Origin of the sequence: Microbispora sp. H10670, assembly GCF_014161385.1 — a bacterium.
GTDB classification, from domain to species: Bacteria; Actinomycetota; Actinomycetes; order Streptosporangiales; family Streptosporangiaceae; genus Microbispora; species Microbispora triticiradicis.
Genome location: NZ_JABBWW010000003.1, coordinates 1 through 228175, shown reverse-complemented (window position 1 = coordinate 228175; position 228175 = coordinate 1). Strand labels below are relative to the sequence as shown.

Annotated in this window: 203 protein-coding genes, 3 tRNA genes, 1 pseudogene and 1 riboswitch (1 of these 208 cut by a window edge); of the genes and pseudogenes, 117 read left to right on the top strand and 90 right to left on the bottom strand. The window is 71.7% G+C overall.

Translation table 11 applies throughout. From position 1 onward, the window contains the following. Positions 1–236: the start of a helix-turn-helix domain-containing protein gene (locus HHX33_RS06725; RefSeq protein ID WP_259402220.1), read on the bottom strand. Its footprint begins 763 nt before the window's first position; the window shows 236 of its 999 coding nt (coding positions 1–236); its start codon is at positions 234–236; its stop codon lies off the left edge, out of view. A 274-nt stretch (positions 237–510) separates the two neighbouring features. Between HHX33_RS06725 and HHX33_RS06720 the strand changes: the two genes are divergently transcribed. Next, positions 511–1164 (top strand): HNH endonuclease family protein, encoded by a 654-nt coding sequence (locus tag HHX33_RS06720; protein ID WP_182873829.1) that lies wholly within the window; start codon positions 511–513, stop codon positions 1162–1164. 28 nt (positions 1165–1192) lie between these two features. Here HHX33_RS06720 and HHX33_RS06715 read toward each other — a convergent pair whose 3' ends face one another. The 3 genes from HHX33_RS06715 to HHX33_RS06705 form a co-directional block, all read right to left on the bottom strand. Beyond that, entirely contained in the window at positions 1193–1903 is a 711-nt protein-coding gene (locus HHX33_RS06715; protein WP_182873828.1) for a Mut7-C RNAse domain-containing protein, read from the bottom strand. A gap of 111 nt (positions 1904–2014) precedes the next feature. Further along, on the bottom strand, positions 2015–2359 hold the full coding sequence (locus HHX33_RS06710; RefSeq protein WP_111697282.1) for an SPW repeat domain-containing protein: 345 nt from the start codon (positions 2357–2359) through the stop codon (positions 2015–2017). Positions 2360–2568: 209 nt separating this feature from the next. After that, entirely contained in the window at positions 2569–5016 is a 2448-nt protein-coding gene (locus HHX33_RS06705; protein WP_182873827.1) for a M14 family zinc carboxypeptidase, read from the bottom strand. Positions 5017–5310: 294 nt separating this feature from the next. Between HHX33_RS06705 and HHX33_RS06700 the strand changes: the two genes are divergently transcribed. Together HHX33_RS06700 and HHX33_RS06695 are read left to right on the top strand one after the other, a co-directional pair. Further along, positions 5311–6078: a DUF4239 domain-containing protein gene (locus tag HHX33_RS06700; protein ID WP_182873826.1), complete on the top strand. Its 768-nt coding sequence runs from the start codon at positions 5311–5313 to the stop codon at positions 6076–6078. Position 6079: 1 nt separating this feature from the next. Next, positions 6080–6817: a hypothetical protein gene (locus HHX33_RS06695; protein WP_182873825.1), complete on the top strand. Its 738-nt coding sequence runs from the start codon at positions 6080–6082 to the stop codon at positions 6815–6817. 10 nt (positions 6818–6827) lie between these two features. Here HHX33_RS06695 and HHX33_RS06690 read toward each other — a convergent pair whose 3' ends face one another. After that, on the bottom strand, positions 6828–7856 hold the full coding sequence (locus tag HHX33_RS06690) for an aldo/keto reductase (RefSeq protein ID WP_182873824.1): 1029 nt from the start codon (positions 7854–7856) through the stop codon (positions 6828–6830). A 134-nt stretch (positions 7857–7990) separates the two neighbouring features. Continuing rightward, on the bottom strand, positions 7991–9463 hold the full coding sequence (locus HHX33_RS06685) for an MDR family MFS transporter (RefSeq protein ID WP_182873823.1): 1473 nt from the start codon (positions 9461–9463) through the stop codon (positions 7991–7993). A gap of 89 nt (positions 9464–9552) precedes the next feature. On the opposite strand from HHX33_RS06685, the gene HHX33_RS06680 reads away from it, so the two are divergent. Further along, positions 9553–10200, top strand: coding sequence for a TetR/AcrR family transcriptional regulator (locus tag HHX33_RS06680; RefSeq protein ID WP_182873822.1), 648 nt, complete (start codon positions 9553–9555; stop codon positions 10198–10200). Positions 10201–10240: 40 nt separating this feature from the next. Next, positions 10241–10903 (top strand): TetR/AcrR family transcriptional regulator, encoded by a 663-nt coding sequence (locus HHX33_RS06675; protein WP_182873821.1) that lies wholly within the window; start codon positions 10241–10243, stop codon positions 10901–10903. 72 nt (positions 10904–10975) lie between these two features. Here the strand turns inward: HHX33_RS06675 and HHX33_RS06670 are convergent, their stop codons facing one another. The 5 genes from HHX33_RS06670 to HHX33_RS06650 form a co-directional block, all read right to left on the bottom strand. After that, positions 10976–14416, bottom strand: a complete 3441-nt coding sequence (locus HHX33_RS06670) for a helicase HerA domain-containing protein (RefSeq protein ID WP_259402218.1) — start codon at positions 14414–14416, stop codon at positions 10976–10978. Beyond that, a complete protein-coding gene (locus tag HHX33_RS06665; RefSeq protein ID WP_182873820.1) occupies positions 14413–15126 on the bottom strand; it encodes a hypothetical protein in 714 nt (237 codons plus the stop codon). The genes HHX33_RS06670 and HHX33_RS06665 overlap by 4 nt, the downstream gene beginning before the upstream one ends. Next, positions 15119–16222, bottom strand: coding sequence for a DUF559 domain-containing protein (locus HHX33_RS06660; protein ID WP_182873819.1), 1104 nt, complete (start codon positions 16220–16222; stop codon positions 15119–15121). Before HHX33_RS06660 ends, HHX33_RS06665 begins: the two co-directional genes overlap by 8 nt. Before the next feature lie 125 nt (positions 16223–16347). Next, positions 16348–17070, bottom strand: coding sequence for a hypothetical protein (locus tag HHX33_RS06655; RefSeq protein ID WP_182873818.1), 723 nt, complete (start codon positions 17068–17070; stop codon positions 16348–16350). A 152-nt stretch (positions 17071–17222) separates the two neighbouring features. After that, positions 17223–18986, bottom strand: a complete 1764-nt coding sequence (locus HHX33_RS06650; RefSeq protein ID WP_182873817.1) for a bifunctional metallophosphatase/5'-nucleotidase — start codon at positions 18984–18986, stop codon at positions 17223–17225. Positions 18987–19096: 110 nt separating this feature from the next. Here HHX33_RS06650 and HHX33_RS06645 point away from each other — a divergent pair, with 110 nt between their 5' ends. After that, positions 19097–19624 carry a hypothetical protein gene (locus tag HHX33_RS06645; RefSeq protein WP_310741246.1) on the top strand — a complete coding sequence of 176 codons (528 nt, stop codon included), beginning with the start codon at positions 19097–19099 and terminating at the stop codon, positions 19622–19624. A gap of 24 nt (positions 19625–19648) precedes the next feature. Then, positions 19649–20044, top strand: coding sequence for a hypothetical protein (locus HHX33_RS06640; protein ID WP_182873816.1), 396 nt, complete (start codon positions 19649–19651; stop codon positions 20042–20044). A 20-nt stretch (positions 20045–20064) separates the two neighbouring features. Here the strand turns inward: HHX33_RS06640 and HHX33_RS06635 are convergent, their stop codons facing one another. Together HHX33_RS06635 and HHX33_RS06630 are read right to left on the bottom strand one after the other, a co-directional pair. Next, positions 20065–20667: a sigma-70 family RNA polymerase sigma factor gene (locus HHX33_RS06635; RefSeq protein ID WP_182873815.1), complete on the bottom strand. Its 603-nt coding sequence runs from the start codon at positions 20665–20667 to the stop codon at positions 20065–20067. Between the two features lie 196 nt (positions 20668–20863). Continuing rightward, the gene (locus HHX33_RS06630) at positions 20864–22123 is read right to left on the bottom strand and encodes a site-2 protease family protein (RefSeq protein ID WP_182873814.1); all 1260 of its coding nucleotides are present in this window, start codon (positions 22121–22123) and stop codon (positions 20864–20866) included. 269 nt (positions 22124–22392) lie between these two features. Here HHX33_RS06630 and HHX33_RS06625 point away from each other — a divergent pair, with 269 nt between their 5' ends. Beyond that, entirely contained in the window at positions 22393–22806 is a 414-nt protein-coding gene (locus tag HHX33_RS06625) for an ester cyclase (RefSeq protein ID WP_310741245.1), read from the top strand. 72 nt (positions 22807–22878) lie between these two features. Here the strand turns inward: HHX33_RS06625 and HHX33_RS06620 are convergent, their stop codons facing one another. After that, positions 22879–25191 carry a cellulose binding domain-containing protein gene (locus HHX33_RS06620; protein ID WP_182873812.1) on the bottom strand — a complete coding sequence of 771 codons (2313 nt, stop codon included), beginning with the start codon at positions 25189–25191 and terminating at the stop codon, positions 22879–22881. Between the two features lie 395 nt (positions 25192–25586). Between HHX33_RS06620 and HHX33_RS06615 the strand changes: the two genes are divergently transcribed. Beyond that, on the top strand, positions 25587–26894 hold the full coding sequence (locus HHX33_RS06615) for an NAD(P)/FAD-dependent oxidoreductase (protein ID WP_182873811.1): 1308 nt from the start codon (positions 25587–25589) through the stop codon (positions 26892–26894). Here the strand turns inward: HHX33_RS06615 and HHX33_RS06610 are convergent. The 5 genes from HHX33_RS06610 to HHX33_RS06590 all read right to left on the bottom strand — a co-directional run bounded on the left by HHX33_RS06610 (position 26885) and on the right by HHX33_RS06590 (position 38525). Continuing rightward, positions 26885–31546, bottom strand: coding sequence for a HAMP domain-containing protein (locus HHX33_RS06610; protein ID WP_182873810.1), 4662 nt, complete (start codon positions 31544–31546; stop codon positions 26885–26887). The two genes, HHX33_RS06615 and HHX33_RS06610, sit on opposite strands and share 10 nt — an antisense overlap. Positions 31547–31736: 190 nt before the next feature. Continuing rightward, a complete protein-coding gene (locus HHX33_RS06605) occupies positions 31737–32159 on the bottom strand; it encodes a DUF6098 family protein (RefSeq protein WP_138462071.1) in 423 nt (140 codons plus the stop codon). A gap of 55 nt (positions 32160–32214) precedes the next feature. Further along, a complete protein-coding gene (locus HHX33_RS06600) occupies positions 32215–33624 on the bottom strand; it encodes a M1 family metallopeptidase (RefSeq protein WP_182873809.1) in 1410 nt (469 codons plus the stop codon). A gap of 71 nt (positions 33625–33695) precedes the next feature. Next, a complete protein-coding gene (locus HHX33_RS06595) occupies positions 33696–34427 on the bottom strand; it encodes a BPL-N domain-containing protein (RefSeq protein WP_182873808.1) in 732 nt (243 codons plus the stop codon). Positions 34428–34466: 39 nt separating this feature from the next. Continuing rightward, the gene (locus tag HHX33_RS06590) at positions 34467–38525 is read right to left on the bottom strand and encodes a Pls/PosA family non-ribosomal peptide synthetase (protein WP_182873807.1); all 4059 of its coding nucleotides are present in this window, start codon (positions 38523–38525) and stop codon (positions 34467–34469) included. A 328-nt stretch (positions 38526–38853) separates the two neighbouring features. Here HHX33_RS06590 and HHX33_RS06585 point away from each other — a divergent pair, with 328 nt between their 5' ends. Then, the gene (locus HHX33_RS06585) at positions 38854–40011 is read left to right on the top strand and encodes a lactate 2-monooxygenase (protein ID WP_310738171.1); all 1158 of its coding nucleotides are present in this window, start codon (positions 38854–38856) and stop codon (positions 40009–40011) included. Between the two features lie 10 nt (positions 40012–40021). On the opposite strand, the gene HHX33_RS35650 is transcribed toward HHX33_RS06585, so the two are convergent. The 4 genes and pseudogenes from HHX33_RS35650 to HHX33_RS06570 all read right to left on the bottom strand — a co-directional run bounded on the left by HHX33_RS35650 (position 40022) and on the right by HHX33_RS06570 (position 44656). Next, the gene (locus tag HHX33_RS35650) at positions 40022–40588 is read right to left on the bottom strand and encodes an MFS transporter (protein WP_259402245.1); all 567 of its coding nucleotides are present in this window, start codon (positions 40586–40588) and stop codon (positions 40022–40024) included. A gap of 18 nt (positions 40589–40606) precedes the next feature. Beyond that, positions 40607–41050, bottom strand: a pseudogene (locus tag HHX33_RS35645) (MFS transporter); the annotation flags it as partial. A 71-nt stretch (positions 41051–41121) separates the two neighbouring features. Next, complete coding sequence (locus HHX33_RS06575; protein ID WP_182873806.1) at positions 41122–41586, bottom strand: MarR family winged helix-turn-helix transcriptional regulator; 465 nt, start codon at positions 41584–41586, stop codon at positions 41122–41124. Between the two features lie 154 nt (positions 41587–41740). Continuing rightward, a complete protein-coding gene (locus HHX33_RS06570) occupies positions 41741–44656 on the bottom strand; it encodes a beta-galactosidase (RefSeq protein ID WP_182873805.1) in 2916 nt (971 codons plus the stop codon). A 200-nt stretch (positions 44657–44856) separates the two neighbouring features. Between HHX33_RS06570 and HHX33_RS06565 the strand changes: the two genes are divergently transcribed. The 4 genes from HHX33_RS06565 to HHX33_RS06550 all read left to right on the top strand — a co-directional run bounded on the left by HHX33_RS06565 (position 44857) and on the right by HHX33_RS06550 (position 49533). After that, entirely contained in the window at positions 44857–46392 is a 1536-nt protein-coding gene (locus HHX33_RS06565; protein ID WP_182873804.1) for a circularly permuted type 2 ATP-grasp protein, read from the top strand. Between the two features lie 35 nt (positions 46393–46427). Further along, positions 46428–47378: an alpha-E domain-containing protein gene (locus HHX33_RS06560; protein ID WP_182873803.1), complete on the top strand. Its 951-nt coding sequence runs from the start codon at positions 46428–46430 to the stop codon at positions 47376–47378. Further along, positions 47363–48199, top strand: a complete 837-nt coding sequence (locus HHX33_RS06555; RefSeq protein ID WP_182873802.1) for a transglutaminase family protein — start codon at positions 47363–47365, stop codon at positions 48197–48199. Before HHX33_RS06560 ends, HHX33_RS06555 begins: the two co-directional genes overlap by 16 nt. Positions 48200–48456: 257 nt before the next feature. Next, positions 48457–49533 carry a mechanosensitive ion channel family protein gene (locus tag HHX33_RS06550; protein ID WP_182873801.1) on the top strand — a complete coding sequence of 359 codons (1077 nt, stop codon included), beginning with the start codon at positions 48457–48459 and terminating at the stop codon, positions 49531–49533. 80 nt (positions 49534–49613) lie between these two features. Here the strand turns inward: HHX33_RS06550 and HHX33_RS06545 are convergent, their stop codons facing one another. After that, entirely contained in the window at positions 49614–49919 is a 306-nt protein-coding gene (locus HHX33_RS06545) for a DUF6401 family natural product biosynthesis protein (protein WP_111700919.1), read from the bottom strand. A gap of 112 nt (positions 49920–50031) precedes the next feature. Further along, entirely contained in the window at positions 50032–51045 is a 1014-nt protein-coding gene (locus HHX33_RS06540) for a LacI family DNA-binding transcriptional regulator (RefSeq protein ID WP_220501560.1), read from the bottom strand. 398 nt (positions 51046–51443) lie between these two features. Between HHX33_RS06540 and HHX33_RS06535 the strand changes: the two genes are divergently transcribed. Both HHX33_RS06535 and HHX33_RS06530 read left to right on the top strand, forming a co-directional pair. After that, positions 51444–53066: a GH1 family beta-glucosidase gene (locus HHX33_RS06535; protein WP_182873799.1), complete on the top strand. Its 1623-nt coding sequence runs from the start codon at positions 51444–51446 to the stop codon at positions 53064–53066. 92 nt (positions 53067–53158) lie between these two features. Beyond that, the gene (locus HHX33_RS06530; protein ID WP_310738173.1) at positions 53159–53995 is read left to right on the top strand and encodes an SAM-dependent methyltransferase; all 837 of its coding nucleotides are present in this window, start codon (positions 53159–53161) and stop codon (positions 53993–53995) included. 19 nt (positions 53996–54014) lie between these two features. Here HHX33_RS06530 and HHX33_RS06525 read toward each other — a convergent pair whose 3' ends face one another. Together HHX33_RS06525 and HHX33_RS06520 are read right to left on the bottom strand one after the other, a co-directional pair. Then, positions 54015–55199: a globin domain-containing protein gene (locus HHX33_RS06525; protein ID WP_182873798.1), complete on the bottom strand. Its 1185-nt coding sequence runs from the start codon at positions 55197–55199 to the stop codon at positions 54015–54017. 73 nt (positions 55200–55272) lie between these two features. Beyond that, positions 55273–55701 carry an RrF2 family transcriptional regulator gene (locus HHX33_RS06520; protein WP_111700916.1) on the bottom strand — a complete coding sequence of 143 codons (429 nt, stop codon included), beginning with the start codon at positions 55699–55701 and terminating at the stop codon, positions 55273–55275. A 132-nt stretch (positions 55702–55833) separates the two neighbouring features. Between HHX33_RS06520 and HHX33_RS06515 the strand changes: the two genes are divergently transcribed. After that, positions 55834–56394 (top strand): cysteine hydrolase family protein, encoded by a 561-nt coding sequence (locus HHX33_RS06515; RefSeq protein ID WP_182873797.1) that lies wholly within the window; start codon positions 55834–55836, stop codon positions 56392–56394. A gap of 113 nt (positions 56395–56507) precedes the next feature. Next, on the top strand, positions 56508–57155 hold the full coding sequence (locus tag HHX33_RS06510) for a protein-L-isoaspartate(D-aspartate) O-methyltransferase (protein ID WP_310741244.1): 648 nt from the start codon (positions 56508–56510) through the stop codon (positions 57153–57155). A 27-nt stretch (positions 57156–57182) separates the two neighbouring features. Here the strand turns inward: HHX33_RS06510 and HHX33_RS06505 are convergent, their stop codons facing one another. Further along, on the bottom strand, positions 57183–57323 hold the full coding sequence (locus HHX33_RS06505) for a hypothetical protein (protein WP_165900687.1): 141 nt from the start codon (positions 57321–57323) through the stop codon (positions 57183–57185). Positions 57324–57529: 206 nt separating this feature from the next. Here HHX33_RS06505 and HHX33_RS06500 point away from each other — a divergent pair, with 206 nt between their 5' ends. Next, positions 57530–58393, top strand: a complete 864-nt coding sequence (locus tag HHX33_RS06500) for an aldo/keto reductase (RefSeq protein ID WP_182873796.1) — start codon at positions 57530–57532, stop codon at positions 58391–58393. A gap of 22 nt (positions 58394–58415) precedes the next feature. On the opposite strand, the gene HHX33_RS06495 is transcribed toward HHX33_RS06500, so the two are convergent. Continuing rightward, positions 58416–59270 carry an ACT domain-containing protein gene (locus tag HHX33_RS06495; RefSeq protein ID WP_182873795.1) on the bottom strand — a complete coding sequence of 285 codons (855 nt, stop codon included), beginning with the start codon at positions 59268–59270 and terminating at the stop codon, positions 58416–58418. A 100-nt stretch (positions 59271–59370) separates the two neighbouring features. Beyond that, complete coding sequence (locus tag HHX33_RS06490) at positions 59371–59766, bottom strand: VOC family protein (RefSeq protein WP_220501559.1); 396 nt, start codon at positions 59764–59766, stop codon at positions 59371–59373. 150 nt (positions 59767–59916) lie between these two features. On the opposite strand from HHX33_RS06490, the gene HHX33_RS06485 reads away from it, so the two are divergent. Next, positions 59917–60741 carry an SAM-dependent methyltransferase gene (locus tag HHX33_RS06485; protein WP_259402216.1) on the top strand — a complete coding sequence of 275 codons (825 nt, stop codon included), beginning with the start codon at positions 59917–59919 and terminating at the stop codon, positions 60739–60741. Positions 60742–60846: 105 nt separating this feature from the next. Here the strand turns inward: HHX33_RS06485 and HHX33_RS06480 are convergent, their stop codons facing one another. The 3 genes from HHX33_RS06480 to HHX33_RS06470 form a co-directional block, all read right to left on the bottom strand. After that, the gene (locus tag HHX33_RS06480; RefSeq protein WP_182873794.1) at positions 60847–61464 is read right to left on the bottom strand and encodes a TetR/AcrR family transcriptional regulator; all 618 of its coding nucleotides are present in this window, start codon (positions 61462–61464) and stop codon (positions 60847–60849) included. A gap of 17 nt (positions 61465–61481) precedes the next feature. After that, a complete protein-coding gene (locus HHX33_RS06475; RefSeq protein WP_182873793.1) occupies positions 61482–63107 on the bottom strand; it encodes an MFS transporter in 1626 nt (541 codons plus the stop codon). 87 nt (positions 63108–63194) lie between these two features. Next, positions 63195–64142: a DNA polymerase domain-containing protein gene (locus HHX33_RS06470; RefSeq protein ID WP_182873792.1), complete on the bottom strand. Its 948-nt coding sequence runs from the start codon at positions 64140–64142 to the stop codon at positions 63195–63197. Between the two features lie 117 nt (positions 64143–64259). On the opposite strand from HHX33_RS06470, the gene HHX33_RS06465 reads away from it, so the two are divergent. The 3 genes from HHX33_RS06465 (at position 64260) to HHX33_RS06455 (ending at position 66963) form a co-directional block, all read left to right on the top strand. Further along, a complete protein-coding gene (locus tag HHX33_RS06465) occupies positions 64260–65072 on the top strand; it encodes a class I SAM-dependent methyltransferase (RefSeq protein WP_182873791.1) in 813 nt (270 codons plus the stop codon). Positions 65073–65220: 148 nt separating this feature from the next. Continuing rightward, the gene (locus tag HHX33_RS06460) at positions 65221–66345 is read left to right on the top strand and encodes a CapA family protein (protein WP_182873790.1); all 1125 of its coding nucleotides are present in this window, start codon (positions 65221–65223) and stop codon (positions 66343–66345) included. 12 nt (positions 66346–66357) lie between these two features. Beyond that, positions 66358–66963 carry an HPP family protein gene (locus HHX33_RS06455; RefSeq protein ID WP_259402240.1) on the top strand — a complete coding sequence of 202 codons (606 nt, stop codon included), beginning with the start codon at positions 66358–66360 and terminating at the stop codon, positions 66961–66963. On the opposite strand, the gene HHX33_RS06450 is transcribed toward HHX33_RS06455, so the two are convergent. Continuing rightward, a complete protein-coding gene (locus HHX33_RS06450; RefSeq protein WP_182873788.1) occupies positions 66956–67453 on the bottom strand; it encodes a MarR family winged helix-turn-helix transcriptional regulator in 498 nt (165 codons plus the stop codon). The genes HHX33_RS06455 and HHX33_RS06450 overlap by 8 nt on opposite strands. Positions 67454–67549: 96 nt before the next feature. Here HHX33_RS06450 and HHX33_RS06445 point away from each other — a divergent pair, with 96 nt between their 5' ends. The 16 genes from HHX33_RS06445 to HHX33_RS06370 all read left to right on the top strand — a co-directional run bounded on the left by HHX33_RS06445 (position 67550) and on the right by HHX33_RS06370 (position 84841). Continuing rightward, positions 67550–68320: a pirin family protein gene (locus HHX33_RS06445; protein WP_182873787.1), complete on the top strand. Its 771-nt coding sequence runs from the start codon at positions 67550–67552 to the stop codon at positions 68318–68320. Positions 68321–68344: 24 nt separating this feature from the next. Further along, the gene (locus HHX33_RS06440) at positions 68345–68680 is read left to right on the top strand and encodes a GNAT family N-acetyltransferase (RefSeq protein WP_182873786.1); all 336 of its coding nucleotides are present in this window, start codon (positions 68345–68347) and stop codon (positions 68678–68680) included. Beyond that, positions 68677–69669, top strand: a complete 993-nt coding sequence (locus tag HHX33_RS06435; protein ID WP_310741243.1) for a pirin family protein — start codon at positions 68677–68679, stop codon at positions 69667–69669. The genes HHX33_RS06440 and HHX33_RS06435 overlap by 4 nt, the downstream gene beginning before the upstream one ends. After that, on the top strand, positions 69666–69854 hold the full coding sequence (locus HHX33_RS06430; protein WP_182873785.1) for a hypothetical protein: 189 nt from the start codon (positions 69666–69668) through the stop codon (positions 69852–69854). The genes HHX33_RS06435 and HHX33_RS06430 overlap by 4 nt, the downstream gene beginning before the upstream one ends. 1303 nt (positions 69855–71157) lie before the next feature. Further along, positions 71158–71589, top strand: a complete 432-nt coding sequence (locus tag HHX33_RS06425) for a hypothetical protein (protein WP_182873784.1) — start codon at positions 71158–71160, stop codon at positions 71587–71589. 16 nt (positions 71590–71605) lie between these two features. Next, a complete protein-coding gene (locus HHX33_RS06420) occupies positions 71606–71944 on the top strand; it encodes a DUF4258 domain-containing protein (protein ID WP_182873783.1) in 339 nt (112 codons plus the stop codon). Between the two features lie 79 nt (positions 71945–72023). Beyond that, positions 72024–72236 (top strand): DUF2283 domain-containing protein, encoded by a 213-nt coding sequence (locus tag HHX33_RS06415; protein ID WP_182873782.1) that lies wholly within the window; start codon positions 72024–72026, stop codon positions 72234–72236. A 635-nt stretch (positions 72237–72871) separates the two neighbouring features. Continuing rightward, complete coding sequence (locus tag HHX33_RS06410) at positions 72872–73948, top strand: polyprenyl synthetase family protein (protein WP_182873781.1); 1077 nt, start codon at positions 72872–72874, stop codon at positions 73946–73948. A gap of 211 nt (positions 73949–74159) precedes the next feature. Beyond that, positions 74160–75560 carry a family 2B encapsulin nanocompartment shell protein gene (locus tag HHX33_RS06405; RefSeq protein ID WP_310738176.1) on the top strand — a complete coding sequence of 467 codons (1401 nt, stop codon included), beginning with the start codon at positions 74160–74162 and terminating at the stop codon, positions 75558–75560. Then, positions 75560–77812 (top strand): terpene synthase family protein, encoded by a 2253-nt coding sequence (locus tag HHX33_RS06400; RefSeq protein ID WP_182873780.1) that lies wholly within the window; start codon positions 75560–75562, stop codon positions 77810–77812. Before HHX33_RS06405 ends, HHX33_RS06400 begins: the two co-directional genes overlap by 1 nt. Next, the gene (locus HHX33_RS06395; RefSeq protein WP_182873779.1) at positions 77809–79161 is read left to right on the top strand and encodes a family 2B encapsulin nanocompartment shell protein; all 1353 of its coding nucleotides are present in this window, start codon (positions 77809–77811) and stop codon (positions 79159–79161) included. The genes HHX33_RS06400 and HHX33_RS06395 overlap by 4 nt, the downstream gene beginning before the upstream one ends. A 148-nt stretch (positions 79162–79309) precedes the next feature. Next, positions 79310–80209 carry an IclR family transcriptional regulator gene (locus HHX33_RS06390; RefSeq protein WP_259402237.1) on the top strand — a complete coding sequence of 300 codons (900 nt, stop codon included), beginning with the start codon at positions 79310–79312 and terminating at the stop codon, positions 80207–80209. Between the two features lie 136 nt (positions 80210–80345). Beyond that, positions 80346–80882: a hypothetical protein gene (locus HHX33_RS06385; protein ID WP_182873777.1), complete on the top strand. Its 537-nt coding sequence runs from the start codon at positions 80346–80348 to the stop codon at positions 80880–80882. 192 nt (positions 80883–81074) lie between these two features. Continuing rightward, on the top strand, positions 81075–81929 hold the full coding sequence (locus HHX33_RS06380) for a sulfotransferase family protein (RefSeq protein WP_182873776.1): 855 nt from the start codon (positions 81075–81077) through the stop codon (positions 81927–81929). Positions 81930–82280: 351 nt separating this feature from the next. Further along, entirely contained in the window at positions 82281–83744 is a 1464-nt protein-coding gene (locus HHX33_RS06375) for an endo-1,4-beta-xylanase (protein ID WP_182873775.1), read from the top strand. Between the two features lie 137 nt (positions 83745–83881). Then, positions 83882–84841 carry a DNA-3-methyladenine glycosylase family protein gene (locus HHX33_RS06370; protein WP_182873774.1) on the top strand — a complete coding sequence of 320 codons (960 nt, stop codon included), beginning with the start codon at positions 83882–83884 and terminating at the stop codon, positions 84839–84841. Here the strand turns inward: HHX33_RS06370 and HHX33_RS06365 are convergent. The 4 genes from HHX33_RS06365 to HHX33_RS06350 are packed head-to-tail and all read right to left on the bottom strand — an operon-like array spanning position 84801 to position 88378. Beyond that, the gene (locus tag HHX33_RS06365; protein WP_182873939.1) at positions 84801–85394 is read right to left on the bottom strand and encodes a response regulator transcription factor; all 594 of its coding nucleotides are present in this window, start codon (positions 85392–85394) and stop codon (positions 84801–84803) included. The two genes, HHX33_RS06370 and HHX33_RS06365, sit on opposite strands and share 41 nt — an antisense overlap. 8 nt (positions 85395–85402) lie before the next feature. Next, positions 85403–86602 carry a sensor histidine kinase gene (locus HHX33_RS06360; RefSeq protein WP_182873773.1) on the bottom strand — a complete coding sequence of 400 codons (1200 nt, stop codon included), beginning with the start codon at positions 86600–86602 and terminating at the stop codon, positions 85403–85405. Positions 86603–86618: 16 nt separating this feature from the next. Continuing rightward, on the bottom strand, positions 86619–87416 hold the full coding sequence (locus tag HHX33_RS06355) for an ABC transporter permease (RefSeq protein ID WP_182873772.1): 798 nt from the start codon (positions 87414–87416) through the stop codon (positions 86619–86621). After that, the gene (locus tag HHX33_RS06350; protein WP_182873771.1) at positions 87413–88378 is read right to left on the bottom strand and encodes an ABC transporter ATP-binding protein; all 966 of its coding nucleotides are present in this window, start codon (positions 88376–88378) and stop codon (positions 87413–87415) included. Before HHX33_RS06350 ends, HHX33_RS06355 begins: the two co-directional genes overlap by 4 nt. 88 nt (positions 88379–88466) lie before the next feature. Here HHX33_RS06350 and HHX33_RS06345 point away from each other — a divergent pair, with 88 nt between their 5' ends. Together HHX33_RS06345 and HHX33_RS06340 are read left to right on the top strand one after the other, a co-directional pair. Continuing rightward, positions 88467–88607: a hypothetical protein gene (locus HHX33_RS06345; RefSeq protein WP_182873770.1), complete on the top strand. Its 141-nt coding sequence runs from the start codon at positions 88467–88469 to the stop codon at positions 88605–88607. After that, positions 88607–89047 carry a cupin domain-containing protein gene (locus HHX33_RS06340; RefSeq protein ID WP_182873769.1) on the top strand — a complete coding sequence of 147 codons (441 nt, stop codon included), beginning with the start codon at positions 88607–88609 and terminating at the stop codon, positions 89045–89047. The genes HHX33_RS06345 and HHX33_RS06340 overlap by 1 nt, the downstream gene beginning before the upstream one ends. Positions 89048–89274: 227 nt before the next feature. On the opposite strand, the gene HHX33_RS06335 is transcribed toward HHX33_RS06340, so the two are convergent. Next, positions 89275–90132, bottom strand: a complete 858-nt coding sequence (locus tag HHX33_RS06335; protein WP_182873768.1) for an oxidoreductase — start codon at positions 90130–90132, stop codon at positions 89275–89277. 158 nt (positions 90133–90290) lie between these two features. On the opposite strand from HHX33_RS06335, the gene HHX33_RS06330 reads away from it, so the two are divergent. Next, positions 90291–90842 (top strand): TetR/AcrR family transcriptional regulator, encoded by a 552-nt coding sequence (locus HHX33_RS06330; protein WP_182873767.1) that lies wholly within the window; start codon positions 90291–90293, stop codon positions 90840–90842. Between the two features lie 80 nt (positions 90843–90922). On the opposite strand, the gene HHX33_RS06325 is transcribed toward HHX33_RS06330, so the two are convergent. Next, positions 90923–91591, bottom strand: a complete 669-nt coding sequence (locus tag HHX33_RS06325; protein ID WP_182873766.1) for a TetR/AcrR family transcriptional regulator — start codon at positions 91589–91591, stop codon at positions 90923–90925. An 89-nt stretch (positions 91592–91680) separates the two neighbouring features. Between HHX33_RS06325 and HHX33_RS06320 the strand changes: the two genes are divergently transcribed. Continuing rightward, positions 91681–92481, top strand: a complete 801-nt coding sequence (locus tag HHX33_RS06320) for an SDR family NAD(P)-dependent oxidoreductase (protein WP_182873765.1) — start codon at positions 91681–91683, stop codon at positions 92479–92481. Positions 92482–92601: 120 nt separating this feature from the next. Here HHX33_RS06320 and HHX33_RS06315 read toward each other — a convergent pair whose 3' ends face one another. Beyond that, complete coding sequence (locus tag HHX33_RS06315) at positions 92602–93474, bottom strand: helix-turn-helix domain-containing protein (protein ID WP_182873764.1); 873 nt, start codon at positions 93472–93474, stop codon at positions 92602–92604. 149 nt (positions 93475–93623) lie between these two features. Here HHX33_RS06315 and HHX33_RS06310 point away from each other — a divergent pair, with 149 nt between their 5' ends. The 4 genes from HHX33_RS06310 to HHX33_RS06295 all read left to right on the top strand — a co-directional run bounded on the left by HHX33_RS06310 (position 93624) and on the right by HHX33_RS06295 (position 97846). Then, the gene (locus tag HHX33_RS06310) at positions 93624–94544 is read left to right on the top strand and encodes an alpha/beta hydrolase (protein WP_182873763.1); all 921 of its coding nucleotides are present in this window, start codon (positions 93624–93626) and stop codon (positions 94542–94544) included. A 105-nt stretch (positions 94545–94649) separates the two neighbouring features. Continuing rightward, positions 94650–95873, top strand: a complete 1224-nt coding sequence (locus HHX33_RS06305) for a CHAT domain-containing protein (RefSeq protein ID WP_182873762.1) — start codon at positions 94650–94652, stop codon at positions 95871–95873. An 11-nt stretch (positions 95874–95884) separates the two neighbouring features. Beyond that, entirely contained in the window at positions 95885–96388 is a 504-nt protein-coding gene (locus HHX33_RS06300; protein ID WP_182873761.1) for a hypothetical protein, read from the top strand. Positions 96389–96391: 3 nt separating this feature from the next. Beyond that, positions 96392–97846 (top strand): hypothetical protein, encoded by a 1455-nt coding sequence (locus HHX33_RS06295; protein ID WP_182873760.1) that lies wholly within the window; start codon positions 96392–96394, stop codon positions 97844–97846. Here HHX33_RS06295 and HHX33_RS06290 read toward each other — a convergent pair. Continuing rightward, positions 97796–99427, bottom strand: a complete 1632-nt coding sequence (locus HHX33_RS06290; RefSeq protein WP_182873759.1) for a hypothetical protein — start codon at positions 99425–99427, stop codon at positions 97796–97798. The two genes, HHX33_RS06295 and HHX33_RS06290, sit on opposite strands and share 51 nt — an antisense overlap. A gap of 88 nt (positions 99428–99515) precedes the next feature. Here HHX33_RS06290 and HHX33_RS06285 point away from each other — a divergent pair, with 88 nt between their 5' ends. The 5 genes from HHX33_RS06285 to HHX33_RS06265 all read left to right on the top strand — a co-directional run bounded on the left by HHX33_RS06285 (position 99516) and on the right by HHX33_RS06265 (position 103243). Then, entirely contained in the window at positions 99516–101402 is a 1887-nt protein-coding gene (locus HHX33_RS06285; RefSeq protein WP_182873758.1) for a hypothetical protein, read from the top strand. A 56-nt stretch (positions 101403–101458) separates the two neighbouring features. Then, positions 101459–101977, top strand: a complete 519-nt coding sequence (locus HHX33_RS06280; RefSeq protein ID WP_182873757.1) for a hypothetical protein — start codon at positions 101459–101461, stop codon at positions 101975–101977. A 25-nt stretch (positions 101978–102002) separates the two neighbouring features. Next, positions 102003–102326, top strand: coding sequence for an immunity 53 family protein (locus tag HHX33_RS37665; protein ID WP_182873756.1), 324 nt, complete (start codon positions 102003–102005; stop codon positions 102324–102326). Between the two features lie 60 nt (positions 102327–102386). Beyond that, positions 102387–102536, top strand: a complete 150-nt coding sequence (locus tag HHX33_RS37660; protein ID WP_396784250.1) for a hypothetical protein — start codon at positions 102387–102389, stop codon at positions 102534–102536. A 101-nt stretch (positions 102537–102637) separates the two neighbouring features. Then, positions 102638–103243, top strand: coding sequence for a hypothetical protein (locus HHX33_RS06265; RefSeq protein WP_182873755.1), 606 nt, complete (start codon positions 102638–102640; stop codon positions 103241–103243). Positions 103244–103508: 265 nt separating this feature from the next. On the opposite strand, the gene HHX33_RS06260 is transcribed toward HHX33_RS06265, so the two are convergent. Continuing rightward, positions 103509–103582 (bottom strand) — tRNA-Arg (locus HHX33_RS06260). A gap of 95 nt (positions 103583–103677) precedes the next feature. Between HHX33_RS06260 and HHX33_RS06255 the strand changes: the two genes are divergently transcribed. The 10 genes from HHX33_RS06255 to HHX33_RS06210 all read left to right on the top strand — a co-directional run bounded on the left by HHX33_RS06255 (position 103678) and on the right by HHX33_RS06210 (position 112288). Next, positions 103678–104676 carry a tyrosine-type recombinase/integrase gene (locus tag HHX33_RS06255; protein WP_182873754.1) on the top strand — a complete coding sequence of 333 codons (999 nt, stop codon included), beginning with the start codon at positions 103678–103680 and terminating at the stop codon, positions 104674–104676. A gap of 181 nt (positions 104677–104857) precedes the next feature. Next, entirely contained in the window at positions 104858–105406 is a 549-nt protein-coding gene (locus HHX33_RS06250; RefSeq protein WP_182873753.1) for an ester cyclase, read from the top strand. Then, positions 105393–106235, top strand: a complete 843-nt coding sequence (locus tag HHX33_RS06245) for a phosphotransferase (protein ID WP_182873752.1) — start codon at positions 105393–105395, stop codon at positions 106233–106235. The genes HHX33_RS06250 and HHX33_RS06245 overlap by 14 nt, the downstream gene beginning before the upstream one ends. Positions 106236–106490: 255 nt before the next feature. Further along, the gene (locus HHX33_RS06240; protein WP_182873938.1) at positions 106491–107447 is read left to right on the top strand and encodes a cobalamin biosynthesis protein; all 957 of its coding nucleotides are present in this window, start codon (positions 106491–106493) and stop codon (positions 107445–107447) included. After that, positions 107444–107593, top strand: a complete 150-nt coding sequence (locus tag HHX33_RS06235) for a hypothetical protein (protein WP_182873751.1) — start codon at positions 107444–107446, stop codon at positions 107591–107593. Before HHX33_RS06240 ends, HHX33_RS06235 begins: the two co-directional genes overlap by 4 nt. Positions 107594–107603: 10 nt before the next feature. Continuing rightward, positions 107604–107993: a thiol-disulfide oxidoreductase DCC family protein gene (locus HHX33_RS06230; protein WP_182873750.1), complete on the top strand. Its 390-nt coding sequence runs from the start codon at positions 107604–107606 to the stop codon at positions 107991–107993. 116 nt (positions 107994–108109) lie between these two features. Next, positions 108110–109018, top strand: coding sequence for an ABC transporter ATP-binding protein (locus HHX33_RS06225; protein WP_111700868.1), 909 nt, complete (start codon positions 108110–108112; stop codon positions 109016–109018). Beyond that, positions 108999–109799, top strand: coding sequence for an ABC transporter permease subunit (locus tag HHX33_RS06220; RefSeq protein WP_182873749.1), 801 nt, complete (start codon positions 108999–109001; stop codon positions 109797–109799). The genes HHX33_RS06225 and HHX33_RS06220 overlap by 20 nt, the downstream gene beginning before the upstream one ends. 20 nt (positions 109800–109819) lie before the next feature. After that, positions 109820–110851 (top strand): PucR family transcriptional regulator, encoded by a 1032-nt coding sequence (locus HHX33_RS06215; RefSeq protein WP_310741242.1) that lies wholly within the window; start codon positions 109820–109822, stop codon positions 110849–110851. Positions 110852–111058: 207 nt separating this feature from the next. Next, a complete protein-coding gene (locus tag HHX33_RS06210; RefSeq protein WP_182873747.1) occupies positions 111059–112288 on the top strand; it encodes a glycosyltransferase in 1230 nt (409 codons plus the stop codon). Between the two features lie 16 nt (positions 112289–112304). Here HHX33_RS06210 and HHX33_RS06205 read toward each other — a convergent pair whose 3' ends face one another. The 7 genes from HHX33_RS06205 to HHX33_RS06175 form a co-directional block, all read right to left on the bottom strand. After that, complete coding sequence (locus HHX33_RS06205; RefSeq protein ID WP_182873746.1) at positions 112305–113264, bottom strand: quinone oxidoreductase family protein; 960 nt, start codon at positions 113262–113264, stop codon at positions 112305–112307. Positions 113265–113347: 83 nt separating this feature from the next. Beyond that, complete coding sequence (locus HHX33_RS06200; protein ID WP_220501558.1) at positions 113348–114382, bottom strand: zinc-binding alcohol dehydrogenase family protein; 1035 nt, start codon at positions 114380–114382, stop codon at positions 113348–113350. 135 nt (positions 114383–114517) lie between these two features. Beyond that, on the bottom strand, positions 114518–115186 hold the full coding sequence (locus tag HHX33_RS06195; RefSeq protein WP_182873745.1) for an HAD family hydrolase: 669 nt from the start codon (positions 115184–115186) through the stop codon (positions 114518–114520). Further along, positions 115173–116258 (bottom strand): ABC transporter ATP-binding protein, encoded by a 1086-nt coding sequence (locus HHX33_RS06190; RefSeq protein WP_182873744.1) that lies wholly within the window; start codon positions 116256–116258, stop codon positions 115173–115175. The genes HHX33_RS06195 and HHX33_RS06190 overlap by 14 nt, the downstream gene beginning before the upstream one ends. Continuing rightward, positions 116255–117130 carry an ABC transporter permease gene (locus HHX33_RS06185; protein WP_259402215.1) on the bottom strand — a complete coding sequence of 292 codons (876 nt, stop codon included), beginning with the start codon at positions 117128–117130 and terminating at the stop codon, positions 116255–116257. Before HHX33_RS06185 ends, HHX33_RS06190 begins: the two co-directional genes overlap by 4 nt. Continuing rightward, the gene (locus HHX33_RS06180) at positions 117118–117954 is read right to left on the bottom strand and encodes an ABC transporter permease (protein WP_182873743.1); all 837 of its coding nucleotides are present in this window, start codon (positions 117952–117954) and stop codon (positions 117118–117120) included. The genes HHX33_RS06185 and HHX33_RS06180 overlap by 13 nt, the downstream gene beginning before the upstream one ends. A 4-nt stretch (positions 117955–117958) precedes the next feature. Beyond that, entirely contained in the window at positions 117959–119110 is a 1152-nt protein-coding gene (locus HHX33_RS06175) for an ABC transporter substrate-binding protein (RefSeq protein ID WP_259402214.1), read from the bottom strand. A gap of 111 nt (positions 119111–119221) precedes the next feature. On the opposite strand from HHX33_RS06175, the gene HHX33_RS06170 reads away from it, so the two are divergent. Further along, positions 119222–119965: a GntR family transcriptional regulator gene (locus tag HHX33_RS06170; RefSeq protein ID WP_182873742.1), complete on the top strand. Its 744-nt coding sequence runs from the start codon at positions 119222–119224 to the stop codon at positions 119963–119965. 6 nt (positions 119966–119971) lie between these two features. Here HHX33_RS06170 and HHX33_RS06165 read toward each other — a convergent pair whose 3' ends face one another. Then, on the bottom strand, positions 119972–121225 hold the full coding sequence (locus tag HHX33_RS06165; protein WP_220501557.1) for an MFS transporter: 1254 nt from the start codon (positions 121223–121225) through the stop codon (positions 119972–119974). An 86-nt stretch (positions 121226–121311) separates the two neighbouring features. Between HHX33_RS06165 and HHX33_RS06160 the strand changes: the two genes are divergently transcribed. Then, positions 121312–121653 (top strand): ArsR/SmtB family transcription factor, encoded by a 342-nt coding sequence (locus HHX33_RS06160; protein WP_138462013.1) that lies wholly within the window; start codon positions 121312–121314, stop codon positions 121651–121653. Positions 121654–121705: 52 nt separating this feature from the next. Here HHX33_RS06160 and HHX33_RS06155 read toward each other — a convergent pair whose 3' ends face one another. Continuing rightward, positions 121706–122593: an alpha/beta hydrolase family esterase gene (locus HHX33_RS06155; protein ID WP_220501556.1), complete on the bottom strand. Its 888-nt coding sequence runs from the start codon at positions 122591–122593 to the stop codon at positions 121706–121708. Next, complete coding sequence (locus HHX33_RS06150; RefSeq protein ID WP_182873740.1) at positions 122590–123483, bottom strand: alpha/beta fold hydrolase; 894 nt, start codon at positions 123481–123483, stop codon at positions 122590–122592. Before HHX33_RS06150 ends, HHX33_RS06155 begins: the two co-directional genes overlap by 4 nt. Positions 123484–123575: 92 nt before the next feature. Between HHX33_RS06150 and HHX33_RS06145 the strand changes: the two genes are divergently transcribed. After that, positions 123576–124151: a TetR/AcrR family transcriptional regulator gene (locus tag HHX33_RS06145; RefSeq protein WP_182873739.1), complete on the top strand. Its 576-nt coding sequence runs from the start codon at positions 123576–123578 to the stop codon at positions 124149–124151. 60 nt (positions 124152–124211) lie between these two features. On the opposite strand, the gene HHX33_RS06140 is transcribed toward HHX33_RS06145, so the two are convergent. Both HHX33_RS06140 and HHX33_RS06135 read right to left on the bottom strand, forming a co-directional pair. Next, positions 124212–124775, bottom strand: a complete 564-nt coding sequence (locus tag HHX33_RS06140; protein ID WP_310741241.1) for an RloB family protein — start codon at positions 124773–124775, stop codon at positions 124212–124214. A gap of 71 nt (positions 124776–124846) precedes the next feature. Beyond that, positions 124847–126169, bottom strand: coding sequence for an AAA family ATPase (locus HHX33_RS06135; RefSeq protein WP_182873737.1), 1323 nt, complete (start codon positions 126167–126169; stop codon positions 124847–124849). Positions 126170–126405: 236 nt separating this feature from the next. Between HHX33_RS06135 and HHX33_RS06130 the strand changes: the two genes are divergently transcribed. The 3 genes from HHX33_RS06130 (at position 126406) to HHX33_RS06120 (ending at position 131549) form a co-directional block, all read left to right on the top strand. Then, positions 126406–127620, top strand: coding sequence for a hypothetical protein (locus HHX33_RS06130; RefSeq protein ID WP_182873736.1), 1215 nt, complete (start codon positions 126406–126408; stop codon positions 127618–127620). A gap of 189 nt (positions 127621–127809) precedes the next feature. Further along, entirely contained in the window at positions 127810–128076 is a 267-nt protein-coding gene (locus HHX33_RS06125; protein WP_138462006.1) for a DUF6504 family protein, read from the top strand. Positions 128077–128090: 14 nt separating this feature from the next. Further along, a complete protein-coding gene (locus HHX33_RS06120; RefSeq protein ID WP_182873735.1) occupies positions 128091–131549 on the top strand; it encodes a DNA polymerase III subunit alpha in 3459 nt (1152 codons plus the stop codon). 990 nt (positions 131550–132539) lie between these two features. On the opposite strand, the gene HHX33_RS06115 is transcribed toward HHX33_RS06120, so the two are convergent. Both HHX33_RS06115 and HHX33_RS06110 read right to left on the bottom strand, forming a co-directional pair. Continuing rightward, positions 132540–132875, bottom strand: coding sequence for a hypothetical protein (locus tag HHX33_RS06115; RefSeq protein ID WP_182873734.1), 336 nt, complete (start codon positions 132873–132875; stop codon positions 132540–132542). 315 nt (positions 132876–133190) lie between these two features. Further along, positions 133191–134549 carry a hypothetical protein gene (locus HHX33_RS06110; RefSeq protein WP_182873733.1) on the bottom strand — a complete coding sequence of 453 codons (1359 nt, stop codon included), beginning with the start codon at positions 134547–134549 and terminating at the stop codon, positions 133191–133193. Positions 134550–134884: 335 nt separating this feature from the next. On the opposite strand from HHX33_RS06110, the gene HHX33_RS06105 reads away from it, so the two are divergent. Then, complete coding sequence (locus HHX33_RS06105; RefSeq protein ID WP_182873732.1) at positions 134885–135934, top strand: ArsR/SmtB family transcription factor; 1050 nt, start codon at positions 134885–134887, stop codon at positions 135932–135934. 45 nt (positions 135935–135979) lie between these two features. Here HHX33_RS06105 and HHX33_RS06100 read toward each other — a convergent pair whose 3' ends face one another. Continuing rightward, positions 135980–137182: an MFS transporter gene (locus HHX33_RS06100; RefSeq protein WP_182873731.1), complete on the bottom strand. Its 1203-nt coding sequence runs from the start codon at positions 137180–137182 to the stop codon at positions 135980–135982. A 58-nt stretch (positions 137183–137240) separates the two neighbouring features. Between HHX33_RS06100 and HHX33_RS06095 the strand changes: the two genes are divergently transcribed. From HHX33_RS06095 to HHX33_RS06045, 11 genes are all read left to right on the top strand, one after another. Further along, positions 137241–138212, top strand: a complete 972-nt coding sequence (locus HHX33_RS06095) for an ArsR/SmtB family transcription factor (protein WP_182873730.1) — start codon at positions 137241–137243, stop codon at positions 138210–138212. A gap of 432 nt (positions 138213–138644) precedes the next feature. Next, the gene (locus HHX33_RS06090; RefSeq protein WP_138462000.1) at positions 138645–139385 is read left to right on the top strand and encodes a TauD/TfdA dioxygenase family protein; all 741 of its coding nucleotides are present in this window, start codon (positions 138645–138647) and stop codon (positions 139383–139385) included. 27 nt (positions 139386–139412) lie between these two features. Then, positions 139413–139859 (top strand): aspartate 1-decarboxylase, encoded by a 447-nt coding sequence (gene panD, locus HHX33_RS06085; RefSeq protein WP_138461999.1) that lies wholly within the window; start codon positions 139413–139415, stop codon positions 139857–139859. After that, the gene (locus tag HHX33_RS06080) at positions 139856–141235 is read left to right on the top strand and encodes a DUF6002 family protein (RefSeq protein ID WP_182873729.1); all 1380 of its coding nucleotides are present in this window, start codon (positions 139856–139858) and stop codon (positions 141233–141235) included. Before panD ends, HHX33_RS06080 begins: the two co-directional genes overlap by 4 nt. Positions 141236–141260: 25 nt before the next feature. Further along, positions 141261–142487, top strand: coding sequence for a hypothetical protein (locus HHX33_RS06075; RefSeq protein WP_182873728.1), 1227 nt, complete (start codon positions 141261–141263; stop codon positions 142485–142487). After that, a complete protein-coding gene (locus HHX33_RS06070) occupies positions 142484–143635 on the top strand; it encodes a potassium transporter TrkA (protein WP_182873727.1) in 1152 nt (383 codons plus the stop codon). Before HHX33_RS06075 ends, HHX33_RS06070 begins: the two co-directional genes overlap by 4 nt. A 30-nt stretch (positions 143636–143665) precedes the next feature. After that, on the top strand, positions 143666–145495 hold the full coding sequence (asnB, locus tag HHX33_RS06065) for an asparagine synthase (glutamine-hydrolyzing) (RefSeq protein ID WP_182873726.1): 1830 nt from the start codon (positions 143666–143668) through the stop codon (positions 145493–145495). 113 nt (positions 145496–145608) lie between these two features. After that, positions 145609–146481, top strand: coding sequence for an alpha/beta fold hydrolase (locus HHX33_RS06060; protein ID WP_182873725.1), 873 nt, complete (start codon positions 145609–145611; stop codon positions 146479–146481). A 145-nt stretch (positions 146482–146626) separates the two neighbouring features. Then, positions 146627–147385: a (Fe-S)-binding protein gene (locus HHX33_RS06055; protein WP_182873724.1), complete on the top strand. Its 759-nt coding sequence runs from the start codon at positions 146627–146629 to the stop codon at positions 147383–147385. A 53-nt stretch (positions 147386–147438) separates the two neighbouring features. After that, positions 147439–148854 (top strand): lactate utilization protein B, encoded by a 1416-nt coding sequence (locus HHX33_RS06050; RefSeq protein WP_310741240.1) that lies wholly within the window; start codon positions 147439–147441, stop codon positions 148852–148854. Further along, positions 148851–149501, top strand: coding sequence for a LutC/YkgG family protein (locus HHX33_RS06045; RefSeq protein WP_182873723.1), 651 nt, complete (start codon positions 148851–148853; stop codon positions 149499–149501). The genes HHX33_RS06050 and HHX33_RS06045 overlap by 4 nt, the downstream gene beginning before the upstream one ends. Positions 149502–149510: 9 nt before the next feature. Here the strand turns inward: HHX33_RS06045 and HHX33_RS06040 are convergent, their stop codons facing one another. Then, positions 149511–150578, bottom strand: a complete 1068-nt coding sequence (locus HHX33_RS06040) for a Vms1/Ankzf1 family peptidyl-tRNA hydrolase (RefSeq protein ID WP_182873722.1) — start codon at positions 150576–150578, stop codon at positions 149511–149513. Between the two features lie 9 nt (positions 150579–150587). Continuing rightward, positions 150588–151007, bottom strand: coding sequence for a DUF2795 domain-containing protein (locus HHX33_RS06035; protein ID WP_111700858.1), 420 nt, complete (start codon positions 151005–151007; stop codon positions 150588–150590). A gap of 134 nt (positions 151008–151141) precedes the next feature. Between HHX33_RS06035 and HHX33_RS06030 the strand changes: the two genes are divergently transcribed. From HHX33_RS06030 to HHX33_RS05985, 10 genes are all read left to right on the top strand, one after another. Continuing rightward, the gene (locus tag HHX33_RS06030; protein ID WP_182873721.1) at positions 151142–152230 is read left to right on the top strand and encodes a GNAT family N-acetyltransferase; all 1089 of its coding nucleotides are present in this window, start codon (positions 151142–151144) and stop codon (positions 152228–152230) included. Between the two features lie 327 nt (positions 152231–152557). After that, positions 152558–153784, top strand: coding sequence for a sirohydrochlorin chelatase (locus HHX33_RS35635; protein ID WP_259402212.1), 1227 nt, complete (start codon positions 152558–152560; stop codon positions 153782–153784). Positions 153785–154026: 242 nt separating this feature from the next. Beyond that, positions 154027–155112, top strand: a complete 1086-nt coding sequence (cobT, locus tag HHX33_RS06020) for a nicotinate-nucleotide--dimethylbenzimidazole phosphoribosyltransferase (protein WP_182873720.1) — start codon at positions 154027–154029, stop codon at positions 155110–155112. A gap of 116 nt (positions 155113–155228) precedes the next feature. Continuing rightward, positions 155229–156461, top strand: a complete 1233-nt coding sequence (gene cobA, locus HHX33_RS06015; RefSeq protein WP_111700855.1) for a uroporphyrinogen-III C-methyltransferase — start codon at positions 155229–155231, stop codon at positions 156459–156461. Then, positions 156458–158833, top strand: a complete 2376-nt coding sequence (locus HHX33_RS06010; protein ID WP_310741239.1) for a GTPase — start codon at positions 156458–156460, stop codon at positions 158831–158833. Before cobA ends, HHX33_RS06010 begins: the two co-directional genes overlap by 4 nt. A gap of 49 nt (positions 158834–158882) precedes the next feature. Next, positions 158883–160514 carry a GTPase gene (locus HHX33_RS06005; RefSeq protein ID WP_182873719.1) on the top strand — a complete coding sequence of 544 codons (1632 nt, stop codon included), beginning with the start codon at positions 158883–158885 and terminating at the stop codon, positions 160512–160514. A gap of 125 nt (positions 160515–160639) precedes the next feature. Continuing rightward, positions 160640–161338 (top strand): single-stranded DNA-binding protein, encoded by a 699-nt coding sequence (locus tag HHX33_RS06000; RefSeq protein ID WP_182873718.1) that lies wholly within the window; start codon positions 160640–160642, stop codon positions 161336–161338. 354 nt (positions 161339–161692) lie between these two features. Next, positions 161693–162994 carry a GGDEF domain-containing protein gene (locus HHX33_RS05995; RefSeq protein WP_182873717.1) on the top strand — a complete coding sequence of 434 codons (1302 nt, stop codon included), beginning with the start codon at positions 161693–161695 and terminating at the stop codon, positions 162992–162994. 10 nt (positions 162995–163004) lie between these two features. Beyond that, positions 163005–164669, top strand: a complete 1665-nt coding sequence (gene ettA / locus HHX33_RS05990) for an energy-dependent translational throttle protein EttA (protein WP_182873716.1) — start codon at positions 163005–163007, stop codon at positions 164667–164669. Between the two features lie 112 nt (positions 164670–164781). Continuing rightward, positions 164782–165222, top strand: a complete 441-nt coding sequence (locus HHX33_RS05985; RefSeq protein ID WP_310738179.1) for a thioesterase family protein — start codon at positions 164782–164784, stop codon at positions 165220–165222. Between the two features lie 192 nt (positions 165223–165414). On the opposite strand, the gene HHX33_RS05980 is transcribed toward HHX33_RS05985, so the two are convergent. From HHX33_RS05980 to HHX33_RS05965, 4 genes are all read right to left on the bottom strand, one after another. Beyond that, positions 165415–166965, bottom strand: coding sequence for a glycoside hydrolase family 13 protein (locus tag HHX33_RS05980; protein ID WP_182873715.1), 1551 nt, complete (start codon positions 166963–166965; stop codon positions 165415–165417). A gap of 30 nt (positions 166966–166995) precedes the next feature. Further along, on the bottom strand, positions 166996–167379 hold the full coding sequence (locus HHX33_RS05975; RefSeq protein ID WP_310741237.1) for a globin: 384 nt from the start codon (positions 167377–167379) through the stop codon (positions 166996–166998). 34 nt (positions 167380–167413) lie between these two features. Further along, positions 167414–168430 carry a mechanosensitive ion channel family protein gene (locus HHX33_RS05970; RefSeq protein WP_310741236.1) on the bottom strand — a complete coding sequence of 339 codons (1017 nt, stop codon included), beginning with the start codon at positions 168428–168430 and terminating at the stop codon, positions 167414–167416. Positions 168431–168691: 261 nt separating this feature from the next. Beyond that, positions 168692–168952: a hypothetical protein gene (locus tag HHX33_RS05965; RefSeq protein WP_111700928.1), complete on the bottom strand. Its 261-nt coding sequence runs from the start codon at positions 168950–168952 to the stop codon at positions 168692–168694. 333 nt (positions 168953–169285) lie between these two features. Here HHX33_RS05965 and HHX33_RS05960 point away from each other — a divergent pair, with 333 nt between their 5' ends. The 3 genes from HHX33_RS05960 (at position 169286) to HHX33_RS05950 (ending at position 173612) form a co-directional block, all read left to right on the top strand. Next, positions 169286–170881 carry a helix-turn-helix transcriptional regulator gene (locus HHX33_RS05960; RefSeq protein ID WP_182873714.1) on the top strand — a complete coding sequence of 532 codons (1596 nt, stop codon included), beginning with the start codon at positions 169286–169288 and terminating at the stop codon, positions 170879–170881. Positions 170882–170890: 9 nt separating this feature from the next. After that, the gene (locus tag HHX33_RS05955) at positions 170891–171457 is read left to right on the top strand and encodes a GNAT family N-acetyltransferase (protein ID WP_310740370.1); all 567 of its coding nucleotides are present in this window, start codon (positions 170891–170893) and stop codon (positions 171455–171457) included. A 151-nt stretch (positions 171458–171608) separates the two neighbouring features. Next, positions 171609–173612, top strand: a complete 2004-nt coding sequence (locus tag HHX33_RS05950) for a tetratricopeptide repeat protein (protein ID WP_182873713.1) — start codon at positions 171609–171611, stop codon at positions 173610–173612. Positions 173613–173634: 22 nt separating this feature from the next. On the opposite strand, the gene HHX33_RS05945 is transcribed toward HHX33_RS05950, so the two are convergent. Next, on the bottom strand, positions 173635–174096 hold the full coding sequence (locus HHX33_RS05945; RefSeq protein ID WP_310738183.1) for an NUDIX hydrolase: 462 nt from the start codon (positions 174094–174096) through the stop codon (positions 173635–173637). Between the two features lie 74 nt (positions 174097–174170). Here HHX33_RS05945 and purU point away from each other — a divergent pair, with 74 nt between their 5' ends. Beyond that, complete coding sequence (gene purU / locus HHX33_RS05940; protein WP_182873712.1) at positions 174171–175019, top strand: formyltetrahydrofolate deformylase; 849 nt, start codon at positions 174171–174173, stop codon at positions 175017–175019. Here purU and HHX33_RS05935 read toward each other — a convergent pair. Continuing rightward, positions 175016–177079: a prolyl oligopeptidase family serine peptidase gene (locus tag HHX33_RS05935; RefSeq protein WP_182873711.1), complete on the bottom strand. Its 2064-nt coding sequence runs from the start codon at positions 177077–177079 to the stop codon at positions 175016–175018. The two genes, purU and HHX33_RS05935, sit on opposite strands and share 4 nt — an antisense overlap. A 301-nt stretch (positions 177080–177380) precedes the next feature. Here HHX33_RS05935 and HHX33_RS05930 point away from each other — a divergent pair, with 301 nt between their 5' ends. The 4 genes from HHX33_RS05930 (at position 177381) to HHX33_RS05915 (ending at position 181022) form a co-directional block, all read left to right on the top strand. Continuing rightward, positions 177381–177890 (top strand): HNH endonuclease, encoded by a 510-nt coding sequence (locus HHX33_RS05930; protein ID WP_111700845.1) that lies wholly within the window; start codon positions 177381–177383, stop codon positions 177888–177890. A gap of 7 nt (positions 177891–177897) precedes the next feature. Beyond that, on the top strand, positions 177898–178716 hold the full coding sequence (locus HHX33_RS05925) for a GNAT family N-acetyltransferase (RefSeq protein WP_182873710.1): 819 nt from the start codon (positions 177898–177900) through the stop codon (positions 178714–178716). Between the two features lie 37 nt (positions 178717–178753). Further along, a complete protein-coding gene (locus HHX33_RS05920) occupies positions 178754–178969 on the top strand; it encodes an FmdB family zinc ribbon protein (protein ID WP_111700843.1) in 216 nt (71 codons plus the stop codon). A gap of 283 nt (positions 178970–179252) precedes the next feature. Continuing rightward, entirely contained in the window at positions 179253–181022 is a 1770-nt protein-coding gene (locus HHX33_RS05915; protein WP_182873709.1) for an alpha/beta hydrolase domain-containing protein, read from the top strand. 159 nt (positions 181023–181181) lie between these two features. Here HHX33_RS05915 and HHX33_RS05910 read toward each other — a convergent pair whose 3' ends face one another. Further along, positions 181182–181676, bottom strand: a complete 495-nt coding sequence (locus HHX33_RS05910; RefSeq protein WP_182873708.1) for a helix-turn-helix transcriptional regulator — start codon at positions 181674–181676, stop codon at positions 181182–181184. 163 nt (positions 181677–181839) lie between these two features. Between HHX33_RS05910 and pip the strand changes: the two genes are divergently transcribed. After that, the gene (gene pip, locus HHX33_RS05905; protein WP_310741235.1) at positions 181840–183075 is read left to right on the top strand and encodes a prolyl aminopeptidase; all 1236 of its coding nucleotides are present in this window, start codon (positions 181840–181842) and stop codon (positions 183073–183075) included. 186 nt (positions 183076–183261) lie between these two features. Further along, positions 183262–183900 (top strand): TetR/AcrR family transcriptional regulator, encoded by a 639-nt coding sequence (locus HHX33_RS05895; protein ID WP_182873706.1) that lies wholly within the window; start codon positions 183262–183264, stop codon positions 183898–183900. Positions 183901–183981: 81 nt separating this feature from the next. On the opposite strand, the gene ilvD is transcribed toward HHX33_RS05895, so the two are convergent. Next, a complete protein-coding gene (gene ilvD, locus HHX33_RS05890) occupies positions 183982–185820 on the bottom strand; it encodes a dihydroxy-acid dehydratase (protein ID WP_182873705.1) in 1839 nt (612 codons plus the stop codon). A gap of 98 nt (positions 185821–185918) precedes the next feature. After that, positions 185919–186620: a nuclease-related domain-containing protein gene (locus tag HHX33_RS05885; RefSeq protein ID WP_310741234.1), complete on the bottom strand. Its 702-nt coding sequence runs from the start codon at positions 186618–186620 to the stop codon at positions 185919–185921. A 273-nt stretch (positions 186621–186893) separates the two neighbouring features. Between HHX33_RS05885 and HHX33_RS05880 the strand changes: the two genes are divergently transcribed. After that, the gene (locus HHX33_RS05880; RefSeq protein WP_182873703.1) at positions 186894–188321 is read left to right on the top strand and encodes an amidase; all 1428 of its coding nucleotides are present in this window, start codon (positions 186894–186896) and stop codon (positions 188319–188321) included. Between the two features lie 4 nt (positions 188322–188325). On the opposite strand, the gene HHX33_RS05875 is transcribed toward HHX33_RS05880, so the two are convergent. The 4 genes from HHX33_RS05875 to pepN form a co-directional block, all read right to left on the bottom strand. After that, the gene (locus HHX33_RS05875) at positions 188326–189294 is read right to left on the bottom strand and encodes a hypothetical protein (protein WP_182873702.1); all 969 of its coding nucleotides are present in this window, start codon (positions 189292–189294) and stop codon (positions 188326–188328) included. A gap of 9 nt (positions 189295–189303) precedes the next feature. Then, positions 189304–190788: a DUF2207 family protein gene (locus HHX33_RS05870; RefSeq protein ID WP_182873701.1), complete on the bottom strand. Its 1485-nt coding sequence runs from the start codon at positions 190786–190788 to the stop codon at positions 189304–189306. Positions 190789–190790: 2 nt separating this feature from the next. Then, positions 190791–191333 (bottom strand): LemA family protein, encoded by a 543-nt coding sequence (locus tag HHX33_RS05865; RefSeq protein WP_182873926.1) that lies wholly within the window; start codon positions 191331–191333, stop codon positions 190791–190793. Positions 191334–191602: 269 nt separating this feature from the next. After that, a complete protein-coding gene (pepN, locus tag HHX33_RS05860; RefSeq protein WP_182873700.1) occupies positions 191603–194167 on the bottom strand; it encodes an aminopeptidase N in 2565 nt (854 codons plus the stop codon). A gap of 203 nt (positions 194168–194370) precedes the next feature. On the opposite strand from pepN, the gene HHX33_RS05855 reads away from it, so the two are divergent. Further along, the gene (locus tag HHX33_RS05855; RefSeq protein ID WP_182873925.1) at positions 194371–195777 is read left to right on the top strand and encodes an aldehyde dehydrogenase family protein; all 1407 of its coding nucleotides are present in this window, start codon (positions 194371–194373) and stop codon (positions 195775–195777) included. A gap of 12 nt (positions 195778–195789) precedes the next feature. On the opposite strand, the gene def is transcribed toward HHX33_RS05855, so the two are convergent. Then, entirely contained in the window at positions 195790–196278 is a 489-nt protein-coding gene (def, locus tag HHX33_RS05850) for a peptide deformylase (protein WP_117409540.1), read from the bottom strand. Positions 196279–196388: 110 nt separating this feature from the next. On the opposite strand from def, the gene HHX33_RS05845 reads away from it, so the two are divergent. Beyond that, on the top strand, positions 196389–196859 hold the full coding sequence (locus tag HHX33_RS05845; protein WP_117409541.1) for a ribose-5-phosphate isomerase: 471 nt from the start codon (positions 196389–196391) through the stop codon (positions 196857–196859). An 85-nt stretch (positions 196860–196944) separates the two neighbouring features. On the opposite strand, the gene HHX33_RS05840 is transcribed toward HHX33_RS05845, so the two are convergent. Further along, positions 196945–197109: a hypothetical protein gene (locus tag HHX33_RS05840; protein WP_165900879.1), complete on the bottom strand. Its 165-nt coding sequence runs from the start codon at positions 197107–197109 to the stop codon at positions 196945–196947. Positions 197110–197304: 195 nt separating this feature from the next. Between HHX33_RS05840 and HHX33_RS05835 the strand changes: the two genes are divergently transcribed. Continuing rightward, positions 197305–198417: a PP2C family protein-serine/threonine phosphatase gene (locus HHX33_RS05835; RefSeq protein WP_182873699.1), complete on the top strand. Its 1113-nt coding sequence runs from the start codon at positions 197305–197307 to the stop codon at positions 198415–198417. A gap of 19 nt (positions 198418–198436) precedes the next feature. On the opposite strand, the gene HHX33_RS05830 is transcribed toward HHX33_RS05835, so the two are convergent. Next, positions 198437–199042 carry a LuxR C-terminal-related transcriptional regulator gene (locus tag HHX33_RS05830; RefSeq protein WP_182873698.1) on the bottom strand — a complete coding sequence of 202 codons (606 nt, stop codon included), beginning with the start codon at positions 199040–199042 and terminating at the stop codon, positions 198437–198439. 191 nt (positions 199043–199233) lie between these two features. Here HHX33_RS05830 and HHX33_RS05825 point away from each other — a divergent pair, with 191 nt between their 5' ends. Next, complete coding sequence (locus HHX33_RS05825; protein WP_117409725.1) at positions 199234–200538, top strand: M50 family metallopeptidase; 1305 nt, start codon at positions 199234–199236, stop codon at positions 200536–200538. A gap of 82 nt (positions 200539–200620) precedes the next feature. Here the strand turns inward: HHX33_RS05825 and HHX33_RS05820 are convergent, their stop codons facing one another. Further along, positions 200621–201130: a DinB family protein gene (locus tag HHX33_RS05820; protein WP_117409724.1), complete on the bottom strand. Its 510-nt coding sequence runs from the start codon at positions 201128–201130 to the stop codon at positions 200621–200623. Positions 201131–201350: 220 nt separating this feature from the next. On the opposite strand from HHX33_RS05820, the gene HHX33_RS05815 reads away from it, so the two are divergent. Then, positions 201351–201779 (top strand): hypothetical protein, encoded by a 429-nt coding sequence (locus tag HHX33_RS05815; RefSeq protein ID WP_182873697.1) that lies wholly within the window; start codon positions 201351–201353, stop codon positions 201777–201779. 56 nt (positions 201780–201835) lie between these two features. Here HHX33_RS05815 and HHX33_RS05810 read toward each other — a convergent pair whose 3' ends face one another. The 3 genes from HHX33_RS05810 to HHX33_RS05800 all read right to left on the bottom strand — a co-directional run bounded on the left by HHX33_RS05810 (position 201836) and on the right by HHX33_RS05800 (position 204906). Then, positions 201836–202747, bottom strand: a complete 912-nt coding sequence (locus HHX33_RS05810) for a hypothetical protein (protein ID WP_310741233.1) — start codon at positions 202745–202747, stop codon at positions 201836–201838. Positions 202748–202781: 34 nt separating this feature from the next. After that, a riboswitch (cyclic di-AMP (ydaO/yuaA leader) is annotated at positions 202782–202919 on the bottom strand. Between the two features lie 73 nt (positions 202920–202992). Next, the gene (gene galT, locus HHX33_RS05805) at positions 202993–204051 is read right to left on the bottom strand and encodes a galactose-1-phosphate uridylyltransferase (protein WP_138461979.1); all 1059 of its coding nucleotides are present in this window, start codon (positions 204049–204051) and stop codon (positions 202993–202995) included. A gap of 48 nt (positions 204052–204099) precedes the next feature. Next, the gene (locus HHX33_RS05800; RefSeq protein WP_117409720.1) at positions 204100–204906 is read right to left on the bottom strand and encodes a DeoR/GlpR family DNA-binding transcription regulator; all 807 of its coding nucleotides are present in this window, start codon (positions 204904–204906) and stop codon (positions 204100–204102) included. 138 nt (positions 204907–205044) lie between these two features. Between HHX33_RS05800 and HHX33_RS37655 the strand changes: the two genes are divergently transcribed. Continuing rightward, a complete protein-coding gene (locus tag HHX33_RS37655; protein ID WP_396697758.1) occupies positions 205045–205122 on the top strand; it encodes a 50S ribosomal protein bL37 in 78 nt (25 codons plus the stop codon). Between the two features lie 18 nt (positions 205123–205140). On the opposite strand, the gene HHX33_RS05795 is transcribed toward HHX33_RS37655, so the two are convergent. The 4 genes from HHX33_RS05795 to HHX33_RS05780 all read right to left on the bottom strand — a co-directional run bounded on the left by HHX33_RS05795 (position 205141) and on the right by HHX33_RS05780 (position 209627). Further along, entirely contained in the window at positions 205141–205707 is a 567-nt protein-coding gene (locus tag HHX33_RS05795; protein WP_182873696.1) for a TIGR03086 family metal-binding protein, read from the bottom strand. Between the two features lie 87 nt (positions 205708–205794). Continuing rightward, the gene (locus HHX33_RS05790; protein ID WP_182873695.1) at positions 205795–207513 is read right to left on the bottom strand and encodes an ATP-binding SpoIIE family protein phosphatase; all 1719 of its coding nucleotides are present in this window, start codon (positions 207511–207513) and stop codon (positions 205795–205797) included. Positions 207514–207707: 194 nt separating this feature from the next. Continuing rightward, positions 207708–209066: a TrpB-like pyridoxal phosphate-dependent enzyme gene (locus tag HHX33_RS05785; RefSeq protein WP_182873694.1), complete on the bottom strand. Its 1359-nt coding sequence runs from the start codon at positions 209064–209066 to the stop codon at positions 207708–207710. A 63-nt stretch (positions 209067–209129) separates the two neighbouring features. After that, positions 209130–209627: a DUF2087 domain-containing protein gene (locus tag HHX33_RS05780; protein ID WP_117409717.1), complete on the bottom strand. Its 498-nt coding sequence runs from the start codon at positions 209625–209627 to the stop codon at positions 209130–209132. A gap of 50 nt (positions 209628–209677) precedes the next feature. Here HHX33_RS05780 and HHX33_RS05775 point away from each other — a divergent pair, with 50 nt between their 5' ends. Continuing rightward, a complete protein-coding gene (locus tag HHX33_RS05775) occupies positions 209678–210070 on the top strand; it encodes a VOC family protein (protein ID WP_117409730.1) in 393 nt (130 codons plus the stop codon). A gap of 5 nt (positions 210071–210075) precedes the next feature. On the opposite strand, the gene HHX33_RS05770 is transcribed toward HHX33_RS05775, so the two are convergent. After that, entirely contained in the window at positions 210076–210489 is a 414-nt protein-coding gene (locus HHX33_RS05770) for an SRPBCC family protein (protein WP_182873693.1), read from the bottom strand. 71 nt (positions 210490–210560) lie between these two features. On the opposite strand from HHX33_RS05770, the gene HHX33_RS05765 reads away from it, so the two are divergent. Then, a complete protein-coding gene (locus HHX33_RS05765) occupies positions 210561–213626 on the top strand; it encodes an ATP-binding protein (RefSeq protein ID WP_182873692.1) in 3066 nt (1021 codons plus the stop codon). A 149-nt stretch (positions 213627–213775) separates the two neighbouring features. Beyond that, positions 213776–214939, top strand: a complete 1164-nt coding sequence (locus HHX33_RS05760; protein WP_182873691.1) for an FAD-dependent monooxygenase — start codon at positions 213776–213778, stop codon at positions 214937–214939. A 52-nt stretch (positions 214940–214991) separates the two neighbouring features. Here the strand turns inward: HHX33_RS05760 and HHX33_RS05755 are convergent. Beyond that, positions 214992–215068: transfer RNA gene (locus HHX33_RS05755), tRNA-Pro, on the bottom strand. A gap of 90 nt (positions 215069–215158) precedes the next feature. Between HHX33_RS05755 and HHX33_RS05750 the strand changes: the two genes are divergently transcribed. Next, positions 215159–215229: transfer RNA gene (locus HHX33_RS05750), tRNA-Gly, on the top strand. Positions 215230–215466: 237 nt separating this feature from the next. Here HHX33_RS05750 and HHX33_RS05745 read toward each other — a convergent pair. The 4 genes from HHX33_RS05745 to HHX33_RS05730 all read right to left on the bottom strand — a co-directional run bounded on the left by HHX33_RS05745 (position 215467) and on the right by HHX33_RS05730 (position 218995). Further along, positions 215467–216210 carry a cation transporter gene (locus HHX33_RS05745; protein WP_182873690.1) on the bottom strand — a complete coding sequence of 248 codons (744 nt, stop codon included), beginning with the start codon at positions 216208–216210 and terminating at the stop codon, positions 215467–215469. A gap of 243 nt (positions 216211–216453) precedes the next feature. Further along, a complete protein-coding gene (locus tag HHX33_RS05740) occupies positions 216454–217950 on the bottom strand; it encodes a serine hydrolase domain-containing protein (protein WP_182873689.1) in 1497 nt (498 codons plus the stop codon). Between the two features lie 156 nt (positions 217951–218106). Further along, entirely contained in the window at positions 218107–218487 is a 381-nt protein-coding gene (locus tag HHX33_RS05735) for a hypothetical protein (RefSeq protein ID WP_310741232.1), read from the bottom strand. Between the two features lie 28 nt (positions 218488–218515). Continuing rightward, a complete protein-coding gene (locus HHX33_RS05730; RefSeq protein WP_182873687.1) occupies positions 218516–218995 on the bottom strand; it encodes an ATP-binding protein in 480 nt (159 codons plus the stop codon). 275 nt (positions 218996–219270) lie between these two features. Between HHX33_RS05730 and HHX33_RS05725 the strand changes: the two genes are divergently transcribed. The 6 genes from HHX33_RS05725 to HHX33_RS05700 all read left to right on the top strand — a co-directional run bounded on the left by HHX33_RS05725 (position 219271) and on the right by HHX33_RS05700 (position 227579). Next, a complete protein-coding gene (locus HHX33_RS05725; protein ID WP_182873686.1) occupies positions 219271–220137 on the top strand; it encodes a helix-turn-helix domain-containing protein in 867 nt (288 codons plus the stop codon). Positions 220138–220340: 203 nt separating this feature from the next. Next, positions 220341–221753, top strand: coding sequence for a trigger factor (gene tig, locus HHX33_RS05720; protein ID WP_182873685.1), 1413 nt, complete (start codon positions 220341–220343; stop codon positions 221751–221753). Positions 221754–222133: 380 nt separating this feature from the next. Beyond that, positions 222134–222778: a ClpP family protease gene (locus HHX33_RS05715; RefSeq protein ID WP_150935093.1), complete on the top strand. Its 645-nt coding sequence runs from the start codon at positions 222134–222136 to the stop codon at positions 222776–222778. A gap of 14 nt (positions 222779–222792) precedes the next feature. Beyond that, a complete protein-coding gene (locus HHX33_RS05710; RefSeq protein ID WP_117410256.1) occupies positions 222793–223440 on the top strand; it encodes an ATP-dependent Clp protease proteolytic subunit in 648 nt (215 codons plus the stop codon). A 194-nt stretch (positions 223441–223634) separates the two neighbouring features. Beyond that, positions 223635–224918, top strand: a complete 1284-nt coding sequence (gene clpX / locus HHX33_RS05705; protein ID WP_117410257.1) for an ATP-dependent Clp protease ATP-binding subunit ClpX — start codon at positions 223635–223637, stop codon at positions 224916–224918. 72 nt (positions 224919–224990) lie between these two features. Continuing rightward, positions 224991–227579 carry a valine--tRNA ligase gene (locus HHX33_RS05700; protein WP_182873684.1) on the top strand — a complete coding sequence of 863 codons (2589 nt, stop codon included), beginning with the start codon at positions 224991–224993 and terminating at the stop codon, positions 227577–227579. Positions 227580–228175: the final 596 nt, after the last annotated feature.

Sequence of the window (228175 nt, the reverse complement as noted above, 5' to 3'; positions counted from 1 at the left end):
ACCTCCGGATCCGCCTGCCGGATGAGCTTCGCGGGCCGGCTCACCTGCAGCCTGCTGTGGCTCATCGCCGACAACGTGACCGCGCCGAAGTCGAAAAGCCGCGCCGACGCGTTGAAGTCGGCGGGGCTGTCCGAGGCCGGCCATGTGCTCACGAGTGTCTGCGACAACGTCTGATGCCAGAAAGGAAAACGGTCCCGAGCGGCCAGGTCCCTGGTGTTCCACTCCAGAACGTGCATCCGCACCCCCCGACGCGCACAATTCGGCATCAAGTTTACAGAAATCGTCAAGACGTAATTCGGCAATCTCCGGCACATCGACGTCGCATACCGAATTCCGGGTGCACCAAATTCGTTAGTGGTGCAGATCCGAGAACAAGCGCCGAAGGCCGGGACCGCCGAGGTGGAAGCGCCTGGAGTGCGATCGCGCGACCGCCGTCAGCGCGTACGGACCCGAGGGGCGCGGGCTCGCTTCGGGTTTCGGCGCGCCCGTGGGTTTGGTAAGGCTGTAGGCATGATCTTTCCCGCGAGGGCGCTCAACACCGCCGTACTCACCCTTCTGGTCGTCCCGATCACCACGGTCGCCGCCGCTCCCCAGGCGACGGCCGACGCCGGGGGCAGCTCCCACGCGGCGGCGTCGGCCCGCCGCCTCCTGGCCCAGCTGAAGGTCGCCAGGCCGCTGCCGCTCCGCGGATACAGCCATCGGCGGTTCCAGCCCCGGTGGGCGCACCACAAGGGAGCGTGCGACGCGCGGGAGGTGGTCCTCGTCCGCCAGGGGCGGGGGGTGCGCAGGGACGCGCACTGCCGCCCCGTCAGGGGCGCCTGGTACAGCCCGTACGACGGCAGGGTGCTGAAGAGCGTCAAGCAGGTCGACGTCGACCACCTGGTGCCCCTGGCGTACGCCTGGCGCTCCGGTGCCGCTCGATGGAGCCAGGCGCGTCGCCGGGCTTTCGCCAACGACCTCACCCGGCCCGAGCTGGTCGTGGTGAGCCATTCGGTGAACATGGCCAAGGGAGGCCGGGGCCCGCAGAGCTGGCGTCCGCCGCGCCGGAGCCACTGGTGCCGCTACGCCACGGCGTGGATCGCCGTCAAGCACCACCACCGGCTCTCCGTGACCGGGAAGGAGAGGACGGCCCTACTCAACATGCTCCGCACCTGCCGGCGCTGACCCCCCTCCCGCCGCTCCCGGACCGCCTTCACGGCCGGGAGACGGCGTCGGCGGCGGTGCGCACGATGGCGGACAGCGTGTCGCCGTGGGCGCCGTGCCAGTAGACGCGGCCGCAGGCGAGGCAGCGGGCGAACGCGTCGTAGCTGCGCCGGGTGCCGGGCTCCAGCGCGTCCTCCACCTCTGCCTTGCCGACCGGCGCGAGCGTTCCGTTGCAGGCGGTGCAGCGGGTCCACGGCGCCAGCGGCGGCCGGAACCGGTCGAGCACGTCGAGGAACTGGTCGTCCGGCCGGGCGCCGCGCACGTACGCGCCGTGCCGCAGCGACCGGCGGCGCAGGATGCCGCGGTCCTGCGTGAGCAGCACCCGTTCCTCGGCGCCCGCCTGCTCGATGAGGGCGTCGTCGTCCATGTCGTTGTGGTAGGCGGTGTCCAGGCCGACCAGGCGGAGACGGCGGGCCAGCGTGCCGAGATGGACGTCGAGGAGGAACCGGATCTCCGGGATCACCTGCGGCCTGCGTACCGGCCGGACGTCCACGACCTCACCCGGGCGGGGCCGGTACGACGGGCCGACTGGGCGCTCCGCCGCGGTCAGCCCGCCGACCTCGGTCAGCGGCACCCCGGCCGACTCGATCACGTGCCCGAGCGAGGAGGTCCCGTCGTAGGGCAGGCACACCTCGGGCCGCCGGTTGCGCGGCGCGAGGAAGAGCCACAGATCAGGCGAGAAGCGTACGGACAGGTCCATGCTCCCAGCATGCCCCTCAGCATGCGGGCCGCCGGGTCGCGGACGAAGGGCCCCGCTGCCGTCCGCCGGGGGGAGGGCGGCAGCGGGGCCGTACAGAGGGTGGGCAGGGGCTCAGGCGGCGACGGTCGTCCGGCCGCGGACCTGGAGGACGGTCAGCAGGCCGACGACGACGGTGACGGCGCCGGTGATCCAGGCGGTCCACGCCGAGGCGGCGTCGCCGTCGAAACCGAACGCCCAGGGCGAGACGAACAGCAGGGCGCCGAACGCCGCGGTCACCCAGGAGCTCGCGCCGCCCGCGCCCAGGATGGACCACAGGGCGGAGACGACGAGGAGCGCGCCGAGGACGAGCAGGGGTTGCGTCGCGGCCTGGGCGTCGGCCCAGAAGAACGGCGCGACCACCGCGACCAGTCCGGCGAGGAGGGCGACGACGTCGGACAACGATCTCGTGAGATCCATCCGTGCCTCCGTACGGGAGAGATTGGCTGTGCTCCGACACTCCGTCTGATTGACCGCCCGGTCAACAACCCGTTACGTCAGGATTTCCTAACCCTGAGTGACAACGCACTGAACGCGCGGGTCGCGGACTCCGCGCCGAAAACTCCCCCTGTACGGCGACGGCCGCCGGCCCGGGGAGTCCCGGGCCTGCGGCCACCTTCACGTACCGGTCAGCGCCTGCCCCTGACCTTGACGGTCTCCTTGTTGTAGTTGTCGCCGGCGCCGTCCGGCTTGTAGTTCTTCTCGACGTTGCCGGCGATGTCGACGGCGAACCAGTGGACCTCCGTGGTCTGGTTCACCGTGATCCTCTGCGCGCCCTCGCGAATGCCGGCCGCGGCCAGCTTGGGCGAGTTCGGCGTCGGGCGGCCGCCGTCGAGCGTGTAGTAGACGTTCGCCGGCTCGTCGGTCGTGAACGTGAACGTCACCGAGGTGTCGTCCTTCGCGAGCTCCTTGAGCCGGGAGTCCGGCCGGTGGTGGTCCTCCCCGTACTCCCGCGCCACCTCCAGGATGGCGATCTGGCCGCCCGCGAACTCCATCGCCTCCTCGTGGCCCTCCTCGAACGGCGGCTGGAAGCCGACCGCGCGGTACTGCTTGGTGGCCTGGTCGTAGACGTCCGCGCCGACCTCGAAGTCCCAGCCGATGATGCCGCGGTTGTACCAGTGCTCGTCGGCGCTGTTGCCCGCCGCCGAGTAGAGCACGTCGACCACCGGGCCGGTGCGCCCCGGCCAGATCGCCGTTCCGCGCCAGTCCTGCACGGCCGACAGGATGTGACCGGACGCGTTCCAGAAGAAGCTCTCGGTGCCGAAGTCGGCCCGCGGCAGCGTCTCACGCCCGGCGGTCTTGTACGCCCCCGGAGGCCACATGAAGTAACCGCCGTAGGAGTGGGTGTTCATGGCGAACCTGATGTTCGGGAACGTGTCGACGAGCCACACCTGGTTGCGCGTCTCGGGCTCCGAGAGCTCCGACGGCCCGCCGAACGTGTCGCTGGTGCAGGTCGTGGAGGCGCCGTTGAACCCGTCGAACACCGAGCCGACGGTGAAGTTGCGGTTGAGGTCGACACCCCAGGAGTTGCGGCGCCCCGGGTCTCCGTTGGCGACCGGGCAGTGGTCGGTCATGTTGCGCCGCTGCATGTTGAAGTCGTACATCGAGTAGTGGCCGCCGTCGGGGTTGGCCGTCGGCATCACGAAGATGTCTAGGTCGTCGACGAGCCTGCGGGTGGCCGGGTCCTCTTTGTAGTTGCGCAGCAGCCGCTCGGCGGTCTCCACGCAGGTCACGGGGGTCACCCACTCGCGGGCGTGCTCCTGGCAGTAGAGGAAGACCCCGACCTTCGAGCCGTCCCGGTGCCTGCCGATCCGCAGGGCCTTCATCTGGAACGGCCGGCGCGAGACCGTCGCCGGAGCCAGCAGGCCGTCGGTCAGCCGGGTCGCGGGGGCCTCCGCCACCAGGCCGTTCCCGGCGTTGCCCCGGTAGGTGGCGGCGGTGAGCAGCGCGGAGGCGGTGGCGTCGCCGTTGAGGGCGGCCACCACCTGCGCGGCCGTGCTGCCGATCGCCCCGGAGGCGTCGGTGGCGAGGGTGACCGCCACGTTCCCGCCGGTGACCGCGACCGACAGCGGGGTTCCGGTGGTGGCCGGCCTCACCAGCGCGACGCTCACGTCGTTGCCGCCCTCGCTCCCGTACGCCTTGGAACTCACGTAGAAGGTGCTCGCGGCGGCGGCGCCGGTCCCGGTGCCGAACTGCGCCTGGGCCGCCCGCCGGTAGCCGTTCGTCCGGTACGGCAGGTCGACGATCTCCGCGATCTTCGGGAACTGCTCGGCGAGCCCCGTGATGCGGCCGGTGACCTCGGTCGGGTCCATGTAGTGGTCGACGAAGTCCGACACGTAGTGCTTGCTCGGGGGCTTGCGCCTCTCGCCGAGCCACTTCGTCACCGGCACCGTGACCGAGCCGCCCCGGCTGCTGGTCACCGTGACCTTCGTGGGGGCCTGCGCCACGGGGACGGGCGCGCTGAACCGGTGGTACATGTACTGCCCGGCGTCGGTGAAGCGGGACATGGTCGTCGTGCCGCCGGAGCCGGGGGCCGTGCCGGGCCCGCTGTCCCAGGTGGCCGTCAGCACGGTCTGCGCGTCAGTCGCGCTCGACTTCACCTCGGCCGACAGGAAGCTCTGGCCGTCCAGGCTGGTGAACCACTCGGCGCGCAGCGGGGTGAGCGTGTCGGTCTCCGCGGCGTCGGCGGCGGCGGAGGCGAGGGCCTGCCGCCGCTCGGCGAGGTTCGCGGCGTAGTCGCCCTGGTCGGATATCGCGTCGCGGACGTCGAAGCCCTGGTCGCGCAGGCCCTGCGCCTCGCCGGGGCTGAGCACGGCGTGCACCTCGACGCCGCCGTCGACCGGCTTGGTGTATTCGGCCAGGTCGACGCCCAGGGAGACCAGCCTGTCCACCGCCGCCTGGTCGGCGACGACGACCCGCATCAGCGCGACGCCGTCCTGCGCGGTGCCGGACACCCGGTCGGGCGGCACCGGCTGGGGTGAGGGATCGGCGAGCACCGGGAGGGCGTTCAGGGTGAGCGCCAGGGGGAGCGCGAGCACGGCCGCGTAACGCCGCGTGCGGCGGGGGGAGCTCCTCATCGGGTTTTCCTCCATCTGGCGTGCCCCTCCAGGCAGGGGGGTCGGCCGGACCGGGGCACGCAGGTCGAAGGAAGTCTTCGTCGGTGTAGGAACTTCGTCAAGGAGCTCCAACTCTCCGATTTCGGGATTTTTCCGTAATGGGACGCATTAGTGCCAAATTAAGGGTTGTGGCACGCGCGCCTCATTGGTAACGGCCGTGCCGATAGCCGGAACTCTATTCGCAACCGCTGGTCTGGGGTTACCTCATGTGCTAGTCATGTTACCTAAAGTAATCGTCAAACTGCTGGAGGTGTCATGCTCGCGGGCGTACTCGCAGCCGTGGCGGCCGTCGGCCTGGTGGCCCTGTCCGTCATCCTTTTCCGCACACTGGGCCGGGGCACCGACGACCGCGATCCGGGCGGCACCTCCGCCGGCCACGCCGGGTCGATGCTCTCCTCGCTGTTCCTGCTCGTGTTCGCCATCGCGATCGTCGTGCCGTGGACCTCGGCCGACGCGGCGCGGCAGAACACCTATCTGGAGACGCAGGCCCTCGTCGAGACCTACTGGGCCGCCGCGCCCCTGCCCGTCCCCGACGCCGCTCAGTTACGCGAAGGGCTGCGGGAGTACGCGCGATACGTCGTCGACGACGAGTGGCCGCTGATGGCCGCCGGGCGGCTCGGCCCGGAGGGGACGGACCGGCTGGAGTCCCTGCGCGCCTACGTGGCGGGACTGCCGGTGACGACGGACGAGGCCCGCGACGCGAAGAGCGCGGTGCTGGACCGGATGGCGGACCTGTTCGCCGCCCGGCGGCAGCGCGCGGCGGACGCGGGGACGGCGCCGCCGCCGGGAGTCCTCCTGCTGACGGTCGTCACGGGCGTCCTCGTCGTCGTCTTCCCGTTCCTGGCCGGGGCGAGACCCCGGGGCTTCGCGCTCATCCCGGTCACGGCCATGGCGATCCTGCTCGGCGTGGGCGTCTACCTGGCCTGGAACATCGCCCATCCCTTCAGCGGGGGCCTGGCGGTCAAGCCGGACGCCTTCGTGAGCGCCCTGCACGAGTTCCAGCGGATCCCCGAGGGCCGCTGACATGGGCCGGACGGCGGGCCTGCGCATGGCCGTCGCGGCCGTCTCCGCCTGCGCCGCGCTGTCAGCCGCGTTCCCCGGGCAGGCGCGGGCCGAGCGCCACACGCTCGCCGCGCCCGAGGCGGCGGCAGCGGGGCGGCCGGAGACCGGAGGGGCGGTGCGGGCGGCGGAAATCACGGCGACGGCCGTCGGCCCCGGAATCGCGTCCGGAGTCGTGGGCGGCGTGGCGGGTGCGTCCCGCACGGCTGCCGACCCGCACCGGCCGGGGGCGCGGATCGGCCTCTGCGTCGACGTGGACGTGATCGTCGGCCTGCACGTGGAGGTGGGCGTCGGAGGCCCGGCCCGCTGCACGCCGCCGACACCCGTGCCACCGCCTCCGCCTGCCCCGCAACCCACGCCTCCCAGCCCGCAACCTCCGCCACCGGCGTCGCCACCGCCACCGGCGTCGCGGGCGCCCGCGAAGCCCAGGCCGGCCCCGCCGAAGGCGCCGCGCCCCTCCCCGCGTCCGGCCGTGCCCCGGCCGCCGGTCGTCGTGGCGCCGTCACCCCGTCCTCATGCGACTCGTCCCCATGCGACCCCGCGGCCCGTGGCCACGCCGTCGGCGTCCCCCGTCCACCGGGTGCCGGCCAGGCACGCCGCGACGCCCGTACGGCGCCGCGACCCTCTGGGGTCGCTCACGGTCGTCGTGGTCCTGTGCGTGGCGATCGCCGCCGCCGCGGCCGCCGCGTTCCGGGTGCGGTAGCCGTACGCCGTCAGCGCCGGGCCGCGCCGGGAGAGGGATCGGCGAGCGCGGCGCCGAACACCCACGACGAGGTCTGGGCGATGAAGTCCCCGGGGAAACCGAGCGTGAACCCGGTGGCCTGTTCCAGCCGCTCGCGGATCTCGGGAGGGAGGGCGAGACCGGCGGAGGCGAGATTGTCCCGGAGCTGGTCGGCGGAACGCGCCCCGACGATCGGATGGACGGCGGGGGAGCGGCTCATCGTCCACGCGATCGCCACCTGGGACGGGGTCGCCCTGAGTTCGCCGGCGGCATCCCTAACGGCCTGGGCCACGGCGTGGTCGCGGTCCGAAAGGGACTGTGCGGCCAGCCGTCCGGCGGGCGCGGGCCCGTCCGCACCGGTGTACTTGCCGGACAGCACGCCGCCCCCGAGCGGGCTCCACGCCGTGACGCCGAGCCCGAGAGACTCGGCCATGGGCAGCAGCTCCCTCTCGATGTCGCGCTGCAGCAGGCTGTACGGCACCTGCAGGCCGATGAAGGGACTCCACCCGCGCCACTCGGCGAGGGTGTTGGCACGGGCCACGACCCAGGCGGGGGCGTCGGAGATCCCCACGTACAGCACCTTGCCGGCCTGGACGGCGTCGTCCAGGGCGCGCATCGTCTCCTCGATCGGGGTGTCGCGGTCCCACATGTGCACCCAGTAGAGATCGAGGTAGTCCGTACGCAACCGGCGCAGGCTGGTCTCCAGCGAGGCCCTCAGGTTCTTGCGGTGGTTCCCCGCGGCGTTCGGGTCGGCGCGGTCCCGCGAGACGGTGTACTTCGTGCCGAGGACGAACGACTCGCGTCGGCCTTCGAGCAGTTCGCCGAGGATCTCCTCGCTGGCCCCGTCGCGGTAGTTGACGGCGGTGTCGATCGTGTTGCCGCCCGCCTCGGCGTACAGGTCGAGCATCCGGCGGCACTCCTGCGGCGGCGCGCCGACCCCGCCCTGCTCGCCGAAGGTCATCGCGCCGAGGATCAGATCGGACACGCGCAGGCCGCTCGCGCCCAGGGTTCGGTATCTCATGCCGTGGCCGATCCCCGGACGTCCTGGTCCAGTGCCCAGCGGTGCCCGCACGGATCGAGCGGCTGACCGGATAACTGTGTCATGGGCAAGACTATACATGTTGTATGGACAAAGTGTCTGCCCTCGATGGCCGCTCACGGCGTGCCGACGCCACTGGCCGTCCGGTCGCTCGGGGTCCCGTGGTCCTGCACCGGCTTCGCGGCCGCTTCGTGGCTCGCCGGCCTGTCGGCCGGGAGCGCGACGGCGGGGACGACCGCGGCGGCGGTGATGCCGATCGCCCACCAGAACGCGCCCTGGAAGGCGCCGGTGGCGCCGTGGCCGAGGAGCGACTGCAGCGCGACGGCCACGATCGCGGTGCCGAACGAGGCGCCCACCTGCTGGACGATGCGGGTGTTCATGGTGGCGTGCGGGATGCCCGCCGGTCGGATGTCCCGGTAGGCGACGGACATCGGCGGGATCAGCACCGCCCCGATCCCCAGACCGCGAACCAGCAGCACGGCTCCCAGCCACCACGGGCTCGTGTCCGGCCCGGCGAGCGCGAACGGGACGGTGGCGACGGCGGCGAGCAGGAAGGCGGCGATCGTCACGGCGCGCGCCCCGAACCGGCCGACCAGCCTGCCGATCACGAAGCGCGAGACGAGCGCCCCGGCACCCTGCGGGATCATCAGCAGTCCGGCGTCCAGCACGCTGTCACCGCGTAGCTGCTGGTAGTAGAGCGGGAGCAGGAACATTCCGGCGTACATCGCCGCGCCCGCGGCGAACAGGGCCGTGGAGGCGCTGCCGAGCGAGCGTACGCGCAGCAGCCGTACGTCGACGATCGGCTCCCGCTCACCGGGCCGCGACGCCCAGGCGACGAACGCGGCCAGCAGGACGAGCCCGGCCGGCAGCGGCACCAGCACTCCGGCGTGGGCGATCCCGCCGTTCTCGGACAGTTGTGAGAGGCCGAGCAGGATTCCCGCCAGCGCCGGCGCGAGCAGCACCAGGCCGATCCAGTCCAGGCGCCCGCGCTCATCCGAGGGGCCGGGGCGGCCGGCGGGCAGGAAGCGCCACGCCAGCAGCAGCCCGGCGGAGATCACGGGGACGTTGACGAGGAACAGCCAGCGCCAGCTCAGCCAGTTGAGGATCACGCCGCCGATCACCGGGCCGAGGATCGGGCCGAGCGCGACCGGCAGGCTGACGGCCGCCATCAGCCGGCTGCTGACCCGCCCGCCCGCGGCTCTCACCGCGAGCGTCTGCATCAACGGGAAGATCAGCCCGGCGGCGAAGCCCTGCAGCACCCGGAAGCCGATCAGGGCGGCGTCGTTCCACGCCACCGCGCACAGCACCGAGGCGAGCGCGAACAGCACCAGCGCGGCCATCCAGACCCGCCTGCCGCCCCAGCGGCGCTCCGCCCACCCGGTGACCGGGATCGCGACGGCCATCGCCAGCAGGAAGCCGGTGGTGACCCACTGGATCGTGCCGGTGGTCGAGTGCAGCTTCACGACCAGCGTGTGGATCGCCAGCGTCACCATCGTCGAGTCGAGGATCGCCGCGATCCCGCCCACGACCAGCGCGATCAGCGCGTTCTTCACCTGTGGCGACAGCTTCGCCTCGGTGGTCTCCGTCATCGTCTCGCCCCTGAGATAAGAGTGAAATCCATCTCTTAAGAGACTAGGGCGCGTTGCTAAGAAATGTAAACCTCTCTTATGATGGAGTCGTGACATCTGCCGCCGCGCCCTCTCGTCAGCGCCGGCGCGGGCCCGAGCTCGAGGCCGCGCTGCTGGACGCGGCGTGGGACGAGCTGCTCGAGGCCGGCTTCGCGAAGCTGACCATGGAGTCCGTGGCCTCCCGCGCCGGCACCGGCGTCGCCGTGCTGTACCGCCGCTGGGCCAACAAGAACCAGCTCGTGCTCGCCGCGCTCGAGCACTACCGGAACAGCCACCCGGTCGATCTCCCCGACACCGGCACCCTGCGCGGCGACCTCCTCGCCGCACTCACCGGCATGGGCGAGGCCCGCGCCACCTTCTCCGCCATCGCCGCGGCCGCGGCCTTCTCGGGGCTGCTGGCCGATACCGGGCTCACCCCCGCTCAGGTACGCGAACGGATCCTGGGCGACCAGCCGCTCTCGCGCGTCCGGGTCATCTACCAGCGCGCCCACGACCGCGGCGAGATCGACCTGGAACGGATCCCTCCCGCGGTGCTCGCCATGCCGTTCGACCTGGTGCGCCACGACCTGCTCATGGACCTCAAGTCCCTGAAGCCCGCACGCGTGACGTCGATCGTCGACGAGATCTTCCTCCCTCTCGTCCACAGCTGTCACGACGGGCCGGGGCCGGCGGGAACCGTCTCACCCGCACCGGCCTGAGCGCCGTGGAGTCCCTGGAGCTCGTCGTATTCTGAGGGGCATGCCTTCGAAGCGCGGCGCGGAGTCGGCCCGCAGATCGGTCGCGGAGCCGGCGTCCACCGGGCTGCGGGAGCGCATCCTGTCCGCGACCCGCGAACTGCTCCGGGAGCGCCGGTTCGACACCCTCAGCGTCGCCGACATCCTCACCGCCGCGGAGGTCTCCCGGGCGAGCTTCTACTTCTACTTCCCGAGCAGGCAGGCGGTGCTCGGCGAACTGGTGCGCGACGCCGTGGCGCAGGGGCAGCAGGCCGCGCGCCCCTGGGTCGAAGGGCTGCAGGACCCCGTCGCCGCCATGCGCGCGGGGGTACGGGACGGTGCCCGGCTGTGGCGCGACAACGCCGGCGTCCTCATGGCCATCGTGGAGAACCAGGGCTCGGACGAGGGCCTGCGAGCCCTCTGGCTGGAGCAGATGAACCTGTTCACCGACGCCGCGGCGGCCCGAATCGAGTCCGACCCGCAGGTTCGCGGGCGGCTCGGGGACCTGGACGTGCGCGCCGTCGCCGCGTCGCTCACCTGGATGGGCGAACGGCTCTACTACCTCGCCGCGGCCGGGGTTCCCCCGTTCCACGACGAGGAGGTGCTCGTCGACGTCCTCACCAACGCCTGGACGTCCATCCTCTACGGCCGGCCGGTCACCCCACTGGTGGAGCACCCGGCGGGGTGACCACTCCGCGCCGGGTCCGATCGGTGCGCGCCGGCGCCGCCCGGGAAGGCGGCGCCGGCTCCGTTGCAGACCTCAGGACCGGCCGCGGGCCCGGGTGACGACCTCCTCGCCCGTGAGCGGGCTGCTGGGGTGGTGGCTCAGGCACAGCGGCGTACGGACCTTGGTGAACGACCCGCCCTCGACCGCCGCGTAGAACTGGCCGGACCGCAGCCGGGACACGTCCGGGACGTCGCCGCCCTTGGCCTTGGCCAGCTCGCGCGCCGCCGTGATCTGCGCCGGCGCGTTGAGCAGGCCGAAGAACTGCGTGGCCGCGTTGCCCGTGATCTGGTTGTGCAGCCCCTTCGGCGCCTGGGTCGCGAACACCAGCCCGAGGCCGTACTTGCGTGCCTGGGCGGCGAGGGCGAGCGTGCTCTGGGTGCAGGCGGTGGCCGCCCCGGACGGCGCGAAGGTCTGCGCCTCGTCCATCACGAACAACCCGCCGAGCGGCCGGTCTCCGGCAGGGTGGCGCTTGATCCAGGAGAACAGCGCCATCTGGAGCTGGTTGACGAAGCTCTGCCGCTGGGCGTCGGAGGTCAGGCCGGTGAGGCTGATCACCGAGACACGGGCTCGCTTCCCCTCCGCCGGGGTCAGCAGGAGGCCGGGGTCGACCGGAACCCCCTTCCCCGCGAACAGGGGATCGCTGATCATCTCGGCTCGCAGGTGCTGGGCCATCTCGGTCGCGAGCCTGGCCGCGCCCTCGAGGCGGCTCACGCCGTCCGGCAGGTCGTCGAGCAGGGCGACGAGCCCGTTGAGCGCCGTGCCGCCCTGCCGTCCGTAGTGGACGACGGCCTCGCGCAGCACCGCCCGGCCCAGGTGTGCCCTCGCCGTCCTCCCGTCGACCTTGGCCCGGGGCACGAGCGCGGCGAGGGCGGCGTCCACCGCCTCCCCGAACTCGTCGGGGTCGTCGAGCACGCCGGCGAAGTCCGGCAGCGGCTGGAAGCTCAACGGGCGTCCCTGCTCCTTGCGGGGCGTCCAGACGACCACATCGGTGTTCGCCAGATAGTCGGCGGCCCTGACCGTGTCGTCCTCGCCCCACGCGCCGGGCGGCTCGGGCCACGCGTCGCCGAGCCGCGCCAGGTCGTTGTTCGGATCGAGGACGACCGAAGAGACCCCCTGCAGAGCGCACTCCTCCACCAGCCGCCGGATCAGGACGGTCTTCCCCGACCCCGAACCGGCGAAGATCGCCACATGCTTCCGCAGGGCGTCCAGTGCGATCCGCACCGGCCGGTCGTCCGAGCTCGCCGCTCCGATCGTCAGGTACGGAGTCGTCAGTGCATCAATGGGCGACAGTGGCCTGCGAGGGCGAGGAACCACCGGTTCCCCCGCGGAAGGCAGCTCCGCAGTCGGCACCTCGGCCGGTGGTGCCTCGGCAAAGGACGGCGGAGGCCCGAACCGCTGATCGGAAGCAGCCGGGCCGTTGCCCACGTCGCTGGGCAGCACATCATCGGTAGGGGGCGATGCGGGCGCACCGTCGGAGACCGGGGACGGCGCGTCGGACTCCGGCGATGGCGCGGGCTGTGGCACCGGCTGTAGAACCGGCTGCGGCACGATGGCCGGCTGAAGCACTCGCCGATCGGGATTGGCGGTGCGCCGGGACTGGTCCGGCGACCGGGTCGCCCGCGAGGACGTCCTTGCACCTGGGTCGGACACCCGCGGAACGGCGGCGTCGCTCAGCGCCTCGGCGAACAGCTTGACCTCGCTCGTCGGTCTGCGGGAGACGAGCCACGCCTGGAGGTCGGGCGGGTTGGCGGCGAGAAGGTTCCGGAGAGCGGCGAAGATCCTGAGGTCGTCCTCCACGATCTGGAGGAACCGGCCGCCTGCCTGCTCGAAAGCGGCCAGCGTCTCCTGTGTGACCGGTCCCTTCGCCCAGCCGTGGTTTCTGAGGATGAACAGCCTGCGCGCGGGTGTCCGCCCGTCAAGCCCGGCTGCCGTGGACGCGGAACGCAGCCGGTTGAGCGCGGAGGTGTGATTAGACGCTCCAATAGCGCGGAAGCACCAGTGCGCCTCGTTCTCGGTCGCCTCATCCAGTGTCCGCCGCAGGCGGGCGTGCAGGGGCGGCTTGGAACTCGGCGACGGGTCCTGGCTGAACACACGTCCCGTCTCACCCTGCTCGGCGATCCACGCCTGCAGCCCGGCCGAGAGCAGCCCGGGCATCACGGCGTCCTCCGTGACCGGGTCCAGCGCCCCCGCCACGTCCGCCCGCTCCCGCAACTCCGCGAATCGCCTGTCGAGCGCCGTGAGGTCGGGGCCCGGGTCCGGAACGATGATGATCGGAGGGATCTGATCGGGATCGGTCAGCCGCTTCAACTCGGTGATCTGCCCGCTCGCCATGCAGGACCGGACGTGCGTGTCTATCCGGATGAGCAACTGGCGAGGGGTGTACTGGTACGCCTCCTCGAATGCCTCCGGCCTCACCGGCCATGTCGGGTACGGCGGCGTGAAGTTGGCAGCGGCGTACTGCGCCGCGAATCGCTTCTCGATCAGCTTCCGCCCGGTCTCCGCGTCCGGGATCGTCCCTAGGCGGATCGTCTCCCGGAAGCGGTCCTGCACCGTGTCAGTGGCCTTCGTCTGAATGAGATCCCACGTGGCCGGCAGGCACGACAGCACGGTCAGCGTGCGGCGGGTCACCTCGCGGAGCATCAGGAGGCCGCCCGCGACACGTTCGAGGGCCAATGCCTGTTGCCACGACTCCTTGAGGTCGTTCGCGAGAGACATGGACGACTGCGCGAGCATGACATCGATCTGATCGATCGCGATGATGGAAGGCCCAGTCAACGCCACCAGGTGGGACAGGTCGCTGACAATCTCCTGCGGGGACTTTCCGATCGTGGTGAAGCCCCAGCCTGCCCGTTCGCCCGGTTCTCCTTCCGCTGCGCACGCGAGGTAGGCGTCGCCGACGTCCTGCGCGGACAGGTCGATGGACGCGCGCAGGACGAGCGCCCTCGCTACGTCCTGGGCGTCACGGCCGACGTGTCGGTCGTACCGGCGAAGAGCGTGCACGAAGACGTCCAGGTCCTGCCGGGAGAGCGACGCCTCGCCGATCACGGACTGCCGGGCGTCGGACGGCACCTCGGCCAGCAGGCAGAGCCGCCACAGGAGTTCCTTGAGCTGGGTTCCCGCCCCTGGCATGGGCCGGGAGAGGCTGTCCAGCATGGAGAGCAGCACGCTCTCCCAGAAGCTCCTGGCGTCCAGCAGGCTGACCAGGAAGAAGTAGCCGTCCTCCTCGTGCACCGCCTGCCGGGCCCAGCCGAGCAGGTGCGTTTTGCCCGCGCCTCTCTGGCCCTGTATCACGAGGCCGATGGGGCTCGCGTCGGCGCTCTCCTCGGCCTCGATGAAGCCGTTGAGGATCGCCTTGGCGGTCCGCTGGTGGAGAGCCCCGACGTGGAACGGCAGCGGTCGCCACACGTCGTCGGGGACCTTGGCGTAGTCGAACCTCAGCGCCGCCAGGGCGTCCAGTTCCCTGCCGGTCATCATGCTCCGATCAGAATGCGGTGCTTGGGCTGGTCGCCGATGATCACCGCCGCGTCGCGGTCTGCCTGGGTGAGGGTCTTCTGGTTCTCCCACGGGACGATGTGCACGTCGGGCTGGGCGATCATCCGGCGGAGGGTGGCGTCGACCTCGTCTCTCGGGGCATCGCCCAGCAGCGGGCGCAGCCGGGTCAGGCTCACCCAGGCGTTCGGCCCGTCGGCGAGCTGCGCGTACGCCTTCCGGATCGACGTCTCGACGTCATCGGAGAGGAAGGTGGCTGCGCTCGCGTCCGAGGCTCTCGAAACCGTTTTTTCCCGGGCGGTGCTTGTCTCCTCGACTCCCGTGGGGGGCGTCGCGGCGGGGTCCTGCCGGCCGAAGACGTCGGCGAGGCTGCTCTCGCTGCGGCTGACGTGCCGCTGGATGCCCGCCACCAGCGCCCTGACCGCAGCGGCGGCGAAACCGGTGCCCGGGGCGCCGACGCCGTCCCGGAAGAGCTCCGACGCGTGGTGCCAGCCCTTGTCGGTCAGCACGTGGCTGTAGGAGCGCCCCTGCCTCCGGCTGTCCACGTATCCGCCGGCGTTGAGGGCGGTCCGCTCCTTGCCGGTGATGGTGACGCCGTAATTCTCCTTGAGCTCGGGATTGGAGATCTCCCGATCCTCGGCCATCAGGATCAGGAGGGCGCAGGTCGCGGAGAAGGACAAGGGTTTGTCAGGCATGGGGGGATCCTTCGAACGTTCCATTGCGGCGGGTGTGGAGGAAATGCTCGATCTCGGCCAAGACGGTGCCGACGTGGCCGAGGACCTGGTCGTTGGTGAAGCGGCGTACGGCGTAGCCGTCCTCGCGCAGGCGCCGGTCGCGCTGCCGGTCGGCGGCGAGCCTGAGCGCCTCGCGGTGCTCGGGGCCGTCGATCTCGACGACGCACCGTTCCGCGCGGAACAGCAGGTCGACCCTGATGGGAGTGGTGAGCGGGCTCGACCTGTGGGTCTGGTTCCAGGCCCGTCCCGCCGCCCATGCGCAGGAGGTCAGCGCGGTCTCCAGGCTCTTCTCGGCGGCGCTGCCGGGGTGCGGCAGCCCGGCGATGGGCGGATAGGCGAGCACCGGCAGCGGTTGGCCGTCCGCCGGGCCATCGGAAAAACCGGAGCCGGCCAGTTCACGGGAGAGGGCCGCCACCTCGTCCGGGATCGGGGCGGTCATGCTCTCGACGCGATCGACCGCCCGCAGGGGCGGCCCGGTGAGCCAGACGCCGAACCGGCCGTGCTGGGCGAGCCATTCGCATCCCGTCACCAGCACCTCCTCCGCGGCGGGGGAGAGCCCGGAGGGAGGCCGCACGAGGATCGCCGCCTCCGGACGCCGGTAGCCGTCGCGGAGCACCCGGGCCAGCCCCGCGGCGCGGACCTCGGGCGGGAAGGGCCCGGTCCGGCCCGCCGTACGGTCACCGGCCGTGACCCCGCTCGCGCCGGCCCGCTCACGCAGGGCCCGCTCGGCGAGGTGGGCGAGGAAGGGGGCGAAGTGCCGGGTGGTCGAGGCCGTGCGCAGGGCGAGCGCCCGTACGGCGGGGACGGCCGCGCCACCGGCCCCGGTGATGCCGTCCGCGTCCGGCAGCCAGGCGGGGAACATCGCCACCGCCGCGGTCTCCAGCTCGCCCAGCACGTCGGCGACGAGGTCCGCGGGGGTCCGGGCGGGGCGGGGAGCGTAGGCGACCAGCGCGGGCGCGTCGTCGGGGAGGGGTTCCAGCGCGAGGGCGACCGCCCCGGCGTCCTCGCCGACGTGCACGACCCGGCCGACGGGAAGATCGTTCCACGACCGCGCCATCACGCCGTCCCCACCTGCTTGGTTGAAGATCCGACAATCTTGACCCGGCAGAGGTTATCCGGCGGCGGCAGGGTCGTGCATGAGATCCGGAATTTCCTGATAAAGGCCGAGGCCGGTACGGCGGATCAGGCGGTCTCGGACCTGATCAGGCGGAGGAACGCCTTGATGCCCGACAGGACCTCCTGGTTGTCGGTGAGACGGCTGAGAGAGTCCTCGAACTTCCTGCCCACCGCGTCGAGGCGGCGATCGAGGTCGTCGGCGCGCGCCGTGGCCGCCTGCAACCCGGCGCGCGTCTCCGGGACGAGGGCGTCGAGGCGCTCGGTCAGTTCGGTGGCCCGGGCCTCCAGCGCCGCGACGCGCTCGGCCAGCGCGACGGCGTCCTCGCGGGGGTAGCGGACCTCCTCCAGCATCGTGGTCATCCGGCCGCGCAGGTGGGCGAACCAGGCGCCCGCCGGCCGGAGGAACGTGGCGAGCAGGTAGAAGACCGCGAAGTAGTAGCCGACCGTCTCACCGGAGAAGTACGTGATCGCCGCGAGGAGGGCGGCCGACACCAGGTGAGCGGCGACGGCGGCCCGGCGCATGCGGACCGCGATGCGGCGGGCCTCGGCCTCCCGTTCCGGTGGGATCGTCATCCCGCGCTCGCGGCTGACCCGGATCTCGTGGATCAGCGCGTGGGCCTGGAAGTACACGTTCCACGGAAGCGTCAGGAGCACGATCAGCCAGATCAGGCACAGCGCCCCGAATCCGAGGGAGACGACCACCGGCAGCGGGACGTCCACCACGTAGACCAGGACGATCCCGGCGATCGTCGAAATGATCGTCAGAAAGACGATTCCGCTTCTGCTCACGACGGCCCTTCCCTCAGGTGTTCCGGGCACCAGTGTCGCCGCCGGACCGCGGCCCGGACATGAGCATGATCACCCGGATCGTCTGAGTAGGACCGCTCAGTGAGGAGGGGTGACCCGCGAGGACGCGGGCCACCCCTGACGGGAAGGAAGGGTCAGAAGACCGGGACCCCGTCGCGGACGAGCTTCCAGTTCGCCTCGGCGAAGGTCGCCGGGTCGATGGTGCCGGTCCCCGTGGCGTACTCGATCAGCGCCTGGCGAATCTCCACCTGGGCGTTGTACACCACGGGAGCCGTGCTGACGTGCGGGAACCCGCCGCCGCCCGACTGGCGGTAGTTGTTGATCGCCACGATGAACTGCTGGTCGGCGGCGACGGGCTCGCCCTGGTAGGACAGGGCTGCGATGCGCTGGCCGACCGGCTTGGCGATGTCGATGTCGTACGTCACGCCGGACAGCTGGTCGTAGTTGTAGTCGGGCGTGCCGCCGGCGTTGGTGAGCGTGGCGAGGTCGATCGGCGCGCCCGGAGCGACCTGGGCGAAGTATTTCGCCGAATACTCCAGGAAGTCCTTGATCTGGGCGCCCGTCATCTTGATGCCGAGCAGGGTGTTGTCGTAGACGTACAGCCCGGCCATGTCACGCACGCTGACCGGGCCGGCCGGGAACACGGCGGTGCGGCTGAACGGCGCGGCGATGGACAGCACGGGCAGCGAGGCGTCGGCGGTGCCCGCGACGCCCTTGCTCACGAGCTCGGTCTGCACCTTCTGGATGTAGTCCAGGATCGGGGTGTCCTTGTACGGCGACTCGGCCGCGGACAGCTGCTCCTTCGACTGCGCGATCACCTGGTTGACGTAGCCGACGGTCTTGTCGTGCTGCTTCTTCATCAGTGCGACGATCTTCGGGTCCTCGGCCACGCCGTTGGTGTTCAGCGTGGTGGACGACTTGCCGGTGACGGTCCACTTCCCGCGCTCCTTGGCGAGGGTGAAGTCGACGACACTGAGGCGCTGGCCCCACCTGCCGGGCTCGGTGAGCAGCACCTGCCGCCCGGTGGCCTTGTTGGTGACGAACCGCTGCGGCACGTCGTTGTGCGCGTGCCCGAACAGCACGGCGTCGACGCCGGGCACCTCCTCGGCGACCATGGCGGCGGCGTTCTCCACCGGCAGGTCCGAGCCGTACGACGACAGGCCGTTGTCGCCCGCGTGGGCGGTGACCAGGACGACGTCGGCGCCGAGGCCGCGGATGACCGGCACCCACTTCTTGGCGGTCGCGACGAGGTCGAGGAACTTCAGCTTTCCGTCGACGTTCGCCTTGTCCCAGATCGCGACGCCGGGGTTGGTGAGGCCGAGCACCCCGACCTTGATCGGCTTCTCGCCCTTGACGTTCATCGTCTTGATGACGAACGGCCGGTAGGCCGGGAGGCCGGTTCCGGCGGAGACGGCGTTCGCGCCGAGGACCGGCGCCTTCATCTGCTTCACCCACGCGCCGAGCAGCGGCAGGCCGTAGTTGAACTCGTGGTTGCCGAGCGTCACGGCGTCGTACCCGATGGCGTTCATGGCCTTCGCCATGGGGTGGGTCTCGCCGGTCGAGGTGATCGGCTCGATCTTGGCGTAGTAGTAGTCCAGCGGTGTGCCCTGGAGGGTGTCGCCGGAGTCGAAGAGCAGGGTGTGGCCGGCGCCGCGGTCGGCCCTGATCTGCGAGACCATCGTCGAGATCTTGGCCAGGCCCACGTCGTTGTGCGCGCTGTCGTCGTACTCCGCGTTCTTGTAGTAGTCCCAGTTGAGCGCGTTTCCGTGGATGTCGGAACTGGCCATTACGGTGATCTTCACCGTCTTGGCGGGTGCCGCCGAGGCGGCGGCGCCGGGCAGGAGGAGACCGAGGGCCACGGTGGTGGCGCCCGCGGTCAGCCTGATCGCTGAACTCATGGTGGGTGACGATAGTGTCACGCAATTACCAAGTGGTCACGAAGTTCTTAACCGGACATGTCGCTACAAGATGACACGCTTCTCACCCAGGCCGGGGTAGGACCGATGAGGTGGCCGACAAACTCGAGACGTACCGGGCGAAACGCGACCCTGCGCGCACCGGCGAGCCCATGCCCGCCGACGGCCCGTCGCCGCGGGGTGAGGACGACACTTTCGTGATCCAGGAGCACCACGCCAAGTCCCTGCACGCGGACGGCGCCGACGTCACCGCGGAGCACCGCTGGCTGCGCCCGCTGGCCGAGTCGCTCGGCAGCCGGGCCGTGATCCTCGACGGAGAGGTTGCGGCTCTCGGGGCGACCCTCGGCTACGTCTGCTACGACCTGCTCTACGACGACGGGCGGTCGCTGCTGGACGAGCCGTTCGAGCGCCGCCGTACGCGCCTGGAGGCACTCGCGGTGAACGGGCCGCGCTGGCAGACCGCGCCGTCCTGGCCGGGGGAGGTCCACGCGGTACGGCGGGCGGCGGCCGAGCAGGGCCTGCCGGGCGTGGTGGGCAAACGGCTCGACTCGGCGTACGCGCCGGGGGAGGAGTCCGCGGCCTGGGTGCGCCTGCCGGGTAAGCGGGACGGCGCGGGGTAGTTGCCGGGAAGGGGAGGTGTGGCCATGAGCGGTCCCAGTGGAAGCGGGGGAGCGGCCGGGCGGCGGCATCCGGTCACCGGCGAGCACAAGTACGAGCAGGAGATCACCTCGGCGGACGAGCACGAGGAGCGGCCGGGACGGAGCCTGGTCACGACCGACCACGAGGTGATCAGGCGATGGGCGGGGGATCGGGACGCCACTCCCGCCACCGTCCCCGGCACCGAGCACGAGGGCCGTCCGGGGGTTCTCCGCTTCGACTTCCCGGGCTACGGCGGCGAGGACCTGAAGCACATCTCCTGGGACGAGTGGTTCAGGACGTTCGAGGAGCGCCGGCTCGACTTCGTCTACCAGGAACATCGCAAGGACGGCAGCCCGAGCAACTTCTTCCGCCTGGAGAACCCCGGCCGGGAGGACGCCTAGCCGGTCCTCCGGGTGGTTCTCTAGGTGGTCCCGGTCCTCGCGGAGCGGACGAACCCGAGCTCGGCGGCGTAGTCCTCCAGCTTCGCCCGCAGCTGGCGGCGTCCCCGGTGCAGGCGCGACATCACCGTGCCGATGGGGACGTCCATGATCTCCGCGATCTCCTTGTAGGCGAAGCCCTCCACGTCGGCGAGGTAGACGGCCATCCGGAAGTCCTCCTGCAGTTCCTGGAGCGCCTGCTTCACCCGGGAGTCGGGCAGGCTCTCCAGCGCCTCCACCTCGGCGGATTTCAGCCCCGTCGAGGTGTGCGAGGCCGCCTCGGCGAGCTGCCAGTCCTCCACGTCCTCCGTCACGGCCCGCTGCGGCTGGCGCTGCTGGCGCCGGTAGGTGTTGATGTAGGTGTTCGTCAGGATGCGGTACAGCCAGGCCCGGAGGTTCGTGCCCTCGCGGAACTGGTGGAAGTTGCTGAACGCCCGCATGTAGACGTCCTGCACGAGGTCCTCGGCGTCGGTGGGGTTGCGGGCGAGCCGTAGGGCCCCGGCATAGATCTGGCCGATGTACGGCAGCGCGTCCCGCTCGAACCGCAGCCGCCGCCGTTCGACCGCCGTGTCGTCGACGATCGTCATTTCCCCACCTCCTTGAGGGACTACCTTATAGTTACGACCGCTTTGTCCGATCCGGTCGCACGGGTCGCCTACCCCTGGTCTCCGTTTCAACACGGCTTGCCACCGGCTTTCCGGTACGGGCCCGCGCGGCCGCCCTGACCCACGCCTCGACGCGGTCGGGCAGGGCGGCCGGAGAAGAATCCCTGGCGGCCGGTTCTCAGGCCGCGTCGCGGCGGCCGGCGGACCGGATCGTGCCGCTGGAGGAGGGGCCACCGGAGGTGGGACCGCCCGCGGGCGGGCCTCCGGGAGCGTGCGGGGCGAGGTCGGCGCCGCGCGGGGTCCGGTACGGCTCGCGCGCCCGCAGGTCCACGGTCTGGATGGTCCGGCTGATGTCGCTGGGCGTCACCAGGCCGACGATCCGGCCGTCGTCCAGCACCACCGCCCGGCCGTCGGCGGAGCCGCTCATCCGCTGGAGCAGTTCGGTGAGGAGGTCGTCCGGCCGGGCCGACGGCACGTCCGGCGGCGGGCAGGCGATCTCCCGGAGCGGCGTGACCTCCCTGCGGGCGGGATCGACGGCCCGGACGCGGCCCAGCGTCACCAGCCCCGCGAACCGGCCGTCGTCGTCCACGAGCGGATAGGTGGACAGGTGGTGGCGGAGCACGAGCCGGTCGATCAGCCCGGCCACCGTCTCGCCCGGATGGGCCGTGATGGGGTGCCGGGACATGACCTCCGCCACCTTGATCCCGTGCAGCGCGGCGTCGATCTGCGTCTGCTGCTCCTCCGCGCTGGCGGCGTTGACCAGGAAGAGGCCGATGAGGGCCAGCCAGAGCCCCTGGAAGCCGAGCCCGGAGACGAGGTTGAGGAACCCCAGGACGATCAGCGTGTAGCCGAACACCCGGCCCGCCCGGGCGGCGGCGACGGCGGCCCGGAGGCGGTCGCCCCAGCGCGCCCACAGGAAGGCGCGGAGCACCCGGCCGCCGTCCAGCGGCGCGGCGGGGATCAGGTTGAACACCGCCAGCAGCACGTTCACCGCGGCCAGGTAGCCGAACATCCCGCTGACCAGCGCGGGCCCGCCCACGGCGGAGACCCCCCACGTCACGAGGGCGAAGAGGCCGCCGAGCACGACGCTGGTGAGCGGGCCGACCCCGGCGATCCTGAGGTCCGCGCCGGGGGAGCGGGGCTCGCCGCGGAGCTGGGCCACACCGCCGAGCAGCCAGAGCGTGATGCCGGTGACCTCCACGTCGTGCCGGCGCGCGACGATGGCGTGCGCGAGCTCGTGCGCGAGCAGCGAGGCCAGGAAGAGCACGGCCGACACCAGCGCGGCCAGCACGTACGCCGCGGTCGGCAGGCCGGGGAAGGCGATCGGGAACCGCCCGAAGGCCAGCCCGACGACCAGGATCACGACGATCACGAGAACGCTGACGTTGAGCCCGACCGGGACTCCGCCGATGCGGCCGAGACTGATCGACGATCGCATCCTGCCTCCCCTCGTCCCTGTGACAGGGCCTACCCACAAAGGCACAGGTCACGCGGTTGCGGAGGGCCTGGAGGCGGCGACGCACGGTCAGCGGGACGCCGCGGGGACCGCTGTGCGCATATCGCGCGAATCGTGTGGGAATCAGAACCCGCTTGTGGTGCTCCGCCGACCTAATCGAAAGCGGCGCTTGACCGGCCTCTGGCTAAAGTTGGTGGCTAGCGTTGCGTACCGACCGTCGAGGGACAGTCGTCATGTCCGACCCATGGGCTGTGAAGCGCCAGCTAACCGTCGCGCTCAACGAACATGACCTGGAGGGCGTGCTCGAGATCTTCAGCCCGGACGCCGTCCTCGTCTCGCCCTTCGGTGTGGCGGAGGGACTCGAGCAGATCGGGTGGATGTACGAGCAGATCTTCAGGGGCTTCCCCGACTTCCACCTCTTCGCGTGGTACGAAGCCGTCACCTGCGAGGCGCCCCTGATGGTGGAGTGGACGGCCACGGGCACGCACCTCGGGCCCATCCTGCTGCCGAACGGGTGCGAACTGCAGGGGACCGGTCGCCCGGTCACCTTCCGCGGCACCTGCGCGTCCTTCGTCGAGGACGGCAAGATCAAGAGCCATCGGGAGTATTTCGACCAGTTGGAGCTGTACGCCCAGCTCGGTCTGTGCCTGGCGGTCCCGGGCTGAGCGCTCCGGGCGCGCTCGGCGCGGCGGCGGCCGCGGACCTCGTCAGGTGGGTCCGCGGCCGCCGCCGGCGGATCACCTCAGATAGATGTTCGGCCTGGCGGGGGTCGCCATGCCGTCGCCGAGGAAGAAGCCCGGGTGGGGCGGCTGGTTGTAGGCGGTGTTCTGCCAGGCGATCGCCAGCCGGTACGTCGGGTCGTGCATGAGGGTGTGGATCTGCCGGGTGGTCGCGGTGGTCGTGCTGTAGATCCGCAGGGCGGTGTTGTCGCTCGTCGGCCAGACGACCTCCTCGCGCCAGTCGCCGAACAGGTCGGCCGACAGCGACGGGGTCGACTTGGTGCCGTTGTTGGAGTGGACCCCGCTCGCCGTCAGCAGCCGGGTGTCGCCACCGGTGCCGTACTTGTCGATGTGGGTGGCGTCGAGCAGCTCGCGCACCGGGTCGGCGTCCCACCACACGAGGAAGTTCGTCGAGCCGGGCTTGCGGCCGACGTTCTGTCCCCTGGTGTTGTAGACGCCGGAGACGGCGGACGACCACGACTCGGCGCCCGGGCTGCCGGACCAGATGTCGCCGGAGACACCGCGCCCGTTGTCGCAGCCGCAGGAGCCGTTGGTCCAGATGATCGATCCGGTGCGGGCGTCGGCCATCCACGCCGCGGGCTTGCTGGTGTCCTCGTCGACCTTGAACACCTCCAGCCCGGCCCGCGACGGGTCGAGGTCGCCGACGTGCAGCGCGTCGCCGTGCCCGTTGCCCGTGTTCCACAGCGGCGCGCCGTTGTCGTTGACCGCCATCGCGCCGAAGACGATCTCGTCCCTGCCGTCGCCGTCCACGTCGGCCACCGCCAGGTTGTGGTTGCCCTGGCCGGTGTACTGGCTGCCGCTGGAGTTGGAGTCGAACGTCCACCGCTTGGTCAGGGAGCCGTTGCGGAAGTCCCACGCCGCGATGACCGTACGGGTGTAGTAGCCGCGCGACATGATCAGCGACGGGCGGGCGCCGTCGAGGTAGGCGGTGGCGGCGAGGAAGCGGTCCACCCGGTTGCCGTAGGAGTCACCCCAGGAGGAGACCGTCCCGCGCGGCGGGTCGTAGTTCACGGTGGACAGGGCCGCGCCGGTCTGGCCGTTGAACATCGTCAGGTACTCCGGCCCGGACAGGACGTAGCCGGAGGAGTTGCGGTAGTCGGCCGAGGAACTGCCGATGACCCTCCCGGTGCCGTCCTTGGTGCCGTCGGCGGTCTTCATCGCCACCTCGGCCCTGCCGTCGCCGTCGTAGTCGTACACCTGGAACTGCGTGTAGTGCGCGCCCGCGCGGATGTTGCGGCCGAGGTCGATCCGCCACAGGCGGGAGCCGTTGAGCCGGTACGCGTCGACGAAGACGTTGCCGGTGTACCCGGACTGGGAGTTGTCCTTGGCGTTGGACGGGTCCCACTTCAGCACGATCTCGTACTGGCCGTCGCCGTCGAGGTCGCCCACGCTCGCGTCGTTGGCGCTGTAGGTGTAGGAGACTCCGTCGGGAGTCGTGCCGCCGGACGGCGGCTGGATGGGCACGTCGAGGTGGTCGCCGCCGGTGAAGCGCAGCGACGTCTCCGACGACGCCTGCTCGGCGCCGTTCACCACGGCCCGCACCGTGTACGACGCGTCGGCGGCGGCTCCGGAGTCGAGGTAGTTCGTGGAGTTGGTGATCGGCGAGGAGTTCAGCCTGGTCGATCCCCGGTAGACGTTGAACCCCGTGCCGGCGTTCTCGGTGCCGAGCAGCCGCCAGGAGACCAGGTTGCCGCTGCCGGACCGCACGCTGATCAGGCCGCGGTCGAGGTTCTCCATCTGCCGCGCGCCGGCCGGGATGGTCGTGGGGCTCGCCGACGGGCTCGGGGAGGGGCTGGGCGACGCGCTGGGCGACCGCGTCGGGCTGGCGCTGGGGCTGGGCGAGGCGCTGGGGCTGGGTGACGTGCTGGGACTCGCGCTGGGGCTGCTCGTGACCCCGCCGGTGCAGGTGGTGCCGTTGAGCGTGAAGCTCGCGGGCACGGGGTTGGCGGAGTCGTTCCACGAGCCGTTGAAGCCGAACGACGCCGTCCCGCCGGTGGGGATCGACCCGTTGTAGCCGGCGTCCTTCGCGGTCACCTGCGCGCCGCTCTGGGTGACCGTCGCGTTCCACGCCTGCGTCACCGTCTGTCCCGCGGTGTACGTCCAGGTGAGCGTCCAGCCGTTGACGGCGTCGCCGAGGTTGGTGATCGTCACGGAGGTGCCGAACCCGCCCTGCCACTGGTTCGTCACCTGATAGTCGACCCGGCAGCCCGCCGCCGCCGACGCGGGGAGGGCGGGCAGCGCCCCGGCTCCCGCGAGGGCGGCGGCCGAGGCCACGGCGGCGATCGACGCGAATCTTCGTCGTGTGGTCATCCAAGCTCCAGACGAGGGTGCCGGTGGTGCCGGCAGGGCCGCGACGGCGTCCGGGACGCACCGCCGACGCCGACGGCGCCATGCCGGGTGCCGCGTCATCACAACGCGAAACGGGCGCAGTGGTCAAACACCCCCGATTCACCCATGTGGACGCAGCCGCCCGCCGCGTTCCCGGACGGCCGCCCGAGCAGGTGAGAGCGCTCGCGGCCGGGCCCGCGCCGGTCGTCCCCGCCACGCCGGCCGGTGATGATCACTGAAAATTTCACCTCCGGGGCACGGCCGCGCTGGGAACGTGCACAGACCCGACCGGCCGCCGGCTGCATCCGCGGCCTCCGCCGGCCTCGAATACCGATGCGTAGACGTACGGCACGTCACGGCAAGAGGAGGAGCGGCCCATGCCACAGCCTGCCACGGTGATCGTCGTCGGCGCGGGACTCGCGGGCCTGGCCTGTGCCCTCCATCTGCACAGGGCGGGGGTGGCGGTCCGGGTCCTGGAGGCCTCGGACGGCGTGGGCGGCCGGATCCGCACCGACATCGTGGACGGCTTCCGGCTCGACCGCGGGTTCCAGGTCTTCAACACCGGCTATCCGGAGGCCGCCCGGGTCCTCGACATCCCGGCGCTGCGCCTGCGTCCGTTCACCTCGGGGGTGATCGTCTTCCGGGACGGGCGGCACGAGCGGGTGACGCTGCCGTGGCGGCATCCGCGCCAGGCGCTCAGCGGCCTGTTCGCCCGGGTGGGCACACCGGTGGACAAGGCCGTGCTCGCCGCGGTGACCACCCGCGACCTGCTGCTGCCCGGCTCCCTCGTACGGAGGAGGGGCGGCGCCGAGCGCCGCACCACCGAGGAGGAACTGCGGCACTGGGGCGCGTCCCCGGAGGTCGTCGAGAACCTGTTCCGGCCCTTCCTGTCGGGGGTGGTCCTGGAGCGGGAACTGGAGACCTCCGGCCGGATCTTCCACCTGCTCTGGCGGTCCTTCGTGCGGGGCGTCATCGGCCTGCCGGCCCTCGGCATGGGGCGGATCCCCGAGCAGCTCGCCGGCCGCCTCCCGCCGGACGCGGTCCGCCTGGAGACCCCCGTCGGCGCGCTGACCCCCACCGGCGTCGCCCTCGGCGGCGGGGGCGAGATGGAGGCGGCCGCCGTCGTGGTCGCGGCCGACCCGGCCACGGCGGGACGGCTCCTGCCCGGCCTGCCGGTGCCCGCGATGCGGTCGGTGACGACCTTCTACCACGCCGCTCCCGCGTCGCCGCTCTGGGAGCCGACGCAGATCGTGGACGCGGAGGGCGTGATCACCGACACGATCGTGGTCACCGACGCCGCGCCCGAGTACTCGTCCGACGGCCGCGCGCTGATCTCCACCTCGGTCCTCGGCGTGCACGGCGACCGGGACGAGCCCCGGGTGCGGGACCGGCTGGCGCGGATCTACGGCGACACCTCGTCGTGGGAGCACGTCGCCACCTACGCGATCGAGGCGGCCCTGCCCGCGATGCCGCCCCCGATGCCGCTGCGCCGCCCGGTGCGGGTGCCGGTCGAGGGTCCCGGGGCGCGGCGCTACGTCTGCGGCGACCACCGCGACACCGGGTCCATCCAGGGCGCGCTGGTCTCCGGACGGCGGGCCGCCCGGGCGGTGCTGGAGGACCTGCGCACGCGCCCGGTGGCGGCCCGGCAGGGCCGGACCGCCCGCGACCGCGCCGGTCAGGCCTGAGCGCCGGAGCCGTCGCCGGTACCGCTGCCGGGGTCCTCGCCGGAGTCCGCGCGGGCGCCGTTGCCGGGCAGGTCCAGCCAGTGCTGCATGCAGACGATGAGCTCCTCGGCGTCGACGGGCTTGGTGACGTAGTCGCTCGCGCCCGACGACAGCGTCTTCTCCCGGTCGCCGTGCATGGCCTTGGCGGTCACCGCGATGATCGGCAGCTTGGCGAAGCGCGGCATGGACCGGATGGCGGCGGTGGCGGCGTAGCCGTCCATCTCCGGCATCATGATGTCCATCAGCACCAGGTCAACGTCGTCGTTGCGCATCAGCACGTCGATGCCCTTGCGGCCGTTCTCCGCGTACAGCACCTGCATGCCGTGCAGTTCGAGGATCGTGGTGAGGGCGAAGACGTTGCGCACGTCGTCGTCCACCACCAGGACCTTGCGGCCGACCAGCGCGCTGTCGACCTTCCCGGTCTCGTGCGCGCCCTCCTCGGCGGGCGGCTGCTGCACGAGCGGCAGCACGTCGCCGGGCTCGTTCGCCGACAGGTGCAGCGTGATCCGCTCACGCAGCTCGTCCAGGCTGGGCAGGCGCTCCAGCGGCTGGTTGCGGGAGCGCACCTGGAGCAGGTCCTCCTGCGGACGCGACAGCTTGCGCGAGTGGTGCGCGAGCACCGGCAGCGTCCGCAGGGAGGCGTCGCGGTCCAGGCCCCTCAGGAAGTCCGCCACGATGTCGTGGGGCATGCCGAGGTCGAGGACGATGCAGTGCACGCTCTCCCGGAGCAGCAGCGACAGCGCCGAGTCCGGGTCGTTCGCGGTCGACACCTGTACGGATCCGTGGGTGTCGCGCAGGTCCGCCGCGACGCTCTGCGCCAGCATCGACAGCAGGCCACCCGGCCTGGCCTCGACGACCAGCAGGCGGCGGCGCGCCCCGCCGTCGCTCCTGCCGTCCCCGTTCTCGCCTGCCCTCTCGCCGTTCCTGCGGTCGGGTCCGGCGCCCAGGACGGCCGCGACGGCGCCGGCCGTCGTCACCGGGGAGACCTGAGTCCGCTCCGGCTCCGGCACGCCGGCCTCCGGCTCGTCCCGGTCCGCCAGGTTCTGGGCGGCGAAGTGGGTCAACGGGAGATAGAGGGTGAACGTGCTGCCCTCGCCCAGCGCGCTCGTCGCGTGGATCTCGCCGCCGAGCAGGGTGGCGATCTCCCGGCTGATCGACAGGCCGAGGCCGGTGCCGCCGTACTTGCGGCTGGTCGTGCCGTCGGCCTGCTGGAAGGCGTCGAAGATCTGCGAGAGGTTCTCCGGGGCGATGCCGATGCCGGTGTCCACCACGTGGAAGGCGAGGACCTCCTGCCCGGCGGCGCCCGGCAGGTCCGCGCCGGGCGCGCGTTCGATGCGGAGCTCGACCGAGCCCGCCTCGGTGAACTTGACCGCGTTCGACAGCAGGTTGCGCAGCACCTGCCGCAGCCGCTGCTCGTCGGTCATCAGGCGGGCCGGGACGCCGGAGGCGACGGTGACGCCGAAGCGCAGGCCCTTCTGGGTGGTCAGCGGCCGGAAGTTGGCCTCCACGTAGTCGAGGAGCTGACGCAGGCTGACCGGCTCCGGCGTGATGTCCATCTTGCCGGCCTCGATCTTCGACAGGTCGAGGATGTCGTTGATGAGCTGCAGCAGGTCGGTGCCGGCCGAGTGGATGACGTTCGCGTACTCCACCTGCTTGGGCGTGAGGTTGCGGGTGGGGTTCTGCGCGAGGAGCTGGGCCAGGATGAGCAGCGAGTTGAGCGGGGTGCGCAGCTCGTGGCTCATGTTGGCGAGGAACTCGCTCTTGTACTTGGAGGCCAGCGCGAGCTGCTGGGCGCGGTCCTCCAGCTCCTGACGGGCCTGCTCGATCTCGGTGTTCTTGGTCTCGATGTCGCGGTTCTGCTGGGCCAGCAGCTCCGCCTTCTCCTCCAGCTCGGCGTTCGAGCGCTGCAGCTCCTCCTGCCGCACCTGCAGCTCGGTGGCGAGCCGCTGCGACTCGGCGAGCAGCGCGTCGGTGCGGGCGTTGGCCACGATCGTGTTGACGTTGACGCCGATCGTCTCGACGAGCTGCTCCAGGAAGTCGCGGTGGGCCGTGGAGAACCGGCCCAGGCTGGCCAGCTCGATCACGCCGAGAACCTGGTCCTCCACCACGATCGGCAGCACGACGAGGCTGGCCGGACCGGTCTGCCCGAGGCTGGACGAGACCGTCAGGTAGGCCGGCGGGACCTCCTCCACCAGGATCGTCCGCCTGGCCTGCGCGGCCTGGCCGACGAGGGACTCCCCGAACGCGTGGCGGCGGGAGATCTCCCGGTGGCCGTAGCAGCCGACCACCCGCAGCTCCGCGCCCGCCGGGGTCTCCTCCGCCAGCAGGAACGTGCCGTGCTGCGCGTTGACCAGCGGCGCCAGCTCGTTCATGACCAGCTCGGCGACCGCCGACAGGTCGCGGTGGCCCTGCATGAGCCCGGAGATGCGGGCCAGGTTGGTCTTGAGCCAGTCCTGCTCCTGGTTGGCCCGGGTCGACTCGCGCAGCGACTCCACCATGGAGTTGACGTTGTCCTTGAGGTCGGCGAGCTCGCCCTCCGCGTCCACCGTGATGGACCGGGTGAGGTCGCCGGAGGTCACGGCGCTGGTGACCTCGGCGATCGCGCGCACCTGGCGGGTGAGGTTGCCGGCCAGCTCGTTGACGTTCTCGGTCAGCCGCTTCCAGGTGCCCGACACGCCCTCGACCTCGGCCTGACCGCCCAGCCGTCCCTCGCTGCCCACCTCGCGGGCGACGCGGGTGACCTCCGCGGCGAACGACGAGAGCTGGTCGACCATCGTGTTGATGGTCGTCTTGAGCTCCAGGATCTCGCCCCGGGCGTCGACGTCGATCTTCTTGGTCAGGTCGCCCTGGGCGACCGCCGTCGTGACCTGGGCGATGGACCGCACCTGGTTGGTCAGGTTGTCGGCCATGGAGTTCACGTTGTCGGTGAGGTCCTTCCAGGTGCCCGCCACGTTGGGCACCCGCGCCTGGCCGCCGAGCTGGCCTTCGGTGCCGACCTCGCGGGCGACGCGGGTGACCTCGTCGGCGAAGGCGCTGAGGGTGTCGACCATGGTGTTGATGGTCTGGGCGAGCGCGGCGACCTCGCCCTTGGCCTCGACGGTGATCTTCTGGGAGAGGTCGCCCTTGGCGACGGCGGTGGCGACCTGCGCGATGGACCGCACCTGGCTGGTGAGGTTGGACGCCATGACGTTCACCGAGTCGGTGAGGTCCTTCCAGGTGCCCGACACCCCGCGTACGGTCGCCTGGCCGCCCAGGCGGCCCTCGGTGCCGACCTCCCGGGACACCCGGGTGACCTCGTCGGCGAAGGACGAGAGCTGGTCGACCATCGTGTTGATGGTCTCCTTGAGCTCCAGGATCTCGCCCCGGGCGTCCACGCGGATCTTCTGCGACAGGTCGCCGCGGGCGACCGCCGTCGTGACCTGGGCGATGGACCGCACCTGGTCGGTGAGGTTGTCGGCCATGACGTTCACCGACTCGGTCAGCGCCTTCCAGGTGCCGGAGACGCCCTTCACGTCGGCCTGGCCGCCGAGGCGGCCTTCGGTGCCGACCTCGCGGGCGACGCGGGTGACCTCGTCGGCGAAGGCGCTGAGGGTGTCGACCATGGTGTTGATGGTCTGGGCGAGCGCGGCGACCTCGCCCTTGGCCTCGACGGTGATCTTCTGGGAGAGGTCGCCCTTGGCGACGGCGGTGGCGACCTGGGAGATGTTGCGGACCTGGCTGGTGAGGTTGCCGGCCATGAAGTTCACGGAGTCGGTGAGGTCGCGCCAGGTGCCGGAGACGCCCTTCACGTCGGCCTGGCCGCCGAGCTGGCCTTCGGTGCCGACCTCGCGGGCGACGCGGGTGACCTCGTCGGCGAAGGACGAGAGCTGGTCGACCATGGTGTTGACGGTGTTCTTGAGTTCGAGGATCTCGCCTCGGGCGTCGACGGTGATCTTCTGGGAGAGGTCGCCCTTGGCGACGGCGGTGGTGACCTCGGCGATGGAGCGGACCTGGCTGGTGAGGTTGCCGGCCATGAAGTTCACCGAGTCGGTGAGGTCGCGCCAGGTCCCGGCCACGCCGGGGACCTGCGCCTGGCCGCCGAGCTGGCCCTCGGTGCCGACCTCGCGGGCCACACGGGTGACCTCGTCGGCGAAGGACGAGAGCTGGTCGACCATCGTGTTGACGGTGTTCTTGAGTTCGAGGATCTCGCCCCGGGCGTCGACGGTGATCTTCTGGGAGAGGTCGCCCTTGGCGACGGCGGTGGTGACCTCGGCGATGGAGCGGACCTGGCTGGTGAGGTTGCCCGCCATCGCGTTCACCGAGTCGGTGAGGTCCTTCCAGGTGCCGGAGACCGCCGGCACCTCGGCCTGGCCGCCGAGCTGGCCTTCGGTGCCGACCTCCCGCGCCACCCGGGTCACCTCGGAGGTGAAGAGGGAGAGCTGGTCGACCATTCCGTTGAAGACGGTCGCTATCTCCTGCAGCAGCCCGTCGCCGTCCTCCGGCAGCCGGGTGCCGAAGTCTCCGTCCCGTACGGCGGTCAGGCCCGCCAGGAGTTCCCGCAGATCCAGTTCCGGATCGCCGCCGGCGGCGCGGGATGTTCTCGCGCGCTTGACGGTGCCAGCTCTCTCGACCATGTCCACCCTCGCGATCCCGTCTGACCAGGAAAAGAAAGCATATAAAGCACCGCCGGGCGCGTCGCCCCGCGGCCGCGCGAATGGTACATCTCGCAGGGTGCGAACGCCGTATCTCCCTGGTAGGCCAGGGGAGACGCGGGACGGCCGGAAGGGGTCCGGAGAGGCCCGGAGAGATCTGGCGCGGAGGGGCTCAGCCAGTGGAGTCGCGGCCGGCGTCGAACGCCTTCTCGTAGTGCTCGCGGGCCTGCTCGACCACCGCGTCGTCGATCCACGCCACCGGCTCGACGTGGTCGATGAGCGGCTCGTGGTCGGGGCCCCGCCCCGCCACGCGGCCGGTCAACACCCAGGCGTGCCGCTCCTCGTCCTGCTCGGCCAGATGTGTGTACTTGCACATCTGGCGGGCCAGCCAGTCGTGCGTCGATCTCGTCCACCAGTGCTCGGCGTCGAGCACGGTCACCGACAGCCCGGGCAGCTCCAGGCCGCTCTCGTAGTCGACGCTGGGCTTGCCCTCGTCGGCGTCCGGCCCCTTCGAGTACCGCAGGTAGAGGCCGGGCCGGCGTTCGACCAGCTCGGTCAGCTCGTCCAGGCTCTTGATCGTCGGTAGTCCGCTCACCTCGCCCCCCGTGGCCGCGTCTCCTCCCCCCCCGCATGAACAGGGCAAACCCGTCTCATTCCGCCGGCGTCGAGCGGAACACCGACTGCGGCGGCTTCTTCGCCTGGTAGAGCCACGCGTCGAAGAAGGGGCCGAGCTTCTGCCCGCTCAGCCTCTCCGCGAGGGCGACGAAGTCGGCCGTGGTCACCGTGCCGTACCTGTGCTCCTGCGCCCAGGTCTTCAGCAGGGTGAAGAACACCTTGTCGCCGATCTTCTCCCGGAGGGCGTGCACCGTCATCGCGCCGCGCAGGTAGATCGCGTTCTCGTCGAACATGTGCGCCTGGCCGGGGTCACCGGTCTTCAGACGCCAGAAGGCGCCGTCCTTCCGATAGAGCCGGTCGAAGGTGTCCCTGGCGGAGGGCCCGTCGTGCTGCTCCTCGTAGAGCCATTCCGTGTATTTAGCGAAGCCCTCGTTGAGCCAGATGTCCCGCCAGCTCCGCACCCCGACGCTGTCGCCGAACCACTGGTGGGCCAGTTCGTGCACGATCTCGGAGTCGTCGGTCGGGCCGCCGCTGTAGACGGGCCGGCCCTGCGTCTCCAGCGCCGTCACGGAGCCGCGGCCGTCCGCGACCCCGCCGGTGGAGGAGAACGGGTAGGGGCCGAAGAGCGACGACTCCCACCTGACGGCCTCCGCCGTGAGATCGTGCAGACGCTTCGACTTCTCCGCCAGCGCCGGGTCGTACGCCGTCACGTTCGGTATGCCGTCGACGGTCCCCTCACTGACCTCGAAATGGCCGATGGCGAGCATGGCGAGGTAGGGCGCCATCGGCTGCCGCATCTCCCATCGCACGGTTCGGTAGCCGTCGGAGCCGGCCGCCTCGTCCGCGCTCGCGCGCTCGCCGTTGGCCAGCACGGTCAGCTCCTCGGGCGCGGACACCCGGAAGCTGAAGGTGGCCTTGTCCGCCGGGCTGTCGTTGGCCGGGAACCAGCTGCGCGCGCCGTCCGGCTGGGACGCGACGAACGCGCCGTCCTTGGTGTTGATCCACCCCTGCTGGCCGGTGTCGTCCGAGACCGCCGTGAGCTTCCCGGCGTAGGAGACCGCGACCGTGAAGGCGGTCCCGGCCTTCAGCCCGGCGGCCGGAGTGATCACCAGTTCCTGGCCGTCGCGGCGGAAGCCGGCGCGGGCGCCGTCCACCGTCACGCTCTTGACCTCCGGTCCCGAGAAGTCGAGGTCGAACCGGGACAGGTTGTGGGTGGCGGTCGCGGTGATCGTCGCGGTGGCGTCCGCGGTGTGGTCGCCGGGGTCGAACCGGAGCCGCAGATCGTAGTGGCCGACGTCGTAGCCGCCGTTTCCCTGCAGGGGGTAGTACGGGTCGCCGATCCCCGGCGCGCCGGGAAGGAACGCGCCCGGCTCCGCGGCGGCGGGAGCGGCCGGGGACGCGATCATCATGACACTGGCGGCCAGGGCGGCTAATTTACGCACCATGTCCCCATAATGGGGATTTTCCGGAGAAAGCGGTAATTCATCACATTCTTCACATAAGACGCGAAAGCACCTCAGGCGTCGGCCATCACCTCGTTCACCAGATCGAGGCCGAGGTCCTGCGCCCGCCGCACCGGCAGATCGGCGTCGGCGAACCAGTCGTCGGTCGCCTCCGGGTGCGGGCCGACGACGGCGACCCTGCCCTCGCCGTACGGCGTGACGAGGGCGGCGACGGCGCCGTTGGGATAGGTGGCCAGGACGGTGGCCCGGTTGCCCGGCTCCAGCAGGAAGCAGGGGCCGTCCTGGAAGAAGACGCTGCGCTCCCGGCCGCGCCATCGCACGTCGACGAGGGTGTCCTCCTCGTCGTCCACGGTGGCGCCCGGCGTGGCGATGTACTGGTCGGTGTCGCCCGGCAGCAGGGCGAAACCGGGAGTGGCGCCGGCGAGATAGCCGCCCAGGCAGAAGCCGAGGTACCGGCCGCCTCCGGCGACGTAGTCGCGCAGCGCGCCGCGGTGCCGTTTGAGGTGCCGGTAACCCCGGGACAGGTCTCCGCCGCCCGGCTGGGCGTACACCGCGGCCAGGGACAGCGACTCCGCCGTGAGCGGCACCTTCTCGTGCGGGCCCGTGTAACGCACGTCGAAGCCCCAGCGGCTCGCCTCCAGCAGCCCGGCGACCGCCTCGGAGCACCCGGGAACCGAGGCCGGGCCCCGGTAGACGAGCGCGAGCGGCTGTCCGGAAGGCCGCAGCGGGGCCGGCTCGGAGTGGAAGGCGCGCCGTACGGCGCCGAGAATGCCGTCGAATCCCATCAGACCCTCACCCGATCCCCTGTCGCTCGCCCATCGCGCTCACATGTCCCCGACGGCGGCCTGCGCCGGGATGCCGCGCCAGCTCGTCCCCGGGGTGAGCCGCTCGCCCTTCATCAGCAACGACAGGGCGCCGAGCGAGACGTCCTCGCCCACCACCGAGTCGTAGAGGACCACGGAACGGGCGCCGACGCTGGAGCCGGACCGGACCGTGACGGCCGACATCTTCATGACCCGGTCCTCGAACAGGTGGGTCTGCAGCGACACCCCCGGCCCGATCGCGACGTCGTCGCCCACCTCCACCAGGTCGAACTCGGTCAGATACGTGGTCGCGATCCAGGCGCGCCTGCCGATGCGGGCCCCGAACCACCGCAGCACGGCCGGCAGGAACGGGGTTCCGGCCAGGAGGGCGACCCCGGCGGGCACCGCGGCGGCCTCCCACAGCCCGGTGACGAACTCGGTGCGCCGGACGAACCTGCTCCACAACGGCTCCACTCTCGGCCGGTACGCGCCGATGAGGCGGCGTTTGAACGCGACGCAGCAACCGACCACCCCCAGCGACGCGGCGCCGGCGACGAGCGGCGCCGCGGCCGCCACCACGGGCAGGGGCAGGAGGCGCGCGAGCGCGTGCACGCCCAGGAGGTGGAGGTAGAGCGCGGCGCCGAACAGCATCGCCGGGAGCGTGGCGCGGAAGAACTCGACGCCCAGGCGGTGCAGCACCAGCAGGCGCGGCGGCCGGAACGTCTGGTCTTCCGGAAACGCGCCGCTGTCCTGCCGTACGGGAAGGTGCATCGCGGGCGAGCCCAGCCACGAGGTGCCCTCCGGCACGCCGTCCGGCGGCGGGACGGTGCTGACACCCACCAGCGAGCCCGGCCCCATCCGCGTCCCGGCCGGGACGACCGCGGCGTTGCCGACGAACGCGCGCCTGCCGACCTCGGTGGGACGCAGGGCGATCCGGCCACGGGCGAAGCTGGCCGCGCCGACGCCCGCCATGTCCGCGACGAAGCTCTCCTCGCGCAGCGTGAGGAGATCGGGGTCGAGCTGCGCGGCCGTCGACACCTCGGCCCGGCGGCCGACCCGCGCGCCGAGCAGCCGCAGCCACGGCGAGGTGTACAGCGTGCCGTAGAGCGAGTTGGTCAGCGTCAGGCTGGACTCCAGGAGTTTGTCCACGGCCCACTTGCGCACGCCGAGGCAGGAACGCGCCGGATGGACGCCGGCCGGCGCCTTCGGCAGCACGAGCCGTTTGCCGGCGGCCACCACCACGCAGACGACGGCCACGAACAGCGGGCCCGCCAGGAAAACGGCGACCGGAGCCGCCGGCGGGCCCCAGGCGGCCACGACCGTCCAGATGACCAGGACGCTCGGCATGATCGTGGCCAGCAGGATCGCCTCGATGCAGACGAGGCCGGCCACGGCGGCGGCCACGTGGCGGGCCTTCCAGCTCCCTGCGCCGGCGGGGGCGCGCAGCATCGCCTCGACGTCCGGCCCCACGGACTCCACGGGATTCGGCGGCGACCCGGCCCAGCGCCCTCCTGGTGGCACCGTCTCGCCGTGCGTCAGGGCCGACTGGTCGCCGAGCGCGGCGTGGCCGGCGACCCGTGCGCCCGGCCCGAGCACGGCGCCGTTCCCGACGAACGCGTGCGGCCCGATCTCCACCGGGGCGACGACCACCCACCCGTCCTCCACCAGCCAGGCGTGCAGCGAGGCGCGGTAGCCGACCGAGGCGCCCTCGCCGATCCGCAGCATCGCCGGGAGGTTGACGTCGGCCGTCGCGACGGCGGTGGCGGGCCCGACCTTCGCGCCGAGCAGCCGCAGGTAGGGGGCCATCATGGGCGAGCCGCTCAGCGTCCGCAGCGGAGACAGGGACAGCAGCAGGTTCGTCGCCCACAGCCGCAGGTAGGTCGCGCCCCACAGCGGGTGACGACCCGGCCGGACGCCGCCCGACAGCGGCCGCACCAGCAGCACGGGCAGCAGCCAGCGCACCCAGAGGTACGCGGCCGCCGCGGCCAGCGCCAGCGCGCCGACCAGGTCGGTCCCCGTTCCGGGGAGGAGCAGCCAGTCCTCCTGCGTCCTGCGGCCCCCGGGGAGCGGGCCGCCGTGGGGCGTGGTCCAGGCGTACAGCGTGACGGAGACCGGCAACGTGACCATGAGGAGCAGCAGGTAGACGACCACGCTCTGCGCCGCCCCGGCGGCCGCGACCGTCCGGCCGCCGTGCCGCAGCGGCCTCGGGCGGGGACGGGAGGCCGGCGCGCGTCCGCCCCCGCGGCCTCCGTTCGCGGAGAGGTGCGCGGCGAGGCGGCGTACGGTCGGGTTCGCGTAGAGGTCGCGCACCGCGAGCCCCGCGCCGATCTCGCTCGTCCGCAGGAGCGACACGATGCGCGCGGCCAGCAGGGAGTGGCCGCCGAGGTCGGTGAAGAAGTCCGCCTCGACCGACAGCGACTCGGGGTCGAGCCCGAACTCCTCCGCCCACGCGGCGCGCAGCCGTGTCTCCAGTGCGCCCTCGGCGGGCGCCACCGGCCCGGAGCCGACCAGACGGCGGCCGCTCGGCCGCGGCAGCCGCCCGCGGTCCACCTTGCCGCTCGGCATGGTGGGCAGGGCGGCCACGACGTCCAGGAACGACGGCACCATGTAGGCCGGAAGGCGGCGGCTCAGGCGATCGCGCAGCCTCCCGGTGAGCGCCTCGTCGTGGCCGTTCGCGGGCACGACGTAGGCGGCGAGTTCCCCGTCCGGTCCGTCCACGCCCGGCGCGGGCATCAGGGCGGCCACGGCCTCGGCGACGCCGGCGTCCTCCAGCAGCACGTTCTCGATCTCGCCCAGGTCCACCCGGTGTCCGCGGATCTTCACCTCGGCGTCGGAGCGGCCGAGGTATTCGAGTTCCCCGGTCGCGGTCACCCGGCCGAGGTCTCCAGTGCGGTACAACCTGCCGCCGGGGGGCGCCAGCGGGTGCTCGACGAAGCGGTCGGCGGTCAGGGCGGGACGGCCGACGTAGCCGCGGGCGACGCCGGGACCCCCGATGCAGATCTCGCCGACCTCGCCGTCCGGCACCGGCTCGCGCCGTTCGTCGAGCAGCACGACGGTGTAGGTGGGCAACGGCCTGCCGATGGTGACCGGCCGTCCCGGCAGCAGTTCGGCGCAGGTCGCGGTGACCGTCGCCTCGGTCGGCCCGTACGTGTTGAGCATCCGCCGCCCCGGCCGGCTCCACCGCTCCACCAGCGGCGCCGGGCAGGGCTCGCCCCCGACGAGGATGGTGCGCAGGGACGGCACGTCACGCGGGATCGTCGCGAGCAGCGTCGGGACGCAGTACAGGATCGTGATTTTGTGCTGGTCCAGGAAGTCCGCCAGCTCCGCGCCGAGCTGCCGGGAGCCGGCCGGTCCCCCGACGAGGGCCGCGCCGGCCGACCAGGTCGGCCAGATCTCCTCGACGGAGAAGTCGAAGGAGATGGACATCCCCTGGTAGACGCGGTCGTCCGGCCGCACGCCGTACAGCTCCGGCACCACTCGGAGGAAGTTGCAGATGCTCGACTGGGCCACCTCGACACCCTTCGGGCGCCCGCTCGACCCGGAGGTGTACATGACGTACGCGGCCGGGTCGTCGTCCGCCGCGCCGTTGAGCGGTCCGGAGAACGGACGGGTGGCGGGCGCCGACGCGATCAGGTCCGCGGAGGCGTCGAGGGCGAGCACGCGGCGGCCCGGCGCCCTGACCTCCGGAGCCCGCCCGGACGTGGTGAGCACGAGGTCGACGCCGGCGTCGCCGAGGATGTAGCCGGTTCGGTCCGGGGGCGACTGCGGGTCGAGCGGCACGAACGCCGCCCCCGCCTTGCCCACCGCGAGCAGCGCCAGGTAGGTGTCCGGCGACCGCGGCAGCAGGATCGCCACCCGGGAACCGCGTCCGGCCCCCAGGTCGCGCAGGAGGTGCGCGAGCCGGTTCGCCCGCGCGTCGAGCGCGGCGTAGGTCCAGCTCAGCCGCCCGCACTCCAGGGCCGTCGCCGACGGCGTCAGGTCGCAACGGGATTCGAAGACGTGGTGCAGGCGTCCGGGCGACCTCCCGGGCAGGGCCCGCGAGGCGTCGGCCTGCGCTGTTCGAGATAAGTAACCCGGCATGATCACCCTTTGGCCGATCGCGTACGGACGGGTGGGCGTGATCGTCGGTGGCCCCGCGTACGCTCGGGTGCGACCCTTCGGCGGGACGCGGACGCGCGGGGACGACCGTTGCGACGAACGTGCTGTCGACGACCCGCCGCACCGCGGTCGCTCTCCAGGGTGTGCCCCTGCCGCCGCCGCTCCTTGGTAGGAGCTCCGCACAATCACAGCAAAGAACCGTCATCCGGGTGCGGCGCGCGCGAACCCCGCTGACCCCTTCCGTCCCTCTATCAACGCATCGGTTCCGGTAGCGTGCCGTACGGCAGTGATCTGGAGGAATGGAGGCGCGGTGAGCTGGGCGGACTTCCAGTACGAGATCTACCTCAACGGCATGGCGGGCGTCGTGCCGCGCCTGCCCACGGATCTGAACCGGCTGGAGGAGATGGCCGAGCGGCGCCTGGGTCCCGGGCCGGTGGGCTACGTGGCCGGCAGCGCGGGCGGCGGGCGCACCGAGCGGGCCAACCGTGAGGCGCTGGACCGCTGGCGCATCGTGCCGCGGATGCTGCGTGACGTGCGCGGGCGCGACCTGTCGGTGACCGTGCTCGGCCGGAGACTGCCCGCGCCGCTGGCGCTCGCGCCGATCGGCGTGCTGTCGATCATGCACCCGGACGCCGAACCGGCCGCCGCCCGCGCCGCGGCGGCGCTGGGCGTGCCCTTCGTGCTGTCGTCGGCCTCCAGCACGCCGATGGAGGAGGTCGCCGCGGCCATGGGAGACGGCGAGCGGTGGTTCCAGCTCTACTGGGGCCGCGACCGCGAGGTCACCCTCAGCTTCCTCGCCCGGGCCAAGGCCTCGGGGTTCAGCGTGCTCGTCGTCACCCTCGACACGCCGCTGCTGGCCTGGCGACCGCGCGATCTCGACCAGGCGTACCTGCCGTTCCTGCGCGGCGTCGGCACCGCCAACTACTTCACCGACCCGGCGTTCCAGGCCGGGCTCGCGCGGCCGGTGCACGAGGACCCGGAGGCCGCCGTCCTGCACTTCGTGGGACTGTTCGGCGACCCCGGCAAGACGTGGCCGGACCTCGCCCTGCTGCGCGAGCACTGGGACGGCCCGATCGTGCTGAAGGGCATCCTCCATCCCGACGACGCCCGGCTGGCCGCCGACGCGGGGATGGACGGGGTGGTCGTGTCCAACCACGGCGGGCGCCAGGTCAACGGCTCGATCGGGGCGGCCGACGCGCTGCCGGCCGTCGCCGACGCGGTCGCCGACCGGCTCACGGTGCTCTTCGACGGCGGCGTCCGCGGCGGGGACGACGTCGTCAAGGCCCTCGCGCTCGGCGCCAGGACCGTGCTGCTGGGCCGGCCGTACGCGTACGGGCTGGGCCTGGACGGCCAGGCGGGCGTGGAGCACGTGCTCCGCTGCGTGCTGGCGGAGACCGATCTCACCCTTGCCCTGTCCGGCTGCGCCGGGCCCGCCGCGCTCACCCCGGCCCTGGTCGCCCGGTTCTGACCCGGCGCGCTCAGGTGGCCGAGCCGAGATCCTCGGCCAGGGCCGACTCCTCCAGCCTCTCCCGCCGGGCGGTGGCGGGGCCGGCCGCGGCGAGCTCCGCGGCCTGGGCGCGCTCGGCCTCGCCGAGCTGCCGGTGCGCGGCGGTGAGGATCACCGCGCCGAGGAGCACGGCGGCGGCCCCCAGGTAGAACGGCGCGTGCTGACTGTCGAAGTGCTCGGCGAGCCGGCCCGCGGCGAAGGGCGCGAGACCGCCGCCGATGAAGCGGATGAACCCGTAGGAGGCGGAGGCGATCGGCCGCTCCACCGGAGAGACGGTCATGACCGCCTGCGTGGTGACCGTGTTGTTGACGCCGATGAAGACGCCCGCGACGATCACCCCGCAGATCACCACGGCCCGGTTCGAGGTGAACAGCGCGATCACCAGGATGTCGAGGCTGAACAGCACGAGGTTGGCGTAGAGCGTGCGGGCGATGCCGAACCGCGCCTGCAGGCGCGGCGCCCCGAAGACGGAGAAGACGGCGACCAGGATCCCCCAGCCGGTGAAGACGAGGCCGAGCTGGTGCTCGTTCAGCTCCATCGGGTACGGCGCGTAGCCCAGGACGGTGAAGAAGCCCCAGTTGTAGCAGAGGGCGGTCAGGCCCAGGATGAGCAGGCCGCGGTGGCGCAGCGCCTTCAGCGGCTCGGCCACGCCGGTCTTCCGCGCCGGGGCGGGGGTGCGTCGCACCAGGGTGACGGTGGCGACCAGGGCGATCGCCATCAGCACCGCGACGCCGTAGAACGGGCCGCGCCAGCTGATGCCGCCCAGGGTCCCGCCGAGCAGGGGGCCGACCGCGATGCCGACGCCGAGCGCGGTCTCGTACAGGATGATCGCCCCGGCGAAGCCGCCGCTGCCGGAGGCGACGATGACGGCGAGGGAGGTGGCGATGAACAGCGCGTTGCCGAGGCCCCAGCCGGCCCGGAAGCCGACGATGCCGCCGATGCTCCCGGACGCGCCGGCGAGCGCGGCGAACACCACGATCAGGGCCAGACCGGCGATGAGCGATGAGCTGCGGGGGCATGAGCAGAGCTCACCGGACCTCCTGGGAGTAGCGAGGGGGAGCGCCCTGGTCCCTACTCGCCGGCCTCGCTCTGGAGCAGGCGGCGGAGCAGGGGGAGGAACTCGCCGGCGACCCGCGTCAGGTCGCGCAGCTCACCGGGGGAGAGCGTGCCGAGCAGCTCGGTGAGCCGCTCCCGGCGCAGGCGGCGCCGCTCGGCGAGCAGCGCGCGGCCGGCGTCGGTGACGGCGACCCGCACCGCGCGGCCGTCGAGGTCGTCGGCCGCCCGGTGCACCAGCCCTTCGCGCTCCAGGCGCCGCACGAGCTGGGTCATCGACGGCTGGGTGACGGACTGCCGCGAGGCGAGGACGCTCAGCCGCTCGGGGCCGTTGCGGTCCAGGTACGACAGGGTGGCCGCGGCCGTGAGGCTGAGGTCGCCCTGCGCGGACAGCCGCCGTACGGCGAGCACCGCGAGGTCGTCCAGCACGGCGGCGACCGCGGGGAAGTCCTCGCCGGGACCGGCGTTCGGGACGGTGGACACGGGGTTCCTCCGGGGACCGGAAATTACATAGGAAGCTTATACAACTGCTCGTAATGCTCCCTCAGTGGGGTCCGGTGCGGGGTCTGGGACGAAAAGAGCCGCCCGCGTACCGGCCAGGAATCGGTACGCGGGCGGCCCGCCACTGCCGTGGCGCTCAGCGGGCGAGCGGGTACGACGGCCCCGGGACGTCCGGGACGGGCACCCCGCCGCGCACGGCTCCGTACGCGAACAGGCCGATCGGGCCGGGCCCGCCGCCGGCGGCCGCGGTGGAGGTGACGGCCAGGGCGAGCGTGTTGTGACCGTGCCCGCGCAGCAGCCCGGCGGGCAGCACGAACTCCTGCTGCGGCCCGATGTCGCCGCCGTACTGGCCGACGTTCCAGCCGTTGAGGTAGATCAGCGTCCGGGAAGCCGCCGGGACGGCGCCGCCGAAGCGCAGGCCCACGGAGACGTCCTGGCCCTCGGGGAGGTCGAGCCGGAAGCCGGTGCGGTACCACGTGACGCCGGGCGCGAGCGGCCGTCCGGCCGGGGCGGCGATCTCCTTCCAGGCGCGGTCGGGGTAGCCGGGCAGGTGCCAGCCGGAGCGCTCGCCGTACAGGCCGCCGGTGTTGAGCGGCCCGCGCACCGGGTCGGTGAGGTCCTCGCCGCCGCGGGCGCCCTGGATCCTCCAGGCGATCGCCGCCGCCCCCTCCACCGCGGCGGCGACCAGGCCGCGCGGCTGCTTGAACCGGTTGTCGTCGGCCGTCCAGTCGTCGTTGTGGCCCATGTTCTGCACCAGGACCGCCAGCGTGGCGGTGCGCCCGGGCTTCAGCAGGCCCGCGGGGACCGCGAAGCGGCCCGGCCCCGGCTCGGGGTTCGCCGCGTCGACGTCGGCCTGGGTGCCGCCCGCGGCCGAGCCGAGGTAGCGCCCGTCGAGCCAGACGAGGTAGCGCCCGCGTCTCCCGGTGATCGCGTTCAGCGCCACGGCGGTCTCCGCGCCCGTCGCGGTGAAGCGGCCGCGATACCAGACGTCGCCGTAGTGGAAGCCGTAGTCGTCGGCGTACAGCACCGGCCCGGCCTTCGGCTTCATCGGGCTCTCGGTCGTGGCCTTGTCGGCCGTCGGCCAGGACGAGTCGTCGAACCCGGGCGCGGCCTCCGGCGCCTCGTCGTGGACGCGCCACCCGGTGAGCGCGGGCAGGCGCGCCGCCTCGCGGGGTCCGGGCACCCGGCCGAGCAGCGATCCGCTCGGCGTCCGGGTGACGCGCACGTCCGTGTCGCCCGGGTCGCCGGCGAGGCGCAGCCGGGAGGCCCGCGCGTCGGCGAACACCTCCACCTCGCCCTCCCGGGCGGTGTCGGCGGTGAGCCGTACGGCACCGCCCTCGACGGCGGCGGACCGGACGAGGGACGTGCCCCGCACCAGCACCGGGGCGGCGTCGGGGCCCGCCCGCCAGAACGTCGCGGCGGTCTCGTCGGTGCCCAGCAGGAGCAGCAGCGGCCGCCGCCCGCCGCCCGAGACCAGCACGCGGGCGAGGCCCTGATGCGTGTAGTCCAGGCGGAGGTCGCCGCCGTCGAACGCCCAGCGGACATCGCCCTCCAGCACCTTCACCTGCGGTCTGGTGGAGTAACGCAGGATCGTCGCGCCCGGGGAGCCGGCCGTGCCGTACAGCACCGCGACGTCCCGGCCGCCGACGAAGGCGTGGGTCATGATCTCCGAACTGGACGCCGCCAGGCGCTGGCCGCCCAGGTCGTACGCGCCGACCAGGACGTGCGCGTCGCGGCCCCTGACCTGCACGGGCAGGGCGTACGTGCCGTCCGGGACGGTCCACGAGAGCGTGGCCGCGTCGGTGGTCGTGGCGGCGCGGTCGGCGTGCCGGACGAGCGCGAACCGGGTGCCGGTGTCCGGGTTCGCCCGGGCGACGACCCCGACGGCCGGGTTGTCGGTCCAGGGAGCCGCCGCGGGGTCCGTCTTCGCCAGCGGGGCGACGGCCTGCAGGAAGTAGCCCTGCCGCTTGAACTCGTCGTACTTCGCCGTCGGCTGCCGGGCCTCGTTCACGGCCGCGCCGTAGTCGTACGACGTGTAGACGTCGTTGGGCTGGGCGAGGAAGCCCCAGTTGGTGCCGCCGAAGCCCATGTAGTAGTTGAACAGCGTCGCGCCGCTCACCAGCAGGTTGGACTTGTAGAAGAACTTCATGTACGCCGGGCCGGTCAGGTCCCGGCACCGGTCGTAGCCCGCGTTGTTCAGGTCGATGGCCCCCGCCTGGTACTCGGCGGCGAACACCGGGGCGTCGTCGCGGAGCCTCTCGGTGACCCCCTCGCCCCACGGGCCCCACACCGTCTCGGCGTTGGCGCAGTCGAAGGACTGCGGATAGTCGTCCACGCCGGGGATCTGGACGGCGCCCGGCCCCTCGGCCCAGGTGGAGCTCCAGTCGGCGGCGTCGCAGCAGTCGTTCGTGGTGATCGGCACGTCGATGCCGTCCGCCCGCGCCTGGTCCTGGATGTCCTGCATGTACGCCGCGTCGGTGTTGGCGGCGTACTCGTTCTCCGCGTTGTAGAGGATCACCGACCCGCCGCGGCTCACCTGGTGCCTCGCGATGATCGGGTTGATGTGGTGGAGCCAGTCGCGGTACGCCTGGGTGAACCCGGCGTCGCTGCTGCGGCCCCGGCCGGGCACGTTCTTCAGCCATCCGGGGAATCCGCCGCCGGTGGTCTCCGCGTTGATGTACGGCCCGGGGCGGGCGACGACGTACAGGCCCGCCCGCTCGGCCGTGCGCAGGAAGCGGTCGACGTCGCGCACGCCGGTGAAGTCGTACACGCCCGCCTTGGGGGAGTGGTAGGCCCAGTCGAAGTAGACGGAGACGGCGTTGAACCCGCCGGCCCTGATCTTCTCCAGCACGTCCCGCCACAGGCCGGGGCTCGGCAGCCGGAAGTAGTGGATCTCGGCGGCCTGCACGACGACCCTCCGGCCGTCGACCATGAGCGAGTAGTGGTCGTAGGTGACCCGGGACGCCGCCGGGGCGGCCGCGGCCGGGCCCTGGAGCGGCACCGGCAGGAGGACGAGCAGTGCCGCGAGCACGGCCAGGACCTTGCGCACCATTACCGGCCTTCCGATCGTCGGGGCGGGGGTGTCTCCTCGTGCGATCTTCCGGGATTAGTTTGACTAGCGCCCCAACAAACGTCAACGGGCGCGGAGCGGCGGAAGGTCATGGGCCCACGTCACCGGGCGGCAACACGCGTGGCACGGGCCTGATACACGGCGAGCCGCCGGGCGAAACATCGCTTGTCTAACCTCCGCACATGGCGGACATCTTTGACTCGTACGCACTGGCCGACGCCTGGGACGAGATGTTCGAGCGGCCGGGCGTGCCCCGGCCGGCGTACCAGGCGCTGTTCGCGGCCCTGCAGCCCCTTGGGGCCGAGGAACTCCGCTACCGGGCCGACCAGCTCGCCCGGGTGTTCACCGACCGCGGGGTGACCTTCGACTACGCGGGGGAGGAGCGGCCGTTCCCGCTCGACCTGATCCCCCGGGTGCTCGACGCGGCCGAGTGGGACCTCATCGCCAGGGCCGTACGGCAGCGCGTGCGGACTCTGGAGGCGTTCCTCGACGACGTGTACGGCGAGCGCCGGGCGTTCCACGACGGCGTGGTGCCCTGGCGGCTGCTGCACTCCTCGCCGCACTTCCACCGGGCGGCCGACGGCATCGCGGCGCGCGTCCGCGTGCACGTCGCCGGGATCGACATCGTCAGGGACGAGGACGGCGGCTTCCGGGTGCTGGAGGACAACGTCCGCACGCCCAGCGGGGTCAGCTACGTCCTGGAGAACCGGCTGGCGATGAGCCGCACGCTGCCGGCGCTGTTCGCCGAGCAGCGGGTGCGGCCGGTCGAGGAGTATCCCGCCCGCCTGCTCGCCGCGCTGCGGAGGGCCGCTCCCGAGCACGTGACCGACCCGGCCGTCGTGATCCTGACGCCGGGCGTCCACAACGCGGCCTACTTCGAGCACGCCCTGCTCGCCCGCCTCATGGGCGTCGAGCTGGTCGAGGGCCGCGACCTGGTCTGCGAGGGCAACCGGGTCCACATGCGCACCACGAACGGCAGGCGTCCGGTCCACGTGATCTACCGGAGGGTGGACGACGACTATCTCGATCCCCTCCACTTCCGCTGGGACTCCACCCTCGGCTGCCCGGGGCTTCTCAACGCGGCCAGGGCCGGGCACGTGACGATCGCCAACGCCGTCGGCAACGGGGTCGCCGACGACAAGCTCGTCTACACGTACGTGCCGGACCTCATGCGCTACTACCTGGGCGAGGAACCGCTGATCGGCAACGTCGAGTCCTACCGCCTGGAGGACCCGGAGACGCTGGAGTGGGTGCTGTCGCGCATCGGCGACCTGGTGCTCAAGCCGGTGGACGGCGCCGGCGGCAAGGGCATCGTGATCGGCCCCCGGGCGTCGGAGGAGACGTTGCGGGAGCTGTCGGAGACCGTGCGGGCCGACCCGCGGGGCTGGGTGGCGCAGCGGCCGGTCGCGCTGTCGACCGCCCCCAGCCTGATCGGCGACCTGCCGCGTCCCCGGCACATCGACCTGCGGCCGTTCGCGGTCAACGACGGCGACGACGTCTGGCTGCTGCCCGGCGGGCTCACCCGGGTCGCGCTGCCCGAGGGAGAGCTCGTGGTCAACTCCAGCCAGGGCGGCGGCTCCAAGGACACCTGGGTGCTGCCCGCCGAGGGCGGTCCCGTGCCCGGTGCGGTGCCGGGTCCGGCTCCCACCGCGGTGGCCGGGCCGCCGCCGTGGTGGGAGCCGAGCCGCGGCGCCGCCTGGGACGCCGGGCAGCAGTGATCGGCGGCACCATCACCCACAGAAGGGAGAGGGCAGTGGCGAGAGACCTGCTGAGCCGGATCGCCGAGACCCTGTACTGGATCGGGCGCTACGTCGAACGCGCCGACGACATCGCCCGGATCCTCGACGTCTCGCTGCGCCGCGCCCTGGCGGGCGAGGACGACGCGACGGCGGTCTTCGCGATCCTCGGCCACCCGCTGCCCGGCCCGGACGCCGGCCCGCCGACGGCCGCGACGATGGTGCGCCGGCTCGCCTACGACCCGGCCGATCCCGGCTCGATCGCCGGCTGCCTGCGCGCGGCCCGGGAGAACGCCCGGGGCGTCCGCGAGATCATCTCCACCGAGGTGTGGGAGTGCCTCAACGTCACCTGGAACGCCCTGCCGGAGACGCGGGCCGCCGCCGAACGGCTCGGGCCGCACGTGTACCTGCGCTACGTCAGGGAGCGGGCGGCGCTGCTGGCCGGACTGGCCGACGCCACGATGAGCAGGGACGACGGGTGGCGGTTCCTGGTGCTCGGGCGCAGCCTCGAACGGGCCGACATGACCTCGCGCCTGATCGCCGTGCAGACCGGTCTCCTCGCCGATCCGGCGGCCTGGCGGATGCTGCTGGAGGCGTGCGGCGCCGACGAGTCGTTCACCCGCACGCACCGGGGCGACAGCACGAAGGTGCTGGAGTTCCTGCTGCTCGACCGGTTGTTCCCCCGGTCGGTCGTGCACGCCCTCGCCACCGCCGAGCGGTGCCTGGCCGAACTCGCCCCGAACCAGGGCCGCGCGGGCACGGCCGACGCCGCGCGGGCCGCGATCGGCCGGGTCCGGATGACGCTGGAGTACGCCGACACGGCCGCGCTGCCCGCCCGGCTTCCCCGGCTGCTCGACGAGATCCGGGAGGCGGGCGCGGCGGCCATGCTCGCGATCGGCGACCGGTTCTTCCCTGGCGCCGCCCCGGCGGGCTGGGTGAGGGGAGGCTCCTCGTGGGCTGGCGCGTGAAGATCAGTCATGTCACCCGGTTCGACTACGACGGCTCGGCCTCCGCGTCGTACAACGAGGTCAGGATGACCCCGCTGAGCGACCGCGGCCAGACCACGCTGGAGCGGCGGCTGGTCGTCCGGCCCTCGGCGCCCGTCTGGACCTACACCGACCACTGGGGGACGATCGTCGGCGTCTTCGACCTGACCGCGCCGCACCGGTCGCTGACCATCGAGTCGTACGCCCGGGTGGACACCTCCGCCGCGCCGCCGCTGGGCGTGCCGCCGGCCCGGGACGACCTGCGCGCGGCCGGCGGGCCCGTGGGCGAACTGCTCCGGCCGACCCCGCAGACCGGGATCTCGCCCGGACTGGCGGCGGACGCCCGGGAGCGGGCGGCGGGGCTGGACGCGCACGAGGCGGCCGAGGCGCTCGCGTGGCACGTCAACGAGCGGATCGCGTACGTGCCGGGTGCGACGGGCGTGCGCACCAGCGCGCAGGAGGTCTGGGAGCACGGCAAGGGCGTCTGCCAGGACATGGCGCATCTCACGGTGGCGCTGCTGCGCGCCGCGGACATCCCGGCGAGGTACGTCTCGGGATATCTGCACCCCCGGCCCGAGGCGGAGATCGGCGAGGCGGTCGCCGGGCAGAGCCACGCGTGGATCGAGTACTGGACGGGAGAGTGGAACGCCCTCGACCCGACCAACCGCACGAGAGGCGGCGAGGCCCACGTCGTCGTCGGCAGGGGCAGGGACTACACGGACGTGCCGCCCATCAAGGGCGTCTACCAGGGCATGGCCTCCGGACGCCAGGAGGTCGTGGTCGAGGTCGTCCGCCTGGCCTGAGCGGACCTGAGTCGCCTGAGTGAACGTGAGCGGGTCCTGAGCGGGCCGGGCGCGGATGGTTCGCGCGTTTTCTGCCGCTTTTTTCGGCGCTTTTTCGGCGCGGCCCACGCGGCGTGTGACCTGCGTCATCGCCGGGACGGGCGGTCGCCGTGCGTGCGGGGGCGGACACCGGCCGCGAATGAGACGCCGGTCACCGGGTAGCTGCCGCCCTCGTAGGTCCCCGCCCCGGCGGTGGAAGGCTCTGAACAGGAGGACTTATGGCCGCTCCGGTCGACTGGGGAAGAGGAGTGGCCGACGCCTGGTCGTCGGTCGTCACCTTCGTCCCCAAGTTCCTCGCATTCGTCGTCGTCCTGGTGGTGGGCTGGCTGGTCGCCAAGGCCCTGCGCAAGGTGGTGGACGCCGTACTCGAACGCGTCGGGTTCGACCGCTGGGTCGAACGCGGCGGCGTGGGACGGGTGCTCGCGCGCAGCAAGTACGACGCGTCCGACCTGCTCGCGAAACTGGTCTACTACGCGATCCTGCTGGTGACGCTGCAGATCGCCTTCTCCGTCTTCGGCCCCAACCCGGTCAGCGCCCTGCTCGCCGGCGTCGTGGCCTGGCTGCCCAAGGCCGCCGTGGCGATCGTGATCATCGTGGTCGCCACCGCCATCGCCAGGGCCGTCAAGGACATCGTCAGCGCGGCGCTGGGCTCCCTGTCGTACGGCAGGACGCTCGCCACGATCGCGTCGGTCTTCATCATCGGCCTCGGCGTCATCGCGGCGCTCAACCAGATCGAGGTCGCGACCACCGTCACCACGCCGGTCCTGATCGCCTTCCTGGCGGCCGTCGCCGGAGTCGTCATCGTGGGCGTCGGCGGCGGGCTGGTGCGGCCCATGCAGCAGCGCTGGGAGCACTGGCTGAACCGTGCGGAGGTGGAGACCGAGACCATCCGCGCCCAGGCGGCCGCCTACAGCCAGGGCCGCTCCGACGCGATGGAGACCGTCCACGTGCCGCAGGAGGCCATGCCGCGGGAGACCTACCCGCGCCAGACGGCCGGCGCCTTCGCCCAGCCGGCGCGCACCGCCTACCCGCAGACCGCCGGCTCCCCGCAGGCGCCGGTGTCTCCGCAGCCGATGTCCCCGGAGGGCCCGACCACGGGGTATCCGCAGGAGGGCGCGTACCCGCAGGAGGGCGCGCCGGCCGCTCCGGGCGCGGCGACCACCCCGATCAGCCCGGCGGACCCGCGCGGTCGGTCGGCGCGCGGTGAACCGAACCCCGGTCAGGCGGCTCCGGGTGAGGCGGGTCCCGCCTCCTCGTGGCCCACGCCGCCGGAGGAGCCTCCGCCGGTCCGCTGACCGCCGTCTCCTCCGTCGCGCTTCGCGGGGCGTCCCGTCCAGGGGCGCCCCGCACCCGTTTCAACCGGGCGGGGCGGGCGTCAGGCGGGTTCGGCGGCGGTGTCGAGCAGCAGGCAGACCGCGGTCATGCGCAGGACGGCGAAGTCGAGCGGCTGGTCCGGCCCGGGCGTCCGCCAGCCCTTCTCCTGGGCCCCGTCCCAGAAACCGATCAGATAGGCGAGCAGCGAGGACGGCCCGACCCGCTCGCCGAGGCCCGAGATGGCCTGCCGGACGGCGGCCATGTGCTGGTCCAGCGAGGCGAGGACGCCCGGGTGCTGGTGCCGCAGGTCCAGCACACGCTGCGCGAACTCGGCGCGGATGCGGACAGGCCAGGAGTGCTCGGACACGTGGGTCTCCGGGGGTGAGGCACAGGGATGCCCCATCACGATAAGCGGCTCCGGCGGCGAATTCGCCCGAAACCGCTCTTTTCGCCGGGGAACCGTCCCGCCACGGCGGCCGTCAGATCGCGCGCGTGCTGGAGCCCCGTACGACGAGTGTCGTGGGCAGGATCCGGGCGGGCGGGGCCTCGGTGCCGTTGATCATGGAGACCAGGGCCTCCGCGGCGGCCGCGCCGAAACCGTCCTTGTCCTGGGCGATCGTCGTCAGGCCGGGGGGCACGAGGGCCGCGACCTCTATGTCGTCGAACCCGACCACCGCGATGTCCTCGGGCACCTTCAGTCCGGCCTCGGCGATCGCGCGCAGCGCGCCGACGGCCATCTCGTCGCCCGCGACGAACACCGCGTCGGGCCGTTCGTCCGTCTCCAGTAGCCGCCGCATCGCCGCCTCCCCGCCGGTGACGTAGAAGTCGCCCTCGGCCACGTGCTCGGGCCGGTACGGCAGGCGCAGCAGGGCCAGCTCCTCCTGGTAGCCCTGCAGGCGCTCCGCGCCCGGCCGGGTGTGCGCGGGCCCGGTGATCGTGGCGATGGCCTGCCGGCCCTGCTCGTGCAGGTGCCGTACGGCCTGGCGGGCGCCGCCCACGTTGTCGGAGGTCACGTATGTGGCCTTGGGGCCCTGCACGGGACGGTCGAGGCTGACACAGGGCACCCCCGACTCGGCGAGGTGCCGCAGCGACGGATCCCAGGTGCCGCTGTCGATCATCACCACGCCGTCCAGGTTGTGCCTGCGGGCGGCCCGCACGTACGCGTCGTCGGTGTGCTCCCCGCTGGTGGCGAGCATGAGCAGGTGGTAACCGCGCCCGCTGAGCGCCGTCTTCAGGCCGATCAGGATCTCCTGGAAGAACGGATGGCGCCAGCCGGGGCGGCGGTGGTCGGTGTCCCACAGCAGGCCGACCATGAAGGACTTCTTGGTGGCCAGCGTGCGCGCCGACTCGTTGGGCAGGTAGCCGATCTGGCGGGCCGTCCGCAGGACCTGCTCCCTGGTTTTCGCGTTGACTACCTCGGGATTGTTGAACACTCGGGAGACGGTCGCCGGGGACACGCCGCACAGGCGCGCCAGCTCTCTGATCGTTGCCACGGACCAAACGCTATCGCATCTCGCTGTAACCGGTTTCATGGACCGTTCTCACAAAGTACGTACTTCCTGGGCCGCTCGCAACCCGTAATCGAAATTTCCCACAGTTATGTTTCTGTGACTTGACACATTCCCTTCTTCTTAGGTGTGATGTCGGGCATCGGCCGACGCTGCTTCGTTGCCACGGGCTCGGCCGCTGTCGCCATCTCGCAGCCGCATCCCTTCTCCTGTGAAGGAGTCCAGGTGTCCGCTGCGAAACTCCGCCTGCCCGCGCGTCCGGTCGTCGTCCCGTACGGCGATACCCGCGGCTTACGGAGGAACGGATCCATCGCCCGCACGGCCGGTCTCGGCGCGCGGGCCGATCACTCGTGCGCGGGCGCCGAGTCTGGAGCGATCACAGGATGACGGCGATCGAACACCGCCCCGCCGGACCGCGGGCCTTCCCGGCCGGCTTCGTCTGGGGTACGGCCACCGCGGCGTACCAGATCGAGGGGGCCGTCGACGTCGACGGCCGGGGGCGCTCGATCTGGGACACCTTCTGCAGGATGCCCGGCGCGGTGGCGCGGGGCGAGTCAGGTGAGATCGCCTGCGACCACTATCACCGCTGGCAAGAGGATGTCGATCTCATGAAGGAGCTGGGGGCGGCCGCCTACCGATTCTCCGTGGCCTGGCCGCGCGTCCTGCCGGACGGGCGCGGGCCGGTGAACCGGCGCGGCCTCGACTTCTACCGACGCCTCGTCGACGCCCTGCGCGAGGGCGGCATCGAGCCGTACGTCACGCTGTACCACTGGGACCTGCCCCAGGCGATCGAGGACCGCGGGGGCTGGCGGGTCCGCGAGACGGCGGAGCGTTTCGCCGACTACGCGGAGGTGATGTACGACGCGCTCGGCGACTCGGTGTCGAACTGGATCACGCTCAACGAGCCGTACTGCTCGTCGATCGTGGGGTACGGCGAGGGCCGGCACGCGCCGGGCGCGACGGAGGGGCACGGCGCACTGGCCGCCGCCCATCACCTGCTGCTCGGTCACGGCCTCGCCGTCGCGCGCCTGCGCGCGCTGGCCCGGCCCGACCAGCGGGTCGGGGTGACGCTCAACATGTCGCCCACGGTGCCGGCGACCACCTCGCCGGAGGACGTCGCGGCCGCGCGGCGGATGGACCTCCTGGTCAACCGGCAGTTCACCGAGCCGCTCTTCGGCGGTTCCTACGCCGCCGACATGGCCGAGACGTTCGGCCGGATCACCGACTTCTCGTTCCGGCGGGACGGCGATCTGGAGATCATCGGGACGCCGGTGGACTTCCTCGGGGTGAACTACTACTACCGGCTGCACGTGGAGGCCGCGCCCTACGAGGAGGCCGACCCGGACCGCCGTACGGCGTTCGACCTCGGCGTGCGCACCGTCTCGCCGGAGGACGCGCGCACCAGCGGGCTGGGCTGGGTGGTGGAGCCCGAGGGGCTGTACGAGACGCTGGTCGGCCTGACCACCCGTTATCCGGACCTGCCGCCGGTCTACATCACCGAGAACGGCTACGGCGACGACGGCGTGCTGGAGGACGCCGGGCGCGTCGACTACCTGCGCGACCATCTGGCCGCGACCCACGACGCGATGACGGCGGGCGCCGACGTGCGGGGCTACTTCGCCTGGTCGCTGATGGACAACTTCGAGTGGGCCCGGGGGTACTCGGCGAGGTTCGGGCTCGTGCACGTGGACTACGAGACCCAGGAGCGCACGCCGAAGTCCAGCTTCCGCTGGATGCGCGAGTTCATCGCCGATCCCGTGATCGACGGTCCCCTGGCCCCCGAGCCGCTGTTCATCGATCCCGTGATGACCGACCCGGTGATCGCCGGGCCCGTCATCGGCGATCCCGGCGTGGTCGGCTACGGCACGGGCGGCTACGGCAGGGCTCACTACGGCTACGGCCCCGACGACTTCGACGTCGCCGATCCCGTCGTCGCCGGTCCGCCCGTCGACGTCCTGGTGGCGGGAACTCCCCGGGGGAACCGTTCGGGGGGCGACCTGGGCTGACCGACCGGGCCGAGGCCCCCGCTCGACAGCGGTCAAGCATGTCGGTCAATTCCCATTTTGGTGCGCCGAATCCCGATTTGTCGGCTACTTTGGTGATCAAAGTACGGCACGGCATCAGGGGCAGCACGATGAACTTGGAGCAGGGGCCGCCGGGGATCGACGTCACGGTCCCCAGCGTCGCCCGGATCTACGACTACCTCCTCGGCGGCAAGGACAACTTCGCCGTCGACCGGGCGGCGGCCGAGAAGCTCATCGAGCTGACTCCGAACGCGCGCGAAGGGGTCCGGAGCAACAGGCGCTTCATCCGCCGTGCCGTGACGCTCATGGCCGAGAAGGGCATCCGCCAGTTCCTCGACATCGGCGCCGGGCTGCCGACGCAGGAGAACGTCCATGAGGTCGCGCTGCGCGCCGCCCCCGGCTCGCGGGTGGTCTACGTCGACAACGACCCGATCGTGCTGACCCACGGCCGGGCCCTGCTCGCCGACAACGCCACGACGATCGTGGTCGACGGCGACCTGCGCGACCCCGAGGGCATCCTCGGCGATCCCCGGATCAACGAGCACCTCGACCTCAGCCGGCCCGTGGGGCTGCTCATGGTCGCGGTGCTGCACTTCATCCCCGACGCCGAAGGCATCGTCGCCACGCTGCGCGACCGCCTCGCCCCCGGCAGCGCGATGGCCCTCAGCCACCTGTCGTACGGCGACCTCGACGAGGAGAAGATCCGCGAGGGGCGCGAGCTGTACAAGAGCACCTCCGCCGCCGGCGTCACCCCCCGGACCCACGCCGAGCTCCTGCGGTTCTTCGACGGGTTCGACCTGGTGGAGCCGGGCCTGGTGGTGACCGAGGACTGGCGTCCCGAGCCCGACGAGCCCAGGCTGCCGAGGATCCCCGGCGTGGACGGCTACGCGGGCGTCGGCCTCCTGCGCTGACCTCCCCGGCGGGACCGGATCAGTCCCCGGCGATCCACAGGTCGGGGCCGAAGACCTCGTAGCGGATGTCGGAGGCGGACACGCCGCGCGCCGTCAGCTGCGCGCGTACGGCCCGCATGAACGGCAGCGGCCCGCACAGGCAGGCGGTGACGCCCGCGGGCAGGTCGACCGCCGACAGGTCGGCCCGGCCGGCCGACGGAGCCGGACCGCTCAGGTCCTGTTCCGGCAGGTCCTCGTACCACCGGTGCAGGGTGGCGCCGGGCAGGGCCGCGACCAGGTCCGCCAGTTCCTCCCGGTGGACGTGGGAACCGGGGGAGCGGTCGGCGTGGACGACCACCACCCGCCGGCCCGACCCGGTGGCGACGAGGTGATCGAGCATCGACAGCACGGGGGTGACCCCGATGCCCGCCGAGGCGAGCAGCAGCGCGCCGTCGCCCTCCGGCAGGGTCAGATCGCCGAAGGGCGCGGAGACGTCGAGCACGTCACCGGCCCGGACGTGCTCGTGCAGCCAGGTCGAGACCTCTCCCTCGGGCGCGCTCCCGCCGCGCACCCGCTTCACCGTGATCCGCCAGTCGCCGCGCTCGGGGGCGTTCGACAGGCTGTACTGCCGGATCTGCCGCGCGCCGTCGGGCAGCGTGACCCGGACGCTGACGTACTGGCCCGGCAGGAACGGCAGCGGGACGCCCGGGCGCAGGAGGAAGGAGGCGGCGTCCGCCGTCTCGTCGCGCCGCTCGGTCACCGTGGCCCGCGTCCAGCCCCGGCCCGCCTCGCGGTAGAGGTCGCGCTCCAGGCCGATCAGCGTCTCGGCCATGAGCCAGTAGACCTCGTCCCACGCCTGGGCGACCTCGGGCGTGACGGCGTCGCCCAGCACCTCGCCGATGGCGCCGAACAGGTACTTGTGCACCACGGCGTACTGCTCCTCGGTGACGCCGAGGGAGGCGTGCTTGTTGGCGATCCTGGACAGCATCGTGCCGGGAAGCCCGCCCGGGTGGTCCACCAGCGCGGTCGCGAACGCGGCGATCGAGCCCGCCAGCGCGACGCGCTGCTCGCCGTTGGCCTGGTTGCCCCGGTTGAACAGGTCGCGCAGCAGCTCGGGGTTGTCGGCGAACAACGTGTCGTAGAAGCGGGCGGTGATGCTCTGGATCGCGCCCGCGATCACGGGCAGGGTGGCGCGGACGGTCGCGGCCGACTCAGGGGACAGCATGATTCCTCCAAATTGGTATCTGATGTGCATATTAAAAGCCGTGGGTCTGCCGGACTCTTCCCGCGTACGCGGGTCAGGAGAGGCCGAGCAGCACCGGCCCCGACGGTGAGGAGACCAACTGGTCGACCGTGACCGGATCGAGGGAGGCGTAGAAGGCGTGCTGCGCCGCGCGCAGCGCGCCGCGCAGGCGGCAGGCGGCCCGGAGCGGGCAGGGGACCTCCCCTTCGCAGGTGACGACCTCCTCCTCTCCCTCCAGTTCGCGGACCAGCCAGCCGATCGACGCCGTACGGCCGAACCGGGTCAGTTCCAGCCCGCCCCCGCGTCCCCGGCGGGCCTCCACGACGCCGAGGTGCTGCAGGCGGGCGATGGCCTTGGCGGTGTGGTTGTAGGGAATCGCCATCGCCTCGGCCACCTGGCGGGTGGTGAGCGACGTGCCCTCCTCCAGGACCGCCAGGCGCATGGTCACGCGCAAGGCCAGGTCCGTGAACTTCGTCAACCGCACGTCTCGACCCTAGCAAATCGGTATTTCGCACTCCAATTTGGGTGGGCCGGACGTTCCGGTCCGGCGAAAATGTCGGTGGCCGGTCCTAGGGTTGGGCGGCGACAGGATCCGTGACGAAAGACGGGAACACCCATGACAACCCTGGCCGAACGCCCGAACACCGCGCTGCTCGTCATCGACGTCCAGAAGGGGGTGGTGGCGGGTGCGCACGACCGCGACGCCGTGATCGCGAACATCGACACCCTGATCGGCAAGGCCCGCGCGCAGGACGTGCCGGTGATCTGGGTGCAGCACTCCGACGGGCGCGAGTTGCAGCGGGAGAGCGAGGCCTGGGAGTACGTGCCGGAGCTGGTGCGGCGTGACGACGAGCCGCTCGTCCACAAGATCTACGGCGACTCGTTCGAGGACACCGATCTGGAGGCGCGGCTCGCCGAGCGCGGAGTGGGCCGGGTCGTCGTCACCGGCGCCCAGACCGACGCGTGCATCCGCTCGACCCTCCACGGGGCCTTCGTCCGGGGCTACGACGTGACGCTGGTCGGCGACGCGCACACCACCGAGGACCTCACCGCCTACGGCGCGCCGGCTCCGGCGCAGGTGATCGCGCACACGAACCTCTACTGGCAGTTCCAGACCGCCCCCGGCCGCGGCGCGGCGACCGTCCCCACGGCGGAGGTCGACTTCGGCACCCCCTGAGGCGGTTAGGACAGCCCGAACCGGCGGCGCGGTTCCGGGGCCGCTCAGGGGGCATCACCGGGGGAGAGCGGGCCGCTGGAGGGAAGGCGCGCTCGGCGTCGAACGTGAGCGTGGTGGACGTGACCGCAGCCGCCTGTCCCGAAGACCTCGTCCGGGCCGTCCGGGCGGTGGGGGTCCGTGACGAGCGCCTGCTCCGGGCGGTGCGCTCGACTCCGCGGGCGGGATTCGTCCCGCCCGCGCACGCCGCGCACGCGTACGAGGACGCGCCGATCCCGATCGCGCACGGGCAGGTGACGACCCAGCCGTCCCTGTCGGCGACGATGATCGAGGGACTGGCCCTCACCGGCGTGGAGCACGTGCTGGAGGTCGGCTCCGGCCTCGGATACCAGACCGCGCTGCTCGCCCGCATGGCCGGCGACGTGGTCGGCGTCGACCTGTGGCCCGACCTCGTGCGGGCGGCGCGGCGCAACCTCGCCCGGCAGGGCATCCGCAACGCGGAGGTGCGGGTCGGCGACGGCGGCCAGGGCGTGCGTGAGCACGCTCCCTACGACGCCGTCATCGTCTCGGCGGCGTTTCCCACGGTCCCCGCGCCGCTGGTCGAGCAGTTGCGGCCCGGCGGGCGGCTGGTGCAGCCCATCGGCACCGGCGGCCGGGAGGAGGTCGTGCTCTTCGAGCGCACCGTCATCGGCCTCGAACCCCGTCAGGTCCTCACGCTGGCCAGTTTCGTCCGCCTGCACGGCCGCTTCGGCTACCCCTCCTGACCGGTGCGGTGGCGGACGGACGGGCCGTCAGGCCTCCGGTTCGCCCTCGTGCACGTGGTAGGTCCTGGTCCACGAGGCTCCGCAGCGGCAGCGGGTCAGCTCCAGCAACCGGCCGTCCTCGGTCACGGCCAGGCCGTCGTCGAGGCGGACGTGAACATGCACGCTCATGGTTGTGCCTTTGCTGTCGACGAGCCCCGGCGACGAACCCGGGACCTCTCGTGCGGTTTATCCCAATATAGGTTGACGTGTTCGTGAACCATCCGTATTTGGGTAGATATGTCCCGATGTGAGGAGGATCTTCGGATAGCGGGCTTGATACGGGACCCGCAGGATAGGGGACACGTCTCTGTCTCTTCTCGCAAGGAGGATCCTTCATGCGGACTCGCCGCATCGGTGATCTCGAGGTCGGCGCGATCGGTCTCGGCGGCATGCCGATGTCGATCGAGGGGCGGCCCGACGAGCAGCGCTCCATCGCGACCATCCACGCGGCGCTGGACGCCGGAGTGACGCTGATCGACACGGCCGACGCCTATCACCTGCACGCGGACGAGGTGGGCCACAACGAATCGCTGATCGCCCGCGCCCTGGCAGGCTACGGCGGCGACACCTCGGACGTGCTGGTCGCGACCAAGGGCGGCCACCTGCGCCCGGGCGACGGCTCCTGGACGAAGGACGGCTCGCCCGAGCACCTGAAGCAGGCGTGCGACGCCTCCCTCAAGCGGCTGGGGGTCGAGGCGATCGGCCTCTACCAGTTCCATCGGCCCGACCCGCGGGTGCCGTACGAGGAGTCGATCGGGGCGCTCCGCGACCTGCTCGACGCGGGCAAGATCCGCTACGCCGGGATCTCGAACGCGAACCCCGACCAGATCCGCCAGGCCGGCGACATCCTCGGCGGTCGCCTCGTGAGCGTGCAGAACCAGTTCTCGCCCGCGTTCCGCTCCAGCGAGGCCGAGCTCGAACTCTGCGCGCAAATGGGCATCGCCTTCCTGCCGTGGAGCCCGCTGGGCGGCATCTCCAGGGCCGGCGAGCTGGGGTCGCGCTTCGCCCCGTTCGCGGAGGTCGCGAAGGCCCACGAGGTGAGCCCGCAGCAGGTGTGCCTGGCCTGGATGCTGGCCAAGGCGCCGGTGGTGATCCCGATCCCCGGCTCGTCGCGGCCGGAGACGATTCTCGACTCGGTCAAGGCGGTGGACCTGGAGCTCACTTCCGAGGAGCTGGGCCGCCTCGACGCCGCCGGCTGAGCGCCGTCTCACTCACGGGGCCTCACTCGCCGGGCCAGTCGTCGGCCCACTGACGGTGCCGGGCCGCCGCCGCGAGCGCGGCGGCCCGCGCCGCCTCCGTCGGGGTGAACGGCAGGTCCCGTCTCGTCACGACCAGGGCGGCGCCGGGATTCACCGGAACCGTCATCACGGTGTTCGGCGTCCTGTCCGGAGCCGGCTCACCGGGCTCCCGCCACCGGACGTCCGCCGTACGCAGCAGTTCTGTCATGGCCGGGAGCAGCTCGCCCGGATCGTCCCGTACGCGCTGACCCAGCAGCAGCGCCTGGATGCCGGGGTCGATGAGGTCCTTCACCTGGGCGGGGACGATGACGGCGTCGGCGCCGCCGGCCCCGTCGACGGCGCGCCACAGGTCCTGCGGAGTGAGCGAGGCCGGGGCCTCGACGACGAACTCGTCCAGGGCGTCGCAGCCTCCCCGCGTCATCGCCGCGCTGCCGGCCGGGGCGATCTGCAGGGAGAGGATGTTGCAGCCCAGCCGGGCGAAGGCCCCGGCGAGCGCGGCGAGGCGGCCGGGGCGCTCGGCGACCCTGGCCCGCACCCGCCACAGGCTGGTCGCGTGATCCGTGCCCGGGCGGACGCGCCCGCGCACGGCTCCCGCGACCGACAGTCTCTTGTGCACGGCCGAGCCGACGATCAACGCCAGCCCGACGCCGACGAGCACCACCGGGCCGGGGTCACGGTGGCCGAGCAGGGTGGCGAGCACGTGGGCGAGCCCGACGGCGAGGAAGAGCGCGGCCAGTTCCGCGATCTCCCGCCGCCAGGATCGGACGCCGTGATGCCGGGGAAGCGGGCCGGGAGTCGGATGGCCGCCCTCGCCGGCGGCGTTTCTCGGTTCGCTCATGCCCAGAAGTCTGACCCGGCGCTGTTACGCGGTCACCTTGCGTGGAATGTCGTCCGCATTAATCCGCTCTCACCGGGCCGCCGCCCGCATCACCGGATCATCACGGCTCCGGTGTGGAGCCGTCCGTCCTGACCCAAAGGCAGAACGGATGCCCCGCGGGGTCGAGGAGGACCCGCACGTCGTCCTGGGGCTGGTGGCCGGCGAGCGTCGCCCCGGCGCCGGTCGCGTGCGCCACGGCCGTCTCCAGGTCGTCCACCTCGATGTCCAGGTGCAGCATCATCCGCTGGTCTCCCGGACCGACGGGCCAGACCGGCCGGACGTACTCCTTCTCGGTCTGGAACGACAACCCGGCGCCGCCTCCGGGCGGGTGCATCGTCACCCAGCCGGGTTCGTCGGAGTCGATCGTCCAGCCCAGCATCCGCTGGTAGAAGGCCGCGAGCTCCCGCGCGTCCGGCGCGTCGAGCACCGTCGCGGACAGGGTCATGCGTGGCGTCACGCGTCCTCCCGAAATCGTCCCGAGATCGTCGTCCGGCCGCTGCCCCGCGCGCCCTCCTTCAATCCCGGAGCGTGATCCGAGGGTGATGATCTTCCGTCGGCTCCTCGCCTACAATGCGTGAAAGCGGTTCCACAGGCGAGGGGCAGACGCTTGGACGATTCGAGGCGGGCACCGGAGGGCGTCGATCCCACCGTCCCGAACATCGCCCGGATGTACGACTACTACCTGGGCGGCAAGGACAACTTCGCCGCCGACCGCGAGGCCGCCGAGAAGATGCTCGCCATCGGGCGGCAGATGGGCAACGACGGACGAGAGGTCGCCAGGGAGAACCGCGGCTTCCTGCAGCGTGCCGTGCGGCACCTGGCCGAGTCGGGGATCACGCAGTTCGTCGACATCGGCGCGGGCCTGCCGACGCAGGAGAACGTCCATCAGGTCGCGCGGCGGCACGCCCCCGGAGCGCGGGTGGTGTACGTGGACATCGACCCGGTGGTCCTCACGCACGCGCGGGCGCTGCTGGCCGACAATCCCGAGACGATCGCGGTGGCCGGGGACGTGCGGGACCCGGACGCCGTGTTCGACGACCCGGAGGTGCGGGCCCACATCGACTTCGCCCGGCCGTTCGCGGTGCTGCTGGTCTCGGTGCTGCACTTCGTCACGGACGACGAGGAAGCCGACCGGATCGTCGCCCGGATCCGCGAGCGGATGGTCCCGGGGTGTCACCTGGTGCTGTCGCACATCCTGACGACCGACGAGGTGGCCGAGGAGGTCGTCGCGGAGAGCAAGAAGGTGTACGCGGCCACTTCCTCCGGCGGGCTCGTGGGCAGGCCCTTCAAGCGGATCGAGGCGTTCTTCGACGGCCTGGAGATCCTGGAACCCGGCCTCGTGCCCGTGCAGGCGTGGCGGCCCGACGTCCCCTGGGAGGTGCAGGCCGACGACAGGACGGGCATCTTCGGGGCGGTCGGCGGCATGCCCTGAACAGCCGTCCCCGCCCGTCCCCTCCCCGGGCGTCCCCCTCCGTCCCTGGGCGAACGGTCCCGGCGGCGACGGGCTCAGCAGTGGCGGGTCAGCGCAGAGCCCGGGTCAGCACAGGGCCCGGGTGAGCATGTCGAGAGTGAGTTCGACGATCTTCTCCGGAGGCTCCGCTCCGGTGCCTTCGGCGGGCGGCGTCCCGTGCCCGGCGAGGTCCGGTTTGAGACGGCGGGCCCCCGCGCGGACCACGCCCCAGGCCAGGTCGGCCCGCAGCGCGGGATGGTCCATCCCGGCCTCGCGCAGCGCGTCGGCGAGCGGCGCGGTCAGCTCGCCGTGCAGTTCCTCCACCCTGATCCGGCACTCCTGCGGCAGCCCGATCGCCTGCAGCGCCGGGATCAGCGCGTAGTCGGGGCTGCCGACGAAGTCGAGCGCCGCTCTGCCGTACGCGCGGATCCGGTCGGGCAGCGGGCCGCCGGCGGGTGCGACGGCGGCCCGCAGACGCGCTGACCAGCGGGGAAAGGCGTCCTCCACGAGCTGGGCGAGGATGTCGGCGGTGGAGGCGAAGTAGCGGTAGACGCTGGAGCGGGCCAGGCCGATCCGGGCGCCGACGGCCGCCGGGGAGAGCGCGTGCACGCCCTCGGCGGCCAGGATCTCCCGCGCCGCGTCGAGCAGGGCGGCGTGCTGGTTGGCCCGGTGGTCCGCGACGGTCGCCGCGCTGATCCTCGGCATCTCCCCCTCCAGGGCTGCTACGTCTTCGGGTCGCGCCCTCCAGTATCGGGCCCCGCCGCCGCCACCGGTTCTCCCGGCTCGTCCGGCTCGTCCGGGGAGGCCGGCGTACGGGGGAGGAGAAGCGTGGCGCCGACCCCGGCCAGCAGCGCCAGCGCCGTGATCAGCGCGACCCTGCGGGTCGCCTCGGCGGCGCCCTCGACCGCCGCCGCGTGGATCGCGGGATCGCGGATCGAGGGGATGGCGGCGCCGGCGCTCTCCTCGACGACGCGCGCCACGCCCGCCCGCACCTGCTCGGGCCGGTCGGCCAGCCCGCGCTCGACGGCCGAGCCGAGCCCGGCCACCAGCACTCCGCCCAGGACGGCGACCCCCAGGGCCGCGCCGAGCTGGCGGATCGTGCTCTGCAGGGCCGAGGCCCCGCCGGAGAGGCGGGCCGGCACGTCGGCGAGGAGCACGCCGGTGAGCTGGGCCGTCGCGAAACCGATGCCCGCGCCGTAGAGCAGCAGCCACGGCACGAGCCGCCAGGGGCCCATGCCGGGGGTGAGGGACAGGCCGATCCCGGCCGCGCCGACGGCCTCCATGCCGAGGCCCGCCCGCACGATCGCGCGCGGCGACCACCGCTTCGACAACGCCGGGACCAGGCCGCCCGCGAGGAAGGTCCCGAGGGCGAGCACCGCGATGACCAGCCCGGCGCGGAACGCGGTGTAGCCGAGCGCGGACTGCAGGAAGAGCGGCAGCACGAGGATCATGCCGAACTCGCCCAGCGCCACGATCACCGCCGCCATCGAGCCGTACCGGAAACTCGGCAGCTCGAACAGCGTCAGGTCGACCAGCACGGGCCGCCCGGCGCGCTCGCGCCGCCGTTCGAGCACGACGAGGGCGGCCAGCGCGACGACGCCGGCGCCGAACGCGAACGGCACGGGCGAGACGGTCTCGAAGCGCAGGCCGAACAGGTCCGCGGTCCGGCGCGGCGCCAGCCAGCCGTACTTCTGGCCCTCGATCAGCGCGAAGACGACACCGGTCGTGCCGGTCACGGCGAGGACGAGGCCCGCGAGGTCGGCGCCCGCCGCGTGCCCGGCCCGCGACTCGGGCACCCGCAGCGAGCCGAGCAGGAGCAGCGCGGCGATCGGCAGGTTGATCCAGAACGCGGCGCGCCAGCCGTACTCGGTGACGAGCCAGCCTCCCGCCAGCGGGCCGGCGGCGGCCATGCCGCCGATGATGGAGCCCCAGACGGCGAAGGCGATCACCCGTTGCCGTCCCGTGTAGATCTGGTTGATGATCGCGAGGGTCATCGGGACGGCCATCGCGGCCCCCACGCCCTGGACCGCGCGTACGGCGATCAGCATGGGCCCGTTCACCGACAGCGCCGCCAGCACGCTGGCCAGCAGGAAGACCGCGACGCCGAGGGCGAACAGGCGGCGCCTGCCGTGGAGATCGCCCATCCGCCCGAACGGGATGAGCAGCGCCGCGAACATCAGGGAGTAGACGGAGTTGATCCATTCCACGTCGGTCGCGCCGAGGCGCAGGTCGGCGAGGATCGCGGGCACCGCCACGTTCACGATCGTGGCGTCGATGACCACCATCGACACCCCGGTCGCGAGCACGACGAGGGGAAGCCAGCTTTGACGCGAGTTTGGCGACGGCATGTCGCGAATATAGCAACAACCTGTCGCCAACTGACCCGCCGAGCCCGCCGAGCCGGATGCCGGCGGCCCGCGAACCGTCCGGGCCGCCTATCCGCGGCGGGCGCGGGCGCGGCGCCTGCCCTCGTGCATGGCCTGCACCCGGGCGACCGGGATCGTGTGGCCCTCCTCGACGAGGTCGCGGGGGAGTCGCTGGGGCTCCGGCATCAGGTCGGCCCAGGGATCGGCGTCGCGCAGCAGGCGCGCCGCCGTGCGCACGGTGAAGTCGCCGGGCGTGATCCGGTCCAGGTCGTCCCAGGCGACCGGGAAGGAGACGGGGACGCCGGGCCGCACACGAGGGCTGTAGGCCGCGACGACGGTCGCCCCGCCGGACCGGGTCGAGTCGACGAACACCCGGTCTCCCCGGTCCTCCCGGATGAACGCCGTCGTGGCGAGGGCGGGATCGAGGCGTTCGGCCCGGACGCCGAGGGCACGGGTGGCGGCGGCCACGTCCTCCGTCGTCTCGCCCTCCAGCGGCACGAACACGTGCAGGCCCTTGGCCCCGCTGGTCTTCACCGCGCCCGACAGCCCGGCGTCGGCGAGCGCCCGGGCGACCAGGCGGGCGGCGCCGACGGCCCGGGGGAACGCCTCGGCCGACGGCGGGTCGATGTCCAGCACGAGGTGGGTGGGCCGGTCCCAGTGACCCGCGTGGACGAGAGCGGGGTGATACTCCACCGCCCGCTGGTTCGCGAGCCACAGCAGAGTCCGCCGGTCGTCGCACAGCGCGTACGACACCCGCCGCTGGGAGGACTCGGCCCACACCGTGACCGTCCGCACCCAGTCCGGGGCGTACGAGGGCACGTTCTTCTGCATGAACGGCGCCTGGCCCTCTCTCACCCGCACGACGGACAGTGGCCGGTCGCGCAGCACCGGGACGATCCGGTCGCGTACGGCGTCCAGGTAGTCGACCAGGTCGCGCTTGGCCGCGCCCGCGCCGTCGAACAACGGCCGGTCGAGGTTGGTCAGCGTGACTCCGTCGCGAACCTCATCGCTGGTCATGCGATCACCATGCCCGCGCCCGGCGCCGGAAATCAACGCGGCCCCTGCGTCTCTCGTATCGTCTCTGAATATGAGACATAATTGCTCAAATGACGAGACGCCTGGAATAGTGACGGCATGGCACACGAAACGGCCGTCTACACACACGGTCACCACGAGTCCGTCCTGCGTTCCCACCGCTGGCGCACCGCCGCCAACTCCGCGGCGTACCTGCTGGGCGCGCTGAAGCCCCACATGCGCGTCCTGGACGTCGGGTGCGGGCCCGGCACGATCACCGCCGACCTGGCCGGGCACGTGCCGCAGGGCGAGGTCGTCGGCCTCGACAACGCGCCCGGCGTGCTGGAGCAGGCCCGGGAGGAGGCGGCGCGGCGCGGCGTCGCGAACGTGAGCTTCACGACCGGCGACGTGCACGCGCTCGGCGCTCCCGACGCCTCATTCTGCGTCGTGCACGCCCACCAGGTGCTCCAGCACGTCGGCGACCCGGTGGGCGCGCTGCGCGAGATGCGGCGCGTGACGAAGCCGGGCGGCATCGTCGCGGCGCGCGACTCCGACTACGCCGGCATGATCTGGTATCCGCTGGTCCCCGCGCTGGACGACTGGCTGGACCTCTACCACCGGGTCGCCCGGGCCAACGGCGGCGAGCCCGACGCCGGTCGGCGCCTGCGCTCCTGGGCCGGGGAGGCCGGCTTCACCGAAATCACCTCGTCGTCGTCCACCTGGTGTTTCGCCACCCCCGAGGACCGGGCGTGGTGGAGCGGCCTGTGGGCCGACCGCACCCTCCAGTCCGCCTACGCGAGCCGGGTGATCGAGGGTGGCCACGCCACCCTGGACGACCTGAGGCGGATCTCCGACGGCTGGCGGGAGTGGGGCGCGAGCGAGGACGGCTGGTTCAGCGTCGTGCACGGCGAGATCCTCTGCCGGGTGGGCTGACCACCCCTCCCCGCCGTGCTGGCGCGGCCGGTCACGGGGGAGGATCGGGGTGTGACCTGCGGAAGACGGAGCCCTGCCGCGGAGCGTGCGGGCCGCGCCGGCGGCACGCGGCACGCCGCGCCCCCGTCACGGCCGCCGGGGGGCTGACATGCGGCCGGCGGCGGGAGACCCGGTCACGCTGTTCCTGTGCGGGGACGTCATGCTCGGGCGCGGCGTCGACCAGATCCTCCCGCATCCCGGCGATCCCGCCCTGCGGGAGCCGCACCTCCGGGACGCCGGGGCGTACGTCGAGCTGGCGGAGGCGGCGAACGGCCCGATCCCGCGCCCGGCCGGATACTCCTGGCCCTGGGGCGACGCACTGGAGGCGCTGGACGAGGCCGGTCCCGACGTCCGGGTGCTCAACCTGGAGACGAGCGTCACCCGGTCCGGCGACTTCGCGCCGGACAAGGCCGTGCACTACCGGATGAACCCCGCCAACCTTCCCGCGCTGGCCGTGGCCCGGCCGGACGTGTGCGTGCTGGCCAACAACCACGTGCTCGACTTCGGCGTACGCGGGCTCACCGAGACGCTCGGCGCGCTGGCGGCGGCGGGGCTCCGCCAGGCCGGGGCGGGGCGTGACGAGGACGAGGCGCGGCGGCCCGCGGTCGTGCCGCTTCCCGGCGGCGGACGCGTGCTGGTGTTCGCGGCCGCGATGCCGTCCAGCGGCGTCCCGGGCGGGTGGGCGGCCCGGCGGGACCGGCCCGGCGTGGCCTTCCTCCCGGCGCCGTCCCCCGCCGCCGCGGCCGGGATCCTCCAGCGCGTACGGCGGGTCAGGCGGCCGGGGGACGTCGTGGTCGTCTCCGTCCACTGGGGGTCGAACTGGGGCTACGAGGTCGGCGACGACCAGACCGGGTTCGCGCACGCGCTGGTCGACGGCGGCGTCGACCTCGTCCACGGCCACTCCTCGCACCACCCCCGCCCCGCCGAGGTGTACCGGGACCGGCTGATCCTCTACGGCTGCGGCGACTTCATCGACGACTACGAGGGCATCACCGGCTATGAGGAGTACCGCGACGACCTGCGGCTGCTGTACTTCGCGACGGTGGAGGCCGCGTCGGGGCGGCTGCGCGAGCTGCGGATGGCGCCGATGCGGGCCGTACGCATGCGGCTGCGTCGCGCCGGTGACGAGGACCGCGAGTGGCTGCGCGGGACGCTCGACCGGATCGGCCGGAGGTTCGGCGCGCGGACCGGACCGGCGCCCGGCGGGACGCTCGTCCTCGCGCCGGTCGGGTAGGAGGTGATCACGATGCTGGTCTGCGAGATCATGACGGCGCCGGTGGTGACGGTGCGGCGCACGGCGACGATCAGGCAGGCCGTCCGCCTGCTGTACGAGCAGGACATCACGGCCGCGCCGGTGGTCGAACGGCCGGGACGGATGGTCGGCATCGTCAGCGAGATGGATCTGCTGCGCGGCGAGTTCGAGAGCGAACCCCGGGCCTTCCTGCGCCCCGAGGCACTGCCCACCGGCAGGCCGCCCGCGCTCGTCGAGGAGGTCATGACGCCGCGCGTCGCCACCGTGGGCGACACGGCCGACGTCATGGACCTCCTGGACCTGATGATCACGACCGGGGTGAAGAGCGTCCCGGTGGTGCGCGACGACGACCTCGTCGGCATCGTCAGCCGGCGCGACCTGATGGGACTGCTGGTCCAGGGCGACCAGCGGATCCGCGACGACGTGCTCGCGGCGCTGCGCGACTGCGCCGACACGGCGTCCTTCGGCGCGGCGGTGCGCAGCGGCGTCGTCGAGTTGTACGGCCCGGGCGACGAGCGGTCGGCCCGCATCGCCGAGATGGTCGTCAGGACCGTCCCGGGCGTCGCCGGCGTCGTCTTCCCCGAGGGCCTGATCAGCTGAGGCCGTCGCCGGGGCCGGGGTCGTCGTCGGGGTTGTTGTCGTCGAGGCGGGCGAGCACGTCGGTGGCCAGCCGTTCGAGCGCGGCGACCTGCTCGGGGGTGAGCCCGTCGAAGAACAGGCGGCGCACGGTCGCCACATGCCCGGGGGCCGCGGCGGCGATGGCGCGGCGGCCCTCCTCGCTGATCACGACGAACGCGCCCCGGCCGTCCTCCTCGCACTCCTCCCGCCGGACGAGGCCCCGCCGCTGCATCCGGGTGAGGTGGTGGGACAGGCGGCTCTGCTCCCACTGGAGGCCGCGCTCCAGCTCGAACGGCCGCAGCCGCCCGTCGGCGTTGTCGGTGAGGTGCACGAGGACCTCGTAGTCCGCCAGGGAGAGGGCGGAACCGGCCTGCAACTCCCGGTTGAGCCGGGCCGTGAGACGCCCCTGCATGCGCAGGTAGGCCCGCCAGGCGCGCTGTTCGTCCGCGTCGAGCCAGCGTGGGCTGTTCATGCCGCCCAGGGTATCCGGAATCAATGACTCGTCATCTATGTTGTGGGGCACCAGTAGATGATGCATCATCTACATGGCGACGAGGAAAGGGTTCCGATGACCACGACCAGGCTGACCCCCCGTGTGGACGTCCGCAGGGCGGCCGAGCGCTTCACCACCCGCATCTCCTGGCTGGATTCCAAGCACTCGTTCTCGTTCGGCGGCCACCACGACCCCGGCAACACCCACCACGGCCTGCTGCTGGTGAACAACGACGACACCGTGCATCCGGGCACCGGCTTCGAGACGCACCCGCACCGGGACATGGAGATCGTCACCTGGGTGCTCCGGGGCTCGCTGGTCCACCAGGACTCCGAGGGGCACTCCGGCGTCATCTACCCGGGCCTCGCCCAGCGCATGAGCGCGGGCACCGGCATCCTCCACTCGGAGAAGAACGACTCCTGGCGGCTGACCGGCGGCGGCGCCCACGACGAGCCCGTCCACTTCGTCCAGATGTGGGTGGTCCCCGACGAGCCCGGCATCACCCCCGGGTACGAGCAGCTGGAGATCGAGGGCGACCTGCTGGCCGGCGGACTGGTGCCGGTCGCCTCCGGCATGGACAAGCACGACGGCGCCGCGGCCATCCGGATCAAGAACCGGTACGCCGCGCTGTACGCCGCCCGCCTGGAGCCCGGCCAGTCCGTGGAGCTGCCGGAGGCGCCGTTCCTGCACCTTTTCGTGCCCCGGGGCGCCGTCGCCCTGGAGGGTGCGGGCATGCTGGAGACCGGCGACGCCGTACGGTTCACCGCCACCGGCGGGCAGAAGGTCACCGCGACCGAGCCCGCCGAGATCCTCGTGTGGGAGATGCACGCGACCATCGCCGCGTGACGATCTGGGAAGGACGGACAACCGATGGAGCAGACAGACCCGAAGGTCGCCGACAATCCGGAGACGCGCCGCTTCGAGATCACCGTCGACGGCGTCCTCGCCGGCTTCGCCGACTACGGGCTCGACGGGCAGACGATCTCCTTCACCCACACCGAGATCGACTCCTCGTTCGAGGGCCGCGGCCTGGGATCGGTGCTGGTCCGCGCCGCGCTCGACGCCGCGCGCGACGCCGGGCTGTCGGTCCTGCCGTACTGCCCGTTCGTACGGCGGTACATCGCGCGGCACCCAGAGTACCTCGATCTGGTGCCGGCCGACCGGCGGGCCAGGTTCTCGCTCGACGGCGACGAGGCGGCCGGGTGACCGCCGGGCCGCAGAGCCCCGGGGAGCCCGCGCTCTACGGCTGTGCGGCTCTGTACGGCGGCACGGGCGCCGAGGCGATGCCGGAGAGCGTGCTCCTGCCCGGCCACGACGTGCCGCTCGGCCGGTACACGACGGTGCGCCGGCTGCTCCCGCAGCGCCCGCGCCGGATGGTCGGCGCGTGGTGCTTCGTCGACCACTTCGGCCCGGACGACGTGCGCGACCGGCCGGGCATGCGGGTGCCGCCGCATCCCCACACCGGACTGCAGACGGTCACCTGGCTCGCCGAGGGGGAGATCCTGCACCGCGACAGCCTCGGCAACGTCCAGGCGATCGTGCCGGGACAGCTCAACCTGATGACCGCGGCCCACGGGATCGCCCACTCCGAGCAGTCGCCGCCGGACCACCCTCCGGGGATGCACGGGCTGCAACTGTGGGTCGCGCTGCCGGAGGACGCCCGGCACGGCGAGGCGCGGTTCGAGCACCACGCCGCGCTGCCCGTGCTGCGCGACGGGAACGTCACGGTGACCGTCGTGGTGGGGGAGGTGGGAGCGGCCCGGTCGCCCGCGCGGGCGCACACCCCGCTGCTCGGGGCCGAGGTGCTCTTCGGCGGCGCCGGACGCCACCGGCTGCCGGTCGACCCGGCCTTCGAGACGGCGGTGCTGGCCATGTCCGGTACGGCGGAGGTGGCCGGGGTGACGCTGTCGCCGGGATCGCTGCTCTACCTCGGGCAGGGCCGTCAGGACGTGCCGCTGGAGACCACCGGGCCCGCGCGGCTGTTCGTGCTGGGCGGGACGCCGTTCGAGGAGCCCCTGGTGATGTGGTGGAACTTCGTCGGCCGTTCGCACGAGGAGATCGCCGCGGCCCGCGACGACTGGGCGCGCGGCGCCCGCTTCGGCGTCGTCCCCGGCGGGCAGGAGCGGTTGCCCGCGCCCGAGATGCCCACCGTACGGCTGAAGGCACGCGACCGGCACGGCCGGCGCCTGGGTTGACCCCGCGCGCCGGCAGGTCTCGGTTCCGCGTCCAGAGCCATCCCTGGCTGTCCTCGTCGTACGAGGGGTTGCCGCCGGCCGCGAACACCCGGTCCTCTTCGGGAACCCTGGCCAGGTCGATCACCGCCGGAGCGTTGTTCGTCCTCGGGGCCGGGTCGTACGTCCACGAGGACCGCCTGTCGTAGTGGAGCAGGATGCGATCGTCGCCGTAGTCGTAGTTGCGCGCGCCGAGCCACAGCCCGCCGTGGCCGTCCGTCACCAGGGGACCGAGTCTGACCGCCCCCGGCGGGACGTCCCGGACCAGGGTCCACCGGTCCCCGTCCCAGCGCATAAGCAGCGCGGCTCACGGCCCGGCCCGACCGGGGCGAGGGCACGGTGGACCAGCCCGACGGAGACCAGTGCGCGAGGAGGGGCCGCCGGGGCGGGTCACCGTCCGTACCGGTGCCGCGAATCGCGGAGACCCACACGTTCGCGGGTCCGAGCACCACGGCGTCCTCGACGAAGGCCGATCGCGGCCAGGGCGGCCGGACCCCCGCCGACCATCGGCGGCCGTCCCACCGCCGGACGTCCGCGTCCTTGTCGAAGAGCCAGACGTCGCGGGAAGACGTCCCGGACACCGCGTTCGGATACCGCGGGCCCGCCGGCAGGCGCATGCGTCGCCAGGCGCGGCCGTCCCAGCGCGCCAGGCTGCCCCTGCCGACCTCGCCGGTGCCGCCCACGGCCCAGACCTCGCCGTCCGCGGTCGCGGCGACTCTTTCCACCACCGCGCCGATCGGCGTCTCCGTCCCGACGCCCGTGCCGAGGGACGGGCCCGGGCCGGGGGCCGGGTGCCGCCGGGGAGCCGGGGGAGGCCGGGGCGTCCACGGCGCCGTCGCCCGCGCACCCGGCCACCGCCATGCCCAGCACCGCGACAGCGGCCAGCCTTCGGATCATCACGATCACCCCAGACCGTGCTCCCATCGGCGGTGCGTGACGGGGCCGCGAAGCGGCCGTACGCACCGATCTCTCGGGCGAACCGACCGAAATCAGCATGCGAACCCGCCTCCCTGAAGGTGCCGCCGACGGCCGCCGCATCCGCGGAGACGGACGCGGCGTTCCGACGAGGGACGGCACACCGCCGCACGCGAGGAAGCGCCGGAATCTGTCGGCAGCGTGTCACCCTCGCTCATCCAGCGTGGCTTCCATTTTCGGCACTCGTACCAACGGCATCATGCGTGCACAAATCGGCATGAATTGTGCAGAAGGAGTCAAGACATTCGCGACGACTCCCCGGCACCCTGGCTACATGGTCGGTGCCGGCCCATGGGCGATACGCGTCGAGAGAAGTGATTCGACTTGCGCGATGAGGCGATGGATCCGCGCGACCGTCAGTCTCGAAAAGGCGGGAAAAGGAGGCCCAGTACTCGACGTGGCCATTCTCAGACGGGTTCTCAGGCCATGGCTGGAAGGTTCACTTCAGTAACTCTTCGTGTGAAGGAGTGCAAATCGATGTTGACCAGACGTCTGCTTGTCGCTGGGGCTGCGGCCGCAACGGTGTTCGCGGTCGCCCACACCGCTCAGGCCGCTACTCCCACTCCTCGACCGGCAGACGGGTTCGTGGTGACCGCTACCCCCACTCCTGAACCGACGGACGAGCCGGGGCCGGCAAAGACCGCCGCCGGCTGCGGCGCTATCAAGAACACCACTCTGTCGGGCTCCCGTGCCCATTGGGAACTGATTTGCGACGGCGGGCTGATCACTGTCACAGGGTGGGTGCAGGACATGGACGCCGACGGTCGGTGCGCCAAAGTGAAGGCCGTCTTCGCCTCCGGCACCACGGAATACTCCGAAGCCGCCTGTCCCAAGGGCGTCAAGAAGAACTTCACCTGGTCGCATCCCGGTGCGATCGCCGATGTGTACCTGTATGAGTACGACGTCTGATCGGGAGTCAGCAGCTATGAGCATCCGCAACGTGATCGCTGCCGGTCTGCTGTCCGCGAGCGCCCTGCTGGTGGCGACTCCGGCAGCAATCGCCGCCACGGCCACTACTTCGCAGGCCGGAAGCGGGGTGCAGATCCTGGCCGGGGCTCCGTGCATCGTCACCGGCTACTCTCTGCACGCGGCGGAGGAAATGGCCAAGGACTCGATCACCGGTGATCAGGTCGAGGACGTCGTGTACACCACCTGCAGTCGAGCGGTGAAGCAGACGAACGGGAACTGGAAGTACACCAAAGGCAAGATCGTGGTGATCTGCAACAACAACGGTTACGTCGTGACTGCCTGGCGACGCAGCTAGTCTTCTTATACGGCTGGGTGGGGCCGAGGCATCCGTGCCACGGGCCTCGGCCCCACCCGATTCCTTCTGGAGGCTGACCATGAATCTGCGTCACGATCCACAAGTCAACGCCGCATACATCGAATTCAGGGAGATCGAGCCCGGCGAGGAGACCTTCAAGCTGCCGGTCGACGGTGGCGAAGGGGATGTTCCTGCCCTCCTCCGCTTCTCCGGTTCCGGAGAACTCCTCGGGGTTGAACTGCTGGACGCCGCGCGACAGATCCCCCGCATGCTGCGTGACATCGCTTCCTGAGTCTCAACGGAGGCAGACCGGGTTCCGCTCAGAATCCAGCCTGTCTGCTCATAGGCCATGTCCATGGCTCGGATGCGGCGGCCGCGCGCTTTGTGCGCACGCCGTTTCGCGTGATCATAGAATCGTGCTCGGATCGCGTTCCCCGTGCGGCTGGGGACGTGAACGCCATCTGGCGCTCGGACGGGTTGTCGAAGTCTCCGCCAACTGATGCCGAAGCGAAGGGCGCAGCCGGTCGAGCCGCCACACCTCAGCGTCTCCCTGGCCCGCGAATGCTCCGGGCAACGCGCCGGTTCCGGCCCTCGGCCGGTTTGCCCGAGGAGGCGTCCGGACAACTTCTCGTAGCCCTTTCCGGTCAGCGCGTCGGTCTGCCCTTTCAGGCGCTGTGATGCCGTTCGGGGCAGCCCGCCGGCACTCCGCGCCCTGGGTGCGGTCGGTCCTCCAGTTCCCCCGACCCGTGCTCGGCCTGCGGTCCGACATGCTCTGGCGGCCCGCCACGAAGCCGGTTTTCGCGTGAAGTGACGGATCACGGGGTGAACCGGGGAGAAGTTCCGACTATCGGAACGCGTGGTTCTACTTTGCGTGCTCATTAAGTAACTTTCCGCAGGGAGACCGGCGCGCCGACGAGGAGGCCGACCATGACGGCGGAGATCGTGGACACGTCCATCACCGGCATCACCGGCCGGGTCCGGCGGCGGGTCGACGAACTGCTGTCCGACTTCCTCGACGCGCGGCGCCCTCCGGTCGGCGACCACGACGTGGCCGAGGGATACCGCCTGCTGCGTGAATTCGTGATCGAGGGTGGCAAGCGGGTCCGGCCTCTGCTGTGTTACTGGGGCTGGCGGGGCGCCGGCGGTGAGGAGCTTCGCGAGGCGGCGGTTGTCGCCACCGGCGCGGCGCTGGAGCTCTACCACGCCGGTCTTCTCATCCACGACGACCTCATGGACGGCAGCGAGCTGCGCCGGGGACGTCCGACGATCCACCGGGGGCTCGCGCGGCCGGGGCGGTTCGGGGCGGCCGAGGCGTTCGGCCAGTCCGCGGCGATCCTCCTGGGCGTGCTCGCCCAGGCCTGGGCCGAGGAACTGCTCGCGGACGCCGCGCCCGCCGACGTGCGGGCCCGCGCGGCCCGCGACCTCTTCAACCGCATGCGCACCGAGGTCGTCACCGGTCAGTACCTCGACCTGCTGGCGCACGCCCGGGGTGACGACGGGGTCGAGCAGGCGCTCACGGTGATCCGGTACAAGACGGCGCGCTACACGGTGGAGCGCCCGCTGCAGATCGGCGCGGCGCTCGCCGGGGCTCCGCCTAGCCTGCTGGAGGCCTACTCCCGGTTCGGCCTGCCGCTGGGGGAGGCGTTCCAGCTGCGCGACGACGTCCTCGGCGTCTTCGGCGACCCCTCGGTCACCGGCAAACCCGTCCTCGACGACCTGCGCGAGGGAAAGCGGACCGTGCTCATGGCGTACGCCTCCGCGCGGGCCCGCGGATCGGAACGGGACCTGCTGCGCACCTGGCACGGCGATCCCGCACTGGACGAGGCGCGGGCGGCGGAGCTGCGGCGGATCATCGTGGACACCGGCGCGCTCGACCGGGTCGAGGAGCTGATCGTCCAGCGGACCGGCCAGGCGCTCGCGGCGCTGCGCGACTGCCCGATCACGCCGGAGGCGGCCGAGGCGCTGGCGGTGCTCACCGAGCGGCTCACGCGTCGCGTCCGATGAGGCGCGCGAACGGCACGCCCGCGTCATCGGCGGCTTCCCGCGTCCTTCGCCCCATCCGGCCGACCCGCGCCTTTCGCGCCGGGGCCGGTCCGGCGGCGCGGGACCCTCCGGGCGGTGCCCCTTCGATGCCTTCCCCTCCACCGCTCGGCGACGAGCACGACCTGTTAGCGGACAACCGGCCGCCGGCCGATCAGAAGATGGGTGATGTGCTGTGACCGAAACGACCCCGCAGACCAGCGCGCCGAACGACAGCAGGCTCAGCCTGAGCACCAGGGCCGCGCGCAACCTGGCCACGACGACCAAGACCCCGCCGCAGATGCAGGAGATCACCTCCCGGCACCTGCTGCGCGTGCTGCCCTGGATCGAGGCCGTCGGCGGCGTCTACCGGGTCAACCGCCGGCTGACCTACCAGGTGGCCGACGGGCGCGTGACGTTCGTCTCGACCGGAGCGGAGGTACGGGTCATCTCCGCCGAGCTGTGTGAGCTGCCGGCGCTGCGGGGTTTCGGCGACGCCGACGTGCTGGCGTCGCTGGCCGATCTGTTCACGCAGCGGGAGTACGAGGCGGGGCAGGTCATCGCGGCGGCGGGGACTCCGATGGAGGAGGTCGTGCTGCTGGCCCACGGCAAGGTGGACAAGATCGGTGAGGGGGCGTACGGCAACGAGACGCTGCTCGGGGTGCTGGCCGACGGGGAGTACGTCGGCGAGCAGATGCTGGTGCATCCCGAGGCGCGGTGGGAGTGGACGGTGCGGACGGTGACGCCGTGCACCGTGCTCGCCCTGACCAGGGACGCCTTCGAGCGTCTGCTGGCGTTGTCGGAGAGCCTGCGCGAGCACGTGTCGGCGTACCGGGAGGACCCGGACGGCCCGGTGAACCGATACGGGGAGGCGGAGATCGCGCTGGCGGCGGGGCATGTGGGTGAGGCGACGCTGCCGGGGACGTTCGTGGATTACGAGCTGGGGCCGCGGGAGTATGAGCTGAGTGTGGCGCAGACGATTCTGCGGGTGCATTCGCGGGTGGCGGATCTGTACAACGAGCCGATGAACCAGACCGAGCAGCAGTTGCGGTTGACGGTCGAGGCGTTGCGGGAGCGGCAGGAGCACGAGCTGGTCAACAACCGCGACTTCGGGTTGTTGCACAACGCCGATCTCAAGCAGCGCATCCACACCAGGTCGGGCCCGCCCACCCCCGACGACCTCGACGAACTGCTGACCACCGTCTGGAAGAACCCGACCGTCATGTTCGCCCACCCCAAGGCGATCGCGGCCTTCGCCCGGCAGTGCAACAGCCGGGGCATCTATCCGCAGACCGTCGAGTTCAACGGCCAGAAGGCGCCCGCCTGGCGCGGGGTCCCGCTGCTGCCGTGCAACAAGATCCCCGTCAACGACCAGGGCGTCAGCTCGATCATGGTCATGCGCCTGGGGGAGAAGGACCAGGGCGTCGTCGGCCTGCGCCGCACCGGCCTGGTGGACGAGTACGAGCCGGGTCTGTCGGTGCGCTTCATGGGCATCGACGACAAGGCGATCATCTCCTATCTCGTGACCACCTACTACTCGGCGGCCGTGCTGGTGCCCGACGCCCTCGGCATCCTGGAGAGCGTCGAGGTCCTGTGATGTCGTCCTACCGGCTGCCGGACTTCTATCTCCCGTATCCGCCGAGGCTCAACCCGCACGTGGAGACCGCCCGTACGCACACCCGCGGCTGGGCGGAGCGGATGGGGATGCTGGACGATCCGGACATCTGGACCGTGGAGTCGCTCGACGCGATGGACTACGGCCTGATGTGCGCCTACACCCATCCCGACTGCTCCGCCCCGGAGCTGGACCTGGTCACGGACTGGTACGTCTGGGTCTTCTACTTCGACGACCACTTCCTGGAGACCTTCAAGCGCAGCAGGGATCTCGACGGCGCCCAGGAGTACCTGGACCGGCTCGACGCGTTCATGGCGGACGACCCGCCCGAGCCGGTCAACCCCGTGGAACGGGGACTGGCCGACCTGTGGCTCCGCACCGTGCCCGCCATGTCGGCGGCGTGGCGGCGGCGGTTCGTCCGGGTCACCCGGGATCTGCTCCAGGAGTCGATGTGGGAGTTGTTCCACATCGAACGGGACGCCGTCTCCAACCCCATCGAGTACATCGAGGAACGCCGGAAGGTCGGCGGCGCCCCGTGGTCGGCGGCGCTGGTCGAGCACGCGGTGGGCGCGGAGCTTCCGGCCCGGCTGGCCGGCAGCCGGCCGATCCGGGTGCTGACGGAGTCGTTCGCCGACTCCGTGCACCTGCGCAACGACCTGTTCTCCTACGAGCGGGAGGTGCGGGAGGAAGGCGAGCTGTCCAACTGCGTGCTGGTCTGCGAGCGTTTCTTCGGCTGTGACACCGCCCGGGCCGTGGAGATCACCAACGACCTGCTCACGTCGCGGCTGCACCAGTTCGAGCACACCGCGCTGACCGAACTCCCGGCGCTCTTCGCCGACGAGGCGGTCTCGCCGCCCGAGCAGGGGCTCGTCCTCCGATACGCCAAGGGGCTGCAGGACTGGCAGGCGGGAGGCCACGCCTGGCACTCGGCCTCCAGCCGCTACACGAAGAACGGCGGGCAGGCGGGGGCCTTCGGGATGAACGTCTCGCGCGCCCACCTCACGGGCGCGGGCGGCCTGCGCAACCACACCCACAGGCCCTTCGCGGCGGCCGGTGTACGGCTGCCCGAGCCGTACATGCCGTTCGAGGTGCGCGACAACCCGCACCTGGACGCGGCGCGCGCGGCCGACCTGGAGTGGTGCGCGGCGATGGGGTTCTTCGACGGGGTTCCCGGCATCCCGGCGACCGCCGTGTGGGACGAACGGCGGCTCGCCGGATTCGACCTGGCTCTCTGCGCGTCCGGCATCACCCCGGACGCCACCGCCGACGAGCTGGTCCTGGCCACCAACTGGCTGGCCTGGGGAACGTACGGCGACGACTACTATCCACGCGTCTTCGGCGCGGCACGTGACCTGGTCGGCGCGAAGCTCCTGAACCGGCGGCTCAAGGAGCTCATGCCACTGGATCTCGTCCCGCGGCTGACCCCGTCGACGGGGCTGGAACGAGGGCTCGCCGACCTTTGGGCGCGCACCGCCGGGCCGCTGCCGGCCGGCTCCCGCGAGATCTTCCGCACGTCGGTGGAGGAGATGATCGACAGCTGGGTGTGGGAGCTGGCCAACCAGGCCCAGAACCGGGTGCCCGACCCCGTCGACTACCTGGAGATGCGGCGCAGGACCTTCGGCTCGCACATGACGATGTGCCTCGCCAGGCTCGCCCCCGACCGGGTCATCCCCGTGGAGATCCACCTGACCCGCGAGTTCCTCGGCATGACCGACGCCGCGCAGGACTACGCGTGCCTGCTCAACGACCTGTTCTCCTACCGCAAGGAGATCCAGTACGAGGGCGAACTGCACAACGCGGTCCTGGTGATGTCCACCTTCCTCGACTGCCCGCCGCAGGAGGGCGTGACGGTGGTGGACGGGCTCATGACGAGCCGGATGAGGCAGTTCGAGCACATCACCACCATCGACCTGCCGGCCCTGCTCGACCGGATCGACGCGGGCGAGGCCGTACGGGAGTCGGTCGCGGCGTACGTGACCGATCTGCGCAACTGGATGGCCGCCATCCTGCGCTGGCATCAACGGTGCCGGCGTTATCTCGACGAGGAACTGCGCGCGGGTCCGGTGGCCCGGTGGACCCAGGGCCCGACCGGCCTCGGCACCGCCACCGCCAGGATCGGCTCCCTCGCTCGCGCGTACGGCGCTCCGGCGTACGGCGCGACCACGTACGGCGCGCCCGCCGGGGACGGCGCCGCTCACCCGCCCGTGCTCCACCTCACGGCGGGTGCCTCATGAGCGCGCCGATCGGGCCCGACGGCGCGTCGCGGCTGGCCCTGAGCACCAGGGCCGCGCGCACCCTGGCGACCACCACCAAGACCCCGCCGCAGATGCGGGAGATCACCCCTCGCCATCTGCTGCGGGTGCTCCCGTGGATCGACGTGCAGGGCGGGGTCTACCGGGTCAACCGGCGGCTGACCTACACCCCGGGAGACGGGCGGGTGACGTTCGTCTCGACCGGGGCCGAGGTCAGGGTGATCCCGGCCGAGCTGTGCGAACTGCCGTCGCTGCACGGGTACGCCGACGCGGAGGCGCTGGCCGCGCTGGCGGACCGGTTCGTGCAGCACGAACTGGACCAGGACGAACCGGTGCCCGCCGGGCAGGTGGTCCTGGTCGCCCACGGCAAGATCGCCTGCGTCGGCGTCGGCGAGTACGGCGGCGAGACGCTGCTCCGGGTCGTGGCCGACGGGGATCACCTCGGTGATCTCACCGGCCCGGCGGCGCCCCCCGCCAGGGCGCTCACCCGCTGCGTCGTGCTCGTGCTCGAACGGCCGGTGGTCGACGAGCTGACCGAGCGCTCGGACAGCCTGCGGGAGCAGCTGAACCGCCCCGGGGCCGGCCGTCCGGCCAACCGGTACGGGGAGGCGGAGATCGCGCTGGCGGCGGGGCATGTGGGTGAGGCGACGCTGCCGGGGACGTTCGTGGATTACGAGCTGGGGCCGCGGGAGTATGAGCTGAGTGTGGCGCAGACGATTCTGCGGGTGCATTCGCGGGTGGCGGATCTGTACAACGAGCCGATGAACCAGACCGAGCAGCAGTTGCGGTTGACGGTCGAGGCGTTGCGGGAGCGGCAGGAGCACGAGCTGGTCAACAACCGTGATTTCGGGTTGTTGCACAACGCCGATCTCAAGCAGCGCATCCACACCAGGTCGGGCCCGCCCACCCCCGACGACCTCGACGAACTGCTGGCCCGCCGGCGCAGCTCGCACTACTTCCTGGCCCATCCCCGCGCCATCGCCGCCTTCGGTCGCCAGTGCACCGCCCGGAGTCTGTATCCGGAGGTCACCGAGTCCGGCGGCGCGAAGGTCATGGCGTGGCGGGGGGTCCCGATACTGCCCTGCGACAAGATCCCCGTCACCGACCGCGGGCTCACCTCGATCCTGGTGATGCGCACCGGAACCGAGAAACAGGGAGTCGTCGGGCTGCGCCGCACCGGCCTGGCGGACGAGTACGAGCCGGGTCTGTCGGTGCGCTTCACCGGCATCGACGACAAGGCGGTCATCTCCTACCTCGTGACCACCTATCACTCCGCGGCCGTGCTGGTGCCCGACGCTCTCGGCGTCCTGGAAAGCGTGGAGGTCGGCTGAACGCCGCCGCCCTGGCCGTACGCCGGCCGCCCTCGACGGAAACCGCCGCACGTGCGCGGCGCTCCGGTTAGGGTGGCCGCTGGCCGATCACAAGGTGCTCTTCGGAATGCTCTTCGGAATGCGATGACGGAGGTCTGCGATCGTGCTGATGGAACGGTCCGGCAGGGCGGAGACGGCGTCGGCCCTGGGCAGCCTGGAGCGCGGGATCGCGATCCTCTTCTGCCTTGCGGTCGGCATGAGGCCGATGAACCTCACCCAGGTGCACCGTTCGACCGGGTTCTCGAAGACGACCACGCACCGCCTGCTCGGGGTCCTGCAGGGACGCGGCCTGGTCACCCGCAGGGGCGGCGACTACACGGTCGACGGGCGCTTCGCCGAACTGCTGTCGCCGCGCGGCTGGCCCGTGCAGGGCCGCCGGGTGCCGGACTGCCGCCGGGCGGTCCTGCCGTACCTGCTCCAGCTGTACGAGGCCACCCGCCAGACCGTCAACCTCGCCGTGCCCGACCGCGGCGAGGTCGCGTATGTCGAACGGTTGTATGGGCACAACCGGGTCAGGTCGCCGTCGGACGGCGTCGACCGCGCGCCGCTCCACTGCACGGCCGCGGGCAAGGCGCTGCTCGCCCATGACGCCGGACTGCGGAAGGCCTTCTACGCCGGTCCCGCCCCCCGGCGGATGACGGGCCGTACGGTGACCGGCCCGGCCGCGCTGGAACGCGAGCTCGCGGCCGTCCGCGGCGAGGGCGTGAGCTACGCGCGGGAGGAGTACGCCGAGGGGATCTGCTGCGCCGCCGCGCCCGTCTTCGCGCCGGACGGCCGGGTGTGCATGGTCGTCTCCGTCGCGGCCCCGGCGGCCGCCGCGGCGCTGCCGCGCCTGGGCCCGGCCGTCCGCAGGACCGCCCACCAGATCACCGGAGCCCTGAGCACCGTCCTGGCGCCGGGACCGGAGCGCACCGGACCCGTGTTCGGCAGGGCACCGGCGGACGCCGGGAACGGCAGCAGGGTGCCGGCGTCGAGTGGCAGTCCCGGCAGGGCGGCCGTACGGCCCTAGACGCCGAACCGCGCGGGACCCGGCCGGTTGGGCTGACCGATGCGTGGGGAGAGTCTTCGATGGCGGTGTGACCTGCGAAGACAGTCGTGAGGTGCGGCCGCCGGCGTATTCGGGGGCGCGACGGGGAGCGGGTGTCATGCGGGTTGCATCGGGGGCGTTCGTCCTCGCCGGGCGGATCGGTCTCGTCGCCGTGCCGGCGGCCGTGCTGCTGGCGGCGTGCGGAGCCCCGGAGCCGCCGACACGGTCACGGCCCGCGGCCACACCCGCCGCCGTGTCCACCACGGACCCGGTCCCCCTGACCACGCCCGCCCCGCCGCCCGCCTCGCCGGCCGTCCGGGCCGCCACCGATCCGGAGGCGTGCCGGAACGCCGACTGCGAGGTGGAGGTCCGCCAGGGAGACCGGCTGCGGCTCGACGCCGCCACCGGCCTCGACGCGCTCACGGTGGCCGCCCTCGACCAGGGCATGGTGCGCCTGCGTTTCGAGGGCTCCTCCGGCGGCTACCGCGTCGAGGGCATGAACGTCGGGGTCAGCCAGGACTGCGTCAACGGCCGCTGCCGGACCAGGGGAGCGTTGACGCTGACCATGGACCGGCCCGCCCGCATCGGCGACATCCACCTCCGGCTGACGAGCGTGCGGCCCGACGAGGCGGTCCTGGCGATCTCCTCCTCATAGCGCGCCGTCCGCCCCGGCTGTCGCGGAACGACCCGCGCCCGGGGACCGCCCATGCTCTGAGACTGCCCGCGCTCTGGGAGCGCCCGCGCCCTGGGACTGCCCGCGCTCTGGGACTGCCCGGGAGGGCGCGGCTTTGGAAACACCCAGCCTCCGTTAACCGCGAGGCCACCCCGCCTCCTTACGGTCGTGGCCATGCCGTGGAAGAGCAAGGTCAACGCCGCCGTCGAAGGGATGACCGGTTACGTCATCACCCGGGCCCGCCCATGTCCCGCAGCGGTCCAGCCGCCGAGGGACGAGCCCAGACCACCAGCCGACCCGGAGAGCGACCGCCTCCTCCGCGCGCCGGTGTTCGTGCTCTCCCCGGTCAGGTCCGGCTCCACGCTCTTCCGGGTGCTGCTGAACAGCCATTCCAGGATCCACGCGCCACACGAACTGCACGTCCGGCGGATCGCCGTGACCCTCACCACCGAGCCCGTACGGCAGGCCATAGAGGCGGCCGGGCACCGTACGAGCGACATCGAGCACATCCTGTGGGACCGTCTGCTGCACCGGGAGCTGGTCAGGAGCGGCAAGGAGATCGTCGTCGACAAGACGCCGAGCAACGTGTTCGCCCACCGCCGCATCTCGACGTGCTGGCCGGACGCCCGGTTCGTCTACCTGCTGCGCCACCCCGCCTCGATCGTCCGGTCCTGGCACGAAGCCGATCCGCAGGCGCGGCCCGTCGAGGAGGCCGTACGGCACACGCTGCAGTACATGCGTCACCTGGAGGAGTCCAGGCGCAGGCACGAGGGGCTCGTCGTCCGGTACGAGAGGCTCGTCGACGACACGGAAGGCGAGTTGCGCCGGGTCTGCGCCTGGCTCGGTGTCGAGTACGAGCCCGAGATGATCCGCTACGGCGACAAGGACCACGGCGAGTTCGTGAAGGGCATCGGGGACTGGCGCGACAAGATCCGCAGCGGGCGGGTACAGCGCGGCCGCCCGCTGCCCGCTCCCGAAGAGGTGGCCGAGCCGCTGCGGGAGATCGCGGCGGCCTGGGGCTATCTCTGACCTGAGCCTGGGGACATGGCGCGGCTCGTCCCGCATGCCTCCGGAGCGTGAGCGCACCCGATCTGACCGGTGGCGTCAGCAAGGGTGAATGTTTCAGCAAGAGGCGACCCGCCTGCGGTACGGCTGGGGACGCCGGATGGTGGTGAAACGGGTCGTTCGCCGCGAGTCCTTCCGGGGAGTGGCCCGGCCGCGTCCTTGACGCGCCGCTCCCCGTCGTATTGGCTCCGCTGCTGCGCCACCATCGGCCCAGGAGCGGAGAGACCCACGAATGTTAGCGCTAACAATGACACGCTCTGTGCTGGCGAGTGCGCACGTTCGCAGTTCGGGATCAGATCTCTCTGGAGGGCTGACATGAAACCGCCCACTACCGGGACGGAACGGCATCGGACTCGCGCGCGGGGGCCGGCCACGGCCCTGGCGGTCATCGCCGCCGGCGCCGTCGCGCTCGGGCTCGCGATCCCCGCTCACGCGGCCTCGACGTTGAAGGCCGCGGCGGAGGCCAGGGGGAGGTACTTCGGCACCGCGCTGACACGGGGAGACCTCGGTATCAGCGCCGAGGTCAACCTCGCCGCGGCCCAGTTCGACATGGTGACCCCCGGCAACGAGATGAAGTGGGACGCCACCGAGCCGTCCAAGGGCTCGTTCAACTTCGGGTCGGGTGACCAGATCGTCTCCTTCGCCCAGTCGCACGGCATGCGGGTACGCGGGCACAACCTGGTGTGGCACGCCCAGCTGCCCGCCTGGGTCGGCAGCCTGCCGCTCAACCAGGTCCAGGGCGTGATGGAGAACCACATCACCACCGAGGCCACCCACTACAAGGGGAAGGTCTACGCCTGGGACGTCATCAACGAGCCGTACAACGAGGACGGCACCCTGCGCCAGGACGTGTTCTACAGGGCGATGGGCTCCGGCTACATCGCCGCCGCGCTGCGGGCCGCGCACGCCGCCGACCCGAACGCCAAGCTGTACATCAACGACTACAACATCGAGGGCATCAACGCGAAGAGCAACGGGCTCTACTCGCTCGCGCAGTCGCTGCTGTCCCAGGGAGTCCCGTTGCACGGCATCGGGCTGGAGAGCCACTTCATCGTCGGCCAGGTGCCGTCGTCCCTGCAGGCGAACATGGAGCGCTTCGCCGCCCTGGGCCTGGACGTCGCGATCACCGAGCTCGACGACCGCATCCAGATGCCGGCGGACAGTTCCGAGCTGCAGCAGCAGGGCACCGACTACGGCAGGGTCGTGAACGCCTGCTTGGCCGTTCCTCGCTGCGTGGGTGTGTCGCAGTGGGGCGTGGACGACGGCCACACCTGGATTCCCGGGACGTTCCCCGGCTACGGCGCTCCCATGATGTGGGACTCCGGCTACCAGCCCAAGCCCGCCTACCAGGCGGCCCTGAGCGCGCTCAACAGCGGCACCTCCTCGCCGTCACAGTCGCCGTCACAGTCACCCACGTCGTCGCCGTCGGTGTCGCCGTCCCGGTCGCCCAGCGCCTCGCCGAGCCCGTCTTCGTCTCCCATCGGGGGTGCGTGCTCGGCGACGATCAAGACGATCAACAGCTGGGGCGGCGGGTTCCAGTCCGAGGTGACGGTGCGGGCGGGCAGCGCGCCGGTGAACGGCTGGACCGTGAAGTGGAGCTGGCCGGGCGGGCAGAGCATCAGCAGCCTGTGGAACGGCCGGCAGAGCACGTCCGGTTCCTCGGTGACCGTGACCAACGAGTCCTACAACGGCTCGATCGCGGCGGGCGCGTCCACGACGTTCGGCTTCACCGCCAACGGCAGCGCGGCCACCCCCACCGCCACCTGCACCAGCCCCTGACCCTGTCCCGGAGCGAGACGTGTGCCGGGCCGGCACTCCCGGCCCGGCACCCCCGGCCCGGCACTCCGGCCCGGTACGGCGGGAACGACGGCGTACGGCGTGCCGGGTTGTCGGTCCGTGTCCGTACGATGTCCCGCATGACCGGGCATGAATTCACGCTCACCGCCACGGGCCCGTTCGACTTCGACGCGACGCTCCGGTTCGTCGAGGACTGGCCGGTCACCAGCGGGCTGCCCTCCGACGGCAGGACGCTGCGCTTCGCCTACTGCGCCGAGGCCGACTGGCTGCCGATCGGCGTGGCGGTGACCGCCGCGCGGGGCGGGGTAGCCGTACGGACGACCAGGCCCGCGGGGCCGGCGATCCGAGGTGAGGTGGCCCGCATCCTGTCCCTGGACGTCGACGGCTCGGGCTTCGCCGAGATCGGCGAGTCCGACCCGGTGCTCGGGGAGTTGCAGCGCCGCAGCCCCGGCCTGCGGCCGCTGTGCTTCTGGAGCCCGTGGGAGGCCGCCTGCTGGGCGGTGATCGTGCAGCGTTCGTCGATGCTCATCGCGTCCCGGCTCAAACAGCGCATCGCCGAGCGGTACGGCGCCACGGTCGAGCTGGACGGCCGGGCGTACACCGCCTTCCCGCCGCCCGTGTCGCTGGTGAACGCCGACGGACTCGGCCTGCCCGAGCAGAAGGAGGAGTGGCTGCGTGGCCTGGCCCGCGCGGCGCTCGACGGCGTGCTGACCACCGAGCACCTGCGCGCGCTCGACCCGCCGGAGGCGCTGGCCGAGCTTCGCGCCCTGCCCGGTGTGGGGCCGTTCTCCGCGGGACTGATCCTGATCAGGGGCGCGGGGGCACCCGACGCGTTCCCGGGCGACGAACCGCGCCTGTTCGCGATTCTCCGCGAGGCGTACGGGCTGCCGCAGGACGCCACGGCGAGCGCGTACCGGAAGGTCGCCGACGCCTGGCGGCCCTACCGCTCGTGGGCCTCGTTCCTCTTCCGGTCGACGGCGTACGGAGTGAGGGAGGACCGGCGGGCGGGCTCTGCCGCCGGCCGGACGGGGGAGGACGTCAGAGCCAGCCTTTCTCCTGGGCGGCGCGGATCGCGGTGATCCGGTTGGTCGCGCCGAGCTTCGTGACGGCGCTGGACAGGTAGTTGCGCACGGTCCCCTCGGTCAGGTGCAGCGCCGTGGCGATCTGCCGCACCGACGCGCCCTCGGCCGCCAGCGACAGCGCGCCGCGCTCGCGGTCGGTCAGCGGGCTGTCGCCCGCCATCATCGCCGACGCCGCCATCTCCGGGTCGAGGTAACGCCCTCCGGCGTGCACCTTGCGGATGGCCGTGGCCAGCTCGTCGGCCGAGGCGTCCTTCGGGATGAAGCCGCGCACCCCGGCGGCCAGCGCCCGCCGCAGATATCCCGGCCGCCCGAAGCTGCTCAAGATGATCATCGCTTGGCCCGGCAGTCCCTCGGCGGCGGTGAGGCCGTCCATCTCGGGCATCTCGATGTCCAGCACCACGACGTCGGGCCGGTGCTCCCGCACGGCGGGTGCCACCTCGTCACCCCGGCTCACCTGGGCGACGACCTGCAAGTCGGGCTCCAGCCCGAGCAGGGTGGCGATCGCGCCGCGGATGAGGTGCTCGTCGTCGGCGAGCAGGATGCGGATCATCGGGTCGGTCATCGGGCCACCGCCTCGGTGAGGACGTGCGCGCGGTCGGTGGTCGGCACGACGGCTCGCAGGACGAACTCGCCCGAACCGGTCGGCCGGGCGGTCAGGCTGCCGCCGGCGGCGGTCAGCCGCTCGCTCAGCCCGATGAGACCGGTGCCGCCGTCGTCGGTGCTCTGGCCGCCGACCCCGTCGTTGACCATCTCCAGCACCGCCGTCGCGCCGGTCAGCCTCAGCGTGACGCGGGACCGGGTCGCGGCGCTGTGCCGCAGCGTGTTGGTGGCGCCCTCCCTGACCACCCACGCGAGCAGCGTGGCCGCCTCGCCCGGCGGTGTCCGCTCCGGCAGTTCGAGGGTGCACCGGATGTTCGCCGCCTCCAGCACGGCACGCACACTGCCCAGCTCGGCGGACAGGTCGATGGCGCGGTAGCCCCGCACGGCCTCCCGGATCTCCCGCAGGGCGTCCTTGGCCAGTCCGCGTACCGCAGTCATCTCCTCCGTCGCCTGGTCGGGGGCCACGCGGGCGAGCTTGACCGCGAGCTCGCTCTTGACCGCGATGGCGGAGAGGCTGTGGCCGACCAGATCGTGCAGGTCCCGGGCGAACCGGAGGCGCTCCTCCGTCACGGCGAGCTCGGCCTGCGCCTTCCTGCCCTCGTGGACCTGGATGACCATGCGGTAGATCCACAGCCAGAGCCGGTTGCTGTAGGGCAGCAGCGCCAGCATCGGCAGATAGAGGAAGAGCTCGGCGCGCTGCTCGCCGAAGCCGGGAAGCAACAGGAAGTCGAGCGCGACGTAGACGCCCGCGGCGCCCGCCGTCAGCGCCACGGCGGCCCGCGCGCTCACGCCGAGCACCGCCACCCCGGTCCACGTCGTGGTCAGCGTGCTCCAGGAGAACGGCAGCATCGCGGACGCGACGCCGGGAACATCAGCCATGAGGACCGCCCCAAGGACGATCATCACCAGGGCGAGCGCGCCGGAGGCGACGACCTCGCGTGCGGCGTACCGGCCGTCGACGGCGGCGCGGACGATGCGGAGGAACAGCCAGCTGAAGATCGGAAGACCCACGGCCACGAGGACGAGACGGCTCCAGCCGCCCCCGCCCTCGGTTCTGCTCACCACGATCTGGATCACCGGGCCGAGCCACGCGAACACCAACTCGAGGGCCAGGGTCCAGAAGGTGATGTGACGCGCCCGCTTGATCCCGGCGTTCATGGCCCAACCTTACCCATCAGCCCCGGCGCGGATCCCAGCGGAAGAACGCCCGGGCCAGCAGGGCGGCGACCGCGATCCACACGACGAGGAGGCCCAGGGAGGGCAGGGCGGCGCCCCAGCGCTCCAGAGGGCCGAGCGGCTCGTGACCGGCGCCGATGTAGTCCAGCCCCAGGTAGGCGGTCCGCATGGTCTCCACGATGGGCGTCATCGGCAGGAACTCGATCGCGGTGCGCAGGGCCGGCGGCAGCATCTCCGGTGGCAGCATCACCGGCGAGCCGCCGACCAGGAGCAGCACGACCGGCAGCGTCGCGATCTGCGCCATCTCCCCGGTGGAGGACAGGCCGGAGACGGCCATGGCGAGCAGGGAGAAGAAGGCCGCGCCGAGAAGCGCGGCGAGCAGCAGCAGCAGGATGTCGGCCGGGGCACTGGTGCCCATGGCGGCGGACATGAGCACACAGAGGATGATCACCTGGCCGAGATACACGGCCGTCGCGCCGAGGGCGCTGCCGCCGAGGACGGCCGTCCTGGTGGCCGGCCCGCCGAGCAGGCGCTTCAGCACCATCTCCTCGCGGCGGGAGGTGTAGAAGCCGGCGAGGTTCATGAACGTCGCGAAGACCAGGATGAAGGCCATCATCCCGGTCATCACGTACTGCGTCCCCGGGATGCCGGCGGTCCCTTCGCCGACGCCGTTGGACGCCAGCGCGCCGGCGATCAGCAGCGGCAGCAGGACGGCGTTCACGAAGGCCGTACGGTTGCGGAAGACAAGGGTGAGGTCGACGCGGGCCAGCCGCACCGCCTGCGCCACGTCGTTCATGCGGTCTCCTTCACCACGGAGTGGAAGACGTCCTCAAGTGAGGCGGTCCGGACGGCGAGCCGTTCGAGCGCGACGCCGCGCTCCGCGGCCCAGGCGAACAGCGGCACCAGCGCCTCGTGGGCCCGCGTGGCCTGGTCGCCGCCGGTGACGGTGTACGTGACGACGGGAGTTCCGCCCGCCAGGGCGACGCCGGGGGTGTGGCCGCCGATCAGCGGAAGGGCGTCCAGGGGGATCTCCGGCGGCAGCCGGAAGGAGACGCGGTCGCCGTGCCTGCCGACGACCTCCTCCAGCGTCCCCTCGACCCGGATCTCGCCCTCGTGCATGACGGCGAGCCGGCTCGCGAGATGCTCGGCCTCCTCCAGGTAGTGCGTGGTGAGCAGGATGGTCGTGCCGTCCGTCACCAGGTCGCGGATCAGGCCCCAGGTGGTCCGGCGCGCCTCGGGGTCCATCCCGGTCGTGGGCTCGTCCAGGAACACCACCTCGGGACGGCCGATGATCGACAGCACCAGGTCGAGCCTGCGCTTCTGGCCGCCGGACAACTGCCGTACCCTGACCCGCGCCTTGTCCGCCAGCCCGGCCAGCTCCAGCGACTCGTCCAGAGAACGGGGGTTCGCGTGCAGGTCACGCCACAGCCCGATGGTCTCGGCCACCGTCAGGTCGGAGAGGAAGCCGTTCTCCTGCAGCATGATCCCGACCCGCGGGCTGAGCGCCCGGCGCCTGCGGTACGGATCGATCCCCAGCACCTCCACGACGCCGGAGGTGGCGGGGCGGTAGCCCTCCAGGACCTCCATCGTCGTGGTCTTCCCGGCGCCGTTGGTGCCGAGCAGGGCGAACAGCTCACCCCTGCGGACGGTCAGCGAAACGCCCCTGACCGCTTCGAACTCGCCGTACCTCTGCCTGAGCTCGGTCGCCGCGATCGCCACGTCCAGGGCGACCGCCGTTTCCCGCACGTCCGTCGTCATGGCTCAAGGGTGGGTTCTGCGCCGCTTCCCGCTGTAGTCGTCGATGCCACCGGATCGACATGGGCCTCGCGGATCACCGCGATGACAAATGCCAAAAAGGGGCGCCCCGGCGCTGCGCTACCTCGAACGGGGCGAACTGTTCCGGGCGTTGTCACGCATCGGGGTGCTGTCCGGTCTGAGCTGGTACACGGCCGGATCGAGCCGGCCACCGTCCAGCAAGGAAGCCTGATGAGCACCGATCACGCGCACGCTCACCACCTCGAGAACCCCGACAAGAGCGGGCCGCCGCCGAAGCTCGACGTGGTCGCCACCGTGCCGGGAGCGCCGCCCGCGCCGGAGGGGGCCGAGGCGATGACGATCCTGGTCACGTTGCCGCCGAACAGCCCTGGTGCGCCACCTCACCGGCACTCCGGGCCCGCGTACGGGTACGTGGTCAAGGGGGCCGTCAACTTCGAGCTCGAAGGAGAGCCCGTACGGGTCGTCCGGGCCGGTGAGGCGTTCTGGGAGCCCGGTGGTGACGTGATCCACTACCAGGACGGCAACCATCTGGCAGACGAGGAGTCGGCGTTCGTGGTGACGATGTTCTGCGCGCCCGGGCAGCCGATGCTGACCGTGGTCAGCCCGGAAGAGCTGGAGGCGCGGCGGGACCGTCGCGCGCCGCAGTCATGACCAAGGTTTCGCTGACCGCGCTCGTCCGCAACCTGCTCGAACTCGCCCGTGAGGCGCACAGCGGTCGCAGCGCCGCCACCGTCCACGGTGGGCACGATCGTGCGTTGCGGCAGACCGTCATGGCTCTGCGCCAAGGCGGGAGCCGGATCTGGTTCTCGCCTTCAGCGTGCCCCGCGTACGGCGCGTCGGTCGGCTCAGGTAACGAGTCATCAGTCACAGCGGCCGCGCTATGGGAGTGATGGCTGACGTTCGTCGGCGGGGTAGTCGGCCGAGCGGCTCACGTCAGCCCATTTCTCGGTCTCCGCGGCGCGGATCTCGGCGGCTTTCCGGGCGGAGGCGAGGGCGTCGCTGCCGAGGAGGAGCCGTCGGGGTGGGTCGTCGTCGCGGACGACATCGACGATGATCCTGGCGGCGCGGGCCGGGTCGCCGGGCTGGGTGCCGTCGGTGTCGCGCCGGTAGCGGTGGATGGCGCCCACGGTCTGCTCGTACTCGGGCCCGACGGGGTGGATCTCCATGGAGGAGCCTTGCCAATCGGTGCGGAACGCACCCGGCTCGATGATGATGACCTTGATGCCGAAGGGCGCGACCTCGCTGGCGAGGACTTCGGAGAAGCCTTCGACGGCGAACTTCGCGGTCTGGTAGGCGCCCATTCCGGGGGTGCCGCCGACGCGTCCTCCGATGGAGGAGAACTGTACGAAGACTCCCGATCGCTGGTTGCGCAGGACGGGCAGGGCGGCCCGTGTGACGTTCACGACGCCGAAGAGGTTGGTCTCGATCTGGGCGCGGAAGTCGTCTTCGGCCATCTCTTCGATCGGTGCGCTGTTGCCGTAACCGGCGTTGTTGACCACCACGTCGAGGCTGCCGAAGGTGTCGGTGGCCTCCTTGACCGCCCGGGAGGCCGCGGCGGCGTCGGTGACGTCGAGTGCGACCGCTCGTATCCGGTCGCCGTGGCGGGCCACCAGGTCGTCGAGTTGCCTGGGGCTGCGTGCGGTGGCGACGACATGGTCGCCCGCTTCCAGGACGGCCTCGGTGAGGCGGCGTCCGAGGCCGCGTGACGCGCCGGTGATGAGCCATGTCCTGGCCATTGGTGTTTCCTCCGCGGTCGGGATAACTGTCTCAACAATGTAGCACTTAGTGGAGCAATGTTCGCGCCAATGGGGCATGAACCCCTTCATGTGCTACAGAGAGACAGGCGGCATCGGTCCGGCACTCTAAGTGCCTCATGGATGTAACACTTAGGCGGGTGAGAGCAGACGCGACACGTAACCTGGAACGGGTCCTGAGCACGGGCGCCCGCATGCTCGCCGACGACCCGTCGGCGACCATCGCCGCCATCGCGGCTGCGGCAGGAGTGGACCGCCGTACCGTCTACCGCCGCTTCGCCTCCCGTGAGGACCTCATGGCCGCCGTCTACGGGGCACGCTACGACGCGGTCGAGAAGGCCATCGAGGCCGCCAGGCTACGCGAGGCCCCGGTCGCGGTCGCACTGCATCGCTACGTCGAGGGCATCATCGCCGCCAACCGCAAGTGGCCCGTGGAAACGAGCCGCATGCTTCGCGACGTGACGATTCGCGAGCGCCGCCGCCGCCTGATCGACGAGGTCGACGCCTTCCTGCGGCGCGCCGCCGACGAGGGCCTGCTGCGCTCCGACCTGCCGCCCGGCTGGGTGGCCGCGGTCCTGCCGCCGCTGCTGGAGCAGGCCGCCGAGGAGCTGTCCGAGTTGAGCGCCGCGCAGGCCGCCGACGTCGTGGTCGACACGCTGCTGCGAGGCGTCGGCACCCCACAGGCGCGCTGACCCTGCGCGGTGGTGGCGTGCAGGCCCGTGACAGGCGGTCGTGACGGCAGTCGGCAGTCCAGGAGCGGCGTGCCGATCCTTCATGGCCCCGATCCTGCTCCTGGTTCCGGCCGCGGTGATGCGGCGGTAGCGGGTGTCACCAGCACCTGAAAGAGCGATTCGATCCACCGGGCAAGCGTCTCCGGCTGCCCCTGGGTCAGTGCCGGCGTGCCCAGAACGCTGCGCATGAGCCACACTCCCGCCTGTAGGGAGAGCATCAGCTCCGCCCGGACGCCGGTGGCGGTACCGGACAGCTCCTCGTCGAGGTGCCGCCCGGCATGCCGCCCGATCGCCTCGCGCATGATCTGCGCGGCTCTGGGATTGGCCGCCGACCTCAGCATGAGCAGGAACGGCCCGAGTTCCTCCGCCTCCGGCGCTGTCCGCGCCACCAGCGCCCGCGCCGTCTTTCCGGCCAGTTCCACGCCGGTGCCCGCGATCACCGTGCGCGGCGCGAAGGCCACGTCGACGGCCTCGGCGAACAGCCGTTCCTTCGATCCGAAGTAGCGGTTGATGAGCATCGCGGTCACGCCCGCGCTCTCCGCGATGTCGCGGACGCCCACTCCGTCGTAGCCGTACCGGGTGAAGGCGGGGACCGCCGCGTCGAGGATGGCCTGCCGGGTGGCGGCGGCGTCGCGCCTGCGTCTGCCCGGGGTGGGTCCCTGCGGCTCGGATCGGCTCAGGGGAGAGGTGGGCCCGGCGGTGTCACTCATATCTACGACTGTATACTTTCAAGTAAGTCTACGACTGTAGACATCGGACGCGGTGCGTCTCGCCGCCCGGACCACGATGCGAGGATGAGATGGATCTTCAACTGAGGGGCAAGCGTGCCCTGGTCACCGGCTCCAGCTCCGGCCTCGGCGAAGCCATCGCCAGGGCCCTGGCCGCCGAAGGCGCCGAGGTCGTCGTGCACGGCCGTGACCGCCTGCGCACCGAAACCGTCGCCGCCGCCATCCGGACAGCCGGCGGCCGGGCTCACACCGCGGTCGGAGACCTGGCCACCGACGACGGCGCCGACATCGTGGCCGAGGCCGCGCTGGCCGGCGGCCCAATAGACATCCTGGTCAACAACGCCGGCGCCTACCCCCACCGCTCATGGAAGGAGGCCACCGCCGGGGACTGGAGCCACACCTACGAGGTCAACGTGATCTCCGGAGTCCGGATGATCCTGCGCCTGGTTCCCCGCATGCACGAGCGCGGCTGGGGTCGCGTCATCCAGATCGGCGGCGGGCTCGGTCTGCAGCCGAGCGCGGACCTGCCCCACTACACCGCCACACTGGCCGCCCGCCACAACCTCGTGGTCTCGCTGGCCCGCGAGCTGAAGGGGACCGGAATCACGGCCAACACCGTCGCTCCCGGCGCCATCCTGGTCGACAGCGTCCAGCGGTTCCTCACCGGCCTTGCTCCGGCCCGCGGTTGGGGCGAGACGTGGGAGGACATCGAACGCAACGCCATCGAGGAGCTGGTGCCCAACGACGTCGGCCGGATGGGCCGTCCCGAGGAAATCGCCGCCGCGGTCCTCTATCTCAGCGGCCCGCTCGCCGACTACGTCACGGGCACCACCCTGCGGGTGGACGGCGGCACCATCCGCGGTGTCCACTGATCGCCCGTCGCTTCGACGATCGCCGGGGCCGCGTCTCGCTCATCCGGCAAGATCTCGTTGGTCATGGCGTCATCGCGCCGAAGCCGAAGGAGGGATCGGCTGCCGTCCGCCGGCGTCTGCCTACCGAGCGGGCGAGAGACTCCCGCTCGGTTGCCCGGGCGCCCACGAGGTGAGGATGCGCAGCGCGTCGTCCGATGGCGAACCGGGTTCGGCGGTGAGAACCATGAGGCGCTGTCCCGAGCCGTCGGGACTGCTCCACGTGTCGCAGTCGAGGGTGAGGTCGCCGACCAGCCGATGCCGGTAGCGCTTGGTGCCGTAGGCGGCATCGTTGACGCGGTGCTCCGCCCACCAGGTACGGAAGTCGGCGTCTCGCACGGACAGCTCGCCGACGAGCCGGGCGAGCTCTGGCTCGGAGGAATCGGCCGCCGACTCCATGCGCAGGGCGGCGACGGCGTCGCGGGCGTCGTGCTCCCACTCCAGGTGCATGCTCCGGATGATCGGGTCGGTGAACAACAGATACAGGTAGTTGCGCCGATCCTCAGGAAACTGCGAGAAGTCGGTGTACAAGGCGGCGGCGCCGGCGTTCCACTCGAGGATGTCCAGCCGTTTGCCCAAGACGATGGCGGGGGTTGCGGTGAGCTGGTCGAGCAGGCGTCGCATGGCCGGGCGCACGCGTTGCGCGGGCCGGCGCCTGCGAGGCCGGGCGTCGGTCTTGCCGGCCAGTTGGTACAGGTACCGCTGCTGGTCGTCGTCGAGGCGCAGTGCGCGGGCCAGTGTGGCGAGCACCGAAGCGGACGCCCGGACACGGCCCTGCTCCAGCCGTATGTAGTAGTCGACGCTGATCGCGGCGAGTTGGGCGACCTCCTCACGACGGAGCCCCGCGACCCTACGCCGAGAGTCCGGCTCGGGCAGGCCGACATCCTGCGGGGCCAGTTGGGCCCGGCGGGCCTTGAGGAAGGCGCCGAGTTCGCCGGGGCCGGATGTGCTGGTCATGTCCTCCATTGTGCGGACCTGGGTGGCGAAGGTGAGGGGGCAGGTCTTTTCCCAGGCAGGAACTCGCCGCTTCTGCCGGTCCAGGGCTGCGACGACTGTGGACACGTGCCCGGCATCGTGCCGGGGCCGACCACTGGACGGAGAACCCCATGGCGAAGATCGACGTCACCTTCCGCAGCACCGGTATCCCGCTCGCCGGCCATCTCCACCTTCCCGGCACCCCGGCCACTGGGCCGCGTCCGGCGATCGTCGTCGGGCACCCCGGCACCGGTGTGAAGGAGCAGGCCGCCGGCCTCTACGCCCGCCAATTGGCCGAAAGGGGGTTCGTCGCACTCGCCTACGACGCGGCCTATCAGGGCGAGAGCGGCGGCGAACCTCGCGGCCTGGAGGACCCCGCGCAGCGCGTCGAGGACCTCAAGGCCGCCGTCTCCTTCCTGACCGGCCGCGGTGAGGTCGATCCGGACCGCATCGGCATGCTCGGCATCTGCGCTTCCGGCGGCTACGCCCTCTCGGCCACCGCGGGTGACCGCCGCGTCAAGGCCGTCGCCACCGTCAGCGCCGTCGACGTCGCCCGCCAGTTCCGCCTGGGGGCCGACGGCGCCCAGGACCCGGCCGTGTTCGCCGGCATGCTGGACGCCGCGGCCAACGCCCGCACCGTTGAGGCACGGGGCGAGGAACCGCCGGTGCTGACCCTCTTCCCCGACACCGTCGAGAAGGCCTATGCGCTCGGCGGAGAGCACGGTGCCGAGGGCTTCGAGTACTACCGCACCGAACGTGGCCGGCACCCCCGCTCAGCGGGCTTTCTCACCTGGAGCAGCATCGACAGGATGGCGGCTTTCGACGCCTTCGCGCCGATCCCGCTGATCGGGCGCCGGCCGCTGCTTATGATCGTCGGCACCCGCGCCGTCACGTCCTGGATGAGCATCGAAGCCTTCCAGCGCGCCACCGGCCCCAAGGAGATCTTCCGGATCGACGGCGCCAGCCACGTCGATCTCTATGACAAGGAGAAGTACGTGGATCCCGCGGTCGAAAGGATCGCCGGGTTCTTCGGGGAGAACCTGAACCGGTAGAGGCTATCGGAGTGATGGAAATGCCTTCATCGCGGACCATGGGCCGGAATGATGGAACGGCTCCGCAGATGAGGATGTACGTTCCGTCAAGCCGGGAGAACGCGCGTGACCGAGGGCCGGATGCTTCTGGCGGAGTACTTCCTGACCGAGAGCCAGACGGTCATCATGATCGCCAATCCGGACGATCCGGAGCCCGAGCTGGTGGCAGTGCCGCACACGCTGCGCGACGTACGGGCGCACGTGGCCGAGTTGACCGGGATGCTGGAGTCGGCGCCCCGGCGGCCGGAGGCGCTGGGCCGGGTGACGGAGCTGCTGTCGGATCCGCTCCTCACCGATCTGGTCGAACCGGTCGCCAACCGGCTGGGGCCGGGCGACCGGGTGTGGCTGATTCCGCATGACGCGCTGCACCGGGTTCCGCTGCACGCCGTCGGCTCTGAGCTGGCAGGGCATTCCGTCGCCTACGCGCCGAGCGCGTCGGTGTTGCGGTACTGCCGGGGCAACAGGGGTGGCCGCCGGCAGCGGGCCCTCGTCGTCGCCGACCCGCCGGGAGGGGCCGAGCTGATGTTGGGGCCCGCCCAGGCGGAACTGCTCACCGGCCTGTTCAAGACCGAGACCCTTGCCGGCGAGGGCGCGGTCAGCGGTGAGCTGGTTCGCAGGGTCGGTGGGGCCGACATCCTGCATGTGTGCGCGCACGGTGTCTTCGACGCGGCGGCTCCGATGCGTTCGGGCGTCGTACTCGCCGACGGCCTGTTCACCGCCGAGCGGTTTCTCAGGCTCAAACTGTCCAGGACTCTGGTCGTGCTGGCGGCGTGCCGGACCGGCGTCGCCGCGGCCCGGCCCGGCGACGAACTGCTCGGCCTGGTCCGCTCGGTGCTGCACGCGGGCGCGCCCGCCGTGCTGGTCAGTCTGTGGACCGTCGACGAGCTGGCGACCACGATGCTCTTCCGGCATTTCTACGAGCGGCTGGTCGCGGGCGAGCATGCCATCGACGCGCTCCGTGCCGCCCAGGAACGGCTGCGCGTGACGACCGCGGGCGACGTGCTGGCCTATCTCGAATCGGTCGCGCCGCTGCTGCCGGCTCCGGCCGCGGCCCGGCTCCTGATCGCCGAGGCCCGGATCCGGCTGATGGCCGCCGACTTCGGCAGGGCGGTCGCGGCCTGCGACACGGCTCTCGAAACGGTCGGTGAGCCCGCCGTACGGAGAAGTGCTCAGACGATCAGGCAGCGGGCGTTGCTGCACGCGGGCTCGGAACCACCGAATCTGGGCCGCGCCGTCTACGCGCATCCGTACTATTGGGCGGCTTTCGTGCTCATCGGCGACTGGTACTAGGAAGGGGCGGCATGCGGACGGCGGCTGAGCTCATGGCCACCGGCTACACGACCACGGTGGAGGAGGCGCCCGATCGTGCCGACGCCACGCTCGTCGTGCTCGACGACACGGGACGGCCCCGCTGGGTGGTGGGCCCGGCCGGACGCGGGCTCGCGGTGGAGATCGGCCCGGACGCGCCGGTCAGCGGGCTCTCGGCGCTGCCCGGCGTACTCGAACTGATCAACAACGGTCTGCCGGCCGTGCTCGTCGTCGAGGACGGCCGCCTGATCGGGCTGCTGGACGCCGCGCTGATCAGGGCGGAACTGCGCAGGGCCCTGGAGGAGGACGGGGACGCCATCGGCACCGTCCTGGACGGCGACTGGGAGCTGTACGGCACGCCCGAGGCGCGGATAGGGCTGGTCAGGGTCAGGTGCCAGGTCTGCGGAACCGTGGCGGAAGTGGACGAGTATCCGATAGCCGAGATTCCGTGCCCCGGCGGCCAGGGGCATCGGCTCGTCGACTCCGGGACGGAATGACGGGTGAGCGGGCTGTTCGACGGCGCCGTCGCCTTCCTCGACCGGCGGCAGCTCACCTCGGTCTGGATGCCGCTGATGGCGTTCCTCGCGGCGCTGGTCACGGTGGCCGCGTCGGGCACGGGCTGGGGGAGGACGCTGACCTGGTGGAACGGCCTCGCCGGGGAGACCCGGATCCTGCTCGTGCTCGGAGCGGTGCTGGTCACCGTACTCGCCGGGCAGCTTCTCGCGGTCGCCCGCCCGGGCCTGGTCCGCTGGTACGAAGGCCACTGGCCGGATTCGGCCCCGCTCCGTCCGCTGCGGAAAGCGCTGCGGGCCCGGCATCTGGCCGCGCAGAGCGGGCGGCGCGCGGCCGACGCCGACCTCTTCCTCGGATATCCGCGTACGGCACAGCGGACCCTGCCGACCCGGCTCGGCAACGTGCTGCGTGCCGCCGAGGAGCACGGCGACCGGTACGGGATGGACGCGACGACCGTCTGGCCCCGGCTCTACACCGTCCTGCCGGACCCGTTCCTCGCGTCGTTCGCCCAGGCCGCCGCGGCCATGGAGACGGCGGTGATGATCAGCTTCCTGGGCGGAGCCTTCGCCGTCGTGGGCGGGACACTCGCCGTGCTGGTCCTGCCGGGCGCCGGGGCCGTGTGCTGCGTCTGGGGCGGGGCTCTCGTCGCGATCCTCGGCTACCGCGGGGCCGTCCGGGCCGCCCGGCCGTACGCCCAGCTGATCCGTTCGGCGTTCGACGTGCACCGGTTCCTGCTGCTTGAGGCGATGCGGCTGCGCCTGCCGGAAAGCCCCGCCCAGGAACGCGCCCAATGGGAACAACTCGGCAAGCTCTGGTACCGGGGCGCCCCCGACTACGACCGGATCCCGGCCCTCCGCTATCCGGCGTCCGTCGCGCCGCCCCCCGAACCGGCCAGGCCCAGGCTGGTGACCATGGGTGACCCGGTGCCCGTCAAGGCCGTTCCCGTCGCGTCCGCTCCGGCGCGTACGGGACGGGCGTTTCCGGTCCGGTCGTCGCTCGCGGGCGTGGTCGTGCTCGCCGGAGTGGGCGCGGCCGTCACGGCACCGGCGCTGGGCCCCGCCGGGGAGATCCGCGCGACGCGGGACCTTCCGGCGTTCCACGTTCTGGTGCCGGCCGACCTGGAAGGCGAGGGGGCGGGCCGGCTCAGCGGGCGCTACACGGTGACGCCGGTGGCGAAGGGCGGGGCGCCGTCCGACCTCGGCCCTCCGCTGGGCGCGGCCCTGGCGGGCAGGGTCGCGACGACCGTGCCGGTCGGCGCCGTACGGGTCCAGCGTGGCCAGGTGGTGAGCCTCCGTACGGCGAAGGGGATGTTCGGCGGCCTGCTCGCACTGGACGTCCCGGACAAGGACACCCTTGTCGTCGCCGTGCCCGCCGCCGATCTCGACGCGTTGTCACGCGGCCTCGACGCGGGGCCGGTCCGCCTGGTCCTGCCGGTCGGCTGACAGCACGCGAAGGCCGTCGCGGACCCTTTCGTCCAGCAGGGCCCAGCCGGGCTCGGGAGCGTCGGAGGGGATGCGCGCCCGCTCGCGCAGGGCGTCCTCGGCACGCCCCAGCCAGTCCAGCACGTCGGCCGTACCGGCACGGCAGGCGGCCTCCTCGGCGCGCAGGCCGAGCGACCGGTACCGGACGGCGGCCTCGCGCCATTCGCGCAGCGCGTCGTTCCACTTCAGGCCGAAGGTCAGCACGAGGGCCTTCGTGAGAACCAGTTCGGCCTCGATCGCCGACCGGGCGCGGGTCAGCGGTTCCCGCAGGTCCACCGGGACGCGCGGGGTGACCTCCTCGTCCACCAGCCAGAGCGCCTGCGTGGCCAGAGCGATCCAGCGCAGGCCGTCCAACGGCTTCTTGAGCTCGGGATCCCTGTTCACGATCGTGGTCTGACCCGCGACGAACCCACCGAGCGAGGCGTGTACGGCCATGCCGAGATACCGCCTGACCAGCCCGAAGTCGGCGGTGCCTGGCTCGCGCAGGAACCCGTCGTACAGCCACGGGCCGAGCACGTTCATCCGGTTCTCCGGCTTCAGCTGGATCATGAAAGCCGCGTAACGATCGGTCAGCCTCGCGGCTATTGGGCGGTCGGCGAGGGCCGCGACGCACGTCTCGGCGAGCAACAGCGGCGCCAGCGCGGCCACCGCGCCGGGCGTGGGGTGGAACACCGCGACCGCCCAGAACGGGAACAGCCAGTGGGCGGTCATCACCCGCAGCCGCCCCGGCCAGACGAACCTGATCGCGACCAACCTGATCGCGAACAGGACCGCGCAGATCAGCGCGCCGCCGAGCCAGCCGGTGAGGAACCCGGTCTCCGACCACCGCGCGGCGAACCAGCCGCCCACCGGTCCCGCCGCCACCAGCATCGCCACCACGTTGCCGGACGCCATGACGAACCGGTGGACCCGGATACTCACGCGGTGCTCGTGCCGTACCGCCCTGTCGAGCAGGCCCATCTGCACGGCGAGCGCCGACGCGCACGCCGGCAGCGCCCAGTCCCACCAGGTTTGCACGGCGGACGCCACCATCGGCGCCACGGTCGTGAGCATCATGGCGATGGACCAGAACCGGTCGATCGGCAGCGGCGGCCGGATGAACGGGCCGAACCGGGAGATCTGGGCGAGCCGCCGCTCCGGAGGCCGCCACCGCTCCGGCAGGAAGTGCGCCAGGCGTGTCCCGTACCCCGCCAGTAGGGGCAGGGTGGCCCAGACCAGCGGCTCGTGCCCGAGCCTCAGGAGCACGGCCGCGACGGCCGCGCCGCACGCCGCCTCCGGCCAGCCCGCCAGCCCCATGGCCAGGCCGAACACGGCCAGGGCGGGGCCGGGCAGGTGGAGTGAGACGAGCACGGCCCCGGCGAAGGCGTGCAGCAGGGACAGGAGGGCCCGCCGCGCGTCGAGGCCGCCGGGGACCTCGGCGATCTCCTCGAACACCGCCCGCCAGTCACCGCGTCTGCGCAGCCGGATGCGCCGCTCCACCCGGTAGCAGGCGAATCCGAGCACGGCGATTCCGAGGCCGAGCTGGCCCGGCGACAACAGCACCCGCACAGTCTGACCGGGTAGGCGCCTGGCCACAGTCAGTTGACGAAATTCGCCACACCTCGCCCGGCATTCCCCAATGATGTCCCGCATGGGTCTGTTGCGCCTGCCGCTCGTGATCTACCCCTGGTTCGCCTGGCTTGCCGTACTGCTGGGGTTCAAGGCGGCGGACAGCGGCTCGGCCGTCCCCACCGTGCTCCTGATCGGCCCGGCGGTGCTGATCGGGTTGATGATCCGGCTCGACGTCTGGTCGGCGCGCGTGCTGAGTCCGCGGGAACGGGCCCGCAAGCTGCTGAGCGACGGCACGGGCATCGTCTACGCCCTGGTCTTCGTCTGGTACGCCTACGCGGCCGGTTTCCTGCCGTCGATCGTCGACTTCTGGCACCGGCACTCGTCGCTCGGCAGGTACGAGATCGTCCTGGCGCTGTTCCTGGCCGGGCACAGTCACCTGCCCGCCGTCGCCGCCGTCACCCGGGTCCCGATCCTGGGGCCGATCCACGCCGTCTTCGAATGGTTCGCCGTACGCAAAGGGTGGACGGCGTTTCTCGTCGGGATCGTCTCAGGGGACCGCGGGATCGCGGAGTTCGCCGCCTGGCTGGTGTTCTTCGAACTGCTCGCGCAGCTCCATCATCTGTTCGTCAGCAAGCACCCGCCACTCTGGCGCTTCCGCAGGATCGAGGCACACCACTACTTCGGCGGCACGCCCGCCTACCGGCGCATGGTGGCGGAACTGTGGATCGAGGAGGACGTGCGCGGGAAGACGTGCCCCGGTCTCGGCCTCGTGCACACGCTCTGCGACGAGGCCATGGTCGCGGCCCAGGACAAGGATCCGCATCCCGAGATGGCCCGCTTCCTGAAAGCCGAGAAACGGCCGGGCCAGGCGGCCAAGGCCTGGTTGGACGCGGCGTCGGAGCTGCTGGCGCAGGCGACGCGCGCGTTACCCGACCCCGGGCCCGCCCAGCGGCGTGAGCTGGACCTCGCCGAGGCCCACCTCGTCAGGTTCCGCGCCTACCTCGAAGGGAGCCTCGGTCAGCGGGAACGGGCGCTGGCGAGCCAGCGCAGGGTCCGTGAGCTGTGGACCAAGCACGACCTGCACAACCTCAGCGCCAACAACCTGTGCGTGGAACTCATCGCCGCCCGCGCCGAGGAAACCCAGCCGGTGGTGCCGGAACACGCCCTGGCGGAGCTGCACCGGCATCTCGGCCGGCCGGACCTGGTGCCGTACGTGCGCTGCTCGCTGCTCCTGCTGGCCGCCGAGTACGCCACCCTGACCGGTGACTTCGAAAGCGCCGCGTCGATGCGGACCCTCCGGCACCAGTACGTCATCGGCCGGACGGACTTCCGCATCCTCAACGGTGAGCAGCGAGCGGCGGGCATGCCCACCTTCCCCGCCCGCCAGTACCGCATGACCCTCGCCTCACTGGAGGTGCTGGACGCCCGTACCCGAGGGCACACCGTCACGGTGGACGACGGCACCCGCCCGCCGAGGATCATCCTGTCCAACCTGCCCGGCGGCCGGGCCGGCGCCCAGGCCGAGGCGGGGATGCGGCTGTGGTTGCTCGGCCGGACCACCGAGGCCGCCGCCATGCTGAGCGAGGCCGCGGACCTGCTCCAACGTGGCGGCTTCAACGCGGAGGCGTTCACCGTGCTCTACGAACTCGGCACCGCCCAGCGCGTCACCGATCCCGCCGCCGCCTACGCGACCCTCACCCAGGCCCTTCACCTCCAGCAGCGCCTGCGCGCGGGCCTGGCCGACACCGGCCTCCGCCTCGCCACCGGCAGCGCCACCGAACACCTCGCCCGTACGCTGACCGACCTCCTGCTCCGCACCCTTCCCGCCCCCGCCCCACCGGCCCTCACCATCTTCGACCTGGCCGAGCTCTCCCGCTCCCGCGTCCTCCTCGACCAACTGGGCACCCGCCCGACCCGGCCCATCACCTACCCGGCGCTCCGCGCCCTCCTGGCCGAGGCCGGCTAGAGAAAGATCCGCGAGAGGCCGGTGGTGTACGGCCAGGAATTCCCCGAAGGAGGCACATGCTCCCGATCGTGCGTCGAATCGCGGTGACGGTAGTGGCCGCACTGCTGATGGCCGGCTGCGCGTTTGAGCCGGAGCAACCGAAACCACCTCCTGCGGTCGTGTTCACGCCGGAGATGGCGGAATCAGTCCTTCAGGAAGTCGTCGCCGGAGTCGGCAAGAGCGGCGTCGCCGGCTTCTGCTCCAAGTTCGCGCGCAGCATCGGGACGTGTGAGGCTCTTCTGAAGAACGCCCTGGGGCAGTGCCTCCTGCCCGGAGACAGGCCCGTCGTGAAGCGCTCGGTGCATCTACCGGCCACCGGCACGTACGAAGAGACGTGGCAGCTGGTGGTCGAGGGAAGGACACTCGATGGTCAGAAGTACGTCTCGGACTTTCCGATCGTCCTGTCGGCGGGGGCGCCGAAGGCTGTATTAGGGATCTACTGGACCGGCCAGGGGTACGGCAGGAACACGGACGACCCCCCGAAGTACACCGTCCCCCCGCAGAACGCCTGCCCTCGACCGTCGAATCAGAAGTAGATGTCCCGCATGCCGAGGTGCCACGATGACCGATGATCCCTTCGGCTTCCTGCAGCGGTGGTATGCCGCTCAGTGCGACGACGAATGGGAGCACACCTATGGCGTCAAGATCGATACGCTCGACAACCCGGGGTGGAGCATAGCGGTGAATCTCGTCGGCACCGAGCTTGAGGGCCACACCTTCGACTGGCGAACCCTCGACCGGACCGAGGGTGACTGGATCCACATCAGAAGCGACGGCCGGCTGTTCCAGGGCGCGTGTGGTCCCGGCAACCTGACCGAGATGGTCGCTGAGTTCGAGAAGTTCGCGACAACTCCAGCGAGCGCGAGGCCCGAAGCTACCCTTTGAATCCCCGAGCAGGTCGCCTCGCCGCTCGCGGCCCGGCCGTACGACCTGCGGCACGCGGCCGTGTCCCTCTGGCTCAACGCGGGGGTCCACGCGCCAGAAGCAGCCGAGCGGGCCGGTCACGGGGTGGACGTCATGCTTCGCGTCTACGCCAAGTGCATCGACGGGCAACGCGAGATCGCCAACCGGCGGATAGAAGATGCCCTCAGCTGAGGATCTGCTTCTCGTCTGGCTCCCCGGAAATGGGGTGTCAGTCGGTGATCTGTTACGGCAAAGTCGTTGCGTCACAGCAACCGCTTCACTGGGGAGCTGATATGCACGCCCCAACGGCATTTACCGACAGCGAGAACTGGTCTGGCGGCTACTACGAACTGGCGATCGAGATTGGTGATACCAGCGATGAGCGCCTCCAACTGGCGCTATCGGCCCTCTGGCGAGCTGCCGCCATCGACGGTTGCTACAGCCGTTGTGATCGTGAGCCCAAGGAGCAAGACGAGGTCCCCTGTACCGTTGCATCACTAGCGGAATTTTCTCACCTACGGGGCACGGTCACGCTGCCGACCGGTCGCCGAGTCGTGTGCGGATGCGTGGCCATCCGTGAGGAAGACGGCCCAGACTGGCTCGACTTCTATCTGCCCTTGGGCGCCTTGGAGCGTGTTGACGAGAGGATTGGCGGGTTCCCCTTCGATGAGGACAGCGGAGAGGCCTCGTTGAATTGGCGGCGCAGCCTGGACGACTGGCTGGCCGCCATCGGCACGAGCGTCTTCGACGAGGTCCAGTTTCAACTCGGCTTGATCGGCTTCGAGACATCAGGCAGCGTTGATTCAGGCCAACTCGCTGGCACGGCGCCCGAAGAGCGCTGGATGGGATACCTCATACCGACTGATGGAGGTCTTCGCTTTGATCCCGCCAACCGGTGACCTGGAACTTGATGGTCTTCTCGACCAAAGATCATAGGTCACGAACCTCGCCGCATCGGGTTGTGCCTCAGGGTCTCGGATCACTCCGGGACCCTTCAGCGTTCTCGGGGTGGATTTCATCCCGCAGAGGTCCCGGAAAGCGCCGCGCGACCTGGGGAAACGCGTCCGACATCATCCCGCGTATATCCCGCGGCTATCGGGGCGTACGGCTGGATGCGTGATCGAGCGCGTGCCGGTTCGGAGGCCGAATGGGCCGGGAGAGGAGCGCGCCCTGAGGGATTCGAACCCCCGACCGTCGGATTAGAAGTCCGATGCTCTATCCAGCTGAGCTAAGGGCGCCAGTTTTTTGGGGATGACCTGCAAGGTTGGTTACCTTGGCCTAAGGTAGCATAGCCGCACACCGATGAAACAGCATCGGATTTGGAGCTTTCCCCATGGGTAGATCCCCACTCCTGCGAGACCTGGTCCCGTCGTGGCAGCTGGCACTCGAAGGTGAGAAGCTCGCACCCGGCACGATCACGAGCTACCTCCACTCCGCGCGTCTCCTGATCGAGTACCTGGACAAGCATGACATGCCCGGGCAGCTGGAAAAGATCCGTGCTCAGCACGTGCGCGCCTTCTTCTCCACCCGCCTGCACGGCTGCTGGCTCGACGACGGGCAGACCCGGCCGTGTCCCTGTGGCGAGACGCGGTCACGCAGCGCCGGTGACGCCCACAAGCACTTCCGCAACCTCCGCGTCCTGTTCAAGTGGCTGGTCGACGAGGACGAGCTCGACGCCTCGCCGATGGCCGGAGTCGCCGCGCCGGCCGTCGTGACCCGGCCGGTCGAGCCCCTCACCGAGGACGAACTGCGGCTCATGCTCAAGACGTGCTCGGGCACGGCTTTCAAGGATCGGCGCGATACGGCGATCATGCGGGTGCTGCTCGACAACGGCATGCGCGGATCCGGACTGGCCGGGCTGCGCTACCACCCCGACGACCCCGAGCTGACCGACGTGTTCCTGTCCCAGCATGTCCTGCGCATCCGCCTCAAGGGCGGGCGGACGCACCTGGCTCCCATCGGCCGGAAGACCGCCGCGGCGATCGATCGCTATCTCCGTGCGCGGGCGCGGCACGGTCACGCCGGCAGCCCGTGGCTGTGGCTGCCCGAGCGCGGCCGTACGGCGGCCGGCGGGGACCGGCGGCTCACGACGACCGGCATTCTGCAGATGCTGAAACGCCGGGCCGATGAGGCCGGCATCCCCGGTGTCCACACGCACCGCTTCCGTACGACGATGGCGACGTCCTTCCTGGACGCGGGGGGCGACCCACTCGATCTGATGCGCGTGGGGGGCTGGAACTCCCTGGCGATGGTCCAGCGGTACACCGCGGCCACGGCGGAGCGCCGCGCACGCGAGGCGCACGCCCGGCTCTCGCCGGGCGACCGGATCTGACGGAGCGGCGGACGAGCCACCCGGGGGGAGCCCTTCGCCCTGGGAGCCGCCTTTGATGCCTGGTTGAGGGAACACGGAGGTCCCCGCGTCGTTTGTGGTGGTCGCATGACTTCCGTCCGATCGGCCGCTGTCCGGGCCGTGGGTAGCGTGGAAAAGCAGCTCTTGCGGAAGTGGAGGCGGCATGTCTGACTTCTGGGCCCTCAAGCACCGGATGGCCGACGCGATAAACGCTCACGACTTGCACGAGATTCTCTCCCACTACAGTCCGGATGCCGTGTACGTGGGACCGTCGGGCGTGGCGGAAGGATTCGAGCAGATCGCCTGGGTGTACGAGCAAATCTTCGCGGCGTTCCCGGACTTCCATGTAACGGCCTGGTACGAGGTCGCCGACTGCGAGAACCCGGCCGTCACCGAGTGGACCTACACCGGCACCCATACGGGACCTCTCCTTCTGCCGGACGGGCGGGAGATAGCCGGAACGGGCTGCCGCATCACGCTCCGTGCCACCTGCACGTCCTTCGTCGAGAACGGCAAGATCAAGACACACCGTGAGTACTTCGATCAGTTGGAGCTCTACAGCCAGCTCGGCTTCGGTCTGACGAAGTCGCGACACGCCGCGCACAACCTCCACGTTGAGAGGAACGGGCAGTCACGAACGGAAGAAATCCGGCGGCTTGCCCCTCGCAACGGAAATGTGGTGGTTAAACTGCGTCGGCATGGCCGTACGTGAGATCCCACTCGTCGGAGACGTCTCCGAGGGACTCGTACGGGTAGGGGCGACGGTACGGCGGCCGATGCGGCCCTCGTCGCCGTCCGTGCACGCGCTGTTGCGGCATCTGGAGGCCGCCGGGTTCGACCGGGCGCCCCGGTTCCTCGGGATCGACGAGCGGGGCAGGGCGATCCTCACCTACATCGAGGGCATGGTGCCCGCGCGCCCGCTTCCGGCGTACGCGGTGAGCGAGGCGGCGCTGACCGCGCTGGCCCTGCTGCTGCGGCGCCTGCACCACGCGGCGGCGTCGTTCGGCCCGCCCCCCGGCGCGACGTGGGAGGACGGCTCGGAGCCCGAGGGCTCGCCCGAACTCGTGGGCCACTGCGACGTGACCCCGGCCAACGTGGTCTTCCGTGACCGGCCCGGCGCGGGGCCCGTGCCGTACGCGCTGATCGACTTCGACATGGCCAGGCCGACGACGCGGCTGTTCGACGTGGTGACGACGCTGCGGCACTGGGCTCCGCTCGCCGACCCGGTCGACCGGGACCCCGCGCAGCGGTCCCTGGACGCCGCGGCCCGGGTGCGGCTGTTCTGCGACACGTACGGCCTGCCGGCGCACGACCGGCTGAGGCTGGTGGAGACGGCGCGGACGCGGTTCGGCCGGTCGTACGCGCTGATGCGGGACCGGGCCCGCACGCGGGGCGGCGGCTGGGCGCGGATGTGGGCCGACGGCGCGGGCGGCCGGATCAGGCGCGCCGCCGCCTGGCTGGACGCCAACGAGGAGGTGCTCCAGGACCACCTCCTCGGCGACGCGGAGTTCCCGGGTCCGGCCGCCGAATCAGCGTCCTGAACGCACCCCGCACGCCCGCGTCCTGAATCGCGCCCGCATGTCCGGGTCCTGGCCGCCCCGCACGCCCGCGTCCTGACCGCCCCGGATTCACGCGTCCTGAAGACCCCGCACGACGATGCCCGCCGCCCGGCCGCGCGACCCAGCACCTCGCCGTTCACACCGAGGATCACCCCGGAAGTACGCCGGCCCTGACCCCCGCGCCCCGGCGGGGGCGGGGCGCGAGGGCTGCGGAAGAATGCGTGCGTGATCCGGATCATGGACGGTGCCACGGCGGCGGGGCTGCTGGCCGGGGCGGCGATCGACGCCCTCCTCGGCGACCCCCGGCGGGGCCACCCGGTGGCGGTGTTCGGCAGCCGGGCCGCCACCCTCGAAAAGCTCATATATCGGGATTCGCGGGTGGCGGGGGTCGCTTACACGACCATCTGCGTCGGGGCCGCGACGGCCATCGGAGTGATCGCGGACCGGGCGACCCGGACGAGCCCGGTCGCGCGGGCCGCCGTCACCGCCGCCGCCACCTGGGCGGTCCTCGGGGGCACGACCCTCGCGAAGGAGGGCGCGCTGATGGCCCGCTCGCTGGAGGACGGCGACCTGGCCGCCGCCCGCGCCCGCCTTCCGCACCTGTGCGGGCGCGACCCGTCCGGTCTCGACGCCGCCGAACTGGCGCGGGGCACCGTCGAGTCGATCGCGGAGAACACCTCGGACGCCGTCGTCGCGCCGCTCGTGTGGGGCGCGGTCCTCGGCGTGCCCGGCCTGCTCGGCTACCGCGCGGTCAACACGCTCGACGCGATGGTGGGCCACCGGTCGCCGCGCTACGCGCGGTTCGGCTGGGCCTCGGCCCGGCTGGACGACGTGGCCAACTACCTGCCCGCCCGGCTGACCGCGCTGCTCACCACCGGTCTCGCCGGTCTGGTGGGCGGCTCCCCGCGCCGCGCGGCCGTCGTGCTCCGACGGGACGGGCACCGCCACCCCAGCCCCAACTCCGGGCGCTGCGAGGCCGCCTTCGCCGGCGCCCTCGGCGTACGGCTCGGCGGGGCGAACGACTACGGTGGCAGGGTGGAGCACCGCCCGGAGCTGGGCGACGGTCCCCGCCCGGCCGTCGCCGACATCCCCCGTTCCGTACGGCTGGCGCGCGCGGTGTCGTACGCCTCGGCAGGCCTCGCCGTCGCCGCGCGCCTGGCCCGCGCACGGGCCCGCCGAAGGGGCCGGCGATGACCCTGCTCGTCCTGCTGCTGGTCTTCGCGGTCGTCTTCAGCGTCGTTGTCGCGGTGATCGTGATCGCCGTGCTGGCGGTGCGCGCGTCGCGGCGGCCCGCGCCGCCGCCACCACGCAACCGGAATGATCCGTCCCAGGATTGGTAGGTTCGATCGCATGGGCGGAGAAAGCGGAGACAACCGCATCCTGCTGGTCTTCGACGGCGACTGCGCCTTCTGCCAGACGTGCGTGAACGCCGGGCACCGGTTCCTGCCCTACATGCCCGCCGTACGGGCGTGGCAGGGGCTCGACCTCGGCGCGGCGGGGCTGACCCGCGAGGAGGTCATGACGTCCGTGCAGCTCCTGGGCCCGGGAGGGCTGCGTGCGCACGGCGCGCGGGCCATCGGGGTGATGCTCGCGGTGCAGCCGCACGCCGCCTGGCGCGCGCTCGGCCGCGTGCTGCTCGCGCCGCCGGTGAGCTGGGCGGCCGAGGCGGGTTACCAGCTGGTGTCGCGCTACCGCCACCTCCTGCCCGGCTCCACGACCTGTGGCGTGCCGCCCGTCTGACCGGCCTATGACCGGCCTCTGATCGGCGTCGTTGCCGAAGCCGGGAAGGGACGAGATCGCCAGGTGTCCGGAAGAGGGCATACCCCGGCGCCGGGCCGGAGGTCCACCATTGCGGCATGACAGCAGTGGTGGAAACCGAAGGACTGACGAAGTTCTACGGTACGAGACGGGGCCTGGAGGACCTCACCCTCGACATCCGTCCGGGTGAGGTGTTCGGCTACCTGGGCCCGAACGGCGCCGGGAAGACGACGACGATCCGGCTGCTCCTGGACGTGATCCGGCCGACGTCGGGCCGGGCCACGGTCTTCGGCGCGAGCACCAGGGACCCGCGGGTCCGCGCCCGGATCGGTTACCTGCCCGGCGAGCTGGCGCTGGAGGGCGGGGAACGGGCCCGCGACTACCTGCGGTTCCTCGCGGGCGTACGCGGAGGGGTGAGCCGGGGCAGGATCGACGACCTGGCCGAACGGCTGGACGCCGACCTGTCGGTCAGGATGGGCCGGCTCTCCAAGGGCAACAAGCAGAAGGTCGGGCTCATCCAGGCGTTCATGCACGAGCCCGAGCTGCTCATCCTGGACGAGCCGACGAGCGGCCTCGACCCGCTGGTGCAGCAGGAGTTCCTGGCGATGGTCCGGGAGGCGCGGACGGCGGGCCGCACGATCCTCATGTCGTCGCACGTGCTCGCCGAGGTGGAGCACGTCGCCGACCGGGTGGGCATCGTCCGCGCCGGGCGCCTCGTCGCGGTCGAGGACATCGCCGCGCTGCGCGAGAGGGCCGTACGGCACGTGGAGCTCCACTTCGACGCGCCGGTCCCCAGGGAGGACTTCGAGGGGCTCCCCGGCGTACGGGACGTGACCGTGCAGGGCGCGAGCCTGCGGTGCACGATCGACGGCCGGCCCGACGCGCTGGTCAAGGCGGCGGCCCGCCACACGGTCGTCCACCTGGTCAGTGCGGAGCCGGACCTGGAGGAGATCTTCCTAACCTACTACAGCGAGGAGGAGGCCCGGCATGCCCACGCTGGTGCGTAAGACCCTGGGGGAGTACCGCCGCGCCCTCATCGGGTGGACGGTCGGGCTGTGCGCGTTCCTCGGGATGTACATCTCGATCTACGCGAGCATGATGAAGGACCCCGACACGTTCACCAAGCAGGCGATCGCCAAGTATCCCGGCGCGCTCCGGGACCTGATGGGCGGCTTGTCCGACATCGCGACCGGCACCGGCTACCTGCAGGCGATCGCCTACCAGTTGCTGGGCCCGCTGCTGTTCACCATGTGCGCCGTGATCCTCGGCAACCGGGCCCTGGCCGGCCCCGAGGAGGCCAAGACGCTGGAGCTCACGCTGACGCTGCCGATCGACCGCCGGCGGCTGCTCCTGGAGCGCTGGTCGGCCCTGGCGCTCGGCCTGCTCGGCGTGGCGCTGGTGACGCTGGTGGTCGCCGCCGGGGCCTCGTCCGCCGCCGGCATGGGCGTGCCGTTCGGCCGCATACTCGCCGCCCACACGGGACTGTTCCTGCTCGTGCTGTTCTTCGGGACGCTCACCCTGTGCGTCGGAGCGGCGTTCGGCCGCAAGCAGGTCGCGCTCGCCGTGGCCGGGGTCTGGGGCGTCGCCGGGTACATCGTGGAGACCATGGGCCGGAGCGTCGACGCCCTCTCCTGGCTGCGCTGGCTCACGCCCGTCCACTACTACCTCGATGGACGCCCCCTTTACCAGGGCTGGCCGTACGGGGACTACCTTGTCCTGCTGGGTGCGACGGCCGTGCTGCTCATGACGGCGCTGCTCGCCTTCGAACGGCGCGACGTAGGGGTCTGATGGACAGCGTTCTCGCTCGCGTGAGCGAGGCGACCGGGGTGCCCGCCGACCTGCTCGGCGGGTTCCTGTCGGTCCTGGCGGCGTCGGCCGCCACAGGCAGGCTGCCCGGCCGCGCCGACATGGACGACCTGCGCGAGTGCGGCGCCCTCGCCGCCGAGCGCGGCATCCCCCTGCGCGTGCTCGCCGACGCCTGCCTGCACGCCGCCGAGATGACCTCCGGTGGCGCCTTTGGCGCCGTACGACGGGGCATCGCCGCCTACATCGACGGATACGAGGAGGCGCAGCGTGCCGCCGTACGGCGGGAGGAGGAGGCGCGCCGCCTGTTCATCGACGACCTGCTGCAGGGCCGGGCCGACGCGGAGCGCGCCGAGCACTTCGGCCTGCGTCTGGCCGGGGCGTACGCCGTGAGCGTGGCCAAGCCGGGCACGCCGCTGGAGGCGGGCGACCCGCTGGCCGGGAAGATCGAGCAGGCGCTCGTCGCCAGGTTCGGCTCGCACAACATCCTGGTCGCCGCCCGCGACGGCCTGCTGGTGTGCGCCTTCCCGGCTGGGCTGACCGCGGCGAGCGGGGAGTTCACCCACCACGTGCGGTCCGCGCTCACGACGTGGCGGGTGGGGATCGGCCGCCCGCACCAGGGGCCGGGCGGGATCGTCACCTCCTACCGGGAGGCGGCGGGCGCGATCGACCTCGGCGAGCGGCTCGGCCTGCGGGCCCAGGTGCTGAAGGCGGCCGACCTGCTGGTCTTCCCGGTGCTGCTGCGGGACAGGGACGCGATCGTGGACCTGGTCTCCACCGTGCTCGGCCCGCTGACCTCCGCCCGGGGCGGGCCGGAGCCGCTGCTGGAGACGCTGGAGGCGGTCTTCGCCGCGCAGGGCAACCACACCGCCGCGGCGCGCAGGCTCGGCGTCAGCACGCGGGCGATCACCTACCGGCTGGAGCGGATCCGGAGGCTGACCGGCTTCTCGCCCAGCGACCCCACGCAGCGCTTCACCCTGGAGACGGCCGTGCTCGGCGCCCGCCTCCTGGAGTGGCCCGCCCACCCGCTGAGCTGATCGGAGCGGACGGCCGGGGGCCGCCACTTTCAACGTATAGGGCATGGGGGGACTTGCGGCAAGACCCCGGTGACGGCGCAGAATCGGGGGCCGTGAGCCGGGCCGGTCCAGGCCCGACGCCGTCCGTGACCGTGGACGCGCTCACGTTCGCCGTGCGGCCGCCCGGCCGTCACCCATGCCCTCACAGAGTCGTCACAGGGGAGTGCCATGCGCGTGCTTCTGTCCACCATCGGAACCCGCGGGGACGTCCAGCCCATGGTGGCGCTGGCCCTGGCGTTGCGGGACCTCGGGCAGGAGGCGCGCCTGTGCGTGCCGCCCGACTTCCGCGAGTGGATCGAGGGGCTCGGCTTCCCCGTCGTGCCGATCGGTCCCGAGTTGCGGCAGACCGCGTCGGCTGCCCCTCGTGTTCAGGCCCCGCCCACGCCCGAGCAGCGCCGGCGGATGCTCGACGGCACGGTCGCCGTCCAGTTCGCCACGATCCCGGCGGCGGCCGAGGACTGCGACGTCGTCGTGGCGGGCGGAGCCCTGTCGATCGCCGCGCACTCGGTGGCGGAGCGGATGGGGCTCGGCTACGTCTACGCGAGCTACTGCCCGGTCACCCTGCCGTCCCCGCACCACGCGCCGGTGCCCGTCTGGGGGCAGGCGCCGCCGGACGGAACGGCGGGCAACGCCGCGCTCTGGGACGAGGACGCGCGGCGCTGGAACGACAACGTCGGCGCCGCGCTGAACTCCCACCGGGCCTCGATGGGCCTGGCTCCGGTCGCCGACGCGCGACGGCACATGTTCACCGACCGGCCCTGGCTGGCCGCCGACCCGGCGCTCGGGCCCTGGCCCGATCCCGCCGGCCAAGAAGTGGTGCAGACGGGCGCCTGGGTCCTGCCGGACCTGCGCCCGCTGCCTCCGGAACTGGAGAAGTTCCTCGACGACGGCGAACCGCCCGTCTGCGTCGGCTTCGGCAGCATCCGGGCTCCCCAGGGCGTCGCCCGGGCGGCCGTCGACGCGGCCCGCGCGCTCGGACGCCGCGTGATCGTGATGCGCGGCTGGGCCGGCCTGTCCCCGGAGGACGACGGTCCCGACTGCCTCTCGATCGGCGAGGTCAACCAGCGGGCGCTGTTTCCCCGGGTCGCGGCCGTCGTCCACCACGGCGGCGCGGGCACCACGACCACCGCGGCGCTCGCCGGGGCGCCGCAGGTCGTCGTGCCGCAACAGTACGACCAGCACTACTGGGCGCGGCGCGTCGGCGATCTCGGCATCGGGGCGGCGCACCCGCCCGCCGCGCCGACCGCCGGGTCGCTGACGGCGGCTCTCGGCGAGGTCCTCCGGCCCGGGGTGCGGGACCGGGCCGAAGCCGTCGCGGGCGAGGTGCGCGACGACGGTGCCATGGTCGCCGCGCGGCGTCTGGTCGGCACACCGGCCGGAGGAGCGCCGCCGCGGTAGAGGAGCGCCCCCGAGGTCAGGGGACCAGCAGCAGCTTGCCGGTCGTACGGCGGCCTTCGAGGTCGTCGTGCGCCCGGCGGGCCTCGGCCAGCGGGTAGCGCTCGGAGACGCGCACCTTCAGTGCGCCGGAGGCGACCCAGCCGAGCACGTCGTCCGCCCGGGACAGCAACTCCTCCCGGGTGGCCGTGTAGTGCCCCAGCGTGGGCCGGGTGAGGAACAGCGAACCGCCCGCGTTGAGCCGCTGGGGGTCGAAGGGCGGGACCGGCCCGCTGGCCGCGCCGTACAGCGCCATCATGCCGCGCGGGCGGAGCGACGCGAGCGACCCCTCGAAGGTGGCGGCCCCCACCCCGTCGTAGACGACGTGCACGCCCGAGCCGGTGATCTCCTTGACGGCCTCCGGGAAGTCCGCGTAGCCGATGACGTCGTCGGCGCCGGCCTGCCGGGCGAGCTTCTCCTTCTCGGCGCTGGAGACCGTGCCGATCACGCGGGCGCCGCGCAGCTTGGCCATCTGCACCAGCAGCAGGCCCATGCCGCCCGCCGCGGCGTGGACGAGCACGTCGTCACCCGTGCGGACCGCGTACGTGGAGTGGGTCAGGTAGTGCGCGGTGAGCCCCTGGAGCAGCACCGCCGCCGCGAGGTCGGGGGCCAGCCCGTCGGGCAGCCGGACCACCTTGTCCGCCGGGATGAGGGCCTTCGTCGCGTACGCGCCGACCACGCTGGCCGAGACGACGCGGTCGCCGGGCACGACGTCGGTGACGTCCGGGCCCACGGCCGTGACCGTCCCGGCCGCCTCGGATCCGGGGACCAGCGGGAGCGGCAGCGGGTAGCGCCCCTCACGGTGGTAGACGTCGATGAAGTTGACCCCGGTCGCCGCCACCTCGATCAGCACCTCACCCGGGCCGGGCACCGGGTCGGGCCGCTCGGCGTACTCCAGCACCGAGGAATCACCGTACGCGGAGACGACGATGGCACGCATGCGCAACTCCTGTCTGAGGCCTCTTCTGATCTTCCTCAACCCGCCGGCCCCCGCCCGTTGTTCCCGGTCCGGTACGGCGGGCCTCAGAAGCCCGTCAAAGTGATCTTGCCGATCGCGGTGCCCGATTCGAGGATCCGGTGGGCCTCGCGCAGGTTGGCGGCGTTCACCGGGCCGAGGTCCCGGTTGGCGGTGGTGGTGAGGACCCCGGCGTCGACGAGCCGCGCGACCCGGTCGAGGATGCGGTGCTGGTTCACCTGGTCCCGGGTCTGGAACAGCGAGTGGGTGAACATCAGCTCCCAGTGGAACGCGATGCTCTTCGACTTGAGCACGCCGATGTCGAGGGAGTCGTGGTCGTCGATGGCGACGATCCGGCCGAAGGGGGTGAGCGCCTCGGCGTAGGCCGCGAGGTTGCGGTCGGTGCCGGTCGTGCTGAAGACGTGGGTCACGCCGTCCGGCGCGACCTCGGCCAGTTGCTTCGCCAGCGGCCCGCGGTGGTCCACGACGTGGTGGGCGCCCATCCGGCGGGCGAACTCCACCGTCTCGGGCCGGGAGGCCGTGCCGATCACGGTCAGCCCGGTCAGGGCGCGCGCGAGCTGCACGACGACGGAGCCGACGCCGCCCGCGGCCGCGGTCACCAGCAGCGTCCCGGTCTGATCGAGCGCGTCGCCGCGCAGGTTCAGGCGTTCGAACAGGCCCTCCCAGGCCGTGAGGGAGGTCAGCGGGAGCGCGGCGGCCTCGGTGAAGGAGAGCGTGGCGGGCTTGTGCCCCACGATGCGCTCGTCGACGACGTGGAAGAGGGAGTTCGCGCCGGGCCGGTCGATCGCGCCGGCGTAGTAGACCTCGTCGCCGGCCTCGAACAGCTCCACCTCGCCGCCCACGGCGACCACGGTGCCGGCGGCGTCCCAGCCGAGCACCTTGGGCTCGCCGCCCGGATCGCTGTTCCGCCGCACCTTGTAGTCCACCGGGTTCACGGCGACGGCCTCGACCCGGACCAGCAGGTCGCGCGGGCCGGGTTCGGGCACCGGCAGCTCGACGTCCAGGAGGCTTTCGGGGTCGTCGACGGGAAGGCTGCGCCGGTAGGCGACGGCGGGCATGGTCCCGTTCCGGTTCTCGGTCATGTCTGTCCCCTCGCTCATGATGGAGATTCCGCCGGTCGCACGGCCCGGCGGCGTGACCGGCACGGTATCCGCCGGTGCCTGGTTACCCGCAAGGGACACGAGTATCCATCGGGAAACCATCGAGGTGAGAGCAGCCTATGTCCCTGGAGGAACCCGCCCCGAGACCAGGCGGCGCAGCATCGGCAGGTCGACGCTCTCCAGCGTCGGCACGGCCGGCACGCCGTCCGGCGGCGCCGGACCGACCGCGATGACGGCGCACCCGGCCGACCGGGCCGAGGCGACGCCGGCCGGGCTGTCCTCGATCACCACGCACGCTGCCGGGTCGACGCCGAGACGCGCGGCGGCGGCCAGGTACGGATCGGGCGCGGGCTTGTTCCTGGCGCCGTCTCCGGCGGCCACCGACAGCCGGAAGCGATGCCTGCCGACGGTCTCGAGCACCAGGTCCACGACCGGCCGGGGGGACGCGCTGACCAGCCCGGCCGGGATCCCGGCCGCGCGCAGCGCCTCCAGCAGCGCGGCCGCGCCGGGGAGCATGGTCACCCCGCCCTCGATCCGCCGGATGAAGGCGCCGGTCAGCATGGCCTCGACGGCGCTCCGCCCCGGACCACCGTTCACCCGGCCGAGGACGTGCGCCGCGGCGTCCTCGACCGGCAGGCCGAACAGCGCCTCCCGGTCGGCCTCCCCGAGAGGGGAGCCCAGGCCGTCCGCGACCTCCGTACAGGCGTCCCACCACAGGCCCTCGGTGTCCACGAGCGTGCCGTCCATGTCGAACAGCACCGCCGCCAGATGGTCACCGGACGACATCGCGTTCGGGGACCGCGGCCGTGACTCCGATCTCCGTACGGGCCGACACGAGCACGGGCCGCTCGACCAGGCGGACCCGTACAGCGGTGCCGGGCGCCAGGCGCGCGGAGTCGTGGCCGGGGACGTCGGCGAGCACCTCGGCGCCGTCGCCCAGCCGGACCCGCAGGCGGGCGGTGGAACCGCGGAAGGAGGAGACCGTCACCACTCCCTCCCCTTCGCCGTCGGGGGTGACCAGCACGGCCTCGGGCCGGACGAGCACGTCGGCCTCGGGCCCGGCGGGCCGGGGGCCCTCCACCGGCAGCGTCTGGCCGAGCACCGTCACCCTGTCGCCCGACAGCAGGCCGGGCAGGTGGTTCATCGCGCCGACGAACTCGGCGACGAACGGGGTCGCCGGCCGGTCGTACAGGACGGCGGGGGCGGCGACCTGCTCCAGGCGGCCGTCGCGCAGCACGGCGACCCGGTCGGCCATCGAGAGCGCCTCCTCCTGGTCGTGCGTCACGAAGATCGTCGTGATGCCGAGGGAGAGCTGGAGGCGGCGGATCTCCTCGCGCAGCGTGACGCGCACCTTGGCGTCGAGCGCCGACAGCGGCTCGTCCAGCAGCAGCACCCGGGGTTCGAGCGCGAGCGCGCGGGCCAGCGCCACCCGCTGCTGCTGGCCGCCGGACAGCTGGTGGGGATACCGGCCGCCCACGTCGGGCAGGCCGACCAGCTCCAGCAGTTCCTGCGCGCGGGCGTGCCGCCGGGCGGCCGGCGCCTTGCGCACCCGCATGCCGAAGCCGACGTTGTCGCGGGCGTTGAGGTTGGGGAAGAGCGAGTAGGACTGGAAGACCATCCCGGCGTCGCGGCGGTTGGCCGGCACCCGGGTGATGTCGGCGCCGTCCACCAGCACCTCGCCCTCGTCGGGCCGCTCGAAGCCGGCCAGGCAGCGCAGCGCGGTGGTCTTGCCGCACCCGGACGGGCCGAGCAGCGCGATCAGCTCGCCGGGCTCCACCGTCAGGTCGAGCCCGTCCAGCGCCACCGTGCCGCCGAACCTCCGGCGCAGCCCGCGGAACTCCACCCGGGCGCTGTTCATGACCCACTCCTTTGGCGTGCGCCGGCGGACGACAGGGCGAGCAGCAGCAGCCAGGTGATCAGCAGGCTGAACACGGAGACGGCCACCGACACCTGGGCGTGCGCGCCGGAGATCGTGTAGATCCAGACGGGGAAGGTCTGGAAGGAGAGCAGCCGGGCGATGGTGAACTCCCCGAGCACCAGCGCCAGCGTGAGGAAGGACGCGCCGGCCATCGCCGACCGCATGTTGGGGACGATCACCCGCAGCAGCACGTGGGGCCACGACGCGCCGAGGTTCCTGGCCGCCTCCGACAGCGTGCGCACGTCGATCGCCCCGAGGCCCGCGTCGAGCGAGCGGTAGGCGAACGGCAGCGCCAGCACGACGTAGGCGAGCACCAGCACGACCGGGAAGCCGGGGTCCTGCACCGCGATGATCGTCTGGTAGAAGGGCGTGCTCGCGAGGTAGTCGGGCCCCCACCGCAGCACCGTGCTGATCCCGGCCACGAACGTGATCGGGGGCACGACCAGCGGCAGTGTGCAGACCACCTCCAGCACCGGCCGCCACCGCGGCGCGCCGAGCCGTACGGCCACGACGGCGGGCAGCGTCAGCAGCAGCACGATCACGATCGTCGCCGCCCCGAGCCCGAGCGACAGCAGCAGGCTCCCGGCGAAGCCCTCGGCCGAGAAGATCTCCCCGTACGCGTCGAGCGAGAAGCCCTGGTCCGGCACCTTCACCGTGAAGACGAACGACGCGATCAGCGGGACGAGGAAGTACACGGCGGCGAGGAGGAGGACCACTCCGCGCCAGAGCCGGGGACGGCGCGGACGGCCGCCGCGGCCGGGCGCCGTCCCGAGGGCGGCAGGCGTGGTGACCTGGGGAGTCAGCGGAGCCATCGGGCGCTCCTTCGCCGCAGCGGGAGGTAGACGGCCATCACCAGGCCCGCGACCACGATCATGTCGAGGCTGAGGGCCAGCGCGACGTTCTCGTGCCCGATCAGGACGTTGCCGGTGAGGGCGTCAGCGATCTTGAGGGTGACCAGCGGGACGCTGGAGCCCACCATGGCCTGGGCCGTCGCGTAGGCCGCGAACGCGCCGCCGAACAGCAGCACGACCCCGCCGAGCAGCGCCGGGGTCAGCACCGGGACGCCGACGTACCGCCAGAACTGCCAGGTGCTCGCGCCGTTGTTCTGCGCGGCCTCGCGCCACTGCGGGCGCAGCCCGTCGAGGGCGGGCACGACCGTGAGCACCATGAGCGGGATGGAGAAGTAGAGGTAGACCAGGGTGAGGCCCCAGAAGTTGTACAGGCTCCACCCGTGGTCGCCGAGGCCCAGGGTCGTGGTCACGACGCCCGAGTTGCCGAGCGTGGCGATCCAGGCGAAGGCCAGCGGCACGCCGCCGAAGTTGGCCAGCACGCCGGAGGCGGTCAGCACCCCCTCCCGCAGGGCCCGGAACCGGGAGGTCACCACGGCCTGGGCGAGGAACGTGCCGAGCACCCCGCCCAGCACCGCCACGAGCGCCGAGATCTCCACACTCCCGATCAGCGAGGTGAGGTACGCCCCCTGGAGCGACTCGGTGAGGTTGGCGGCGCTGGGCGTGCCCTCCCTGGTGAACGTGCCGCCGAGGAGGACCAGCATCGGCACGCCGAAGACGATGACGACGAAGACCAGCAGCGGCAGGACCGCCCACCCGCTCTTCGACCCCGTACGGCTGTCGCCCACGACGTCAGCCGGAGACCGCCGCGCCCCACCCGCTCGCCAGGACCTCCTTGGCCTTGTTGACCTGGTCCGGCGTGGGGAAGGCGGGGGTGCCCTCGACCTTGGGAAGCTGGGCGACCAGGGCCGCGTCCGCGCTGCCGTCCTGCTGCATGGAGGGCAGCAGCACCGGCCGGGCGTAGCCCTTCAGCCACAGGTTCTGGCCCTCGGCGCTGTAGAGGAACTCCTGCCACAGGCGGGCGGCGGCGGGGTGCGGCGCCCACTTGTTGATCGCCTGGGCGTAGAAGTTCGCGTACCGGCCGTCGGAGGGGATGGCGATCTTCCAGTCCACGCCCTTGGACGCGAACTCCTTGGCGTAGCTCGCCTGCAGGTAGTCCCAGTCGATGGTGATCGGGGTCTCGCCCTTCTCGACGGTGGCGGGAGTGGCCTCGACGGGGTTGAAGTTGCCGTTCTGCTTGAGCTTCTTGAAGAAGTCGATGCCGGGCTGGATGTCGTCGAAGGAGCCCTGGTTGGCCAGCGAGGCGGCGTACACGCCGGCGAACGCCGCGCCGGCCTTGGTCGGGTCGCCGTTCAGCGCGACCTTGCCCTTGTACTCGGGCTTGAGCAGGTCGGCGAACGTCTCCGGGCAGGTCTTGACCCGCTTGGCGTCGCAGCCGATGGAGATGTAGCCGCCGTAGTCATAGGACCAGGCGCCGCCGGGCTCCTTCTGCCCGTCGGGGATCTTGTCCCAGCTCTGCACCTTGTACGGCGCGAACAGGCCCTCCTGCGCGCCGCTCAGCGCGAAGGCGCTGCCGAGGTCGAGCACGTCGGGGGCGCGGCCCTGGCCCTTCAGGGTCTTGACCGCGTTGATCTCGTCCTGGCTGGAGCCGTCCGGATTGTCGTTGGTGACCTTGATGCCGTACTTCGCCTCGAACGCCTTGATGATCTCGCCGTAGTTCGCCCAGTCGGGCGGCAGCGCGATGGTGTTGAGCTGCCCCTCCTTCTTGGCGGCGTGGACGAGCTTGTCCAGGCCGCCGAGGTCCTGGGCCGAGGTCGCGGAGGCGGCCTTGGAGTCACCGGACCCCGAAGCGCCGCCGGCGGTCGTGGGGGCGGCCCCGCAGGCCGCGATCACCGATGTGGTCATTGCGAGCGCGGCCACGAGACCGGCGGTGCGTGCGGACAAGAGTCCCTCCCATAGGGTTCGTGCAACGAACGTAGGCGAACTTGTACAAACAAGCCAGACCAAGTACGTCGCACATCGATGTCGGTCGCGTGAACGGGAGGGCTCGGCACGATGGCCCGTTATGAACAGATCGCCGGTGACCTGCGGGACGCCATCGTGCGGGGGGATTATCCGATCGGCGGCCGGCTCCCCTCGGAGGCCGACCTGGCCCATCGCCACTCCGCCTCGCGGGGGACCGTACGCCAGGCGGTCGCCCTGCTGGCCGCCGAAGGGCTGGTCGGGTCCCGGCAGGGCGCCCGGCGCATCGTGCTGGGCAGCGAGCGCAGCCAGAGCTTCACCGAACTGCACAGCTTCGCCCAGTGGGCGCGGTCGATGGGTTACCGCGCCAGCGGGAGCGTGCTGTCCTCCCGCCGCCGCCCGTGCGCGCCCGACGAGGCCGTACGGCTGTCGGTGGAGCCGGGGGAGGAGGTGCTCGACGTGCGGCGGCTGCGCCACCTCGACGGCGAGCCCGTGCTGGTCGAGCACACCGTCTACGCCGGCTGGATCGCCCCCGCCGTCGAGAGGCTCGACCCGGAGTGCGAGTCGGTGACCCAGGAGCTGTACGAGTCGGTCGGCCTGGTCTTCGCGTACGGCGAGCACCTGATCGACGCGGTGGCCGCCGGGGCCGGGGAAGCCCGGCTGCTCGGCGTCCGCCGCGGCAGCCCCCTGTTGCGCCAGCGCCGGACCACCACCAGCCAGGAGGGCCGGCCCGTCGAGTGCTCCGACGACCGCTACCGCGCCGGCAGCGTCACCTTCAGCATCCGCAACTCCACCGCCGCCAACCCCCTCGGCCGCCGCGCCGGCGAGCCCGGCTGACGGCCGTCACGAAGCGGCCGCGAGGCGCCGGTTCCGCGTCTCGTAGGCGAGGGCGCCGGCGACCACGAGGGCGACCACGACGCCGTAGACCAGCGACGTTCCCCGCAGGCCCTGCGTGGTGATGGCCAGCCCGGCGACCAGCGCCGGGATGCTGAAGGCCAGGTAGCTGACCACGTAGATCGCCGAGATCAGCGCGGCCCGCTCGTGCGGCGCCGCGAGCTGGCTGACCATCCGGAAGGCGCCCAGGTAGGCCGGCCCCCATCCGACGCCGGCGACGACCGCGGCCGCGACGAAGACGCTCAGCGAGGACGACGCCACGGCGACCACCAGCAGGATCGTGCCGAGGAGGAGCAGCAGCGTGCCCTCCCGCTGCATGCGCTCCGGGGTGTGCCGCCTGAGCAGCACGGACGCCAGCGCCGAGGATGCGGCCAGCGCACCGAGCGTGACGCCGATCGCCGCGTGGTTGCGCTCGGCGAAGACCGTGGCGAGCAGTGAGCCCCCGACGGAGAAGATCAGCCCGCCGAGCATCCAGGTGGAGATCAGGACGGGGGCCGCGCGCAGGAACGCGCGCCTGGCCGGCGCGGGGACGGACACCTTCGGGCGCAGCGCGGCCACGGCGCCGGGCGTCCGCGTGACCGTCTCCGGAAGCACCGCCGTCGCGGCGGCGAGGACGGCGAACGCCGCGGTGAGGACCACGAAGATCAGCCGGGTCGGGTGCGGGGCGTACTGGATCAGGACGCCGCTCCCGATCGTGCCGAGGCCGAGACCTCCGGTGGCCGCCGCGCCGTTCACGAGCGAGCCCAGCCGCGAGCCGTCGTCCGGCTGCAGATCGAGCAGGTACGCGCCGACCACGCCGACGGCCGCGCCGGTCGCCAGGCCCTGGACGACACGGGCGGCGAAGAGGGCGGCGACGCCGTGCGCGCCGAGGAAGACGGCCATCGCGACCGCTTCGACGACCAGCGCCGCGGCGAGGACCGGGCGGCGGCCGAGGAAGTCGGAGAGCCGTCCCACGGTGAGCAGGCTGACCAGCAGCGCCAGCACGTAGACGGAGAAGATCGCCGTCAGTGTGAGGGCGTTGAAGCCGAACTCGGCCTGGTACACGGGGTAGAGAGGGCTCGGCGCGCTCGACGCGGCCAGCAGGATGGCGGTGGTGCCCGCCACCAGCCAGAAGGCCGCGGCGCGCGGCAGCACCGGAAGGCGGCGGCGTTCCGGCGCCGGGCTGTCGAGGGAGGACCGTGATCCGTGCAGCAGACTTGTCATCGTGGGCTCCAACCTGCCTACTGTTCGATTTCTATCGAACCGTTGGAACCACACCGTCACGCCGATAGTTCCAAGAAGGTCGAACTGTGAGCAACGCCACAACGCGCCGGCTCCCGCATCCCGAGCTGAAGGACGTCGAGCTTCCCGCCGTCCTGTTCGCGCTCAGCGACCCGGCCCGGCTCGACCTCGTACGGCAGCTCGCGGCGCAGGGGCCGCTGACGGTGGCGCAGTGCCAGGCGACGGAGCCCGGCGTGCCCAAGTCGACCTTCTCCCATCACCTGAAGACGCTGCGCGAGGCCGGGCTGATCCGCAACGATCCGGCCGGCCGGCAGCGGATCGTCACGCTGCGCAAGGCGGAGGTCGACGAGCGCTTCCCGGCGCTGCTGGACGCCGTCCTGTCGTCGGCCCCCGCACACCGCCCCGCGTAGGTCAGGTGGTCCCTCCGCCCGGCCCCGCGAGGGGCTGAACGCGAGGGTGGAATCAACGCGACAGCTCGAAGAACTCCGCGACCAGGTCGGCGGTGTTCACGTCCTGGCTGGTCCTGCCGAGAACGGCCGGCGCTCTGCGGGGGCCGGGGATGGTGTGCCCGCCGCCGTGCACCGTGAGCAGCGTCACCGGCGGCCGGCCCTGCTGCCGGTAGTCGGTGCGCTCGGCGGACGTCCCGCCGGCCGAGCCCGCCCGCTTCGGCAGCGTCCTGCTGACCGGCTCGTCGGTGATGCCGTTGCGGGCCGCGAAGTAGGCCGCGGTCTCCGGTATCGACAGGCTCCGCCCGCCGATCTTGAACAGCTTCCGCGCCCACCAGCTCAGCTCGCCGCCCGCGTAGCCGATGATCGGGTCCTTCGTACCGTGGACGAGCAGCACCGGCATCGGCACGGACGGCGCGCCGGCCACCAGGAAGTTCTCCGGCGCAGGCATCGTCGCCGCGAGCACCGCCGCCCCCGCGATCAGCTCCGGCGCCTCGTGGGCCAGGCGCATCACCATCTGCCCGCCGTTGGAGTAACCGATCGCGAACACCCGTCCCGGGTCGATCCGGTGGCTCGCCACCAGCTTCTCTGTCACCGCCCGGGTGAAGCCGACGTCGTCGATGTTCTCCCTGCGGGCCGGAAACCGGCTCGCCCGGCGCGCGTCGTTCCAGTTGCCCTCGTGACCGTCCAGGTAGACGACCACCGCCGCGCCGCCGTCCGCCAGTGCGTCGAACGCCTTTCCGGTGAACTTCCGGTGTTTCTCCCCGGTCTGCCGCGACCCGTGGAAGACGAGAACCAGATCACGTGACGGCTTGCCGTCCGCCGGCCCCACCACCGTGTACGTACGCGGCCTGCCGCCCACCTCGACGCTGTCCCGCATCACTGCCTGTCCCTTCCCGTTCATCCGAAGAAGCCGATGAGGGTGCGGGCGGTCCACTCCGGGGCCTCCTCGGGCAGGAAGTGTCCCGCGCCGGGCGCGACCACTCCGGTCACGTCGGCGGCGACCTTCCGCATGACCTGCGCGACCGCCTCGCCCGAGGCCCGCTCGCCGCCCGCGGCCAGCACCGGGATGGTCAGCGGCCCGGCCGCCGCCCACGCGGCGATCTGCGCCGCTCCCTCTCCCGCCCGGTAGAACTCGAAGCTCGCGTGCAGCGCCGCCGGATCGCGCAGCGCCTCGACGTACACCTCCACCGCGTGCGGCGGGATCGCGTCAGGCGTGGCGGCCTTCGAGGCGAACTGGTGCCCGAAATAGATCTCCTCCCGCCCGGCCACCATCCGCTCGTTGACGTCCCGGAGCCGGTTGAAGGCGAAGTGCCAGAGGTACTCGTTCAGCGCCGGCTCCATCAGCAGTGGCGGCATCGGGGAGAGCCCCGGCAGGATCGCCTCCGCGACGGCGAGCCGGGTGACCCGGTCGCGATGGCCGGCGGCGAGCGCGTACCCGACGATCATGCCGAGGTCGTGGCCGGCCACGGCGAAGCGGTCATGGCCGAGGCCGGTCATCAGGGCGGCCATGTCCCCGGCGAGGGTGGCCGTGTCGTAGCCGGTGGCGGGCTTGTCGCTGGCCCCGACCCCGCGTACGTCGGCGGCGACGACCGTGAAGTGCTCGGCGAGGGCGGGCATCACCAGGCGCCAGCCGTACCAGAACTGCGGCCACGCGGGGAGCAGCAGCAGTGCCGGGCCGTTCCCGCCGGTCACGGCGTGCAGGGCGAGCCCGTCCACGTCGACGGTACGGCTGGTGAAGGTGCCGGTGAAGCCGTCCGGCAGGTGCGGAACGTCGGTCACGGTGAAAGGCACAGAGATCTCCCAGGGGGAATGGTCAAAAGCGGATGACTCATCCGTTTCACTGTAACATAATCCGGATGAGTCATCCGGTTATGCTTGGGAGCATGTCCACCGCCCCGCTCCGCAAGGACGCCGCCCGCAACTGGCAACGCATCGTCGAGGTGGGCCGCCGGCTCGTGGACGAGGGAACGCCGATCCAGCTCAACGACGTGGCGCGGGCCGCCTCGGTCGGGGTGGCCACGGTCTACCGGCACTTCCCCACACCGGAGGCGCTGCTCGAAACCGTCGCCACCCCCGGGCTCGAAGCCCTGGCCGCGCACGCCGAGCGGGCGCTCTCCGGCGGCGACCCCTGGGCGGCGCTGCGCGACTTCCTGTTCGCGGCCGCCGACGCCCAGATCACCGACGCGTCGATCTCCCCGGTGTTCGCCGCGCCGGTGAACGTCCTCCCGCATGTCGGCGACCTGAAGGAACGGCTCGCCGTACTGTTCGGGAGGCTTCTCGAAAGGGCACACGCGGCCGGCGTGATCGACCCGAGCGTGACCCAGGCCGACATGCTGCCGCTGATGTGCGGGGTGGCCTTCGCGGCGACCGTCCACCCGGCCACCGACACCGAGGACCGCGCGGCGACGGCCCGCCGCTACCTCACCTTCCTCCTCGAAGGCCTCCGCACCCGCGCATGATCAGCCCTGTCCTGGCCGCATCCTGGTGTGGCCGACGGGCGTGCCGGGGCCGACGACTGATCAATCCCGCCCCGCCTTGCCAAGCGCCTCGACGACCAGCCAGATGTTCGTGGAGGGATTGCGCCCCCTGCGGTTCGGCGTGTCGTGATCCGGATCCGCGCGGCGCGCGCGGCTCTTCGCCAGCATGTGCTCACCGTACGGAAATCGCGGCGGCAGGTGCTTGTCGTAGCCCGGCAGATGGCTGCCGAGCTTACGGTGAATCTCCGAAGTGCTGGCGGCGGACGCGTAATCCTGAAAGTGATAGAGAAGCCAGAGCTCGAAGCACGGCGACGACAACACGACGTTCACCCCACTGTTGCGTGCGGTGCCGAGCGCCGTCTCCAGCGTCGCGTGATCGTCAAGGTCGACCACGCACCACACCTCGTCATAGGCGAGGTTCGTGTCGCGCTGCGTGCGTGCTTCCCGCAGGTGGCGATCGCGCTCGCCGATCGCGTACTCCACGACGCTGAGCGGGTCGCAGCCGAGACCGATGAACCGGCAGTCGCGGATGTCCACGGGTAATGATCGAAAGTGATCCCGGACACCCCTGAAGTATTCGATCTCGGTGACTTTGCCCTCACACACCACCAAAATGCGCTTTTTGGGGAATCGTCGAGCGACTGGGCGATCGAGGCGTTGGGGGCTACGCCGTGGGCTCATTCTGAGTCGTTCGGCCTCTCGCTGATGAAGAGATCGCGGATCTTCTCGAAGCTGACGTACGGAACAGCACCGTATCGCCCCTGTAGATAGCCACGTTCAATGTTCTCGTCTTTACGCGGGTGGAACTCCGCAAGCGAATAAAGGCTGGTTGCGCCGGACTCGTCCTTCTCGGTGAACCAGACCTCGTCACGGCCGAGCAGGCCGTCGTTCAACATCGTGCCGAGCAGCGTCGTGTCGTGCGACGCGAAGATCAGCTGTGCCCCCCGCCGATTGATGCCGGGGTCCTTGAACAGGCGGATGAGCGTCGAGCTGAGCAGTGGATGCAGGCTGGAGTCGATCTCGTCCACGACCAGGCACCGGCCTTGCTCAAGCGCGGTGGTCACCGGGCCGATGACAGAGAGCCACACACGTGTTCCCGCGCTCTCCTCCCGGAGTGCGAGAACCGTGCCGGTGGACCGGCGGAGACGTATCTCGTAGCGCAGGTCGTCCAGAGTGTCATCGCGCGTCGCTCTCAAGAGCGACGCGTAACCGGGAAAGGACTCCTCCATCTTCCCGACGACCAGGGAGAGAAGCTCCCCAGTCTCGGTGAGCACCGGTTTCTCGACGATCTCGGCTCCCTCGACACCAAGGTCGGCCAGTCGGAGAAGCCTCGTGATCGCAGGATGGTCCGGAGCCGACCGAAGCATACGTTGTGTCTCGCTCAGGCGCCGTCCCTCGTCTCCTTCGCCGTGCATCGCGAAGCCGACAGCCGTCGTGAGGCTCAGGTACAAGGGCCCGAGCGTTCCGTGATTGTTCATGGCGGCGGAGGAGAGGTAGAGCGAGTTCTCCCGGGTGAGCCGTGCGATCTGGTGCGTCTGTCCCTGTAGCGCCCGGCCGAAGGCGAACTCTTCAGGACCCGTCCGCTCGAACAGTTTCCTGGCCTTGCCGTGAGGAAAGGCGAACAGCCATTCTCCGATCACCTTCGTGTTGTCGACCTCGAACCCGTACGAGTGCCGGACGCCGTTGTGAAGGAAGTCCAGTTCGAAGAACGAGGGCGTCGTGGAGCGCTGATCGGAAAGGGCGAAGGGTTGCCGTGGAATGGCGGATCCCGGCGGCCAGACCGTGTGTGATGCGCGGATGGCGCCGATGAACCACCAAAGGGCGGCGAGGACGTTGGACTTGCCCGAGGCGTTGGCGCCGTAGATGCCCGCCACTCGTATGGTGCGGGGAATCTCGGTGCTCCGGGGCTTGGGCTCACCACGGAGTGGAGTGGCGACCAAGGACAGGGTCTGCTCGTCACGGATCGACCGATGGTTGGCGACCCGGAATCGCAACAGCACGGCCCCTCCTCCCTGTTCCTGGGTACAACCATACGTTCAGAAGGCCATCTACGACGAGAATCGACCCAGATTGGCCTCTGCCGACATCGATTCTACGGAAGGGTCGCCGCTCAGGGAGGGCGACAGGCGGGCAGACGCGGCGCCGGTCGGCCGGCGAGGGCCGGGCTGGGTGTCTCACGCAGAACCGGATGCCGGATGGGGGCGTCCTATGGGGTGTGCGGACGCGGATGAGGTGCGTGACGGCGGCGCTGGCCGCGATGGTGCTGGCGGCGTGCGGGTCGACCCTGCCGCGCGATCTCGAGACCTGGAACGAGGCCGACGCCCGGGGCGACACGCCCGCCGAGCGCCCGTCGCCCCCCTGCCTGACCGGTTCGCCGACGCCTCGGCCCGGCCCGGGCGAAGACGGCGGGCGGGCCGGAGAGTGGCGGGGCGCGTACTACGACTACCGCGACCGCCTCATGGGCCTGGCCGTCACCCGGGAGAAGACCGTGTGGGCGGCCGGTACCCGGGTGCCCCACGCCTGTGGGCCCGAGACGAGTGCGCCGCTGCTGCTGCGCGGGGACGGCGGACGGTGGCGGGAGGTCGCGGCTCCGCCGGTGACCGAGCCGCGTGCCGTGGCCGCCGCCTCCGACCGCGACGTGTGGCTGTTCGGGGAGATGACCGCCGCGCGCTGGGACGGGCGGAGGTGGACCACGGCGCCCGGCCCGGGTGGGAAACCGGATCGGGTGCACGCGGCGGCTCCCGGCGACGTGTGGGCGGTCGTGAACGCCAACTTCCTGGACGGAGCCGGGGGAGCCGAGGGGCCCTGGGGCTCCCGAGCCGATCTGCGGCGCTGGGACGGCAGGGCCTGGCGCACGGCACGGCCGCCGCTGGTCGCGAAGGACGTGGACGGCCTGCCCGGCGGTGAGGTCTGGGTGGCCGGTTCGAGCCGCGGCCGGGCGGCCGTCGCCCGGTGGAACGGCTGGTCCTGGAGCACGGTCCCGCTCCCCGCGGTTCCCGCGCTGCACCGGAACCAGCTCTCCGAGCTCGTGGACCTCGCGGTGGACGAGTCGGGCCGGGTGGCGGCCGTCGGCTGGGTCGCGTGGGTCTGCGGCACCGAGGAGGAGGACGTGACCTTCTGCGGCCGCACACTGCTTCTCCGGCGGGAGAACGGACGGTGGGGCTACAGCCTGGTCCCCGAGCCCGAGCTCGACCCCCACCTGCGGCTGGAGGCCGACGGCCGGGGCGGGTTCTGGCTGTTCTACGCGAAGAACGAGTGGAACACGGCGGTCGGTCACCTGTCGGGCGGTGAGTGGACGCACGGGACGTTTCCGGCGGGTCCACTCGGGCACACCGGGGTGGGATCCGTTGTCAGGGAGCCGGGGACGGCCCGCGTCTGGGCGGTGGCGGCGGACGGCACCGAGCGTGAGGAGCCGCCGTACCGGGGGAGCGGGATCTGGGTGACCGGATGACCGGCCGGTGACCGCTGCTCGGGCGTGAGACGCGGGTGTGGCGAACACCTCCCGAAACGGACAGCCGAAGGCGCCGCGCCGACTTGCGTTCGGCCCTCTGTGAACGTATGTTCGAAGTAGCGGCGATTCTGCCCGAATCATCCGCCCGTCTTCCCCCGGGTGGCCACGAAGCCACAGGGAGAAGGAGTCTTGAGCAGACTTTACGGCGATCCGATCGAGGTGTGGGTGCGGGACGGGCAGCCTGTGCAGTTCGTCTGGCGTGACCGGCTCTACACCGTCCGCGAAATCCAGGATCACTGGGTGGTCGCCCGTGAATGGTGGAAGACCTCGGACGCCGATCCCGGGGAGCGGCGCTTCTGGCGGGTGGGGGCGGCGGCCGGCAGGGAGGTGGGGACCTATGAGCTGCGCTTCGACACCGCGAGCGACGGCTGGCTCCTCCTGAGGGCCTGGGACTGATGGGCCTGGGATCGATGGGAACGCTCCAGGAGCGGCCCTTCGCTCACCTGCACGTGGCGTCGGCCTTCTCCCTGAGGTACGGCACCGCGTTCCCGGACGCCCTCGTCCGGCGGGCCGCCGAGCAGGGCATGGACACGCTGGCGCTGACCGACCGAGACGGCCTCTACGGCGCGATCAAGCACGTCAGGGCGTGTCACGAGCGGGGCGTCCGCCCGATCGCCGGAGTGGACCTCGCTCTCGGCGCGGGCTCGCCGGCGCGGGTCGTCGTGCTCGCGCGCGCCGACGGCTGGGCCTCGCTGTGCCGTCTCGTCACCGCCGCGCACGGGGCGGGGGAGCGCGGCGAGCCGTACGTCACGCCGGGGATGATCGCCGAGCACGCGACCGGCCCGGACGGCGGGCCGCGCCTGACCGTGCTGCTCGGGCCCCGCTCCGGCTTCGGCCGCGCGGTGGCCGAACGGCGCGACGACCAGGCCCGCGCCCTGCTGACCGCCTGGCGCGCGGTGCTCCCCGATCTGGTCGTCGAGGTCTCCGACCTGTACGGCTACCGCGACGCGAACGTCGCCGCCCGCATGATCGGGCTGGCCGACTCGATGGGCGTGCCGGTCGTGCTGACCAACGCGGTCCGCTACCGCGACGCCGCCGATCACCAGGTCGGCAACGTGCTCGACGCGGCGCGCAAGCTCGTTCCCCTCGACGGGCGGCACATCGACGACCCCACCGCCCACGCGTACCTGAAGGACGGCGCGGAGATGGCGCGGGTGGCCGCGCGGATCTGCGGCGGCGACCCCGGCCGGGCGGGGCGGCTGCTGGCCGAGACGCGACGGGTGGCCGAGCGGTGCGTGCTCGACCCCGTCGAGATCGTGCCCATGCTCGAACCCGAACGGCCCCGGCTGCACCTGCCGGAGGTCGGCGAGGACCCGGTCCCCCTGCTGCGCCGCCGGTGCGAGGAGGGGCTGGCCCGGCGGGGCCTGGACCGCTCGGCGGAGGCCCGCGACCGCCTGGCGGCCGAGCTGGGGATCATCGAGCGGAAGCGGCTGTCGGGATACTTCACCGCCGTCGTCGGTATCACCGACATGATCCGGGCGATGGGCGTGCGGTGCGCGATCCGCGGTTCGGGGGCCGGCAGCCTGGTCAACTACCTGATCGGCGTCGGCGAGGTGAACCCGCTCGAACACGGCCTGCTGATGGAGCGATTCCTGTCCGAGGGCCGTCCGGGCCTGCCCGACATCGACCTCGACGTGGAGTCCGCCCGCCGCCTCGACTGCTACCGGGCGATCCTCGGCCGGTACGGCGAGGACCGGGTGGCCTGCGTGTCGATGATGGAGACCTACCGCGCCCGCAGCGCGATCAGGGACGTCGGGGCGGCCATGGGCCTGCCGCCGCACGAGATCGACGTCATCGCCAAGGCGTTCCCGCAGGTGCGGGCCAGGCAGATCAGGGCCGCGCTGTCCGACCTGCCCGAGTTGCGGGACAGCGGGTTGAACGACCGGTCGCTCCAGGCCGTGTTCCGGCTGGCCGAGCGGCTCGACGGGCTGCCCCGGCACATCGCGCTGCACCCCTGCGGCGTGCTGATCGGCAACTCCACCCTGCGCGACCGCACCCCGGTCGAGCGCAGCCTGCTGGAGTTCCCCATGTCGCAGTTCGACAAGGACGACGTCGAGGACGCGGGCCTGCTCAAGCTCGACGTGCTCGGCGTGCGCATGCAGTCGGCGCTCGCCTACGCCCTCCAGGAGGTCGAGCGGGTGGAGGGCCGGCGGATCGACCTGGAGGCCGTTCCCCGCGACGACCGCGACACCTACGACATGATCCGCCTCAGCCGTACGATCGGGTGCTTCCAGATCGAGTCGCCGGGGCAGCGCGAGCTGGTCGCCAAGCTGGAGCCGCGCACCATGCACGACCTGATCGTGGACATCTCGCTGTTCCGCCCGGGACCGGTCAACTCCGACATGGTCACGCCGTACCTGGAGACCCGGCACGGTTTCCGGGAGGCGCGTTATCCGCACGAGTCGCTGCGCGAGGCGCTCCGGGAGACCAACGGGGTGGTCGTCTTCCACGAGCAGGTCATGAAGGTCATCGACGTCATGACCGGGGCGGGGCTGGCGGAGGCGGACCGGGCCCGCCGCGCCCTCGGGACGCCGGAGGGCCGCGAGGCCGTGCGGGCGTGGTTCGTGCCGCTCGCCCGGGAGAGGGGGTACGCCCCCGACGTCGTCGAGCGGGCGTGGCGGGTGCTCGACGCGTTCGGCGGGTTCGGGTTCTGCAAGGCGCACGCGGCGGCGTTCGCGCTGCCCACCTACCAGTCGGCCTGGCTCAAGCGGCACCACACCGCCGCGTTCCTCGCGGGCGTGCTCACCCACGACCCCGGCATGTACCCGAGCCGGGTGATCCTCGACGAGGCCCGCCAGTGCGGCGTGGACGTCCTGCCCCTCGACGTCAACCACTCCGGGAAGACCTGGCTGGTCGAGCGTACGGGTCCGGCGGAGGACGGGCCCGGGGGGTTCGGCCGCGGGTACGGCCTGCGTGTGCCGTTCTCGGCCGTACGGGGGGTGAGCGAGGCCGAGGTGGACCGCATGGTCGCCGGCCGGCCGTACACCTCGCTCGCGGACTTCTGGGAGCGGGCCCGGCCCTCACGGCCGGTCGCCGAGCGGATCGTGGAGGTCGGCGGGTTCGACGCGCTGCACGGCCTGCGGCCGGGGGAGCCGCGCTGGCGTCCCGGACGGCTGACCAGGCGCGACCTGATCGCCCAGGTCGGCGCGCTCGACCGCGGCGCCGCCGGCGCGGCGGGGCAGCTGCCGATGGGGTTCACCGAGCGGGTCGCGCCCGGCGAGCTGCCGGAGATGACCGAGGCCGAGGCCGTCGAGGCCGAGCTGGCGATCCTCGGCATGGACGTCAGCCACCACGTCATGGACTTCTACCACGACCTGCTCGACGCGCTCGGCGTGACGAGGTCCGCCGACCTGCTGCGGCAGCGCAACGGTGCGGAGATCCTGGTCGCGGGGGTCAAGGTCGCCACCCAGACGCCCGCGGTGCGCTCGGGGCAGCGGGTCATCTTCACCACCCTGGACGACTCCACCGGCCCGATCGACCTGACCTTCTTCGAGTCGGTGCAGGCGCACACGGCCGCGACGGTGTTCGGTTCGTGGCTGCTGGCCGCCAGGGGAGTGGTGCGGCGCACCGGGATCAGGGCCGTCTCGCTGCGCGCCGTGCACTGCTGGAACCTCGCCGACCTCGACCACGTGTGGCGCACCCGGGGGCTCGACGCCGTACGCGCCGTGCTCGGCGAGGTGCCCGTGCCGGGCGCCGGAGTGGGCGGGCGGCCCATCGAGTACGGCAACGGCTTCCGGGTGTCGCCCTACTCCGACAACGGGGCCCCGCCCGCCGCGCGGGAGGGACGGCTCCCCGGCCATCCGGGAGAGCCCCAGCGGCGGCTCTGGCACGCCAGCTCCGGCAGTTCGGGGCCCCCGCCCGGCCGCTGACGGGCCGTCCCGTCACCTGCGGCGAGCCGCGCGCCGGCGCCCTCCATCGCGCCCTCCACGGCACTGTCCATGGCGCCGTCCGCCGCGATGCGCACCGGGCCGCTCGGCGTGCCGGTCGTTCCGCCGGACGCTTCGAAGAGCGCTCCGGTCTGCTGCTTGAGCCGGGCCGGCGGGCGGGCGGCGCCCCGCCTGTCGCGTGCCCGGTCGGCCACGCCCGCGTGCCGGTCGGTGACCTCGCGGACGGCCGCGCCGCAGAGGATCGCCGCGACGGTCACCGCGGCGACCTGCGGCAGGCCGAGGCCGGTCAGCCCGTCCCGCGCCGGGCCGGCGAACACCAGGCCGAGCGCGGCCAGCCAGCTCAGCCACCAGCAGGCGAGCGTCGCCCGCCACCGGACGCGGCCGGGCCCGTCGCCCGGAGCGCCGGGCGCCCCGATCTCCGGAGTCGCGCCGTAGGCGGGATCGCGGTCGTCCCCGTCGGCGCGCCGCGTGCGTCCCGGACCCCTGCGCCCGGGCGCCGGCGTCTCACGCCACGCCAGGTCGGCCAGGATCGGCGGCATCACCAGGTTGATCCCGGGCACGAGGCAGGCCACCGCGAGCACCGCGGGCGGGGTGGCCGGCCGTACGAGACGCAGCCAGGCCAGATAGGCGAACGCGGCCGCCACGGTGGCGGTCAGCAGCACCAGGACGAGCACGGCGAACGCCGTCGCCGCGCCGCTGACGGCCCGTGCGGCGGGGGAGGCGGGGTCGCCGCCGAAGGCCGCGATCTGGGCGGCCAGCCGCCTGCCCCTGGCCTGCTCGAACACCGCCAGCGCGGCCAGCGAGACGACCTGGGCGGCGAGGCCCGCGTACACGCCGGCGGCCGCCCGGCTCACCGGTGACGACGTGGACCGCATCTAGGTTCTCCCCTCGGCGCCGCAGTGACCTTCCTCACTCTTATCCCGTCCGCGACGCCGCTAATCAGGCCCCGGCCCGCTCGCCGATAAGGGAGGGTTACGTCGTTTGCGGCTCCGGGGGCGGAACCTCCCTGGCCGGGGTCGGCGGGAGCGTTCTGAGGCGGAGACCGTAGGCCTTCTCCAGCGACGTGTGCCGCCGGACCCGCCACACGAAATCCTCGAAGACACTGGCATAGCGGTCGCTCGACTCCCGGATTTCCCGTTCCCTCCTGATGAACGGCTCCAGCGCGTCCCACGCCCTGCTCGCCCGATAACCGAGAAGCGGGACGACCAGCCCCTCGTCCGCCATCTTCCGCGCCATGAAGGCACCGCATCCGCTGTAGAAGCCGACGACCTTCGTGACGGCGAGAAACGCCTCCTCGGGCAGCAGCATGCAGCCCGTTTCCGGATCGTGCCGTCCCGCAGGCGCTGGACGACATACCGCTCGGCGAGCTGGAACTCCGATGACCGGAATTCTTGAAACAGTTCGACCAGAACGGGGAGCTGGTTCGTGTGGTGCATTATCCGTATCTGCCGCAGCGCCGTCGCGACGGACACGGCGAGCGCGAGCAGGGAGACCGCCAAAGTGGCGGCGCCGAGCAGATCCATCCATTCCCTCGCAGCATCGATCCGCCTGTTTTCCGGGAAAACGACCGAGTTCGGGGAATCGTTCACGAGGAGAATCGGGCGGCCCTCGCGGTTTCGGACCTCAGGCCGCGGCCACCACGACGTTCTCGCAGGAACCGTAGACGGATCGGGTGAAGACGCCCTCGTTCCCCTCGGTCAGGAACCGGGCCCAGAGCCCGCCGGGACGGTCGCCGAAAAGGAAGGGGCCGAGGACGGGGTAGGTCTCGACGACGCCGGCGTCGTTGTCGCTCCAGCTCAGGTCGACCTCGCAGGCGACGGGCTCGACGTACTCCTGCGCGACGCTGTCGCCGAGCCGTACGGCCTCGTCCAGGGCGCGCCGCCAGGTCGCGGCGGTGCATCCCCGGCCCACGAGGACGGCCTCGCCCTTCATGCCGATGCCGCGCTTCAGCACCATCGCCCGCTGGCCGGCCTCCAGGTGCTTGACCAGGTCTACCCGCTCGCCACGCCAGTCGACGGCCCGGTCGGCCACGATCCGGGTCCACGGCACGTAGCGCTCGACGAAGGCGCGTTCGGCCGCGCTCATCCAGGGCTGCCCCTCGGAGAGGAGGCCGAGCGCCTTCTTGTTGTCGAGCAGCCCGCACGTCTGCGTGGGCAGCAGCAGGCAGCCGGCGTCCAGAGCCTGGCGCACCGGCTCGATGTCGATGCCGAGTTCCCGCCACTCCGGCACCGTGAAGCAGCGGACACCGATCGGGAACGCCAGGCGGTCGCCGTCCATCAGTCCGTGCGGCAGGTCCTCGGGGGTGAACAGCTCGGCGGAGATCCCCCGGTGGTGCAGGCGTTCGAGTTCGAGGTGGAAGTACTTGACCGCGATCCGGCTCGGCAGATCCCGCATGCTGGTCACCCAGGCGGCCCTCGGCTCCACGCCGAGACGGTCGCAGGCGTCGGCGACGAAGTCCGCCCGGGCGTGCACAGGGTCGGAACTGCGGAAGGGCGCCGTGCCGTATCGGTGGTAGGCGGCCCGCCAGGCCCTCAGCCAGGAATGGGTCTCGATGACGCCGCCGGGGGTGCCGCAGGGGTTGAACTCGATGAAGCGCGGCCCGTCGGCGCCGATGATGACGTCCGGCCTCGCCATGGCGGCGGCGAACTCCTCTTCGACGAACGGGTCGCCGACCACGAGGGGATAGTCCGCGGCGCTCGTGCCGAGCCCGTCGAGCCTGCCCCGCAGCGTCGGCGCGAGCCCGAGAACGGTGCGGCGCAGGAGGTCGAGCAGCACGCGGCCGGCGCGGAAGACCTCGGCGTAGGAGCGGCGCGGGATGACGATGGGCGAGAGGGGCAGCACCGAGGTCGGCATGAGGTGCGTGTCCGCCATGTAGTAGCGGACCAGGTCGCGGATCTGCCGGGGGCGCAGGCCGCGCGGGCGGATCGTCTGCCGGTCGCCGAACCAGTCGTGCGGCCGCGTCCGCTCCGCCGATCCGTTCATGGTGTTCACGAGCCGCCCACCGGTCCTCCCTGTGACGCGAGGGCATGGCCGGACGCCCCCTGGCAAACCGAACGCGAACCCGCATTCCGCGACTCGGAAACGAACGGGGCGAACACCTGTGGTTCCGGGTTCGCCATGCCGACGCTAGGAGCGCCGCGGCCGCCTGGCAATGAGATTCGGCGGTGGGGAAAAGTCCCTGATGATCGGCCCGCCTCTGCCGCTATTCGTGCACAGGCGAATCTTCGGACTTGTTATGAGGGGATTGGCCGGGCGATTTCCGGGAAACGGCTCTGGGTATCCGCGAGGCTCCGGCGTCGCGCGAGAGTGGAGGAGAGTTGGGCGGCATCACCCTCAGCGAGACCGATCTTTCCCGGATAAGTGTGGCGTCCATGCCGTCGCTGGCGCTCGAAGTGTCGCTCAGCCTCCAGATCCTCGACAGGCGTTCCGCCGGCTCGTACGCGAGGTGGCGGTCGCGGACCCGCGCCCGGCTGAGGCTCGGCCACGGCGGCGGCAGGGCCGTCGGACACGGGACGACGGAACCCGGCGCGTTCGGACACGGCGCGTTCGAACACGGCGCGCTGAGGATCGTACGGCGCGTGATCGGCGGCGCGGGCACCCTGGCCGACCAGGTGCGCGTGGTCTCGCGGGCGGTCGGAAAGCACGATCCCCTCACGCACCGCGCCGAGGCCGGCGCGGACGCCGGTGCCGGGGACTCCGGCCATGGAACCCGCCGGCCGGCGGCACCGCCTGAGCCCGTTCCCGCACAACCCGTGGTGTCCGCGCTGCTCTGGTACTGCGAGGCGGTGATCGCGCCGTACTGGAACCGCTTCAGGGCGGCCGTCGAGTCGGAGCGGGCCGTCCACGCGCGGGCGCTGCTCAGCGGCGGCCCGGACGAACTGCTGCGGTCCCTGGGGCACGGCCTCGTGTGGAGACGGCCGAGGCTGTGGGTCGAGGGTGACGGGGAGGCCGGTCCGCGGCTCCGGGACGGCGGCGGCCTCGTCGTGGTCCCGTCCGTCTTCTGCGAGCGCAGCGAGATCCTGTTGCCGGACGCCGACCGGCCCCTCCTGGTGCATCCCATGGGGGCGCCCGCACGTGATCTGGCGCTGGGCCTGCACAGCGGGCCGGGCGAGGGCGGCAACGGCCGGCGGGCCCTCGGGAACCTTCTCGGCGGCACCCGCGCGGCGATCCTCGCCGAACTCCGCAGTCCGTACACGACCACGGAGGTCGCCCGCCGCCACGACCTGGCGCCCGGCACGGTCAGCAGGCACCTGTCGGTCCTCCGCGACGCCGGCCTGGTGGGCAGCCGCCGCCGGGCCAACGAGGTGCTGTACGTCGCCACGCCGCTGGGCCGCGCCCTCGTCGACTCCGTGTCGGGCGCCGGGTGAGGCTCCCCGATGCGCGCGTCCCGCAGCGTGAACCCGGCGGACCACTCAGACCGCCGGGTTGAGATCCGGTACGGCGCCGCCCCGGGCGGCGCGCCAGCGTGGCCCGACGTGCGCGATCAGGGCGAGCGTCAGCACCAGGGAACCGGCGCCGGCCAGGGCCATGGCGGTGCCCGTGCTCGTGAGCTCGGCCGCCGTCCCCGTCAGGGACGCGGCGACGGCCTGCATCGTCATCATGCCGCTCATGGCCAGGCCGAGGCCCTGCCCGCACAGCCGCTCGGGCATGGCCAGCACGAGCCGTTCCTGAACGCCGAGCGTGGAGCCGAACCCGAACGACGCCACGGCGACCGCGACCAGGGCGCCCGGCCCGGGAGGGATCACGAGGAACGCCAGATAGGGCACCGCGAGCAGAAGGGACAGGGGCAGGATCAGCCGGCCTCTGAGCTCCGGCGTGAGACGCCCGACGACGACGTCGCCGAGGAGCATGCCGGCCCCCGCCGCCACGAACAGCGCGCCGGCCATGTCCCCGGCGTACGGCACGTAGAGCGCCTCGGCGCCGACGACGAGACCGTTGGGCAGCCAGTGCGCCAGGAGCAGGCCGCGGGTGCGCCGGTCCGCGAAGAGCGTCCGGTTGCCCGCCCACGTGGCTCGCACGGCGCCTCCGGCGGGGCCGCGCGAGGGCCTCGGCCGCAGCCCGGACCAGCTCACCGCGGCGGCGCCCAGCGCGGCGAGGGCCGCGACCCAGAGAGCTCCCGATACACCGACGGAGGTGACCAGGATGCCGCCGGCGGCGAATCCGAGTATCTGCATCACGCCGACGACGATGTTCAGCAGCGCCCGGCCCGGCACGTACTGCTCCCGGCCGAGGACGTCGGTGAGGAGGGCCTGCCGGACGGCGACGGCGACGGCGTCGCCGGAGCCGAGGAGCAGGATCGTCAGCAGCACGGCCCAGACCGGGAGCACGCCGAAGGCCAGGCCGCACAGCGTCACCGCCCTGACGGCCTCCCAGACCGTGAGGGCGAGGCGAGGCGGAAGCCGGTCGGCCAGGGACATCACCGTCAGGGCGACGATCGCCTGCGGCAACAACCCGGCCAGGAACGCGACCGCCGACAGGAGAGGCGAGCGGGTCGCCGCGAAGACGAGCGACGCCAGAGCCAGCTGCTGCATTGTCTTTCCGGCGATCGTCAGGCTGTGCCCGCAGAAAAGCGCCCGGAATTCGGGCACCTTCAGCACGTCACCGTAACTCACCACGTCGACATCATGCGGCAGGCCTGATTATGCGGGCCATCTTTACGCCTGGAGGCGAAACATGGTCGTGCTCCGCGTCTCGGCGGACGATCTGGTGGGAATTCGATTCGCGCTGTCGCCGATCGGCGAGACCATCGCGGCGCTGCAGATTCTCGCGGGCCGCAGGCGCCCGGTGGAACTGCGTCCCTGGCGCGAGTACGGCCGCGCCGTCTACGCCGGTCTCTGCCGCCGCGACCCCACCGTCGCCGCCATAGCCGAGCTCGTCGCGACCACCTCCTGGCTGCCCGACTTCATCTGCGCGCCGCCGCCGGACCTGCGGACGACCGTCACCCGGGAACTGACCCGCATCGCCGGGACCCCGGACGCGCGGGCCCGGCACGACCTGGAGGTGAGCAGCGGCGGCCGTCCACTGGGTGAGGGCCTCGCCGGCTCGGGAGTCGCGGAGCGCGTCGCCGGCAGCCTGCTCTCCGTCTGGAGCGAACTGGTCGAGCCGATGTGGCCCCGCCTCCAGGCGATCGCCGAGCAGGATGTGCTCTACCGCACGGGCCTGCTGACGGCGCACGGCTGGTCGGGAGCCCTGTCCGGGATGAACCTCGGGGTCCGCTGGCTCACCAGCGACCGCCTCGAGATCGCCGGCATCAGCGGACCCGACCGTGAGCTCGACGGCGCGGGCCTGACGCTGGTGCCCTGCACCCTCGGCGGACGATGGCTGGCCACGGCTCCTCCGGAGGCCTGTGCGCTGATCTACCCGGCCCGCGGCGCCGGGCGGCTCTGGGGCGGCGGCCGGGCCGCGACGGACGGCGCCGACCGCCTGATCGGCCAGACCCGGGCGGCTCTCCTCCGCGCTCTCGACCAGCCGTCCACGACCACGCTGCTCTCCCGCAGGCTCGGCCTCAGCACGGGCGGGGTGGGTGATCACCTGGCGGTCCTGTACGACGCCGGCGCGGTGACGAAAACCCGCGACGGCCGGAGCGTCCTGTATCGGAGGACGCCCCTGGGAGACGCTCTCGTCGAGCCCGGAGCAGCGGAATAGGAAATCTCCCGGACCGGGCTGGGCGGCCATTTTTCCGGGGTTTTCGTCGCGGTGGAGAACCGTCTGCCCGCCCATTTTCCGAGGAGAAAAGGGAAGCGTGATTCAGGTGACGCGTGCTGTCTGCCCGGCCCTGCCTCCGGCAAACAGACTACTTTGGGTCACGTCCTCCGTCGGGGTCCGGGCGCCGATACGCAGGCATTGTCACGCATGGTCGGCCCGATTAGCCCGGCCGGTTCGTCACTTTAAGTGAATTGTTGCGAGCGCTTGACAATGCCGAAACTTCGTTTGTTATGGTGGAAAACGTTCGATGATCCACGGAAGTAGATCCCGGTGGATCTTTTATTACGGCATCTCGCCCGCGCGATCTCCGGCACCCTCGAATTGTGTGGTTCGAATCATGCCGTCATGTCCGGCAAAAGCCCAGGAGGAGTAATGTCACATTCTCCGATCAGCATCCTTTCGCAGGTCGACTTCAACGGGCAGCCGCTGGCCGAGGAACTGCTGATGAGAACGTTCCGCCAGCTCATGGACGAGCACGGATACGTCCTCATGTGCAACGTCCCCGACCGGTTCGACCCCGTGCGGTTCTGCCGCGCGCAGGGGACGTTCGTGCCGAACTACACCGGAGCAGTGGTCGGGGACGTCCGGCCGGAGCCCGGCATGGACGACGTCTACCACGCGGGCAACACGAGGCCCCTCACCCCGCACACCGAGGGCTACGACTTCGCGATCGCACCGCCCCGCTACATCGCCCTGTGGTGCGTGACGCCGGCCGGCGGTCCGGGCGGGGAGACCACGCTCGCGGACACGCGTCCCTGGGTCGACGCGCTGTCGGAGGAGGAGCGCAAGATGCTCGAAGCCACCGACTACGACTGGAAGACCACCGAAGGGGTGCAGCGTCTCGGCCTGGACCTCAAGACGCGCCACCCGATCCTCGAGGACACCGAGGACGGGCTGATCGTCCGATTCAGCTGCAACAACCTCCTGCGGGACGACCACGACCCGGTCGTCGAGATCCAGGAGCGCTGGAAGGCCGCGTTCGACGACGACCACGTGGCGATCCATTACCACAGGAACGACATGCTCGTGTGGGACAACTGGCGTCTCCTGCACGCGCGCAACGCCTTCAGCGACCGCAGCCGCCACCTGCGCCGAATCCAGATCGCCGCCTGATCCCCCCACTCGACGAAGGGCCCCCACGTGTACCGGACCATGCTGCACAGCAAAATCCACCGCGCCACCGTGACCCAGGCCGACCTGCACTACGTCGGCTCCCTGACACTCGACCGGGACCTGCTCGACGCCGCCGACCTCCTGCCGGGCGAGAAGGTGGACATCGTCGACATCGACAACGGCAACCGCCTGAGCACCTACGTCATCGAGGGCGAGCGGGGCAGCGGGATCATCGGGATCAACGGCGCGGCGGCCAGGCTCATCTCGCCGGGCGACCTGGTGATCATCATCGCCTACAAGACCGTGGGCGAGGAGGCCGCGCGTCTCCTGCAGCCGAGGATCGTGTTCGTCGACCGGGACAACAGGCCCGTCGACGTCGGTCCCGACCCGGCCCGGGTGCCCGCGACGGCCGCGGCGGCCGGAATGTCCAGGCTCGTCCGGGGCGACCTGCTCGCGAAGGGATCCCCCCGATGACCGTCACCGCCGCCGCCCCGGTCGCGTCCGCGAGCGCGCCCGCCGCGACCCGTCCCGCCCTGGTCCGCTACTACGACGAACTGTCGCGGATCCTCGCGCACGCCGAGACCCGCGCGCGGTCCGGGGCGCCGGACGGAGGCGCGTTCACCCCCGGCTGGAGCCTCCCCCCGCTCACGCCCGAACTCGAGGCGTTCTTCGCGCCCAGCCTGATCACCGCGCACGAGCTGGAGCCGTACAGGGACACCCGGCTGACTCTGCTGAACCTGATGCACAACCCCCGGACGCGTACGACCAAGACCTTCGCGTCCCTGATGATCGTCGCCCGGGCGGTCGCGCACATCCGGCGCACCGGCGAAGCAGTCATGATCATCACTCCGTCCAGCGCGAACAAGGCCACCGCGCTCCGGGACGCGGTCCAGCGGGCGCACGAGACCGGGCTGGCCGGCGAGGACGAACTCGGCATCGTCTGCGTCGTGCCATCGGCGTCCCGCCACAAGCTGTGGCGTTCCGCCCTCGTCGAGGATCCTCAATCACGCCGCCGCAACCCCCTCGCCGTCCTCGACTCCGGCGAGGCGGGGCAGGTCAAGACGTTGGCGCGCGCGGTCGCCGACGAGGAGGCGCACGCCGTCTTCGACCGTCACGGCGTACGGCTCTGGCACTCGCTCGACCTGGCCAACTACGCGGTCGCGGACGCCGCCCGCGCTCTGTTCGAACGCGACCGCCTGCCGGCCGCGGCCCGGGTGCACGCGCACTCCGTGTCGAGCGCTTTCGGCCTGCTGGGCCACTTCTACGGCCAGCAGTGGCACACCGGCCGGGAGTGGCCCGGGACCGGCGCGCGATACTTCCTCGTCCAGCACCTGGGCACGCCCGACATGGTCGCCAGCCTCTACCACGGGACGTTCGGCTACCGGCCCGAGTGGACGTCACACGATGGGCTGCTCACGCAGCACGCCGACCCGCACTTCCCGCGCGTCGCCTACGCCTCCGACGAGGACCTCGACCCCACGTTCTACACCCGTGCGCCGGTCACCTCGCCCCGCATGAACGAGATCATCAAGACCCAGGGCGGCGGCGGGATCGTCGTGTCGCTGGCCGAGTGCCTCGACCGCTACCCGTCGATCCGGCGCCTGCTGGAACCCGCGGGCGTCGACCTGCCGGCCGATCCGCGCCAGGTCCGCGAATGGTCGCTGATCATGGCGGTCACCGGCGTCCTGAACGCGGCCGACCGCGGGCTGCTGGACCTGCGGGACGTCCTTGTCCACGGCTCGGGCTCCTACCACACCGGCGACTACCGGCCGCCCGAGGCCCACCACCTGTCCTCGATCGGCTCCCTCGGCGACCTGCGGGACGTCGTCCACGCGGCGGCCGCCCGGTAACGGCCCGGTCCTCCCAGGAGACACCATGCCCGTCCACATCACCGATGCCGCACCCGCCTCCGTACCCCCGGAGCCCACCCCGCGCCCGCCCGGGGCGCCGGGCCTGACGCCCGCGCTCGCCAGGCTCGCCTACACGTGGAACAACACGCCCCGGCCGGTGTGGCGGGCCGCCCGCCGTCTGACCGACACCCTGGCCTCCTCCGTGCCGGTCGTCCTCTCCCACGCCGAAGGCGACGGCCCCGGCATCGCTTATGCCGGCCTGCCCATCGGGCAGACGAACATCCTGCAACTCATGGAGCACCAGCGCGCCCAGCTGGGCTGGAAGACGGCGGGCCGGGACACCGGTTCGACCGGCTGGCGGGACGTCGCGGCGGGCCGCTGGCCGGACGCCGACCTGGTCGTCATCGGCGCGGAGGAACAGCGGATGAGCACGCTGCCCTCGCTCGGTGGTCTGACGGCGCCCTTCCGCATCCACCTCGTGGTCGACATCCCGGACGGCGAGGAGGAACTCCAGCAGCGGATATCCCGGCGTGAACGGTGGCAGTTCCGCCGCAACCAGCGGGAGCACGACTGGAGGCTGGAGGAGGACTCCTCAACCGGGGCCCTCGACTTCTTCTACCACCGGATGCATGTGCCGACCATGGGCCACCGGCACGGCGACCGCAGCCGTACGGAGCGGCTCGCCGTCGCCCGGCACGCGATCCTCCCGCGTGGCACGCTCTTCTTCGTCGCCGACCGCGCGGGGACCCGCGTCGCCGGCGTCCTGTGCCAGTGGTCCGCGGACCGGCGGACCCTGACCACCCGCCTCCTCGGCGTCCTGGACGGCCGGGACGAGCACTACCAGAGTGGTGCCTTCAAGGCCGTCTATCACCTGCTCCTGCTGTGGGCCTGCGCCCACCGTGTGCCACGGGTCGACTTCTTCGGCACCGAGGCCTTCGTCAGCAAGGGCATCTTCCAGTGGAAACGCAAGTTCGCGCCCCGCCTGGAACTGCCGCCGAACCACTTCTCCACGAAACGGATGCGGATCTACGTACGCCGCGACACCCCCGCGGTCAGGGACTTCCTCGTCGCCAATCCGTTGCTGCGGATCGACGACCGGCAGACCCTCACCCCGGTGTACTTCACCGACGCGCGGCGGCCACCGCGGCTGGACGTCAGCGCGCGGTGCCCGGGAGTCCCGGAACCCGAGATCGTCGACCTGGACGCGTTCCTGGGGTCCTGCCCGACGCCGCCGGGAAGCACGGCACCATGACCGGCACCACGACCGGCACCACGACCGGCGCAGTGACCGGCGCTCGCGGCGTGGTCGTCCTGGGCACCGGCGCCTTCGCCGGTGCCCTGGTGCGGTCGTTCGCCCACCTGGCGTCCGCCCCGGCCACCGTCCACGTCGTCAGCCGCGACCTGGGCCGGGCCCGTGACCTCTGCGCCGTCGCCGGCGCCCACGCGGCACTCGCGGGAACCGCCGTCGGGTTCTCGCCCCACGCGCTCGACGTGCCGGGGGGAGACGACCTCCGTCCTCTCCTCGCCCGGGTCCGGCCCGCGGCCCTCGTGCTCTGCGCCTCGGACCAGTCCCCCGCGGAGATGCGGTCCACCCCCTCGGCCTGGACGGACCTGGTGCGCGCCGCCGGGTTCGGCGTCACCCTGCCGCTCCAGGCGGCCGTGGTCCTGCGCTGCGCGCGGGCGAGCGCGGAGGCCGGCGGGGACACGGTCGTGATCAACGCCTGCTTCCCCGACGCGGTCAACGGCATGGTGTGCGCCGCGGGCGTGCCCGTGCTGTGCGGCCTGGGCAACGTGTCCAGCCTCGCCATGGCGCTCCGCGCCCATCTGGGCGTACGCGAGGCGTCACGGCTCAGGCTCCTCGCCCACCACGCACATCTCCACCCCCCGCCGAGCCCCGCCGAGGAGGCGCTCGCCTGGCTCGACGACCGGCCACTCGGCGACGTCGCCGACATTCTCGGTGGGATCCGGGCACGGCCCCGCGAACATCTCAACGAGATGGGAGCCGCGGAGGGCGGGGCGGTGCTGGACGCCGTCCTCCACGAGGAGCGCGGCTACGCCGGGCACGTGCCCGGGCCCCGGGGGCTGCCGGGCGGTTACCCGGTCACGATCACCGGCCGCGACGTGAGTCTCCGTCTCCCCCCGGAGACGGCGGAAGGAGAGGCCGTCGCGTGGAACACCGCCCGCGCGGAACTCGACGGCCTCGTGGTGGACCGGCACGGCACCGCCCGTCCGACTCCCCGCGCGCTGCGGGCGCTCCGGCGGCACTGGCCCGACGCCCCCGCCGCCTTCGGCCCGCGGGACCTCGACGACCTTCGGGCCGAGCAGTTGCGGCTGCGTCGCCGGCTGCGCGGCCTCCCGTCCCATCACTCCGGTGAAGGGCCGGACACCGCGGCCCGCTGATGAGTTCGCTCACCCCAGGAAGGAAACCCGATGTGCGGCATAGTGGGATGGATCGACTTCACGCGTGATCTACGGCAGGAGACGCCGGCGCTGCGGCGCATGACCCGGACCATGTCCCTGCGCGGGCCCGACGCCGAAGGCATGTGGACGGGCCCGCACACGGCGCTCGGTCACCGCCGGCTGTCGATCATCGACCTCGAGGGCGGCACCCAGCCGGCCATCGCCCGCCACGGGCCGTACGACGAACCGGTCGTGCTCGTCTACAGCGGCGAGGTCTACAACTTCCAGGAGCTCCGCGGCACGCTCATGGCCCGCGGCCACCGCTTCACGACGCGCTCGGACACGGAGGTCGTCCTGCGCGCCTACCTCGAATGGGGCGCGAGCTGCGTCGAGCGGTTCAACGGCATGTTCGCCTTCGCGATCTGGGACGCCTCCCGGGAGGAGCTTCTCCTCGCCCGCGACCGCATCGGCGTCAAGCCGCTCTACTACCACGCCTACCCGGGCGGCCTGCTGTTCGCCTCCGAGCCCAAGGGCATCATGGCCAGCCCGCTCTTCACCCCCGTCGTGGGCGAGGAGAGCCTCCCGATCCTCTTCAACGCCCGCCTCTCGCTGCCCGGCGAGACCCCGCTGCGGGGCCTGCGAGAGGTGCGCCCGGGACACCTCGTCCGGTTCTCGCGCGCCGGCGCCAGCGAGTTCCCCTACTGGCGCCTGGTCAGCCGGGAGCACCGCGACGACCTGAAGACGACCGTGGGAACCGTGCGGGAGCTCTTCGAAGACGTCGTCGACCGGCAGCTCGTCGCGGACGTGCCGCGCTCCGCCATGCTCTCCGGCGGGCTGGACTCGACCATCATGTCCGCCCTGGCCCACCGCAGTCTCACCAAGGCCGGCGAGGGACCTCTCAACACCTTCTCGGTCGAGTTCGCGGGCGACGACAGCGACTTCAGGCCCACCGAGCTGCGGCCCGAACCCGACGGCCCGTACGCCCGGCTGGCCGCCCGTCACCTCGGCACCCGGCACCATGACATCGTCCTGGAGACCGCGGACGTCATCGGCGCCCTTCCCGCGGCGCGCCGCGCCCGTGACCTGCCGTCGCTGGGACAGTTCGACACGTCCATGTACCTGCTGTTCAAGGAGATCCGGCGGCACTCCACCGTGGCCCTTTCGGGGGAGGCCGCCGACGAGGTGTTCGGCGGATACCCGTGGTTCCACGACGAGCGCCTGGTCCGGCGGGACCGCTTCCCCTGGATCGGGGACGCTCCGCGCCTGGCCGACTGCTTCGCGCCGGACCTGCACCGCCGGGTCCGGCCGGCGGACGCGGAGCACGACCGCTACCTGACGCTGAAGGCGGAGGTTCCGCGCCTTCCCGGCGAGACGGGCCTGAACGCGCGTATGCGCGAGGTCATGTACTTCAGCCTGAAGGGCCCGCTCACCTATCTCCTCGACCGGAAGGACCGGATGAGCATGGCGGTCGGCCTGGAGGTCCGGGTGCCGTACTGCGACCACCGGCTGATCGAGTACGTCTGGAACGTGCCCTGGGAGATGAAGAACGCGGACGGCCACTGGAAGAGCCTGCTGCGGCTCGCCTTCGCCGACATCCTGCCGCAGGCGACGCTGGACCGCGCGAAGAGCGGCTATCCCGGGACGCACGACCCCGCCTACGAGGCCGAGGTCATGCGGTCGATCGACAAGATCCTCACCGATCGGAGCTCCCCACTGTTCGGTGTGTTCGATCCCCAGCGGGTGGAGGACCTCACCCGGGCCGGGTCCAAGACCATGACCTGGCTCAACGCCAGCCACCTGCTGCTGCCGATCCTCGAGGTGGACGCCTGGATGCGGGCGTACGGCGTGACGCTGGCCTGAGCGGGGCGGCCTCCGCCGCCCGTGGCGTCCGCGTGGCGCAGCGCCCGGTTCCGCATGCCGGAACATCCCGGCCATCGTGTGTGCCGGCCCGCCCGGAAGGAAGTAAGCACGGTATGTTCGATGGATTCACGCTTGATCGAGTCGACCTGACCGATGTGACGCTGCGGGTCCGGCACGGCGGCTCGGGGCCGCCGGTGCTTCTCGTCCACGGGCATCCCCGGACGCACATGACCTGGCACCGCGTGGCCCCGCTGCTCGCCGCCGACTACACGCTCGTCTGCCCCGACCTGCGGGGGTACGGCCAGTCGTCGAAGCCGGCGACGACCCCCGACCACTCGTCCTATTCCAAGCGCAGCATGGCGAACGACTGCCTGGAACTGATGCGCGCGCTCGGGCACGACACCTTCCACGTCGTCGGACACGACCGCGGGGGCTATGTCGCGACCCGGCTCGCCCTCGACCATCCGCACGCGGTGACGCACCTGACCGCGCTCGACGTCGTGCCGATCGGCGCGGCGCTCGCGCGGTGCGACGCGAACTTCGCCACCCGCTGGTGGCACTGGTTCTTCCGCGCCCAGCCCAGCCCGGAACCGGAGACCGTCATCGGGTCGAACCTGAGCCTCTGGTACCAGGAAGGGCCCGAACAACTGGGGCAGGAGTCCTGGGAGGACCTGCAGGAGTCGCTGAGCGACCCCGAGAGGATCCACGCGATGTGCGAGGACTACCGGGCCGGGCTCGGCGTGGACCGGCGGCACGACGACGCGGACATGGAGGCGGGCCGCCGCGTCAGGTGCCCGACCCTCGTCCTCTGGGGAACGCGCGACGACCTGCCCGTCCTCTACGACGACATCATCGGTGTCTGGCAGGAGTGGGTCGAGCCCGAGGTCGTCGGCAGGGGAGTCGACAGCGGTCACCACATCGCCGAGGACGCTCCGGAACGCCTGAGCCGGGAGCTGCGCGCCGCGTGGCGGGAGCTCTCCGGCTGAGACGGCGGACCGGGACGGGCGCCTGCGGCGGCCGGACCGTCCGGCTGGTCCCCGGCCGCCCCCGGGCGGCCGGATACGGACCAGGAGGTATGGTCTGACCGTATCCGGTCCGAATCCGGTCCGGCCGTACACGCCGGGAGGGCACGTGCGGGTCGCCCTGTTCGTCACCTGTGTCAACGACACGCTCTTCCCGGGCACCGGGCGGGCGGTCGTGACGCTGCTGCGCCGGCTCGGCGTCGACGTCGAGTTCCCGCGCGGCCAGACCTGCTGCGGCCAGATGCACGCCAACACCGGCTACCGGGACGAGGCCGTACGGCTGGCCCGGCGCAGCGTGGCGGTCCTGCGCGGCTACGACGCGGTGGTCGTGCCCTCCGGCTCGTGCGCGGCGATGATCCGCGAGCAGTACCCGAAGCTGACCGGGCCTTCCGGGCCCTTCGCCGACGCGGTGGATCGGGTCGTGGCCGTGACGTACGAGCTGACCGAGTTCCTCGTCGACGTGCTGGGCGTGACCGACGTGGGGGCGAGCTTCCCGCACCGGGTCACCTACCACCCGACCTGTCATTCGCTGCGCGGCATCCACCTCGGCGACCGGCCGCTGACCCTGTTACGCCAGGTGAAGGGGCTGGACCTGGTGCCGCTGCCGGGCGCGGAGGAGTGCTGCGGCTTCGGCGGCACCTTCGCGCTGAAGAACGCCGACGTGTCGGCGGCGATGTGCGCCGACAAGGTGCGGGCGGTCCTCGACACCGGCGCCGAGGTGCTGTGCGCGGCCGACAACTCGTGCCTCACGCACATCGGCGGCATGCTCGCCCGGCAGAAGTCGGGCGTACGGGTGATGCATCTGGCCGAGATCCTCGGCGCGGCCGAGCCGGCGGGCGCCGCCGGGCGTCCGGTGAGCGCCCGATGAGGTCCGGTGAGCCCGGTGAACGCGGTGAACGCGGTGAGCGCCCGGTGAGCCCGGTGAGCGTCACCTTCCTCGGGATGCCGGCGACCCGGCCCTTCCCCCGGAACGCCGCGAGAGCCGTACGCGACTCGCAGTTGCGGTTCAACCTCCGCAAGGCGACCCGGACGATCAGGGCCAGGCGGGCGAGCGTGGTCGCGGAGGTGCCCGACTGGGCCGCGCTGCGCGACGCCGGGCGGGCGATCAAGGAGCACACCCTCCGCAACCTCGACCGGTATCTGCTTCAGTTGGAGGAGGCCGTCACGGCGGCCGGGGGGCACGTGCACTGGGCCGCCGACGCGGCCGAGGCCAACGAGATCGTCGCGGGCCTGGTGAAGGCCACGGGCGAGACCGAGGTCGTGAAGGTCAAGTCGATGGCCACCCAGGAGATCGGCCTCAACGAGGCGCTGCTCGAACACGGCATCACGGCGTACGAGACCGACCTGGCCGAGCTCATCGTGCAACTCGGCGACGACCGGCCCTCGCACATCCTCGTCCCGGCGATCCACCGCAACCGCGCGGAGATCCGGGAGATCTTCGCCGGGCGCATGTCGGGCTGGGGCCGCCCCGCCCCGGAGGACCTGACCGACGACCCCGCGGCCCTTGCCGAGGCGGCCCGGCTGCACCTGCGCGAGCGCTTCCTGAAGACGAAGGTGGCGATCTCGGGGGCCAATTTCGCGGTCGCCGAGACCGGCACCCTGGTCGTGCTGGAGTCGGAGGGCAACGGGCGGATGTGCCTCACCCTGCCCACCACCCTGATCAGCGTGGTCGGCATCGAGAAGGTGCTGCCGTCCTGGCGCGACATGGAGGTCTTCCTGCAGCTCCTGCCCCGCAGCTCGACCGGCGAGCGGATGAACCCGTACACCTCGATGTGGACGGGCGCGACGGAGGGCCAGGAGTTCCATCTCGTGCTGCTCGACAACGGCCGCACCCGCGTCCTCGCCGACGAGGTGGGACGCCAGGCGCTGCGCTGCATCCGCTGCTCGGCCTGCCTGAACGTATGCCCGGTGTACGAGCGGACGGGCGGCCACGCGTACGGGTCGGTCTACCCGGGGCCGATCGGGGCGATCCTCACGCCGCAGCTGCGCGGCATGAGCTCCGAGCTGGACCGCTCGCTGCCGTACGCCTCCTCGCTGTGCGGCGCCTGTTACGACGTCTGCCCGGTGGCCATCGACATCCCGTCGGTGCTGGTCGACCTGCGCGCCCGGAGCCCGCATCCCTGGCCGGAACGCGCCGGGATGGCCGCCGCCGGCTGGGTGCTGCGGCGGTCGGGACGGCTGGCGCGGATGCAGCGGATCGGGGGACGGCTGCGGAACCTGGCGCCCCGGCGGCTCCCCGGGCCGCTGGCGGCCTGGACGGACACCAGGGACCTGCCCGAGATCCCCCGGGAGTCCTTCCGCGACTGGTGGGACCGCACGGACGGAGGCCGCCGATGAGCCGTTCCCGCGACCTGATCCTCGCCCGGGTGCGCGGCGCCCTCGCGGGCGTGCCCGATGTCGAGATCCCGCGGGCCTATCGCGGCCCGTCCGCGACGCCGGGTGAGACCCCGCCCGCGACCCCGTCCGAGACGCCGGGTGAGATCCGGCTGTTCGAGGAACGGCTCCGCGACTACCGCGCCGTCGTGCACGTCGTGGCCGAGGCGGCCGTGCCGGAGCGGGTCGCGCGGTCCCTCGCCGAACGCGGGGCGCGGCGGGTCGCCGTGCCCGGGGGGTTCCCCGCGGCGTGGCCGGCCGCCGCCCAAGCCGAGCTCGTGGCCGACGAGCCGCCGCTGACCGCCGCCGATCTCGACGCGCTGGACGGCGTGCTGACCACGTGCGCGGTGGCCGTGGCGGATACCGGCACGATCGTCCTGGACGCCGGACCCGGTCAGGGGCGGCGGGCGCTGTCGCTGGTGCCCGACTATCACCTGTGCGTGGTGCGGGCGGGCCAGATCGTCGCCGGGGTGCCGGACGCGGTCGCCCGGCTCGACCCCGTCCGGCCCCTGACGTGGATCAGCGGCCCCTCCGCCACCAGCGACATCGAGCTGAACCGGGTGGAGGGCGTGCACGGCCCCCGTACGCTCGAAGTGCTGATCGTCACCTGACGCGGGCCGTCAGAAGCGGAGCAGGGCGCCGATGCCGTCCGGCGAGTCGATGTGATCGACGAACCACAACTGCGCGTCCGTCGCGGCCACCGCCCGCGCGAGGGCGGCGTCGGCCCGTTCCCGCACCGGCTCCTCGACTCCCCACGCGCCCAGTTCGGCCGGGTCGGTGGACAGGTGGGTGGGCTCGGGCCCGATCCACATCGTCGCGGTGGAGGACGGGTCGTCGCGCACCAGCACGGTGCTCACCCGCCGGTCGCGCAGTGCGCGGGCCGTCTCCTGCAGGCCGGCCACGGCCGGTCCGGCCGCGAACGCTCCCAGCAGCTCCGCGCACCGGCGGTCGACCCAGGCCCGGCAGGCGGCGTCGGTCTCCTGCCGGAAATGGTGCGGGTCGGCGCCGGGAGCGCGGCTGCCGTGCTCGGCCACCGTCAGCCGCCGTACGACGTCCTTGGCGAGGTGGTCGGTCACCAGGGCCCTCGCCTTGGGATCCCCGGCCAGGACGACGACCTCGGCGCCGATGGCGTGCGCCTCCTTCTCCACGACCTCCGCGACGGCGACGGCGTTGCGGCGCCAGGTCTCCTCGACCTCCCGCTCGAAGTTCCGCTGCGACCAGCCGCCCGCTCCGGTCTTCTGGATCGGCCCTTCCGCGACTTCCACGGTCAGCTCGCGCCGCTGTCCGTCGGCCACGACGGCGACGTCGCCTCCGGCCCGGTCGGCCAGCACCTCGATGTGCGGGACGTGCTCGCCGCGCTGAGCCAGCAGCGGCACGACGTGCGGGAGCGGCGACCACCGCGCGGTCTGCCGGCGAGGGCGGCAGGCGAGCGGCTCGGTGAGCACGACCTCGCCCCGCCGCGCGAAGACCGCGCGACCGGGCGCCGCCCAGACGGGATCGAGCATCAGCTCCCCGATGGGATCGAGGGCCTCCGGCGGGGCTCCCTCCGCGGCCAGAAGCTCGCGCAGGTGAGCCCATCGTCGCTGGACGACGTTGGCCGCTCCCTCGGACGACCGGTCGGTGTCCAGGTAGACCGAGGCGTACGGCCCGCCCGGCTCGTACAGTCCGCGAATGAAGTCGAGTCTCACCGGGTCTCCCTACCAGCGCTGGCGTTCCACTCCGAGCCCGAGTGCCTCCGCCACCTCCCCGATGTTGTGGAACTTCATCTCGGGCAGCCGCCGTACGGCGTCGATCACGGCGTCGGGGGCGTTCTTGCGCTCGGCGTGGCCGAGCAGCTTGGCGGGGTCGGCGGGGAAGCCCGCGTCGCTGAGCCAGGTGGCGAGGTGGCTGCGGCGCTCCACATCGGCGGGGGTGATGCCGAGCGGCGTCCCCGGCTCGCGGCCGGGCGGCTGGCGGCGCGGAGGTGACATGTCCTGTTCGGGCTGCTGCGTCGGCTCGGTCTCCCGCCATTCCTCGGCCCGGCTGGTCCCGGAGCCCTGTACGAGGCCCTGCGTCTCGTGCTTCTGCTGTTCGTCGAGGCGGCGGCCGTGCTTGTCGCTGCCGCGTTGGATACTCATGACCTCACCTCCCGATTAGGGTCACTGTCGTGCCTCGTACCCGAACCGCCTGCCCCAAACATCGGGAGCGGTGAGGACATGCCCTACTTAACCGGCGACGGGCGAAAAATCCCTGTATGTGATGGAGCGATGCATTGTTCGACGAACGGCTGACGATCAACACCGAGCGGCTGATCCTGCGGCCGTTCGGCCCGGGTGACGCGGGCCAGGTTCGGGCGATCATCGAGGACGGCGCCCACACCACCGCGCTGCCGCCTGGCGCGCCGGGGCACGCCTCCGGGATCGGCCAGTGGCTGACACAGGGCGTGCACGAGCTGTGGCGCTCGGGACAGGGCATCCACCTGGCCATGCACGCCAGGGACGGAGTGGTGGGATCGATCAGCATGTTCAAGGCGCAGTGGGGCGCAGGCATCGCCGAGGTGGGGTACGGCGTGCACCCCGCGTACCGCCGCCGGGGATACGCGACCGAGGCGGTGCGGGGGCTCGCCGGCCGCCTGCTGGGGTCGGGGGTGCTGCGCCGCGTCGAACTCCGGGCCAACGCCGACAACCTGGCGTCGATCCGGGTCGCCGAGAAGGCCGGTTTCGTCCGTGAGGGCCTGCTGCGCGGCGCCGGGTTCGAGGACGACGGCCCGCACGACCTGGTGGTCTTCGGCAGGCTTCGCGGGGACGAGCGGCAGGCGCCACGCCGCCGGATCGAGAGCGAGCGGCTGGTCCTGCGGCCCTTCGTCCGGCAGGACGCCTTCGACATGGTCGACGCGGTCAGAGGCGACACGGAGATCGCCCGCTGGATGCCGTGGGCCGAGGGCTACACGCTGGAGCGCGCGCTGGAGTGGTGCACCCGCCTCGCGCACGCGCCGGGCCCCGGCTATGGTGGCAACTTCGCGATACAGCCGCGGGACGGGGGACGGCTGGCCGGCGCCGTCGGCGTGCAGCGCGAGGACCACGAGCGCGGCGACGCGGAGCTGGGGTACTGGATCGCGCCGTGGGCCAGGCGCCAGGGGTACGCCGTGGAGGCGGCCCGCATGGCCACCGCGCACCTGTTCGACCTCGGGTTCCACCGGGTCCACCTGCTGGTGGCGACGGGCAACCGGGCCAGTCAGGGGGTCGCGAGGAAGGCCGGGTTCATCGAGGAGGGGATCATGCGGCAGGCGCTGCCCGTGCCGGGGGGCTGGGCCGACGCCGTCCTCTTCAGCATCCTTAACGGGGAAATTTCATGGCAATAGGTAAAGAATCGCTCTAGACCCTGGGCCCTCCGGTCAAGAGACCTCCATGATTGGGGCCGAAAGGTTATTCTCGCCTGCCAGAGCGTCCCGCCGGCCGGCGGGAGGCGAGGGAGCGGCCCGGCCGGGTCGCCGGCCGTCCGGAGCGGACCGGCAGTGACTGGAGGCGAGAAGCGAGCGACTCCACACGACGAGGAAGCGCCTGCCGTCACGCGCGTGCCCGGCACCCCGCCCACGGCACGCCCGGCACGACCGGCCGGCGCGCGGGCGCTTCGGTGGGAGCGGAGGATTGTGAACGACACGCAGGTCAACGCAGGGGAGATCAGCTAAATGAAACCGCCGCTGCTGCTCATCGGCCATGGCACTCACGATGAGACCGGCGTGGCCGAGTTCGGCAGGTTCGTCCATCGGCTCCGCTGCCGCCTCGACGGGCTTCCCGCCGAAGTGAGCGGCGGCTTCATCACGAACGCGCGCCCCCAGCTCGGACAGTCCATCGCCTCCCTGGTGGCCCGGGGCCACCACCACCTGGTCGCCGTGCCGCTCAGCCTGACCGGCGACCGGCGTGCGCTCGGGGACATCCCCGGCACCATGGCCCTGGAGCAGGAACGGCATCCGACGCTGGAGTACGACCTCGGCCGTCCGCTCGGGCCCGATCCCCGCGTGCTCAGGCTGCTCGCGGAGCGACTCGCCGACGCCCGCGCCGAGATGCCCCGGTTCGTCACCGAGGAGCCGCCCGCCGAGATCACGCCGGGCGAGACCGCGGTCGTCCTCGTCGGGCACGGCTCCACCGATCCCGCCGTGAACGCCGAGGTCCACCGGGTCTCGCGACTGTTCTGGGAGACCCACGCCGCCGACCTGCTGACCGTGGAGACCGCCTACGTCTCGCACACCCGTCCCGGTGTGCCCGGAGGCCTGGAGCGCTGCCGCAGGCTCGGCGCGAAGCGCGTGATCGTTCTCCCGTACGTCCTGTTCGCGGGTGCCGTCCTCGAACGCATCTGGGCGCAGGCGCTCGCCTACGGTGCGAACCACGAAGGGCTCGACATCCGCTGCGCCGAGGTGATCGGCGACTGCGAGGGCCTCGCCGACGTGGTGATCGACCGGTACGAGGAGGCGCTCGCGGGGGCCGGGCACTCCCCGGCGCCGGTCACCGTCCCCGCCGCGACGCGGCCGGCCCCGGCGGCCCCGGGCCGTCCGTCCGTCGTGCCGGTCGCCGTGCCGGTCGCCGTGCCCGCGATCGGGACGGCGGGGCCGGACATGCCGGTGATCGAGACGCTCGACGTGGACGCCCTCGACGTGGAGTTCGACGTCGACGCTCTCGAAGTGGAGACGTTCGAGGCGGAGGTGCTCTCGCCGGAGGTCTTCGACGCCGACGCCTTCGACTCCGAGGCATTCGACGCTGAGGCGTTCGGTGCCGAGGCGTTCGACGGGAGGACGGAGGCCGCCGCCGAGACCGATACCATGATCGGCGCGACCGGCCACGCCGAGGACGTCACGGAGATCCGCGGCGGTTCACCGGACGGACCGCTCGCCCAGCCCGGAGTGGCCAGCGCGGTGTAGCCCGGCCTCGTCCGGCGCGGTGGTCCCAAGCGACGGTCCCGCGCGGTGATCGGCCGCGCGATCGGTCGCGGCGGGAGCCGCGGGCGGGCGCGGGCGGGCGTGACGAGTGGGTGCGGCGGGCCGGACCGGAGTGCCGGGCCGGCATGGCGGGCCGGGATCGCCGGCCGACTCGGCAGGCTGATGTGGCGAGCCGGCTTGGCGGGCTGACACGGCGGAACCGTGACGAAACGAGGAGAGAGAGCATGACGTCCCTCGGCGAGACGCTCGGCGCGGTCCGGCCGGTCGAGCCCGGCCCGATGGCGGAGGCCCGGGCGCACCAGGACCGGCTCACGAAGCCGAGCGGCTCTCTGGGGGTCCTGGAGGACGTCGCGGCCCGGCTGGCCGGCATCGCGGGCGCCTGCCCGCCGCCGCTCCCGGCCCCGGCCGCCCTGGCGATCTTCGCGGCGGACCACGGCGTGCACGCGCAGGGGGTGAGCCCCTGGCCGCAGGAGGTCACCGCGCAGATGGTGGCCAACTTCGCCGCCGGGGGAGCGGTCGCCAACGCCTTCGCCGCGCAGGTCGGCGCGTCGGTGACGGTGGTGGACGTGGGTGTCGCGGCCGACCTGCCTCCCGCCGACGGACTGCTCGTCCGCAAGGTCGCGTACGGCACGGCCGACCTGTCCCAGGGCCCGGCGATGACGCGGGAGCAGGCGACCGCGGCCCTGACGGCCGGGGTCGAGGTCGCCCGCGATCTCGTCGCCGCCGGCGCGCGCTGCCTGGTGACCGGCGACATGGGCATCGCGAACACCACCGCCTCGGCCGCCCTGATCTGCGCCTTCACGGGCAGGGAGGCCGCCGGGGTCACCGGGCGGGGCACCGGCGTCGACGACGCCATGTATCAGCACAAGATCGAGATCGTCCGGCGCGGCCTTCGGGTCAACGGGATCGCCGAGGCGGAGGCCGTACCGGGCGGCCCGGACTCCGCGCTGCGCGTGCTCGCGGCGGTCGGCGGGCTGGAGCACGCGGCGATCGCGGGTTTCGTGATCGGCGCCGCCGCGGCCCGGGTGCCGGTGATCCTCGACGGAGTGATCGCCGGAGCCGCGGCCCTGGCCGCGAGCGCGCTCGCCCCGGACACCGTCGGATACTGCCTGGCCGGGCACCGGTCGGCGGAGCCCGGGCACGCGGCGGCGCTGACGCATCTGGGCCTGGAGCCCCTCGTCGACCTGCGGCTCCGTCTCGGGGAGGGCACCGGCGGCCTGCTCGCCCACCCTCTGGTGAGCGCCGCCGCGCGGGTGATGCACGAGGTCGCCACCTTCGACTCCGCCGGCGTGACGGACAAGGGCGATTGAGACGGTGGAACACCCGCCCGCGGCCGTCCGGTCTCGTCGGGTGAATGCGGCCGGAGCCCAGCGGGTAGGTTTGCCTCCTAACTATGCACCCTTGACGCAACAGGGAGACTGAGGTCATGGCGCCCTACCTGCTTGGCCTGCGCCTCGACGGGCGGCGTGTGCTCGTGGTCGGCGGCGGACGCGTCGCCCAGCGGCGGATCCCCGCGCTGCTCGACGCGGGAGCCTCCGTCACTCTGATCTCGCCCAGCGTGACCCCCGCGCTGGACGATCTCATCGCCACCGGGCGGGTGACCTGGGAACAGCGCCCGTACCAGGTCGGCGACTGCGACGGCGCGTGGCTCGTGCACGTCTGCACCGACCACCGCGAGGTCAACACCGCGGTCGCCGCCGAGGCCGAGGCCAAGCGCATCTGGTGTGTCAGGGCGGACGACAAGGACGCCTCCGCCGCCTGGACCCCCGCGCACGGCCGGGTGGACGAGATCGGCGTGGCGGTCACCGCGGGCGGAGACCCCCGGCGTGCGGCGGGGATCCGGGACGCCATCGTCGGCGCGCTCAGGGACGGGACCGTCGACGCCCGGCGGCACCGCACCAGGCCGGTCGGGGTGGCCCTGGTCGGCGGCGGCCCCGGCGACCCCGGCCTGATCACGGTGCGCGGCCGCCAGCTTCTGGCCCAGGCCGACGTGGTGGTGGCCGACCGCCTGGCGCCGCGAGCCCTCCTGGACGAGCTGTCCCCGGACGTCGAGCTCATCGACGCCGCGAAGGTCCCGTACGGCCGGTCGCTGTCCCAGGAGAAGATCAACGAACTGCTCGTCGAGCACGCCCGGATGGGCAAGTTCGTCGTACGGCTGAAGGGCGGCGACCCCTTCGTCTTCGGGCGGGGCGGCGAGGAGATGATCGCCTGCGCCCGCGCGGGGATCCCGGTGACCGTGGTGCCCGGCATCACCAGCGCGGTCGCGGTCCCCAGCGCGGCCGGCGTCCCGGTCACTCATCGCGGTGTCAGCCAGGAGTTCCACGTCGTCTCGGTGCACGTCGCGCCCGGCGACCCGAGGTCCACCGTCGACTGGCCGGGACTGGCGAGATCAGCGGGAACCCTGATACTTCTGATGGCGGTCGAAAGGATCAAGGAGATCGCCGAGGCCCTGCTTCGAGACGGACGTTCGCCGGAAACTCCCGTGATGGTGGTACAGGACGGTACTCTTCCGACCCAGCGAGCCGTTTCCGCCACCCTGTCGACGGTGGCGGAACGGGTGACCGCGGCCGGAGTTCGGCCTCCGGCGATCGTGATCGTCGGCGAGGTCGTCAAGGTCGGCCAGGAGATCGAGATGGTGCGAGCGGAGCGGGTCCCGTGAGATCGGCAGCCAGGAAGACGCCCGACCACGGGACCGGTGCGGGTTCGGGCGAGGCCGTCACCGACGAGCCGGACGCCGGGGATCCGCCGCCCGAGTCCCCGGGGGAGCGTACGGTCGCGTTTCCCCAGATCCGCGACGACGTTCCCGTCCTGCGGCCCGGCGCCCCGGAGCCCACGGCCCACGACGACGCCCTGCCCGAGACCTCCGGCTGCGAGGCCGGGACCGGTTCCGTGGCCGTACCCGGGACGGACGAGGCAGTGCCCGGCGCGGCGGACGACGGGACCGTCCCGGGCCAGGACGGGCCGGACGGCGCGCCCGGAGACGTACGCGACGACGGCCGGGACGACGCCGGGGACGATGCGGACGCGGCCGGCGAGGCGGACGGAACGGACCCGGTGGGCGCGGCCGAAGAGGCGGCGGTAGACGCCGCCGGCGCGGAGGAAGACGCCCGCGAGACGGGCGCGAAGGGCCGGGTGGACGACTCGGACCCGGCGGATGCGGCGGACCCCGTGGACGCGGAGGACGACTCCGGCCCGGCGGACGACTCGGACGTGGAGGACGCGGAGGGCGACTCCGGCGAGGCGGACCCGGCGGACGCGGAGGATCCGGAAGCCGGGGCGGACGCGGCAGTCGCGGAGGACCGCGAGAACGCGGAGGACGGGGAGGACGCTCCGGGCGAGGACCGGATGCGCGAGATCCCGATGCCGGAGCCGGTCTCCGCCGCGCTGACGGAGGCGCTCAACCAGCTTCGCACGGCGGTCAAGGACCTGCACTTCGGCCTCGACGTGCCGGGGGCGGAGGAGGCGCGCAAGGCGCAGGCGGCCGTGCTGGCCCAGCTCGACGACTACGTCATCCCGCGTATCCACCTGAGCACCGCGCCCGCGATGATCGTCGTGGCGGGGTCCACGGGGGCGGGCAAGTCCACCATCGTCAACTCGCTCGCGGGCCGCCGGGTCACGGCCACGGGAGTGCGCCGCCCGACCACGGGCACGCCCGTGCTCGCCGTCCACCCCGGCGACCTCGAATGGTACGCGCGGGGCGATCTCCTCGGCGGCCTGGAGAGGCTCGACGAGCCCCCGGCGGAGGCCGCGCCCGGCGGCGTCGTCCTGGTGCCGAGCCCGTCGATGCCCGCGGGGGTGGCCCTGCTCGACACGCCCGACATCGACTCGGTCGTGGAGGAGCACCACGAGATCGCGCACCGCATGCTGGACGCCGCCGACCTGTGGGTGTTCGTCACCACGGCGTCCCGGTACGCCGACGCGCCGTCCTGGGGCCTGCTGCGGCGGGCCAAGGAGCGCAGGGCGCGCCTGGTCATCGTGCTGTCCCGGGTGCCGCCCCGGTCCCGTGACGTCATCATGAAGCACTTCGGCCGGATGCTGAAGGAGTACGGTCTCGGCGACGTCGAGCGCTTCGTCATCAACGAGACGACCGTCCAGGAAGGGCGGCTGCCCGAGATCGAGATCGCCGAGCTGCGGATGTGGCTGACCGGGCTGTCCGTCGACGACGAACGGCGGGAGGAGGCCGTACGGGCGACCCTGAACGGCGTGCTCAACAGCTTCCGCACCCGCCTGCCCGCGCTCGCCCGGCACCTGGAGACCCAGGTCGCGCTGCGCGCCGACCTGCGCTCGGACGTGGACGCCGCGTACATGGGGGCGCTCACGGAGATCGACGAGGCGACCCGGGACGGCTCGCTGCTGCGGGGCGAGGTGCTCGCGCGGTGGCAGGACTTCGCCGGCTCCGGCGACCTCATGCGCACGCTGCACCTGCGCCGCGGCGCCAAGGGCCACCACCAGGGTCCCGAGCGGGTCCGCGGGCTGAAGGCGGCGATCCGCGCCGGCCTCGAATCGCTGGTCACCTCGGCCGTCGAGCGGGCCGCCGAGGAGGTCGTGACCCGGTGGCGGCAGCGCGCGGGCGCGGGCGACCGGCTCGCCGCCACTCCGGGACTCGGCCGTCCGCCGGAGGACATCGCCCGCAGGACCGCGAGGACGGTCGCCGCCTGGCAGGAGCACGTCACCGAACTGATCCGCACCGATGGCGTGACCAAGCGCTCGGTGGCCAAACTGGTCTCGTTCGACGTGGAGTCGCTGTCGCTGATCTTCATGATCGGCCTGCTCGGCTACGGCGCCACGGATCCGCAGGCCGCCACCGGCGCCGGGGCGCTGCCCCAGCGGCTGCTGCGCGGCCTGCTCGGGGCCGAGTCGCTGCGCAGCATCAGCGCCAAGGCCCGCAGCGACCTGCGGGCCAGAATCGGCCTGCTCTTCGACGAGGAGACCCTCAGGTACGTCGACGCCCTCGACAGCGCGGGCATACCGGACGAGGCCGCGGCGACGCGGCTGTACCAGGCGACGTACAACCTCGAGGTCGCACGATGACGGAGCCCATCCGGCCCGGGACGCCCCGGGCACCGACGGTGAGGGATCGATGACGACTGTCAGCACCGCCGAAACGCAGCACGGGCTGGGGTCCAGGCTCGCCGCCCTGGCCAAGATCGTCGAGTTGGGTCAGGGGCGGGTCGACCCCGCGCTGATCACGGAGGCGGCCCAGCTCCTGCTGCGCGCGGGCGACCGGCTCAAGCTGTCGTCCGCCCACACCGTCGTCGCGCTCGCCGGGGGCACCGGAAGCGGCAAGTCCTCCCTCTTCAACGCCATCTCCGGGCTGGAGCTCTCACCCACCGGGGCGCGCCGGCCGACCACCGCGCGCACGCACGCCTGCGTGTGGGGCATCGACGGGGCGAGCCCGCTGCTCGACTGGCTGCAGATCCAGTGGCGGCACAGGTTCGCCCGCGCCAGCGCCCTGGACCGGGGCGAGAGCCAGTTGCACGGGCTGATCCTGCTGGACCTGCCCGACCACGACTCGATCCGCGCGCTCACCGATCCCGAGGCCCATCGGCTCATCCAGCTGGCCGACCTCGTCGTGTGGGTGCTCGACCCGCAGAAGTACGCCGACGCCTCCGTCCATCGGCGTTACGTCGCCGAGCTGACCGGGCACGACGCGGTGACGGTGTTCGTGCTGAACCAGGCCGACCGGCTCACCTCCGAGGAGCGGGCCGAGTGCGCGGGCGATCTGGAGGACCTCCTCCGGCGTGAGGGGGTCGCCCACCCCCGGGTGGTGACCACCTCCGCCACCACCGGCGAGGGCGTCGACGGCCTCAAGGCCGTCCTGGCCGAGTCCGTCGCCGCCCGGCGAGCGGCCTACCAGCGGCTCGAAGCCGACCTCGACCGCCTGGTGGTGCGTCTGGTGAAGGACCTTCCCGAGATGCTGCGGGTCGAACCGGCGGTGGACGCCGCGCGGCGTGCCGCGCTCGTCGACGCCCTGTGCGACGCGATCGGCGTCTCCGCGCTCGGCGAGGCGATGGAGAACGTGTACGGCGTCCGCTCCATCTCCTGGGTCGGATGGCCGTACGCGCGCTGGGCGGCCCGCGTGCGGCCCGATCCGATCAAGAGCCTCCGCCTCGGGGCCGTGAAGGACGACATCCGCGGCCTGGTCGGCAGCTCGGTCACGGCGCAGCCCGCCGAGGTGGACAACGCGGTGACGGCGCTCTCCGACGGGCTCACCGCCGGCATGCCGGAACAGTGGCGGGACGGCGTGCGCCAGGCCGCCCGGTCCCGGTCCGGTGAGGTGCCCGGGGCGCTGTCCGCCGAACTGTCGGAGGTGGCCCCGCCGCTCGACCGGGTGCCCGGCTGGTGGTGGCTGCTGAAGATCTGGCAGTACCTCCTCGTGATCATGTTCGCCGCGGGCCTGGCCTGGGCCGGGGCGATCCTGGCGTACGGCGTGTTCGGAGCGGGCCGGCCGCCGGCCGAGGCCCTCGGCGACGTGGCCCTGCTGCCCTGGGTGGGACTGATGATGATCAGCGTCCTCGGGCTCGGCCTCTTCTCCGCCATGGCGAGCAGGAACTTCGTGGTCCTGGGCGCGGGCAGGGAACGCGACCGCCTGGAACGCGACATGAGGCGCCGCGTGGACCTCCTCGCGCAGGACATGGTCATCCAGCCGGTCGAACGCGAACTGAACCGCTACAACGAGTTCTTCGGCGCGATGGCGGCCACCCGCCGCTGACCCCACCGGGTTGTCCACAGGTGCCCGGCCGTCCACAGAACGCGTTTCCGGCCCGTACGGGGACGGCCGCACCGGCGAGGGTGGCATCCGAGCCCGGCGGGTGACCGGGCCGGAGAGGCACTTCCATGAGCGACATCTACGTCACGCTGAGCGGGAACGTCACCGACGACCCCAGGCAGTACCGGTTCCGCGACGGCTCGCACGTCACGTCGATGCGGATGGCCGTCAACCGGCGCGTGCTCGACCAGCAGACGAACACCTGGCAGACCAGGGACACCACCTACTACGTGGTCCGCTGCTACCGGGGACTGGCCGACAACGTCCAGCAGTCGATCCGCAAGGGCCATCCGGTCGTGGTGTACGGCAAGCTGCGCATCAAGCAGTTCGAGCGGGAGGGCGAGCAGCGGTTCTGGGCCGAGATCGAGGCGAGTTCCGTGGGCCACGACCTCAAGTGGGGCATCACCACCTACGAGAAGCCGATCCGCGCCTACTCCGCCGGAGCGGTCAGCGACGACGACCGCCAGGCGATGGAGGACGCCACGAGGGAGTGGGAACTGACCGGCCGCACCGCCGCCGGCGCCCGTCCCGCCGACGGCGGTGAGACCGACGAGGCCTTCGACGCCCTCGTCGGCGGCCGGAGCGCGACCGCGGCGGAGCGCCCCGCCCTCGTCGCCCCCGACGGGGAGCGCGGCGGCGCGACGGCGGACGCGGATCCTGTCGCCGAGCCCGATGCCGAGGGGGACGAGGGCGTGTTCACGGGCATGGGGCCCGGCGCACAGGAGACCGCGGACCACTCCCCGCTTCCACGCACTCTGGCGGCCTGAACCCGCCGGTCGAGGGCGTGGGCGGAGGGCACGGCGTGAAGGCACGGGGCGCTGGAGGGCAACGGGCTCCCACGTGCTCTGGCGGCCTGAGCCCACTGGGCTTGGGAGTGCACCGGCGGGGCGCGACGACGCGAGCGGCTCCCTGCTCCCACGTGCTCTGGCGGCCTGAGCCCGCCGGTCGCGGGCGTGCGGAGTCGCCGGGCTCCGGGCCGGGCAAATCGCCGCAGACACCCCCGCAGCCCATCGGATGCAGATGGCCCGCGTGAAGGGAGCGGTTCCCGTCGCGCGTCGCACACTCCGCAACTATTGTGTTACGCATCGTGAGATGCTGATTTGGCATCGTTGGGGGGCGGGATGACGGCAACCGGTCAGACCTCGGCGAGGACGCGCGGCACGATCTGCTCCCGGAGCCGCTGGCCGTTGCTGACCCAGCCGCCCGCCCTCGTGTCCTACGTCTGCGCGATCCTGGCGTTCTACACCGTCCTGGTCGCGGTGCTGGCCAGGGCGACCGTCTTCCACACCTGCGACCTCGCCATGTTCGGGGCGCTCACGCTGTGCGGCGCCGTCTGCATCGAGGCCACCCGCCGTCTCGGCATGCCCGCCGGCGTGTCCCGCGACCTGCTGTCGGCCTGGTGGCTCCCGGCGGCGTTCCTGCTGCCGCCGGTCTACGCCCTGCTGGCGCCCGTCCCGATGCAGATCCTGCTCCAGCTCAGGGTGCGGGCGACCGTGCTCTACCGGCGGGTGTTCAGCGCGGCGGCGATCGGGCTCGCGGCGGGCGCCGCGTCCACCGCCTTCCATCACTGGGTGGCCGGACCGGCGCGGCTGTCCTCGGGGCAGGGCGGGCCGATCGTGGTCGCCGCGGCCTGCGCGGTGCTGTTCACCGTGCTCAACACCGCGTTGATCGCGGTCGCGGCGCACGCGTCCGATCCCGAGGGCCGCTGGGGCGAGGTTCTCTGGGACCGCGAGCGGGTCCTTCTCGACGCGGTCGAGCTCTGCCTCGGCGTGCTCGTCGCCGTCGTCTGCGGGATCAACCTCACGCTGCTGCTGCTCGTGCTGCCGCCCGTCGTGCTGCTCCAGCGGAGCCTGCTGCACGCGCAGCTCCAGGCTGCCGCCCGGACGGACGCGAAGACCGGCCTGCTGAACGCCGCCGCCTGGCAGCGGGAGGCGGACACCGAGATCGTCAGGGCGCAGCGGACCGGGAACCCCCTCGCGCTGGTGCTGGTCGACATCGACCACTTCAAGAAGGTCAACGACACGTACGGTCACCTGGTCGGCGACCAGGTGCTCGCCGAGGTGGCCGCCACCCTCCGCACGCAGTTGCGTGAGTACGACGTGGTGGGCCGGTTCGGCGGCGAGGAGTTCGTCGTGCTGCTCCCGGGCGCCGACGTGCACGAGGCGCGGCGGGTGGCCGAGCGGCTGCGCGTCCGGGTGGGCCGCATGGCGGTGCCCACCGAGCAGGCGGCGGTCACGGTCACGGTCTCCGCCGGGGTCGCGATCCTCAACATCCACGGCGAGGATCTGCTGGAGCTGCTCGCCGCGGCGGACCTCGCCCTCTACCGCGCCAAGGAACTCGGCAGGGACAGAATCTGCCTCCCCGCCGCCCCACTGGCCCCTCCTCCCCGCAGCGCGGACGGCGCTGCCGGTGCGATCCCCTAGGCTTGAAGGCATGCCGGAGTACATCTACACGTTGCAGCGCGTGCGCAAGGCGCACGGCGACAAAGTGGTCCTCGACGACGTCACGCTGTCTTTCCTGCCGGGGGCCAAGATCGGCGTCCTGGGCCCGAACGGCACGGGCAAGTCCACGCTGCTCAAGATGATGGCGGGGCTGGAGCAGCCGTCCAACGGCGAGGCCCGGCTGATGCCCGGCTTCACGGTCGGCATCCTCCAGCAGGAGCCGCCGCTCAACGACGCCAAGACGGTGCTCGGCAACGTCGAGGAGGGCGTGGCCGAGACCAAGGCGATGCTCGACCGGTTCAACGAGATCGCCGAGCAGATGGCCACCGACTACAGCGACGCGTTGCTGGAGGAGATGGGCCGCCTGCAGGACGCCCTCGACCACCGGAACGCGTGGGACCTCGACAGCCAGCTCGAACAGGCCATGGACGCGCTGCGCTGCCCGCCGCCCGACGCCGACGTCACCCAGCTCAGCGGTGGCGAGCGCCGCCGGGTCGCGCTGTGCAAGCTGCTGCTCGAACAGCCCGACCTGCTGCTGCTCGACGAGCCCACCAACCACCTCGACGCCGAGAGCGTGCAGTGGCTGGAGCAGCACCTGGAGAAGTACCCCGGCACCGTCCTGGCCGTCACCCACGACCGCTACTTCCTCGACAACGTCGCGAACTGGATCCTGGAGCTGGACCGCGGCCGCTGCTTCCCCTACGAGGGCAACTACTCCACCTACCTGGAGGCCAAGGCCGCGCGCCTGAAGGTCGAGGGGCAGAAGGACGTCAAGCGCAAGAAGCGCCTGGAGGAGGAGCTGCAGTGGGTGCGGTCGAACGCCCGCGCCCGGCAGACCAAGAGCCGCGCCCGCCTCCAGCGCTACGAGGAGATGGCCGCCGAGGCCGACAAGTACCGCAAGCTCGACTTCGAGGAGATCCAGATCCCGCCGGGCCCGCGCCTCGGCACGACGGTCATCAGGTCCGAGAAGCTGAGCAAGGGCTTCGCCGACCGGCTGCTCATGGACGAGCTCTCCTTCGACCTGCCCCGCAACGGCATCGTCGGCATCATCGGCCCGAACGGCGTCGGCAAGACCACGCTGTTCCGGATGATCACCGGCGCCGAGACCCCCGACAGCGGCGCGATCACCATCGGCGACACCGTCAAGATCTCCTATGTGGACCAGAGCAGGGCCGGCATCGACCCCGCCAAGAACGTCTGGCAGGTCGTCTCCGACGGGCTCGACCACATCAAGGTCGGCAACGTCGAGATGCCGTCCCGGGCGTACGTCGCGGCGTTCGGGTTCAAGGGCCCCGACCAGCAGAAGCTCGCGGGCATCCTGTCCGGCGGCGAGCGCAACCGGCTCAACCTCGCGCTCACGCTCAAGCAGGGCGGCAACGTGCTGCTGCTCGACGAGCCCACCAACGACCTCGACACCGAGACCCTCTCCAGCCTGGAGAACGCGCTGCTCGACTTCCCGGGCTGCGCCGTGATCACCTCCCACGACCGGTGGTTCCTCGACCGGATCGCGACCCACATCCTCGCGTGGGAAGAGGGCTCGAACTGGTTCTGGTTCGAGGGCAACTACGCCGACTACGAGAAGAACAAGATCGAGCGGCTGGGCGCGGAGGCGGCCCGCCCGCACCGCGTCACCTACCGCAAGCTCACCCGCGACTGATCAGGACTCTCGTCCCGTCCCCCGCCGTGCCCGGCGGGGGACCTCGCGGCCACCTTCGCGGACACCGCCCCGTCCGGGCGAACCTCGGTGGTCGCGGCACTAGGTTGGAGCGGTGACCGAGCCGATCCTCGCCGGCCCTGCCGAGCACGCCCACCGTTACGTCTTCGAGCGCAAGGTGCGCTTCGCCGACATCGACAGCTACGGCCACGTCAACAACGTCAGATTCTTCGACTACCTCGAAGACGCGCGGGTCTCCATGCTGTGGGAGCGCCCGCGTGACAGCGATGGAAACCGGCTCGACCTGGTGGTGGCCCGGCAGGAGATCGACTACCGGCGGCCGCTGAACTTCCGCCCCGACCCCGTGCGCGTCGAGGTGTGGGTGACGGAGATCTCCAGGTCGCGGTTCACCCTGGCGTACGAGATCCGTGACGACGCGACCCTCTACGCCGAGGCGCGCACGATCCTGGTCGCCTACGACTCAGCCGCGGGGTGGCCACGCAGGCTCGGCGAGGATGAGGTCGCGTTCCTCCGCCGGTTCTCCGCCCCCGCCTGAGCCCACCCTGAGTCGCCCGGCCGCCGCCCCGCCCGCGCCCGCCTGGCGGCCCCCCGACGACCCGTCCGGCGGCCCCCTGGCCCCCCGAGCCCCGCCTGGGACCGGCCGCGGAGGAACGGCGGCCGGTCGCACGTGGCGGGGGAGCGAGAGCGATCGGGGAGCGGGACGGCGGGGACGCGGGCCGCCATCAGGTCAGGCGGTGAGCAACCAGGCCGCGGTGTCGCGCGGGAGGTCGGTGCCGTCGAGCGGGCTGCTGGTGATCAGCACCTGGTCGTGCGGCGGCAGCGTGACCGCGCCCTCGCCGCAGTTGACGACGCAGAGCAGCCGTCCCCGCTGGAAGAACAGCGTCTCCTCGGGCGAGTCCAGCCACGTGATCGCGTCCGGCAGCGTGCCGCGCAGTTCCCGCCGCGTCCGCAGCGCCTGCCGGTAGAACCACAGCGTCGACGCCGGGTCGGCGGCCTGCCGTTCGGCCGTGAGGCCGGCCCAGTCCGCGGGCTGCGGCAGCCACGACCCGCCCGGCCCGAAGCCGTACGGCGGTTCGGTGCCCGACCACGGCAGCGGCACCCGGCAGCCGTCCCGGCCCGGCACCTCGCCGTTCGAGCGCGCGAAGATCGGGTCCTGACGCGACTCCGGCGGCAGGTCGGTCACCTCGGGGAGCCCGAGTTCCTCACCCTGGTACAGGTACGCGGAGCCGGGGAGGGCGAGCATGGCCAGCAGGGCCGCACGCCCCCGCGCGAGCCCGGCCCCGGGGTCGAGCGACCCCTGCCCGTAGCGGGTGACGTGCCGTACGACGTCGTGGTTGGACAGCACCCAGGTCGGCGAGGCGACCGCGACGAGGGTGTCGTCGATGACCTTGCGGAACGCCGTGGCCGACCAGGGGGCCTCCAGCCAGGCGAAGTTGAAGCTCTGGTGCAGTTCGTCCGGCCGCACGTACAGCGCGAGGTCCTCGGCGGAGTCGGTCCAGACCTCGCCGACGGCGACGCGGGTGCCGGGATAGGAGTCGAGCACCCGCCGCCAGTCGCGGTAGACGTCGTGCACCTCCGGCCGGCTCCAGATGGGCGACCTGGCGGTGAACCCCGGATCGGTGTCGGGCAGTCCCTCCGCCTTGATGAGCCCCATCGCCACGTCGATGCGGAAGCCGTCCACGCCGCGGTCCAGCCAGAACCGCAGGATGTCGAGGAACTCCTCGCGCACCTCGGGGTTGCGCCAGTTGAAGTCGGGCTGCTCCGGCGCGAAGAGGTGGAGGTACCACTGCCCGTCGGGCACCTGTGTCCAGGCCGGGCCGCCGAAGGTGGACATCCAGTTGTTCGGCTCGCCGTGGCCGCCGCCGGTGCCCTCGGGGCCGCCCTCCCGGAACATGTACCGCTCGCGCTCCTGCGAGCCTCTGGGTGCCGCCAGCGCCTTCTGGAACCACGGGTGGGCCGAGGAGCTGTGGTTGGGCACGATGTCCACCATCAGCCGCAGGCCGTGCGCGTGCGCGTCGGCGACCAGGTCGTCGAAGTCGGCCAGCGTCCCGAACAACGCGTCGACGTCGCGGTAGTCGGCCACGTCGTAGCCGCCGTCGGCCATGGGGGAGGGGTAGAAGGGGGTCAGCCAGATCGCGTCGACGCCGAGTTCGGCGAGGTACGGCAGGCGGTCCCGGATTCCCGCCAGGTCGCCAGTACCGTCGCCGGAGGCGTCGGCGAAGCTGCGGACGTAGATCTCGTAGACAACGGCATCACGCCACCAGGGGGTTTTTTCCATGAGAGATGGGCTGCCCGCTGCTCGCGTTACTTATGCGTTGACCAGGCTGTGGGCGGCGTAGACGAGATAGTCCCACAACTCACTCTCCCGCTCCGGCGGCAGTTCCAGGGAGCGTACGGCGTCGCCCATGTGGCGCAGCCAGGCGTCCCGCTCGGCCTCGCCGATCACGAACGGCATGTGCCGCATCCGCAGCCGGGGATGGCCGCGCTGCTCGCTGTAGGTCTTCGGACCTCCCCAGTACTGGATGAGGAACAGGCGCAGCCGCTCCTCGGCCCCGGTGAGGTCCTCCTCCGGGTAGAGCGGACGCAGCAGGGGGTCCTCGGCCACACCCTCGTAGAACCGGTGCACGAGCCGCCGGAAGGCGTCCTCGCCGCCGACCATCTCGTAGAAGGACAGGGTCTGCTCGCTGGTCACGCTTTCAGCCTAAGCCAGTTACCGATCGGTAAGGTCAGGCGGCGAAGGCGATGCCCTTCTCGTCGAAGGCCTTCTTCACCCGCAGCCGCAGCTCACGGGCGACCTCCAGGTGCCGGGCCGGCACGGTCTTCACGCTGACCCGGAAGATGACGGACGTGCCGGACACCGACTCCAGCCCGAAGACCTGCGGTTCCTCGACGATCACCAGGTCGCGGTACTCCGGGTCGTCCCACATGTCGTCGGCGAGCTTCTTGAGCAGGTCGCGCACCGTCGCGATGTCGGCCGCGTACGGGACGGGCACGTCCACCAGGGCCCTCGACCAGCCCTGCGACTCGTTGCCGACCCGCGTGATCGTGCCGTTGCGGACGTACCACACCTTGCCGTCGGCGTCGCGCAGCCGGGTGATGCGGAGCGTGACGGCCTCCACGGTGCCGGTGGCCACTCCGGTGTCGATCACGTCGCCCACGCCGTACTGGTCCTCCAGAAGCATGAACATGCCGGCGATGAAGTCCTTGACCAGCTCCTGCGCGCCGAAGCCGAGCGCCACACCGATGATCCCGACGCTGGTGAGCAGTGGCGTGATCGGTATCCCGAGCTTCGCGAAGACCATCAGCGCCCCGGTGCCCAGGATCACGACGGACGCGAGGCTCCGCAGCACCGAGCCCATGGTCTCGGCGCGCGCCCTGCGGCGCTCGGTCATGATCGCCGCCGCGGCGTCCACGCTCGTCAGCACCGTCTTGCCGCGCAGCCGCTCCGGCAGCACGCCGACGCTCGCCCGCACGGTGAGCCGGGTGATCAGCCGGAGCGCCACGTTCCGGACGATCAGTGTCCCGACGAGGATCAGGGCGATCATCAGGAACACGTCCACGACGCCCGCCACCAGCTGCACCCAGGCGGGGAAGTCCCGGTTCGGGAAGGCGCTGTTGAGCACCGTGCAGAAGACGCCCTCGCTCTTCTCGCACGCCGCCGACACCTTGGCCGCGATCACGTCCGGGTCGGGCAGGGTCGGGCTCGGCTCTGGGCTGGGTGTCGCGGGCGACAGCGGCAACACGAGGTGGATCCCCCCACGGATCGGATCGACGGCAGCTTCTCGAACGTAGTCAATACTGCCGACAGATCCGGCCTCCGTCACATCGCCGGGGGGACGGGAACGCGTCCGGCGCCGCGAGGGCGGACGGCACGCTCCGGTGACGGCACGGCAGGGCGCGGGCGCGCACCCGGAAGCGCGTCCGGCGCCGTTCTCCAGGAGGGGATCCCCTCGATGACCGTCCGGTCCCGCCTGCTCGGCGGGACCGGACGGTGGTCGGTGCGGCTACTCGATCACTGCGGCGAGCACGCGGGCGACCTTTGACGCCGCTCCGGCGGGGTCGTCCGCCCGGTGCATCCGCTCGCCCCAGGACCACCAGTAGTCCGCCGCCTGGCAGACGACGTTCTCCGTGAGGCTCGTCGCGGCGGGGTTGATGACCCGCACGTAGGCGCGGCCCGAAGGGGTGTGTACGACTCGCGCGAGCAGGCCCCGCGCGTCGAGTTCGGCCACCAGACGCTCCAGGCGCAGGAAATCCTCGTTCCCCACCGGCCGGTCCTCCTTCATTTCCGTTCCCGGCTGATTGTGTACTTTGCGTTTCCGCTCGATCACTCTGGTGCGCCCAAGATGGCTCACTGACTCGTCCGGGTCAACGCCGGGTCAAGATGACCGGGGGAGGAAAACCCCTGTCGGGTGAAAGAAAACCCTCACCGGGAGACGATCCTTAGTCAATCTCCTCAAGTTGGGGACTTGGCCTCGCAAAGGGTGTTCCATCATTATGGTGTGGGCGGAGTGCGACGGGCGAGTCACCCTCCGTGACTGATTCGGTGATCGGTCAAAAACGCGGCTGCGAGTGCGGCCGGCCATGAGAGAGGGGCCGGGATGTCCGGCAGGCAACACAGGGAGACGGAGATCGCGCGCCAGGTCCGGGCGCGCGGCCTGGCCGCGGGGTACACCCTGGCCCAGATCGCCGCGCAGATCTACGAGGCCTGCGGGCAGCGGTTCGGCACGACGCGGATCAAGGCCCACCGCCTCTCGCACGGCGTGGCGCTGGCCGACGTCATCGAACAGGTACGCGCCCTGTTCGAGAGGGACGGCAAGCCGGTGCCCGGCATCGGCGAGACACTACTGTCCGCGTACGAGTCGGGCATGAAGCGGCCCGGCCCGGAGTACCTCCACTATCTGTGCTCGGTCTACCGCGTAGAACCCCTCGCTCTGGGCTACGACGGCCCGTGCATCTGCGGACACGGGCACGAGGTCCTCGTGGACGCCGCGTTCGAAGACGCCAGACCACACATTTCACCCGCTCCGTGGGCAGGGCCGGCGTCGCCGGCCTCACCGGACAACTGCACCCCTTCGTTGGACGGGGGCGAGGAGGACGAGAACGTGCTTAGGAGGACGCTGTTGAGGCTCCTCGCCGGCGGCACCGTGAGCGCGGCCGGCCTGAGCGAGCTCAACGAGGAGGTGCTCGGCGCCGTGGAGAACCTCAGGCGGCGGATGGACGAGACCATGGTGAGGGCCACCGTCTCCCCGGCGATGCTCGACCAGTGGGAGCAGGCCACCTCGGGGTTCGGCCGGCAGTACATGAACACGCCGCCGGTGCGGCTGCTCTGCGACGTGATGCTGGAGTTCGCCGCCGTGCGCAAGGCGCTGAACCACCGCCAGCCCGTCGACGTGCAGGAGCGGCTGTGCCGGATGTCCGCCCAGCTCGCCGGACTGTCCGGAATGCTCATGATCGATCTGGGCGACCAGCGGCTGGCCCGCTCGTTCTTCCGGACCGGCCGGATGGCGGCCGACGAGACCGGCGACCGCGCTCTGCGCGCCTGGGTGACCGCCCGGGAGTCGCTGGTCCCGCTGTACTACGGCGACCCCCGTGAGGCGCTGACGCTCGCCAAGAAGAGCCGCGACCTGGCCGGTACGACTCCGTGTGCGGCGCGCACCATGGCGCCGGTGGTCGAGGCGAGGGCGCTGGCGAAGATCGCCGGCCTCGGCGGGTCGCGGCACGACGTGGTGGAGCAGGCCAAGCGGGCGCTGCACCGGGCCAGGACGGCCTTCGCGCAGATGAACGACAGCGACCGGGAGAACCCGGCCTTCGGCTACACCGAGCGGCAGCTCTACTTCTACCAGGGCGACGTCCTGGTGCGGCTGGGGCAGACCGTGGAGGCCGACGTGGTCCTGGAGAAGGCGCTCTCCCAGTATTCGGACGACGATCTGCTCGACCAGACCCTGATCCGGTTCGACCGGGCGCTGTGCCGGCTGATCGAGGGCGACGTCGACGCCGCGCTCCAGCTCGGCCGCGCCGCGATCGAGATGGTCGACAAGGACCACCGGACCGACCTCCTGCTCAAGCCCGGATACGACCTGGAGAAGGCGGTGCGGGCCAAGCACGGTGACTCGCCCGAGCTCAAGGAGTTCCGGGAGATGCTCGCGGAGAGCCGGGTGGGCATCCCCAAGGGCCTGATAAAGGACGTCGGGTGAGGAGGATGAGTGGCAGAAGACGCGCCGGCGGGTGACCTGGAGTGCGACGCCCTACGGGAAGGCGGTGAGAGCGAGGCGGCGCCTCTCCGGATCCGGCGGTACCGGTGGTCGGACCTCGACGCCGTGTGGTCCCTCCACCAGATCGGCCTCGCCCAGGTGGGTGTCGTGCCGGGTGACGGCGTCTACTACGACGACGACTTCCCCCGGATCACCGAGGTCTACCTGGCCGCCGGGGGTGATTTCCTCGTCGGAGAGGTGGCCGGGGCGGGGCTCGTCGCCATGGGGGGTCTGCGGCGCATCGACGACCACACGGCCGAGATGTGCCGGCTCCGGGTCCACCCCGACCACCAGCGGCGCGGCTACGGCGCGCGGATGACGGAGGAGCTCGAGGAGCGCGCCCGCCGCCTCGGCTACTCCCGGCTGCTCGGCGACACCACACTGCGGCAGGTCGCCGCGCTTGAGCTCTACCGTAAATCCGGATGGCGGGAGTTACGGCGCGAAGCCCGAGGCGACAATGTAGTGATTTATATAGAGAAGCAGCTGGGCGGCGTTGTTTCCCAGCTTTTCCCGCGATAGATAATGCTTACATCCCTTGGCGGATAGCTGATCACTGCGAATACTTGTGCCTTGTCCACAAGAGTGGGGAAAGAGGCATGATGAAGAAGATCATTATCCGCAAACCGGGAACGACGAAGCTCAGCGGCACGTCGAGCGTCATTCACAAGGGGTGAGGCGCAGCCCGAACCACATCTGGGTCCGGGGAGACCTCACCCGGGACCGCGTGGCGGCGCTCCGCGCACTGGAGACGCCTCCCCCTCTGGAGCCCGTCGTCAACGGGCACCGCCGGCTACGCGGTCCGTACACGATCGGCGGCGCGCTCCTGCGCGCCATCGTTCCTGCCGCCTTGGAGCGTTCCCCGGACCTGGTGGCGGACCACGACATCGAGATCCGCGCGGTCGCGCCCAGCCTGCGCCCGCTGGTGCCGGCCCGCCGCCAGACCATCGAGGCCCGCCTTCCCGAGGACGAGCGGATCCTCGTCCCCGCGCCGCGTCGCACGCTCAGGATCGCCAACGGGATCGCGGAGTTCGTCCGCGACCATCTCGCGGAGCCGCGCACGCTGCTGGCGGACAACCTGCACGAAGCCGATCCGGCGGACCGGGAACTGCTGGGTGTCCTCGCCCGCCGGGTGCCTGATCTCACCCTGGCGCTGGGCTCCGCCGAGCCGGCGTGGGAGGGCATGCGGCCGGTGGAGGCGCTGCCCCTGGACGGGCCGCCGGACGACTACCTGGCCTCGGACTGCACGTCCGACGACCCCCGCGCCTACCGGGCGTATCTGGCGCTGGCGCCGGAGGAGCGGGCGCGACGGCACGACCTGCGGGCGGCCGAACTCAGCGCCGGCGCCGAGTCGGCGGAGAGCGCCCTCGGCGCGGTGCCCTACCACCTGGAGCACGGCGGCGACCCGGACGCCGCCACGCGGGCGCTGTGGGCGGCGGTGGACCACTGCGTCGCCGAGGGCTTCCTGCACGCGGTCGTGGAGCTGGGCTCGCGCGGGCTGCGGCTCTGCGAGCCGGGGTCCGGCCTGTGGTGGCGCTTCGCCCACCGCACCGCGACCGCCCTGGCCGGGCTCGGACGGCGCGCGCAGGCGCAGGAGCTGTACGACCAGGCGCGGAGGGGCAGCGTCGATCCGGTCGTCCACGCCGCCGCGGCGTACGGCACGGCGATGCTGGACGCCCGGGACCGCGACCCGGAGCGACGCGACCTGACGAGGGCCAGGGCGTGGATCAACGAGGCGATCGCGATCTCGACGCTGCTGCCCGACCGGCGGGAGCGGGCGTTCAAGCTCGGCTTCGACCAGAACGGCCGGGCGCTCGTCGAGCTGCGCGAGGGGCGGCTCCGCGAGGCGCTCGGCCTGGTCGAGTCGGCCCTCGACCTGGCCGGGCGCGACCTCCCCCCGGACGCCCATCCCCAGCACCGGATGGTGCTGCACGCCAACCGCGCGCAGCTCCTCGCGCGCCTGGGCCGCCGGCGGGAGGCGCTGGCCGACTTCGACGTGGCCATCGGGATCGACCCGGTCTTCCCCGACCACTACCTGGACCGGGGAAACCTGCTGCTGGAGATGGGGCGGACCGAGGCGGCGCTGGCCGACTACGAGACCGCGATGCGGGTCAGCCCGCCGCTGCCCGAGGCGTACTACAACCGGGCGGAGCTGCGTCTCGCCGCCGGGGATCTGGAGGGCGCGCGGGCCGACCTCGGCCACGTGCTCGACCTCGACCCCGGCTGTCTCGACGCGTACGTCAACCGGGCCGGGATCCTGGAGATGCTCGGGGAGCACGAGGCCGCCAGACGGGACGTGGAGGCGGGGCTGGCCCTGGACCCCGGCAACGCGCACCTGCACGGCGTGCTGGGGCAGCTCGAGACGGCGGCCGGACGGTACGCCGAGGCGCGGCTGGTGTTCGACGCGGCGCTGGCCGCGGACGCCCGCCTGGCCTCGGCCTGGGCCAACCGGGCGATCCTGCGCTTCGAGACCGGCGACGCCCCGGGAGCGGTCGAGGACCTGACCCGGGCGATCGAGCTGGGGGAGGACGCCGCCCTCTACTTCAACCGCGCGACGGCCCTGGACGCGCTCGGCCGCCGCGGCGAGGCGCTGCTCGACCTCCGCCGCGCGCTGGCCCTCGCCCCCGGCGACCCCGACGTACGCGCGGCGCTGGAGCGCCACGAGAAGGAGAGCTGACCCCGGGCCGCGGCCGGGCGGGTCAGAGCGCGACGGCGAGCAGGCGGTCGATGATCCCGGGCAGCTCCAGCGGATCGAGCGGCTCGGGCAGCGCGGAGAGGGCGGCGATCTCGTGCCAGGCCAGTCCCAGGAGGGCGCCGCTCTCCTCCTCGGTCAGCGCGGCCGAGGCCACCGGCGGCGCCGTGCCGAACCGGGCGAGGTAGAAGCGCTCGGTCTTCACGTAGTGCCTGCCGAGCCAGTGGAAGTCCCGGTGGACCGGCACCCACCGGTCCAGTACGGCGTCGCCGGGCAGGCCGGTCTCCTCCCACAGCTCCCGGCGGGCCGCCTGGAGCGGCGACTCGCCGGGCTCGATGCCGCCGCCCGGGGGCTCCCAGAACGTCCGGCCGGCGAGCGGGTCGTGCCAGCGCATCAGCAGCACCCGCGAGCGGTCGTCCACGCACACCACCCGCGCGGCCGGCCGGTCGTCCGTCATCGCCGTGTCCACGCGCCCGCACCCTCCGGGTGAGTGCCCCTACCCTGGAACCCGGTACCGACTTCCCTCTGAGGATCTGACTGAGCATGAGCGCTGATTACGTGCTGACCCTGTCCTGCCCGGACCGGCCCGGAGTGGTCGCGGCGGTGTCGGGGCTGCTGGCCCGCCGGGGCTGCAACATCATCGAGAGCCAGCAGTTCGGCGACCCCGTCGCGGAGCGGTTCTTCATGCGGGTGCAGTTCGCCGGCGAGCCCGCGATCGACGAGCTGCGGGCGGAGTTCGCCGCGCTCGCCCCCGAGTTCGCCATGGACTTCCAGCTCTTCGACCTCGCGGCGCGGACGCGGGCGCTGGTGCTGGTCAGCCGGTTCGACCACTGCCTCAACGACCTGCTCTACCGGGTGCGCTCGGGCCTGCTGCCGATCGAGATCGTGGGAGTCGCGTCGAACCATCCCGACCTGCGCCCGCTCACCCAGTCGTACGGGGTGGACTACCACCACCTGCCGGTCACGCCGGAGACCAAGCCGCGGCAGGAGGCGGAGATCCTCACCCTCGTCGACCACTACCAGGCCGACGTGGTCGTGCTGGCGCGTTACATGCAGGTGCTCTCCGAGGAGATGTGCGCCAAGCTGGCCGGCCGGATGATCAACATCCACCACTCGTTCCTCCCGTCGTTCAAGGGCGCCAAGCCGTACCACCAGGCGTACTCGCGCGGGGTGAAGCTGATCGGCGCCACGGCGCACTACGTGACGCCCGTCCTGGACGAGGGACCGATCATCGAGCAGGAGGTCGCGCGGGTGAACCACACCCACTCCCCGGAGGACCTCGCCGCGATCGGCCGCGACCTCGAATGCCAGGCGCTGGCCCGGGCCGTCCGCTGGCACGCCGAGCACCGCGTGCTGCTGGACGGCCACAAGACCGTCATCTTCCCGCGTTAGGACACCTTCAGGCCGGTGTGCCGGGCCAGGAACGCGAGCTGGTCGGCCACGAGCTCGACCGACCTGCTCACCGCCCTGGCGCCGTGCCCGACCTCGGTCTCGTTGCGCAGCAGGATCGGCCGGTCGCCCGCCTGGGCGTGCTGCAGGGCCGCGGCCGTCTTCCAGGCGTGCAGGGGGTGGACCCGGGTGTCGGAGCCGAACACCGCGAACAGCGTGGCCGGGTACGACACCCCCTCCCGCACGTGGTGGTACGGCGAGTAGCTCCACAGCCAGGCGAACTCCTCCGGCACGTCGGCCGAGCCGTACTCGACGTTCCAGGTCGCCCCGAGGCCGAACTTCTCGTAGCGGATCATGTCGAGCAGGGGGGCCGAGCAGACGACGGCCGCGTACAGGTCGGGGCGCTGGGTGAGCGCCGCGCCGACGAGCAGGCCGCCGTTGGAGCCGCCGGAGATGGCGAGCCGGTCCTTGCCGGTCACGCCGGTGGCGATGAGGTGCTCGGCCGCGGCGTGCAGGTCGTCGAAGACGTTCTGCTTCTTGCCCAGCATCCCGTCCCGGTGCCACTGCTCGCCTTCCTCGCCGCCGCCGCGCAGCTGGGCGACGGCGTACACGCCGCCCGCCTCGACCCAGGCGAGGGTGGTGGCCGAGAAGCCGGGGTTCATCGGCACGCCGAAGCCGCCGTAGCCGTACAGGATCGTGGGACGGGGCCCGGAGCCGGGCCGCGAGGTGACCAGCATGCGCACCTCGGTGCCGTCCTTGGACCGGTAGACGACCTGTTCGGTCGTCGCCTCGGGCACCTCCACCGAGCCCGGGGGCGCCTCCCAGAGCGTCGTCTCGCCGGTGAGCGCGTCGTACCGGAAGACCGCGGTGGGGGTGATGTCGTCGGTGTAGCTGAACCAGGCCTCGTGGCCGCCCTCGGGACGTTCCAGGATCCCGCCGACGGACCCCAGGCCCGGCAGCGGGACGTCGCCGATCCGCTCGCCGGTCTCCAGGGCGTGGAGGGAGATCTCGCCGATCGCGTGCCGCGTCCACCCGACGAGCAGGACGGGCTCCGGCATGCCGTCGAGGATGGCGAAGTCGGACAGCACCGCCTCGGGGTCCTCGGGGATGAGGTCGCGCCAGTGCTCCGGGCCCGGCGTCTCGGGGGAGGTGACGCAGACGCGCCCGCGCGAGGCGCCGAGGTCGGTGAAGACGTAGAGCCGGCCGTCGCGGCCGAAGTGGACCCCGGTCTGGGCGTCGACGTCCTGCTGGACGACGACCAGTTCCGGCGCCTCCGGCGAGGAGGCGGCGAGGTCGGCCACCCACAGGTCGTTGCGCGGCGCGGTGCCGCGCGAGGCGGAGATCGACAGCCGGCGGCCGTCGAGGGAGACCGACACCCCGTAGTAGTTGGTCTTCTCCAGGCCCTCGCCGAAGATCATCACATCGTCGTCGGGGGACGTGCCGACGCGGTGCAGGTAGATGCGCCGGTGGAACTGCTCCTCACCGGCCGGGACCTCCGACGGCGCGAGCCTGCGCACGTAGTAGTACGCCTCCCCGCCGGGAATCCAGGCGACGGGGGAGTAGCGGCAGCGGTCGATCGGCCCCTCGACCGGCTCTCCGGTCGCCACGTCGACGACGTACAGGCGCGACTCCTCGTCGCCGCCCACGGAGATCTGGTACGCGAGCCGGTTGCCCTCCTTGTCCGGCTGGTAGGAGTCGAGGGTGGTCAGCCCCGAGGGGTCGAGGACCGTGGGATCGAGCAGCACGCGCTCGCCGGCCTCGTCCGCGACGTACAGGACCGGGTGCTCCTGCTCCGGTGAGCGGCGGGTGAAGAACCGGCGCTCGCCGCGCCAGGACGGCGTGCCGACCGACCCCGACCGCAGCAGCTCGGCCACCCGGCCGCGGAAGTGGTCGCGTCCCTCCAGCTCGGCGGAGCGGAACAGGGTCTCCTGCGCGTCCAGCCACTCCTTGACCTCCGGGTCGTCCGGATCCTCCAGCCAGCGGTAGGGATCGGGAACCGGCGTTCCGTGGAGGTCGTCGACGATGTCGTCACGGCGGGCGGACGGGTACTGCGGTCGGCTCATGCTGGCACTTTAAATCAGGTGAGGGACTGGGGCGGTACATCGGCCGTACCCGGCCAAGACTGGAGTAAAGGGATGATCGGCTGGGCATAGAAGCAGCAGGCGTTCCCGCCGTTCACTTCATGGACCCCGGTTATGGGGTGGCGGAGGGGCCGTCGAGAAGGCCACACTTTGGTGAAGGGCGGTGCCGTGGTGACGATCCGCTGGGCCGTCCGGCGGAGGTCCCTGTGACGGAAGCATCCGGGTCCCAACCAGCGGGGCCACAACCCAGGCGCACAGCCGAGGCTGCTGCGGAGGTCGGCTGATGCGCCAAGTCCTGCTCTTGAACGCCACGTACGAGCCGCTGACCACACTCTCCCTGCACCGGGCGGTCATCCTGGTGCTGAGAGAGAAGGCGGACGTCATCCACCGGGACGGCCGGGGAGCGGTGCTCCGCTCGGCCACCCGGACGCTCGACGTCCCCTCGGTGATCCGGCTGCGGCGCTACGTCCGCATCCCGTACCGGACGCGTATCCCGCTCACCCGGGCCGCGCTGATGCGACGGGACAACTTCCGCTGCGCCTACTGCGGCCAGCGGGCCGAGACGATCGACCACGTGATCCCGCGCTCCAAGGGAGGCCCCCACACCTGGGAGAACTGCGTCGCCTCGTGCATGCCGTGCAACCACCGCAAGGCCGACCGGCTGCTGGAGGAGCTGGGGTGGGCGCTGCGCGTGGCCCCGGCGGTGCCGCACGGCGCGCACTGGCGGCTCATCGGCGCGCAGCTCGACGGAGACCCGCAGTGGGCGCCCTACCTGGTGGAGACGGCGGCGTAACCGCGTCATGACGTGGACGATCACCTCCGGGGTGGAGGAGTACGCCGCGGCGGCCGAGCCCTGGCTGTTGCGCGATCCCGTCCGCAACACGGTCGTGCTGACCGTGCTGCGCGGGATCCGCACCGGCCAGTTCGCCGAGGACCTCCTCATGGGCTGGCTGACCGACGAGGAGGGCGCGGTCGCCGGCGCCTTCTGTCACACGCCGCCTCGGCCGCTGCTGCTCGGGGACGTGCCGCCCGGCGCGCTCCCCGCGCTGGCGGCCGCGCTCATCGAGCGGGACCGGGAGATCGCGGGCGTGACGGGTCCGGTCGTCGCCGCGGAGACCTTCGCCGGGGCGTGGTGGCGCCCGGCGACCGGCCGCACGTCCCAGCGCCTCTACCGGCTCGGCGCCCTGCGCCCCCCTTCCGCGAAGGGGAAGGCCAGGATCGCCGGGCAGGACGACCTGCCCCTCGCCGTACGGTTCTTCCGGGAGTTCCAGGAGGAGGCGCACGTCGATCGCGGCGCCGATCCCACGCCGGTCGTCGCCGTCCGCCTCAACCGGGACGAACTGCTGTGGTGGGAGGACGACGACAGGCCGGTGTCGATCGCCGGGGTCTCCGCCCCGATCGCCGGCATGTCCCGGATCGGGCCCGTCTACACCCCGCCCGGCCTGCGCGGCCGCGGGTACGGCAGCGCCGTCACCCACGCGGCCACGAGGAAGGCCCTCGACGAGGGGGCCACCGAGGTGCTGCTGTTCACCGACCTGGGCAACCCGACGTCGAACTCCATCTACCAGCGGCTCGGCTACCGGCCCGTCGCGGACTACGTCACCGTCCACTTCGAGTGAGGCGCCCGCCTCCTCGGATCGGCCGTACTCTGGACGCATGCCTCGCTATGACTACCGTTGCCGCGCGTGCGGATCGACGTTCGAGCTCAACCGCCCCATGGCCGAGGCCGGCGACCCGGCGGTCTGCCCTTCCGGCCACGACGACACCGTGAAGCTGCTGTCCACCATCGCCGTCACCGGCAAGGCGTCCGGGGCTCCCGCCGCGCGCCCCGCGGGCGGCGGCTGCTGTGGTGGAGGGTGCTGCGGCGGATGACCCGAGCCGGACCCGCTTCGGATCGGGTCCCGGCGGTACGGACGGCCCGTAGGCGTGTGGAAGACACGCCTACGGGCCGTCCGCGTTCCATGGCTGAGCGGTGAGCGGGCTCTGCCGTCAACTCCGCTTTGTCCATGTCGAGACGAACTTTTGACTCTCAAACATAAAGTCGGTGTTAAGTAAGACTATCTTTCGACTTTCCTGGAAGTTAGTCTCTGCCTCAGAGACACCCCCGGCGCGGGCGCTCCGCCCGCGCAGCCTCTCTCTCAGCGAGGTGACGTTCTTGCCTGCCCTCCTTCCTCCTCTTCGGAACGTCCGCAGAAGCCTGATCGCGCTGGGCCTGGCCGGCGCGCTGACCATCCCCCTCTGCGCTCCGGCGAGCGCGACAGGCCCCGGCGGGACGCCCGGCGGACCCCCTGGCGGACCACCCGCGGGCGGCCCCGCCGCGCCCCGCCCGTCCACGGCGACCGGCGAGAGCGTCGCGAACCCGGTGCTCACGGGGCCGATCGCGAACACCTCCCCGGTCGGTAGTCCCCAGCACGGGTATCCGTTCCTCGCCACCGACGTCGACCTCAGGTCGGCGGGCTACGTCGAGCAGGAGTTCTTCGTCTCCGGCACGGCGACGAGCTACGCGACACGCGGCACCGGCACCGCGACCGTGGTCAGCACCGGCAACCCGTACCGCACCCGCATCGTCGTGCGCCGCCCGGCCGACGCCCGCGCGTTCAACGGCGTCGTGATCGCCGAGTGGTACAACGTCAGCAACCAGTGGGACCAGGAGGTCGACTGGTTCCAGTCCCACGAGCACCTGATCCGGGAGGGGTACGCCTGGGTCGGCGTCTCCGCGCAGCGCGCCGGAGTGCACTCCGCGACCGGGCTCAGGGCGTGGAGCCCGGACCGTTACGGAACGCTGGACGTGACCGCGGGCGGGACGGTCGGCGACGACAGCCTGTCCTACGACATCTTCAGCCAGGCCGTGAAGGCGGTCCGCAGCCCCACGGGCAAGAAGGGCCCGCTCGGCGAGCTTCCCCGGCCGCGATACGTGATCGCGACCGGCCACTCGCAGTCCGCCGGCCGTCTGGCGAACTACTACAACGCCGTCCAGCCGCTCGCGAACGTCCTCGACGCGGTCGTGCTGCACGGAGGCGGGGGCGTGCTGCGCACCGACCTGCCGACGCCGGTGTTCCGCGTCAACTCCGAGGGCGACGTGAGCGGCGGCATCCTGCCGGCGGCCGCCCGCGCCCAGGCCGACTCGGCGATCCTGCGCAGCTGGGAGGTGGCCGGGGCGTCGCACGGCGACTGGAAGCTCATCCGGGACTATGGTCCGCTGCGCAAGCGGGACATCGGCAGCTATCCCGGTGGTTACCCGGGCGAGCCGCAGACGTGCGCGCTGCCCTCGCTGTCCCGCATCCCCCAGCACATGGTGCAGAACGCCGTGTACGACCACACCCTCGCCTGGATCGCCTACGGCGTGCAGCCTCCGGCGGCACCCAAGATCCAGATGACGGACACGGCTCCGCCGGCGATCGCACGGGACTCCCTCGGCCTCGCGCTCGGCGGCATCCGCCTCGCGCAGCAGGAGGCGCCGCTGCGGATCAACACCGGCACCAACACCGGCCCGGGCTTCTGCTTCCTCGACGGCAGCTCCCTGCCGCTGACCGGCGCGCAACTCGCGCAGCTCTACCCGGCCACGCGGTCGTACGCCGACAAGGTGGTGGCGACGACGCTCGCCGATGTCGCAGCCGGCTACATCTCGCGGTCGTTCACCCGCGATCCCGCCTGGTACTCCGAGATCCGCGACCTCGTCGGCGAGTACGTCGCCTCCGGCGCCGTCACCGAGGCGGTCGCGGCGAGCCTGGAGGACCGTCTCCGGCACGCCGAGCGGGCCGGTCTCGCGGGCGACGAGCCCCCCGCGATCGCCCACCTGCGGCAGCTCGCCGATCGGGCGGGCAAGCAGATCGAGGACGCCGCGGCGCGGGACGGCGTGCTGCGGGTGACCCAGGCGCTCGTCGACCTCCTCACCGAGGCCCGGAAGCTGGACCGGCGGCATTAGGTCGCGGTCTCCCGCCGTAGCGGCTCGCCGCAGGCCGGAGACACGGAACGGGACACGGTTCGGAAGCGAGTAGCCGGACGGGTCCGCAGGCGTGCCGCCCACGCCTGCGGACCCGTCCGCTACGGCATCGGTCCGCTACCGCATCGGGGAAGGAGCGGGTCAGGCGGCCGTCGGGCGCCTCACCCGCGGCCGGCGTTGGAACGGCAGGTAACGCTGCGGCAGGTGCGCGCGGGCCGGCAGGTCGGTGGGCTCGACCGCCAGGATCCGGTCGAAGCGGAACGCCCTGATCGACCGCCTGAGGCGGCACCAGCCGACCAGGTACCAGAACTCGCCGTGGACCATGCAGGTCACCGGCTCGACGTCGCGGACCGACAGCCGGCCGCCGGCGTCGTGGTACTGGATGCGGATCACCAGGCGGGCGGTGATCGCGTTGGCCACCGCCCGCACCCGGCGGGCGACGTCGGTGGGGAGCGGGGTCGTCAGTGTGGTGAGGGTCGTGGCGATGACGTCGTCGTCCAGTTCGAGGTGCTGGAACGCGTGGCGCAGGCCGCGCCGGGCGGTGACCGACTGGGGGCCGGCTCCGAGGTGAGCGAGGGAAAGGGCGAGGGCGGCGAGTTCCTCGGCGGTCAGCGTGTGCCGAATGACGTTGGCCATACTCCGACAATAATCATCAGGGCTGACATTTTCCCGAACGGGTGCTCGGAACATCGGACAGGTTCACCTGACCTCGCGGCCAGCTTCTCCTGACCCTGCCGCATGCCGCCACGACCGCCTAAATCGCTTTCCGGTCCGGGCCGCCGACTGTGGTTTCTCCGTCGTGCATCCTCCGATCGAGCCCTACGACCACGGGCACCTGGACACCGGCGACGGTCACCTCGTCTACTGGGAGGTCTGCGGGAACCCCGAGGGCAGGCCCGCGCTCGTCGTCTACGGCGGGCCCGGCTCGGGCTGCACGCCCCGCCAGCGGCGGGCCTTCGACCCCGGGCGCTACCGGATCGTTCTCTTCGACCAGCGCAACTGCGGCCGGAGCCTGCCCCACGCGAGCGACCCGGCGACCGACCTCACGACGAACACCACCCACCACCTCGTCGCCGACATGGAGCGGCTGCGCGAGCACCTCGGCGTCGACCGGTGGCTGCTCTACGGCGGGTCCTGGGGTTCCACGCTCATCCTCGCCTACGCCGAGGCCCATCCGGAGCGGGTGTCGGAGATCGTCCTCGCCGGCGTCACCATGACCCGCCGCTCCGAGATCGACTGGTTGTACCGGGGCGTCCGCCGCTTCCTCCCCGAGCAGTGGCAGCGCTTCCGGTCCGGCGTCCCCGAGGACCGGCGCGACGGCGACCTGCTCGCCGCCTACGCGCGGCTGTTGTCCGATCCCGACCCGGACGTACGGGCCAGGGCGGCGCACGCCTGGACGGCGTGGGAGGACGCGGTGATCGCGCACGAGGTCAACGGCGCGCCGAACGCCTACAGCGACCGGCCTTCCCCCGCGCTGCAGGCCTTCGCCAGGATCTGCGCGCACTACTTCTCGAACGCCGCCTGGCTGGAGGAGGGCGTCCTGCTCCGCGACGCGCACCGGCTGGCGGGCATCCCCGGAGTGCTCGTCCACGGCCGCCTCGACCTCGGCGGTCCGCTGGAGACCGCCTGGCATGGCCGGACGCGCGGCTCGTCGTGGTGGACGACTCGGGCCACACCGGCAGCGACGCGATGCGCCGGGAGATCCGGGCGGCGCTGGACCGGTTCGGGGCCGCGCCGCCCGGCTGACGACCGGCGCCGGCCCGGTGACGGTGTCGGTGCGGCACCGGGTCAAATAGCGGGTCCCAGCGGCGTCTCCGCCGTGCGGGCCGCCGTGCCGGCGTCCGGTGCCGGGGCGGGCTCCTTGAGTTCCACGAACAGGGAGTGGGTCGTGGTGTCGCCGATGTTCTCGCCGGAGTGCTCCTGCGCATCGAGCCACCGCACCTGGCCGGCCTCCAGGGCGAGATCCACCTGGCGGCCGCCGGCGGTGAGCCTGCGCCTGAACGAGGTGAGGGTGACCATCACGCTGTCCGGATGACGGTGCGGTGCGGTCCTGTCGCCGGGCCGGTCCCGATACTGCAGGACGCGGACCCGGTCGTTCTCGAAGATCACTGAGTAGAGCTCGGGGTCGGTCAGGACCGGATCATGGCTCACGGCGCCTCCAGCCTCATGAGCAGCGCGTTGTGGGACCCAAGTACCATGGGACGAAAGTACCATGATGGGCATGCCAGTACCATATGAATCGACGGGTCGCAGCCGGCAGAAGGCCCGCACCCGGCAGGCCCTCGTCGACGCCACCCGGCGACTGCTGGCCCAGGGCGTCGATCCCACCGTGGAGGAGGCGGCCGCCGCGGCCGGGATCTCCCGGACGACCGCCTACCGCTACTTCCCGAACCAGCGGACGCTGCTCGGCGCCGCGCACCCCGAGATCGACCAGGCGTCCCTGCTCCCCGCCGACGCGCCCGCCGACCCGGCGAAGCGGCTCGACCTGGTAATGGACGCCTTCACCAGGCTCACGCTGGAGTGGGAGCCTCAGCTTCGCGCCTCGCTGCGACTGTCCCTGGAACCGGGAGCCGGACAGCCGGCGCTGCGCGGCGGGCGGGCCGTCGGCTGGATCGAGGACGCGCTCGCCCCGCTACGTCGCACCCACCCGTGGCTCGACGTCCGCGGGCTGGCCGTGGCGATCCGGTCCGCGACGGGGATCGAGTCGCTGATCTGGCTCACCGACATCGCCGGGCTCACCCGCGAGCAGGCGGTGCTGACCATGCGTCAGTCGGCCCGGGCGCTGCTCGCGGCGGCGCTGCCCGGACACCCCGGTGAGCCGCTGACGGCGAAGGGCGCGGCGGGGGAACCGGACGCCTGAGACGAAGGAGAGCCGTCTCCGGTACGCAGAGGCCCGCGCGACCCCGCCGTACGGCACGCGGGCCCGGTGACGGTGTCGCGGTCAGCGCGACAACTGGGTCAGGTCGCGGGACGCGCCGGTCGAGGCGGAGGTGGTGAGCGCCGCGTACGCCTGCAGCGCGGCCGAGACCGTCCGCTGCCGGTCGCGCGGCCGGTAGCCGCCGAGGTCGGCCAGCAGCCGCTCGCGGCGGGCGGCCAGCACGTCCTCGGCCACCTTGAGCTCGATCGAGCGGCCCGGGATGTCGATCTCGATGACGTCGCCGTCCTCGACCAGGGCCATCGTGCCGCCCTCGGCCGCCTCGGGGGAGGCGTGGCCGATGGACAGGCCGGACGTGCCGCCGGAGAAGCGGCCGTCGGTGACCAGGGCACACGCCTTGCCCAGGCCGCGGCCCTTGAGGAAGCTCGTCGGGTAGAGCATCTCCTGCATCCCGGGGCCGCCCTTGGGGCCCTCGTAGCGGATGACGACCACGTCACCGGGCTTCACCCGGTTGCCGAGGATGCCCTCGACGGCGTCCTCCTGCGACTCGAACACGACGGCGGGGCCGGAGAAGCGCCAGATCGACTCGTCGACTCCGGCCGTCTTGACGACGCAGCCGTCCTGGGCGAGGTTCCCGTACAGCACGGCGAGCCCGCCGTCCCGGGTGTAGGCGTGGTCGAGGTCGCGGATGCAGCCCTCGGCGCGGTCGAGGTCGAGGGAGTCCCAGCGGGCGTCCTGGGAGTAGGCCTTGACGGTCCGCACGTTGCCGGGCGCCGCGTGCCACAGCTCCAGGGCCTCCTCGGTGACCTCCGGAGACTTCGGGTCCCACTTGGCGATGTACTCGGCCATGGAGGAGGAGGACACGGTCGGCAGGTCGCGGTGGATCAGGCCGGCCCGGTCCAGCTCGCCGAGGATGCCGGGGATGCCGCCCGCCCGGTGCACGTCCTCGACGTGGTACTTGGCCGTCGCGGGGGCGACCTTGCACAGGCACGGCACCCGCAGCGACAGCTCGTTGATCTCCTTGAGCCCGAAGTCGACGCCCGCCTCACGCGCGGCGGCCAGGATGTGGAGGATCGTGTTGGTCGATCCGCCCATGGCGACGTCGAGCGCCATCGCGTTCTCGAACGCCTCGCGCGTGGCGATGCTGCGGGGGAGGACCGACTCGTCGTCCTCCTCGTAGTAGCGCCGGGCGAGGCCGACGATCCCCCGGCCGGCGTTCTCGAACAGGGTCTTGCGGGCCGTGTGGGTCGCCAGCGTGGTGCCGTTGCCGGGCAGGGCCAGGCCGATCGCCTCGGCGAGGCAGTTCATCGAGTTGGCGGTGAACATGCCGCTGCAGGACCCGCAGGTCGGGCAGGCGTTCTCCTCCATCTCCAGCAGGTCGGCGTCCGACACGCTCGTGTCGGCGGAGGCGATCATCGGGTCGATCAGGTCGAGCTTGCGGCCCGGGACCTTGCCGGCCTCCATCGGGCCGCCGGACACGAAGATCGTGGGGATGTTGAGCCGGAAGGCGGCGAGCAGCATCCCGGGAGTGATCTTGTCGCAGTTGGAGACGCAGACCAGCGCGTCGGCGCAGTGGGCGTTGACCATGTACTCCACCGCGTCGGCGATGAGCTCGCGGGACGGCAGCGAGTAGAGCATGCCGCCGTGGCCCATCGCGATGCCGTCGTCCACGGCGATCGTGTTGAACTCGCGCGGGATCGCGCCCGCCTCGCGGACCGCGCCCGCCACCACCTCGGCGACCTCGCGCAGGTGCACGTGGCCGGGCACGAACTGGGTGAAGCTGTTGGCGACGGCGACGATCGGCTTGCCGAGGTCGCTGCCCGCTACGCCCGTGGCCCTGAGCAGCGCGCGGGCGCCGGCCATGTTCCTGCCGTGGGTGACAGTGCGGGACCTGAGAGCGGGCATCGAGGGACCCCCATCCGGAGACGTCTGAGTCTTCAAATGGTACGGCCAGTGCCCGGCTGCCGAGACCCGGTGTCCACGTCCCGGGACGGCGCGCCGTCCTACTCGGGGTAACGCGCGGGCAGCACGCGCTCGGCGGCGCGGTAGATCGCGTCGATCTCGGCGGTGGTGAGCGACCTCTCCCGCTTGGTGATCCACTTGCGGACCAGGCCGCCGGAGAAGACGTCGACGTCCCGGATGTTGAGGATGCGCCAGGGGATCGCCGGCCCGTAGATGGCCAGGGACGGCACCACGGTGATCTCCCGGCCGAGCGCCTTGCTGATCAGGTCGCTGGCCTGGGCCGCCTCCCACCGGGCCTCGTCGAGGCGGGGCTTGCGGTTGAAGGGCCCGTGGAAGAGCTTGCGGTGCGTCTGGACCCGTACGGGCAGCCGCTTGTCCCACTTCTCCGAGTCCACCGCGTACACGCCGGTGGGCCCGACGACGAGATGGTCGATCTGCGCCTCGCTGCCGGGGATGGCCCGGGCGTGTAGCGTCAGGTAGCCGTTCCGCTCCAGCTTCTTGAGCTGGGCCTCGGTGCGGCGCTCCGCCGCCGAGGCCCGCCGCCAGGCGGGAACCGTGGACATGGTGCGCGCGCGGTAGACGGCGTCGGCCGCCCACGCGAGGATGGCCGCGGTGAGCCCGATCCGCCAGCCGCCCAGCAGAACGCCGAACACCACCCCCGCGGCGGCCGCGATCAGGGCGCGCCGGCGCAGGTGCCGGTATCTCGGGTCGTGCAGCAGGCCGCGGAGCGAGGCCCGCTCCACCGGAGCGTACTCGGGGGGCGCAGCCGCCTCGGGCGGCGCCGAAGGGCGTTCCGCCTGCTCCGACGATTGGTCACCGACCCAGATGGGTGACGTATCGTGACCGTCTTCTGGCCTTAGACCGGTATCCACATCACTCACGGTAGTTGAGCCGTCTACAGCTTGCCTAGTGTTGAATGGTTCATACTTTTGTTGCCTGCATGAGCTGATTTGAAGCTCAGAAGGCCGGGTATCTTCTCTAGATATCCCCGGCCGGGCGGCCTACGGTTCGGAAGCGTGGCGCACATTCACGACCTTACCGCCCTTGAGCAGGCGGCAGCCGTACGAACGGGTGAACTCTCCCCCGTCGAGATCGTCGAGCACTACCTGGAGCGGATCGAACGGCTCGACCCCGGGGTGGGGGCGTTCGTCACGGTGACCGCCCAGCGGGCCCTCGACCAGGCCCGCGACCAGGAGGCCCGGATCGCCGCGGGGGACGCCGGCGACCACCCGCCGCTGCTGGGCGTGCCCGTTCCGATCAAGGACCTCAACTTCGTCAAGGACGTGCCGCTCTACTTCGGTTCGGCCACCTACGAGGGGTTCGTCTCTCCGGTGGACGACAGCGTGGTGGAGCGGCTGCGGGAGGCCGGGACGGTCATGCTGGGCAAGACCAGCACCCCGGAGTTCGGCCTGCCCTGCTACACCGAGACCTACGTGAGCGAGCCCGCCCGCACCCCGTGGGACACCGGGCGCTCCGCGGGCGGGTCGAGCGGAGGCGCCGCGGCCGCCGTCGCGGCCGGTCTGGCGCCCGTCGCCCACGGCAGCGACGGCGCGGGATCGATCCGCATCCCCGCCTCCGTCTGCGGCCTGTACGGCATCAAGCCCAGCCGGGGCCGGATCTCCTTCGCCCCGATCGTCCCCGACCTGGCGGGGCTGTCCACCAACGGGCCGCTGGCCCGGAACGTCGCCGACGCCGCGGCGCTGCTCGACGCGATGGCCCACCACAACCCCGGCGACCTCTACCACGCGCCGCCGCCCGCGCTGGGGTCGTTCTCGGCCTACGTGGGGCGCGATCCGGGCCGGCTGCGGATCGCCAGGTTCGCCGAGCCCGCCGTGCCCGGCGCGGAGGTCCACCCCGACGTGCTCGCCGCGTACGAGAGCGCCTCGGCGGCGCTGGAGGCGCTCGGCCACGAGGTGGAGGAGATCGCGCCGCCGTTCGGCCCGGACATCGTGCCCGAGTTCGTCAAGCTGTGGTTCAGCTTCTCGTGCATCCACCCCGTCTCGAAGGAGCTCGAACCGAAGCTGCGCCCGCTCACCGCCTGGCTGCGCGAGCGGGGCCACGCGCTCTCGGCGCCCGAGTTCCTGCACGCGCAGTCGGCGCTCCAGCTCGCCACCCGCTTCGCGATGCTCGTCACCGACGCCTACGACGCGGTGCTGTCGCCGACCGTGACCCAGCCGCCCGCGCCGGTGGGCTGGTTCGAGGACGTCGACTCCCCGGAGGAGACGTTCGAGCGGATGAAGCGGTTCGCGCCGTTCGCCGCCATCTACAACGTGAGCGGCCAGCCCGCGGTCAATCTGCCGCTCCACTGGACGCCCGACGGCCTGCCCATCGGCGTCATGCTGGCCGGCAGGTACGGCGACGAGGGCACCCTCATCTCGCTGTCGTCGCAGGTGGAGGCGTCCGTCGGCGGTTTCTGGGGCGACCGCAGGCCGGCCATGTGGTGACGACCTAACGCAGCAGTTCCACCACGTGCGCGGAGACGTCGGCGAGCAGTGTGGCGGGGCGCACCGGCACCGCCGCCACGGCGGAGATCAGGGCGGGCAGCCCCGGCAGCGGGAAGCCGTCGTCCACGGTGACCGCGTGCGCCGCGTCGTGCTTGGCCAGCGCGGCGCGGCTGCGGTCCCACGCCTCCAGCGTCTCCTCCGGCGACGGCACGCCGAATCCGTGGCCGACCGGGGCGGCGTGGCGCAGCCGTACGAGCGGGGTGTCGGCGAAGGCCAGCGCGACGCGGCAGCGCGTCGCCAGGTCGCCGGGGTCCGGCACCCAGTCGAGGGCCCGGCAGGGGGTGCGGCACCGGCCCGCGCAGGTGCCGAGGGCCCCGGCCACCTGGCTGTGCTGCCGGTCGAAGTAGGCCCGCCAGCCCGTGGGCGGCTCCACCGCCACCCGCAGGGTGCGCTCGGCCGCCGACCGTTCGGCCCTGGTGTGGTCGCACTCGCGGTCGGCCATGGCCCCGAACCTGCTGCCGGGGGCGCGCAGGCCGTCCGGCCAGCGGGCGGGGTCGCCCGCGTGCCCGAGCGCGGGCTCGAAGGCCAGCAGCGGGAGATACTCGCCGCAGATGTGCACGGCCGCGATCATCGAGCTCAGCTCGCGCCGCCGCCAGCGGGCCTCGATCACCTCCAGGAGGAGCGCGTACGCCGGGCGCAGCGAGTCGAGCGCGCCCCGCGGCTGCTCCCTCGGCGTCTGCGGCATGTGGCAGGCGCGGGCACGGCGGCGCAGGTCGGCGGGCACGGTCTGGGCGTCGATCTCGGCCGCGAAGTCCTCGGCGTCGAGCGTGAGCAGCCGCTGGCCGAACTCGCAGACCGACGCCACCCGGGCCGCCCGCTCGTTCTCCCCGAGCACGGCCGGCGCGAGCGCGCCGACGTCGCCGAACGAGTACCTCCGGGCCAGGGCGATCAACAGGTCTCGGGCTGAGTGCACCCGACGACCCTACTCATGACGCCGGTGGCGGTATGGGCGGGTTTGATCAGTGGGCCGCAGGGGCGCGGGATCGGGCAGGACCGGCACCTCGCCCAGGTTCTCCGGCGCGTCCAGCAGGTGCTCGCCGGTGTCGTCGTAGGAGGCGGCGTTCCGGAGGCGCGAGCCCTCGATCACCTCGACTCGCCTGATCCAGCCGGTCCTGCGGCCCGCCTCGGCCCGCACCCGGTCGCCCTCGCGGAGGGGCTCCCACATGTCCCCGCTCAGGCACATCGCCCTGACCTCGCGGGCCCTGACCTCGGGGGCGCGCCCCTCGTCGATCGCGCACCAGTAGGTCCACCTGGCGTTGTCGCCGCCCTTGCCGCCGTCCCGGAAGCGCCGCAGCCGTACGACCTGGCCCTCCACGGTGACCGGGCCGGTCAGGTCGGAGAGCGCGAACAGGATCGGCGGCCCGGCCACCGCCAGGCCCGCGAGGAGAGCGGCGGGCACGACGAGTCCGCGCGGCCACACGTCGAAGGCGGAGGCGGCCACCAGGAGCATCCAGGCGAAGAAGCCCGCGAACCAGCCGGCCGCGAGACCTCGCACGACGACAGAGCCCGGCGGCCGGCCCCACAGCAGGCGGGACGGATAGCGGACGTCGACGACGTGCCACATGCCGCCGTAGTCGGACCACGCGCGGCTGTCGTCGGCGGGGGTGCTGACCGGCAGGCTCGTGACGGCCCGCGGCGCCAGGCCGAGCGCGGCGGCGTACGCGAGGTGGCGGCCCCAGATCGTGACGGAGGCGGCGGGCTGCTCGGCGAACCGCCCGGTCGTCCCCAGGTGCGCGCGGACGCCGAGCCAGTGGGCGGCGACCCTGGCCCCCTCGGCCGTGCCGCGCTCGCCGTTGAGCCGGCCCATGAGCGCCAGGAGACCGGCGAAGGAGACGACCGCCGCGCCGATCCCGGCCTCGTGGTCCTTGTCGGAGATGTTCGCCGCGACGCCGATCGCCGCCGCCGGCAGCGCCGCCGCGACGGTGAGGAGCGCCGCGTGCGCCCTGCTCCAGCGCGCCCGGGACAGGCCCTGCTCCCGGGCCTCGGCGATCACCTTCCGGCGGAAGCTCTTCCACCACCGGCCGAGGTCGCGCGAGCCCTCGGCCAGCGCGCCCGTGGCCACCACCCCGTCGACGGCCAGCGCGCGGACGTGGTCGTAGACGAGCCGCTCGTACGGGCGCAGGCCGCCCGGTTCGCCCCGCGTCCGGACGAGTGACAGCTCCGGCCCGATCTCCTCGACGCCGACGACGCCCCTCGCGGCGAGGTCCAGCAGGGTCGCCGAGGCCGCCTCGTCGCACAGTCGCCAGCCGCCGGTGATCAGGTCGACCACCGCGGGGGAGTGGGGGGCGAGATTCGCGGTGGCCGGTCCCGCCTCGACGTCCGGGTTCCTCGTCGCCGCGGCGAGCGCGAGCAGGAGCAGCAGCCAGAGGCCGGTCACCGCCGCGGCGGCCGTCCAGGCGGCGGTCATGGTCAGAACCCGACCTGTACGGGCCCGCGCTCCTCGCCGGGAGCCCGGAAGTACTCACGGGGCGTGAAGCCGGTCATCCCCGCCACGATGTTGGCGGGGACCGTCTGGATCGCGTTGTTGTAGGTCAGCACGGCGTCGTTGTAGTACTGCCGCGAGTAGGCGATCCGGTTCTCGGTGGTGGCGAGTTCCTGCTGCAGTTCCGCGAAGTTGCCGCTCGCCTTGAGGGCGGGGTGGGCCTCCGCCACGGCGAACAGGCTCTTCAACGCGCCGGACAGCATGTTCTCGGCCGCCGCCTGCTCCGCGGGGCCCTGGGCGCCGATCGCCCGGGAGCGGGCCGTGACCACGGCCTCCAGCGTGGCCCGCTCGTGGGCGGCGTAGCCCTTGACGGTCTCCACGAGGTTGGGGATGAGGTCGTGGCGGCGCTTGAGCTGCACGTCGATCTGCGCCCAGGCGTTGTCGACGGCGCCCCGGCCACGCACGAGGCGGTTGTAGAGGGAGACGAGCGTGGCGACGAGGACGGCCACGACGGCGAGGGTGACGATCATGGGGATCACGGGGGCCTCCTGCACGGACGACGATCCGTGGCCGCTCACCCGGTGAACGCCCGCCGCCGGTCCGCACGCGTGCCGGTGGGGGCACGCGTCACGGCCGGAGCGGCGGGGCACGGCGGAGGGGGCCCGCCGCGCCCGCGCCGGGTGAACGGCCCGGCCCCCTCATGTCACCCCGGTGGTCTTGCACGGGGCTTGCGCCCCGCTTTCACCCGGCACACCCGCCGGGCGACCGGATCAGGAAGGCGGGCGGGCGGGCCGTCCGGTCACGCGGAGGCGTCGCGGGCCTGGGCCCGCAGCGCCCGGCTGACGCCGTCGGCGCCCTCCAGGAGCAGGCGCCGCAGCGCGTGCGGCGGCTGCTGGGCGCTGATGAGGTCCTGCGTCCTCGCCACGGTCTCCGGGCGGATCAGCAGGGCCGGGTAGCACCCGATCGCGAAGTTCTGCGCCATGTCGGAGGTCCACTCGCTCCAGATCCGCCCGACCTCCTCGAAGTACCGGTCGCCGTACGGCTCCAGCAGCTCGGGGTGGTGCGGGTCGACGAAGCCGAGGATCGTGGAGCGCAGCAGGGCGCCGCTCAGCTCGCCCCCCACGATGGCCGCCCAGGACCGGGCCTTGGCCTCCGGGTCCGGGATCGCCGCCCGGGCGTTGGCGGCCGAGCGCTCGCCGGTCGCGGTGGCGTCGCGGACCAGCTCGGCGTCGATGTCGGCGGCGCCGAGGACCCCGCGGGACACCAGCCCGTGGATGAGCGTCCAGCGCAGGTCGGCGTCGACGGCCAGGCCCTCGGGCACCTCGGTGCCGTCCAGCACGCCCTTGAGGAACGCCAGGTCCTCCTCGGAGGTCGCGGTGGCGGCCAGGGCGTTGACGTAGGCGAGCTGGTGGTCCGAGCCCGGCTCCGCCGAGGTGACGAGACGGCGCAGCGCGGCGGAGAGCTCGCCCATGCCGGTCGCCCGCCACGCCGGGTCGGCGTACTGCTGCACGGCCTGGCGGGCCTGGCGCAGCACGGTCTGCACCACGGTGATGTCGCGCACCGAGTCGATGCCGGACACGACCAGCCGGACGTAGTCGCGGGTGGCCATCTCGGCGTCCCGGGTCATGTCCCAGGCGGCCGACCAGCACAGCGCGCGCGGCAGCGACTCGGTGAACGCGGTGATCCCGCCGTTCACGAGCGTCTGCAGCGACCGCTCGTCGAGCCGGATCTTCGCGTACGTGAGGTCGTCGTCGTTGATCAGCACGAGGTCGGGCCGCGTCTCGCCGACCAGCTCGGGCACGGCGGTGCGCGCCCCGACGATGTCGAGCTCGACCCGCCTGGTCCTGGCGAGCACGCCGTCCCGCAGGGAGTACAGACCGATGGCGACGCGGTGCGAGCGCAGCGTCGGGTGCTCCGGCGTGGCCTCCTGCAGGACCTCGAAGCCGAGGAACCGGCCCTCGTCGTCGGTGGTGAACGACGGCCGCAGGGTGTTGACGCCGGAGGTCTCCAGCCACTCCTTCGACCAGGACGACAGGTCGCGGCCCGAGGTGCGCTCCAGCGCCGACAGCAGGTCCTGCAGGGTGGTGTTCTTCCAGGCGTGCTCGTTGAAGTAGTCGCGCACGCCGGCGAGGAAGTTGTCCAGCCCGACGTAGGCGACGAGCTGCTTGAGCACCGAGGCGCCCTTGGCGTACGTGATGCCGTCGAAGTTGACCTCGACGGCCTGCATGTCCGGGATGTCGGCCGCGATGGGGTGGGTGGAGGGGAGCTGGTCCTGCCGGTAGGCCCAGGACTTCTCCACGTTGGCGAACGTCGTCCACGCGCCCTGGCCCCAGCGGGTGGCCTCGGCCTGGCACAGCACCGACATGTAGGTGGCGAACGACTCGTTCAGCCACAGGTCGTCCCACCACCGCATGGTGACGAGGTCGCCGAACCACATGTGGGCCATCTCGTGCAGGATCGTCTCGGCCCGGCGCTCGATGATCGCGTCGGTGACCCGCGAGCGGAAGACGTAGTCCTCCAGGAACGTCACCGCGCCGGCGTTCTCCATCGCGCCCGCGTTGAACTCCGGCACGAAGAGCTGGTCGTACTTGCCGAACGGGTAGCGCAGGCCGAAGACGCGGTGGAAGAAGTCGAAGCCCTGCTTGGTGACCTCGAAGATGTTCTCCGGGTCGAGGTGCTCGGCCAGCGAGCGCCGCACGTAGACGCCGAGCGGGATGCCGTCGTGCTCGTCCCGCACCACCGCGTACGGCCCCGCGATGAGGGCCGTGATGTACGTCGACATGGGAGGCGTCGGCGGGAAGTGCCAGCGCTTGGCGGCCTGCAGCGTGCCGTGCCGCCCGCGGTGCTCCTCCAGGTCCTCGGCGGAGTCGGGGGCGCCGTTCGACACGACCTCCCACTCGGCGGGCGCGAGGACGGTGAGCTCGAAGGTCGCCTTGAGATCGGGCTGGTCGAAGCATGCGTACATGCGGTGCGCGTCCGCCGTCTCGAATTGGCTGTGCAGGTAGATCTGCTGGTCGACCGGGTCGACGAAGCGGTGCAGCCCCTCGCCCGTGCGCATGTACGAGCAGTCGGCGTCGACGCGCAGTTCGTTGCGTTCGGCCAGGTCCGGCAGCGGGAATCGGCCCTTGTCCGCGTCGTAGGCCCGAACGTCGAGATCCCGGCCGTTCAGCACCACCTTCCGCACATGGGCCCCGTGCAGGTCGATGAACGTGCCCGCCCCCGGCCGGTCGGACGTGAAATGGACCGTCGTGATGCTCTCGTACCGCTCCTCGCCCTCCGTCAGGTCGAGTTCGACCTGGTAGGACTGGACCGTGAGCAGCCGAGCACGCTCCCGAGCCTCGTCACGTGTCAGATTCCCTGCCACACCCACTCCTCATCGCATGATCAATCCCCCGGTTCCCCGTCGCCCCTTCGCGTACAGGGATGGATGAATCCTGCCACGTCACGGTCACAGGACGGATTCAACATCGCCCCTACCTGGAATAGGAAGTTGTCCGACGGCCCTCTTGACAGGGGCCTTGCGGCCGGGGCTCGCGTTCTGACAGTCAAGGCGCGAGTATGAGGAACATGCGTCAGATCTACGTCGGCGGCGGCTGGACGCCGTCCTCCTCGCGCGAGGCCGTCGAGGTCGTCAACCCGGCGACCGAGGAGATCGTGGACCGGGTGCCCGCGGGGTCGGCCGCCGACGTGGAGACCGCGGTCGCCGCCGCCCGTGCCGCCTTCCCGTCCTGGGCGGCGGCGGAGCCCGCCGAGCGCGCCGCGCTCCTCGGGACGGCGGCCGGGCTGCTCAGGGACCGCGCCCGGGAGATCGCCGCGACGATCGCCACCGACATGGGCGCGCCGCTGCCGCTCGCGCTGAAGGTGCAGACGCTGATGCCCGCCGAGGTGCTGGCCTCCTACGCCGACCTCGCCAAGCGGTACGACTTCGACGGCGGGCGGGTGGGCAACTCGCTGATCGTCCGCGAGCCGGTCGGGGTGGTCGGCGCGATCACACCGTGGAACTACCCGCTCCACCAGGTCGTCTGCAAGGTGGCCCCGGCCCTGGCGGCCGGCTGCACGGTGGTGCTCAAGCCGAGCGAGGTCGCGCCGCTCGCGGCGTACGCGTTCGCGGACATCCTCCACGAGGTGGGCCTGCCGCCCGGCGTGTTCAACATGGTCAGCGGGCACGGTCCGGTGGTCGGAGAGGCCGTCGCCGCCCACCCCGGCGTGGACATGGTCTCCTTCACCGGCTCGACCGGGGCCGGGCGCAGGGTCGCCGCCCTCGCGGCCGGGACGGTCAAGCGGGTGGCCCTGGAGCTGGGCGGCAAGTCGGCGAACATCGTCCTCCCCGGCGCCGACCTGGAGAAGGCGGTGAAGAACGGGGTCGCCGGGGCCTACCTGAACTCCGGCCAGACCTGCTCGGCGCTGACCCGGATGCTCGTCCACTGGGACCAGTACGACGAGGCGGTCCGGCTGGCCGTGGAGGCGGCGGCGAAATACGTCCCGGGCGACCCGTTCGCCGAGGGCACCCGCCTCGGCCCGCTGGTGTCCGCCGCCCAGCGCGACCGGGTGGTCGGATACCTCAACCGGGGTCAGGAGGAGGGGGCCCGCCTCGTGCTCGGCGGGACCGGCAACCCCATGGGCCGCGGCTACTACGTCGAGCCCGCGGTCTTCGCCGGGGTGTCGCCCGGCATGGCCGTCGAGCAGGAGGAGATCTTCGGCCCGGTGCTGTCGATCATCCCCTTCGGCACGGAGGACGAGGCCGTCGAGATCGCCAACGGCACGCCGTACGGACTGTCGGGGGCGGTCTGGGCGGGCACCGAGGAGGAGGGGCTCGCGGTCGCCCGCCGCCTGCGCACGGGCCAGGTGGCGGTCAACGGGGGCCGGTTCAACCCCATGGCGCCCTTCGGCGGCTACAAGCAGTCGGGCGTCGGGCGCGAGATGGGGGAGTTCGGCCTGGAGGAGTTCCTGGAGACCAAGGCGATCCAGCTGTAAGGGGCGGCGGTCTCAGGGCGCCTGGAGGAGGATCTTGCGGCGCTCGTCCTTGCCCAGCCGGTCGACGTACAGCGTGCCCTCGAGGTGGTCGAACTCGTGCTGGAAGCACCGGGCGAGCATGCCCCGGGCCTTCACGGCCACGGGCCGGCCGAGCTTGTCGACCCCGCGCAGCGTGACTCCGGCGGCGCGGACGGTGGGGGCGTACAGCGGCTTGCCGGTCTCCTTGCCCGGCACCGACAGGCAGCCCTCCTCCTCGACGACCTCCCCGGGGTCGTCGATCGTCAGCTCCGGGTTGACCACGTGGCCCTTGCGGTTGCTGATGTCGTAGACGAACAGCCGCCGGCCCACCCCGATCTGCGGCCCGGCCAGTCCCACGCCGTCGGCCTGGTACATCACCGCGAACATCTCGTCGATCAGGCGGCGCAGCTCCCTGTCGAAGTCCGTCACGGGCTCCGCGGGGGTACGCAGGACGGGGTCGCCGACGTAGCGGATCTCGCGCATGACACTCCTGCTCCGGCATGAGGTGGTGTAAGAGCCACTGGCGGTGTCGTCTATTACCTTAGTGGAGGCCGGGGTGACCTCCGCCAGAACTCGTCTGGGAAACTTGTCCCGTGCGTGTCTACATCGGTGCCGACCATGCCGGCTACGAGCTCAAGAACCACCTGGTCTCCTGGCTTAAGGAGCAGGGCCACGACGTGGAGGACTGCGGCCCCCACGTCTACGACGCGGAGGACGACTACCCGCCGTTCGTGCTGCGCGCCGCGCAGGGCGTGGTCGCCGCCGAGGGCAGCCTCGGGGTGGTGATCGGCGGCTCGGGGAACGGCGAGCAGATCGCCGCCAACAAGGTGCGCGGGGTGCGCGCCGCCCTCGCCTGGAACGAGGACACGGCCCGGCTCGCCCGCGAGCACAACGACGCCAACGTCATCAGCATCGGCGCGCGGATGCACACGCCGGAGGAGGCCGCCCGGTTCGTCGAGGTCTTCCTCGGCACGGCGTTCTCGGGCGCGGAGCGGCACGCCCGGCGGATCCGCCAGCTCGCCGAGTACGAGACGACCGGCGAACTGCCGCCGCTGCCCGCCTGATCCGCCCGGCCGGAAGCCGCCGGGGCCGGAGACCGCCCCTCCCGGGACCCCGGGCGGGCGGCCGGTGAGCGTCCGAGGGGCGGCGTCAGCGGCCGTCCCGGTCACGACCCCGGCGGGACTCCCGCCGGGGCGTCGTCTCGTCGCGCAGCGGCCGCCGCTCGGCGGTCTCCTGCTGCTCGGGGGTCGGCCGGGACACGTCGCGGGCCCGCATGGCCGTGATCGCGGTGATCTGCAAACTCTGCAGCGCCATACCGCGAGCGTACGCCCCGGGCCGTGGGCGTGCGATCGAACCGGCCGGACATCCGCACCGGACATCCGCAGCGGGCGGCCGGCGGGTGGCCCGTGATCTTCGGCGGGGGTAGGCTGGAAAGATCACGGGACACGACCCCGGCGTCGGTCAAGCGGGTGCCGCCATCTGGGATGTCCGGATACAGTCGAGGCCATCATGACTTCCCGTCCGGCGCCGCTGATCTCTCCACGGCTGCGCGCCATCCTGGCGCGCGTGCCGCTCCTGGTGCCGTCGGTCCGTTTTGTCAAAAAGGTGTGGTCGAAGGACCGGTACCTCCTGATCGCCCTCGTCGCGGTCACCGTGGTCATCGGCGTGCTCGACGCGGAGGTCTCGGCGTACTGGTTCTCGCCGTCGCTGCTGATCCTCGTGACACTGATCGGCGGCCTCCAGCTCCGCCTGCGCAGCCTGGCCGTCCTGCTGTGCGTGGTCGCGGCGTCCCTCGCCTACATGGGATCGACCAGGGGAGTGCTCGCCGTCGGGCCGGGCCTGCTGATCACGATGGGCTTCACCGCCGCGCTCGCGTGGACGATGGCGCGGACGCGGGGCAAGCTCGGCGTGCAGGGCCTGCGCGGCGACGCGATGCTGCTGGAGCTGCGCGACCGGCTCAAGCGGCAGAGCGAGCTGCCGCCGCTGCCCAAGGACTGGGGCGGCAAGGTCGTGCTCAAACAGGCCGGAGGGTCGTCGTTCGGCGGCGACTTCGTCGTCTCCATGCGCGAGGGCGACCGGGTCCAGCTCGCCGTCGTCGACGTGTCGGGCAAGGGCGTCGACGCCGGCACCCGCGCGCTCATGCTCTCCGGCACGTTCGGCGGGCTGCTCGGCTCGGTGGACGACTTCCTGGCCTCCTGCAACTCCTATCTCCACCGGCAGATCGGCGACGAGGGGTTCGTCACGGCCGTCCACCTGACGCTCGACCTGTCGACGGGGGAGTACACGATCACCTCCGCCGGGCACCCGCCGGTGGTCCGGTTCGACTCCGGGTCGGGCACCTGGCGGGTGTCCACGGCCAAGGGGGTCGTGCTCGGCGTCGTGCCCGACCTGGCCTGCGAGACCGACAGCGGCGTGCTGCGCAAGGGCGACGCGCTCATGCTGTTCACCGACGGGCTGATCGAGCAGCCCGGCCGGGACATCGACGCCGGGCTCGACCGGCTGCTGGGGGAGGCCGAGCGGCTGCTGCCCTCGGGCTTCCGGGACAAGGCGCGGCAGCTCGTGCAGGCCATGTCGTCCGGTCACAATGACGACTGCGCGCTCGTCCTCATCTGGCGTCCCTGAGGCCCGCCGGGAAAGGTCCCTACAACCAGCCGTAGTCGGTGGCGATGCGGACGGCGTCCACCCGGCTGCGCGCCCCGGTCTTCACCAGGACGCGCGACAGGTGGTTGCGTATCGTGCCGACGGACAGGCCCAGCTCGGCGGCGATCTCCTTCGAGCGCGCGCCCCCGGCCGCGAGGCGCAGCACCTCGTGCTCCCGGGGCGTGAGGGGGCACTCGGCGGCCTCCAGGGCCGCGACCGCGAGCTCGGAGTCGACGATCCGGCGCCCGGCGATGATCCGCCGTATCCCGTCGGCGAGCTGCTCGGGGCACACCTCGATGCTCAGGTAGCCGAGGGCCCCGGCCGCGAAGGCCCGCTTGAGGTGGCCGGGGTTCGGCTGGGCCGACAGCAGCATCACCCGGCATCTGGGCACCTTCTCGACGAGCCGCGCGGCCAGGCTCGGCCCGTCCGCCCCCGGCAGGTCCGCGTCGATGACGGCGGCGTCCGGCAGTACGTCGAGGGCGGCCGGCACGATGTCCTCGGCCGAACCGACGTCCGCGACCACCGTGAGGTCGCTCTCCCCTTCGAGAGAGGCGACCAGGCCTCGCCGTACCAACGGAAGGTGTTCGGCCACCAGGATCCGGATCAAGACGCTCCCCTCTGGACGTTCTCTCAAAGGGTGATCGACCCATTGCGTACTGTCAACGGAGTGTCCAGGTTCGGCCATGTATGGGCAACGCGCCGGTTCGCCGGAGCAGGTCTCTCCCTTGTTCCGGTGGGCTACTCTCGGAGGGTGCGACGACTGCCACGGCATCTTCTCCGACTCGGGGGTACGCGCTGATGAGCTGGCTCATCGTGGCCGGATTCGTGATCGTCTTCGTTGGTCTGCTGCTCTCCATCGCGCTGCACGAGATCGGGCACCTCGTCCCGGCCAAGCTGTTCGGCGTCCGCGTGACGCAGTACATGGTCGGCTTCGGGCCGACGCTGTGGTCGCGGCGGCGCGGCGAGACCGAGTACGGCGTGAAGTGGATCCCGCTGGGCGGCTACATCCGCATGGTCGGCATGCTCCCGCCGCGTCCCTCCGACGACCCCGGCAAGCTGCGCAGCGTCTCGACGGGCCCCTGGCAGGGCCTCATCGAGAACGCCAGGGCGGTCGCCTCGGAGGAGATCCGGCCGGGCGACGAGAACCGCGTCTTCTTCCGCAAGCCCTGGTGGCAGAAGGTCATCATCATGACCGGCGGGCCCGCGATGAACTTCGTGCTGGCGTTCGTGCTGTTCGCGGTCGTGATGATGGGCTTCGGCGTGCGGACGACGAAGCCGGTCGTCTCCTCGGTGTCCAAGTGCGCGATCCCGGCGGCCGAGGCCGCGCACCGGGACTGCGCGTCCGGAGACCCGCTGACGCCCGCGGCGAAGGCGGGGCTGCGGCCAGGGGACCGGATCGTCGCCGTCGGCGGCACTCCGGTCGCCAGCTGGGAGGCGGCCACCCGGCAGATCCGGTCGCACGGCGCCGGGGCGACGACGCTCGGCATCGAGCGCGACGGCCGGACCACGACGGTGGACGTCGACCTGATCGCGCAGGACATGCCCTCGCAGACCGACCCCGACAAGGTGGACAGGAACGTCGGCTTCCTCGGCGTCAGCCCGACGATCGTCGTGGAGAAGCAGGGTCCCGGCTACGTCCTCGGGCAGATGTGGGACCTGACCAAGCGGACCGCCGCGGCCATGGTCAACATCCCCAAGAAGATGGTCGGCGTGTGGAACGCGGCGTTCTCGGGGGAGAAGCGCGACCCGAACGGGCCGATCGGCATCGTGGGCGCCGGCCGCATCGGCGGTGAGATCGCCGCGTCGGACATCCCCATCGACAGCAAGATCGAGGTGTTCATCAGCCTGCTGGCCGGGCTGAACCTCGCGGTCGGCATGTTCAACCTCGTCCCCCTGTTGCCGCTGGACGGCGGCCACATCGCCGGCGGCCTGTGGGAGGGAGTCAAGCGGGCCTTCGCCCGGGTGCGCCGGCGGCCCATGCCGGGCTACGTGGACGTCGCCAAGGCGCTCCCGCTGACGTACGTCATGGCGGCCCTGCTCGTCGTCATGGGCGGCCTTCTCATCTACGCCGACCTGGTGAACCCCGTCCGCATCTCGGGCTGAACCGGGCTGAATGGGTATGGCCGGGCTGAACGGGTTGGGCCGGGCCGGGCGGACCCGGCCCGGCGGGTGAGGGACCGGGTCCCTACTCGCCCGTCGCCCCGTCGATGCGCTCGCGCAGCAGGTCGGCGTGGCCGTTGTGCCGCGCGTACTCCTCGATCATGTGGACCATGATCCAGCGCAGTGAGTGGTGGACGCCCTGCCGGGCCGCCTTCGTCGTCGCGTCCAGATCGGCGCAGGCCGCCTCCGCCGCCCGCGCGTGCTCGATCTCCGCGCGCCAGGTGGCGAAGGCCTCCTCGGCGGACGCCGTGTCCACGTTGTCGAACTCGCCGTCCGGATCGTCGTCGGTGTAGTAGATGCCTTCGAGGTCCTCACCGGCGAGCCGCCGCCGGAACCAGCTCCGCTCGACGTCGGCCATGTGCCGCACGATGCCGAGCAGCGACAGGGACGACGGCGGGACGGAGCGCAGCCGTAGCTGTTCCTCGGCGAGGCCCTCGCACTTCACGGCCAGCGTCTGGCGGTGGAAGTCGAGGAAGGCGCGCAGCATCTCGCGCTCGCCCGCGGCGAGCGGAGGATCGGTACGTGTGTCGGTCATCCGGACATCCTGCCCCTGGCCCCCGGGGTGCGACCACTTCATTTCCGCCCCGCCGGACGGCCCGCCTTCCAGGCGCAGGAGGGGGTGCGCTCTCGCGACCCGCTTGACTCGGGCGTGGACGAACCTTTGCCCGTACTTGTCCAAGCGGGATGATCGAGTCAGAATCAGTTCAGCCTTCAACCATTTTGGTTGAGGGGTCGCTGCACGGATGAGGAGAGGCATGAAGCGCACGATCTCCGTTCTCGCCGTCGCCACCGGCGTCCTCGGCGCCACGCTCACCGGCGTCGGTCCCGCGTCCGCCTCCGCGGTCGACTGCTCCACGGGCGGGTACACCTACGCCCGGACCAGCTACGTCCCCACCAACGTCCAGCGGCCGTCGGTGGACGGCCGTAACTACAACATCGCCGGTCCGTCGGCGTACACGCACGAGGTCTGCCTCGACATCCCGGACACCGAGACGTTCACGATCGAGGTACAGATCCACTCCTCCGACGGGTCCACGACCGTGTTCGTGGACGACCGGCCCGGCGACAAGGTCTTCAGCTTCTCGCCCGGCGCCAACAGCTGGTGGCAGGTCTTCGGCACGATGACCGGGCCCGGCAGCACCTACATCTACTACACCTGGAACGAGAAGCAGATCCCGGCCTGACGCGGAACGGGCCGGCCGCCTCGCTCGGCGAGGCCGCCGGCCCTCGAAGCTCCTGCTCAGTACATCGAGATGTGGACGTGGTCGTAGTGGTTGGCGGTGACGCCGCCACGGTCGGACATGGGGCGCCAGCCCGGGTGGCCGAGGTTGTAGATGCGCTGCTGCCAGATGACGTACATCACGCCGAGCTTCGGGCCGTTCTTGATGGCCCAGGCGGCCAGGCTGTCGCCGAGCGCCTTCATCTTGGCCGAGGGCATGGCGCCGCCCGAGCTCATCATGAAGTCGCAGGCGCGGCCGAGGGGGTGCTCACCGCTGTTCTCGGCCCGGTAGCAGCCGACCGGGAAGCTCAGATCGAAGTGCTCCTCCACCTCCGAGCGCATGAGCCGCATCCGGGGCGTGATGTTGTCCGCGCCCGCCGGCAGTTCGGGCGCCCACGACCCGCTGCCCCTCCGGCCCGGAGCGATCGGGACCAGGCGGTCGATCTTGTCCTTGATGTCGTCGATGAGCTTCTCGGCCTCCCGGCGCCGACCGGCGACCTCCGCGGCCTGCGACTTCAGCGAAGCGGTGAGCGCCCTCGCCGCCTCGGCGGCCTTCTGCCGTTCGGCGCGGACCTCGTCGACCCGCGCGAGCCTCGCGGCCTGTTCCTCCTTGAGCTGGTACGCAACCGCGGAGACGGTCAGGTTGGGCAGGACCCGCACGCTGTCGGTCTGGTACCGCAGCCCGACGAACTCCCGGACCTCGTCGAGGGTCGCCGTGTAGTCGGCCTCCGCCCTGCTCACGCGGGCGCGCGCCGCCGCCTCGTCGTCCCGCGCCCTGGCGAGCGCGACCCGCTTGGCGTTGTAGTCGGCGATGAGCCGGTCGACCTTCTTCTGCAGGCCGGCGAGCTGCTTCTTGAGCTGCCTCTCCGTCGGCTTGGGGGCGGCGGCGCCCCCGGCGGCCGTGCCGAGAACGAGGGCCGCGGCGGTCAACACACCGGCGGCCAGGGGGAACGCGCGGGGCAGAGCCCACTCCTCTCCATCTGCCGACCGGGTTAGCTGACGGGTGCGGGCTGGAGGAGCCCGGGCAGCGACGTGCCTTTACCCCAGAGGCGTGAACGGGTCCCCGGCTCCCGGGCGAGGCGCCCGGGATTAGGCGGCACCGGCTGTGACCGGTGGTGCCAGGGATACTAGTGGTAAAGAAATGGTGACTGCCACCCCAAGTCGCAACCGTACGGAGATCAGTCCGTTACCACCTCGCGCAGCATGCGGGCGGCCTCCTCCGGCAGGACGTCGTTGACGAAGGCGCCCATCGCCGACTCCGATCCGGCGAGGTACTTCAGCTTGTCCGCCGCCCGCCGGATCGTGAAGAGCTGGAGGTGCAGGTAGGCCAGATCCCGGCGGTAGGTGACCGGAGCCTGGTGCCAGGCCGCGACGTACGGCATGACGACGCCGAACAGCCCGTCCAGGCGGCGCAGCACGTCGATGTACAGCGGCGCGAAGGCGGCCCGCTCCTCCGCCGACAGCGCCGGGATGTCCGGCACCCGGCGGTGCGGGTAGAGATGCACCTCGAACGGGTACCGGGCGGCGGCCGGGACGAAGGCCGTCCAGTGCTCGTTGGCGGCCACGACGCGGGGCCCCTTCCGCTCGGCCGCCAGGACGTCCGCGAACAGGTTGCCGCCGCGGTGCCGGGCGGCGGTCTCCAGCATCTGCCGGGTACGCGGCGTGACGTACGGATAGGCGTAGATCTGCCCATGCGGGTGCGGCAGCGTGATGCCGATCTCGGCGCCGCGGTTCTCGAAGCAGAAGACCTGCTCCACGCCGGGCAGCGCGGACAGTTCGGCCGTGCGGTCGGCCCACGCCTCGACGACCAGCGCGGCCTGCTCGTCGCCGAGGGAGCTGAAGGAGGCGTCGTGGTCGGAGGTGAAGCAGACGACCTCGCAGCGCCCGGTCCCCGGCCGCACCTCGCTCAGCCCGCCCACCTGCTCGTACGCGCCGGTGTTGAAGCTGAACGACGGGAAGCGGTTCTCGAACACCGCCACCTCGTACGGCGAGGGGATCTCCGAGCCGGGATGCCCGGGGCAGAGCGGGCACTCCTGGGCGGACGGCAGGTGGGTGCGGGTCTGGCGGTGCCGGGCGACGGCCACCCACTCGTCCATGAGCGGGTCGTGACGCAACTCGGACGCGAGGGGGCGCGCGGGCAGATCCCGGGGGTCGGCCACGTCGTGGTCGGCGTCGTCGCGGCGGTCGAAATAGATCAGCTCCCGGCCGTCGGCCAGATGAGCGATGGTGCGCTTCACGGTGCGATCTCCAGCTTCACAGGGCTCTTCTCCGGCGTCGCGGCGGCGTCACACGGAGGCGGTCTTCAGGGGTGCCTCGCCGGACGGATCCGCGAGGAGGAGCTCGCCGGCGTGCTCCGACAGCACGGCGCGGGCGTCCTCGGGCAGGCCCGTGTCGCTCACGACCACGTCGGCCTCGCCGAGGGCCGCGATCGTGCTGATGCCGACGGTCCCCCACTTGGTGTGGTCGGCCAGGACGACGAGCCGCTGGGCGGCGGCGATCAGGGCGCGGTCGGTCTCCGCCTCCAGCAGGTTGGGGGTGGTGAAACCGGCCCGGACGCTCATGCCGTGCACACCGAGCATGAGGATGTCGACGTTCAGGGAGCGGACGGCCGCGACCGCGACCGGGCCGACCAGCGCGTCGGACGGCGTCCGCACGCCGCCCACGAGCACCACGGTCTGGTCGGGCCGTCCCGCCCGGTGGAAGACGTCGGCCACCTGGACGGAGTTGGTGATCACGGTCAGCTCGGGGACGTCCACCAGGTGGTGGGCCAGCGTCCAGGTCGTCGTGCCGGCCGAGAGCGCGACGGAGCTTCCCGGCCGTACGAGCGGGGCCGCGCAGCGGGCGACGGCCTCCTTCTCGGCCTGCTGCCGCATCGACTTGGCCGCGAAGCCCGGCTCCTCGGTGGAGCCGGCACCGGTGGCGGTGGCCCCGCCGTGCACCTTGACGATCAGGCCGCGCTCCGCCAGGACCTCCAGGTCGCGGCGGATCGTCATGTCCGACACCCCGAGCTCACGCACGAGTTGCGCGACCCGGACCCCGCCGGACCTGCGGACTCTCTCCAGGATCGCCTGCTGCCGTTGCTGGGCCAGCATCCGCCACTCCTTTAAACAGATTCCAACAGATTATGCACACATACGTACAGGAGTGCTGAGCCGGGGTGCGGGTACTTGCCGCCGCCCGCCCGCGGGGGGACAGTGGGCGAAACCCGTACTCCAGGGAAGGCGGCCGCGATGGGCAGACGCGCACGCAAGTCGAAGGCCCGCAGGAAGAAGAAGGCCAACCACGGCAAGCGTCCTACGGGGCGTTAGCCCGGTTCCGGGGCCGTCTCAGGGGGTTCTGCCCCACGCCGCGAGCAGCTTGGTCTGCTGGTCGGCGTCGGCCGGGATGTCGCGCTCGTCCCCGATCACGCCCGCCTCGCGGTAGCCGTCCCACGCCTTGGCGAACCATTCGGCGCAGGACGCGACGAGGTCGGGGTCGAGCCGTTCCGGACCGCCGACGGCCCGCGCGAGGTCCCAGGTGTGGATCAGCGCGTCCGCGAACAGTTCGGTGATGTACTCCTCGCCCGGCACGTCGCCGAAGGACAGATGGGCCACGCTCGTGAGGGCGCCCTCGGCGTACACCGCCTGGACGGCGCCCTGTGCCGACGCCTCGAACGCCTTCACCGGGTCGTCGCCGAGCACGTCGCCCTCGAACGCGTCGCCCACCTCGGCGGCCGTGCGGCCCGACAGCAGTTCGGGAGCCCACAGGTTCTCGGTCACCAGGTGGTTCACCAGCCCCCGGACGTCCCAGTCGACGCACGGCGTCGGCAGGTCCCACTGTCCGGGGCGGACGAGATGGAGGCGGTCGCCGAAACCGTCGAGCGCCCTGCGGTACGCGTCCCGGATGTCGATCATGTCCCCTCCTCGCCACGAGCTCCCCGATTCGACCGTAACTCCTCTTGACGATCAGTCATGCCCGCCCGCCCGCGAGGAGGCGGCCGGTCACGGAAGATGCTGCTCGACCCAGACGATCTTTCCGTACGGGGTGGGCCGGGTGCCCCAGCGATAGGCGAAGCGCTTGATCAGCTGGAGGCCGCGGCCGGTGTCCTCGTCGGGGGTGGCCGTACGCGGGGCGGGGCTGGAGGGGGAGCCGTCGGCGACCTCGACCACCAGCGTGCGGCAGCGCAGCAGCCGCAGCTCGATCGGCGGCCAGCCGTGCTTGAGCGCATTGGTGACCAGTTCGCTGACGATGAGCTGGGTGCTGTCCACCAGGCTGCTCAGCCCCCAGGCGGCGAGGGTGACCCGGACGAACCGGCGGGCCTGGGAGACGAACTTCGGGTCGGCGGGCAGGGGGCAGGTCGCCACCTCGTCCGGGTCGAGCTCACGCACACGGGCCACCAGCAGGGCGATGTCGTCGCGCTCGTGGCTCGCCCGCTGGCTGCTGATGATGTCGTCGCACATGTCGTCGAGGTCCTCGACGGGCCCGGCCAGCAGGCGGCGCAACCCCATGATCCCGGCGTCCAGGTCCCGCTCGCGGCTCTCCACCAGGCCGTCGGTGTAGAAGGCGAGCACGCTCCCGGCCGGCAGGACCAGCTCGCGCATCTCCAGCGGGTCGCTGCCGATGCCGAGGGGAAGGCCCGACGGCAGCTCGACGATCTCGGTCGACCGGTCGGGATGCAGCAGGATCGGCGGCACGTGCCCGGCGCGGGCGAGCGCGCAGCCGCGCGTCACCGGGTCGTAGACGGCGTAGATGCATGTGGCGATCTGGGTCGGATCGAGGTCCTGGCTCATCAGGTTGAGCCGGAACAGCACCTCGTCGGGCGGCAGGTCCAGGCTCGCCAGCGTGCGCGCCGCCGTGCGGAGCTGGCCCATCGTCGCCGCGGCCCTGGTCCCGTGGCCCATGACGTCGCCCACAACCAGGGCCGTACGGCACCCGGGAAGGGCGATCACGTCGTACCAGTCTCCGCCGACGCCCATCAGGTCGCTGGCCGGAAGGTAGCGCGAGGCGATGTCCATCCCGAGCGGCTGCGGCAGTTCGGCGGGCAGCAGGCTGCTCTGCAGGGTCAGCGCGGTCCGGCGCTCGGTGGTGTAGAGGCGGGCGTTGTCGACGCACACGGCGGTGCGGGCGGCGAGGTCCTCGGCCACCGCGACGTCCTGCTCCTCGAACGGGGGCGCGCCCGCCCGCCTGGTGAAGACCACGCACCCGAGCACCCGTCCCCGGGCCCTCAGGGGCACGGTGAGGAACGAGGCGTCGGTCAGCAGGGCGGCGATCGCGTCCTCCCGGCCGAAGGCCGCGCCGATGAGCCGGGCGCTCTCCTTGTCCATGGCCGGATACATCAGCGGCTTGCCGCTCGCCATGCACTGCGCCTGCGGCAGGCTCGCCGGGTAGACCGCCACCTCGCCGACGGGGAAGGCGTTCACGCAGGCGTCCGCGTCCGCGCCGGCCACGCCCATCGCCGTCCGGCGGACGAGGGTCGTCCCGTCCACCGGGCGGGACGACAGCTCGCCGTCGTTGAGGAGGCGGTCCTGGAGCATCACGGCCGCGGTGTCCGCGAACCTCGGGACGGCCACGTCCACGAGTTCCCGGCTCGTCTCCTCGAGGTCGAGGGTGCTGCCGATGCGGCGGCTCGCCTCGTTCAGGAACGCCAGCCGTTCGTGCGCGGACGCGGCGCCGCTGCGCCGCCACTGTCCCCGGTCCGCCGGGGCGGGGTCCTTGATCACGCAGTTCCGGTTCAAAACGAATACTCCGGCGAGAGCGGATGGTGTCCCAGAATCGTATGGAGCTGATACCGCGCATTTCAGCCGTTTGGCATGAGTGCTTTGGCCGGCACGACGGCGCGATGGCGCAGCCGTACCCTGCGGTCAACGGACGAAACGGATATCAGTCAACATGCGTCACATCAGACAGCTTGCCATCAAACGGAAGGCAGGTGTGCGAGAGCCGCGTCGATCCGCTCCTGCGGGAGCGTGAAGTCCTCCAGGCGGCCGGCGAGGTGACGCTCGTACGCGGGCAGGTCGAAATGGCCGTGCCCGCACAGGGACATCACGATGACCTTCTCCTCGCCCGACTCGGCGCACCGCAGCGCCTCCGCGATGGTCGCGGCCACCGCGTGGGCGGGTTCGGGAGCCGGCAGGATCCCCTCGGCCCCGGCGAAGCGGACGCCCGCGTCGAAGCACTCGGTCTGCGTCACCGCCACGGCCTCCACCAGGCCCAGTTCGTACACGTGCGACAGCAGCGGCGACATGCCGTGGTAGCGCAGCCCGCCGGCGTGGATGGGGTCCGGCACGAACGTGTGGCCCAGCGTGTGCATCTTCATCAGCGGCGTGAACCCCGCCGCGTCGCCGAAGTCGTAGGCATACGTGCCCCGGGTCAGCGACGGGCAGGCGGCGGGCTCCACCGCGCGCAGCACCGGGTCCATCCGCCCCGCGAGCTTCTCCCGCAGGAACGGGAAGGCCAGGCCGGCGAAGTTGGAGCCGCCGCCGGTGCAGCCGATGACCAGGTCGGGGGTCTCGCCGAGGACGGCCAGTTGCTCCAGCGCCTCCTCGCCGATCACGGTCTGGTGCATCAGGACGTGGTTGAGCACCGAGCCCAGGGCGTACCGCGTGTCGTCGTGCTGCCCGGCGACCTCGACGGCCTCGCTGATCGCGATGCCCAGCGACCCCGTGCAGAGCGGGTCCTCCGCCAGGATCCTGGCTCCCGCGGCGGTCACCGCCGACGGGCTGGCGTGCAGCGTCGCGCCGTGGACGCGCATCAGCGTACGGCGGTAGGGCTTCTGGTCGTACGACGCCCTGACCATCCAGATCTCGCACGCCAGGCCGAACTGGCCGCAGGCGAACGCCAGGGCCGAGCCCCACTGGCCCGCGCCGGTCTCCGTGGTCAGCCTCCGCACGCCCTCCCGCGCGTTGTAGTAGGCCTGCGGGATCGCGGTGTTCGGCTTGTGCGACCCGGACGGGCTGCCGCCCTCGTACTTGTAGTAGATCCGGGCGGGCGTGCCGAGCCGGCGCTCCAGGCGGCGGGCGCGGATGAGGGGAGTGGGCCGCCACAGGCGGTACACGTCGAGCACCTCATCCGGAACGGGGACGTACCGCTCTCCGGAGACCTCCTGCCCGATCAGCTCCGCCGGGAAGAGCGGCGCGAGGTCGTCGGGGCCGACCGGCCGGAGCGTGGCCGGGTGGAGCACCGGGGGAGGAGGCGCGGGGAGGTCGGGGACGAGGTTGTACCAGTTCCGGGGGATCCGGGACTCGTCGAGAAGGACCCTGGTCGGCTCACCCATGTCTCCAGTGTCCGCGCGGCGGGCCGGTCGGGAAAGGGCACCCGCCGATGTGGCCGGACCTGGTCAGACGGTGCCGCCCGAGCGCCAGTAGACGCCGTCCTCCCGGGTGAGGAACCCCTCGTCCACCAGATGGCGGCGGAGCGCGGCGTGGTCGTCGTGGAACGCCCGCAGCGCCACGTCGACCTCCTTCTCCGGGTACCGCGTGCCCACCTCGAAGACCTGGGAGACGTAGTCCAGCACCATCAGCCGCTTGGCCCGCTTCGTCGGTATGGAGACGAGCCGCCCGTCGACCAGGAACGCGTCCAGCGGGCCCGCCGGTTCGGCGGGCACCGCGCGGAGCAGGTCGCGGAAGGCCTCCGGCCGCGCCCGCCACCCGTCCCCGTCCCGTACGGCGAGACCGCCCCGCTCCAACCGGCCGAGCGCCCGCCCGACCTCGTCCGGGCCGAGCCCGGTGAGCTTGCCGAGAGGCTCCCCGGGATGGAGGACGAGACAGGAGAGAACCCGCAGCGTGTCCTCCTGGCCGAGCAGCCCGAGCACGCGGGGAATGCGCTTGTCGATCACCCGTCCACGGTATGTGACCGATGAGTACCTTCGGAAACATGGAGGGCGCCGTGCCCGCTCGACTGGATCACACGATCGTGCACAGCACCGATCGCTTCGCCTCCGCCCGCTTCCTCACCGGCCTGCTCGGCGAGCCGGGGCCCGGCACGTTCGGGCCGTTCGCCACGGTCAGAGTCGCCAACGGCGTGACGATCGACTTCGCCGACTCGATCGTCGGCCGGGACCGGATCGTCCTCCAGCACCTGGCCTTCCTGGTCTCGGAGGACGAGTTCGACGAGATCTTCACCCGGATCGGCGAGCGGGGCCTGCCGTACTGGGGCGGGCCGCACCACCAGGAGCCGCAGCGGATCAACCACCGGCACCACGGCCGCGGGGTGTACGTGGACGACCCCGACGGTCACGCCATCGAGTTCCTCACCCACCCGTACGTCGAGGAGGAATGAACGGGTCAGCCGTGCGCGGCGGCCTCGATCGCCTGCTTCATCTCCGCCGCGCCGCGTTCCATGCGGATCCGGATGTCGGCCGCGCGCGCGTGCGGCAGGACATCGGTGATCCAGATCAGCCGGCCCGCCCCGTCGCCCTCGGTCCGGACCTCGAACGTGGCGTGGTGGAACTCCACCGGCGGCCGCGCGCCCTCGACGACGCAGTAGGCGAGGCGGCGGGCGTCGTCGTCGATCCCGACGACCAGTTCACGGACCACGTGCCCGTCGGGGAAGGTCAGGAACCGCTGGTCGCCCTCGATCCGGGTACCGGTGACACGGCCCGGCAGCAGGCGCTCGTGCACGGCGCCGACGTCACGCAGGACGTCCCAGATGTGCTCCGGGGGTGCGTCGATCACGATCTCGTGGCGAACTGAGGCCATGCGGCGGGGGTCCTTCCAGGCGACTGGTCCAGACCAATCTAGAGCACCGCACGTGGGCCAGAATCGGTCTCGTGCAGTTCGGCATCCTGGGGCCGGTGGAGGCCCGCACGGCCGAGGGGGAATCGATCTCCGTCGGCGGATTGCGGCCGCGCGCGCTTCTCGCGTTGCTCCTGCTCGACGCCGGTCGGCTGGTCGGTGTGGACCGGTTGATCGACGGTCAGTACGGTGACGATCCGCCGGCCGGGGCGGCCAACGCGATCCAGGCCCACGTGTCCCGGCTCCGGCGCAGCCTGCCCGGCGACCTGATCGAGTTCCACGGCGCCGGATATCGGCTCGCCGTGGACCCCGACGACGTCGACGTCCACCGCTTCGAGCGGCTTGCCCGTGCCGGGCGACGGCTCCTGGCCGCGGGTCAGTTCGAGCGCGCCGCGAGGTCGCTCAGGGACGCGCTGGGGCTGTGGCGAGGTCCTGCGCTGGCGGACGTGGCCGACGTGCCTTTCGCGCCGGCGCAGGTGGCCCGCCTGGACGAGCTGCGGCTGACAGCGCAGGAAGACCTCGTCGAGGCCGAGCTCGCCCTTCCGGAGGGCACGTCGGCAGCCGGGCTCCGGCAGCTGGTCGTGGCGTACCCGTTGCGTGAGCGGTTGCGCGGCCAGCTCATGCGGGCGCTGCACGCATCCGGGCAGCAGGCGGCGGCGCTGGCCGTGTTCGAGGAGGTCAGGCGGCTGCTCTCTGACGAGCTCGGCGCCGACCCCTCGCCTGAGCTGGCGGCGCTCCACCTGGCGATCCTCCGCGGCGAGGAGCCGCGCGAGCGGGCGACGGGCGGCCGACTCCCCGCGCATCTCACCAGCTTCGTCGGCCGCGCGGAGGAGCTGGACCGGCTCCACTCGCTCCGGAACTTCCGGTTGGTCACCCTGACCGGTCCCGGTGGCACCGGCAAGACCAGGCTGGCGATCGAGGCGGCCCGTCGCCGGGGACAGGAGGCCTGCTTCGTCGACCTCTCCCCGCTCGACGACGGGGCCCAGGTCCCGCAAGCCGTGCTGGGCTCGCTCGGCCTGCGCGAGGCGGGGCTGCGGGCACCGGACCTCGGCCGAAGCGACGCCGTGGAGCGGCTGACGGCCGCCCTCGCGGAGCGCGAGCTTCTGCTCGTCCTCGACAACTGCGAACACGTGGTCGCTCCGGCCGCCGTCCTCGTCCGCCGGCTGCTCGAGGCGTGCCCGAGGCTTGCCGTCCTGGCCACCAGCCGTGAGCCGCTCGGGCTCACCGGTGAGACGCTTGTCCCGCTGGCGCCGCTGGCCGTGCCGTCGCCGGGCACGGACCTCGATGAGGCCCTCACCTACCCGGCTGTGAGCCTGTTCGCGGATCGGGCCGCCGCAGTACGGCCGGGCTTCACCATGGGGCCCGAGGTCATCGAGATCTGCGCGACCCTGGAGGGGCTGCCGCTGGCCATCGAGCTGGCCGCGGCGAGGGTGCGGTCGTTCTCGGTGGCGGAGATCTCCGCACGCCTGAAGGAGCACGGCAGGTTCACGCTGCTGTCGCGTGGTGACCGCACCGCGGTGACACGCCACCAGACGCTGCACGCGGTGGTGGATTGGAGCTGGAGCCTGCTCAGCCCTGATGAGCGAGTGATGGCCAGGCGCTTCTCCGTCTTCTCAGGCGGCGCGTCGCTTGAGGCGGTGGAACAGGTCTGCGGTGCCGGTGAGGTGCTGGCCGACCTGGTGGACAAGTCCCTCGTCGAGGCCAGTGGCGGACGCTACCGGATGTTCGACACCATCCGCCTGTTCTGCGCGAAACGGCTGGCGGAAGCCGGGGAGGAGAAGCGGCTGCGCGACGCGCACGCCGCCTGCTTTCTCGATCTGGCCCAGCGCGCCGACCCGTGGTTGCGACGGGCCGAGCAACTCGACTGGTTGGGCCGCCTCTCCGCGGAGCACAGCAACATCGAGGCCGCGTTGCGCCATGCCGTACAGGAGGGTCCGGAGACGGCGCTGCGGCTGATCGCCGCCCTTTCGGCGTACTGGTGGCTGAGCGGGCGGCGCGGTCAGGCGGCCTCGTCCGCTCTCAGCCTGCTCGGCCGGCTGGGGACCGAGGTACCCGCGGGGCTGGAGGAGGAGTACCTCCTCTGCGTGCTCCATGCCGTGCCTGACGTGCTTCCCGCGCAATGGGAGCGGGCCGAGGAGATCATGCGATCGCTGGACCGGGAACTGCGGCACCCGTTCGCGGCGGTCATGTGGGGAATGGCCGCAGGGCCGCCTGAACCGGACTCGCCCAGAAGGCGGCAGTTCGGCTCCGAACCGTGGAGCCGGGCCGTGGTGTCGCTGGGGCAGGGCGTCGTGAACCTGCTCGACGGCAGGGTGGCCGACGCCGACCGGGATCTGGAGGCGACGCTGGCGAGCTTCCGTTCGGTCGGTGAGCGCTGGGGCATGGCGCAGGCGCATGAGTGGCTGGCGTTGATCTCCAGTTGGAGGGGGGAGTGGACGCGGGCGAGGCAGTTGTGGGAGCAGGCTCTGGACCTGTACGAGCAGCTCGGCGCGTTCGACGAGATGGTGGACGTGCTGTGCCGTAGGGCGGGTGGGCTGGTGCGAGAGGGCGACTTCCACACGGCCGCCGCCGACCTGCGGCGCGCCGCTGAGCTGGAGCGTAGGACGGGCAGGTCGCACCGACCGGCCCTGATCGGGCTGGGCTGGGGCGAGTTGGCCCGCCTCCGAGGCGATCACGCCGAAGCCCGCGCTCGCTACACGGAGGCGCTGGAAGCCGTCGATCTCCGCTCCTATGCCGGCGGGAGCATCAGGCTGCTGGCGCTCACCGGGCTCGGCCTGCTCGCCCAGGCCGAAGGCGACCTCACGGCGGCCAGGCTCCACCACGCCGAGGTGCTGGCGTGTGCGCGGACGTCGCCGGCGACGGATCTCGCCTACGTCGCCGAGGCACAGGCCGGGCTGGCCCTCCTCAATGGGGCGCCGGACCAGGCGGCCTTCCTGCTGGGTGCGGGGCTGGCGCTACGCGGTGTGGTCGTCGCCGGCGACCGTGACCGCGAGCGGATCGCCGCACGCGTCACCGAGGTCATCGGCGCCGAGGCGTTCGCGTCGGCGTTCGCCAGGGGGGTCGCGCTGGACCGGGAACAGGCGTTGGCGGCTCTCTCCTGACCGGGTGGGAGGCCGGGAAAGCGACGACAGACCACCCGTTGACGAGGCAAGGCGCCGACAGCGTCCAGGGCGAGTCTCGCTGACAGCTCCGTTCCGACTGTCAGTCGGCTGTCTGCGGGCCGTCAGCGCTCCCGGCGAAGCTCGGGGACGTGGAAGACACCGACATCCTGATCTCCGGCGCCGGCGTCGCCGGCCCCGCTCTGGCCTACTGGCTCAACCACTACGGATTCAACGTGACCGTGGTCGAGAAGGCCCCCGTCCTACGTCTGGGCGGCCAGGCCGTCGACTTCAAGGGCGAGACGCATCTGACCGTACTGGAGCGGATGGGCATTTTGGAGGACGTACGGCGGCTGCAGACCGGCGGGGCCGACCAGGAGATCGTCGACGCGAACGGCCGCAGGCTGGTGGTGATGCCCGGCGAGTTCACCGGGGGCGATTTGGAGATCCAGCGGGGTGACCTGTCCCGACTGCTGTACGAAAGGACGGTCGCCGCCGGCTGCGAGTACGTCTTCGGCGACTCCATCACCTCGCTCACCGAAACGGCGGGCGGTGTGCACGTGACCTTCGAGCGCGGCGCGCCGCGCGTCTTCGGCCTGGTCGTGGGCGCGGACGGAATCCACTCCAACGTCCGCCGTCTGGCGTTCGGGCCTGAATCCGACTATGTCCGATTCCTCGACTATTACTACGCCCTCGTTGACATACGAGGGAATTTCGGGGCGACGGCGAAGATGTACAACGAGCCCGGCCGGCTGGTCGCTACCGGGGGTCCCAAGTCTGCCGCGCTCTTCGTCTTCGCCTCGCAACGGCTCGACTACGACCGCTACGACGTCGAGCAGATGAAGCGGATCCTGCTGGACGCCTATGCCGGGATGGGGTGGCGGACGCCCGAGATCCTCGGAGCGGTCCGGCAGGCGGACGACGTCTATGTCGACTCGATCAGCCAGGTCCGGATCGACCACTACTCCAAGGGCCGCGTGGTTCTGCTGGGGGACGCCGCGTACGGCAACACGCTGGGCGGCTTCGGCACCGGGCTCGCCATGGTCGGCGCGTATGTACTGGCCGGTGAGCTGGCCGAGGCGGGCGGGAACCACCGGGTCGCCTTCCGGCGCTACGAAGAGGGGTTCCGCGAGTACGCGAAGATCGCCAAGTCCGGCAACGCGGGTCCCTTTCTCGCTCCGCGCACCTGGCGCGGGATCCGGATGCGCAACTGGATCTTCAGGGCCGGCTTGCTATTCAAGATCATGATGATGATGGCCGACAGGTTCGCCACCGGCATCAGGCTCAAGGACTACTCGTCCTCGGTGCGTGGCTGACCCACTCCTGAGACCACTGAAGGCCACCCCGATCCTGGGGTGGCCTTCTCGATGGTCGGGGCGACAGGATTTGAACCTGCGACTTCTTGCTCCCAAAGCAAGCGCGCTACCAAGCTGCGCCACGCCCCGTCCCGCCGGTTGCGCGAGCGCTCCGAGACTCCGGTACGCTTACGCCCTGACGACCGGATGAAGTCTAGACCAGATGGACACCGGGCGCGCGCGGACGTAGCTCAATGGTAGAGCCCCAGTCTTCCAAACTGGCTACGCGGGTTCGATTCCCGTCGTCCGCTCTCACCACGAAAGGCCAGGTCGCCCCGTACGGGGAGCCTGGCCTTCGTGATCTCACGAAACTGTTTTTGATCTTCCGTGCCACCCGTGCCATTTCACGCTTCGATCTTGGTTCCGGGCGGGGGAGGCGGGTGCGTCCGCACAGGGTTCTCAGGCCGTGCCATTCGTGTGCCAGTTAGGCCTGGGAACCAGGGGAAATCACGGGGTCTTTTCCGGCCTCCGGATTCCTGTCGTGCCCGTCACGTGCCCGGTGTCTTCTCGCCGTGCCCGTCCCTGTCGATGCTCCGGCCTCGGCAGCAGGCGTCGGCGCAGCCGGGCGGGCAGTCGCAGCCATCAGCCGGTCGGGCGGCCGCGGCCATCGGAACGCAGTCGTCGCACCGCTCGCCTGTCCACGCCTTGACGCCCTCTCGGGTGGCGACAGCGGCGATGACCAGGGCGGCGACCGGGTCCGCCCACGACCAGCCGAACACCGCGTTGAGCACCAGGCCGGCCAGCAGGACCGCCGACAGGTAGGTGCAGAGCATGGTCTGCGTCGAGTCGGCGACGACAGTGGCCGAGCCGAGTTCCCGGCCGGTCCGGCGCTTGGCCGCCACCAGCAACGGCATCACCACCACTGAGACCACCGCGAGGGCGATGCCGACCGGAGACCTCCCGGCTTCGCCGGCGCCGGACAGCGAACGGATCGCGTCGACGCTCACCCAGGCGGCGAGCGCGAAGAAGGAGACCGCGATCAGTCGCAGGGCCAGGTGCTCACGGGCCTCAGGGACGCGGGAACGAAACTGCCAGATGACCACGGACGCCGAGGAGACCTCGACGATGGAGTCCAGGCCGAAGCCCAGCAGGGCCGCGGACGAGGCCGCGGCGCCGGCGGCGATGGCCACCACGCCTTCGAGCAGGTTGTAACCGGCTGTGGCATAGGCCAGGTGGAGACTGCGCCGGTTCAGTACCGCGCGCCGTCCGGCCGTCGGAGCCGGGGTGTTCATTCGGCCGCTTCCCTCACATCCGCTTCGCCCTCCCGGGCCGGAGCCGGGCACAGGGCCACGGCGTGACCGGTCGCGGCGAGCAGGGTTTCCGCCGCCGCGAGCATGTCCGTCAGTTCAGGCCGTAGAACGACGATGTCGAACCCCTTGACGTACCCAAATCCGTGCCGCGGTACGGGAACACAACCGCTCCTGGCAGCTACGTCCAGCATTGGCCAGAAGCGGTTCCCGTCCCTCTCAGTACGGTCACCAGGGGCTGTCGAGGGCCATCGTGGCGAGGTGGCGGGCGATGCCGGCGGTGTCGGTGTTCTGGACGTTGCTGAGCACGACCACCTCGATGTCGTCGTCGGGCAGGTACATGTTGCTCGCCGTGTAGCCCTGGAAGAGACCCGGATGGTACCGGAGCCGGTGCCCCTGGAGCCGGTCGACGAGCCAGCCGAAGGCGTACGCGCTCGACGGCAGGTTGAGGCAGCCGGTGGAGGGGCACGGCGCCTGTGGCGTGAACGCCTGCTTGACGGTGGTCGGCGGCGCGACCCGGTACGAGCCGAACGCCCGGTCCCAGCGGGCGATGTCGTCGATGGTGGAGTAGATGCCGGTCGCGGCGAACAGTTCGGAGCCGTTGAGGAGCGGGGCGGGTGATCCGAGCGTGTAGTAACCCTTCGCGTACCCGTCGGGCGGATATCCCCTGCTGTAACCCGTGTGCCGGAGGTTCAGGGGGCCGGTGATCAGCTTGTGCAGGACGACGCCGTAGGGCTCGTGCGTCACCGCCTGGATGATCGCGCCGGCCAGGACGTAGCCGGAGTTGCTGTACTTCCAGCTGGTGCCGGGCTTGAAGTCCAGCGGGAGGTCCACGATCTGCTGGATGAGTCGCCGGGTCGTGGTCGGTCGCGTGATGTCGGCAAGGTAGCTGGGCAGCTTCTCGATGTTGGGAATGCCCGTGGTGTGGTTGAGTGCCTCGCGGATCGTGATGGGCCGCCACGCTGTCGGACAGGCCTCGATGTATGCCGGGACGAGATACGGGCAGACCCGGTCGTCCAGCCTGAGCAGCCCGCGGTCGCGCAGCTTCAGTACGAGCATCGAGGTGAACTGCTTGGTGATCGACATGACCCGGTAGACCGTATCCGGCCGATTAGGAACGTGCCGTTCCTCGTCGGCCTCGCCGGCGGCGAAACGCGCCAGCACCTCTCCGCGCCGCACCACCAGAGCCGAGCCCGTGAACTGCTTTCTCGCGGCCAGATCCCGCAGATATGCCAGCATCGCCGCACTGGTGGCGTCATCCCGCGGCGCGGGTGACGTGGCCAGGGGGTCCGATTTCTGAATCGTCCGGTCCGTGAGGTCGCCGGCCGGTGCGGCCGAATTCTCGTTCGGCCGGTTCACGACGTCCGACAGGCTGTACTGGTCTACAAACGAATTCGCGGTCGCGTCCGAGTTCTGCCAGTTGTACGGCAGGGCGCGCGATTCCGTCCCGCCCTTCTGCGCCGGTGTGACGGCGAGCGTGACGTCGCGGAGCAACTCCTGGTGCTGGCGCTGCCGCCCGTGCTCCCATTGCCGTCGTCCGTCATGCTGCCCATCACGCTCGTGCGCCCGGCCGTGACCGTGTCCGTGGGGGTGGTCGGTGCCGGGGACGATCACGGCGGAGGCGGCGACGGCGGGAGTGCCCCCAGGCGCGGCCCCACCGGCCAGTGCGGTGACGATCGCCAGGAATCCGACCGCATTAGGACACTTGACCATTTTCTCCCCCATGAAAGGCGCCATGTCCCGAATTCCTGGCATTCTGGGAATCGACTGATTCGCGGCGAGAATGCCGGGCGGGCCATTTCTCTGGGGGCTTGCTTTCCTTCCGGCGGCGTCACAAACGGCGGCCGGTGCGGTTTTCCCTCCGCCTATATCTTTGTTTTGTCAGAGCTGCTCGACGCCGCAGGGGTTCTGGGGCAGCCATCGCAGCGCCGCGTCGAGGCAGTCCTCGGGGCTGGTGTTGAAGGCGACGGCGGCGCCGGGCACGTGCAGCCGTACCAGGTTGATCAGTTTCTCGAAGAGCCCGAGCAGCGGCTCGTGGCTGCGGATGCCGCCCCCGATCACCACGACGGCGTAGTCGTCGCGGCGCAGCGCCTCCACGATCACCGCTTCGGTGTCCTCGTCCAGTGCCACCAGACACCAGTCGGCCTCGACGCCGTGGTCGTCGAAACGGGCCCGTCCGCGTGCCAGCGCGGCCTGGATCGGCTCCGGGTCCCAGCCTTCGAGCTTCGCGGGATCGAGACCTATCACCAGTACTCGTGCCACCGTCACGCCTCCTCGCAGAGGAACGAACTCAGTCGCCGGCGCGGAAGAGGGCCCAGACGGCCTTGCCGCCGTCGTCGAGGGCGTCCCAGCCCCAGGCCTGGCTGTAGGTCTCCACTATGTAGAGGCCGCGGCCGTGCTCGGAGACGAAGTCGGGCTGTGCGGGAGCGGGAGCCTCGTCGCTCGGGTCGGAGACGGCGAGCAGGACGTGGGGCGCGAGGCGGAGAAGCGTCAGCGTTATCGGGTGGCCGGTGGCCCGCCGCGCCGGATACAGCGCGTAACGAACAGCGTTCGTGACCAGTTCGCTGACGACCAGCGCCGCGTCGTCGCTCAGCTCCGGCAGCCCCCACCGCTGCAGGGTCGTCCTCGTGACGTCACGCGCGGTCTTGACCGAATCGGCCTGTGGGGCAAGGGGGCACATCGCCGTATCGGACGCGCACACCGCCCTCCGGAACCAGCCGAATCCCACGTCGCGGGTCAGCTGGCCGACGGATTTGGGCTCGTCCGACATGGTTGCCCGTACCTCCCGCTGGCCTGAGTCGAGGGCTGGTGCATATTTGGCCCAATATGCACCTAGACATGATGGAACACCCTCTCCCACTGCTGCAAGACCCAAATGCACGTGCAGCCGTCACGTGCAAACGCACACGCCTAACGTTGCCACCCTCAGAGACACGTAGATCAGACCTTGTCATCGGGGCCTGCAGTGGTGACACTGTGTGGGCTGGGGGTGTCGTGCGGGTCGTCCCTTGGCGGCACACTGAGCCGAGGTGAGAGGGAGGCGCCGTGATACAGATCCAGGCTGGATCGGGTCCGACGGCTCTGCGCATCCTGCTCGGCTCCCAGCTCCGCAAGCTCCGTGAGAGCAAGGGAATCAGCCGCGACGAGGCCGGCCGGTGCATCCGGGCCTCCGAGTCGAAGATCAGCCGGATGGAGCTGGGCCGGGTCGGCTTCAAGGAGCGCGACGTCGCCGACCTTCTCGTGCTGTACGGCGTGGAGGACGACGAGACGCGCGACGTCGTCATGAACCTGGTGGACCAGGCCAACGAGCCCGGCTGGTGGCACCGGTTCAACGACCTGCTGCCCTCCTGGTTCCAGGCGTACGTGGGCCTGGAGGAGGCGGCCGAGCGCATCCGCACCTATGAGGTGCAGTTCGTCCCCGGGCTGCTGCAGACCAAGGAGTACGCGCGTGCCGTGATCACGGCGGGTGCGGTGGGGGCGGCGCCGGAGGAGATCGCCCGGCGGGTGGATCTGCGGCTGGAACGTCAGCGCATCCTCGACGGCGGCAACGCGCCGACGTTCTGGGCGGTGATCGACGAGGCCGCGCTGCGCCGTCCGATCGGCGGCGGCGAGGTCATGCGGGGCCAGGTTCAGCACCTCATCGACCTGATGAACCAGCCCAACATCACGATCCAGGTGATTCCGTTCAGTTACGGCGGACACGCCGCGGAGGGCGGCGCGTTCAGCATCCTGCGGTTCTCCGACCAGGACCTGCCCGACATCGTGTACGTCGAGCAGCTCGCAAGCGCTCTCTACCTGGATAAACGGGAAGAAGTCGACCGTTACACCGAGGTCATGGAGCGCCTCTGCGCGGTCAGCACGACCCCCGCCGAGACGGTGGACCTGCTGCGGCAGATCATGACCGAGCTCTGAGCAGTCGCTCCAGGCCCTCATCTGCTCTAGACTGCCCTTGGCGTTGGACACCCGCCACAGTCGAGCATGCCCGGACAGGTCGCGTGCCGGCGGAGAGGGCGGTCCCTGCGCCCCTCACGTGGGCGCGGCGCGCGTTATTGTGCCGCGGTTGCCGTGCACGACGTGCCCGCGACCACCAGATGATGGACCAAGGAGATCACCCCGTGAAGACCGCTGTCGAGGAGCTCAGCCCTACCCGGGTCAAGCTCACCGTCGAGGTGCCGTTCAAGGAGCTCGAGCCGAGCCTGCAGGCCGCGTACAAGAAGGTCGCGCAGCAGGTGCGCGTGCCCGGCTTCCGTCCTGGCAAGGTGCCGGCCCGGATCATCGAGCAGCGCTTCGGCCGCGCGGTGGTTCTCGAGGAGACCCTGAACGACGCGCTGCCCAAGCTGTACGGCCAGGCCGTCGACGAGACCGAGGTCTTCCCGGTGAGCCAGCCGGAGATCGAGGTCACCAAGATCGAGGACGGTGAGCAGGTCGAGTTCACCGCCGAGGTGGACGTCCGTCCCGCCTTCGACGTCCCCGGCTACGAGGGCGCCGAGATCGTGGTCGACGCGGCCGAGGTGAGCGACGAGGACGTCGACGCCCAGCTGGACGGCCTGCGCCAGCGCTTCGCCACCCTGACCGGGGTGGACCGCCCGGCGCAGAACGGCGACTACGTCGTGATGGACCTGCGTGCCGAGATCGACGGCCGCAACCTGGACGAGCAGCAGGCCGCCGACGTGTCGTACGAGGTCGGCGCCGGCTCGGTGCTCCAGGGCCTGGACGACGCGCTGCAGGGCATGGCGGCCGGCGAGGACAAGACCTTCCGCACGACGCTGGTCGGCGGTGAGAACGCCGGCGAGGAGGCCGACGTGATCATCACGGTCAAGTCGGTGAAGGAGAAGGTGCTGCCCGAGCTGGACGACGAGTTCGCGCAGCTCGCCAGCGAGTTCGACACCCTCGACGAGCTGAAGGACAGCATCCGCGAGCAGGCCCGTCGCAACAAGCTCGTCGACCAGGTCGTGCAGAGCCGCGAGAAGGCCCTTGAGGCGCTGCTCGACAGGATCGAGATCCCGCTGCCCGAGAGCGCGCTCACCGCCGAGATCGACGCGCGCAAGCACAATCTGGAGCACCAGATCTCGGAGAGCGGTCTGAGCCGCGAGGCGTACCTCCGTCTCCAGCAGACCACCGAGGAGGAGCTGTTCGCCGAGTACGAGGCGAACGCCGCCAAGGCCCTCAAGTCCGGCTTCGTGCTCGACAAGATCGTCAAGGCTGAGGACATCGGCGTCAGCGAGCAGGAGCTCACCGACTTCGTGGTCCGCCGCGCCATGCAGATGGGCGTCGCGCCGAACACGCTGGCCCAGCACCTCGCCGACAACAACCAGCTTCCGCTGGCGATGATGGAGATTGTGCGGGAGAAGGCCAAGACCCTCATCGGGGACGCGGCCAAGGTGACCGACACCGCCGGCAACGAGGTGGACCTCAAGGCCATCTACGCCGAGCTCAACCCCGAGCAGGAGGCCGTGGGCGTGGAGGAGGCGCAGGAGGGCGACCAGCCCGCCGACGCTCCGGCCGCCGCCGAGGCCAAGGAAGGCTGAGTTCCTCCGGCCACACCGGCCGGGGCATGCCCCCGGCCACACGGCCGGGACAACGACGAAACCCTCGTCGTACCTGCGGGTGCGACGAGGGTTTCCGGCTATATTCGCGGCAAATCCCGCTAGATATTTCCGCGTCGGCGTGCCGCCGATCGGCCGTACGACCGGGAGCCCCGGCGGCGCGGCACGCCCGTCCTCGCGCTGTCAGGCGCGGCGAGCGCGCGGAACGCGGGCGGGGGACGGCCGGGGCTCGGCCGCCCGCGGATCGGGGGCGGGGCATGCGCCGTCAGCGAACAGTACGGCGCGAGGGCATGAGCTGTCTGCGCCGCGCGTTAAGGTCACAAGCAAAGCCAATCGTTTACGACGCATCGGAAGGTGACGCTGTGACCAGCCCGCCGACCTTCTTCCCGACCGGTGGTTCCGGCTTCGAGGCCCGGAGCCCGGAGGGTGGCCCCTCTCGCCTCGAGGACCAGCTCTACCAGCGCCTGCTGCGCGAGCGCATCGTGGTGCTCGGCACCCAGGTGAACGACGAGGTGGCCAACCGGCTGTGCGCTGAGCTCCTGCTCCTCGCCGCCGATGACCCCAACCGCGACATCTGGATGTACATCAACTCCCCCGGCGGTTCCGTGACCGCGGGCATGGCGATTTACGACATGATGGAGTATGTGCCGAACGACGTGTGCACCGTCGCGATGGGACTGGCCGCCTCGATGGGGCAGTTCCTGCTCTGCGCGGGCGCCCGCGGCAAGCGGTACGCCCTCCCGCACGCCCGCATCATGATGCACCAGCCCTCGGGCGGCATCGGGGGCACCGCGGCCGACATCGCGATCCAGGCCGAGCAGATGCTCTATGTGAAGAAGACGCTCGCGGAGCGGATCGCCTCTCACACCGGCCAGCCGCTCGACCAGATCGAGCGCGACTCCGACCGGGACCGCTGGTTCACGGCCGAGGAGGCCAAGGACTACGGCTTCATCGACCACGTGGTGCGCAGCGCCCGCCAGGTGCCCTCCGAGGGCGCCGTCTCGTGACTGGAGCTTCCGAGATGAGTGAGCTGATCCGGCCGGGTGACATCAACGGCCGCTACGTTCTTCCCTCCTTCGTCGAGCGCACGTCGTACGGCGTCAAGGAGATGAACCCCTACAACAAGCTGTTCGAGGACCGCATCATCTTCCTCGGGGTCCAGATCGACGACGCCTCGGCGAACGACGTGATGGCGCAGCTGCTCACGCTGGAGTCGCTGGACCCGGACCGCGACATCAGCATGTACATCAACTCGCCCGGCGGCTCGTTCACCGCGATGACGGCGATCTACGACACCATGCAGTTCGTCCGGCCCGAGATCCAGACGGTCTGCCTGGGGCAGGCGGCCTCGGCCGCCGCGATCCTGCTGGCCGGCGGCACGCCGGGCAAGCGGTTCGCGCTGCCGAACGCCCGTGTCCTGATCCACCAGCCCTACACCGAGGGCGGTGGTCAGGGCAGCGACATCGAGATCCAGGCTCGTGAGATCCTGCGTATGAGGTCGCTGCTCGAGGACCTCGTGGCGAAGCACTCGGGTAAGTCGCCCGACGAGGTCCGCAGGGACATCGAGCGCGACAAGATCCTCAGCGCCGAGGAGGCGAAGGCGTACGGTCTGGTGGACGACATCATTCCGTCGCGGAAGAAGCGCGCGGCGGCGGTCGCCGCTTCCTGAGGGAGTTGCCGCACCGGAACAGTGCCCAATTGGGCACGTTCCGGTGCGACTCACCGCTAGGGGGCTCACTGAGGGCCCGAGAGACGGTAACGTCGAAACCTGAGCGGGATGACGTTTTCGCACCGGATCACAATCGGTTGCGGACGGAAGCGACCGCGGCGGCAGGGGCGGTCCCACGCAAAGGAGTATCTGGGGTGGCACGCATCGGCGACGGGGGAGACCTGCTGAAGTGCTCGTTCTGCGGCAAGAGCCAGAAGCAGGTCAAGAAGCTCATCGCCGGACCAGGCGTATACATCTGCGATGAGTGCATCGATCTCTGCAACGAGATCATCGAGGAGGAGCTCTCCGAGTCCTCCGAGCTCAAGTGGGACAACCTCCCCAAGCCGCGTGAGATCTACGAGTTCCTCGACGCGTACGTCATCGGCCAGGACAAGGCCAAGAAGGCGCTGTCGGTCGCGGTCTACAACCACTACAAGCGCGTCCAGTCCGGGGAGCGGGGCCGCGACGACGGCCTGGAGCTGGCCAAGTCGAACATCCTGCTGCTCGGTCCCACCGGGTCGGGCAAGACCCTGCTGGCGCAGACCCTCGCCAAGATGCTCAACGTGCCGTTCGCGATCGCGGACGCCACCGCGCTGACCGAGGCGGGCTACGTCGGCGAGGACGTGGAGAACATCCTCCTCAAGCTCATCCAGGCCGCCGACTACGACGTCAAGAAGGCCGAGACCGGGATCATCTACATCGACGAGGTCGACAAGATAGCCCGCAAGAGCGAGAACCCGTCGATCACCCGGGACGTGTCTGGCGAGGGCGTGCAGCAGGCCCTGCTGAAGATCCTGGAAGGGACCACCGCCAGCGTGCCGCCGCAGGGCGGCCGCAAGCATCCCCACCAGGAGTTCATCCAGATCGACACCACGAACGTGCTGTTCATCTGCGGCGGCGCCTTCGCCGGGCTGGAGAAGATCATCGAGTCGCGGGTCGGCCGGAAGGGCATCGGCTTCAACGCGATCATCCACTCCAAGGAGGAGATGGACTCCTCGGACATCTTCTCCGACGTCATGCCGGAGGACCTGCTCAAGTTCGGCATGATCCCCGAGTTCGTCGGGCGGCTGCCCGTGATCACGTCGGTGCACAACCTCGACCGGAGCGCGCTGATCCAGATCCTCACCGCGCCGCGGAACGCGCTCGTCAAGCAGTACCGGCGCCTGCTGGAGCTGGACAACGTCGAGCTCGAGTTCACCGACGACGCGCTGGAGGCGATCGCCGACCAGGCCATCCTGCGCGGCACCGGCGCCCGCGGCCTGCGCGCGATCATGGAGGAGGTCCTCCAGTCGGTGATGTACGAGGTCCCCTCCCGGCAGGACGTGGCACGCGTCGTCATCACCCGCGAGGCCGTGCTGGAGCACGTGAACCCCACCCTCGTGCCGCGTGACCAGCTGCAGGCCAAGCAGCAGCGTACGCCGCGGGAGAAGTCGGCCTGATCCCGGCCGTCGCCGGCCATTGTCCACAGGGTGTGCGGCGACGGCGCGGGAGGCGTCCGGACCTCCCTAGAATTGGGCAGCGTGACTACGTCTGAGCTGCCCACCCAGTACGCCCCCGCCGAAGTCGAGACCCGGAGCTACGAGCGCTGGGTATCGGCGGGCTACTTCACCGCCGACCCCGGCAGTGGGCGCGAGCCGTACACCATCGTGCTTCCCCCGCCGAACGTCACCGGGTCGCTGCACGTGGGTCACGCGCTCGACCACTCGGTCCAGGACGCGCTGACCCGGCGGGCCCGCATGCGGGGCATGGAGACGCTGTGGCTTCCCGGCATGGACCACGCCGGCATCGCGACGCAGAACGTCGTGGAGCGAGAGATCGCCAAGGAGGGCCTGTCCCGCCACGACTTCGGCCGGGAGGCGTTCGTCGAGCGCGTCTGGCAGTGGAAGGAGGAGTCCGGCGGGCGGATCCTCGGCCAGATGACGAAACTCGGCGACGGCGTCGACTGGTCCCGCGAGCGGTTCACGATGGACGAGGGGCTCTCCCGCGCCGTCCAGACGATCTTCAAGAAGCTTTTCGACGACGGGCTCATCTACCGCGCCGAGCGGATCATCAACTGGTGCCCGCGCTGCCTCACCGCGCTCTCGGACATCGAGGTGGAGCACAGCGACGACGACGGCGAGCTCGTCTCCATCCGGTACGGCTCGGGTGACGAGGAGATCGTCGTCGCCACCACCCGGGCGGAGACCATGCTGGGCGACACCGCGGTGGCCGTCCACCCCGCCGACGAGCGCTACGCGCATCTCATCGGCAGGCATGTCGAGGTCCCGCTGACCGGCCGGCGCATCCCGATCGTCGCCGACGAGCACGTGGACCCCTCCTTCGGCACCGGTGCGGTCAAGGTCACCCCCGCCCACGACCCGAACGACTTCGAGATCGGTCGCCGCCACTCGCTGGAGTCGCTCGTCGTCATGGACGAGCGCGGCGTCATCACCGCCCACGGGCCGTTCCAGGGCCTCGACCGGTTCGAGGCGCGGCCCGCCGTGGTCGCCGCGCTGCGCGAGCAGGGCCGGATCGTGGCCGAGAAGCGGCCGTACGTCCACTCGGTGGGCCACTGCTCCCGATGCAAGACCGTGGTCGAGCCGCGGCTGTCGCTGCAGTGGTTCGTCAACGTCACGCCGCTGGCCAAGGCCGCCGGCGACGCGGTGCGCGACGGCCGCACCCGCATCCACCCGCCGGAGCTGGCCAAGCGCTACTTCGACTGGGTCGACGACATGCACGACTGGTGCATCTCCCGGCAGCTGTGGTGGGGACACCGCATCCCGGTCTGGTACGGCCCCGACGGCGACATGGTCTGCGTGGGACCGGACGAGGAGCCGCCCGCCGGTTACGAGCAGGACCAGGACGTCCTGGACACGTGGTTCTCCTCCGGCCTGTGGCCGTTCTCCACGCTCGGCTGGCCCGACGAGACACCCGAGCTGGCCCGCTTCTATCCGACGACCGTGCTCGTCACCGGCTACGACATCCTCTTCTTCTGGGTCGCCCGGATGATGATGTTCGGGCTGTACGCGATGGACGGCCGGCCGCCGTTCCGCACGGTGGCGCTGCACGGCATGGTGCGCGACCAGTTCGGCAAGAAGATGTCGAAGTCGTTTGGCAACGTGGTCGACCCGCTCGACTGGATCGAGCGGTACGGCGCGGACGCCACGCGCTTCACCCTGCTGCGCGGCGCGAACCCCGGCTCCGATGTGGCGATCAGCGAGGACTGGGCGGCCGGATCGCGCAACTTCTGCAACAAGATCTGGAACGCCACCCGCTTCGCCCTGATGAACGGCGCCGTCTCCGAGGGCCTGCCCGGCGACCTCACCCCGGCCGACCGCTGGATCCTGTCGCGGCTGCAGCAGGTCGTCACGACCATCGACGCGGCCTTCGAGGACTTCGAGTTCGCCAAGGTCTCCGACGCCCTCTACCACTTCGCGTGGGACGAGGTCTTCGACTGGTACGTCGAGTTGGCCAAGGTGCAGTTCGCCGAGGGCGGGGTCGTTGCCGAGAACACCAAGCGGGTGCTCGGCCATGTCCTCGACGCGCTGCTCCGGCTGCTCCACCCGCTGGTGCCCTTCGTGACGGAGGAGCTGTGGCGGGCCCTGACCGGGGGAGAGTCCATCGTGGTCGCCCCCTGGCCCGCCGTCTCGCCCGAGTTGCTCGACCCCGCGGCCGAGCAGGAGATCGTCGCGTTGCAGAACCTCGTGACCGAGGTGCGCAGGTTCCGCTCCGACCAGGGTCTGAAGCCCGGCCAGCGCGTGGCCGCGCGGCTCTCCTTGCCGGGTACGGCTCTCGCCGCCCACGAGGGCGCGGTCCGCGTCCTGCTGCGCCTCGACGAACCGTCGGAGACGTTCACCCCCACCGCGCGCCTCACGGTCGGCACGGTCCTCGTGGAGATCGACACGGCCGGAGCCATCGACGTCGCCGCGGAGCGCAAGCGTCTGGAGAAGGACCTCGCCGTGGCACGCAAGGAACAGGCCCAGGTCACCGCGAAGCTGGGCAACGAGCAGTTCATGGCGAAGGCGCCCGAGGACGTGGTGGCCAAGGTGCGCCGGCGTGCCGAGCAGGCGGCGGAGGACATCTCCCGTCTGGAGGCCCAGCTCGCCGCGCTGCAGGGATAGCTGCGTCAGATGAGGTTTGGGAGTGTCAGAGGCAGGGCAGGACTGTGAAGTTGCGCAAGTTGTGCTCGGCATACCCTGACGGGTGCTAGTCTTTGTGCACGCGCAGGGAGTCGGCGAGTCGGAATACCCGAAGGGGATCCGGCTGTTAGGCTCTCTGCACTCCCTTCCTCTCACCCGATCTCGGGTCACCTCGTCGCGGTTCGACGGAGTGTCGCGGATCAGGTAAGTTCGAGGGGTTGCCCCGGAGACGGGGTGGCCGGAATTCTCGGCCGGAAATCGGAATTCAGTGCAAATCACCTCGATTTGACACGAATAACGAGACCGGACAGAATAAAGGCACAACGGAAAACGCCCCGGAGTGTGGGACCTGGTTGACGGGTTTCGGGTGATGGTGGTCGCGTCCGTTTCTTGAGAACTCAACAGTGTGCTAAAAGCCAGTGCATGAATCATGCATGACCCCGTCACCGTGTTGGTGGCGGATTCCTTTGACGGTGCCTTTCCTTAGCCGGGGGGTGCCGGCCAGGGGTGACACTTTTCAGACATTGTTTGGAGAGTTTGATCCTGGCTCAGGACGAACGCTGGCGGCGTGCTTAACA

Coding starts and splice junctions, on each gene's coding strand:
- HHX33_RS05730 (WP_182873687.1), bottom strand. CDS start 218,995: ATGTCGGACGAGCCCAAATCCGTCGGCCAGCTGACCCGCGACGTGGGA.
- HHX33_RS06400 (WP_182873780.1), top strand. CDS start 75,560: ATGTCGTCCTACCGGCTGCCGGACTTCTATCTCCCGTATCCGCCGAGG.
- HHX33_RS05815 (WP_182873697.1), top strand. CDS start 201,351: ATGAAGCGCACGATCTCCGTTCTCGCCGTCGCCACCGGCGTCCTCGGC.
- HHX33_RS06590 (WP_182873807.1), bottom strand. CDS start 38,525: ATGCCGGGTTACTTATCTCGAACAGCGCAGGCCGACGCCTCGCGGGCC.
- HHX33_RS06640 (WP_182873816.1), top strand. CDS start 19,649: ATGAGCGGTCCCAGTGGAAGCGGGGGAGCGGCCGGGCGGCGGCATCCG.
- HHX33_RS06460 (WP_182873790.1), top strand. CDS start 65,221: ATGCGGCCGGCGGCGGGAGACCCGGTCACGCTGTTCCTGTGCGGGGAC.
- HHX33_RS06145 (WP_182873739.1), top strand. CDS start 123,576: ATGTCCACCGCCCCGCTCCGCAAGGACGCCGCCCGCAACTGGCAACGC.
- HHX33_RS06075 (WP_182873728.1), top strand. CDS start 141,261: ATGCCCGTCCACATCACCGATGCCGCACCCGCCTCCGTACCCCCGGAG.
- cobA (WP_111700855.1), top strand. CDS start 155,229: ATGGCGCCCTACCTGCTTGGCCTGCGCCTCGACGGGCGGCGTGTGCTC.
- HHX33_RS06335 (WP_182873768.1), bottom strand. CDS start 90,132: ATGGCCAGGACATGGCTCATCACCGGCGCGTCACGCGGCCTCGGACGC.
- HHX33_RS05740 (WP_182873689.1), bottom strand. CDS start 217,950: ATGGGGGAGAAAATGGTCAAGTGTCCTAATGCGGTCGGATTCCTGGCG.
- HHX33_RS06395 (WP_182873779.1), top strand. CDS start 77,809: ATGAGCGCGCCGATCGGGCCCGACGGCGCGTCGCGGCTGGCCCTGAGC.
- def (WP_117409540.1), bottom strand. CDS start 196,278: ATGCGCGAGATCCGCTACGTCGGCGACCCCGTCCTGCGTACCCCCGCG.
- HHX33_RS05870 (WP_182873701.1), bottom strand. CDS start 190,788: ATGACCGCCGCCTGGACGGCCGCCGCGGCGGTGACCGGCCTCTGGCTG.
- HHX33_RS05745 (WP_182873690.1), bottom strand. CDS start 216,210: ATGAACACCCCGGCTCCGACGGCCGGACGGCGCGCGGTACTGAACCGG.
- HHX33_RS06685 (WP_182873823.1), bottom strand. CDS start 9,463: ATGACGGAGACCACCGAGGCGAAGCTGTCGCCACAGGTGAAGAACGCG.
- HHX33_RS06665 (WP_182873820.1), bottom strand. CDS start 15,126: ATGCCTGACAAACCCTTGTCCTTCTCCGCGACCTGCGCCCTCCTGATC.
- HHX33_RS06565 (WP_182873804.1), top strand. CDS start 44,857: ATGGCGGACATCTTTGACTCGTACGCACTGGCCGACGCCTGGGACGAG.
- HHX33_RS06440 (WP_182873786.1), top strand. CDS start 68,345: ATGGAGCAGACAGACCCGAAGGTCGCCGACAATCCGGAGACGCGCCGC.
- HHX33_RS06095 (WP_182873730.1), top strand. CDS start 137,241: ATGGTCGTGCTCCGCGTCTCGGCGGACGATCTGGTGGGAATTCGATTC.
- HHX33_RS05925 (WP_182873710.1), top strand. CDS start 177,898: ATGACGTGGACGATCACCTCCGGGGTGGAGGAGTACGCCGCGGCGGCC.
- HHX33_RS06470 (WP_182873792.1), bottom strand. CDS start 64,142: ATGACCAGCGATGAGGTTCGCGACGGAGTCACGCTGACCAACCTCGAC.
- HHX33_RS06675 (WP_182873821.1), top strand. CDS start 10,241: ATGCCTTCGAAGCGCGGCGCGGAGTCGGCCCGCAGATCGGTCGCGGAG.
- HHX33_RS06380 (WP_182873776.1), top strand. CDS start 81,075: ATGCCGTGGAAGAGCAAGGTCAACGCCGCCGTCGAAGGGATGACCGGT.
- HHX33_RS06200 (WP_220501558.1), bottom strand. CDS start 114,382: ATGACCGAGAACCGGAACGGGACCATGCCCGCCGTCGCCTACCGGCGC.
- HHX33_RS05920 (WP_111700843.1), top strand. CDS start 178,754: ATGCCTCGCTATGACTACCGTTGCCGCGCGTGCGGATCGACGTTCGAG.
- HHX33_RS06235 (WP_182873751.1), top strand. CDS start 107,444: ATGACCCTGCTCGTCCTGCTGCTGGTCTTCGCGGTCGTCTTCAGCGTC.
- HHX33_RS06245 (WP_182873752.1), top strand. CDS start 105,393: ATGGCCGTACGTGAGATCCCACTCGTCGGAGACGTCTCCGAGGGACTC.
- HHX33_RS06170 (WP_182873742.1), top strand. CDS start 119,222: ATGGCCCGTTATGAACAGATCGCCGGTGACCTGCGGGACGCCATCGTG.
- HHX33_RS06000 (WP_182873718.1), top strand. CDS start 160,640: ATGAGCGACATCTACGTCACGCTGAGCGGGAACGTCACCGACGACCCC.
- HHX33_RS06715 (WP_182873828.1), bottom strand. CDS start 1,903: ATGGACCTGTCCGTACGCTTCTCGCCTGATCTGTGGCTCTTCCTCGCG.
- HHX33_RS06240 (WP_182873938.1), top strand. CDS start 106,491: ATGGACGGTGCCACGGCGGCGGGGCTGCTGGCCGGGGCGGCGATCGAC.
- HHX33_RS06115 (WP_182873734.1), bottom strand. CDS start 132,875: ATGCTGCTGCCCGAGGAGGCGTTTCTCGCCGTCACGAAGGTCGTCGGC.
- HHX33_RS05710 (WP_117410256.1), top strand. CDS start 222,793: ATGAGTGAGCTGATCCGGCCGGGTGACATCAACGGCCGCTACGTTCTT.
- HHX33_RS06570 (WP_182873805.1), bottom strand. CDS start 44,656: ATGGTGCGCAAGGTCCTGGCCGTGCTCGCGGCACTGCTCGTCCTCCTG.
- HHX33_RS06425 (WP_182873784.1), top strand. CDS start 71,158: ATGTTGACCAGACGTCTGCTTGTCGCTGGGGCTGCGGCCGCAACGGTG.
- HHX33_RS06285 (WP_182873758.1), top strand. CDS start 99,516: ATGGGTCTGTTGCGCCTGCCGCTCGTGATCTACCCCTGGTTCGCCTGG.
- HHX33_RS37665 (WP_182873756.1), top strand. CDS start 102,003: ATGACCGATGATCCCTTCGGCTTCCTGCAGCGGTGGTATGCCGCTCAG.
- HHX33_RS06660 (WP_182873819.1), bottom strand. CDS start 16,222: ATGGCGCGGTCGTGGAACGATCTTCCCGTCGGCCGGGTCGTGCACGTC.
- HHX33_RS05825 (WP_117409725.1), top strand. CDS start 199,234: ATGAGCTGGCTCATCGTGGCCGGATTCGTGATCGTCTTCGTTGGTCTG.
- HHX33_RS06045 (WP_182873723.1), top strand. CDS start 148,851: ATGAGCCGTTCCCGCGACCTGATCCTCGCCCGGGTGCGCGGCGCCCTC.
- HHX33_RS06695 (WP_182873825.1), top strand. CDS start 6,080: ATGGGCCGGACGGCGGGCCTGCGCATGGCCGTCGCGGCCGTCTCCGCC.
- HHX33_RS06410 (WP_182873781.1), top strand. CDS start 72,872: ATGACGGCGGAGATCGTGGACACGTCCATCACCGGCATCACCGGCCGG.
- HHX33_RS06320 (WP_182873765.1), top strand. CDS start 91,681: ATGGATCTTCAACTGAGGGGCAAGCGTGCCCTGGTCACCGGCTCCAGC.
- HHX33_RS06515 (WP_182873797.1), top strand. CDS start 55,834: ATGACAACCCTGGCCGAACGCCCGAACACCGCGCTGCTCGTCATCGAC.
- HHX33_RS35635 (WP_259402212.1), top strand. CDS start 152,558: ATGAAACCGCCGCTGCTGCTCATCGGCCATGGCACTCACGATGAGACC.
- HHX33_RS06340 (WP_182873769.1), top strand. CDS start 88,607: ATGAGCACCGATCACGCGCACGCTCACCACCTCGAGAACCCCGACAAG.
- HHX33_RS06455 (WP_259402240.1), top strand. CDS start 66,358: ATGCTGGTCTGCGAGATCATGACGGCGCCGGTGGTGACGGTGCGGCGC.
- HHX33_RS05865 (WP_182873926.1), bottom strand. CDS start 191,333: ATGATCGTCACCCTCGCCGTCGTGGCCGTCCTCGTCGCCACGCTCGTC.
- HHX33_RS06635 (WP_182873815.1), bottom strand. CDS start 20,667: ATGACGATCGTCGACGACACGGCGGTCGAACGGCGGCGGCTGCGGTTC.
- HHX33_RS06195 (WP_182873745.1), bottom strand. CDS start 115,186: ATGTCGTCCGGTGACCATCTGGCGGCGGTGCTGTTCGACATGGACGGC.
- HHX33_RS06255 (WP_182873754.1), top strand. CDS start 103,678: ATGGGTAGATCCCCACTCCTGCGAGACCTGGTCCCGTCGTGGCAGCTG.
- HHX33_RS05835 (WP_182873699.1), top strand. CDS start 197,305: ATGACTTCCCGTCCGGCGCCGCTGATCTCTCCACGGCTGCGCGCCATC.
- HHX33_RS06535 (WP_182873799.1), top strand. CDS start 51,444: ATGACGGCGATCGAACACCGCCCCGCCGGACCGCGGGCCTTCCCGGCC.
- HHX33_RS06710 (WP_111697282.1), bottom strand. CDS start 2,359: ATGGATCTCACGAGATCGTTGTCCGACGTCGTCGCCCTCCTCGCCGGA.
- HHX33_RS06310 (WP_182873763.1), top strand. CDS start 93,624: ATGGCGAAGATCGACGTCACCTTCCGCAGCACCGGTATCCCGCTCGCC.
- HHX33_RS06500 (WP_182873796.1), top strand. CDS start 57,530: ATGCGGACTCGCCGCATCGGTGATCTCGAGGTCGGCGCGATCGGTCTC.
- HHX33_RS05910 (WP_182873708.1), bottom strand. CDS start 181,676: ATGGCCAACGTCATTCGGCACACGCTGACCGCCGAGGAACTCGCCGCC.
- HHX33_RS05995 (WP_182873717.1), top strand. CDS start 161,693: ATGACGGCAACCGGTCAGACCTCGGCGAGGACGCGCGGCACGATCTGC.
- HHX33_RS05895 (WP_182873706.1), top strand. CDS start 183,262: ATGCCAGTACCATATGAATCGACGGGTCGCAGCCGGCAGAAGGCCCGC.
- HHX33_RS06505 (WP_165900687.1), bottom strand. CDS start 57,323: ATGAGCGTGCATGTTCACGTCCGCCTCGACGACGGCCTGGCCGTGACC.
- HHX33_RS06620 (WP_182873812.1), bottom strand. CDS start 25,191: ATGACCACACGACGAAGATTCGCGTCGATCGCCGCCGTGGCCTCGGCC.
- HHX33_RS05935 (WP_182873711.1), bottom strand. CDS start 177,079: ATGAGCCGACCGCAGTACCCGTCCGCCCGCCGTGACGACATCGTCGAC.
- ilvD (WP_182873705.1), bottom strand. CDS start 185,820: ATGCCCGCTCTCAGGTCCCGCACTGTCACCCACGGCAGGAACATGGCC.
- HHX33_RS05960 (WP_182873714.1), top strand. CDS start 169,286: ATGTCCGGCAGGCAACACAGGGAGACGGAGATCGCGCGCCAGGTCCGG.
- HHX33_RS06355 (WP_182873772.1), bottom strand. CDS start 87,416: ATGAACGACGTGGCGCAGGCGGTGCGGCTGGCCCGCGTCGACCTCACC.
- HHX33_RS06375 (WP_182873775.1), top strand. CDS start 82,281: ATGAAACCGCCCACTACCGGGACGGAACGGCATCGGACTCGCGCGCGG.
- HHX33_RS06650 (WP_182873817.1), bottom strand. CDS start 18,986: ATGAGTTCAGCGATCAGGCTGACCGCGGGCGCCACCACCGTGGCCCTC.
- HHX33_RS06670 (WP_259402218.1), bottom strand. CDS start 14,416: ATGATGACCGGCAGGGAACTGGACGCCCTGGCGGCGCTGAGGTTCGAC.
- HHX33_RS06420 (WP_182873783.1), top strand. CDS start 71,606: ATGAGCATCCGCAACGTGATCGCTGCCGGTCTGCTGTCCGCGAGCGCC.
- HHX33_RS06465 (WP_182873791.1), top strand. CDS start 64,260: ATGGCACACGAAACGGCCGTCTACACACACGGTCACCACGAGTCCGTC.
- HHX33_RS06615 (WP_182873811.1), top strand. CDS start 25,587: ATGCCACAGCCTGCCACGGTGATCGTCGTCGGCGCGGGACTCGCGGGC.
- HHX33_RS06705 (WP_182873827.1), bottom strand. CDS start 5,016: ATGAGGAGCTCCCCCCGCCGCACGCGGCGTTACGCGGCCGTGCTCGCG.
- HHX33_RS05980 (WP_182873715.1), bottom strand. CDS start 166,965: ATGGAAAAAACCCCCTGGTGGCGTGATGCCGTTGTCTACGAGATCTAC.
- HHX33_RS06265 (WP_182873755.1), top strand. CDS start 102,638: ATGCACGCCCCAACGGCATTTACCGACAGCGAGAACTGGTCTGGCGGC.
- HHX33_RS06690 (WP_182873824.1), bottom strand. CDS start 7,856: ATGAGATACCGAACCCTGGGCGCGAGCGGCCTGCGCGTGTCCGATCTG.
- HHX33_RS06230 (WP_182873750.1), top strand. CDS start 107,604: ATGGGCGGAGAAAGCGGAGACAACCGCATCCTGCTGGTCTTCGACGGC.
- HHX33_RS06350 (WP_182873771.1), bottom strand. CDS start 88,378: ATGACGACGGACGTGCGGGAAACGGCGGTCGCCCTGGACGTGGCGATC.
- HHX33_RS06205 (WP_182873746.1), bottom strand. CDS start 113,264: ATGCGTGCCATCGTCGTCTCCGCGTACGGTGATTCCTCGGTGCTGGAG.
- HHX33_RS06225 (WP_111700868.1), top strand. CDS start 108,110: ATGACAGCAGTGGTGGAAACCGAAGGACTGACGAAGTTCTACGGTACG.
- HHX33_RS06060 (WP_182873725.1), top strand. CDS start 145,609: ATGTTCGATGGATTCACGCTTGATCGAGTCGACCTGACCGATGTGACG.
- HHX33_RS06360 (WP_182873773.1), bottom strand. CDS start 86,602: ATGAACGCCGGGATCAAGCGGGCGCGTCACATCACCTTCTGGACCCTG.
- HHX33_RS37655 (WP_396697758.1), top strand. CDS start 205,045: ATGGGCAGACGCGCACGCAAGTCGAAGGCCCGCAGGAAGAAGAAGGCC.
- HHX33_RS05770 (WP_182873693.1), bottom strand. CDS start 210,489: ATGGCCTCAGTTCGCCACGAGATCGTGATCGACGCACCCCCGGAGCAC.
- HHX33_RS06345 (WP_182873770.1), top strand. CDS start 88,467: ATGCCAAAAAGGGGCGCCCCGGCGCTGCGCTACCTCGAACGGGGCGAA.
- HHX33_RS06720 (WP_182873829.1), top strand. CDS start 511: ATGATCTTTCCCGCGAGGGCGCTCAACACCGCCGTACTCACCCTTCTG.
- HHX33_RS06445 (WP_182873787.1), top strand. CDS start 67,550: ATGACCACGACCAGGCTGACCCCCCGTGTGGACGTCCGCAGGGCGGCC.
- HHX33_RS06190 (WP_182873744.1), bottom strand. CDS start 116,258: ATGAACAGCGCCCGGGTGGAGTTCCGCGGGCTGCGCCGGAGGTTCGGC.
- HHX33_RS06315 (WP_182873764.1), bottom strand. CDS start 93,474: ATGACCAGCACATCCGGCCCCGGCGAACTCGGCGCCTTCCTCAAGGCC.
- HHX33_RS06185 (WP_259402215.1), bottom strand. CDS start 117,130: ATGGCTCCGCTGACTCCCCAGGTCACCACGCCTGCCGCCCTCGGGACG.
- HHX33_RS06385 (WP_182873777.1), top strand. CDS start 80,346: ATGCGGGTTGCATCGGGGGCGTTCGTCCTCGCCGGGCGGATCGGTCTC.
- HHX33_RS06325 (WP_182873766.1), bottom strand. CDS start 91,591: ATGAGTGACACCGCCGGGCCCACCTCTCCCCTGAGCCGATCCGAGCCG.
- HHX33_RS05820 (WP_117409724.1), bottom strand. CDS start 201,130: ATGACCGACACACGTACCGATCCTCCGCTCGCCGCGGGCGAGCGCGAG.
- HHX33_RS06370 (WP_182873774.1), top strand. CDS start 83,882: ATGACCGGGCATGAATTCACGCTCACCGCCACGGGCCCGTTCGACTTC.
- HHX33_RS06415 (WP_182873782.1), top strand. CDS start 72,024: ATGAATCTGCGTCACGATCCACAAGTCAACGCCGCATACATCGAATTC.
- HHX33_RS06630 (WP_182873814.1), bottom strand. CDS start 22,123: ATGCGATCGTCGATCAGTCTCGGCCGCATCGGCGGAGTCCCGGTCGGG.
- HHX33_RS06600 (WP_182873809.1), bottom strand. CDS start 33,624: ATGGTGCGTAAATTAGCCGCCCTGGCCGCCAGTGTCATGATGATCGCG.
- HHX33_RS06210 (WP_182873747.1), top strand. CDS start 111,059: ATGCGCGTGCTTCTGTCCACCATCGGAACCCGCGGGGACGTCCAGCCC.
- HHX33_RS06090 (WP_138462000.1), top strand. CDS start 138,645: ATGTCACATTCTCCGATCAGCATCCTTTCGCAGGTCGACTTCAACGGG.
- HHX33_RS06480 (WP_182873794.1), bottom strand. CDS start 61,464: ATGCCGAGGATCAGCGCGGCGACCGTCGCGGACCACCGGGCCAACCAG.
- HHX33_RS06080 (WP_182873729.1), top strand. CDS start 139,856: ATGACCGTCACCGCCGCCGCCCCGGTCGCGTCCGCGAGCGCGCCCGCC.
- HHX33_RS05855 (WP_182873925.1), top strand. CDS start 194,371: ATGCGTCAGATCTACGTCGGCGGCGGCTGGACGCCGTCCTCCTCGCGC.
- HHX33_RS06610 (WP_182873810.1), bottom strand. CDS start 31,546: ATGGTCGAGAGAGCTGGCACCGTCAAGCGCGCGAGAACATCCCGCGCC.
- HHX33_RS06390 (WP_259402237.1), top strand. CDS start 79,310: ATGGAACGGTCCGGCAGGGCGGAGACGGCGTCGGCCCTGGGCAGCCTG.
- HHX33_RS06525 (WP_182873798.1), bottom strand. CDS start 55,199: ATGCTGTCCCCTGAGTCGGCCGCGACCGTCCGCGCCACCCTGCCCGTG.
- HHX33_RS06300 (WP_182873761.1), top strand. CDS start 95,885: ATGCGGACGGCGGCTGAGCTCATGGCCACCGGCTACACGACCACGGTG.
- HHX33_RS06005 (WP_182873719.1), top strand. CDS start 158,883: ATGACGACTGTCAGCACCGCCGAAACGCAGCACGGGCTGGGGTCCAGG.
- cobT (WP_182873720.1), top strand. CDS start 154,027: ATGACGTCCCTCGGCGAGACGCTCGGCGCGGTCCGGCCGGTCGAGCCC.
- HHX33_RS06110 (WP_182873733.1), bottom strand. CDS start 134,549: ATGAACGGATCGGCGGAGCGGACGCGGCCGCACGACTGGTTCGGCGAC.
- HHX33_RS06365 (WP_182873939.1), bottom strand. CDS start 85,394: ATGATCCGCATCCTGCTCGCCGACGACGAGCACCTCATCCGCGGCGCG.
- HHX33_RS06700 (WP_182873826.1), top strand. CDS start 5,311: ATGCTCGCGGGCGTACTCGCAGCCGTGGCGGCCGTCGGCCTGGTGGCC.
- HHX33_RS35650 (WP_259402245.1), bottom strand. CDS start 40,588: ATGGAGCTGAACGAGCACCAGCTCGGCCTCGTCTTCACCGGCTGGGGG.
- HHX33_RS06280 (WP_182873757.1), top strand. CDS start 101,459: ATGCTCCCGATCGTGCGTCGAATCGCGGTGACGGTAGTGGCCGCACTG.
- HHX33_RS06595 (WP_182873808.1), bottom strand. CDS start 34,427: ATGGGATTCGACGGCATTCTCGGCGCCGTACGGCGCGCCTTCCACTCC.
- HHX33_RS06250 (WP_182873753.1), top strand. CDS start 104,858: ATGTCTGACTTCTGGGCCCTCAAGCACCGGATGGCCGACGCGATAAAC.
- HHX33_RS06035 (WP_111700858.1), bottom strand. CDS start 151,007: ATGAGTATCCAACGCGGCAGCGACAAGCACGGCCGCCGCCTCGACGAA.
- HHX33_RS05840 (WP_165900879.1), bottom strand. CDS start 197,109: ATGGCGCTGCAGAGTTTGCAGATCACCGCGATCACGGCCATGCGGGCC.
- HHX33_RS06220 (WP_182873749.1), top strand. CDS start 108,999: ATGCCCACGCTGGTGCGTAAGACCCTGGGGGAGTACCGCCGCGCCCTC.
- purU (WP_182873712.1), top strand. CDS start 174,171: ATGAGCGCTGATTACGTGCTGACCCTGTCCTGCCCGGACCGGCCCGGA.
- HHX33_RS06155 (WP_220501556.1), bottom strand. CDS start 122,593: ATGAACGGGAAGGGACAGGCAGTGATGCGGGACAGCGTCGAGGTGGGC.
- HHX33_RS06450 (WP_182873788.1), bottom strand. CDS start 67,453: ATGAACAGCCCACGCTGGCTCGACGCGGACGAACAGCGCGCCTGGCGG.
- HHX33_RS06550 (WP_182873801.1), top strand. CDS start 48,457: ATGGCCGCTCCGGTCGACTGGGGAAGAGGAGTGGCCGACGCCTGGTCG.
- ettA (WP_182873716.1), top strand. CDS start 163,005: ATGCCGGAGTACATCTACACGTTGCAGCGCGTGCGCAAGGCGCACGGC.
- HHX33_RS06475 (WP_182873793.1), bottom strand. CDS start 63,107: ATGCCGTCGCCAAACTCGCGTCAAAGCTGGCTTCCCCTCGTCGTGCTC.
- HHX33_RS05800 (WP_117409720.1), bottom strand. CDS start 204,906: ATGCTGGCCCAGCAACGGCAGCAGGCGATCCTGGAGAGAGTCCGCAGG.
- HHX33_RS06120 (WP_182873735.1), top strand. CDS start 128,091: ATGGGAACGCTCCAGGAGCGGCCCTTCGCTCACCTGCACGTGGCGTCG.
- HHX33_RS05795 (WP_182873696.1), bottom strand. CDS start 205,707: ATGATCGACATCCGGGACGCGTACCGCAGGGCGCTCGACGGTTTCGGC.
- HHX33_RS05930 (WP_111700845.1), top strand. CDS start 177,381: ATGCGCCAAGTCCTGCTCTTGAACGCCACGTACGAGCCGCTGACCACA.
- asnB (WP_182873726.1), top strand. CDS start 143,666: ATGTGCGGCATAGTGGGATGGATCGACTTCACGCGTGATCTACGGCAG.
- HHX33_RS05785 (WP_182873694.1), bottom strand. CDS start 209,066: ATGGGTGAGCCGACCAGGGTCCTTCTCGACGAGTCCCGGATCCCCCGG.
- HHX33_RS06165 (WP_220501557.1), bottom strand. CDS start 121,225: ATGACAAGTCTGCTGCACGGATCACGGTCCTCCCTCGACAGCCCGGCG.
- HHX33_RS06495 (WP_182873795.1), bottom strand. CDS start 59,270: ATGAGCGAACCGAGAAACGCCGCCGGCGAGGGCGGCCATCCGACTCCC.
- HHX33_RS06070 (WP_182873727.1), top strand. CDS start 142,484: ATGACCGGCACCACGACCGGCACCACGACCGGCGCAGTGACCGGCGCT.